Origin of the sequence: Sorangium sp. So ce185 (genome assembly GCF_051526825.1) — a bacterium.
GTDB lineage: Bacteria > Myxococcota_A > Polyangia > Polyangiales > Polyangiaceae > Sorangium > Sorangium cellulosum_D.
The window spans coordinates 9014860-9245545 of the sequence record NZ_CP150316.1 but is presented as its reverse complement, the minus strand read 5'-3'; the positions used below and the strand labels follow the sequence as shown (position 1 = coordinate 9245545).

163 protein-coding genes and 1 pseudogene (2 of these 164 running past the window's edge) are annotated in these 230686 nt (G+C 72.2%); 87 read left to right on the top strand and 77 right to left on the bottom strand.

What is annotated here, in order from left to right:
* Together urtB and urtA are read right to left on the bottom strand one after the other, a co-directional pair.
* On the bottom strand, nucleotides 1–30 hold the start of the coding sequence (gene urtB / locus WMF26_RS33765) for an urea ABC transporter permease subunit UrtB (protein ID WP_437996092.1). Its footprint begins 867 nt before the window's first position; only the first 30 of its 897 coding nucleotides appear in the window; its start codon is at nucleotides 28–30; its stop codon lies beyond the left edge, outside the window.
* Nucleotides 31–136: 106 nt separating this feature from the next.
* Nucleotides 137–1441: an urea ABC transporter substrate-binding protein gene (urtA, locus tag WMF26_RS33760; RefSeq protein ID WP_437996091.1), complete on the bottom strand. Its 1305-nt coding sequence runs from the start codon at nucleotides 1439–1441 to the stop codon at nucleotides 137–139.
* 664 nt (nucleotides 1442–2105) lie between these two features.
* On the opposite strand from urtA, the gene WMF26_RS33755 reads away from it, so the two are divergent.
* Nucleotides 2106–2864 (top strand): hypothetical protein, encoded by a 759-nt coding sequence (locus WMF26_RS33755; protein ID WP_437996090.1) that lies wholly within the window; start codon nucleotides 2106–2108, stop codon nucleotides 2862–2864.
* A gap of 620 nt (nucleotides 2865–3484) precedes the next feature.
* The gene (locus tag WMF26_RS33750; protein WP_437996089.1) at nucleotides 3485–4000 is read left to right on the top strand and encodes a hypothetical protein; all 516 of its coding nucleotides are present in this window, start codon (nucleotides 3485–3487) and stop codon (nucleotides 3998–4000) included.
* Nucleotides 4001–4202: 202 nt separating this feature from the next.
* Here WMF26_RS33750 and WMF26_RS33745 read toward each other — a convergent pair whose 3' ends face one another.
* From WMF26_RS33745 to WMF26_RS33735, 3 genes are read right to left on the bottom strand one after another with little or no spacing between them, the layout of a single operon-like run.
* A complete protein-coding gene (locus tag WMF26_RS33745; protein ID WP_437996088.1) occupies nucleotides 4203–6014 on the bottom strand; it encodes a hypothetical protein in 1812 nt (603 codons plus the stop codon).
* Between the two features lies 1 nt (nucleotide 6015).
* Nucleotides 6016–7305 carry a tetratricopeptide repeat protein gene (locus WMF26_RS33740; protein ID WP_437996087.1) on the bottom strand — a complete coding sequence of 430 codons (1290 nt, stop codon included), beginning with the start codon at nucleotides 7303–7305 and terminating at the stop codon, nucleotides 6016–6018.
* 38 nt (nucleotides 7306–7343) lie between these two features.
* Entirely contained in the window at nucleotides 7344–9050 is a 1707-nt protein-coding gene (locus tag WMF26_RS33735) for a protein kinase domain-containing protein (protein ID WP_437996086.1), read from the bottom strand.
* Nucleotides 9051–9406: 356 nt separating this feature from the next.
* On the opposite strand from WMF26_RS33735, the gene WMF26_RS33730 reads away from it, so the two are divergent.
* The 4 genes from WMF26_RS33730 (at nucleotide 9407) to WMF26_RS33715 (ending at nucleotide 15975) form a co-directional block, all read left to right on the top strand.
* Nucleotides 9407–10351: an ATP-binding cassette domain-containing protein gene (locus WMF26_RS33730; RefSeq protein ID WP_437996085.1), complete on the top strand. Its 945-nt coding sequence runs from the start codon at nucleotides 9407–9409 to the stop codon at nucleotides 10349–10351.
* A complete protein-coding gene (locus WMF26_RS33725) occupies nucleotides 10351–11403 on the top strand; it encodes an ABC transporter permease (protein WP_437332427.1) in 1053 nt (350 codons plus the stop codon). The genes WMF26_RS33730 and WMF26_RS33725 overlap by 1 nt, the downstream gene beginning before the upstream one ends.
* Nucleotides 11404–11597: 194 nt before the next feature.
* Nucleotides 11598–14312 (top strand): hypothetical protein, encoded by a 2715-nt coding sequence (locus tag WMF26_RS33720; protein ID WP_437996084.1) that lies wholly within the window; start codon nucleotides 11598–11600, stop codon nucleotides 14310–14312.
* A gap of 304 nt (nucleotides 14313–14616) precedes the next feature.
* Nucleotides 14617–15975, top strand: coding sequence for an LLM class flavin-dependent oxidoreductase (locus tag WMF26_RS33715; RefSeq protein ID WP_437996083.1), 1359 nt, complete (start codon nucleotides 14617–14619; stop codon nucleotides 15973–15975).
* A gap of 162 nt (nucleotides 15976–16137) precedes the next feature.
* Here the strand turns inward: WMF26_RS33715 and WMF26_RS33710 are convergent, their stop codons facing one another.
* Nucleotides 16138–16506 carry a VOC family protein gene (locus WMF26_RS33710; protein ID WP_437996082.1) on the bottom strand — a complete coding sequence of 123 codons (369 nt, stop codon included), beginning with the start codon at nucleotides 16504–16506 and terminating at the stop codon, nucleotides 16138–16140.
* A gap of 269 nt (nucleotides 16507–16775) precedes the next feature.
* Between WMF26_RS33710 and WMF26_RS33705 the strand changes: the two genes are divergently transcribed.
* Entirely contained in the window at nucleotides 16776–17366 is a 591-nt protein-coding gene (locus WMF26_RS33705) for a hypothetical protein (RefSeq protein ID WP_437996081.1), read from the top strand.
* Nucleotides 17367–17457: 91 nt separating this feature from the next.
* On the opposite strand, the gene lysA is transcribed toward WMF26_RS33705, so the two are convergent.
* The 3 genes from lysA to WMF26_RS33690 all read right to left on the bottom strand — a co-directional run bounded on the left by lysA (nucleotide 17458) and on the right by WMF26_RS33690 (nucleotide 21146).
* Entirely contained in the window at nucleotides 17458–18765 is a 1308-nt protein-coding gene (gene lysA / locus WMF26_RS33700; RefSeq protein ID WP_437996080.1) for a diaminopimelate decarboxylase, read from the bottom strand.
* 186 nt (nucleotides 18766–18951) lie between these two features.
* On the bottom strand, nucleotides 18952–20649 hold the full coding sequence (locus WMF26_RS33695) for a phospholipase D-like domain-containing protein (RefSeq protein WP_437996079.1): 1698 nt from the start codon (nucleotides 20647–20649) through the stop codon (nucleotides 18952–18954).
* A 239-nt stretch (nucleotides 20650–20888) separates the two neighbouring features.
* Nucleotides 20889–21146, bottom strand: coding sequence for a hypothetical protein (locus WMF26_RS33690; protein WP_061628685.1), 258 nt, complete (start codon nucleotides 21144–21146; stop codon nucleotides 20889–20891).
* 327 nt (nucleotides 21147–21473) lie between these two features.
* Between WMF26_RS33690 and WMF26_RS33685 the strand changes: the two genes are divergently transcribed.
* The 3 genes from WMF26_RS33685 to WMF26_RS33675 all read left to right on the top strand — a co-directional run bounded on the left by WMF26_RS33685 (nucleotide 21474) and on the right by WMF26_RS33675 (nucleotide 25640).
* Nucleotides 21474–22229, top strand: coding sequence for a hypothetical protein (locus tag WMF26_RS33685; RefSeq protein WP_437996078.1), 756 nt, complete (start codon nucleotides 21474–21476; stop codon nucleotides 22227–22229).
* Nucleotides 22230–22508: 279 nt separating this feature from the next.
* Nucleotides 22509–24626 (top strand): protein kinase domain-containing protein, encoded by a 2118-nt coding sequence (locus tag WMF26_RS33680; protein WP_437996077.1) that lies wholly within the window; start codon nucleotides 22509–22511, stop codon nucleotides 24624–24626.
* Between the two features lie 9 nt (nucleotides 24627–24635).
* Nucleotides 24636–25640, top strand: coding sequence for a tetratricopeptide repeat protein (locus tag WMF26_RS33675; RefSeq protein WP_437996076.1), 1005 nt, complete (start codon nucleotides 24636–24638; stop codon nucleotides 25638–25640).
* Nucleotides 25641–25735: 95 nt separating this feature from the next.
* On the opposite strand, the gene WMF26_RS33670 is transcribed toward WMF26_RS33675, so the two are convergent.
* A complete protein-coding gene (locus WMF26_RS33670; protein ID WP_437996075.1) occupies nucleotides 25736–26281 on the bottom strand; it encodes a hypothetical protein in 546 nt (181 codons plus the stop codon).
* Here WMF26_RS33670 and WMF26_RS33665 point away from each other — a divergent pair.
* Complete coding sequence (locus tag WMF26_RS33665) at nucleotides 26280–26747, top strand: hypothetical protein (protein WP_437996074.1); 468 nt, start codon at nucleotides 26280–26282, stop codon at nucleotides 26745–26747. The genes WMF26_RS33670 and WMF26_RS33665 overlap by 2 nt on opposite strands.
* Before the next feature lie 187 nt (nucleotides 26748–26934).
* Here the strand turns inward: WMF26_RS33665 and WMF26_RS33660 are convergent, their stop codons facing one another.
* Nucleotides 26935–28707 (bottom strand): alpha/beta fold hydrolase, encoded by a 1773-nt coding sequence (locus WMF26_RS33660; protein WP_437996073.1) that lies wholly within the window; start codon nucleotides 28705–28707, stop codon nucleotides 26935–26937.
* Between the two features lie 333 nt (nucleotides 28708–29040).
* Here WMF26_RS33660 and WMF26_RS33655 point away from each other — a divergent pair, with 333 nt between their 5' ends.
* Nucleotides 29041–29946, top strand: a complete 906-nt coding sequence (locus tag WMF26_RS33655) for a class I SAM-dependent methyltransferase (RefSeq protein ID WP_437996072.1) — start codon at nucleotides 29041–29043, stop codon at nucleotides 29944–29946.
* 173 nt (nucleotides 29947–30119) lie between these two features.
* Here WMF26_RS33655 and WMF26_RS33650 read toward each other — a convergent pair whose 3' ends face one another.
* The gene (locus WMF26_RS33650; RefSeq protein ID WP_437996071.1) at nucleotides 30120–31508 is read right to left on the bottom strand and encodes a sigma-54 interaction domain-containing protein; all 1389 of its coding nucleotides are present in this window, start codon (nucleotides 31506–31508) and stop codon (nucleotides 30120–30122) included.
* A 177-nt stretch (nucleotides 31509–31685) separates the two neighbouring features.
* On the opposite strand from WMF26_RS33650, the gene WMF26_RS33645 reads away from it, so the two are divergent.
* The 5 genes from WMF26_RS33645 to WMF26_RS33625 all read left to right on the top strand — a co-directional run bounded on the left by WMF26_RS33645 (nucleotide 31686) and on the right by WMF26_RS33625 (nucleotide 38258).
* Entirely contained in the window at nucleotides 31686–31994 is a 309-nt protein-coding gene (locus tag WMF26_RS33645; protein ID WP_437950251.1) for a 4Fe-4S dicluster domain-containing protein, read from the top strand.
* A 107-nt stretch (nucleotides 31995–32101) separates the two neighbouring features.
* The gene (locus WMF26_RS33640) at nucleotides 32102–34066 is read left to right on the top strand and encodes a S9 family peptidase (RefSeq protein WP_437996070.1); all 1965 of its coding nucleotides are present in this window, start codon (nucleotides 32102–32104) and stop codon (nucleotides 34064–34066) included.
* 106 nt (nucleotides 34067–34172) lie between these two features.
* Nucleotides 34173–34850, top strand: a complete 678-nt coding sequence (locus WMF26_RS33635) for a hypothetical protein (protein ID WP_437332411.1) — start codon at nucleotides 34173–34175, stop codon at nucleotides 34848–34850.
* Between the two features lie 142 nt (nucleotides 34851–34992).
* On the top strand, nucleotides 34993–35898 hold the full coding sequence (locus WMF26_RS33630; protein WP_437996069.1) for a polysaccharide deacetylase family protein: 906 nt from the start codon (nucleotides 34993–34995) through the stop codon (nucleotides 35896–35898).
* An 848-nt stretch (nucleotides 35899–36746) separates the two neighbouring features.
* Entirely contained in the window at nucleotides 36747–38258 is a 1512-nt protein-coding gene (locus WMF26_RS33625; protein WP_438002472.1) for a hypothetical protein, read from the top strand.
* On the opposite strand, the gene WMF26_RS33620 is transcribed toward WMF26_RS33625, so the two are convergent.
* Nucleotides 38255–39631 carry a restriction endonuclease subunit S gene (locus tag WMF26_RS33620; protein ID WP_437996068.1) on the bottom strand — a complete coding sequence of 459 codons (1377 nt, stop codon included), beginning with the start codon at nucleotides 39629–39631 and terminating at the stop codon, nucleotides 38255–38257. The two genes, WMF26_RS33625 and WMF26_RS33620, sit on opposite strands and share 4 nt — an antisense overlap.
* A complete protein-coding gene (locus WMF26_RS33615; protein WP_437950242.1) occupies nucleotides 39628–41091 on the bottom strand; it encodes an N-6 DNA methylase in 1464 nt (487 codons plus the stop codon). Before WMF26_RS33615 ends, WMF26_RS33620 begins: the two co-directional genes overlap by 4 nt.
* 197 nt (nucleotides 41092–41288) lie before the next feature.
* Here WMF26_RS33615 and WMF26_RS33610 point away from each other — a divergent pair, with 197 nt between their 5' ends.
* The 3 genes from WMF26_RS33610 to WMF26_RS33600 are packed head-to-tail and all read left to right on the top strand — an operon-like array spanning nucleotide 41289 to nucleotide 43234.
* Nucleotides 41289–41924 (top strand): hypothetical protein, encoded by a 636-nt coding sequence (locus WMF26_RS33610; protein ID WP_020738589.1) that lies wholly within the window; start codon nucleotides 41289–41291, stop codon nucleotides 41922–41924.
* Nucleotides 41921–42808 (top strand): DUF4159 domain-containing protein, encoded by an 888-nt coding sequence (locus tag WMF26_RS33605; protein WP_437996067.1) that lies wholly within the window; start codon nucleotides 41921–41923, stop codon nucleotides 42806–42808. Before WMF26_RS33610 ends, WMF26_RS33605 begins: the two co-directional genes overlap by 4 nt.
* Nucleotides 42809–42814: 6 nt before the next feature.
* The gene (locus tag WMF26_RS33600) at nucleotides 42815–43234 is read left to right on the top strand and encodes a hypothetical protein (protein ID WP_437950240.1); all 420 of its coding nucleotides are present in this window, start codon (nucleotides 42815–42817) and stop codon (nucleotides 43232–43234) included.
* Between the two features lie 392 nt (nucleotides 43235–43626).
* On the opposite strand, the gene WMF26_RS33595 is transcribed toward WMF26_RS33600, so the two are convergent.
* Nucleotides 43627–45213 carry a PAS domain-containing protein gene (locus WMF26_RS33595; protein ID WP_437996066.1) on the bottom strand — a complete coding sequence of 529 codons (1587 nt, stop codon included), beginning with the start codon at nucleotides 45211–45213 and terminating at the stop codon, nucleotides 43627–43629.
* A gap of 279 nt (nucleotides 45214–45492) precedes the next feature.
* On the opposite strand from WMF26_RS33595, the gene WMF26_RS33590 reads away from it, so the two are divergent.
* On the top strand, nucleotides 45493–47868 hold the full coding sequence (locus WMF26_RS33590; RefSeq protein ID WP_437996065.1) for a glutamine amidotransferase: 2376 nt from the start codon (nucleotides 45493–45495) through the stop codon (nucleotides 47866–47868).
* Between the two features lie 55 nt (nucleotides 47869–47923).
* Here the strand turns inward: WMF26_RS33590 and WMF26_RS33585 are convergent, their stop codons facing one another.
* The 7 genes from WMF26_RS33585 to WMF26_RS33555 form a co-directional block, all read right to left on the bottom strand.
* On the bottom strand, nucleotides 47924–49045 hold the full coding sequence (locus WMF26_RS33585) for an SMP-30/gluconolactonase/LRE family protein (protein WP_437996064.1): 1122 nt from the start codon (nucleotides 49043–49045) through the stop codon (nucleotides 47924–47926).
* Between the two features lie 509 nt (nucleotides 49046–49554).
* Nucleotides 49555–50526, bottom strand: a complete 972-nt coding sequence (gene sigJ / locus WMF26_RS33580; RefSeq protein ID WP_437332402.1) for an RNA polymerase sigma factor SigJ — start codon at nucleotides 50524–50526, stop codon at nucleotides 49555–49557.
* On the bottom strand, nucleotides 50523–51848 hold the full coding sequence (locus WMF26_RS33575) for an NAD(P)/FAD-dependent oxidoreductase (protein WP_437996063.1): 1326 nt from the start codon (nucleotides 51846–51848) through the stop codon (nucleotides 50523–50525). The genes sigJ and WMF26_RS33575 overlap by 4 nt, the downstream gene beginning before the upstream one ends.
* A 97-nt stretch (nucleotides 51849–51945) precedes the next feature.
* A complete protein-coding gene (locus WMF26_RS33570; protein ID WP_437996062.1) occupies nucleotides 51946–53505 on the bottom strand; it encodes a hypothetical protein in 1560 nt (519 codons plus the stop codon).
* 133 nt (nucleotides 53506–53638) lie between these two features.
* A complete protein-coding gene (locus tag WMF26_RS33565) occupies nucleotides 53639–54715 on the bottom strand; it encodes an ABC transporter substrate-binding protein (protein ID WP_437996061.1) in 1077 nt (358 codons plus the stop codon).
* On the bottom strand, nucleotides 54715–55497 hold the full coding sequence (locus WMF26_RS33560; RefSeq protein WP_437996060.1) for an ABC transporter permease: 783 nt from the start codon (nucleotides 55495–55497) through the stop codon (nucleotides 54715–54717). Before WMF26_RS33560 ends, WMF26_RS33565 begins: the two co-directional genes overlap by 1 nt.
* A 365-nt stretch (nucleotides 55498–55862) precedes the next feature.
* Nucleotides 55863–55994: a hypothetical protein gene (locus WMF26_RS33555; RefSeq protein ID WP_257792738.1), complete on the bottom strand. Its 132-nt coding sequence runs from the start codon at nucleotides 55992–55994 to the stop codon at nucleotides 55863–55865.
* Between the two features lie 613 nt (nucleotides 55995–56607).
* Here WMF26_RS33555 and WMF26_RS33550 point away from each other — a divergent pair.
* From WMF26_RS33550 to WMF26_RS33525, 6 genes are all read left to right on the top strand, one after another.
* The gene (locus WMF26_RS33550; RefSeq protein ID WP_437996059.1) at nucleotides 56608–57276 is read left to right on the top strand and encodes a hypothetical protein; all 669 of its coding nucleotides are present in this window, start codon (nucleotides 56608–56610) and stop codon (nucleotides 57274–57276) included.
* A gap of 60 nt (nucleotides 57277–57336) precedes the next feature.
* Complete coding sequence (locus WMF26_RS33545) at nucleotides 57337–57984, top strand: HAD family hydrolase (RefSeq protein ID WP_061624390.1); 648 nt, start codon at nucleotides 57337–57339, stop codon at nucleotides 57982–57984.
* 156 nt (nucleotides 57985–58140) lie between these two features.
* Entirely contained in the window at nucleotides 58141–59118 is a 978-nt protein-coding gene (locus WMF26_RS33540) for a hypothetical protein (RefSeq protein ID WP_437996058.1), read from the top strand.
* A gap of 190 nt (nucleotides 59119–59308) precedes the next feature.
* Nucleotides 59309–59911, top strand: a complete 603-nt coding sequence (locus WMF26_RS33535) for an RNA polymerase sigma factor (protein WP_061624392.1) — start codon at nucleotides 59309–59311, stop codon at nucleotides 59909–59911.
* Nucleotides 59908–60687 carry a hypothetical protein gene (locus WMF26_RS33530; protein WP_437996057.1) on the top strand — a complete coding sequence of 260 codons (780 nt, stop codon included), beginning with the start codon at nucleotides 59908–59910 and terminating at the stop codon, nucleotides 60685–60687. Before WMF26_RS33535 ends, WMF26_RS33530 begins: the two co-directional genes overlap by 4 nt.
* Before the next feature lie 10 nt (nucleotides 60688–60697).
* On the top strand, nucleotides 60698–61972 hold the full coding sequence (locus tag WMF26_RS33525; protein ID WP_437996056.1) for a glycosyl hydrolase family 8: 1275 nt from the start codon (nucleotides 60698–60700) through the stop codon (nucleotides 61970–61972).
* A 101-nt stretch (nucleotides 61973–62073) separates the two neighbouring features.
* Here the strand turns inward: WMF26_RS33525 and WMF26_RS33520 are convergent, their stop codons facing one another.
* On the bottom strand, nucleotides 62074–62847 hold the full coding sequence (locus tag WMF26_RS33520; protein ID WP_061624862.1) for a class I SAM-dependent methyltransferase: 774 nt from the start codon (nucleotides 62845–62847) through the stop codon (nucleotides 62074–62076).
* 64 nt (nucleotides 62848–62911) lie between these two features.
* Nucleotides 62912–63355: a hypothetical protein gene (locus tag WMF26_RS33515; RefSeq protein WP_437996055.1), complete on the bottom strand. Its 444-nt coding sequence runs from the start codon at nucleotides 63353–63355 to the stop codon at nucleotides 62912–62914.
* A 190-nt stretch (nucleotides 63356–63545) separates the two neighbouring features.
* On the opposite strand from WMF26_RS33515, the gene WMF26_RS33510 reads away from it, so the two are divergent.
* Nucleotides 63546–64664: a metallophosphoesterase gene (locus WMF26_RS33510; RefSeq protein WP_437996054.1), complete on the top strand. Its 1119-nt coding sequence runs from the start codon at nucleotides 63546–63548 to the stop codon at nucleotides 64662–64664.
* 36 nt (nucleotides 64665–64700) lie between these two features.
* Here the strand turns inward: WMF26_RS33510 and plsY are convergent, their stop codons facing one another.
* A complete protein-coding gene (plsY, locus tag WMF26_RS33505) occupies nucleotides 64701–65351 on the bottom strand; it encodes a glycerol-3-phosphate 1-O-acyltransferase PlsY (RefSeq protein ID WP_437996053.1) in 651 nt (216 codons plus the stop codon).
* Between the two features lie 123 nt (nucleotides 65352–65474).
* Here plsY and WMF26_RS33500 point away from each other — a divergent pair, with 123 nt between their 5' ends.
* From WMF26_RS33500 to WMF26_RS33470, 7 genes are all read left to right on the top strand, one after another.
* On the top strand, nucleotides 65475–66761 hold the full coding sequence (locus WMF26_RS33500; RefSeq protein ID WP_437996052.1) for a patatin-like phospholipase family protein: 1287 nt from the start codon (nucleotides 65475–65477) through the stop codon (nucleotides 66759–66761).
* Between the two features lie 189 nt (nucleotides 66762–66950).
* Nucleotides 66951–69080: an SUMF1/EgtB/PvdO family nonheme iron enzyme gene (locus WMF26_RS33495; RefSeq protein WP_437996051.1), complete on the top strand. Its 2130-nt coding sequence runs from the start codon at nucleotides 66951–66953 to the stop codon at nucleotides 69078–69080.
* A gap of 303 nt (nucleotides 69081–69383) precedes the next feature.
* Entirely contained in the window at nucleotides 69384–70070 is a 687-nt protein-coding gene (locus WMF26_RS33490) for an STAS domain-containing protein (protein ID WP_437996050.1), read from the top strand.
* A 163-nt stretch (nucleotides 70071–70233) separates the two neighbouring features.
* Entirely contained in the window at nucleotides 70234–70866 is a 633-nt protein-coding gene (locus WMF26_RS33485; RefSeq protein ID WP_437996049.1) for an RNA polymerase sigma factor, read from the top strand.
* The gene (locus WMF26_RS33480; RefSeq protein WP_437996048.1) at nucleotides 70857–72134 is read left to right on the top strand and encodes a FecR domain-containing protein; all 1278 of its coding nucleotides are present in this window, start codon (nucleotides 70857–70859) and stop codon (nucleotides 72132–72134) included. The genes WMF26_RS33485 and WMF26_RS33480 overlap by 10 nt, the downstream gene beginning before the upstream one ends.
* A 77-nt stretch (nucleotides 72135–72211) precedes the next feature.
* Nucleotides 72212–73240: a hypothetical protein gene (locus WMF26_RS33475; protein WP_437996047.1), complete on the top strand. Its 1029-nt coding sequence runs from the start codon at nucleotides 72212–72214 to the stop codon at nucleotides 73238–73240.
* Nucleotides 73241–73313: 73 nt separating this feature from the next.
* Complete coding sequence (locus tag WMF26_RS33470; RefSeq protein ID WP_437996046.1) at nucleotides 73314–74861, top strand: hypothetical protein; 1548 nt, start codon at nucleotides 73314–73316, stop codon at nucleotides 74859–74861.
* A 103-nt stretch (nucleotides 74862–74964) separates the two neighbouring features.
* Here WMF26_RS33470 and WMF26_RS33465 read toward each other — a convergent pair whose 3' ends face one another.
* Nucleotides 74965–76083 carry an amidohydrolase family protein gene (locus WMF26_RS33465; RefSeq protein ID WP_437996045.1) on the bottom strand — a complete coding sequence of 373 codons (1119 nt, stop codon included), beginning with the start codon at nucleotides 76081–76083 and terminating at the stop codon, nucleotides 74965–74967.
* A gap of 78 nt (nucleotides 76084–76161) precedes the next feature.
* Here WMF26_RS33465 and WMF26_RS33460 point away from each other — a divergent pair, with 78 nt between their 5' ends.
* The 3 genes from WMF26_RS33460 to WMF26_RS33450 all read left to right on the top strand — a co-directional run bounded on the left by WMF26_RS33460 (nucleotide 76162) and on the right by WMF26_RS33450 (nucleotide 79460).
* Nucleotides 76162–76947, top strand: a complete 786-nt coding sequence (locus WMF26_RS33460) for a hypothetical protein (RefSeq protein ID WP_437996044.1) — start codon at nucleotides 76162–76164, stop codon at nucleotides 76945–76947.
* 283 nt (nucleotides 76948–77230) lie between these two features.
* A complete protein-coding gene (locus WMF26_RS33455) occupies nucleotides 77231–78412 on the top strand; it encodes an oxygenase MpaB family protein (protein WP_437996043.1) in 1182 nt (393 codons plus the stop codon).
* 145 nt (nucleotides 78413–78557) lie between these two features.
* A complete protein-coding gene (locus tag WMF26_RS33450) occupies nucleotides 78558–79460 on the top strand; it encodes a hypothetical protein (protein WP_437996042.1) in 903 nt (300 codons plus the stop codon).
* Between the two features lie 36 nt (nucleotides 79461–79496).
* On the opposite strand, the gene WMF26_RS33445 is transcribed toward WMF26_RS33450, so the two are convergent.
* The gene (locus tag WMF26_RS33445; RefSeq protein WP_437996041.1) at nucleotides 79497–80570 is read right to left on the bottom strand and encodes an aldo/keto reductase; all 1074 of its coding nucleotides are present in this window, start codon (nucleotides 80568–80570) and stop codon (nucleotides 79497–79499) included.
* Between the two features lie 121 nt (nucleotides 80571–80691).
* Between WMF26_RS33445 and WMF26_RS33440 the strand changes: the two genes are divergently transcribed.
* On the top strand, nucleotides 80692–81642 hold the full coding sequence (locus WMF26_RS33440) for a LysR family transcriptional regulator (protein WP_437332377.1): 951 nt from the start codon (nucleotides 80692–80694) through the stop codon (nucleotides 81640–81642).
* Between the two features lie 195 nt (nucleotides 81643–81837).
* The gene (locus tag WMF26_RS33435; RefSeq protein WP_437996040.1) at nucleotides 81838–83148 is read left to right on the top strand and encodes an endo-1,4-beta-xylanase; all 1311 of its coding nucleotides are present in this window, start codon (nucleotides 81838–81840) and stop codon (nucleotides 83146–83148) included.
* A gap of 218 nt (nucleotides 83149–83366) precedes the next feature.
* Here WMF26_RS33435 and WMF26_RS33430 read toward each other — a convergent pair whose 3' ends face one another.
* The 3 genes from WMF26_RS33430 to WMF26_RS33420 form a co-directional block, all read right to left on the bottom strand.
* A complete protein-coding gene (locus tag WMF26_RS33430) occupies nucleotides 83367–83918 on the bottom strand; it encodes a nuclear transport factor 2 family protein (RefSeq protein ID WP_437996039.1) in 552 nt (183 codons plus the stop codon).
* A 547-nt stretch (nucleotides 83919–84465) separates the two neighbouring features.
* Complete coding sequence (locus WMF26_RS33425; protein WP_437996038.1) at nucleotides 84466–84960, bottom strand: hypothetical protein; 495 nt, start codon at nucleotides 84958–84960, stop codon at nucleotides 84466–84468.
* A 216-nt stretch (nucleotides 84961–85176) separates the two neighbouring features.
* Nucleotides 85177–86574: a glucose/sorbosone family PQQ-dependent dehydrogenase gene (locus WMF26_RS33420; protein WP_437996037.1), complete on the bottom strand. Its 1398-nt coding sequence runs from the start codon at nucleotides 86572–86574 to the stop codon at nucleotides 85177–85179.
* Nucleotides 86575–87301: 727 nt separating this feature from the next.
* Between WMF26_RS33420 and WMF26_RS33415 the strand changes: the two genes are divergently transcribed.
* The gene (locus tag WMF26_RS33415) at nucleotides 87302–87952 is read left to right on the top strand and encodes an SAM-dependent methyltransferase (protein WP_437996036.1); all 651 of its coding nucleotides are present in this window, start codon (nucleotides 87302–87304) and stop codon (nucleotides 87950–87952) included.
* 52 nt (nucleotides 87953–88004) lie between these two features.
* On the opposite strand, the gene WMF26_RS33410 is transcribed toward WMF26_RS33415, so the two are convergent.
* Nucleotides 88005–88769 (bottom strand): alpha/beta fold hydrolase, encoded by a 765-nt coding sequence (locus WMF26_RS33410; protein ID WP_437996035.1) that lies wholly within the window; start codon nucleotides 88767–88769, stop codon nucleotides 88005–88007.
* A 146-nt stretch (nucleotides 88770–88915) separates the two neighbouring features.
* Here WMF26_RS33410 and pgm point away from each other — a divergent pair, with 146 nt between their 5' ends.
* Nucleotides 88916–90562 carry a phosphoglucomutase (alpha-D-glucose-1,6-bisphosphate-dependent) gene (pgm, locus tag WMF26_RS33405; RefSeq protein ID WP_437996034.1) on the top strand — a complete coding sequence of 549 codons (1647 nt, stop codon included), beginning with the start codon at nucleotides 88916–88918 and terminating at the stop codon, nucleotides 90560–90562.
* A 30-nt stretch (nucleotides 90563–90592) separates the two neighbouring features.
* Here pgm and WMF26_RS33400 read toward each other — a convergent pair whose 3' ends face one another.
* The 5 genes from WMF26_RS33400 to WMF26_RS33380 all read right to left on the bottom strand — a co-directional run bounded on the left by WMF26_RS33400 (nucleotide 90593) and on the right by WMF26_RS33380 (nucleotide 96738).
* Entirely contained in the window at nucleotides 90593–92185 is a 1593-nt protein-coding gene (locus WMF26_RS33400) for a caspase family protein (RefSeq protein ID WP_437996033.1), read from the bottom strand.
* Nucleotides 92182–93030 carry a DUF4384 domain-containing protein gene (locus WMF26_RS33395; protein ID WP_437996032.1) on the bottom strand — a complete coding sequence of 283 codons (849 nt, stop codon included), beginning with the start codon at nucleotides 93028–93030 and terminating at the stop codon, nucleotides 92182–92184. Before WMF26_RS33395 ends, WMF26_RS33400 begins: the two co-directional genes overlap by 4 nt.
* On the bottom strand, nucleotides 93027–93527 hold the full coding sequence (locus WMF26_RS33390) for an RNA polymerase sigma factor (protein WP_437996031.1): 501 nt from the start codon (nucleotides 93525–93527) through the stop codon (nucleotides 93027–93029). Before WMF26_RS33390 ends, WMF26_RS33395 begins: the two co-directional genes overlap by 4 nt.
* 39 nt (nucleotides 93528–93566) lie before the next feature.
* Nucleotides 93567–94262, bottom strand: coding sequence for a hypothetical protein (locus WMF26_RS33385; protein WP_437996030.1), 696 nt, complete (start codon nucleotides 94260–94262; stop codon nucleotides 93567–93569).
* 139 nt (nucleotides 94263–94401) lie between these two features.
* Nucleotides 94402–96738: a DNA polymerase II gene (locus tag WMF26_RS33380; protein WP_437996029.1), complete on the bottom strand. Its 2337-nt coding sequence runs from the start codon at nucleotides 96736–96738 to the stop codon at nucleotides 94402–94404.
* A gap of 458 nt (nucleotides 96739–97196) precedes the next feature.
* Here WMF26_RS33380 and WMF26_RS33375 point away from each other — a divergent pair, with 458 nt between their 5' ends.
* The gene (locus WMF26_RS33375) at nucleotides 97197–97850 is read left to right on the top strand and encodes a DUF4142 domain-containing protein (protein WP_437996028.1); all 654 of its coding nucleotides are present in this window, start codon (nucleotides 97197–97199) and stop codon (nucleotides 97848–97850) included.
* 153 nt (nucleotides 97851–98003) lie between these two features.
* Here the strand turns inward: WMF26_RS33375 and WMF26_RS33370 are convergent, their stop codons facing one another.
* The gene (locus WMF26_RS33370) at nucleotides 98004–99173 is read right to left on the bottom strand and encodes a zinc-dependent alcohol dehydrogenase (RefSeq protein WP_061626229.1); all 1170 of its coding nucleotides are present in this window, start codon (nucleotides 99171–99173) and stop codon (nucleotides 98004–98006) included.
* A gap of 2 nt (nucleotides 99174–99175) precedes the next feature.
* Nucleotides 99176–99922: a hypothetical protein gene (locus WMF26_RS33365; protein WP_437996027.1), complete on the bottom strand. Its 747-nt coding sequence runs from the start codon at nucleotides 99920–99922 to the stop codon at nucleotides 99176–99178.
* A 338-nt stretch (nucleotides 99923–100260) separates the two neighbouring features.
* Here WMF26_RS33365 and WMF26_RS33360 point away from each other — a divergent pair, with 338 nt between their 5' ends.
* From WMF26_RS33360 to WMF26_RS33345, 4 genes are all read left to right on the top strand, one after another.
* On the top strand, nucleotides 100261–101127 hold the full coding sequence (locus tag WMF26_RS33360; protein WP_437996026.1) for a hypothetical protein: 867 nt from the start codon (nucleotides 100261–100263) through the stop codon (nucleotides 101125–101127).
* 183 nt (nucleotides 101128–101310) lie between these two features.
* Nucleotides 101311–102834: a sugar ABC transporter ATP-binding protein gene (locus tag WMF26_RS33355; protein WP_437950199.1), complete on the top strand. Its 1524-nt coding sequence runs from the start codon at nucleotides 101311–101313 to the stop codon at nucleotides 102832–102834.
* Nucleotides 102831–103931: a sugar ABC transporter permease gene (locus WMF26_RS33350; protein WP_437996025.1), complete on the top strand. Its 1101-nt coding sequence runs from the start codon at nucleotides 102831–102833 to the stop codon at nucleotides 103929–103931. Before WMF26_RS33355 ends, WMF26_RS33350 begins: the two co-directional genes overlap by 4 nt.
* Nucleotides 103932–104132: 201 nt before the next feature.
* On the top strand, nucleotides 104133–106307 hold the full coding sequence (locus WMF26_RS33345; protein ID WP_437996024.1) for a catalase: 2175 nt from the start codon (nucleotides 104133–104135) through the stop codon (nucleotides 106305–106307).
* Between the two features lie 193 nt (nucleotides 106308–106500).
* Here WMF26_RS33345 and WMF26_RS33340 read toward each other — a convergent pair whose 3' ends face one another.
* From WMF26_RS33340 to WMF26_RS33320, 5 genes are all read right to left on the bottom strand, one after another.
* Nucleotides 106501–108426 (bottom strand): ABC-F family ATP-binding cassette domain-containing protein, encoded by a 1926-nt coding sequence (locus WMF26_RS33340; protein ID WP_437996023.1) that lies wholly within the window; start codon nucleotides 108424–108426, stop codon nucleotides 106501–106503.
* Nucleotides 108427–108661: 235 nt separating this feature from the next.
* Nucleotides 108662–111850 (bottom strand): CARDB domain-containing protein, encoded by a 3189-nt coding sequence (locus tag WMF26_RS33335; protein ID WP_437996022.1) that lies wholly within the window; start codon nucleotides 111848–111850, stop codon nucleotides 108662–108664.
* A 420-nt stretch (nucleotides 111851–112270) separates the two neighbouring features.
* The gene (locus WMF26_RS33330) at nucleotides 112271–113134 is read right to left on the bottom strand and encodes a DUF5131 family protein (protein WP_437996021.1); all 864 of its coding nucleotides are present in this window, start codon (nucleotides 113132–113134) and stop codon (nucleotides 112271–112273) included.
* Nucleotides 113135–113297: 163 nt separating this feature from the next.
* Nucleotides 113298–114131 (bottom strand): ABC transporter ATP-binding protein, encoded by an 834-nt coding sequence (locus WMF26_RS33325; RefSeq protein WP_437996020.1) that lies wholly within the window; start codon nucleotides 114129–114131, stop codon nucleotides 113298–113300.
* A 98-nt stretch (nucleotides 114132–114229) separates the two neighbouring features.
* Nucleotides 114230–116014 carry an SUMF1/EgtB/PvdO family nonheme iron enzyme gene (locus WMF26_RS33320; protein ID WP_437996019.1) on the bottom strand — a complete coding sequence of 595 codons (1785 nt, stop codon included), beginning with the start codon at nucleotides 116012–116014 and terminating at the stop codon, nucleotides 114230–114232.
* A 254-nt stretch (nucleotides 116015–116268) separates the two neighbouring features.
* On the opposite strand from WMF26_RS33320, the gene WMF26_RS33315 reads away from it, so the two are divergent.
* From WMF26_RS33315 to WMF26_RS33305, 3 genes are read left to right on the top strand one after another with little or no spacing between them, the layout of a single operon-like run.
* Nucleotides 116269–117228: a GNAT family N-acetyltransferase gene (locus WMF26_RS33315; RefSeq protein ID WP_437996018.1), complete on the top strand. Its 960-nt coding sequence runs from the start codon at nucleotides 116269–116271 to the stop codon at nucleotides 117226–117228.
* Between the two features lie 21 nt (nucleotides 117229–117249).
* Nucleotides 117250–118035 (top strand): aldo/keto reductase, encoded by a 786-nt coding sequence (locus WMF26_RS33310; protein WP_437996017.1) that lies wholly within the window; start codon nucleotides 117250–117252, stop codon nucleotides 118033–118035.
* A gap of 11 nt (nucleotides 118036–118046) precedes the next feature.
* Complete coding sequence (locus tag WMF26_RS33305; RefSeq protein ID WP_437996016.1) at nucleotides 118047–119021, top strand: NAD(P)-dependent oxidoreductase; 975 nt, start codon at nucleotides 118047–118049, stop codon at nucleotides 119019–119021.
* Nucleotides 119022–119212: 191 nt separating this feature from the next.
* Here WMF26_RS33305 and WMF26_RS33300 read toward each other — a convergent pair whose 3' ends face one another.
* From WMF26_RS33300 to WMF26_RS33285, 4 genes and pseudogenes are all read right to left on the bottom strand, one after another.
* The gene (locus tag WMF26_RS33300; RefSeq protein WP_437996015.1) at nucleotides 119213–120100 is read right to left on the bottom strand and encodes a LamG-like jellyroll fold domain-containing protein; all 888 of its coding nucleotides are present in this window, start codon (nucleotides 120098–120100) and stop codon (nucleotides 119213–119215) included.
* 28 nt (nucleotides 120101–120128) lie between these two features.
* A pseudogene (locus tag WMF26_RS33295) lies at nucleotides 120129–120656 on the bottom strand (calcium-binding EGF-like domain-containing protein); the annotation flags it as partial.
* 615 nt (nucleotides 120657–121271) lie between these two features.
* The gene (locus tag WMF26_RS33290; RefSeq protein WP_437313828.1) at nucleotides 121272–121757 is read right to left on the bottom strand and encodes a hypothetical protein; all 486 of its coding nucleotides are present in this window, start codon (nucleotides 121755–121757) and stop codon (nucleotides 121272–121274) included.
* Nucleotides 121758–121910: 153 nt separating this feature from the next.
* Nucleotides 121911–122141, bottom strand: a complete 231-nt coding sequence (locus tag WMF26_RS33285) for a hypothetical protein (protein WP_437996014.1) — start codon at nucleotides 122139–122141, stop codon at nucleotides 121911–121913.
* Between the two features lie 529 nt (nucleotides 122142–122670).
* On the opposite strand from WMF26_RS33285, the gene WMF26_RS33280 reads away from it, so the two are divergent.
* From WMF26_RS33280 to WMF26_RS33250, 7 genes are all read left to right on the top strand, one after another.
* Complete coding sequence (locus tag WMF26_RS33280) at nucleotides 122671–124329, top strand: tetratricopeptide repeat protein (RefSeq protein ID WP_437996013.1); 1659 nt, start codon at nucleotides 122671–122673, stop codon at nucleotides 124327–124329.
* Nucleotides 124330–124667: 338 nt separating this feature from the next.
* Nucleotides 124668–125393: a hypothetical protein gene (locus WMF26_RS33275; RefSeq protein ID WP_437996012.1), complete on the top strand. Its 726-nt coding sequence runs from the start codon at nucleotides 124668–124670 to the stop codon at nucleotides 125391–125393.
* 89 nt (nucleotides 125394–125482) lie between these two features.
* Nucleotides 125483–127861, top strand: a complete 2379-nt coding sequence (locus WMF26_RS33270) for a sulfotransferase (RefSeq protein ID WP_437996011.1) — start codon at nucleotides 125483–125485, stop codon at nucleotides 127859–127861.
* Entirely contained in the window at nucleotides 127858–128877 is a 1020-nt protein-coding gene (locus WMF26_RS33265) for a Stealth CR1 domain-containing protein (protein WP_437996010.1), read from the top strand. Before WMF26_RS33270 ends, WMF26_RS33265 begins: the two co-directional genes overlap by 4 nt.
* 2 nt (nucleotides 128878–128879) lie before the next feature.
* On the top strand, nucleotides 128880–131882 hold the full coding sequence (locus WMF26_RS33260) for a sulfotransferase (protein ID WP_437996009.1): 3003 nt from the start codon (nucleotides 128880–128882) through the stop codon (nucleotides 131880–131882).
* Nucleotides 131883–132064: 182 nt separating this feature from the next.
* Nucleotides 132065–132745 carry a sulfotransferase family 2 domain-containing protein gene (locus WMF26_RS33255; RefSeq protein ID WP_437996008.1) on the top strand — a complete coding sequence of 227 codons (681 nt, stop codon included), beginning with the start codon at nucleotides 132065–132067 and terminating at the stop codon, nucleotides 132743–132745.
* Nucleotides 132746–133015: 270 nt separating this feature from the next.
* Nucleotides 133016–134161: a calcium-binding EGF-like domain-containing protein gene (locus WMF26_RS33250; RefSeq protein ID WP_437996007.1), complete on the top strand. Its 1146-nt coding sequence runs from the start codon at nucleotides 133016–133018 to the stop codon at nucleotides 134159–134161.
* Between the two features lie 28 nt (nucleotides 134162–134189).
* Here WMF26_RS33250 and WMF26_RS33245 read toward each other — a convergent pair whose 3' ends face one another.
* Complete coding sequence (locus WMF26_RS33245; protein WP_437996006.1) at nucleotides 134190–135494, bottom strand: MFS transporter; 1305 nt, start codon at nucleotides 135492–135494, stop codon at nucleotides 134190–134192.
* A gap of 587 nt (nucleotides 135495–136081) precedes the next feature.
* On the opposite strand from WMF26_RS33245, the gene WMF26_RS33240 reads away from it, so the two are divergent.
* Nucleotides 136082–138106, top strand: a complete 2025-nt coding sequence (locus WMF26_RS33240) for an FG-GAP-like repeat-containing protein (RefSeq protein ID WP_437996005.1) — start codon at nucleotides 136082–136084, stop codon at nucleotides 138104–138106.
* Nucleotides 138107–138175: 69 nt separating this feature from the next.
* A complete protein-coding gene (locus WMF26_RS33235) occupies nucleotides 138176–140152 on the top strand; it encodes an FG-GAP-like repeat-containing protein (RefSeq protein WP_437996004.1) in 1977 nt (658 codons plus the stop codon).
* 152 nt (nucleotides 140153–140304) lie between these two features.
* On the opposite strand, the gene WMF26_RS33230 is transcribed toward WMF26_RS33235, so the two are convergent.
* Genes WMF26_RS33230 through WMF26_RS33220 form a run of 3 tightly spaced genes read right to left on the bottom strand, consistent with a single transcriptional unit; the run spans nucleotide 140305 to nucleotide 146386 of the window.
* On the bottom strand, nucleotides 140305–140796 hold the full coding sequence (locus WMF26_RS33230) for a hypothetical protein (RefSeq protein ID WP_437996003.1): 492 nt from the start codon (nucleotides 140794–140796) through the stop codon (nucleotides 140305–140307).
* Nucleotides 140793–144410 carry an nSTAND1 domain-containing NTPase gene (locus tag WMF26_RS33225; protein WP_437996002.1) on the bottom strand — a complete coding sequence of 1206 codons (3618 nt, stop codon included), beginning with the start codon at nucleotides 144408–144410 and terminating at the stop codon, nucleotides 140793–140795. The genes WMF26_RS33230 and WMF26_RS33225 overlap by 4 nt, the downstream gene beginning before the upstream one ends.
* Nucleotides 144407–146386, bottom strand: coding sequence for a CHAT domain-containing protein (locus WMF26_RS33220; protein WP_437996001.1), 1980 nt, complete (start codon nucleotides 146384–146386; stop codon nucleotides 144407–144409). The genes WMF26_RS33225 and WMF26_RS33220 overlap by 4 nt, the downstream gene beginning before the upstream one ends.
* A gap of 538 nt (nucleotides 146387–146924) precedes the next feature.
* Here WMF26_RS33220 and WMF26_RS33215 point away from each other — a divergent pair.
* Genes WMF26_RS33215 through WMF26_RS33205 form a run of 3 tightly spaced genes read left to right on the top strand, consistent with a single transcriptional unit; the run spans nucleotide 146925 to nucleotide 150360 of the window.
* On the top strand, nucleotides 146925–148247 hold the full coding sequence (locus tag WMF26_RS33215; protein WP_437996000.1) for a PEGA domain-containing protein: 1323 nt from the start codon (nucleotides 146925–146927) through the stop codon (nucleotides 148245–148247).
* On the top strand, nucleotides 148247–149362 hold the full coding sequence (locus WMF26_RS33210; RefSeq protein WP_437995999.1) for a DUF1566 domain-containing protein: 1116 nt from the start codon (nucleotides 148247–148249) through the stop codon (nucleotides 149360–149362). The genes WMF26_RS33215 and WMF26_RS33210 overlap by 1 nt, the downstream gene beginning before the upstream one ends.
* Entirely contained in the window at nucleotides 149362–150360 is a 999-nt protein-coding gene (locus WMF26_RS33205) for an Lcl domain-containing protein (RefSeq protein WP_437995998.1), read from the top strand. The genes WMF26_RS33210 and WMF26_RS33205 overlap by 1 nt, the downstream gene beginning before the upstream one ends.
* Nucleotides 150361–150834: 474 nt before the next feature.
* Here the strand turns inward: WMF26_RS33205 and WMF26_RS33200 are convergent, their stop codons facing one another.
* Both WMF26_RS33200 and WMF26_RS33195 read right to left on the bottom strand, forming a co-directional pair.
* Nucleotides 150835–151587 carry a hypothetical protein gene (locus tag WMF26_RS33200; RefSeq protein ID WP_437995997.1) on the bottom strand — a complete coding sequence of 251 codons (753 nt, stop codon included), beginning with the start codon at nucleotides 151585–151587 and terminating at the stop codon, nucleotides 150835–150837.
* A gap of 192 nt (nucleotides 151588–151779) precedes the next feature.
* Complete coding sequence (locus WMF26_RS33195) at nucleotides 151780–153099, bottom strand: RNA polymerase sigma factor (RefSeq protein ID WP_437995996.1); 1320 nt, start codon at nucleotides 153097–153099, stop codon at nucleotides 151780–151782.
* 300 nt (nucleotides 153100–153399) lie between these two features.
* On the opposite strand from WMF26_RS33195, the gene WMF26_RS33190 reads away from it, so the two are divergent.
* The 4 genes from WMF26_RS33190 to WMF26_RS33175 all read left to right on the top strand — a co-directional run bounded on the left by WMF26_RS33190 (nucleotide 153400) and on the right by WMF26_RS33175 (nucleotide 158488).
* Nucleotides 153400–154386, top strand: a complete 987-nt coding sequence (locus WMF26_RS33190) for a hypothetical protein (protein ID WP_437995995.1) — start codon at nucleotides 153400–153402, stop codon at nucleotides 154384–154386.
* A gap of 32 nt (nucleotides 154387–154418) precedes the next feature.
* The gene (locus tag WMF26_RS33185; RefSeq protein ID WP_437995994.1) at nucleotides 154419–155534 is read left to right on the top strand and encodes a hypothetical protein; all 1116 of its coding nucleotides are present in this window, start codon (nucleotides 154419–154421) and stop codon (nucleotides 155532–155534) included.
* 311 nt (nucleotides 155535–155845) lie between these two features.
* Nucleotides 155846–156769, top strand: a complete 924-nt coding sequence (locus WMF26_RS33180) for a hypothetical protein (RefSeq protein WP_437995993.1) — start codon at nucleotides 155846–155848, stop codon at nucleotides 156767–156769.
* 1449 nt (nucleotides 156770–158218) lie between these two features.
* Nucleotides 158219–158488, top strand: a complete 270-nt coding sequence (locus tag WMF26_RS33175; RefSeq protein WP_437995992.1) for a hypothetical protein — start codon at nucleotides 158219–158221, stop codon at nucleotides 158486–158488.
* Between the two features lie 55 nt (nucleotides 158489–158543).
* Here the strand turns inward: WMF26_RS33175 and WMF26_RS33170 are convergent, their stop codons facing one another.
* The gene (locus tag WMF26_RS33170; RefSeq protein ID WP_437995991.1) at nucleotides 158544–158678 is read right to left on the bottom strand and encodes a hypothetical protein; all 135 of its coding nucleotides are present in this window, start codon (nucleotides 158676–158678) and stop codon (nucleotides 158544–158546) included.
* Here WMF26_RS33170 and WMF26_RS33165 point away from each other — a divergent pair.
* Both WMF26_RS33165 and WMF26_RS33160 read left to right on the top strand, forming a co-directional pair.
* Entirely contained in the window at nucleotides 158677–159444 is a 768-nt protein-coding gene (locus WMF26_RS33165; protein WP_437995990.1) for an RNA polymerase sigma factor, read from the top strand. The two genes, WMF26_RS33170 and WMF26_RS33165, sit on opposite strands and share 2 nt — an antisense overlap.
* 30 nt (nucleotides 159445–159474) lie before the next feature.
* Nucleotides 159475–161589 (top strand): serine/threonine protein kinase, encoded by a 2115-nt coding sequence (locus WMF26_RS33160; RefSeq protein WP_437995989.1) that lies wholly within the window; start codon nucleotides 159475–159477, stop codon nucleotides 161587–161589.
* Between the two features lie 19 nt (nucleotides 161590–161608).
* Here the strand turns inward: WMF26_RS33160 and WMF26_RS33155 are convergent, their stop codons facing one another.
* Nucleotides 161609–161881, bottom strand: a complete 273-nt coding sequence (locus WMF26_RS33155) for a hypothetical protein (protein WP_437332340.1) — start codon at nucleotides 161879–161881, stop codon at nucleotides 161609–161611.
* Nucleotides 161882–162310: 429 nt separating this feature from the next.
* Between WMF26_RS33155 and WMF26_RS33150 the strand changes: the two genes are divergently transcribed.
* On the top strand, nucleotides 162311–163636 hold the full coding sequence (locus tag WMF26_RS33150; RefSeq protein ID WP_437995988.1) for a PAS domain-containing protein: 1326 nt from the start codon (nucleotides 162311–162313) through the stop codon (nucleotides 163634–163636).
* A 135-nt stretch (nucleotides 163637–163771) separates the two neighbouring features.
* On the opposite strand, the gene WMF26_RS33145 is transcribed toward WMF26_RS33150, so the two are convergent.
* The 4 genes from WMF26_RS33145 to WMF26_RS33130 form a co-directional block, all read right to left on the bottom strand.
* Entirely contained in the window at nucleotides 163772–165736 is a 1965-nt protein-coding gene (locus WMF26_RS33145) for a hypothetical protein (protein ID WP_437995987.1), read from the bottom strand.
* 260 nt (nucleotides 165737–165996) lie between these two features.
* Nucleotides 165997–168816 (bottom strand): cation-translocating P-type ATPase, encoded by a 2820-nt coding sequence (locus tag WMF26_RS33140; protein WP_437995986.1) that lies wholly within the window; start codon nucleotides 168814–168816, stop codon nucleotides 165997–165999.
* A 13-nt stretch (nucleotides 168817–168829) separates the two neighbouring features.
* On the bottom strand, nucleotides 168830–169663 hold the full coding sequence (locus tag WMF26_RS33135) for a PspA/IM30 family protein (protein ID WP_061626274.1): 834 nt from the start codon (nucleotides 169661–169663) through the stop codon (nucleotides 168830–168832).
* A 48-nt stretch (nucleotides 169664–169711) separates the two neighbouring features.
* A complete protein-coding gene (locus WMF26_RS33130; protein WP_061626275.1) occupies nucleotides 169712–170101 on the bottom strand; it encodes a hypothetical protein in 390 nt (129 codons plus the stop codon).
* Between the two features lie 447 nt (nucleotides 170102–170548).
* On the opposite strand from WMF26_RS33130, the gene WMF26_RS33125 reads away from it, so the two are divergent.
* Complete coding sequence (locus tag WMF26_RS33125; protein WP_437995985.1) at nucleotides 170549–172078, top strand: protein kinase domain-containing protein; 1530 nt, start codon at nucleotides 170549–170551, stop codon at nucleotides 172076–172078.
* Between the two features lies 1 nt (nucleotide 172079).
* The gene (locus WMF26_RS33120; protein ID WP_437995984.1) at nucleotides 172080–173474 is read left to right on the top strand and encodes a sigma 54-interacting transcriptional regulator; all 1395 of its coding nucleotides are present in this window, start codon (nucleotides 172080–172082) and stop codon (nucleotides 173472–173474) included.
* Nucleotides 173475–173948: 474 nt separating this feature from the next.
* Here WMF26_RS33120 and WMF26_RS33115 read toward each other — a convergent pair whose 3' ends face one another.
* On the bottom strand, nucleotides 173949–175751 hold the full coding sequence (locus WMF26_RS33115; RefSeq protein WP_437995983.1) for a monovalent cation:proton antiporter-2 (CPA2) family protein: 1803 nt from the start codon (nucleotides 175749–175751) through the stop codon (nucleotides 173949–173951).
* A 146-nt stretch (nucleotides 175752–175897) separates the two neighbouring features.
* On the opposite strand from WMF26_RS33115, the gene WMF26_RS33110 reads away from it, so the two are divergent.
* The 4 genes from WMF26_RS33110 to WMF26_RS33095 all read left to right on the top strand — a co-directional run bounded on the left by WMF26_RS33110 (nucleotide 175898) and on the right by WMF26_RS33095 (nucleotide 181784).
* A complete protein-coding gene (locus WMF26_RS33110; protein ID WP_437995982.1) occupies nucleotides 175898–176299 on the top strand; it encodes a hypothetical protein in 402 nt (133 codons plus the stop codon).
* A 15-nt stretch (nucleotides 176300–176314) separates the two neighbouring features.
* Nucleotides 176315–177727, top strand: a complete 1413-nt coding sequence (locus tag WMF26_RS33105; RefSeq protein ID WP_437332333.1) for a B12-binding domain-containing radical SAM protein — start codon at nucleotides 176315–176317, stop codon at nucleotides 177725–177727.
* 430 nt (nucleotides 177728–178157) lie between these two features.
* The gene (locus WMF26_RS33100; RefSeq protein WP_437995981.1) at nucleotides 178158–179696 is read left to right on the top strand and encodes a hypothetical protein; all 1539 of its coding nucleotides are present in this window, start codon (nucleotides 178158–178160) and stop codon (nucleotides 179694–179696) included.
* A gap of 516 nt (nucleotides 179697–180212) precedes the next feature.
* A complete protein-coding gene (locus WMF26_RS33095) occupies nucleotides 180213–181784 on the top strand; it encodes a hypothetical protein (RefSeq protein WP_437995980.1) in 1572 nt (523 codons plus the stop codon).
* A gap of 30 nt (nucleotides 181785–181814) precedes the next feature.
* Here the strand turns inward: WMF26_RS33095 and WMF26_RS33090 are convergent, their stop codons facing one another.
* Complete coding sequence (locus WMF26_RS33090; protein ID WP_437995979.1) at nucleotides 181815–182336, bottom strand: hypothetical protein; 522 nt, start codon at nucleotides 182334–182336, stop codon at nucleotides 181815–181817.
* Between the two features lie 486 nt (nucleotides 182337–182822).
* Between WMF26_RS33090 and WMF26_RS33085 the strand changes: the two genes are divergently transcribed.
* Together WMF26_RS33085 and WMF26_RS33080 are read left to right on the top strand one after the other, a co-directional pair.
* Complete coding sequence (locus WMF26_RS33085) at nucleotides 182823–187676, top strand: hypothetical protein (protein ID WP_437995978.1); 4854 nt, start codon at nucleotides 182823–182825, stop codon at nucleotides 187674–187676.
* 538 nt (nucleotides 187677–188214) lie between these two features.
* The gene (locus WMF26_RS33080) at nucleotides 188215–189408 is read left to right on the top strand and encodes a serine/threonine-protein kinase (RefSeq protein WP_437995977.1); all 1194 of its coding nucleotides are present in this window, start codon (nucleotides 188215–188217) and stop codon (nucleotides 189406–189408) included.
* A 137-nt stretch (nucleotides 189409–189545) separates the two neighbouring features.
* Here WMF26_RS33080 and WMF26_RS33075 read toward each other — a convergent pair whose 3' ends face one another.
* The 3 genes from WMF26_RS33075 to WMF26_RS33065 all read right to left on the bottom strand — a co-directional run bounded on the left by WMF26_RS33075 (nucleotide 189546) and on the right by WMF26_RS33065 (nucleotide 196007).
* Nucleotides 189546–190760 (bottom strand): glycosyltransferase, encoded by a 1215-nt coding sequence (locus WMF26_RS33075; protein WP_437995976.1) that lies wholly within the window; start codon nucleotides 190758–190760, stop codon nucleotides 189546–189548.
* A gap of 798 nt (nucleotides 190761–191558) precedes the next feature.
* Nucleotides 191559–193829, bottom strand: a complete 2271-nt coding sequence (locus WMF26_RS33070) for a hypothetical protein (protein ID WP_437995975.1) — start codon at nucleotides 193827–193829, stop codon at nucleotides 191559–191561.
* Nucleotides 193830–194687: 858 nt separating this feature from the next.
* A complete protein-coding gene (locus tag WMF26_RS33065; RefSeq protein WP_437995974.1) occupies nucleotides 194688–196007 on the bottom strand; it encodes a ferritin-like domain-containing protein in 1320 nt (439 codons plus the stop codon).
* 280 nt (nucleotides 196008–196287) lie between these two features.
* On the opposite strand from WMF26_RS33065, the gene WMF26_RS33060 reads away from it, so the two are divergent.
* Complete coding sequence (locus WMF26_RS33060; RefSeq protein WP_437995973.1) at nucleotides 196288–196830, top strand: GNAT family N-acetyltransferase; 543 nt, start codon at nucleotides 196288–196290, stop codon at nucleotides 196828–196830.
* A gap of 39 nt (nucleotides 196831–196869) precedes the next feature.
* Here WMF26_RS33060 and WMF26_RS33055 read toward each other — a convergent pair whose 3' ends face one another.
* Nucleotides 196870–198612 (bottom strand): trypsin-like serine peptidase, encoded by a 1743-nt coding sequence (locus tag WMF26_RS33055; protein WP_437995972.1) that lies wholly within the window; start codon nucleotides 198610–198612, stop codon nucleotides 196870–196872.
* A gap of 175 nt (nucleotides 198613–198787) precedes the next feature.
* Between WMF26_RS33055 and WMF26_RS33050 the strand changes: the two genes are divergently transcribed.
* Together WMF26_RS33050 and WMF26_RS33045 are read left to right on the top strand one after the other, a co-directional pair.
* Nucleotides 198788–199420, top strand: a complete 633-nt coding sequence (locus WMF26_RS33050; RefSeq protein ID WP_437995971.1) for a TetR/AcrR family transcriptional regulator — start codon at nucleotides 198788–198790, stop codon at nucleotides 199418–199420.
* Nucleotides 199420–200724: an MFS transporter gene (locus WMF26_RS33045; protein ID WP_437995970.1), complete on the top strand. Its 1305-nt coding sequence runs from the start codon at nucleotides 199420–199422 to the stop codon at nucleotides 200722–200724. The genes WMF26_RS33050 and WMF26_RS33045 overlap by 1 nt, the downstream gene beginning before the upstream one ends.
* Here WMF26_RS33045 and WMF26_RS33040 read toward each other — a convergent pair.
* On the bottom strand, nucleotides 200693–202126 hold the full coding sequence (locus WMF26_RS33040) for a PQQ-dependent sugar dehydrogenase (RefSeq protein ID WP_437995969.1): 1434 nt from the start codon (nucleotides 202124–202126) through the stop codon (nucleotides 200693–200695). The two genes, WMF26_RS33045 and WMF26_RS33040, sit on opposite strands and share 32 nt — an antisense overlap.
* A 258-nt stretch (nucleotides 202127–202384) precedes the next feature.
* Between WMF26_RS33040 and WMF26_RS33035 the strand changes: the two genes are divergently transcribed.
* The gene (locus tag WMF26_RS33035; RefSeq protein ID WP_437995968.1) at nucleotides 202385–203044 is read left to right on the top strand and encodes a histidine phosphatase family protein; all 660 of its coding nucleotides are present in this window, start codon (nucleotides 202385–202387) and stop codon (nucleotides 203042–203044) included.
* Nucleotides 203045–203316: 272 nt separating this feature from the next.
* On the opposite strand, the gene WMF26_RS33030 is transcribed toward WMF26_RS33035, so the two are convergent.
* The 4 genes from WMF26_RS33030 to WMF26_RS33015 all read right to left on the bottom strand — a co-directional run bounded on the left by WMF26_RS33030 (nucleotide 203317) and on the right by WMF26_RS33015 (nucleotide 213198).
* Nucleotides 203317–209310, bottom strand: a complete 5994-nt coding sequence (locus WMF26_RS33030) for an AAA family ATPase (protein ID WP_437995967.1) — start codon at nucleotides 209308–209310, stop codon at nucleotides 203317–203319.
* 544 nt (nucleotides 209311–209854) lie between these two features.
* Entirely contained in the window at nucleotides 209855–210961 is a 1107-nt protein-coding gene (locus tag WMF26_RS33025) for a P1 family peptidase (RefSeq protein ID WP_437995966.1), read from the bottom strand.
* Between the two features lie 190 nt (nucleotides 210962–211151).
* The gene (locus tag WMF26_RS33020; RefSeq protein WP_437995965.1) at nucleotides 211152–211964 is read right to left on the bottom strand and encodes an acetolactate decarboxylase; all 813 of its coding nucleotides are present in this window, start codon (nucleotides 211962–211964) and stop codon (nucleotides 211152–211154) included.
* A 118-nt stretch (nucleotides 211965–212082) separates the two neighbouring features.
* Nucleotides 212083–213198: a GIY-YIG nuclease family protein gene (locus WMF26_RS33015; protein WP_437995964.1), complete on the bottom strand. Its 1116-nt coding sequence runs from the start codon at nucleotides 213196–213198 to the stop codon at nucleotides 212083–212085.
* Nucleotides 213199–213471: 273 nt separating this feature from the next.
* On the opposite strand from WMF26_RS33015, the gene WMF26_RS33010 reads away from it, so the two are divergent.
* Nucleotides 213472–214626, top strand: coding sequence for a glycoside hydrolase family 16 protein (locus WMF26_RS33010; RefSeq protein WP_437995963.1), 1155 nt, complete (start codon nucleotides 213472–213474; stop codon nucleotides 214624–214626).
* Between the two features lie 64 nt (nucleotides 214627–214690).
* On the opposite strand, the gene WMF26_RS33005 is transcribed toward WMF26_RS33010, so the two are convergent.
* Complete coding sequence (locus tag WMF26_RS33005) at nucleotides 214691–215107, bottom strand: DUF6174 domain-containing protein (RefSeq protein ID WP_061629786.1); 417 nt, start codon at nucleotides 215105–215107, stop codon at nucleotides 214691–214693.
* 62 nt (nucleotides 215108–215169) lie between these two features.
* Here WMF26_RS33005 and WMF26_RS33000 point away from each other — a divergent pair, with 62 nt between their 5' ends.
* Nucleotides 215170–215880: a hypothetical protein gene (locus WMF26_RS33000; RefSeq protein WP_437995962.1), complete on the top strand. Its 711-nt coding sequence runs from the start codon at nucleotides 215170–215172 to the stop codon at nucleotides 215878–215880.
* Nucleotides 215881–215922: 42 nt separating this feature from the next.
* On the opposite strand, the gene WMF26_RS32995 is transcribed toward WMF26_RS33000, so the two are convergent.
* Both WMF26_RS32995 and WMF26_RS32990 read right to left on the bottom strand, forming a co-directional pair.
* Nucleotides 215923–216420 (bottom strand): response regulator, encoded by a 498-nt coding sequence (locus WMF26_RS32995; protein ID WP_061629784.1) that lies wholly within the window; start codon nucleotides 216418–216420, stop codon nucleotides 215923–215925.
* A 14-nt stretch (nucleotides 216421–216434) separates the two neighbouring features.
* Nucleotides 216435–221843 (bottom strand): trifunctional serine/threonine-protein kinase/ATP-binding protein/sensor histidine kinase, encoded by a 5409-nt coding sequence (locus WMF26_RS32990; RefSeq protein WP_437995961.1) that lies wholly within the window; start codon nucleotides 221841–221843, stop codon nucleotides 216435–216437.
* A 334-nt stretch (nucleotides 221844–222177) separates the two neighbouring features.
* Between WMF26_RS32990 and WMF26_RS32985 the strand changes: the two genes are divergently transcribed.
* The gene (locus tag WMF26_RS32985) at nucleotides 222178–223812 is read left to right on the top strand and encodes a hypothetical protein (RefSeq protein WP_437995960.1); all 1635 of its coding nucleotides are present in this window, start codon (nucleotides 222178–222180) and stop codon (nucleotides 223810–223812) included.
* Nucleotides 223813–223884: 72 nt separating this feature from the next.
* Here WMF26_RS32985 and WMF26_RS32980 read toward each other — a convergent pair whose 3' ends face one another.
* Nucleotides 223885–224340 (bottom strand): DoxX family protein, encoded by a 456-nt coding sequence (locus tag WMF26_RS32980; RefSeq protein ID WP_061624759.1) that lies wholly within the window; start codon nucleotides 224338–224340, stop codon nucleotides 223885–223887.
* A 168-nt stretch (nucleotides 224341–224508) separates the two neighbouring features.
* On the opposite strand from WMF26_RS32980, the gene WMF26_RS32975 reads away from it, so the two are divergent.
* A complete protein-coding gene (locus WMF26_RS32975) occupies nucleotides 224509–225444 on the top strand; it encodes a LysR family transcriptional regulator (RefSeq protein WP_437332307.1) in 936 nt (311 codons plus the stop codon).
* Nucleotides 225445–225481: 37 nt separating this feature from the next.
* Here the strand turns inward: WMF26_RS32975 and WMF26_RS32970 are convergent, their stop codons facing one another.
* Both WMF26_RS32970 and WMF26_RS32965 read right to left on the bottom strand, forming a co-directional pair.
* Nucleotides 225482–226774: a Gfo/Idh/MocA family protein gene (locus WMF26_RS32970; RefSeq protein ID WP_437995959.1), complete on the bottom strand. Its 1293-nt coding sequence runs from the start codon at nucleotides 226772–226774 to the stop codon at nucleotides 225482–225484.
* Between the two features lie 118 nt (nucleotides 226775–226892).
* Complete coding sequence (locus WMF26_RS32965) at nucleotides 226893–227513, bottom strand: phosphatase PAP2 family protein (RefSeq protein WP_437995958.1); 621 nt, start codon at nucleotides 227511–227513, stop codon at nucleotides 226893–226895.
* A gap of 273 nt (nucleotides 227514–227786) precedes the next feature.
* Between WMF26_RS32965 and WMF26_RS32960 the strand changes: the two genes are divergently transcribed.
* Both WMF26_RS32960 and WMF26_RS32955 read left to right on the top strand, forming a co-directional pair.
* Nucleotides 227787–228794 (top strand): hypothetical protein, encoded by a 1008-nt coding sequence (locus WMF26_RS32960; protein WP_437950126.1) that lies wholly within the window; start codon nucleotides 227787–227789, stop codon nucleotides 228792–228794.
* Nucleotides 228795–229057: 263 nt separating this feature from the next.
* Nucleotides 229058–230473 (top strand): SIR2 family protein, encoded by a 1416-nt coding sequence (locus WMF26_RS32955; RefSeq protein ID WP_437995957.1) that lies wholly within the window; start codon nucleotides 229058–229060, stop codon nucleotides 230471–230473.
* A 106-nt stretch (nucleotides 230474–230579) separates the two neighbouring features.
* On the opposite strand, the gene WMF26_RS32950 is transcribed toward WMF26_RS32955, so the two are convergent.
* Nucleotides 230580–230686 carry the end of a hypothetical protein gene (locus tag WMF26_RS32950; RefSeq protein WP_061624440.1) on the bottom strand. The gene runs 268 nt beyond the window's last position, so only the last 107 of its 375 coding nucleotides appear in the window; its start codon lies beyond the right edge, outside the window — the gene reads right to left on this strand; its stop codon occupies nucleotides 230580–230582.

Here is a 230686-nt window from a genome sequence, read left to right as displayed (position 1 = left end):
GTTGAAGGCGTGGAGGAGAACTTCGTTCATGCTAGAGCACCGAAGCGGTTGAGACGCCGCGCAAGAGAGGTTCGAGCCGCAGAGGCACAGCGGGGACCACGGCGATCCCCCTGTGCGCTCCGCGCGGCCGGCCGCGCTACTTCGCGGCGAGCTCCTTCGCCCAGGGGTATGCGGTGAGGTACGGATCCGGCTGGATCGGCTTGCCCGTGCTCCACACCTCGTCGATGAGGCCGTCCTGCCGGACCTTGCCGATGCGCACCGTCTTCCACGTGTGCTGGTTCTTCCCGTCGAGCCGGACGAGCCCCTCGGGCGCGGCGTACTCGATGCCTCCGGCGTTCACCGCCTCCTTCACCTTGGCGACCTCGGTCGACTTCGCCTTCTCGACGGCCATCTTCCAGAGGTAGACCCCGAAGTAGCCCGCCTCGATGGGGTCGTCCGTGACGCGCGCGGCGCCGTACTTGGCCTTGTACGCCTCGACGAACTTCTTGTTCTCCGGGGTGTCCGTGGTCTGGTAATAGTTCCACGAGACGAGGTGTCCGGCGATGTTGTCGGCGCCGATGCCGCGCACCTCTTCCTCGGCGACGCTCACCGAGAGGACCGGCACCTTGTCGGCGGTGTAGCCGGCGTCCTTGAACTGCTTGAAGAACGCCACGTTGCTGTCGCCGTTCAGCGTGTTGAAGATCGCGTCCGGCTTGGCCGCGGCGATCTTGCTGATGATCGTGCTGACCTCGGTCCCGCCGAGCGGCAGGTACTCCTCGCCGGCGAGCTCGCCGCCCTTCGCCGCGAGCTGGGCCTTGATGATCTTGTTCGCCGTGCGCGGAAAGACGTAGTCCGAGCCGAGCAGGTAGATGCGCTTCTTGCCCTTCTCGAGCAGGTAGTCGACCGCGGGGACGATCTGCTGGCTCGGCTCGGCGCCGGTGTAGAAGATGTTGGGCGACTGCTCCAGGCCCTCGTACTGGACCGGGTAGAAGAGCAGGCCGTTCAGCTCCTCGAACGAGGGCAGCATCGCCTTGCGGCTGGCGCTGGTCCAGCCGCCGAACACGACCGCGACGCCGTCCTGCTGGACGAGCTTCCTCGCCTTCTCGTTGAACGTGGGCCAGTCGCTGGCGCCGTCCTCGATCACCGGCGTGAGCTGCTTGCCGAGCACGCCGCCCGCCTTGTTGATCTCCTCGATCGCGAGGATCGTCGCGTCCTTGACGGCCACCTCGCTGATCGACATGGTGCCGCTCAGCGAATGGAGCACGCCGACCTTGATGGTGGCGCTGTCCGAGGCGGGCGCCGCCCCGGGCGAAGCCCCCGGCGCCGGCGCCTCCTTGCCCTCGTTGCCGCAGGCGGAGAGCAAGGCCGCGCCGGCGAGGGCCGCCGCCGCGACGCAGAGCGACCGCCGCCGAAAGGAGCCCGCCGCCGGCCGCTCCTCGACGCTTAGCCCAGACGTGAACATATTCAACGCATCCTCCTTGGGTGCCGGTGCGCGTTCGATGCCCTGCATCGACGCGGCGCGGCGAAACCGACTGCACAAGAGCCGTTGGGAAGCTCGGGAGTCGGCAACTGGAGACTCCCGGCCGGACACCGAAGGACCGCCCCGCACAGCGAGGCTCGGCCCTCGGACAGGGGCCAGCGACACGACGTCGTGGTGAGATGTCTTATGCCGAGCGCCATGTTTCCTCGAGGTTTCGTCGAGATGAAATGTCGACCGGCCGGGGGACGAGGTGCGCTTTCCGCAGCGTCAATCGGGGTCCCCGATGACAAAGCGAGTCTCGACAGCGCCGCGGCGATGCGCGGGCGGAACACCGCGGGCGGCGGGGCGGCGCGCGCAGGCGGAGCCGCCCCAGGCGCCCGCGCGGCCGGGCAGACGGAGCGCCGGCCCGGCGTCCGACCCTCCGCGCCGGTGTCGCTGGCGCCGAACCGGTGTGGGGCGCTCTGTCCTCGGCGCGCACGAGCGCTGAGCGCTCCGGCGCTGTTGCGAGGAGGTGCGCTCTCCAGTGCAGCGAAAAACTTGTATCAAGAGCGGAGGAGTCCACGTAAATTGGTGGATGCTGTCTGCGCCCTGTGCTCGGACGACACGGAGGGCAGGCGGGGTGGAGCGTATGGGAAGCACGAAATCCATGTCCGGTGATGCGGATAAGCGATCCTCGAACGGCGATGCTGCGCCGGACGGCGCGGCGGCCGGGCCGCGGGACGAGAACTCGGTGGTGATCTCTTTGAGCGCGCTGCTCGCGGTGGAGGCCGCCGCCGCGAAGCCAGCGGGCGCGCGGGGCGATCAGGGGCCAAAGGGCTCCGGGATGGTGGATATCCAGGGGCTGGCCGCCGGCGATGATCAGCAGCGCAGCAGCTATCTGGATCTCTTCCCGTTCGGCGGGCCGGAGCAGCCGGCGTTCAGGCCACCCGATCTCACGCCCGTGCCCTCCGAGGTCCCCGTCGATCTGCGTCCGCCGCGCGCGCGGCGGGCGGCGGGCGCGCGGTATGGGGTCATGGCCGTCGCCGGCGCCGCGGTCGTGGCGAGCGCGGTGTGGCTCGGCGCCCCGCGCGAGGCGCTCCGCGCGGCCGCGCAGCCCGGGGTGCGCTCCGCGGCGAGCGCGGCGCTCTCGCGCCTGCCGAAGGTGGAGGCGAAGGCCCAGGCCGAGCGCGAGGCAGCGACCTCGCCGAAGCGCGGCGACAAGGCGAACGAGCGCACCGCGCGCGGCGCGAAGGCCCGGCCCGCTGCCCCGGGAGGCGCGGGCAAGGCGGCGGCGAGGCGCGCCGAGAGCAGCGGACCGACCGGCGGCGGCGCCGCCCCGCCGAGCCAGGGCGGCGCGCGCGCGGCGAGCGATCCCTGCAAGGGCGATCTCGACTGCGCCATGCGGCGCGCGACGGGCGGCTCGTAGCGCCGCGCGCCCCGCGAGGCGCCCGCGAACTCCCTGCTTCGTGGGAGCTCAAGCGCTTCGTCGGAGCGCAAAGCAAGCTGCCGAGGCGTCGCGCCGGCGCGCTGGGCCGCGCGGCTCAGCCCGGCTGCGCGGCGCGGTCGTCCGGACGACGCACCGCTACAAACAGGGCTGACTCGCTCGTCCGCTCGCCTGTAGGGCGATGTCGCACGGGCGAGCTCTGCCGGCTTCGTGTCTTCGCACGAGCCGCTGAGCACGCCTCCGCTCGTGGTGCATCTCGCCGTGGCCCCGGAGAGCAGGTTATCTACGCGGCGCGCTCGATCCCTCGCGTCGCGTCCGTGGTAGGGTCTGCTCCTGCTTCACAAATTCGCCGATGGCCGATCGCGCACACACCACGGCGGCCGCGTTTCGCGGAGGCGCATGCCCTCCGAACGACCGCCGGGAGGCGCCCCCTGGGCGCAGCTGTGAGCACGCAGCGGATACCATCGCGTAAATTTCTGGTGTAGGAACAGAACCCGGCGCCAACGGCGGCGCTGAAGTGCACAGGGAGGGCTGCCGGGCGGCGTCGCCCGACGCGTCCTTCCCCATGAGCAGCGCAACTCTTCTTGTCGGAGGATTCAGGGATGAAAGCTTTCAACTTTGCGGCGATCCTGGTCAGCGTGTGTGCGATGGCGGCCTGTACGGTCACCGACGGCAGCGGCGACGGCGGCGAGGGCGGCACGGGCGGCGAGGGCGGCGCGGGTACCACCACGACGACCACCACGTCGGGGACCGGCGGTGAAGGCGGCGAGGGCGGCGAGGGCGGGGGCGGTGTTTGCGCCGAGGAGAGCGCGGCCACCTGTCAGACGTGCTGCGATGAGGAGCTCCCGGATGAGAGCGCGCTCATCATGGGTTACATCTTCTCTCAGTGTGGCTGTGCGGCGGATTCGCCGTGCGCCGACGTGTGCGACACGACCGATGCCACGACCGACTCCTGCTCCGACGAAGGTGGCATGACGGACGTGACGAACCCCGACTGCGTGATGTGTCTGAACGAGCTCGAGGCGGACGCTCCCTGCTACGAGGCCGCCGCCACGGACTGCGAGGGGGATGAGGACTGCAGCCCGTATTTCGAGTGCCTGAGCTCCTGCAGCGAGTGAGATCTCGCGAACGCTGAGCGAGCGCCGCGCGCCAGAGATCCTGGGGCGACCGGCGCTGGCCGGGCAGGACAGGCGACCACCCGTGGGTCGCCTGTCCTGTTTTTGTCGGCGCGCGGTCGAGCCGGCTGGCTGGGCTGGTACTGTGTCGGCGCGCGGTCGCGCCTGAGCGGCCGCGCGCGGTCGAGCCAGCCGCCGGGGGACCTTACGGCGAGAGCCGGACCAGCAGGACGTCGGCCCCGCGCGCCTGCGCCGCGACGCCGTCGAGGTCCACGCTCCCCTCGACGGTCCCTGCGAGCAGGACGTGGCCGCGGTCCACGAGCGCCGCGACGCCCGCCGCGGACCGGCTCCCGCCGCGCTCCCCGGCGCCGGGGCCGAGCCGCTTGCTCCACACGTGGCGCCCCTCGGCGTCGAGCCGCGCCACGACGATGTCGCCGCCGCGGCCGGCGCCGTCGAGCGGCCCGCCGCCGAGATCGGTCGGCCCCTCGACGGTGCCGGCGAGGACGAGCCCGCCGTCCGCCTCGAGCGCGAGGTGCGGCGGCTGCTCCGCCGCGTAGGCCCGGCTGAAGCGGTGCTCCCGCGCGGCCCCGAGCTCGACAACGAACGCCGAGAAGCCGTCCGAGAACAGCGCGCTGCCGCCGCCGAGGCTGAGCAGCCCCTCGAACGTCCCGCTCAGCGCGATCTCGCCGCCCGGCCCGATCGCGATGTCGCCCCCGCGCTGGCGGCGGCCGTCGCCGAAGGACCGCGACGCGACGTGCTCGCCGCCCTCGTCGAGCTTGGCCAGGAAGAGGTCGCTCATCCCCGCGGACGAGAGGTGGGGCGCCCCCTCGCCGAAGTGGAGGTCGCCCTCGAAGGTCCCCGTCAGGAGCACGTCCCCGTACGCGTCCACGGCGACGCCCGTCGGCTCCTGCGTCCCCGGCCCGTCGAAGACCCGCTCCCAGAGCTGCTCACCCTCGGGGCTGTACCGGGTCACCTCGACGTCGCTCCCGCCGTGCCCGAGGAGCGCCGACGCGACCACGACGTCGCCCGCCGCCGACATCGCGACGTCCTGCGGCTTGCCTGAGAGCAACTCGCCCCAGCGCACCAGCCCGCCGTCGGCGTCCAGCTTGATCACGAACCCTTGCAGCGAGTCCGCGGTGAGCTCGGCGTCCATCATCCCCTCGAGCTCGCCCACGATCGCGACATTGCCCTCGGCGTCCACCGCGAGCGCCCGCAGCGCGCCTTTCCCCTCGCGGACGAGCCGCCGCACCCACGCGACCGCGCCGTCCGCCTCGATCCGCGCCACGAAGATGTCCCGATCGGCGCCGGTCGGCATCGGGCCGGCGCCGAGATCGAGGGAGCCCTCGAACTCGCCGCCCAGGATCGCGAAGTCCCGGCCCGCCGCGAGCGCGCGCGCCCACTGGTGACCGGAGCCGCCGAGGAGCGCGCCGAGGACCCCGCCGGGGATCACCGCGCCGCAGTCGCCTCCGCCGCTGCAGTCCTCGTCGGCCGGGGTGGCGCAGTCCTCGGCGCGCGGCGTGATCTCGCCGGTGCACGCGCCCCACCGGCCGTCGCTCCCGCACGTCCGCTGGCCGGCGCTGCACGCGCCGACGCCGAGGGTCCCCGGCGGGCCGCCGTACGGGCACGCCTCGACCGCGCCCGGGGCGCAGGCGCAGACGCCGCCGGCCGCGGGGTCGCCTGCGCCGCCGTCCGCCTCGTCGACCGCGCCGTCGCAGTCGTCGTCGGCCGCGTTGCCGCAGCGCTCCGGCGCGGGGGTCACCTCGCCCTCGCAGGGGCCGTAGCCGTCGCCGGCGGCGTTGCACCGCCGGAGGCCGGTCCGGCAGGCGCCGACCCCCTCGGTCGCCGGCGGCCCGGTGTAGCAGGCGACGGCCGAGAGCGGCTCGCAGCGCTCCTCCACGAGGATGCCGTCCTCGAGCTCGAGCAGCGCGTTGCAGCCGGCGCAGCCGTGCGCCACGAGCGCCGCGAGCGCCCCGCGCGAGAGCCGTCCGACGATCGGGATCGAGCCGCGCGCGCGCATGTCAGTAGCTCCCGCCCACGACGAGCGAGAACGCCCCGGGGCCGGCCGTGGCCGCCGCCGCGGCGCGGCGCGCGGGCGGGGCGGCGGCCTTCGGCGGGGCGGTCCAGAAGAGCAGGCCGGCCGCGAGCAGCGCGGCGGTGCCGGCCGAGAAGGCGATCGTCGAGGCGGTGCCGGCCGCCTGCGCGTCCTCGCGCAGCGCGACCCCGGCGGCGTCGCAGCGGCTCCGCGCGTCGCAGTGGCCCCGGTTCGAGGCGTCCCGGCGGGCGATGGCCTCGAGGCCGAACGCGGCGCCGAGGCCGAGCCCCACGAGGCCGGCGCCGCCGCTCGCGAGCGCGATCACCTGCTGCGCGCGCCCGCCGCCGTCGCCGTCGCTGCGGCCGGCGCTCGCCAGGAGGCGAGGCGCCTGCCCACCGGGGCCGGGCAGCGCCGCGGAGGGCGCGCGCGGGGGCGGATCGTGCTCCAGGGTGGGCACGTGGACGAGCTCGCGCGCGCCGTCGGGCGGGACGGCGCGCACGGTGGACCAGCGCCTCCTGCCGGGCGCGCGCGCCTCGACCGTGTGCGTTCCAGGATCGACCGGGAGCGCCCGTCCCCACTGCGCGGGCGGGATCAGCACGCCGTCGCGCCGGATCTCCAGGCCGGGCGCGGCGGTGGCCGCGGGCACGTCGATGGTGATGCGCGAGAGCCGCGGCTCGAGCGCCGCTGCGATCGCGGCCGCGCGCGCGGCGCGGGGGTCGCCCGCGCTCCTCGCGACGGCCGCGGCCTCGCTGAAGACGTTCCAGGCGCCCGCGGTCCTGCCCGCGCGGGCGAGGCACTCGCCGAGCCGCAGGAGGAGGTTGATCGCCGTCGGATCGAGGGTCCTGCCCTGCTCGAGCACGGCGCAGGCCTCCGCGACGCGCCCGGCGTCGAGCAGCTGCCTCGCTGCCTGATACAGCGCGAGCACCTGCTCCTTGTGCGCCCCGAGCTGACCCGGGTTGGGCTGACCCGGGTTGAGGTGCGCCGAGCCGGACGAACCCGGGTTGGGCTGACCCGGGTTGAGCTGACCCGGGTTGGGGGGGCTCAAGCCGGACGAACCCGGGTTGGGCTGACCCGGGTTGGGCTGACCCGGGTTGGGGTGGCTCAAGCCGGACGAACCCGGGTTGGACTGACCCGGGTTGAGGTGCGAGCCGGACGAACCCAGGTTGAGCTGACCCGGGTTGGGGTGCCCCATGCCGGGCGCGGCGGCCGTGCCGCTCGCCGGCGAGAGGAGCAACGACAGCGCCGCGAGGGCACAGGCGAGCTCGCGCGGACGCAAGCAGCTGAGCTTCGGGAGAGCTCCTCGGCACATGGCGATCACCAGGGGCTGTCCTGCGTGCCTGCCGACGGCGGGGCTTCCGCGCCGCGGCCGGGCGCCGCCACGGGGATCGGCGCGCCGGCCGCGGTGCCCGGACCGGATGCCGGCACCGGAGCCGCCAGCTCCGCGGCCGCCGGCGAGCGCGCCTCGGTCGGCCCAGTCCGCCGCGATGTCCCATCGCGCCCTGCCGAGGGCGCATCCCCGGAAGCCCCCGGCGGCTCCTGTCGCTCGGACCGCCCCTGCGGCGCCGGGTCCACCCACGCCCCGGCCACGAGCGCCGTGCGCGCGGCCGCCCGCGGCGGTCTCCCTGCGCCTGCCCGCGCGTGCGGCGCGCCTCTCGCCGGCGCGACGGCGCCGGCACCGCCGCACACGTCCGGGAGCATCGCTCCGACGTCGGTCTCGGGCGCGCCGCACGCCGCGCCGTCGCCGCCGTGCAGCGCGCCGTCGCCGGCGGTGCGGGGCGCGAGGTACGACCCGTCCGCCGCGGTGGTCCCCAGGGGCCCTGCGGCGAGCCCCTGCGGCACCCCGGCGAGCCCCTGCGGCACCCCGGCGAGGTGCTGCGTGCTGGCGCCGTCGGACCACGCGACCCCCGTCGAGCGCGGCCACCCGGGCGGCGCGACGGTCGCGGCCAGCGCGGCGCTCGCGGAGAAGGCGCCGGCCGCGAGCCAAGCCCGCCTCGGGCGGCGGACCCCGGATCCCGGCGCCTCCGACGGCCGGATGGCGGTCGTGGGCGGCCGGACGGCGGACGTGGGCGGCCCCTCGTCCAGCCACGTGTACGTCGGCTGGCTCCGGTGGACCGCCGTGGGCAGCGTCGCGTCGGGCGGCCCGCGCAGCGCGAACGGCGAGAGCGCGGCGGCGAGCTCGCGGGCCGAGGCTGGACGGCGGGCCCGGTTCTTCTCGAGGCAGCCCATCACGATCTCCTCGAACCCCTCGGGCAGCTCGGCGCACGCGCTCCGCAGCGGCCGGGGCGCCTGCTCCGACACGACGAGCACGAGCTGCTCCAGCGTCTCCGCGCCGAACGGCAGCGCGCCGCTCACGAGCTGGTAGAGCACCACCCCGAGCGCCCACAGGTCGGCGCGCAGGTCCACGTCCTTGGGCGTGAGCATCTGCTCGGGCGCCATGTAACGGCGCGAGCCCATGACCGACCGCGCCGTCGTCATCTCGAGCCCGTCCTCCTCGGGCCTCGCGCACGTGAACTTCGCGACCCCGAAGTCGAGCACCTTGACGAGCGGCGTGCCGTCGGTCCGGTACGTCAGGAACAGGTTCGCGGGCTTCAGGTCCCGGTGCACCATCCCGAGCGCGTGCGCCTCCATGAGCGCGACGCAGGCCTGACGGACGTACTCGGCCGCCTCGTCCACCGGCAGCCGCCCGCGGCGCTCCACGATCGAGCGGAGATCGTTGCCCGAGAGGTGCTCCATCACGATGTACGGCACCGGCAGCGCGACCCCCGCCCTCGGCGCGAGCGCGCCCAGGTCGTAGACCCGCGGCACGTGCTCGGTCTTCAGCCGGAACATCCCGCGCGCCTCGCGCTGGAACCGCCTCAGCAGCGCCGCGTTCCCGCAGTGCTCCGCCCGCATGAACTTGATGGCCACGAGCTCGCCCAACGACAGGTGCCGCGCCGCGACGACGGCCCCCATCCCACCGATCCCGAGCAGCCGCTCGACCCGGTAGCGGTCCGCGATGACCTCGCCGCAGTGCACGGGCACCACTCCCTCTTCATCGCTCACCACGCGCCCCCCACTCCGTCGCTCTGAGATTGCAGACCGGCCAGCCACGATCTCGGACCGGATGGTTCCTTGCAGGGCCACGCTCGTCGCGCTTGCCGCAGGCTCTGGTGAGATTCGATTCTCCGGAGAGGCAATGCGTCGCGTCGGCTGTCGAATTTTCCGGCGCTCCTGTGGGCGCGTGCGGGCGCGCTCCGTGCGCCGCGGGCGATCTGGAGCGCGCCTCCGCCCGGCACGCGCCGCCTGCGCGGTCCGCGTCGTCCGCGTCGTCCGCGCCGTCCGCGTCGTCTGCGGTTGATTGCAGCGCGGCGGTTCCTTTTCGGCGCTCGTCGCGATACATGCGTTCCGTGTCCGCTCTTCCCGCCCTGGTCTGCCGCGGTCTGGTCAAGCGTTACGGCGACGTCGTGGCCGTGAACGGGCTCGACCTCGAGGTGCGGCGCGGCGAGTGCTTCGGCCTGCTCGGCCCGAACGGCGCGGGCAAGACGACCACGGTGGAGATCCTCGAGGGGCTGACCCGGGCCGACGCCGGCGACGTCGAGGTGCTGGGCGAGCGCTGGACGGGCGACGGCATCGCGCTGCGCCAGCGCCTCGGCATCCAGCTCCAGGAGACGCGCTTCCCGGACAAGCTCCGGGTCCGCGAGGTGATCGCGCTGTTCCGCAGCTTCTACCCGCGCGGGCTCGACCCGGAGGAGGCGCTGCGCCGCGTGTCCTTGCAGGAGAAGGCGGGCGCGTTCGTCCGCGGGCTGTCGGGCGGGCAGAAGCAGCGGCTGTCGCTCGCCTGCGCGCTCGCGGGCGACCCGGAGGTGCTCTTCCTCGACGAGCCGAGCACCGGCCTCGATCCGGCGTCGCGCCGCGAGATCTGGGACATCGTCGAGGACCTGAAGGCGCGCGGCCGCACGATCCTCCTGACCACGCACTACATGGAGGAAGCCGCGCGCCTCTGCGATCGGGTCGCGATCGTCGACCGCGGGCGGCTGCTCTCGCTCGGCACGCCGGCGGCGCTCGTCGCCTCGCTGGGCGCCGAGCACGTCGTGGAGATCGAGGTGGACGGCGCGCTCGACGAGGAGGAGCTCCGGGGCCTGCCCGGCGTGGAGGCCGTGCGCTCGGCGCAGGGGGCGCTCCGGCTCACGGTGCGCGACGTGGCGCGCGTGCTCCCGCCGCTGCTCGCGCTCTGCGCCGCGCGCGGCGCCGCGCCGAGGCGGCTCGCGACGCACCACGCGAGCCTGGAGGACGTGTTCATGGCGCTCGCCGGGCGGAAGCTCGCGAGCGAGGAGGCGGCGTGATGGCAAGGGGACTCCGCTCCCTGCGCGGCTCGCCGCTCGCGCTCCTCATCCGGGCGCGGGTGGTGGAGTTCCTGCGCGAGCCCGAGGCGATCTTCTGGATGCTCGTGTTCCCGATCCTGCTCTCGTCGGCGCTGGCCGTCGCGTTCGGCGGCCGGGCCGAAGGGCCGCTGCCGGTGAGCGTCGAGGCGGGCGCCGGGGCCGAGGCGCGGCGCGCCGCGCTGGAGGCCTCGGGGCAGGTCGCCCCCCGGGTGGTCCCGCGGGAGCAGGCGCAGCGGGAGCTCCGGACCGGCAAGGTCGCGCTGGTCGTGCTGGACACCGATCCGCCCACGTACTGGTTCGATCCGACGCGGCCGGAGAGCCGCGCCGCCCGGCTCGAGGTCGACGAGGCGCTCCAGCGCGCGGCGGGGCGCGCGGACGCGTTCCGCCCGGCCGCGCTCGAGATGACCGAGCGGGGCTCGCGCTACATCGACTTCCTCGTGCCCGGCCTGCTCGGCATGAACGTGATGTCGACCGGGATGTGGGCGATCGGCTTTTCGATCGTGCAGCAGCGCATCGGCAAGCTCCTCAAGCTGTTCGTCGCGGCGCCGATGAAGCGCTGGCAGCTGCTGGTCGCGCACCTCGGGGCGCGGCTCGTGTTCCTGGCGATCGAGGTCGTCGCCCTGCTCCTGTTCGCGGTCCTCGCCCTCGGCGTGCCGATCGCCGGCTCGCTCGCCGCGCTCGCGCTGGTCATCGTGGTCGGCGCGCTGTCGTTCGTCGGGCTCGGCCTGCTCGTCGCGGCGCGCCCGCGGACGCTCGAGGGCGTCTCGGGCCTGACCAACCTGGCGATGTTCCCGATGTGGATCTTCTCCGGCGTCTTCTTCTCGACCGAGCGCTTCCCGGCGGCGATGCAGCCGTTCATCCAGGCGCTGCCCCTCACGGCGCTGAACGACGCGCTCCGCGGCGTGATGCTCGAGGCCGCGCCCCTCGCCGCGCTCGCGCCCGAGCTCGCCCTGCTGGCCGGCTGGGGCGTCGTCTGCTTCGCGCTCGCCCTCAAGCTCTTCCGCTGGCAGTAGCCCCCGCGCGGCGGCCAGCGGAGGAGCGGGGCGGTTCGCCGGCACCTCCGTCGCATCATGCTCCTCGGACCCGGCCAGCCCACCGGGCCACGGCGCGCGATGTTGTAAAATATCTTTAATTTATATAATTTGAGACAATGCTGCCATCACGCTCTTTGCGCCTCCTTCTGGCTGTGAGCTCCAGTGTTACAGCCATGCTCCTGGTTGCCCCTCTCCCCGCGGCGGCCACCACCTCGTTCACGACGTTCGAATCGGGCCAGGTCCGCCCCCTGGCTCTCTCTGCGAACGGCAAGCTGCTCTTCGCGGCGAACACCCCCGACAACCGGCTGGAGATCTTCCGCGTCCAGGCCGATCGTCTGCGGCTCGAGGCGTCCGTGCCCGTGGGCCTCGAGCCTGTCGCCGTGGCTGCCCGGGGCGACGACGAAGTCTGGGTCGTGAACCACCTGTCCGACAGCGTGAGCGTCGTCGATGTTCGAGACGCCAAAAGGGCGCGCGTCGTCCGCACGCTGCTCGTGGGTGACGAACCGCGCGACATCGTGTTCGCCGGACCGAAGCGCTCGCGGGCCTTCATCACCACGGCCCATCGCGGGCAGAACATCCCCTTCGATCCGCAGATCACGACGCCCGGCGTGGGGCGCGCGGACGTGTGGGTGTTCGACGCCAGACAGCTCGGGACCTCGCTCGGGGGCACGCCGCTCTCCATCGTGACGCTCTTCAGCGACACGCCGCGCGCGCTCGCGGTGACGCCGGACGGCAGCCGGGTCTACGCCGCCGCCTTCCACTCGGGGAACCGCACGACCTCCATCGACGAGAGCCTCGTGCCGAACGGCGGGGAGGCCGCGGGCGGATTGCCCTGGCCCAACACGAATTTCGAAGGCGTTCCGCAGCCCGAGGTCGGGCTGATCGTCAAGTTCGACGGGGCCCACTGGGTCGACGAGCTGGGTCGCCCCTGGGACGACATGGTGCGCTTCTCGTTGCCCGATAAGGACGTCTTCGTCATCGACGCGACCGCCAACCCGCCGCGTCAGGTGGACGGGCCAGGCGGCTTCTTCACGGGGGTGGGGACCGTCCTCTTCAACATGGTCGTGAACCCGGTGAGCGGGAAGGTCTATGTGTCCAACACCGACGCCCGAAACGAGCAGCGCTTCGAGGGGCCGGGCCTCTTCGCTGGCCACAGCGTGCGAGGCCACCTGCACGAGAGCCGGATCACCGTCCTCGGCCCAGACGGCGTCGTCCCGAGGCACCTCAACAAGCACATCGATTACAGCAGCTGCTGCGCGCCGGTACCGAACGAAGAGAGCGAGAAGAGCCTGGCGCAGCCGGCGGAGATGGCCGTGACGAGGGACGGCGCGACCCTGTATGTCGCGGCGCTCGGCTCGGACAAGATCGGCATCTTCGACACCGCGAGGCTCGAGGACGGCACGTTCGTGCCCAGCGCGGCGAACCAGATCCGCGTCCCTGGAGGCGGCCCGACCGGCCTCGTCCTCGACGAAGGCAGGCGGCGGCTCTATGTGCTCACGCGCTTCGACAACGCGATCTCGGTCATCGATACACGGACCCGCCGCGAGGTCGCGCACGTGCCGATGCACAACCCGGAGCCTCCGAGCGTCGTCCGGGGACGCCGCTTCCTCTATGACGCGTCGCTGAGCTCGAGCCACGGCGACTCGTCGTGCGCGAGCTGCCACATCTTCGGCGACTTCGACAGCCTCGCGTGGGACCTCGGAAACCCGGACGGCTCCGTGCTGGACAACCCGGGGCCGTTCTGTACCGAGCTCTTCGGCCTGGATCCGAGCCTCCATCCGATGAAGGGGCCGATGACGACCCAGAGCCTGCGCGGCATGGCGAACCACGGGCCGATGCACTGGCGCGGCGACCGCACGGGCGGCCATGATGAGCCCACCTCCCAGCCGGACAGCGGGGTGTTCGACGAGCGGGCGGCGTTCAAGAAATTCCGTGGAGCGTTCGTCGATCTGCTGGGGCGAGACCAGACGATCTCAGAAGAGGACATGGAGGACTTCACGGACTTCATCCTCCAGGTCACCTATCCGCCCAACCCCATCCGCGCGCTCGACGACGCGCTCACGCCCGATCAGCTCGCGGGGCGCGCCTTCTTCGGGGGGCCCGTCTCGAGCATCCTCGGCGCCTCGTGCATCGGGTGCCACGTCGTCGACCCCGACGCCAACCCGGACGACCCCGCGCCGGGCTTCTTCGGCAGCGACGGCGGCTCGGCCAACGCCAACGAGTCCCAGGTCTTCAAGGTCCCGCACCTGCGCAATCAGTACCAGAAGGTCGGGATGTTCGGCATGGCGGAGTCGTTCGTGTTCCCGTTCGGCGGCTCGAACGCGCATATGGGCGACCAGGTCCGCGGCTTCGGCTTCCTCCACGACGGCGCCGTGGATACGCTCTTCCGCTTCAATTCCTTCTCCGATTTCGTCCAGACCCCGGAGAACCCCGGCGGCTTCGCCGTCGGCCCCGAGGGGGACGTCCTGAAGCACCAAGTGGCGGCGTACATGCTGGCGCTGGAGTCGAACCTGAAGCCCATCGTGGGCCAGCAGATCACGCTCACGTCGTCGAACGCGGCGACGGCCGGCCCGCGCGTCGATCTGCTCGTGGCGCGCGCCGACGCCGGCGATTGCGATCTCGTCGTCAAGGGCCGGTCGCACGGCGCCGAGCTGGGCTTTCTTTACCTCGGGAATGGTTGGTTCGACCCCGACCGCGCGCGCGAGCCGTGGCGATCGGACGCCGAGCTCCGCCTGCTCCCCACGGGGCGCGGCGGCGAGCTGACGTATACCTGTGTGCCGCCCGGGTCGGGCGAGCGTATCGGCATCGATCGCGACGGCGATGGCTTCCGCGACGGCGACGAGCGGGACGCGGGCAGCGACCCGGCCGACCCGAATCGGGTCCCGTGATGGGGGTGGCCGCGGCGTGACAGGCCGCGCGGGGGCGTCTGCGAGCACGCCGCCGGGAGGACGACCGTCGAGCGCCGCGCTGGCCGCGGCCGGGTGTTGCCCTGACAGCAATGGTTCCGCAGCGTGGGCCGTCCAGTGCTGCTCTCGCAGCACAGCTTCGTTGCAGGGGAGGGGAAGTGCCTTGCTCCCAGCCGGTGTGCCCGTGGCTCCGCCTCCGGGCACGACGCTTGCGGTGCGCGGCGCGGCTGCGGCGCGGCCGCGCGGCGGTCCGCGCGCGCGCCCACGCGCGGACGCGAGGACATCCATGAGCGACCATCAACGAAAGATCCGTCTGGGCGCCTTCTTGCCCGGCGCAGGGCACCACGTGGCCGCCTGGCGGCACCCGGGCGCGCAGGCGGACGGGGGCATCAACTTCGCGCATTACAAGCGCATCACGCAGACCGCGGAGCGGGCCAAGCTCGACGCCGTGTTCCTCGCGGACGGGCTCGCGCTGCAGAACCGGCCGGGGGCGCAGGGCCGCACCGCCTACGGGGCCAGCTTCGAGCCGGTCACGCTGTTCTCCGCGCTCGCGGCGGTCACCGAGCGCATCGGCTTCATCGCCACGGCGTCCACCACGTACGAGGAGCCCTACCTCCTGGCCCGCAAGTTCGCCTCGCTGGACCACCTCAGCCAGGGGCGGGCCGGGTGGAACGTCGTCACCACCGGCGGGGGCGAGGCGGCCGGGAACTTCGGGCTCGACGCCCACCCCGACCACGCGCAGCGGTACGTCCGGGCGCGGGAGTTCGTCGACGTGGTCACCGGCCTCTGGGACAGCTGGGAAGACGACGCGTTCCTCCGCGACAAGGCGTCGGGGGTCTACTACGACCCGGAGAAGCTGCACACGCTCGATCACAAGGGGAAGTTCTTCTCCGTCCGCGGGCCGCTCAACATCCCGCGCCCGCCCCAGGGGCACCCGGTGATCGTGCAGGCGGGATCCTCGGAGGCGGGCAGGGAGCTCGCGGCGGAGACGGCCGAGGTGATCTTCACCGCGCAGCAGACGCTGGAGGACGCGCAGGCCTTCTACGCCGACGTGAAGGGGCGGATGGCCAAGTACGGGCGCCACCCCGACCAGCTGAAGATCATGCCGGGGGTGTTCCCCGTGGTCGCCCGGACCGAGTCGGAGGCCCGGGCGAAGTACCAGGAGCTGCAGGACCTCATCTTGCCGGAGGTCGGCCTGTCGCTGCTCTCGGGTCTGTCGGGCGGGATCGATCTGTCCGGGTATCCGGTGGACGGCCCGCTGCCCGACCTGCCGGAGACCAACAACAACAAGAGCCGGCAGGCGCTGATGTTCGACATCGCCCGCAAGCGCAACTTCACCATCCGGGAGCTTTACCTCTGGGTGGCTGGGGCGCGCGGGCACTGGACGATCGTGGGCTCGGTGGAGCAGATCGCCGACCAGCTGGAGGCGTGGTTCACGCAGGGCGGCGCCGACGGGTTCAACGTGATGCCGCCGTGGCTCCCGGGCGGGCTGGACGACTTCGTCGAGCTGGTGATCCCGGAGCTGCGGCGGCGGGGGTTGTTCCGCACGGAGTACGAGGGCCGCACGCTGCGCGAGAACCTCGGGCTGGCCCGGCCGGCGAACCGCCACGCGAGCAAGGCCGGGTCGCGGGCGTCGGCGGCCTGAAGGCGCGCCCTCGCGGAGCAGGGCGCCTGGGTCCGGCGGAGCTGCGGGCGGCGGGGGCGGCGCCGATTCACGCGCCGGCGGCCGCGTTCGACGGGAAGGCGGTGCGGGCGGCGCGCGTCCCCGGGGCGGTCGCGCCGTGAAGCTCGGTCTGCGCGGCGCGCCTCAGCCGCCGTCGATGATCTCGATGCGGTTCCCGAACGGATCGTCCGTGTGGAACCGCCTCACCTCGGGCAGCTCGTCGCTCCAGCGCACGGCGTGGCCTGCGGCCTCGAGCGCTGCTGCGACGTCGTCGATGCCCTTCACGACGAGGCCCGGGTGCGCCTTGCGCGCCGGCGTGAAGTCGTGCTCCACGCCGAGGTGGACCGCCACGGCGCCTGCGCGGAACCAGGCGCCGCCGCGCGACGCGAGGGGCTCGGGCTTGGGGACGTGCTCCATCCCGAGCACGTCCCGGTAGAACGCCACGGCGCGCGATTCCTGTCCGGGCGGCATCGCGAGCTGCACGTGATCGATGCAGACGAACGTGAACGGCATAGGCCAGGTATACAAGAAAGCAGGGCAGATCGCGAGCGGCGTCGGGCGCCACATGCGCTGATCGACGCGCCGTCCGGCGGACGGTTATCGCAGGATTCGCGCGAATCCATGCGTCGTTTGCCGCCTCTCTCGACCGCTCCGCCGCGATTGACGAGCTGACTGTGTCATCCAACGTAGTCGGGGCTGGTCAGCTGTGTCGCGGCGACTCTGTCGTCTTTCAACGCGGCGGTCGAGCGATCTTGTCTCGCCCTTCAATCAGGAGATTCCACATGGCTGAATCGAGGAAGATCGTCGTGCTGCTCGCAGCCTCGTTGTCGGCGGCGCTCGCCGGCTGTATGGCGGCGACGGACGAGGGGGATGGGCGGGAGGCCCCCTCTGCCGCCCTGGCGCCGGCGGACGTCGAGGAGAGCGTGGGTGAGGCGCCGGCCGCTGAGCATTGTCACGGCTGTCCGCCGGGGACCACGTACGTCGCCGTGGTGAACACCTGTGTCTCGGAGCCTGCCCGGTTCGATGCCACGCCGGGGGCCTACGGGTGCCGTTACGGCGCCATCCTGACGGGTCGCGGCAACGTCATCTGTTTGCCGGCCTCGGAGTGGGGGCCCGTGCCCCCTCCTGTCGTCGCGATAGGCGGCGGTCTCCCTAGCCCGCAGCCTGGCGACTGGCCCCCGCCCGGCGGCGGTCTCCCTGGCCTGCAACCTGGCGAGTGGCCCCCGCCCGGCGGCGGCCCCCCTGGCCTGCAACCTGGCGAGTGGCCCCCGCCCGGCGGCGGTCTCCCTGGCCCTCAGTTCGGTGACTGGCCCCCTCCGTCCGCCGGCCTCGGCGCGCCTGTCCCCCAGGATCCGCTCGCCCCGTTCCCGTGAGGCTCCACCCATCGCTCTCGTGAAGACGGTAGGCCCCCGGAGAACACCCTCTCCGGGGGCCGGGCAGCCGCGGCCTCCCGGGCTCCGCCGCTCAGCCGCGCCCCGCCGCGCCCGCCGGCTCCACCCCCATCGTGCGCAGCCGCTCCTTGATATCGTCGGACAGGCACATCCGCGACACCATGTCCTCGAACGTGTCCCTCCGCCGGATGAGCCGGCTCTTCCCGCCGTCGACGAGCACCTCCGCCGGCCGCAGCCGGCCGTTGTAGTCGTAGCTCATCACGTGCCCGTACGCGCCCGCATCCATCAACACGACCACGTCCCCCTCGGCCACGTCCGCGGGGAGCTCGCGCTCGCTGATCCACATGTCCGTGTTCTCGCAGACCTGCCCCGTCATCGCCATCGGGGCCGTCTTGCCGCGGCGGCCGTTGATCCGCACCTCGTGATACGCGCCGTACATCACCGGCCGCGCCATCGTGTTCATCGAGATGTCCGTGCCGATGATCGTCTTGTATCCCTGCTTGATCGAGATCACCCGCCCGAGCACGTAGCCCGCGTCCCCGACGAAGTAGCGCCCCGGCTCCATGACGAGGCGCGGCGTCTTCATGCCGTGCTCGGCGCACTTCTTCTGCACCACCGCGGCGATCTCGCGGGCGACGGCGTCCACGTCGAGCGCCGGCTGCTCCCTCCGGTAGGGGATGCCGAGCCCGCCGCCGATGTCCAGGAACGCCAGGTCGAAGCCGAGCTTCCGCGCGACCGGCCCGATCAGGTCGAGCAGCTTGGCGGTCACGTGCGCGAAGCTCTCCGGCTTGTTCGCCTGCGAGTGCGGCATCATGTGCACCCCGAGCCGCTCGACCCCGTTCTCCAGCGCCGTGCGGTAGGCGTCCTCCACGTAGCGCGGGTGGATCCCGAACTTCGCCGACGGCCCGGCGAACGGCTTCAGATCCGGCGTCGCGATGTCCTCGCCGCTCGGGTTGATCCGGAAGGACATGCAGCGCGGCCGCCCGAGCGCGAACAGGCGCCGCAGGATGCCGTGGTCGTCCACGTTGAAGATCACCCCGGCGCGCAGCCCCGCGGCGAGGTCCTCGTCCGAGAGGCTGTTGCCCGTGTAGATGATCTGCTCGCCCGAGAGCCCGAGCGCCTGCGCCAGGCGGATCTCGTTCGGGCTCGCCGCGTCCACGCCGGAGCCCTGCTCGACCAGGAGCTTCGCTATCTCCAGGTTATTGCACGCCTTGATGGCGTAGAAGACCGACACCTCCGGGTAACAGCTGCGCAGCGCGCGCGTGAGTCGACGGAAGTTCTCCCGGATGCGCTCGGCATCGTAGGCATAGAGCGGCGTGCCGTACTGCTCCGCGAGGTCGCGGACCGAAATGCCCCCGATCTTGATCTCTGCCTCTTGCATACTCCTCGTCGCGTCAACGCTTCAGAAACGCTTCAAATTCGAGAGAACACCCGAAGGAACCTTTTGCAGGTTACCAGTACACTAGCATACCATGTGCCACCGGCGGCCCGCAACGGCGCGCGCGGCGCGGGCCTTCCGTGCGGCCCGCCCGTCGGTCGTCGGTGCGCGCGGAGCGCCGCCTGCCGGCTACGTGGCGTCGGTGCGGCTGGCGTCGGTGAGGCTGGCTTCGGTGAGGCTGGCTTCGGTGAGGCTGGCTTCGGTGAGGCTCGTGCCGGCGCGGTTGGCGTCGGCGTGGTTCGCGTCGACGTGGTTCGTGTCGGCGTGGTTCGCGTCGGCGTGGTTCGCGTCGCTGCGGCTGCTGAAGAGGTGGCGCCAGAGCGCGCCGAGCCCGCCCACGAACAGCGAGCCGTTCCGCTTGTCGATGTCCTCGGTCGCGGCGGGGTCGAACGGCAGCTGATGCGGGTCGATCAGCTCGAGCAGGGCGCGCTCGTCCGCCGTCGGCGACGGGTGGAGCCTCAGCCGGCACGAGCTCCCGGGCGTGCGCGGCCCGGTCGGGGGGCTCGCCAGCCCGTCGAGGTACGTGACGAGGTCGTCCGCCCGGTCGAACTCGGTGTCGCCCAGGTGCTCGCCGATGAGCGACGCGCGCACCCTGCGGATCGAGCGGCCCAGCGCGTCGCCCGGGTCCTCGGTCTCGACCGAGGCGTTGATCTCCGTGTCGATCGACAGGCTGCGGTTCGTCAGGTTGGCGGAGCCCATCGTGAGGAACCGGTCGTCGACGATCATCAGCTTGGAATGGATGTACGTGGCGCGCTCGGCCGTCTCGTCCTCGCCGCACGCCGGCAGGGTGTAGTAGATGCCGAGGCGGTGGCCGGTCTCGGCCGCCGTCGCGCGCAGCGCGCCGAGCACCTTGGCCTGCGAGAGGCCGACGGCGATCTGCTCCTTCATCGTCTCGGCCTCCATGTTCAACATGAGCACCACGTCGAGCAGCGGCCGGCCCTCGGCGCGCATCCGCCGCGCGATCGCCTCGGCGATGACGTGAGAGCTGAAGTACTGCGTCTCGATGTAGATGAAGCGCTCGGCGGCGTCGATGGCGTCGAGGTAGAGGTCGCGTATCTCCGTGCAGTTCGGGGCGCCGGTCGGCGCGCCGTGCGGATCGGTGCGGCTCAGCGTCACGCGCCGCGCCGCGATCGGGATGCCGCCCTCGGGCCGGTAGTCGGGGAACGTCGGCTCTGCCCCCTCGAGGTCCGGCAGCGCGATGGGCACGCCGCCGGCGCGTCGCCAGCGATCCGTGAAGATCTCGGTCAGCGCCCGGGCGACCTCGCGGCCGCGCAGGTAGGCCTGCACGTCGTGAAACGGCTTGTGCGGCTCCCCGCGGCTGACGCGGAACGGGTTCTTGTTCGCGTGGCTGCGGTCGTCCCAGCGGTGGTCGCACAGGTCGAGGCCGCCGAGGAAGGAGAGCTCGCCGTCCACCACCACGAACTTCTGGTGGTGCGAGGCGCGCTCGACGTGGGTGGAGTCGAAGAGGAAGTGCAGCCGGTGGTTCGTCCACTCGAAGACGAGCTGCTGCAGCCACTCGCGCTCGAGCGCGAACACGAGGTGGAAATCCCAGGCGAGGATGAAGATCTGGAGATCGGGGTTGATCTCGCAGAGGTGGTTCAGGAACTTGAGCAGCGTGATCGGGCTCGACACCTCCGCCTCCCGCCCGCCGCGGAGCAGGGCGACGTCGCTGTCGAACTGCCAGCCGGCGAGGAGCAGGTAGCGCCGCGCCTTGGCGGCGACCCGGTAGAACTCGGGGTAATACTCGTCGGCATCGACCAGAAGGCCGAAGTCGTCCACCGGGGTGCTACACCACGTGTGACGTCGAGGGTCGATGATCGTCGCCATCGCCCCTTCCTTAGCGACGCGCGAGGCGCCCCGCCAGGGCGCCGCGCGCGCCGAGGGCCGGAGCCGCCGGCGCCGCGCGGAGGAAACGGCGCGGCCTCGCTGCCGAGACGAGCACGTCAGACGCATGACACCAAGTCATCACGTTCGCTCCGCGGCATCCTTCTCGGGTCTTTGCCTTCATCTGTCGTTCGCGTCGTTCGCGTCGTTCGCGTCGTTCACGTCGTCGCGCCGCCGCGCCTTCACGTCGTTGCGTCCGGGCGCTCCGCGCCGTGCGGCGCTGGCCTCGCGTGCGCCTCGATGAGCCGCTTCAGGCCCGCCATGTCCGGTCGGTCTCCGCTCGCCTCGCCGACGGCGGCGAGGCGCTCCGCTTCGTCGCGCGAGAGGTCGGGGCATATCCACTCCAGCAATGCCGCCCAGTCCGGCGAACCGTCGCAGCTATAGCAGTCATCGGGGATCGGCGTATCGTCGGGGAAATTCCGGAAAGCAAAGTACGGCATCGCATCTACCTTTGTGCCGAGATCACCGGCATGTCGTCATCCCGGCTCGCCGCGCCGGCGCGCCGGCGCGCCGGCCGGTCGGCTATGGAGCCGGCCGCGCGGGGGAGCAAGCGCATCCACGCACGCAGCCCCCCGTTCGCCTCCGTTCGCCGCCGTTCGCGCCCGGAGGACGGCGGCGAAGCGGGCCCGCCGCCCCGCTGAGGGCGGCCAGAGAAGAAAAATCCACCCTGTATGAATTTGTCTGCCTGAGCGCTCGGGCGCTGACGGTTGAGCTTGTCCGGAGCGCCCCGCTGGGCTGATCTCTCCGCCGGGATGTACGACCTTGACTTGAGGGCGCTCGCTGTCCGCGGCGCGCTGGCGCTGCTCGTGGGCCTTCCGGCGGCGGGATGCCAGCTCGTCTCGGGCATCGACGCGATGGACGTCGACGAGTCGGCGGGCGGCGTCGTCGGCGATTGCGGGCCGGTGGGCGAGAGGTGCGGCGGGACGTGCAAGGAAGGCATCGTCACGCCTCCGGGCACCTGCAGGGATGACGGGACGTGCTCCGCCGAGCCGACCAGCTGCGGGTCGTACCAGTGCGACCCGAGCGGGACCGCGTGCGCCACGAGCTGTTCGATCTACAACGGCTGCGTCGAACGCGCGGTCTGCGACACGATGAGCGCGACGTGCATGGCGTGCGGGGCGAGCCCGCCCGACCCGGCCCCGTGCGACGGCTGCGAGCGCTGCGAAGGCGGCAAGTGCATCACCCGGTGCGACACCGAAGGCGAGTGCGTCCGGGACCGGATGCTCGACGCCAAGGAGCGCCCGGCGCGGCTCGAGTGCAACGACCAGTGCAACAACATCCGCGTGGTCTGCATAGGACCGTACCCGTGCGAGGTCGTCTGCGGCGACGGCGGGTGTCAAGGCCTGCACATGAATTGCAGCCATGACGGTCCGTGTTACCTCGAGTGCAGCCGTTCGGGTTGCGCGAGCAACGTAAAATTGGACTGTGGGGCGAACACTTGCCTCGCTGCTTGCATCCTCGAGACCACCATCGTCGATCAAACGTGCGGGAGATCGTGCTCGTGCATGTCGATGTGCCAGTGATCCGCGCGGTCGCCGCGCCGCGCGGCGCGCATGCCGGGAACGCGCGGGAGAGCGAGGGAACGCGCGGGAGAGCGAGGGAACGCGCGGGAGAGCGAGGGAAAGCGAGGGAAAGCGAGGGAAAGCGCGGCGGCGACGCGACACCCGCGGGACGCCTGGGCGCGGCGCCGCCCGGGATGGGGGTAGCCAAGACCGCACGAGCCCGATATTCTAGGGCTTTGCAACGACTTGCCCCGCGTGGGGCAGCCAGGACCACGCGACCCCTCGCTTGCATGGCTTCGTATGGCGACGTGCCCCCAGTGCGGTGCGGTGTACGATGAAGACGTCGAGGCGTGTTCGGCCGACGGCAATCCGCTCCTGCCCGCGGGCCTGAGCCTCCCCGCCGAGCCGCTCCTCGCGCCGCACACCATGGTCGGCGAGTACCGCATCGAGCGGAAGCTCGGCGCGGGCACCTTTGGAGAGGTCTATGCCGGCGAGCACCCGCTCATCGGCAAGAAGGTCGCCATCAAGGTCCTGAACCGGCGGTTCGCCGCGCAGCCGCAGGCCGTCGCCCGGTTCGTCGCCGAGGCGCGCGCGGTGAACCGGATCCGCCAGCGCAACATCATCGATATCTTCTCGTTCGGCGTGCTCCCGGAGCAGCAGCGGCACTACTTCGTCATGGAGCTGCTCGACGGCCTCACGCTGGGCGAGCTGTGCCGGCGCCGGAGGCGGCTGCCGTTCCCGACGGTCGTCCCCATCCTGCGGGGCATCGCCGACGCGCTCGACGCCGCGCACGAGGCGGGGATCACGCACCGGGATCTCAAGCCGGACAACGTCTTCCTCGCGGCGGAGCGCGACGGGACCTGGTTCCCGAAGCTGCTCGACTTCGGGATCGCGAAGCTCGCCGACGGCTCGGAGGAGACGAGCACCGGGGTCGTGCTGGGCACGCCGCAGTACATGGCGCCCGAGCAAGCGCGCGGGGAGCGGATCGGGCCGGCCGCAGACATCTATGCGCTCGGCGTGATGATCCACAAGATGCTGACGGGAAAGTACCTGTTCGCCGGGGGGTCCGCCGTGGCGGTGATGTACAACCACGTCTTGCATCCTCCGCCGCGGATGTCGAGCGTGTGCCCCGATCTGCCGCGCGAGCTCGATCTGCCGGTGCTCGCGATGCTCGAGAAGCGCGCGGGCGACCGGCCCGAGACCGCGAGCAAGGCGGTCGCCGCGCTGGTGGACGCCGCGCGGCGGATCGGGCTCACGCGCGCCAGCGCGCCGGACGGGCCGGCCTCGGCGCCCCGGAGCGCGACGTCGGCGCCGGGAGCGGGGAGCTCGGCCACCGAGGACATCGCGCGGGAGAGCGCGACGTGGGCGCCGGGAGAGGGGAGCTCGACCGCGGCGGGCGTGGGGACGATGAGCGCGACGTGGACCCCGGAAGCGGAGCCCTCGGCCGCGGAGGGGATGGGGACGGTGAGCGCGACGTGGACCCCGGAAGCGGAGCCCTCGGCCGCGGAGGGGGTGGGGACGGTGAGCGCGACGTGGACCCCGGAAGCGGAGCCCTCGGCCGCGGAGGGGATGGGTACGGTGAGCGCGACGTGGACCCCGGGGCTTTCGCCCGCGGCGACCGAGGACACGGCCACCCTGGAGCTCGGCGCTTTCCTCGAGACGGAGCCCCCGTCGACCGACGGGAGCCGGGCGCCGGAGCCCTCGGTCGCGCTCGAGGGCTCGACCCTCGCGGTCACCGAGAGCGCGCCCGGGCGGATGGCCGGCCCTGGAGGCGCGAGCTCCCGCCCGGCCGGGGCGCGCCTCCGCGCCGCGGAGCCGGCGCGCGGCGCGGAGGCGGGCGGCCGGTCGTCGCTGCGCGCGCTGGCCGCCGTCGAGGCGCCGCCGAGCGCTCCGGCCGCGCGGGCGGCGCGGCGCTGGAAGCTCGTGGTCGCGAGCGCCGCGGGGCTCCTCGCCGCGACGTGGATGTGGACCGCAGGGCGTCCCTCCGGGCTCCCCCCGCTCGTCGATGGCCCGGGCGCCGTGGCGCTCGCCTCGGCGGCCGCGCCGCCGTCGAGCGCCGCGCCGGCGCCGGAGGGCGCGCCCGCGGAGGCCGGGACACCCGCGCCGCGGCCCGCCGCGCCGGCGGAGGCGCCCGCGGAGACGGTCGTCGTGCGGCTGTCGGCCCGGCCCGGGGACGCCGACGTCTGGCTCGGCGAGCGGCGGGTCGGGAGCGCCCGCGACCCCATCGCGCTGCCGCGCGGGAGCGAGCCCGTCGCGCTGGTCCTGAGGAAGCCCGGCTTCAAGGACAGGAGCATCGAGCTCCGCCCGGACCGAGATCACGACGTCGACGTGAGCCTGTCGCCGCTGCCGGCGCGGCCGCGGCGCGCCGCGGCGGCGAGCCAGGGCAACGTGGAGAGGCTCCTCGATCAGCGTGAGTGAGCCGGGAAGATGAAGCGAGGGCTCTCGTTCCTCGGCTCCGGCGTGCTGCTCGGGGCCGTCGCGCTGTCGGGCGCGGCCTCCGCGCAGCGCGCCGATCGCGCGGTCAAGCCCGTGGCCGAGGCGCTCTTTCGACAGGGGCGCGAGCTCTTCAAGCGGGGACAGTTCCCCGAGGCCTGCGACAAGTTCCAGGAGAGCCAGCGCCTCGAGCCGAAGCCCGGGACACTCCTCAACCTCGCCGTGTGCCACGAGAAGGTGGGGAAGCTCGCGACCGCCTGGGCCGAGCTCCGCTCGGTCGAGGAGATCGCGCGGCGCGAGGGCCGGAAGGACCGCGAGGGCTTCGCGCGCGCGCAGCGCGAGGCGCTGGAGGAGCGGCTCGCGCGGCTCGAGGTCAGGATGGCCGAGCCGCCCGCGGGCCTGCGCCTCACCCTCGACGGCGAGCCGCTGAACGGCGCCGCCCTGAACGCGCCGTTCCCCGTCGATCCGGGCCGGCATCGGGTCGCCGCCGCGGCGCCGGGCAAGAGGGCGTGGTCGACCGAGGTCGAGGTGCCGCCCGAGCGCGCCGCGATCGTGGTCGCGGTCCCGGCGCTGGAGGACGCGCCGCCGGCTGCGCCGGGGTCCGCGGGGGCGCCGTCGCCGCGCGCGGCCGGGCCGGCGTCCGGGCGGGAGCCGCGGGCGGGGAGCGCCGGGATGGTGCTGGCCGCCACGGGGTTCGGCGTCGGCGCGATCGGGCTGGGCGTCGGGGCCGTCGCGGGCGCGCTCACGCTCGCGAGGTCCGGGGCGCTCGCCGAGGCGTGCCCGAACGACCGCTGCCCTCCGAGCCGGCGCGGCGAGCTCGGCGCGGCCAACACGCTGGCCAACGTCTCCAACGCCGGCTTCGCGGTCCTCGCGATCGGCGCCGGCGTCGGCGTCGCCGGCCTGCTGATGATGCCGGCCCAGGGCTCGACCTCGGGCGCGCGCGCGGCGCTGACACCGGTGCTCGGGCCGGGCTTCATCGGTTTACGAGCGACGTTCTGAGAGGGGGAGCGGCCGCGTCAGCCCAGCGAGGGAGAGGCCAGGATCGACAGGAGAGCATCGCGCCGGCGCCACGTGCGCGCCGGCGCGCGGGCGCGTCAGGGGGAGGCGCAGCCGATCCGCTCGGGCGCGACCGCCACGTCGTCGTACCACATCGAGCGCGCGGGGCCGTGGAAGCCGAGGTAGCCGAAGCTGAACGTCTTGAAGTCGAGCTTCTTCCAGCCGGTCTTGTCGATGATCTTGGTGCCGTTGGCGTAGATCTGGACATCGCCCTTGGTGCCGTCGAAGTAGGCCTCCATGCAGTGCCACTGGTCCTTGGGCAGGCTCGCGCCGCCGCTCCCGCACCGGAAGTCGCCGCCCGTCGGCAGGACGACATCGTCGCGCATGTTCAGGACGATCTGGCAGTACTGCTCGGCGACCTCCACGTTGTCCCCCTCGTTCGGCTCGCCGGTGCCGGTCATGGCCTGGAAGTAGGCGTTGTGGTCGGACTGGCCGAGATCCACGCTGCTGCGCACGTAGAGCCGGACCCAGAACGTCGGGCCGGGCGCCGGGACGGAGAGCATCCTCCAGTCGTAGCCGCTCATTCCGGGCTTCACGTGCAGCGAGCGCGCGCCGGCGTGGACGATCGAGGAGTCGATCTCCATGTTCTTCAGGGCGTCGGCCGCCTGGTACGACGGGCGGTACGTCGCGCCCTCCGGGAGCCCGTCGCCCTCGAAGTCGGCGCAGAACGTCGCGTTCGCCGGGCACGCGCCGGTCGGCGTGCCGGTGCCGGTGCTCGACGTGGTGCTCGTCGCGCTCGGCGTCCCGGTGCTGCTGCTGGTCGTGGTGCTGCTGCTGGTCGTGGTGCTGCTGCTGGTCGTGGTGCTGCTGCTGGCGCCGCCGCCGGTGCTGCTGCTGGTGGCGATGGGGTTGCCCGTGCCCGAGCTCACGCTCGAGGCGCCGCCGGTCCCCGCGCCGGAGCCGCCGGCGCCCCCCGCGTCCGAGCCGCCGTTCCCGTCGTCCGAGCACCCCGCCGCCGCGGCGGACAGGGCCAGACAGGAGATCCCAACCCAAGTGAAGCGTGCGATGTCGCGATGCAAAGAAGAAGTCATGTCGATGCCCGAAAGGTGATAGGCCCGCTCGCCGGAGCTGCGCGCTGCCGCAGCGCGGCACGGTCGCCGTCGTCCTAAGAATCCGCCGCTCGCGTCGGGGCGCGATCCGCGCTCGACGCGGCTCACAGCTCTAGCAGAATTCGCCGTACCCCGGGAGACGTTCTTCCTGATCTAGTCTTGTTGTAACTCTATGCAGCCCGTCATCGTCACCGAGCCGCGATCGCCTCGCGCAGGCGCGCGAGCGCGCGCTCGTGCTCGGGCGGCGCGGTGGACGCGCGCTGCTCCGCGCCCGGCTCGCCGTCCCATGCGTCGTCCGTGCCGAGGTAGGTGGCGCTCAGGGTCGGATCGACGCTGAAATCCAGGGGCAGGATCCGCTCGGTGCACGACGTGTCGAGGGGCGCCTCGGGATCGGCGATGAACTGGAGCAGGATCTCCAGGTCGCACGAGGTGCCGCCGCTGGTCGGGCTCTCGAGGCCGTGGGGGGCCCGCGGAATCATCACGAAGGTCTGGTTCGGGCCGGTGAAGTGGCGCTCGACGGCCTCCGGTATCGCGCTCGGGATGAAGTCGAGCCCCCCGTGGAGGAGCAGCAGGGGCACGCTCGTCGTGGCCCACTGCCCTGCGTAGGCGTCGGGGGTGTACCGCGGCCAGCTCTCGTGGACCGCGGCGGCGTCGTCCGTCAGCCCGAGGGCCACGTTGGCCTCCGCGAGGTACTGCTGCATCTCGGACGCGGGCGGCGGCGGGTCGGCCCAGAGCTCCGACAGCATGATGTTGTTGCGGAGCACCGGGGAGTAGAACCGCAGGGAGGGCGAGAGCGGCTCGGGGAGGGGAGCGAGCACGATCCCCGCGAGGTGGGTGAACGCGGCGACGTCGGCAGGAGAGCACCGGCCGAGCCGGTAGATCAGCGCCGGGATGAGCGGCCGCGGCGCCCATTGGTAGAGGAACTGCGCGAACAGCGCCTGGAAGACCGGCCGGTCATAGCCGAGCGCGGCCACCTCCGGGCACGCGCCTTCCTCGAACGCATCCAGGGTCTCCGTCATCGTCGCCCACGGGTCCGCGCCGAGCTTCTCCGAGCAGGACGGGTCGGCGCCGCAGAGGCCCATGAACCGCTGGCCGAGGTCGTTGAGCCAGACATCGATGTCCGAGAGGCGCGAGTTGACGGCCAGCGCGGTGAGCGACACGGCCGTTGGCTGGTCGGGATAGAGCTGGAGGTAGCGGTGGCCCCAGATCGAGCCGTAGGAGCCGCCGAAGACGATGACGTCGCCGCCTGGGGCGCGCGTCCGGGCGATGGTCTCGCCGACGTCGCGCGCGGCGTTCGTCACGGTGTAGCCCTGGATGTCGTCGCCCAGCTCGGCCTTGATCGACGGCAGACAGGCGGCCAGCTCGGCGTCGGTGAGATAGCTGCCGGCCTCGCTCTCCGGCGTCTCCCCGTCCGCGCAGCCGAGGCGGCTCGAGCGGCCGGTGCCGCGGTGGTCCGGCATGTACATGTCGAGCGTCGGGTCGACGCCGGTGAGGAACTGCACGGTCGGCTCGAAATCGGCGCCCGAGTACCCCGGCCCGCCGTTCAGGAGCCAGAGCTGTCCGCGGCTCGGCTGGGTCGCGGCGAGCTTGCGCTTGACGAAGAAGGTGATGGTCTCGCCTTCCGGCTGGTCCCAGCGGAGCGGGACGGGGATCTCGGCGCACTCGGCGTCCTCGCCGGTGCCGTCGGTGAAGAGCGGGCAAGGGGTCCAGGCGATTGCGTCGCCTCCGCCGTTGCCGCCTTCTCCGCCGCTGCCGCCGTCGCCGTCCCCGCCATTGCCACCGTCGCCGCTGCCGCCGGTGCCACCGCCGCCGCTGCCGCCGGTGCCACCGCCGCTGCCGCCGCTACCGCTGGTCGAGGAGCTCGACGACCCGGTTCCACCGGGCTCCGTGTCGTCCCCGCATCCCAGCATGCCCTGGGCAAGCAAGATGACCATCGCGCCGCAAGCAAGGCTCGCTCTCATGCTCAACACTCCTGAAGAAGGGGTGCAGCCCCGCACCTCACGTGAAGGGCAACCGTTAATTTATCGACACGCCACGGCGGCTCTACCGGCCCGCGGCCGCGTGGCAAGCAAGAACCGGTGCATTCGGTGCGGCGCCGCGCCCGCGGCTCTCCGCGCCTTGGATCTCCGCAGCGACAGCGCGCTGACGCGAGGCGTGCGAGCCGCAGCCACCGCGACCTGGAGCTGAGCGGGAACCGAACGACGGGAGGCGGGCGCGCCGGCGACGTGGCATGTAGGCTGCCGGCGCGCCGCCGCGGACGATCCCGGGCGGCCCACCGCGAGCCCCGGCACCCCGTGCGATCTCAACGCCCAAGCCTCACCGCCTCTCTCGTCGCTGCCCTGCGGGCGCTCTACACCGAGATGCCCGAGCCCTACCGCGTGGCGCCCGACCCCCTCGCGGCCCGCCTCGTCCCGTGGCCGCTCGCGCTGCCGGCGCGCGCGCTCCCGCTGGCGGCGGGCTCTCCTGCCGCCGCCCGCGCCCTCCACCGCGCGATCGGCGTCGCCACGTTCGGCGTCGGCTACCACGTCGCGCTCCGCACCCGCGCGATCGACGACGCGCTCCGCGAGGCCGTCGCGCGCGGCGCATCCCAGCTCGTCGTGCTCGGCGCCGGCCTGGACAGCCGCGCGATGCGCCTGCCCGAGCTCGCGGGCGTCCAGGTCTTCGAGGTCGATCACCCGAGCACGCAGCGCGACAAGGTCGAGCGCCTCGCGTCGCTCGCGCGCGGGGACGGCAGCGCCGCGGGCGCGCCGGAGCTCGAGGCCCGCGGCCTCGCGCGCGTGCCGGTGGACTTCGAGCGAGACCGCCTCGACGAGGCGCTCCTCGCCGCCGGCTTCCGCCCGGCCGAGCGCACGTTCTGGATCTGGGAGGGCGTGGCCGTCTACCTGACGCGCGAGGCGATCGAGGCGACGTTGCGCCTCACGGCGGCGCTCTCCGCGCCCGGCAGCCGCATCGCGCTCACCTACGGGATGCTCCCCGACGCCGAGCTCCCCGCCTGGGCGGAGCGCGTGATCCGGGGCATGTTCCGCTCCCTGGGCGAGCCCGTCCGCACGCCGCTCGCCCGCGAGGAGATGCGCGAGCTCCTCGCGCGCGCCGGCCTCCGCGTGCTCTCCGACGAGTCGACCGTGGACTGGGCCGCGCGCTACTGGCCCCCGCATCGCGGCGTCCGCGCCATCGAGCGGCTCGCCGTCGCGGAGCGCTGACGCGGCCTCGTCGACGGCGGCCGAGCACCCGATGCCGGACAGTGCTCAAAATTGAACATGAAGGCGGGAAGGCGGGAAGAAAGGATCAAGGATCTTCCTGCCTTCCCGCCTTCATGTGAATTCTCTTCGGGCAAATTTGAGCACTACCGATGCCGGGCCGCGCTGGCCTCGAGTCATCGCTCTCCGCCGTTCCCGCCGTTCCCGCCATCCTCCCGCCGGATCCCGAGCTTCCGCATCTTGCTTTGCAGCGTCGTCGGCTTCAGCCCGAGCGCCGCGGCCGCCCCGTCCTCCCCGTAGATCTTCCCGCCCGACGCCCGCAGCGCGTCCTCGATGCAGCGCTGCGTCGCCTCCCGGTACGTCATCGCGCGCCCGGCCGCGCGCGGCGCCGCGGCGAGCGGCGCGGACAGGACGAGCTCGTCCCCGGTCGACATCACCATCGACCGCTCGATCACGTTCTCCAGCTCCCGCACGTTGCCCGGCCAGTCGTGCGCCCGCAGCCGCGCCATCGCCTCCGCGCTCACCCGCGGCGGCCGCCGGCCGAAGCTCGCCGCGACCTTCTCCACGATGACCCGCGTGAGCGGCTCCAGGTCCTCGGGCCGCTCCCGCAGCGGGGGGACGACGATCGGGAACACCTGCAGCCGATAGTACAGGTCCTCGCGGAACGCCCCGCTCGCCACCATCGCCTCGAGCGGCCGGTGCGTCGCGGCGATCACCCGCACCGACACGCGCACCGCGCCCTCGCCGCCGACGCGCTCGATCTCGCCCTCCTGGAGCACGCGCAGGAGCTTCGCCTGCGCCGCCCGCGGCAGCTCGCCGATCTCGTCGAGCAGCAGCGTCCCGCCGCTCGCGCGCTCGAACGTCCCGAGGTGCCGCGCCGCGGCGCCCGTGAACGCGCCGCGCTCGTGGCCGAAGAGCGCGCTCTCGACGAGCCCCTCGGGCAGCGCGCCGCAGTTCACCGCGAGGAACGGCCGCTCCGCGCGGCGCGAGAGCGCGTGGATGCGGCGCGCGATCACCTCCTTGCCCGTGCCCGTCTCGCCGCGCACCAGCACGGTCGTGTCCCGCCGCGCGACGAGCGGCACCATCTCCAGGAAGATCGCCCGCATCGCCGGGCCCCTCGCGACCACCTCCCGGGGCAGCGCGACGCGGTCGAGCTCCTCCTGGAGCGCCCGCTTCTCGCCCTGCGCGCGGCGCGCGATCGCCGCGACGCGCCCGAGGACCTGCACCTGCCGGAGCGCCACGGCGAGCAGGCGGCCCAGCGCCTCGAGCAGCGCGGGCGAGAGGTCGAGCGCCGCGCCCTCGCCGAGCTCCATCGCGGCGCAGCCGACGTCGCCCTCCGCGTCGCGGAGCGCGAAGACGGCGATCGCCTCGCCGCCCGCCCCGCGCCGGATCTCCGGCGCGCCCGGCGCGGCCGCGCCGCGGCGGAGATCGAGCCGCCGGAGCGGGAGGTGGCGCGCGAGCACGGCGCTCACCGCGGGGACGAGCGTCGCCTCCGTGTGCGCGCGCGCCGCGGCCTCGCCGAGGTCGGCGAGCAGGAGGAGGGCGCGATCGGCGGGGGCGGTCATCGGGCGGGGAGCGACGCCACCGAAATGGCGTTGCGCGGCACCGTACGGGCGTTGCCAGGGCCGCACAAGGCCGGCGCGAGCCCGGGAAAGGGCCGCTCGGGGCGCGGGTATGCGCCGTGCACATGCACAAGGGCGTGAGGAGAGCGCGGGCGATCGTTCCGCGGAAAGGACCCCTTCATGGCTTACGTCATCGCCGAGCCCTGCATCGCCACCTGCGACACCGCGTGCGTCTCCGTCTGCCCCGTGGAGTGCATCCACGGCCCGCTCCCGGCGGACGAGATCGCGCGCATCGCGGAGCTCCCCGAAGGAGAGCGGAAGACGCGCCTCGCGCGCCTCCAGCTCTACATCGATCCCGAGTCGTGCACCTCTTGCGGCGCCTGCGAGGGCGAGTGCCCGGTGGACGCCATCTTCGATGAAGACGAGCTGCCGGCCGAGTGGCAGCACTACCGGGAGATCAACGCCCGCTTCTTCGCCCAGCGCGCCTGACCCGCCGCCGGGCGGAGTCATCGGGGCAGCCCGGCGCGCGGTCTCGCGAGGTCATGGCCCCGCCGAGGAGGCTTGACGTCCGCCTCCCGGTCCACCTTGTTTTGCCCATGCGAAAGCCCGACGCTCGCCGCTTCGAGCCGGATGACCTCCTGTCCTTCAAGCTCGTCTCCGAGGTGGTCCTCTCGCCCGACGGCCGGTGGATCGTCTATGTCCTCGAGGAGGTCGACGCCGAGGCGGACACCTATGTCTCCAACCTGTGGCTGATCCCCGCGGCCGGCGGCGCCCCCCGGCAGATCACGTTCGGCTCGGACACGAACGAGAGCCCGCGCTTCTCGCCCGACGCGTCTCGGATCGCCTTCCTCTCGGATCGCGGCGGCGGCCCGGCGCAGCTCTACGTGATGCGGATCGACGGCGGCGAGGCGAGGCGGCTGACCGACCTCGCGTCGGGCGCCGGTCTCGCCGCCTGGTCGCCCGACGGAGCGGCCCTGGTCTTCTCGGCGAACGTCGCCTCCGGCGCGCCGCCGGGCGCACCGCGCGTGGTGACGAGGGCCCTGTACAAAAGCGACGGGGAGGGGTTCGTGCTGGACCGCCGGACGCACCTCTTCGTCGTCCCCGCCGCGGGGGGCGAGGCGCGGCAGATCACGCGCGGCGACGCGAACGAGAGCGACCCGGCGTGGTCGCCCGACGGGCGCCACATCGCGTTCAGCCGGACGCGGACGGGCCCCCGCGACGCCCACCGGAGCGACCTCTGGGTGATGACGCCGTCGGGCGAAGGGCTCCGGCAGGTGACGCGCGGCTGCCCGCTCGCCGCGATGCCCTCGTGGTCGCCGGACGGCGGCGCCCTCGCGTTTTACAGCCCGCGCGAGGAGGGCGGCTCGCGACAGCACGTCTGGGTCGTCGACGCGCGGGGCGAGGCGGAGCCGCGCATGGTCACCGCCGAGGACACGGAGGTCGCGAGCTTCCCGCTCGGCAAGGTGATGCCCCCGGCGTGGTCCGCGGACGGGCGCGAGCTCGCCGTGGTCCTCGCGACCGAGAGCACCTCGGAGGTGGCGCTGGTCTCGGTCGAGCAGCGCACGCTCCGCAAGGCCATCTCGGACGACCGGCAGATCACGCAGATCAGCGCGGCGCCCGGCGCGGGCAGGCTCGCGTTCCTGTGGAGCACCATGCGCCTCTGCGGCCTGCTCGGGAGCGCGCGCTGGGACGGCTCGGACGCGCGGCTCCTCGTGAACGTCAACGAGGCCTGGGGCGAGGGCCGCGCTTGGCCCGACGTCGCGCTGCGGGAGTTCCGCGGCGCGTCGGGTATGGAGAACGCCGGCCTCCTGATGTTGCCGCCGGATCGCGGCGGCGAGCCGGCGCCGCTGCTCGTCCACGTGCACGGGGGCCCGCACGCCTACGTCGAGTTCGGCTTCACGTACCGGCCGTACTGGTATGTCCTCGTGTCCCGCGGGTGGGCCGTCCTGTCGCTCAACCCGGTCGGCTCGGGCGGGTATGGAAAGGAGTTCGCCGACCGCCTGCGGGGGCGCTGGGGCGAGCGCGACCTGCCGGAGCACCTCGCCGCGATCGACGCGCTGGTCGCCGAGGGCACGGTCGACGGCGATCGCGTCGCCATCGCGGGCAAGTCGTACGGCGGCTTCATGGCGGCCTGGGCGATCGGCAAGACGAAGCGCTTCCGCGCCGCCGTCTCGAGCGCGCCGGTGGCGAACCTCGAGTCCCATTACGGGACGTCCGACACCGGCTACTACGTCGATCCGCACGACATGCGCGGCGAGCCGTTCGACCGGCGAGAGCTCTACCGCAAGCTCTCGCCGGTGTCCTGGGCCGGAGAGGCCGCGACGCCCACCCTGATCCTGTGCGGCGAGGAGGACCACCGCTGCCCCATCGGCCAGTCGGAAGAGCTCTTTGCGGCGCTCGTGCGATCGGGCAAGGCGCCCGTCGAGCTCATTCGCTTTCCCGGCGGCGACCACCACCTCGCCGAGCGCGGCAAGCCGAGCCACCGGGTCTTCTACAGCCGCCGCATCGCCGAGTGGGTCGAGCGCTACTGCGCGAAGGGGCGCGCTCCGGACGGGGCGTGACCGCGACCGGCGCTGCCGCCGTCATGGCCCGATCTCCGCGCGCACATCCGCGGGAACCCGGGGGCCGCGCGGTGGTAGGATGGGGCCCGAACGGAGGACGCCATCCATGAAGGCCGCGACCGCGCTGGTGAAGGACATCCGCGAAGAGCTCCGCAACATCGACGATCAGCTGAGGGACCACCCCTATCCGGGCGCGCTCTCGCGCGGCGAGATCACGCTCGACGGGCTGAAGGCGTTTCCGGGCCACCAGCACCATGTGGTGCTCAGCGACATGCGGTCGATGGCGATGATGCTCCAGCGCTTCGCGGACACGCCCTTTCGCGATTTCTGGAGCGGCGTCCTTCAAGGCGAGCTCGCGGCGCCCGCCGCGATCGCCGCCATGGGCGAGAAGCTCGGCATGACGAGGGGCGACCTGGATCGGTACGAGGTCACCGCGGAGGGGTTCGCCTACGCCACCCAGATGGCCTGGGCGGCGGCCAACGCCTCGGCGGCCGAGATCGCGTGTGCCCTGCTCATCAACTTCCCAGCGTGGGGGTTCAGCTGCGGCAGGATGGGGGAGGCGCTCCGCGACCGGTACGGCTTCGGCCCGGAGCACACCGCCTTCCTGGACGCGTTCGCGAACCTGCCGTCGTTCGAGGACACCGCGGTCGCGATCGTGCAGGACGGGCTCGACCGCGGCGTGGAGCCCCGGGCGATCCGCCGCACGACCCGGCTATTTCAGGCGTACGAGAAGATGTTCTGGGACGCGATGCTCGCTCTGGGAGCGCAGAGGGTGGGCAGATAGGCCTCTGACACGATCCTGTCGAATCCGTCGGTGCTCGTCGTTCCCGGTCTCGGGGGAGGCGCCAGACGTTCCGGGAAGGCGCATGACGCGCTGATCTCCGTGGGAGGGCGCCGGAGGCGCAGGCACGGCCGATGATACGGCGGTGTCTGCTGTGGAGAGCCTGCGCACAAACAAGGGCGGCGCGCGGCGCCTCGCGACGCGCCACGACCAGGCGGTGCTTCTGTGCATCGGAGCGTGCCTCGCCGCCGTCCTCCTCGCCTCGATCCTCCTGGCAGGGTGTCCCCCGGGCGTCGCCGTCGTGTCCCTCGAGTTCGACGATACGCTGGCGAATCAGCTCTCCGCGCGCTCCATCCTCGCCGAGCACCGGATGCATGCCACGTTCTTCGTGAACAGCGGTCGACTCGGCCGTCCCGGCTACCTGACGGTCGCAGAGCTCCGCGCGCTCGCGTCCGACGGCCACGAGATCGGCGGCCACACCGTCGACCACGCGCCGCTGCCCGGGCTCCCTGCCGGAGAGCTGCGCCGGCAGGTCTGCGACGATCGCCGCGCGCTCCTCGCGCTGGGCCTCGACGTGAGCGACTTCGCGTACCCCCGCGGCGACTACGACAGCGTCAGCGCCGAGCAGGTGCGCTCCTGCGGTTACGACAGCGCCAGGAGGGCGGGCGGGCTCGGCATACCCCCGTGCATCCTCTGCGCACGCGCGGAGACCATCCCGCCGCGCGACCCCATGGCCACCCGCACGCCCGGCTCCCTCCACCTCGTTCACCGCCTCTCAACGATTCAGGCGCTCGTCCGGCGCGGGCAGCAGGATGGCGGATGGATACAGCTCACCTTCCACCATATCTGTGACGCCTGCGACGACTACAGCATCTCCATCGAGGACCTCTCCGCGCTCCTGGGCTGGCTCGCGGAGGAGCGCGAGGCGGGCCGCGTGGTCGTCCTGACGGTGCGGCAGGTGATCCGCGGGGAGGCGCCTGCGCCCGCAGGCTGGCTGTGGCGTGAAGGCGGCCCGGTCGATGCGTCGACGGATGCGTCGACGCATCCTTGATGGAGCGTCGATACACCTCTCCACCGGCCCCGACGGCGAGGACGTCGCTCGACCGAACGGCAGAGCTCGCCGAACCCGGGCGAGGCGCCCGCGTCTGCGAGCGCGTCCACTGAGCTTCATCGGGCACAGTGGAACACGCACTCCGGCGCGCAAGCCCGCCGCGCCCGTGATCTCGTCTCGTGAAAATGTTCTGCTGAACGCGGTATTGATACGATCGGCGAGTCCGGGTGATCAAAGTTCGGAGCCGCGGGAATGTCAGGGGTGGGGTGGTCCACGGCGATGGCGCCGTGTGCTGCCTGCGTAGAGCTTAAGGAAAGCAGGTTTGATGTCCCTGAAGCGCGAGCGTTCTTGAATCCTCCGCGGATGAGCCTGTCGCGCAGAGGATCCCGGGCCGATCATCGGCATCGGGGCTGGCTCCACCTGAAGACGGCCGGGGAGGCAGAGCTCGCCACGCGCGCTCGACACCAAAGCTCCGTTCCTGATGGGCGTGACGCGCATCTTCGATGCATTGGTAAGTTTTTGATACGGCATCACTTTTCCAAGAGGGAGGCGGATCGCGTAAGGAACCTTCTGTCACCTGAGGCGAGCGTGGCGATTCGCCCTTGACATCCTCGGAGTCGCTTCGCTCTTCCTTTTCCCTCGGCTCATCCAACGACGGCGACGATCTTTTCAACAATCTTTTTACTCGCCTTTCTGCTTGGAGGCCTCGTGCCAGGCGATGCGACCAGCCGCTGCCCGACGCCCCGCCATCCGGCGTCTCGCCCAGCGTCTGCGCGGGAGCACGCACCCGGCATCCAGCGGTACCTAGGAGCACCATGCGAATCAACGATCAGGCAGGCTTGTCCACCGTGTTATTCGGCAAGATCTCGCAGCGCACGTTCTGTCTCGTCTCGTGCGTCACGGCCCTTCTGCTGGGAGCCTGCAGCAGCGGAGATCCCGACGCGGAGGGCACCGCTGGAGCAGGGGAGGGCGGGGGTGGAGCGGGCGGCGCGACCTCCGTCGCCAGCGGCAACGGCCCGTCCTCCTCCTCCTCCTCCGCGACCACGACCTCCTCGTCCGCCGGACCTGCCGTCGGCAGCGGCGGCGGCGGCTCCAGCGGGACCGGCGTCACGCACCCGAAGGATCATTGCGTGGACGGCTTCGATCCCCACCCCAGCGACGCGACGATCAAGGACGGCCCGGCGGAGTTCGCCAAGAACGGTCAGGTCGATCTCACGGTCCAGCCCGAAGTGATCGCCTGGATGCAGGAGAACGAATGGCAGGCCGCCCACTTCGAGTGGCACAGCATCCGGCGCTGCGGTCCCGGCGGGCTCGGCGGGATGAGCAGGGTCGATATCTGCAACTCGTCGGTCCCGGTCCCGTCGGACCAGGAGTGCAAGACCACGGGCGACGGCTTCCAGTTCCTCGCCATGCATCGGCACATGATCCAGTCGCTGAAGCAGCTCTGGCCGAACCACTCGGAGCAGTTCGAGGGCTTCGACAAGTTCCCCACGAGCGCGGAGGAGCTGCCCCAGCAGTGGAGAGCGGACTTCAGGCCCTGGAGCGCCACGACGATCGCCAACGCGAAGATCGCCGACGAGATCGACAAGCCGGAGAACCTGAGCCGCTTCCCGGACGAAGGCGCGTTCGGCATGTGGCTCCAGTGCTTCACCGGTCAAGCCATCCCGGGTGCGAGCGTGACGGCCAGCGGCCTGCACGGCGAGCTCCATTTCAAATGGGTGCGCAGCAACAACACCGACCACGGCCTCGGCAACCAGTTCACGAACATCGACAACTACATGTTCTGGAAGCTGCACGGCTGGATCGACAAGGTCTGGGAGAAGTACCGCGTCGCCAAGGGCCTGTCGCCCGACGACCAGAAGCTGAAGGACGCGGTCGCGGCCCAGTGCTACGAGATGGACGCGATCGCTCGGGTCATCAACCCTGAGTTGAACCCGGACCCGGTCGACCCCCTGCCCACGGAGTCGGGCGTGTTCCACACCAGCGTCCGTCCGATCTTCGAGAGCATGGTCAACAAGTGCAGCGGCTGCCACGCCGCGCCTTCGACCGGCCCGCAGGCCGGTCTGTCGCTCGGCGGCGAGATCAGCTCGGCGGACATCGTCGCCGGCCTCGTCAACAAGCCGGCCAGGGGCGGCGGGCAGTTCAAGCTCGTGGTGCCGGGAGATCCGGAGCAGAGCTGGCTCTACCGCAAGGTCGCGGGCACGGCGGCGAGCGCCGGATGCAGGCCCAGCGCCACCGCCAGCTGCAACACGGGCGTGATGCCGCAGAGCGCGGACAACAAGCCGACCCTGACGAGCGCCGAGCTCGCGACCCTCCGCCAGTGGATCCAGGACGGCGCGCCCGCGCCGACCAAGAACTAGGCCAGCCCCGGTCCGCCGCCCCCGCGGCCGCTCGCCCCGGATCCCGCCTGCTCGGCGTGGACGCGGCGCAGGAGCGCGTCCGCGGGCTCGTAGCCCCGGCCCTCTGCGCGGGCCAGCTCCGCCTCGGTGGGGACGAGCTCGCCCGAGAACGCCCGCGCGAGGATCGCCTGCGGGAGCCGGTCGGCCCGGGCCGCGGCGGCGGTCACGCGCTCCTCGATCGCGCCGGCGAGCGCGAACAGCGCCCGCGCGCGGCGGACGATCTCGGCCTGCTCCTCGGTCGGGGGGAGCGGGGCGGGGATGGCGTTGAGCGCCGCCTGCGTGAGCTTCGGCTGCGCGGAGCCGGTCACGTGGTGCTGGAGATCGAGCGAGTTCAGGAGCAGCTCGAGGTACCCGAGGACGACGCCGGGCTTCGGCTGGAGGACGTGCGCGTGGTTGTTCACCCAGAACCGCCCGCTCGCGGCGAAGGCCACCGCGGTGCTCCTGGACAGGAGGTTCGCGCCGTCCTCGGCGACGAGCAGGTAGTCTCCGTCGAACCGATAGCCATCGATCGAGTCGATGATCCCCGAGGCGCCGTAATAGGGGTACGGGCCCGGGCGCCGCTCTCGAACCGTGGAGCTCAGGGGGACGCGCTTGCCGTCGTGGTTGTCCACCAGGGCGCCGAACGGGCAGAGGGCCCACGACGCCGGCGGGGGCCGCGCGCCGCCGCCGTCGCTCGCCGCCAGCGGCCACGCGCGCGCGAGGGGCTCCGCGAGCTCGGCGGAAGGCGGCGCGGCGGCGGCGAGCGCCGGCGGCGGCGCGCGGAGATCCTCGGTGAGCCTGCCCGAGCACGCCGCCGAGAGCACGGCCTGCCGGAGCCGCCGGAGGACGAGCGACGCCCTGGCGAGCCGCGCCTTGGCGGCGTCCACCTCGGCGAGCAGCGCCTCGACCTTGGCGACGATGCGGCGCTGCTCGGGGAGGGGAGGCAGCGCGAAGGGGCGCTCGAAGGTCTCGCGCACCTTCACGAACGGCTGCGCGGAGCCGCCCTTCACCCAGAAGCCCTCGTCGTTGAGGTGGAGGAACAGGTAGTCGAGATCGATGACCCGCCCGTCCGGCCAGACCACGTGGGTGTTCGCGATCGCCGACCATCGCCCGCGCGCCTTGAACGCCTTCCCGCACCGCGTCCCCACGGCGGAGACGACGATCGCCTCGCCCTCGTGCTCCCAGCGGTCGCACCACACGTCGGGGCCGGAGGCGCTGAACGCCTGGTAGCGCCCGGGCCGCCGCTCGGCGTGGAGCTTGCCCTTGATGAGCTTCGAGCTCCCGGTCCGGTGCGCGCAGATCGACGCGAGCGTCGTCTCGGCCCACGCTTCGGGCAGGCGCGGGCGCCCGCTCACGCCTCGGCCGCCTTCGCCCCGCCCTCGAGCAGCGCGAGCACGCGGCCGAGCGCGGCGACCGCCTCTTCGAGCTCCAGGATCGCGTCGGTCGCCAGCTCCTCCGGCTCCGGCAGCTCGCCGGCGTCGTCGGGCGACTCCTCCCTGAGCCATTTGAACCCGTCGAGCTTGAACTCGCGCTCCTCGATCTCGCGGAGCTCGAAGCTGCGGAACCGGCCCTCGCGGGAGCTCGCCGCCTGGCGCCCCGCCCGCCCGTCGGGGTCGTCGCCGTAGCACCGCTCGAACTCGGCGAAATGCGCCGGCGAGAGCGGCCGATCCTTCTTGGTGATCGACGGGACGCCCGTCCGCGCGTCGTAGATCCAGACCTTCTCCGTCGCGCGGCCCTTCGTGAAGAAGACGACGTTGGCCTTCACGCCGGGGCTGTACGGCGTGAACGTCCCGCGCGGCAGGCGGAGCACCGTGTGCAGGTCGCAGCCCTCGGCGAGGATCTCGAACACGGCGCCTGCCTGGTCGGCGAACAGGCAGTTGTCGGGCAGGACCATCGCCGCCCGCCCGCCGGGCTTCAGGATCGTCAGCACGTGCTGGATGAAGTTGAGCTGCTTGTTCGCGGTCGCGATCGCGAAGTCCTCGCGGCCCGGCGTCTGGCGCGCCCCCTTCGTGCCGAAGGGCGGGTTCGTCAGGATCACGTCGAACCGCTCGGCGGGCGGCGGGGCGTCGATCGAGTCGCCGAGGGCGATCCTCGGCTCGATCCCGTGGAGGACCAGGTTCATGAGGGCGAGGCGGCGGGGGCGCGCGACGAGCTCGTGACCGAAGAACGCCGTGGACTTGATCCGGTCCGCCGTCTCCCGGTCGAGCGCCCCTCGCGCCTCGGCCTCGAGCCACTCCCAGGCGGCGACGAGGAACCCCCCGGTGCCGCACGCCGGGTCGCAGAGGGCGAAGCCCGGCTGTCCCCGCGGATCGGGCCGCATGCACCGCACGATCGACTGGATGAGGACGCGCGGCGTGAAGTACTGCCCGGCGCCCTTCTTGCCCTCGGCGGCGGCCTTCTCCAGCAGGCCCTCGTACGCCGCCGCCTGGATGTCCACGCCGAGGCCGGTCCACTCGATCTCGTCGATGAGATCGACGAGCCGCCCGAGGTTCGCGGGGCTCTTGAAGCGCGGCTGCGAGCCCGCGTAGATCTCCCCCAGCACGCCGGGGGCCTGCTCGAGGGACCGGAGCACCTCGGCGTAGCGGTCGAGCAGCGCCTGCCCGCTCGCGGCGCGCAGGGCGGGCCACGAGCAGTCCACCGGATCGAGCTCGCCGCGGGGCGCCCTCGGCGCGACGCGCGAGAGATCGAGGCCTCGCTCCGCGGCCATCTTCAGGAAGAGCAGGTACGTGATCTGCTCGATGTAGTCCCCGTGGTCGATGCCGTCGTGGCGGAGCGTGTGACAGAACCCCCAGAGCTTTCCAACAACATCGGTCATGCGGCGTTGGCTTCGTTCGGGTCGAGGAGGCGCGGGCCGAGCCGCCTTACCACGGCCGCGCCCCCACGGTGGCGGCGGCGCGCCCCGCGGGCGATGGCGGCGCGCCCCCACGGCGGCGGCGGCGCGCCTCGGCGGGCGTCCCGGCGCGCCTCCACGGCGCTGGGACGCGCCGCCGCCGATGTACTAGGCTCGCCCCCGTGCCGCGCGCCCTCCTCACGCTGCTCGCGCTCGTCGTGCCGCTCGCCGGCCTCGCCTGCGCGTCGCCCTCGCTCCCCGACCCGAACGAGGCGGTGCGGGCCTACGCGGACGCGGCCGCGCGGGGGGACGCCGACGCCATCTACGGCATGCTGAGCGAGCGGAGCCGCACCGCGATGTCGCGCGAGGAGGTGCGGCGGCGCGTGGCCGAGGCGCGCGCCGAGCTCGCCGAGCAGGCCAGGAGCGTCACGGCGCCCGGGGTGGTGATCAAGACCCGCGCCCGGGTCCGCTACCCGGACGGCGAGATCGCGACGCTGGAGCTCGACGACCGCGAGCGCGCCTTCCGGATCTCGGCCGCCGACGCGCTGCCCGCGGGCGGCCGCACGCCCGAGCAGGCGCTCGAGCAGCTGCGGCGCGTCCTCGCGCGCCGCAGCTACGCCGGCCTGCTGCGCGTCCTCACGCCGGCCACGCGCAGCGCCATCGAGAGCGACCTCCGCTCGCTGGTCGAGGGGCTCGCCCAGCCCGAGGGCCTCGAGGTCCGGATTGCGGGCGACTCCGCGACGGTTCAGATCCCTGGTGGGCACGAGGTGAAGCTCCGGCGCGAGGCGGGTGTATGGCGGGTGGAGGACTTCGATTGACACGGCAGCTCGGCGCCGCGGGCGGCTTCGCACGCCGCCGCCTGGCCGCGGCGGCGCCGCTCCGCCGCCTCGCCGCGGCGGCGCCGCCCCGCCGCCTGGCCGCGGCGGCGCTGGTGCTGGTCTCGGCGCTGCTCCTCGCGGCGGTGCCGCGCCCCGCGCGCGCCTTCGGCGAGGAGGGGGCGTGGAACCCGCGGCCGCTGCTCACGGGCAACGCGCGCTGGGAGGGCGTCCGCGCCACCGCGCCGGCGCGCTGGTCGTTCGAGCTGGAGCGCCGGACGAGCGCGCCGGCGCGCCGCAACCCGACCACGGTCCGCGCGGACGACCCGGCGCTCCTGGCCGAGCCGTTCGCGCTCTGGGGCGGCGAGGGCGACATCCCGCCGCTCACCGAGCGCGAGGTCTTCGGCCTGCGGCGCTTCCTCGCGCTCGGCGGCGTGCTCTTCGTCGACGATTTCGCCCCGGGGAGCGGCGCGTTCGGCCGCGCCGCGCGGCGCGAGCTCGCCCGCGTCCTGCCGGAGGGCTCGCCCATCCCGATCGGCACGGAGAACGTCGTCTTCCGTTCCTTCTATCTCCTCCCGCGCGCCGTCGGCCGCGTCGAGGGCCCGCAGAAGCTCTCGGCCATCGTGCGCGGCGGCATGCCGCAGGTGATCTTCTCCGACCACGACCTCGCCGGCGCGCTGGCGCGCTCGGACGGCGGCGGTCCGAGCGTCGAGGTCACGCCCGGGGGCGAGGCGCAGCGCGAGCGCGCGTTCCGGCTCGCCGTGAACATCGCGATGTACGTGCTCTGCTCGAACTACAAGGACGACCAGGTGCACGCGCCGTTCCTGATGCGCCGCCGCGCCGTCGATGACACGCGACCACGCGCCGCGCCCCGCGGGGCGCCCTGAGCCGGTATGTCGGACCGCCTCGTCCCCGCGCCGAAGCTGGTCTGGCAGAACGACTACTACGCGATCCTGGTCGACGCGCAGCTGGGCATCATCTGGAACGTGCGCAGCAGCAAGCCGTTCGCCTCGCTCGATGAGCTCGATACCAGGATGGGCGCGGTCGTCGATTACATGGATGGGCTGGACCGTCCGCGGTACTCCCTCCTCCTCGACATCCGCGCCGGTCCTGGCCGGAACGATCCCGAGTTCGAGGCCGCCATCACCCGCCTCCGGCCACGGTGGTTCCGGGGCTTCCGCAGGATCGGCGTGCTCGTGCAGACGGTCGTCGGCGCGATGCAGGCCCAGCGCTATGCGAGGCAGGACGGCGTCAGGCGGCTGGTCACGAGCGACGAGGCCGCGCTCCTGCGGTACCTCACGCAGCAGGGCTGAGCCTGGACGATGCGGTCGGGGTGATTCACGAGCGGAGTCCGTGAGAGGTTCGGACCGTCGCGCCCCGTCGCGCCGATGCCGCCCGCGAGGTCCCGACCGACCACGACGCCTCCAGGGGAGCCCACGGCGGGGTCGCGATCGGTCAAATTGTATAATAAAATACGGTTCTTTTGGTTGGGACCTGCTTCCAGGTATAATTTTATCCTCCGCGATAGGTCACGACCTCACCGGAGCCTCGCGGACGAGCGCCGGCGTTGGTCGCGACCTCCTCGGCTCCTCGTTTTCAACCGGTCGGGTTGATCCCGCCGGGTCGCGGACCGGCGCGCTGGCTGACGGGCGCGACCGCTCCACCGTCGCCCGGCTCACCGGCCTGTCGGTCGAGGCGGTCGCCGTCACCGCCGGGCGTGGCGCATGGCGTGCGCGATGCCGCTCTGCAAGGTGCTCAGCGTGGTGATCCCGGAGAGGTCCACGCCGAGGGTGACCAGCGTCTGCGCCACCTCGGGGCGGACGCCCGTGAGCACCACGCGGGTGCCGAGCAGCTGGGCCGCGCGCGCGGTCCGCGTCAGCGCGTCCGCGACGTGCGTGTCGACCGCGCGCACGCCGGTGATGTCGAGGATCGCGGTGTGGGCGCCCTGGCTGCTGATGCCGGAGAGCAACGTCTCCATGATCTGCTCCGCGCGCCCGGTGTCGATCGTCCCGACCAGCGGCATCGCCACCACCCCGTCGGCGAGCGGGATGAGCGGCGTCGACAGCTCCCGCAGGGTGGCCTGCTGCGCGGCGATGATCTCCTCCTGCAGCGCGGCCCGCTCGGCCTCCGCGCGGCGCAGGGACGTGATCTCGGTGACGATGCCGCCGAGGCCGATCGGCCGGCCGCGCTCGTCGTGGAGCGGGAATTTGACCGTGAAATAGTGGAGCAGACCGTTCACGGTCTGCAGCGCCTCTTCGAACTGCATGACCCGCCCGCCGGCCATCACCTCTTGCTCCTTCGCCTCGAGCACCTCCGCGATACCGGGGAACAGCGCCTCTCTGTCGTGCCTGCCGATGAGCTCGACGACGTGCTTCTCCACGGGCTGGGCCTGCGCATAGGCGCGGTTGGCGAAGACGTAGCGTCCCGCGATGTCCTTGACGAAGATGAAGCTGCGCGCGTTGTCCACGAGCTGGAGGAGCATCTGGTAGCGCCCGTGCACCGTCCGCTCCCTCCGTCGCTGGTCGCCCGTGTCGTCGACGATCGCGGCGATCTCGCGCGCGTCGCCCCGGTCGTCGCGCAGCACGGCGTAGGTCCACCGGCAGAAGAGCGCGTGCCCCTCTCTCGTCCTGGCCTCGCTCGATGCCGCGGCGAACCGGCTCTCCGCCCGCGGGGAATCGAACGCCCGCACCGCGGCGGGGGACACGGGATCCGCGGCGACGAGGTCGGCCAGCCTGCGGCCGAGGGCCTCGTGCGCGCTCCACCCGAAGAGGCGCTCGGCGCCGTCGTTCCAGTGCGTCACCGTGCCATCCGGGCGCCAGTAGATCACCGCCGGCACCGCCGTGGGCGAGCCGTCGAGCGCGGCGTCGTCGCCCGCGCTCGCCGCGCCGTTCGACGCCGCGCCGTTCGACGCCGCGCCGTCCAGCGCCGCGCCGTTCGACGCCGCGCCGTTCGACGCCGCGCCGTCCAGCGCCGCGCCGTTCGACGCCGCGCCGTTCGACGCCGCGCCGTTCGACGCCGCGCCGTTCGACGCCGCGCCGTCCAGCGCCGCGCCGTTCGACGCCGCGCCGTCCAGCGCCGCGCCGTTCGACGCCGCGCCGTCCAGCGCCGCGCCGTCCAGCGCCGCGCCGTTCGACGCCGCGCCGTTCGACGCCGCGCCGTCCAGCGCTGTTCCGTCCGACGCGCGCCCGTCGGATCGCTCTGCCAGCGCCTTCTCCAGCGCCGCGACGCGCGCGCGTAGCTCTGCGTTCTCTTCTCTAAGCCGCCCAGCCTCGCTCAGATCTTCGCGCATCATCGGCCAGCTTCGAGCCTACGCGGGGCATCTCCGGCGTTGCAAGGTTGCTTTGGGTCGTTTCAGGTTGCCTCTCAGGTCGCAGAGATGGCGCTGCGCTGGGGCGCCCGGCGTCGATGTGAGCGCCGGGCTGGGACGCCCCGGCCCGATGTACTAGGCTCCGCCCGTGTCGCGCGCCCTCGACTCGCTGCTCGCGCTGTCGCGCTCCCACGCCGCCGGCGCACCCAGCGGGCCTCCCTCCTCGCCCTCACCCGCTCTCGCTCCCTCGCTCCCGGAGCGGCCGTGACCCAGAGCCTCGCGCCCTCGGGCGATCTCTCCTCGTCGGTCGTCGCCGTCGCCTGCGTCGTCGCCGCGCTGAGCTTCGGGCTGCTCGTGCTCGAGCTCGTCCGCGCGCGGGGCCGGACCGCGGCGGGGTCGGGCGGCCTCCGCGGCGCGGCGCTCGCCACGGCGCTCACGGGCGCGATCGCCGTGCTCTGCCTGCTCGCCGCCATCCTCCGCCCGGTCGCGGTCACGTCGCGCGGGAGCCTCGTCGGCCCGAAGGTCGTGGTGCTGGTCGACGGCTCCCGGTCCATGGACCTGCCCGGCATCGCGGGGACCCGCCGCGACAGCGCCGAGCGAGCGCTCGCGGAGCTCGGGAAGCGCGCCGACGTCCGGCTCTCCCGCTACCTGTTCGGCGAGGGGGCGCCGCTGCCGGCCGACGGGCAGGCCGGCGATGGCGGCGGCCCCGCGCCGGCGCCGACGCCGCGCGGCAGCGCTGGCGCCGGGCCGGCGTCGACGCCGCGCGCGGACGCAGGCGCGGCGGCGCCCGCCGCTCCGGCCGCGCCGCCCGCGCGAGGCCGGCCGCAGCGCCGCTCGGACCTCAGCGCCGCGCTCGAGGCGCTCGCCCGCGCCGCCGACGAGCGGCCGTCGGCGTTCGTCGTCGTCTCGGATGGCCGCCTCGACCGCCCCGGCCCCGAGGACACCGCCGCGGCGACGCGCGCCGCGCTGGAGGGGCTCGGCGTCCCGGTGCACACGGTCGCGGCGGCGACCGAGTCCCCGCGCGACGCCAGCGTGCGCGCGGTCCGGACCTCCGGCGCCGCCGTCGCCCACCAGCCGCTCTCGCTCCGCATCGACATCGGCTGCAGCGGCGGCCTCGCGTGCGACGCGGTCCCCGTCGTCGCGCGCGAGCTCCGCGAGCAGGGCGCGCCCACGACGCTCGCGACGGGCACGGCGCACGTCGACGAGGGGGGCGTCGGCACGGTCGAGCTCGGCGTGACGCTCGATCGCGCCGGCACGCGCATCCTGGAGGTCGCGATCGACGCGCCGGACGGCGACGCGCTCCCCGAGAACGACGTCCGCTACGTCACGCTCGACGTCGCGCGCGATCGCATCCGGGTGCTCCACGTGGCGGGCCGGCCGACGTACGACGTGCGCGCGCTCCGGATGTGGCTCAAGGCCGACGCCTCGGTCGACGTCGTGGCGTTCTTCATCCTGCGCACCCCGGGCGACGAGGTGAACGCGTCCTCGGACGAGCTCGCGCTCATCCCTTTCCCGGTGGACGAGCTCTTCAGCGTGCACCTGTCGAGCTTCGACGCGGTCGTCCTGCAGGACTTCGACGCCAAGCCGTACGGCCTGACCAAGCACCTGCCGGCGCTGGCCCAGTACGTCGACAAGGGCGGGGGGCTCATCATGGTGGGCGGCCCGAACGCCTTCGTGCCGGGCAACTACGCGCGCACGCGGCTCGCCCGCGTGCTGCCGGTCGATCTCGACATCGGCAGCGCGCCCGGCGTGGATCTCGGCGCCTTCGTGCCGCGCATCACCGCCGCGGGCCGCGCGGCGCCGGTGCTCGCGCCGCTGCTCGCGCTGATCGGCGACGAGATGCCCGAGATGCCGGGGACCAACGTGGTCGGCGACCCGCTCCCCGGGGCGACGGTGCTGATGACGCACCCGACCCGCACGACGGCCTCGGGCGCGCCGATGCCGGTGCTCTCGCTGGGCGAGCACGAGAGCGGCCGGACGATCGCGCTGACGCTCGACGGCAGCCACCGCCTGCTCTTCAGCGCGTTCGCCTCGAGCTCCGCCGGCCGCGCGCACGGCGCGTTCTGGGACGCGTTGCTCGGCTGGCTCATGCGCGACCCTCGCTTCGAGCCCGCCGCGATCGAGCCGCGCGGCGGCTGCCTCGCGGGCGAGGAGACGACGCTCGTCCTGCGCCCGCTCGCCGGGCAGCGGGGCGAGGCCAAGGTGACGATCGCCCGCCTCGGCAGCGGCGCGGTCGTGCGGACGCTGAGCGCGCGGATCGGCGAGGGCGGCGAGCCGGTCGAGCTCGCGGCCGGCCGCCTCGATCCCGGCGGCTACGCGGCCACGGTGGAGATCGTCCCGGCGGAGGGCGCGGGCGACGCGAAGGGCGCGACCACGCGGCGCGACTTCGCGTGCGAGCGCGGCGGCGACGAGTGGGCGGATCCGCGCCCCGACGTCGCCCGCCTGGAGGAGATCGCGAAGGCCACGGGCGGCGCGTCGGTGCTCCCGCCGGACGCCGGCTCGCTGCCGCTGCCGGCCGCGACGCAGGTGGCGGCCGAGCGCCACGTCGCGCCGCTCCTGCCCCCGTGGGCCTGGACGCTCGCGGCGGCCGCGGCCCTCGGCGCGCACTGGATCGTGCGCCGGCGCGGGGGGCTCGCCTGAGGCGCGGCGAGCCCCGCTCCGCGGGGCGGCCCCCGCGCGGGCTACCCGCCTCGCCTCAGGGCAGCCACGGCTTCTCCAGCGGATCTCCCTTGTCGCCGACCCAGACCCTCAGCACCCCGAAGTTGTCGGGGTTCCCGGTGAGGAGCGCGTGGTTCACGATGAGCAGCGTCTTCGCCGGGTCGTTGAAGGCGACGTTGGCGGGCGCGTCGAGCGGCACCTCGTCCCAGGGCGAGCTCTCGATGCGCGACACCTCGTCCCCGTCCTCGTCGAGCACCGAGATCGCGTTGGCCGCGGCGAGCGTGACATAGAGCCTCCCCGACTTGCCGAACGCGATCCCGTCGGGCGCCTCTCCGGCGGCGTAGTCGTGGACCAGCTCCAGATCGGCCTCCTCGGGGGCGTCGACGAGGGGGAGCCGGTAGATGGACCCGAGGCTCGGATCCGAAAGGGAGAAGGTGACCGCGAAATAGACGTGCTCCCGCAGCGGATCGAGCCTGATCCCGTTGACGCCGAACGGCTGGGGGCCCCCTCCGACGAGCGCCGCGCTCTGGAACCAGATCTCCGGCGCACCGCCCCCGGGCGCGTAGCGGAAGATCGTCGCCTGGAGCGAGTCGGTCACATAGGCGTAGCCGTCCTCGTCGAAGACGATGTCGTTCGGGATCGGCGGCGTCTCGAAGGGCACCGGCGAGCACGCCTCTCCCGGCGCGGCCGTCGCGCACGACGGGAGGTCCGGCAGCGGATCGCCGTAGCTCTCCTGGACATATTGATGTCCAGTCTTCGTGAAGCGCAGCAGCCCGAGCTGCGTGCTGAGCGCGTAGACGCGGCCCGGGCCATCGACCGCGATGCAGCTGAGCGCATGCTCCGCGTCGAGCGCCTCGCCGGCCACCGTGATCGTGCTCTTCAGGACCCTGCTGTCCCTGTCGTAAACGACGATCTTCGACGGGCCCGATCCCGCGGTGCCGAACGTCGCCGGACCAGAGACGAAGACCCGATTGCCATCGACCGCGATCCCCTCAGGGAACCCGGGAGGCGTCGGGAACGTCGCGAACGGCTTGATCGGACCGTGCCATGGCGCCATCGCCCAGGCCGGATCCGAGACCAGCGCCGGTGCGACGGAGAGGAGCGACAGCGCGCCGCAAACAAGCCCCGTTTTGCTGGAGCGGGATAGTTTCGACTGCATAAAATGCGACATGATCCCTCCTGGGTCCGTGGCTCACGGACCGGGGTTGTCGAAGTGGACGCTCGAAAGAGACGCTGATGAACGCGATCGAGAAGCCAAGGTGCGATCGGCCCGGCCTCGTCAGGACGAAGACGCGTCCATGATGGCTGGAGTATATGCCGATAAGCCAATCGGCTGTCGAGATAATTTTCTTTGGTCTCTGAAGTCTCGGCACTCTCGGCACTCTCGGCGAGGCCGGCGGCGCGACGCGGTTAGGTTATAGTCTTTATTATGGATGCGTCTGCGCACTTCCGCATTCATGTTTTTTGCGCCCCCGCTGAACCACGTGTCCCCACGTGCTGACACGTGTGTGTAACAGGCGGATGTCGTCCTGTTACCGATGCCGCTGGATTGCCGTTGGATTGCCGTTGGTTGCCGTTAGTTGCCGTCGGATTGGCATTGAACCCGCGCCGAGCACTGTTTCGTCGGCGCGGGCTCGGCGCGAGGCGCCGGCGTCTGTCATGCGCGCGTCACGCGCGCGCGTCGGGCAGGCCGCGCGACGGGAGCAGCGGGAGCGCGGCCTCGAGCCGGGCCAGCTTGTCGGGATTGCGCATGAGCCAGATCGCGTCGATGCCGGCCGGCGAGGCGTCGAGGCCGACGGCGGTCGCGAGCCGCGCGCCCTCGTAAACGAGGAGGGCGGGCGCGCCGTTGACCGACGCGACGCGGGTGACGATCGCGCCGGCGCCCTTCCGCCACAGGCCGATGACGTAGCGCGTGATCCGATCGCGGCCGCTCAGCACCCGGCGCGCCGCGCTGGCCTTGCCGCCGGAGTCCGGGGTCACGCTCGCGCCCTCGGCGAGCATCGCGGCGAGGGCGCCCGCGTCGCCGCGCGCCGCCGCGTCCAGGAACGCCTCGAACAGGCGCCGCCGCTCCGCCTCCGTGGCGCGGAACCGCGGCTGGCGCGCGGCCACGTGCTCGCGCGCCCGGTGCACGAGCTGCCGGCACGCCGCAGGCGAGCGGCCGAGCGCCCCGGCGAGGGCGTCGAACTCCCAGTCGAACACGTCGCGCAGGATCAGCGCGGCGCGCTCGAGCGGCGACAGGCTCTCGAGGACCACGAGGAACGCCATCGAGATCGACTCGACCCGATCCATGCGCGCCGCCGGGCTCTCCGCGCCGGCGCCCTCGCCCGGGTAGCCCGCCGCGGCCCCGCCGACGTCGAGCAGATCGCCGGTCGGCACGGGCTCGGGCAGCCACGGCCCGACATACGCCTCGCGCCGCGCGCGCGCCGACTTCAGCACGTCCAGGCAGAGGCGCGTCACGATCGTGGCGAGGTACGGCCCCGGCGCCTCGGGCACCTCCCCGGCGGCCCGCGCGCGCAGGTACGCCTCCTGGACCACGTCCTCGGCCTCGGCCGCGCTGCCGAGCATCCGGTAGGCGAGGCCGAAGAGGGAGCGCCGGTGCGCCGTGAAGCACTCGGCGCTCACGCCCGCGGCGGCGCTCATGTCGCGGCGCCAGACGGGAGCCGCTCGCCGGACGCGGCGGCGTCGAGCGATCGCGCGACCCGCGGCCGTCGCGCCTGCCCGGGCCAGCCGTGACCGCCGGCGCGGAGCGCCTCGATGCGGATCGCCGCGACCGTGAAGCGGCAGACGAGCTCCTTCACCCACGCGCCCAGGCGGCCGGTGATCACCCGATCGAGCGGCCTGTCGCGGGGATCGACCCGCTGGATGAGCCCGCGCCGCCGGCCGAGGCTGATGCACTGGATGAAGAACGCGAAGCGGAACGGCGGCGGCGGCGCGTCGCCGGCGAGCGAGGCGACGACGCTGTCCGCCGCGTACGCCGCCTGCGGCATGGCGGTGGCGCAGCCCATGCGCAGCGGCGCGCCGTCGCCGTCGAGCACGGCCGCGGCGTCGCCCGCGCCCCAGATCTCCGGGTGCGCGGGCGCGCGGAGCCACCGGTCGACGGCGAGCCGCCCGCCGGCCACGGTGGCGAGCCCGGAGCTCTCGGCGAGCGCCGCCGGCCGGAAGCCCGCGGCGAGGACGACGACGTCGGCGGCCAGGTGCTCGGCCGCGCCGGCGCCCGGGGCGGCGCCGCCCGCCTCCGCGGCGACGGCGAGGCCGCTCGCGTCGACGGCGACCGCGCGCACGCCCTCGCGGAGCGCGACGCCGAGCTCGCGGAGCGCCCGGCCGACGTACGCGCGCCCGCCGACCGACAGGCCCTCGCCGACGCGCCCGCGCGTCGCGAGCGCGACGCGGAGCGCGGGGAACGCCTCGGCGATCTCCGCCGCGGTCTCGATCGCCGTGAGCCCGCCGCCCACCACGACCACCCTGCCGCCGGGCGGCGCCGCGCGCAGGCGCTCGTGGAGCGCGCGCGCGCTCGCGGCGTCCGCCACGGAGAGCGCGTGCTCGCCGCCGCCGGGCACGATCTCCTGCGCCGCCCCGCTGCCGGGCGCGTACACGAGCGCGTCGTAGCCGAGCCGCCGCGTCTCCGCCCCGGCGTCGCCGCCGCCTCCGAGCTCCACCTCGACCGCGCGCGCCGCCGCGTCGATCGTGCGGGCGCGGCCGAGCACGAGCTCGATCCCCCGCGCCCCGAGGAGCCGCGCGAGCTCGATCCGGCGCGGCGCCTTGCCGGCGGCGAGCTCGTGCAGCCGGATCCGCTCGACGAAGAGCGGCGACGGGTTCACCAGCGCGACCGAGACCGGCACGCGGCGGCGCGCCGCCTCGCCGACGATCCGCAGCGCCGCCGCCACGCCCGCGTACCCGCCCCCGATCACCACGACCCGGGCGCGGCCGGAGACCTTCGTCCCGCCTTGCTTCCTCTCGTCCATGAGTGCCTCCCGCCCCGATGCCCGGGGCTCGGCGGCAAGACGAGAGGGGGGGCCCGGTTGTGACATGGCGATCGCCGGATTCGTCCGGAGCCCGCCCCTACGGCCGCGACGGCCACTTGACGACCGTCGGCACGAGCCGCGGCTCGTTGGTCCCGTCGCCCAGCTCGCCGTTCCGGTTGTCTCCCCAGCAGCGCATCTCGCCCGTGCGCCTGAGCGCGCAGCTGTGGTCCGCCCCGAGGGCCAGCTCGATGACGTCGGTCAGCTCGAGCGGCTGCGGGGTGAAGGCCGGGTCCTGCGTCCCGTTGCCGAGCTGCCCCTTCGTGTTGTCGCCCCACAGCAGCACCTTCCCGTCGGCCAGCACCGCGCCGGAGTGCCTCGCGCCGAGCGAGAGCCGGATCACGCCCGCGAGGTCCGGGATCTCGCGCGGCGCCGCCTCGACGTTCACGGTGCCTGTCCCGAGGCGGAACTGCGCGCCCTCGCCCCAGCAGGAGGCCACGCCGGTCGCCGGCGCGGCGCACGTGTGCAAAGCGCCCGCGGCCGTGACCGCGACGCTGGTGAGGCCGGGGATGGTCACCGGGACGCTCGACGGCTGGAAGTTGCCGGAGCCGAGCTGACCGCTCTCGTTGTGGCCCCAGCAGCTCATCCGGCGCTCGCCCATCCGCTCGATCATGCCCGCGCAGGTGTGCGAGAGGCCGGCGCTCACCGAGGCCACGTCGTCGAGGACCACGGTGGGCTCGAACTGATCGGCCTCGTCCCCGTACCCGAGCTGACCGGAGCTGCCCTCGCCCCAGCACCAGAGAGCGTGCGACGTCGTGACCGCGCAGGTGTGGCTCCCGCCGACGGCGACCTGGGTCGCGCCCGCGAGCTCCTTCGCGCGCACGGGGGAGAGGGCGTTCATCGCCTCGCCGTCGCCGAGCTGCCCGCTGTTGCCTGCGCCCCAGCACGCCACGGCGCCGTCGGTCAGCACCGCGCAGGTGTGCGAGCGCGCCGACGAGATGCTCGTCGCGACCGTGGCGGCCTCGCCGCCGAGGCCGACGACCTGCCTCGGGATCGGCCGATCCTGCTGCTGCGTGCCGTCGCCGAGGTTGCCCCAGGTGTTCCTGCCCCAGCACCAGACCGAGCCGTCGCTGAGCGCCGCGCAGGTGTAATCGGTGCCGGCCGAGATGTGCTTCGGCACGACGCAGGCGCCCCGCACGCACTGGCCGCTGCACGGCTTGTCGCAGCTGCCGCAGTGCGCGAGGCTCGTGAGGAGGTCCTCCTCGCAGCCGTTCTCGGGGTCCTCGTCGCAGTCGCCGCGGTCCTCCTCGCACGCCGGCGACTGGCAGACGCCGTCGTTGCAGCTCGGCGAGCCGCCGAAGGGCGAGCACGCGACATCGCACGCGCCGCAGTGCTCCGCGTCCGTCCTCGTGTCGACGCACGTGTCGCCGCACACCTCGCCCCCGCCCGGGCACCCGCCGCCGCTGCCGCCGCTGCCGCCGCTCCCGCCGCCGGTGCTCGAGCTCGTCGACGCGTCGGGCGGGCGCGCCGTGAACTCCTTGCCGCACGCGCCGGAGGCGACGGCGGCGGCGACGGCGACAGCGGCGGGCACGTACGCCGCCGCGAGGGGCAGCGAGGCGAACGGGAGCCGGCTGGCCCGAGGTCGATGCGTGGAAGCCATGGAGGGCGGTGTTTCCCTTGCGTTGTGGCGCGGCGGCGCCGTGGGGGCGCGACGCGCGCGCGCCGCATTCTAGACGAAGTCGCGCGCCGAGATCTCGCCTCGCGCCGCGCGGGAGGCGCGCCTGCCGCGTCGATCAGAGCGCGGCGACGAGCAGGTCGTCGATCGGCGGCGCCTTCTCCAGCACGCCGAGGTCGGCGAGCTGCTTCGCGAGCGTCTCCCAGCGCTCGCGGGTCATCACGCCGAGGCCCTTCTCCTTGGTCTCGGGGGTCTCGATGAGCGGCCGCTGCGCCTCCGCGGCGGCGACGAAGGTCTCCGCGTCCATCGACGTGTTCAGCTTGGCCATGACCTCGTTGGCGCGCGTCGGATCGTGCAGGTAGCCGCGCCAACCCTCCCGCGTGGCGCGGATGAACGCGCGGACGCGCTCCGGGTTCTCCTTCCAGAGCGCCGCGCGCGTGATCACGACCACCACGTACGGGTTGAACCCCTCGCTGGCGACGAGGAACGCGGCGGGATCGCTCCCCTTGCGCTTGGCCGCGATCGGCTCGGCGGTGATGAAGCACTGCTGCGAGAAGTCCTTGTCGGCGACGAAGCGGGCGACGCCGCCGTCGTACGGCACGACCTTCACCTTGTTGAAGCCGTACTTCTTCTTGAGGTACGCGGCGTAAGGCAGCCCCGGCTCGATGGCGAGCGTGCCGCCCGACGAGAGGATGTCGGCGATGCCCTTCGCGCCGCGGCTCTCGTGGGTCATGATCGCCTGCGGCGAGGTCTGGAACACGGCGAAGAGGGGGAGCACGTCCGCCCCGCGGGCGCGGGCGGTGAGCACCTCGTCGGCGCCGGAGAGGCCGAAGTCCACCTGCCCGCCGGCCACCATCTGGACGACCGGCACGCCGGCGCCGCCGCCGAGGATCTCGACCTCGAGCCCCTCCTTCGCGAACGCGCCCGACTCGCGCGCCGCGTAGAAGCCGCCGAACTCGGGCTCCGGGACCCAGTTGAGCGCGAGCTTCACCTTCGCGGCCGGCGCGGCCTGAGCAGGCGCGGCCGACGCGCCCTGGGCGGGCGCGGCGGGCGCGCTCCCCTGAGCGGAGGGGGCCGACGAGCGGCCGTCGCCTTCGGGCGACGACGAGCGCGAGCAGGCGGGGGCGAAGAGGGGGACGGCGACGAGGGAGGCGAGGCGCTGGAGGGCCAGCCGGCGGCTGTCACGGGAGTGCATCAGCGATTGATCTCCGAAGGATGCCAGCGCCGCAAGAGCCGCTTGCCGGCGAGGTCGACGGCGCCGAAGAGCGCGAGGCCGAGCGCGGAGGCGAGCAGCACGGCGGCGAAGAGCAGATCCGTGCGCAGCTGGCGGTAGGCGGAGAGGACCAGGATGCCGAGGCCGGCGGCGTCCTCCGAGAAGCCGGCGACGAACTCCCCGACGATGGCGCCGATGACGGCGAGGCCCGCCGCGATCCGGAGCCCGGTCACGATGTGGGGCAGCGCCGAGGGGAGCTCGAGCTTGCGGAGCATGGCGAAGCGGCGGGCGCCGTAGAGCCGGAAGAGATCGCGCAGCGCGGGCTCGACGGAGCGCAGGCCGGTGAGCGTGTTCGCGATCACCGGGAACACGGAGACGATGAACGCCGAGACCGCGACCGCGCGCAGGCCGGGGCCGCACCAGAGCACGAGCAGCGGGGCGATGGCGACGATCGGGACGGTCTGCAGGAAGACGGTATAGGGATAGAGCGCCCTCTCGAGCGCGCGCGACGAGGCGAGCGCGATGGCGGAGAGCACGCCGACCGCGGCGCTGAGGCAGAAGCCGGCGAGCGCGGCCTTCGCGGTGGTGGCGGCGCCGGCGAGCAGGGTGGCGGCCTCCGCTGCGCCCGCGCGGGCCACGTCCGAGGGCGGCGGCAGGAGATAGGCGGGGATGCCGAGCGCGCGGGCGACCACCTCCCAGAGCGCGAGCAACAGCACGAGCGCGGCGAGCGGCGGCGCGACGGCCTGGAGCAGAGTGGGTCGCACGGCTCGAGCCTCATAGCGCGAGGTCGCCTCGCCAGGAAGAGGCCCGGCGGAGGAAATCCGGCCGGCGCGCGGGCGTGGCCCAGGCGCGACGGCCCGAGCGCGCAGCGGAGAGAGCGACTCGACGCGAAGGCGGAGAGGCCGAGAGCACAGGGCGGCTGGTCGCGCAGAGGAGCTGCGTCGAGGGCCCTCTGCGATCGAGGAGAGATGGGGTGGAGAGCGACATCGTAGGGCCGGTGCTTGCCCGCGATGGCGCGCTATGCGTCCGGAACACCCGCGGCCGCGGGAGGAAGGAGGGGCTCTGGTTGAGAGGGGGCTTTGTCGAGACGGGGCGTGAAGGGCGCTGAGCGCGGCGCCTCTCGGCCCGACTACTTGCTCTTCTTGGCAGGCGCGGCCGGAGCAGGCGACGCCTTGGCGGTCGCGGCTACCTTCTTCTGGTTCTTCTCCGCCGCGTCCTGCTTCTTCTGTCGCTCTTTGGCCTTCGGAGATTTGTCACCCATGGGAGCACCGCCTCGGTGGATGCGTTGTTAAAAGTCCACCTTGAGCGAGGCTAGCACCAACTCCGGTGGCGGAGTCACGAACTTTGTACTTCGCGATCGTTCACGTCTCGCCGTCTCGCCGCCTCGTCGTCTTGCCGCCTCGTCGTCTCGCCGGCTTGCCGCCTCGTCGCCTCCGCCGCCCGCGGATAGGCAGGACGGTCGGAATACGGCGATCCCTTCAGCATGGTCGCCTGCTTTCTCCGGACGAAGCGCCGCGGCGCCGGTGTCCACGCCGTGGACACCGGCCGCCTACCGGCTGGGCGACGGCGGGGCCTCCGGTCGTGAAAGTCGCCAAAAACCAGGGCTTTCAAACCGGCACCGGGCTTGCTGAACCGCCCGAGCGAAGGGCACCGGGAAACCGCCGTGGTCTGCCGGCGTTCACCGGGCCCGAGGGGAGCCTGTCATGAGAGCCACGTACCGAAACGATGAGGACGTCGCGCGGTTACATATCGAATCGCTCCTCGCGCGCCACCGCCATCAGGTCGACGCCATCCCGGAGCACCTCCGTCGCCTCTACGCCCGCCGCGCCGCCCGGTCGCTGGCCGGCCAGGTCGCCCTCGGCGGCGCGGTCCTCGTGGCCATGGCCGCGGGCGCGCCCCCCCTCCTCGGCGTCCTCGATGACGGCGCCGCCACGATCACGCTCCTCGCCGCGTGGGCGACGTCCGCGCTCGCCTACGTCGTGGGCCGGGAGCTCGCCGACGGGAGGCTCCGGCGGGCGCTCTCCCGCGAGATCCAGCAGAGCGGCGACGTGCACGCGGATCGCGCGAGGCTCGAGGCCGCGGCGCCCGAGGCGTGCGTGCGCGGCATGATCGACGCCGAGGAGCGCCGCAGCGTCGCGCTCCCCCTCGCCGGCGCCGTGGTGCTCGCGCCGCTCACGCTGCACTTCGCGATCTACTGCTGCCTCGGCGGCTGGTTCGCGACGTGGAGCGAGCTGATCGAGGACTTCGACGGATGGGTGCGCCTCTCCCTGGTCCTCGTGGGCCACGTGCACGCCGTCGTCGCGTACCTCGCGTTCCGTCACGCGCGGGAGATCCACGCGGCGTCGACGCCCGATCTCGCCGCCGGTGCGCCCCGGGGCGCGGTCCGCGCGCTCGGCTACGCGGCGCTCGCGAGCCTCTTGCCGGGCGGGATTCTCTACCTCATCCCGCCGCTCATCGTCCTCGCCACGGGCGCCGTGATCCTGCCCGCCTTCGCCCTCGCCCGCCGCCGCGCCCTCGCCGAGCGGCAGCTCATCGAGGGGTGACGCGCGCGCTCCGCGGCCCTCTCTTGCCGGCATGGACGGGCGGCGCTAGGAACGCCCCGCGTGTTCAAGGCGATCCTCTGGGACAACGACGGCGTCCTCGTCGACACGGAAGGGCTCTACTTCCAGGCGACGCGCGAGACGATCGCGTCGGTCGGCGTCGAGCTCACCGCCGAGGACTACCGTCAGCTGTTCCTCGTCGAGGCGCGCGGCGCCTGGCACCTCTGCAGCGCGCGCGGCGTCGACGAGGCGGGGGTGCGGCGGCTGGCCGACGAGCGGGATCGCCGGTACCTCGAGCTCATCGCGCGCGGAGATCCCCTGTTGCCGGGGGTGCGCGAGGTCGTCTCCGCGCTCGCCGCGCGCTTCCGCATGGCGATCGTCACGAGCAGCAAGCCCGAGCCGTTCCACCGCGCGCACGCGGCGACGGGGCTCCTCCGGTGGTTCGAGTTCGCGCTCACGCGGGAGCAGTACGCGCGCGCAAAGCCGGATCCCGAGCCGTACCGGGTCGCCTGCGAGCGGCTGGGGCTCGCCGCGCGCGACGTGCTCGTCATCGAGGACTCCGAGCGCGGGCTCCGGTCGGCCAAGGCGGCGGGCCTGACGTGCTGGGTCGTCCCGTCGCCGCTCACCGCGGCGTCGGATTTCACCGGCGCGGACGCGGAGCTCGGCTCGCTGCGCGAGGTGCTCGAGCGACTCGGGGGAGCGCGCGCGTGATCGCACGCTCGCACGATGAGGTAGCTCACAGCGCCAGCCCGGTCACCCCCACCGCCGCGCGGCGCGACGCGCGGACGAGTGGATTTTTGCACGACCCCGGCGAGGAGCGCATGAGCTTCTGGCGGTTCGTGAGCGGTTCGTGGCACCTTCGGGCCCGTGGCTTCCGGTGACGGCATCTCGTTCATCGAGCTCGTCGTCCTCGGCTGGTCCTCGGCCACCGCGGCGCCGACGCCGATCCCCATCCGCGTCGACTTCGACGCGCCGGCCGACTGCGCGACGGTCGACGATCTCTACGAAGCCATCCACGCCCGCTCGGATCGCGTGCGGAAGGCGGAGGACGGGGAGGGCGGCTGGGGCCTCCGCGTCCGGCTGACGCGCGGCGGGTCCGGGGTCCACGGCGAGCTCCGTGTGATCCACGAGCGCGGCGAGACGGACACGCGCACCGTCGACGCGACCTCGTGCGAGGTCGTGGTCCAGGCGCTCTCGCTCACCGCGGCGCTGGCGCTCGACGAGGCGGCCGAGGAGACCGCGCCCCTGCCGCCGCCCCCGCCGCCTGCGCCGCCCCCGCCGCGGCCGGTCCAGCCGCCGCCCGCGGCCCCGCGCCCGTGGCCGCCGATCACGTTCGGGGTCGGCGCGCAGCTCCTGGTGACGCAGGTCGTCTCTCCCTACGCGAGCCTGGGCGGCGCGCTCGTCGCCCGCGCGACCGCGCACACGGACGGCGCGCTGAGCCCTTCGCTCGGGCTCTCGCTGAACTACGCCCGAAACGATATCCTGCAGGGTACCGACAACGCGTTGATACACTGGGCGGCCGCTGCCCTCACCGCCTGCCCCCTCCGCTGGCAGATCGCCGATTTCCTCAGCGCAGAGCCGTGTGTCGTGGTCACCGGCGGCTGGTTCACGGCGACGGCGGAAGACGTGTCGCACCCGCGCTCCGCCGTGCGATCGTGGTGGAGCGCCGGGGCCCTCGCGCGCGCCGCCGTGCCGCTCGGCGGGGGCAGCGCCATCGAGATCGAAGTGGGGGCCGGCGTGCCGCTCGTTCGTCGGAGCTTCACCATTTCCCTGCCGGCGGAAACCGTGGGCGAAACTCCTGTGATTTCGCCGGTGGCGGGCGTCGGGATCGTGCACAGTTTCTGAGGCTGGACTTCCGTGATCACTTCGATGCAGCCTGGGAATTATGGGACATGGACGTCATCTGGAAGCAGCGCGTCGCGGAGGCTGCCCCTCGCAAGCCGGGGCACCTGGTCCGCGCTCGCTGCTGCCGGACGTCGCTCCTTCGGAAATCGAGTCCACGGGTCTCAGGCCTCGCCTCCCGCTGAGCGGAAACATGGTCGTCGAGGTCATGACATCGCCTGCTTTATCTGACCTGGAGCCGGCGAACGTGAAGCCTTCGGCAGAGAGCTTGAGACAGCGAGACGCGCGACTGCGCCGGATGGTGGACGCCCATCTCGACTTCATCGGGCGGGTGCTCCGCAACGCGGGGACCCCGGCCGCCGAGATCGACGATGCGGTGCAGCGCACCTTCATCGCCGCAGCCCAGCGGCTGGACGACGTCCGGCCGGGGGCGGAGAAGAGCTTCCTTCTCCAGACCGCGCTTCATGTGGCAGCCCACGCGCGACGCAGCGCTGCGCGTCGGCGGGAGTTCCCGGCGGCCGAGCCGCCGGAGGTCGTGGACGCTGCGACACCGGAGCAGCTTACCAGCCAGAAGCACGCGCGGCAGATGCTAGACCAGGTCCTCGACGAGATGGAGTCGGACCTGCGGACCGTGTTCGTGCTGTACGAATTCGAGGAGATGAGCATGGTGGAGATCGCCGGCGTGCTGGGGATCCCGCAGGGTACCGTGGCCTCTCGGCTACGAAGGGCCAGGGCCGATTTTCGAGAGCGCGTCCGAGCGCTCGAGCTCGTTTCGACGAGCGAGGTGAGACGATGAGCGAACCACGCCGCCTGCTGGAAGAGAGCGACAGCCCGCTCGAGCGCGCGCTGCTGAGCGCCGGCGCGTCGTACCAGACTTCACCGGAGACGCGCGCGAAGACGCTGGCCGCGCTGGGGATCGCCGGCGCCGCCGCGCTCTCGGCCAGCGTCGCAGCGCCCGCCGCGGTCTCCGCGGCGGGGACGGCCGTCGCGTCCTCGTCGGTCGCCGTGAAGCTCGGCTGGACGAAGATCCTCGTCGCGCTCTCGACGGTGGGCGTGCTGGCCGGCATCCCTGCCGGCTACCTCGCCTGGCGCGGGTATCAGGCGCCGGAGCTCGTCGCGGTCCACCGCTTCGGCGGCGCGCTCGCGGGTCCGGTCGAGCGGGCCGCGGCGCGCCCGGCGCCCGTGGCGGCGCCGGCGCCCGCGCCGCCGGCGGAGGCCGAGCCGGAGGAGATCCCCGCCCCGGCGCGCGCCGGCAGCAGCGGCGGCGCGGCCTCCAGGGTCGACCCGAAGCCCGCCTCCTCGAGCGCGGCCCTCAAGGCGGAGCTCAGCGCGCTGGACGCGGCGCGCTCGACGCTGGCGAGCGGGAACGCGCAGGGCGCGCTCACGCTCCTGGACGCCTACTCCAAGGAGCACCCGCGCGGCCGCCTCGGGCTCGAGGCCGAGGTCCTGCGGATCGACGCGCTCGCGAAGAGCGGCCGGCTCGACGCCGCGTCGCAGCGCGCGAAGGCGTTTCTACAACGACATCCGAACAGCGTGCTCGCTTCCAGGGTACGACGCTATGTGAACGATTAAACTCCGGGTCATGCGCTGTCCCGTCTTCCTCCGCTTGTTCCGCGCAGCATCGGGCATTGCCTGCGGCTCGTTGGCGCTCTGCGCGCTGCCCGCGTGCGGGAACACGGTGGACTGGCTCGGCCACGACCGGATGAGGAGCGACGAGCTCCGCCCGCTGACCGGCCCACAGGAGTACCCCAACGCGCTCAGCGACGTGCTGGGCAAGTCGGACGAAGAGATCGCGGCGAAGATCAACGCTACCTTCCAGCAGCTCTTCTACGGCGATAGGTACAACGAAGCCATCTTCTACCCGGACGCCTACGACGCCGATCGGGCTTACATCTTTGACACCCTGCACTTGCAGGTGCGCACCGAGGGCATGGGCTTCGGGATGATGATCACCGTCCAGCTCAACAAGCGGGACGAGTTCGATCGGCTCTGGAGATACGCCAAGGAATGGCACGAGCACACGTCCGGCCCCAAGCAGGGCTATTTCGTGTCGTTCTGCGACGTGCCGTGGAGCGAGAAGCCGGTGTTCTGCTCCGATCCCTTCGGTCTCCAGCAGCTCGCGATGGCGCTGCTGTTCGCCCACGGTCGCTGGGGGAGCGACACCGGGACCATCGACTACGGAGCGGAGGCGATCGCCTTGCTCGAGGTGATGCAGCACAAGGAGACGCTGAACGGGGGCGTCAATGACGGCGTGACGAACACCTTCGACCCGGAGACGAAGCTCGTCTTCGACGTCCCGAACGTCGAAGCCGCGGACACGACCCGCCCCTCCCTCGAGATGCCGGCCTACTACGAGCTCTGGGCGCAGGCCACGGGCGACCCGTTCTGGTTCGAGGCCGCGGAGAGCGCGCGCGAGCACTGGAGGCGGACCGCGCACCCGATCACCGGGCTCATCCCGGTGCGCGCCCACTTCGACGGCACGCCGGTGACCGGCTCGGCGAACTTCGATTCGGAGTCCTACCGCACGCTGCTGAACCTCGCGCTCGACCAGATCTGGTTCGGGGTCGACCCGTGGCAGGTGGAGGAGGCCAACCGGCTGCTGGCGTTCTTCTCGAGGCAGGGCATCGACTGGTACGGCGGGGCCTACACGCTCGACGGCGTGCTGGTCGAGGCCAGGGACCCGGCGCTCGTCGTCACGAACGGCGTCGTCGGCCTCGTCGCGACGACGAGGGATCGCGCCGATTACATCGAGGAGGCGTGGGCGGCCGAGCTGGCGACCGGATTGCCGCGCTACTACCCGGGGCTGCTCCACCTGCTCTCGCTGATCACGCTGAGCGGGCAGTTCCGCGTGTACTGATCGGAGGCGCGTCCTGCCCCGCGATCGCGCGGGATCGCTCGCGATCCAGGCCCCGGCGGGCACATCGCGGCTCGGGCGCAGCGCCGTCGCGCTCGGCGGGCTCACGCGAAGCGGAGGTGGAGGACGGGCGGCGCGCCTCCGTGCTGGTACAGGCGAGGCATCCGGCTCGCGTCGCGCAACGCTCGCCCGAGCGCGGTCGAGGCGTCGCCCTCGCAGAACGGGCGCAGCCGCGGATAGCGCGCCAAGGAGCCGTCCAGCGAGGGGAGCTCCAAGCAGGCGCGCGACCGCGGCGGGATCCGGAGCGGTGGCGACGCCTCGTGATCGAGGATGAGCTCCGTCCCCGGCGCGAGGCGCACGGAGGCCCGCGTGAGGAAGGCGTCGACGACCTCGGGCGGCTGGCGGGCCAGGGCGCCCTCGGCGATGAGGAGCGTCGGCACGTCGCCCGCGCCGCGGAGGCAGTCCATCCAGCCCGTGCACGCGATCGAGCAGCACCGCGCGACGGCGTGGCGGTCCGACGCGTGGCCGAGGCGATGCGCGCACTTGAACTCGGCGAGGTGGGGCGGATCGAGCTCCACCCAGCGGAGCGTCCCGTTGTCGACGCGCGAGAACCGCGTGCAGAGCCCGGCGTCGAGCGCGATGACGAGGCCGAGCGGGTTCCGCGCGACGTAGTCGCGGACGAGCCGATCGACGGCCATGGTGCGCACGGTCGAGGTGCGGAGCGCGCGGGCGTCGAAGCCCGCCGGGTCCACGTCGAGCGAGGCCAGCATCGCCTCGGCCCACGGGTCGGCGAAGCCGAGGTCCGGAAAGCGCACCCGCGCCTCGGCGCGCCCGACCAGCGAGAGCACCGCGTGCCTGGAGACCGCCGTGGAGATCATGCGCCCTCCGCGCGGCGCGGGGCGCGAGGCCGCGCGAGCGCGCGCGCCCCCGGGGGCCGGCGCGTCACGACGGCACCCCGCCGCCGCCGCGGACGACCTCGTCGACGAGCGCGCGCTCGAGGCGCAGCACCGCGGCCTTGTCCGGGAGCTTCGCCGCGAACAGGCCGCCGAGGAGCGTCACGAGCTTGTCGTAGTCGGGCGCCTGCGCCTTCCAGTTCGCGATCGGGTACGCCTCGTAGAGCCCGCGCGTGAGCCGCGAGGGCGTCAGCACCGAGACGCGCGCCTCCGGGTGCCAGAGCTGGAGGTGCCAGAAGCCGCGCGCGACGAAGTACTCGAACTTCCGCCCGACGAAGAGGCGCACCTCCCAGCCCGCGACGACCAGGGCGAGCTCGCGCTCGCGAGGATCGTGCGGCGGCGGCGGCCAGCCGTCATCACGCGCGCGCTCCGCGAGGCGCGCGGGATCGGTCCGGCGCGGGGGATCCACGGCGAGCGGCGTGCGCGCGCTCACGAGAGCCCCGCCTGGGGCGCGTCGGAACCGGGGAAAGCGGCGAGCGCTGCGCATGGGGACGGGCTCGGGGCAGGGGGCATCTCTCGGCTCACTGGGGCTCCGTTGTTGATATTGAAAATGATGTTCAACTTCGATAGATGGACGTCTTGCAGGTGTCAAGCGAAAACGGCGCCGGCTAGAATGCGCGCCGATGGCACACTTCTGTCGTTTCTCCGGCGCTTTCCGGTCCTTTGCGGTCCTCGCCCTCTGCGCGTTGCCGGCCGTCGCCTCGGGCGCAGGCTGCGGTGTCGCGGACAGCGTGACGCCCCCCGTCGGCGTCGCGCCGGAGGGAGCGGGTGGCCGCTCGAGCAGCGAGGGCACCGGTGGCGCGCCGAGCGGCGCCACGGACGAGGGGGGCTCCCAGGTCGACGGGGGCGCCGAGGTCGACGGCGCCGTGGGCGAGCCGTCCAGGGTCGTGAGGATCATCGCGATCGGCGACACCGGCGAGGGCAACCTCGCGCAGAACCAGGTCGCCGACCGCATGAGCGAGAAGTGCCTCGCGGTGGGGGGCTGTCACGCCGTGATGATGAACGGCGACAACTTCTACGATCACGGCGTGCTCGATACCGGCGACGCGCAATGGGGGCCGAAGTTCGAGCAGCCCTACGATCGACCGGGCCTGAACGGCCTCCCGTTCTACGCGGTCCTCGGCAACCACGATCACGGCCCCAGCAGCAGCGGCGTGCGGCAGGCGCAGATCGATTACTCGCTGCTGCCGGTGGGCGACGGGCCGGGAACGCGCATGACCGACAAATGGCGCATGCCCTCTGCGTATTACGATGTCCGCGTCGGGCACGTCCATCTCTTCGGCATCGATACCGTCGACTTCACCTCCGATGAACAAGCGGTCGACATGAGCGCGCGGGTCGCCGCCTCGGACGCCCGGTGGAAGATCGTCTTCGGCCATCACCCCCGCTACACGTCGGGCGCTCACGCCGCCGACAATCAGCAGCTCGGGCTGGACGGGATGTTCGCCATGCAGCGCGCGATCTACTGCGGGGCCGACATGTACATGTGCGGCCACGACCACAATCTCGAGCTCATCGACAAGGGGCGCGACGAGCTCTGCCCGGACACCTATTTCGCCGTCAGCGGCGCCGGCTCGAAGACCCGCCCGTGGCTGACCTCGGCCCCGAACGAGCCCGGGCAGCTCTTCTATAACGACGAGACCGAGGCCTTCGCTTACCTGGAGTTCGAGGAGAACGTGCTGCGCTTCGAGTTCATCGACAAGCAAGGCGCGGTGATCTACGCGAAGACGATCATCAAGTGAGCTGGCGAGGCGCGCGGCCGCGGCCGGCCGGCGGCGTCAGCGCCGCTCGCCCTCGGGGGGCGCGCCGGCGCTCGCGCCGCCGTCGGGCCGCTTCCCGAAGGAGAGGGTGCTCTCGGTGCCCGCGAGGATCCGCCGCAGGTTCGGGATGTGCTTCAGCCAGATGAAGGCGCAGAGGAGGAGCGAGAGGCACAGCACCGGGGCGCCGCGCTCGCCGAGGAGCCAGAGGAGCGCCGGCAAGGCGAGCGCGCCGGCCAGGGAGCCGGCCGAGACCATCCGGGTCGCCCGCACGACGATCGCGAAGACGGCGAGCGTGACGAGCGTGGCCCGCGGCGCCAGCACGAGCAGGACACCGCAGGACGTCGCGACGCCCTTGCCGCCCCGCATCCCGAGGAACACGGTGTAGTCGTGGCCCAGCACCGCGGCGAGGCCGCCGGCCGCCGCGACCCACCCGCCCGGCGCGGCGGAGAGCCATGACGCGATGGGACCGGCGACGAGCGCGCCCTTCGCCATGTCCGCGGCCAGGACGGCCAGCCCGGGCCTCCAGCCGAACGCGCGAAGGACGTTCGTGGCGCCGATGTTCCCCGAGCCCATGGCGCGGAGTTCGACGCCTTTGACGAACCGCGCAAAGAGGTAGCCTGTCGGGATCGCTCCGAGGAGGTAGGCAAGGACGAGGTAGATTGCCGTCATCGGGCGCCTCCGTGTCCGCGCGCGTGCGCGCCATGGCCACGGCCACGGGTGTGTAGCATGGCGCCGCGCGAGGCGCGCTTTTCAGGGTCGGTGTCGCGCGGGCGATCGTGGTACTCTGCGACCATGGCCAACGCCTCGCCCGTATCGACCCGGTATGGCCGCGCCCCCAAGATCGCGCTCGTCCTGGCCGGCGGCGCAGCTCGCGGCGCTTACGAGGTCGGCGTCGTGCAGCACATCCTCGAGGAGGTCTCGCGCGACCTCGGCCGCGAGGCGCCGCTCGACATCCTGTGCGGCACCTCGGTGGGCGCCATCAACGTGTGCGGGCTCGCCGCGTTCGCGGACGAGGCGCGGAGCCGAGCGCGGCGGCTCGCCGCGGTGTGGACGCGCCTGCGCATCGACGACCTCGTGCGCCTCGACGTGCGCGGCGTGCTCGCCGTCGGGCACGACCTGCTCCGCGGCGGCGCCGCGGGCGCGCCCGCGAGCGGCGGCCACGCCTCGCTCCTCGACACGTCGGGCCTCGAGCGGCAGATCGCGGAGGCCGTCCCCTTCGAGCGGATCGACGGCCACCTCGAGCGAGGGCTGCTGTCGGCCGTCACCGTGTCGACGACGCTGGTCAAGAGCGGCCGCACCGTCGTCTTCGTCCACCGCCGCGAGCCCGGCCTGCCGCCCTGGAGCCACGACCCGACGATCTCCCCGCGCGCCACCGCGATTCGCGCCGAGCACGCCCTCGCCTCGTCGGCGCTGCCCATCCTGTTCCGCCCGGTGAGCATCGACGGCGAGCTCTACTGCGACGGCGGGCTGCGCCAGAACGTCCCGCTCTCGCCGGCGCGGCGCCTCGGGGCCGACGGCGTGATCGTCGTGAATCCGCGGTACATCGAGCCCGCCTCGGCCGCGACCGAGCGCGACGCGCCGGGCTTCCCCGGGCCGCTCTTCCTGCTCGGGAAGACGCTGAACGCGCTGATGCTCGACCGGATCGACAACGACCTGGCGCGCCTGGAGAGCATCAACGGCATCCTGGAGGCGGGGCGGCGCCGCTACGGGGAGGGCTTCGTCGACGCGCTGAACGAGCAGCTCGGGCTCCCGCCGGGGCGCACGCTCCGGCCGCTGCGGTCGCTGCTGATCCGCGCCTCCAAGGACATCGGCAGCCTGGCGGCGGAGTTCGTGCGCTCGCCGGCGTTCCGCGCGCGGACCACGAGCGTGCTCGGCCGCGTGATGCGGCGCCTCGCCGAGGGGGACGAGCAGCGCGAGGCCGACTTCCTGTCGTATCTGCTGTTCGACGGGGAGTTCGCGGGGCGGCTCATCGAGATCGGCCGCGCGGACGCGCGGGCGCGGCACGAGGAGCTGTGCGCGTTCTTCGAGCGGGCGCTGAGCTGGGGCGGGGCGGAGGAGCGGGCGCGCGAAGGGGGCTGAGGGACACAGGCCTCCTCCGGAGCGTCCGCACCTCTCGGGCGCCGAAACGCGATGAGGGCGACTGAGGCCTCCGTGGGCGAACACCGCGCGAACACCGCGCGATTACCGCACGATTACCCCACGGTTCACGCGCGATGACGGCATGATCTCCGCGCGGCCGCAGCGCCCGGTGTAGACTCGCGCCGCGAGATGGCACCTTCGGATCCGTTCGGCTGGGTGGGCGCGACGATCGGCGGCAAATACCGGCTCGACGCCGTGGTCGGCGAGGGCGGGTTCGGGGTCGTCTACCGCGGCCATCACCTCGGGTTCGACGAGCCGGTCGCGGTCAAGTGCCTGAAGGCGCTCGGATCGCTGGCGCCGGCCGAGCGCGAGGCGTTCCAGCGGATGCTCCTCAACGAGGGCCGGCTCCTCCACCGCCTCTCCCGCGCGAGCGCCGGCATCGTGCAGGCCCTCGACACGGGCGCCGCGGTCTCGCCGTCGGGCGAGTGGACGCCCTACCTCGTGCTCGAGTGGCTCGAGGGCGCGCCGCTCGACCACGACATCGCCGCGCGGCGCGCCGGCGGCGGGGCGGCGCGCCCCCTCGCCGAGGCGATCGCCCTGCTCGCGCCCGCGGCGCACGCGCTCGAGGTCGCGCACGCGCAGGGCGTCGCCCACCGCGACATCAAGCCCGCGAACCTGTTCCTCACGGACATCGGCGGCCGGCGCACGCTGAAGGTCCTCGACTTCGGCATCGCCAAGGTGCTCGGCGAGCTCTCGAGCATGACGCAGGCGATGGCCGAGACGGGCGGCGCCCTCCGGGCCTTCACCGTCCACTACGGCGCGCCGGAGCAGTTTCACCAGCGCTTCGGCGCGACCGGGCCGTGGACCGATGTCTTCGCGCTCGCCCTGGTGCTCATCGAGGTGGCGTCGGGCGACCGCGCCCTCCTCGGGAGCGACGTCACGCAGCTCTACATCGCCGCGACCGATCCGGCGTTCCGCCCGAGCCTGCGCGGCGCGGGCGTGAGCGCGCCCGAGGCCGTCGAGGCGGTGGTGCGCCGCGCGCTCGCGGTCGAGCCGCGCGAGCGCTACCGCACGGCGGGCGAGCTCTGGGGAGCGCTCGAGGCCGCCATGGCCGGGGCGGTCGCGTCCGTCGGCGCGGTCGTGCCTGCGGCGGGCACGGCGCCGGGCCTGGCGGATACGGCGTACGCGAGCGCGGCCGTCGCCGCGCCGGGCCCGGCGGGCGCGGCATCCGCGCTGGAGGCGCCCCGCGGCCTTGCCGGCGCGCCGCCCGCTCTTGCCTCGACGCTCGCCCCCGGACCCGCGCCACCGCGCGCGCCCCTCACCACGATGCGCGGCATCACCGCGAGCGCGCCGCCGCCGGGGTCGCTGCCTCCGGGCTCGCCTCCGGCCGCGCCCGCGACCGCCGCGTCCGCGCGGCGGCGCCGTCTGCTGCCCGCGGTCGTCTCGGCGGTCGCGCTGGCCGCCGCCCTCGGCGCGGGCGCCGTCGCGTTCCTCCAGCACCGCGCCCCCGACGACGCGCTGCCGGCGCGCGCGCGCGGCGGCCTGGCCGCGCCGCCGGCCAAGGCGCCGCCCCCGCCGGACATGGTCCGGGTGCCCGCGGGCCGGTTCACGATGGGCAGCGCCAAGGGCGGCAAATCCGAGCGGCCGCCCCACGAGGTCACCCTGACCCGCGCGTTCGACCTCGATCGCACCGAGGTCACGGTCGCCGCCTACCAGCGCTGCGTCGACGCGGGCCGGTGCACGCCGAGCGGCCTGCACGGCCCCCGCGCCAGCGACGCGGACGTGGAGCAGCGCGGCGCGCTCTGCACCGCGGCGGATCCCGCGAAGGCGCAGCACCCGATCTCCTGCGTCGATCAGGCGCAGGCGGCCGCGTACTGCGCCTTCGTCGGCAAGCGGCTCCCGACCGAGGCCGAGTGGGAATACGCCGCGCGCGGCGCCGACGGCCGCGAGTACCCCTGGGGCAACGAGCCGCCGGGGTGCGCGCACGCCGTCGTGTCGCGGCCGGCCGGGCAGGGCTGCGGCGCGCTCGGCAAAGGCACCCAGGAGGTCGGCTCGGCCACGGCCGGGGCGAGCGCGTCGGGCGCGCTCGACATGGCGGGCAACGTCTGGGAATGGGTGGCCGACGGCTGGGACCCAGGCGCCTACGCGAAGGGCGCCCAGACGGATCCCCAGGTGCCGGCGACCGGCAGCAAGGGCGTGCTCCGCGGCGGATCGTGGGATTTCTCGGCGAGCACGGCGAAGTCGACCTTCCGCCTGGCGTTCGACCGCGAGGCGGGCGACGTCTCGACCGGGTTCCGCTGCGCCCGCTCGCTCGATTGATCGCGGGCTGCCGGGGATGCGCGAGCGGCCTCGACGCTGCCGGCCGGGCGAGCAGGTTCCTTCCAGCCGCGATGAAGATGGGCTATCTGTTTGACCTTGGTCGAAGGTAGATTCACACGTCGAGCGGCGAGATAGGATATCTGGACAGGTGTGGTCGTGTGGTCCAGCGCGCGGTGACGTCGTTGCGAGCGCGTCCGCGCGCAGGCCGCCGGCGACGCCGGCGATGCGCCGCAGCGACATCGCACCGAGGCCCCCGGTCAACCTTTGTCGAGCGCAGAGGAGCCCATGCAAGAATCCGAGAACATGATCTCTTTCGAGGAGCGCCGGATGCAGCGCGTCATCGATGCTGTCGCGCTCGCATCGACGGGAGAGGTCGAGCTCGCCCTGAAGCAGCTCGGGGCCGTCGAACAGGATGCCTTCGGGGTGGTCGAGGAGGCGCTGCGGGTCTTTCTCTCCGAGCTCTCCGCGACCGCGGAGCAGAACGCGCAGGCGCTCGCCGCGCTCGCTGCCTCCAAGCGCGAGCTCGAGAGCCAGCTGGAGACCATCCAGCGCCAGGAGTACGCCATCCGGGAGCTCTCGGTGCCGATCATCGATATCTGGCATGGCATCCTCACGCTCCCGCTCGTCGGGCTCATCGACTCGGTGCGGGCCGTCGAGGTGACCGATCGGCTGCTCGCCCGCGTGGCGGACGACAGCGACGTCGAGTGGGTGATCCTCGACCTCACCGGCGTCACGGTCATCGACTCGATGACCGCCCAGCACCTCGTCAAGCTCGCCCAGGCGGTGCAGCTCCTCGGCGCTCGCTGCGTCCTCACCGGGCTGGGCGGCCACGTCGCCGAGACGCTCGTGACGATCGGCGTCTCGTTCGACGAGCTGAACCCGATGCGCAGCCTGCGGGAGGGCCTCAGGTTCTGCCTGGCGCAGCGCAGGGCGGGCGGCGCCGCCCTGGCAGCGCGCGGGGAGCGCGCGACACCCCGCACGCAGACCTAGCGTCGGCGCGCGGTCGCCTCTCCAGCGGGCGCGCGCGGGCTGGCCTGCGCCACCTCGGCGCGCATGCCGGTGAGCACGGCCTCCGTGCCGAGCAGGCTCAGCGCGCTCCGACGCCGGCGCTGAGCCGTCGCGACGGGGACCGGCCATTGAAGAGGCTACCGCGATGTCCGCGCACCTCCGCGTCGTCCGAAAGCCCCGCTCGCCGGATCCCCCTGTCGACGCGCAGCCCACCTTGCCCGAGGTCCTGCGCGGCCTGCACGCCCGGAATCCCGCGGCGGAGCGCCGCCTGCTCGACGCTTACGCCGGCCTCGTCGAGCGGATGCTGTTTCGCATCCTGGGCGATCTCCGGACCCTGGAGGATCTCGTGCAGGACGTGTTCGCCCGGGTGTTCTCCCGCATCGACGACGTGCGCGAGCCCGAGGCGCTGAAGCCGTTCATCACCAGCGTCACCGTCTTCGTCGCGCGCGAGGCGATCCGCAAGAAGCGGCGGCACCGCTGGCTCGCGTTCTTCGCGAGCGACGAGCTGCCGGAGATCGCGGCCAGCGTCGATCCAGAGGCCCGGCAGGGGGTGCGCGCCTTCTATCGAGCCGTGGAGACGCTCGATCCCGACGAGCGGCTGGCCTTCACGCTGCGGATCGTCGAGGGCCAGGAGCTCGCCGACGTGGCCGCCGCTTGCAACGTGTCGGTGGCGACCGTCAAACGCCGGCTCCAGCGCGCGGAGGCCGCGTTCGTCGAGCGCTGCAAGAAGGATGAAGTGCTTGCCTCCTGGCTCGCGGAGGGCGACCGATGGACGTGAGGACCAAGGACATCGCGGCCCTGGGGCGCCGGGTCGCCGCGCACCAGGACGCCGCGCTCGAGCGGCTGGCGCGGCCCGGAGCGGCGGATCGGCTCCACGCGATCTACCGCAAAGAGGCCGCGCTCTCGCTGCGCGAAGGGGCGGCTCGCTCCCCGCGGCGGCGGCTCGGCTTCGCGCTCGCTGCGGCGTGCGTCGCCGCTTCCGCCCTCTTCTTCGCGCTGTCCCGGCCGCGCGACCCGTTGACCTACCGGGTCGACGGATCGCCCGGCGTCGTGGGCCGGTGGGTGGCCGCGGACGCGTCGCGCGTCGGGCTCGACTTCTCGGACGGCTCGCGCGTGGACCTCGCGCCGGGGACGCGCGCCCGTGTGACCGAGGTCGGCCCGCTCGGCGCCGGGGTCCTCCTGGAGCGCGGATCGCTGCACGTGCGCGTCGTGCATCGCGACGACACCCGGTGGGTGGTGGCGGGAGGGCCGTTCGAGGTGCACGTGATCGGCACCGAGTTCGACGTCACGTGGGACACCGAGGCCGAGGAGCTCGCGGTCTCGATGAGCGCCGGCCGCGTGCGCGTGCTGGGCTCGTGCGTCGAGCCGCCGGGGCGCGCCGTCGCCGCGCCCGAGTCGATCCGGCTGACGTGCGCCGCCCCCCGCGCCGCCGCGCCGCCTCCGGCGCCCGATCCCGAGGCGAGCCCGCCCGCTGACCCGCCGGCCCTCCCCCCGAGCGCGAGCGCCGCCGCGCCCGCGCCGGCGGCGCCTCCTGCGCCGCCGGCGCGGGCGGAGGCGCCGTCGGCCGCGGCCCCCGCCGGGGGCTGGCGCGCGCACCTCGCCGCGGGCAAGCTCGCCGAGGCGCTCGCGGACGTGGAGCTCCTCGGCATCGACGCGGTGCTCGAGCGCGCCGCCGGCGCGGAGCTCGTCGAGCTCGGGTCCGCGGCGCGGCTCGCGCGCAAGCCGGACGTCGCGGCCCGGTTCTACCAGACGGCGCGAGCGCGGTTCGCCGGGAGCGACGCCGCCGCCGTGGCGGCGTACCACCTCGGCCGCATGGCGTTCGACGGGCGCGGCGCCTGGGCGGAGGCCGAGCGCTGGTTCGCCGTGTACCTCGCGGAGAGGCCGCGCGGCGCGCTGGCGCCGGAGGCGCTCGGCCGCTCCATCGAGTGCGCGACGAACCTGAAGCTCCACGCGCGCGCCCGCGAGCTCGCCGCGCGCTACCTCGCGGCCTACCCGAACGGCGCCCACGCCGGGCTCGCGGCGACGCTCGCCGGTGGGGCCGATTGACGCTGCGCCCGCGCGCGTCACGGGCGTCGGGAGGGCGCCGGCGGAGCCTGTCCGGAGCGCGCGCCGCGGCGCGCCCGATGGGCGGCGCGCTCGTCGCGCTCTTGGCGTCCCTGGCGCTCGCGGCGCCGTGTTTCGCCGACGAGCGCTCGCCGATCACCGTCGTCGCCGGTGTGCGCGGCGCGCTGGCGCACCGGCTCTCGCAGGAGCTCGAAGCGGCGGGCTTGCCGGTGCAGGTCGAGGTGAGCCCGGTGGCGGTCGCGCCCGGCGGGCTGCTCATCGTCGTGCCCGAGGGGGACGAGGGGGCGATCGAGATCTGGTCGGCGTCGGGCGGCCGGGCGGATCTCGTCGCGAGCGTGGCGCCCGACGGCCCGCTCGACACCCGGGTGCTCCGCGCGGCGGAGCTGGTGCGGGCGCTGCGGTCGCCGGCCGGCGCCCCCACCGACGCCACGCCGGCGGCGGTCGCGCCGGCGCCGCTCCCGCCCGCGCCCGTCGCGCCTTCGGCCGTGGCCGTGGGGCCCGGCGACGCGTGGCGGAGCCCGCCGCTCGGCGCGTGGGGGCCTCCGGCGCCCGCGTTCCCGGTGCCCGCGGCGCCGCGGGCAGCGCTCGTCGATGTGGGCGTCGCGGTGGCCGTGGGGTGGCAGACGCCGGGCGTGTCGCTGGCGCTCGACGCCTCGCTCCGGATCTGGCCTTCGGCCCGGGTCGGCGTCGGGCTCCTCGCGGACCTGCCGCTCGCCGGCCCGACGATCGACGCGCCGGAAGGCGAGGTCCGCTTTCGCGCCACGCTCCTCGGCGCCGAGCTCGTCCTCGCGCCCGTCGCGAGGACGGGCCGTTTCGGTCTCGTCCTGTCCCCTGGCGTGGGCCTCGCCCACGTGAGCGCGTCGGGCGAGGCGAGGCCGCCCTACCTCGACAGCGACGAGTCCGCGATCACCGCCCTCGTCTACGGGCGAGGCGAGGCGCGCCTCCGGCTCATCGACTCCCTGGCTCTCACGGCGGGCGCGCTCGGCGGCGCGGCGATTCCCCCTGTCGATATCCGGTTCGCGGGACGGGTGACCTCGACCTTCAGCCCGCTCGCGTCGTTCTCGCTCGGCGTCGTCGTCGAGCGGTGAGCCGCCGGCGCGGCAGGCGGCCATTCCTAGGAGCAGGACACGCGCTTCCTCAACCGAGATCGGAGAGTGCTCCTTGAAGCAGCTCATCGTACCTGGAACCATCGCGCTCAGCGTGCTTACGGCGGCATGCGACAGGATTCCGCTCGATCCCATTCGCGGCGATGACGCCGGCGGCGATGCCGCGGGAGAAGGCGGAGCCGGCAGCGGCAGCGCCGGCAGCGCCGGCAGCGCCGGCAGCGGCAGCAGCGCCGGCAACGGCAGCAGCGCCGGCAGCGGCGGCGCGCCGGGCGCCGGCGATTCCCTCTGGAGCCTGCACTTCGGATCGACGGTGCGCCAGGCCAGCGTCCCCGGGGGCCGCATCGCCGTGGACGGGGCGGGCCACGTCATCCTCGCGATCGAGGTCGCCGAGGGCGTCGACCTCGGCGACGGCCCGCTCTCGACCGAGGGCCGCTCGGACGTCAGCCTCGCGAAATTCGACGGGGAAGGGCAGCTCATCTGGCACAAGAGGCTCTTCGACGCGGGCTACGTGCAGGATGTCGCCGTCAATCCGGCGGGGCTCATCGCCCTGGCGGGACGCGCTCGCCAGACCAGCATCGATCTCGGAGGCGGCCCGCTCGTGGGCGGATCGCTCGACGCCTTCGTGGCCGTCTTCACGGCAGACGGAGAACACGTCTGGTCGGCTCGGAGCGGCGCAGGATCCTATGTAGTGTGGGACAGCATCGACGTTGACGCAGCCGGGAACGTGGTCGTGGCCGTGAGCTTCACGGGCCAGATCAGCCTCTGCGGACGCTCGCTGACCAGCGCCGCCGTGGACGACTCGTACGTCGCGAAATTCGACCCCGCGGGGCATTGCCTCTGGGTCAAGCAGCTCGGCGCCACGGAGACGCACGACGTCGCGCTCGATGCGACGGGAAACGTCGCCCTCGCCGGGAGCTTCGGGTACGGCGACGTGAAGACGATCGACCTCGGCGGCGGGCCGCTGACCTCCGCTGGCCGCGAGGACGTCTTCGTGGCGAAGCTCGACGCCGCCGGAGCGCACCTCTGGAGCAAGCGGTTCGGTGACGAGGCGCTCCAGAGGGCGTACGGCGTCGCGGTCGACGGCTCCGGAGCCGTGGTGATCGGCGGGACGTTCCTCGGGAGCGTGGATTTCGGCGGAGGCGCTCTGGTGAGCGCGGGCGGGTTCGATTTTCTCGAGCCCGGCTCGGTCACGTGGGGCGGCAATATGTTCGTGACCAAATTCGGCCCCGCGGGCGAGCTCCTGTGGGCCAAGCGCTTCGGGGAGTATGGGCCCCAGACGGCGTTGGACGTCGCGGCGAACGTGGGAGGCGACATCGCCATCACGGGCCTGCTGTACGGCGACGTCGATCTGGGCACGGGCCTCATGGACTGCACCTACGGCGATGCCTTCGCCGCGAAGCTCGACGCGACGGGCACGGTGCGCTGGGCCAAGCACACCGGCGACAGGGGGCGCCAGTACGGCCAATCCACGGCCATCGACGCGACGGGCAGCGTGTTCGCCGCCGGGCCATTCCTGGGCACGATCGACTTTGGCACGGGGCCGCTCGTGAACGCGCCGTCGGAGCCGTCCTCGGACTCCTTCCTCGTGAAGTTCGGGCCCTGAGGTCGCGGGCGGTGATCCGAGGGTCGACGTTCGTCGCGGGCAGGCGCCGAGCCATCGGTCGCGCGAGCCGCGCCCCGCATGGACGGGGCCGGCAAAGTGGCCCTCACCGCGCGCAGGCGCCGAGCCATCGCGCGGCGTTCTGTCCGAGGGCGGGGCCGAGGAGCTCGGGGGGCAGGTGGAGGCCCTGATAGGTGCCGAGGGTGCGGGCCGGCTGGTCGGCGGTTTGACGAAAGAAACGGAAATTGTCCTCTTTCAAGAGACCCATGTTCGACTCCACCTGCAGATCCCACAGCTCCATGGACAGCGGGTCCAGCCCGCTGGTCACGAGGTCGGTCCCGAACAGGAAGCGCTCGGGCCATCGAGAGAACAGCTTGAGGAGCTGGGCGCGCTCCCGCTCGAGGTTCGCGAACCCCTCCGCCGCCGGGCCGGCGGAGCCATGGCTCGTATCGACGAGGAGGCGTGGAAACGCCTCCATCAGGGACTCCACGCGCGCGAGGTCGGTGCGGCTGCCGCAGAGATGTGCGCACACCAGCCGCAGGTCGGGGAAGGAGCGCAGGACCGCCTCGAGCTCGCCGCGGTATCGGACGGTGTTGGCGTGAAGGAGGACCGGGAGCGCCTGATCGGACAGCGCCTGCCACATCGCCTGGTGCGAGGGGTCGTCCAGCGGACGCTCGTGGAAGAGGTTGTGTCCCTGATAGAGCTTCACGCCGCAGGCGCCTCGGCGGCGGAGCTCGGCGAGGTACGCGAGATCGCCGTGACCCAGATCCACGGTGACGAACGGAATGAGCTTTCCGGGGTGAGCCGCCGCGGCGTCGAGGACGATATCGTTGCCCGTGCGGTAGCCGGCGAGCCCGGATCCGCCGCGGCCGCTGGTCAGGTCCGGGCTCGCGAGGATGACGGCGCGATCGATGCGGTGCTTGGCCATGTGGGCGAGCAATGGTGTCGCCGCGTCGGCGTGCGTCAGGTGCACATGGATGTCGATGACCTCCTGACGGGGCGGAGGCGGCGACGAGCGGCACCCCAGGACGGCGGCGAGCGCAGCTCCCAGCGAGATGCTGCGGAGTCGGGCCCCGCGAGCGGTGTGGGCGGCCTTCGGAGAGCGGATTGAACGACGCGGAGCCATCGCCGGCAAGGATACTCCGCGGCTTCGCTGGCGCCATGGAAAAGAATGGAGTCGTGGGAAATGATATGATCTGACATCGCGCTTCCAATCGTGGTTCATGCAATGCTCGATGCGCGTGCTTCAGGGGGCGACGCCTCGCCCTTGGGAGCATTATTATCTGTTCTCAGGAGGTCTTGTATGTCGCTCATCCGTAGCTCGATTCGATTCATGGGGTTCACGGCGCTCTGCGCCTCGTTGTTCGGAGCGACGTCTTGTTCGCCGTGGTCGGACAATGGCGCGGGCCCCGGCGCCGGGGGCAGCAGCAGCACCAACGCCACCGGCAGCGGCAGCAGCGGCGTCGGTGACAGCGGCAGCGGCAGCGGCGTCGGTGATGGCGGCGGCAGCAGCGGCGTCGGTGATGGCGGCGGCGGCAGCAGCGGCGGCGGCGGTGGCAGCGGTCCTGGCGGGGTCGGCGGAGGCGGCTCCGCGAGCGGGGGCGGCGGAGCGCCGGCTTGCGCGGACGACGCCCACGAGGAGAACGACGCGGCCGCCTCCGCGGCGCCGCTCGCCTACACGGCAGGCGGCAGCGGATCTCCCGACGCGTGGTTCTCGCACGTCGGCTTCGTCCTCTGTTCAGGCGATGAGGACTGGTACCTGATCGATACCTCTCTCGGATACGAAGAGCTCTATTGGAAGCTCCGCGTCCTGGCCGCCGGGGCAGAGCTGTGCGGCGCGGGGTGCGAGCAGTACACCCCGCCACCCGGCCCAGAGAACACGGTGATCGTGGAGGTCTACAGCGCGGCCACGATGGAGCTCATCGGATCTGAACAGAGCGAGCATGGACGGGTGTGGCTCGATGGCGAAGGGCTGGATTCGGCGAACGATCTGCTCCTGCGCATCTATGGGCCGCCGGAGGCGGCCTACCCGTACGACATCACGTTCATCGCCAAGTCCTATGAAGGGGAGGACGAGTGCGAGTGCTGAGCGTCGCCTCGACGAGAGCGCCGAGGCGGCCGCGCCGCTAGCGCCGGCGGCGCTCGCGCTCGTCGGCGTGGGCGCATGGAGCCTGCGACGCGATCGCGGAGGACGACGGCACAGGGGCGCGCGCAGCAAGCGCGCGGCGCGACGCGCGTCGGGCCGAAGGCAGCGCTCGTCGAGCTGGCCCACGGGCGTGGTGGCGCCTGCGCGCGGGACGCGAGCCCACCGGGCGGGCGGCCTCCGCGTTGCGCGATGTCGGCCATGTGCCAAGGAACCCGACTCCACCCTCATGAAGAACGCGACGATCCCTGCCCGGTTCCACGAAACCGCGGACGCCCGCCGTCGCTTCGGCGATCAGCTCGATCGGCTCGCCCCCTTCCTGCTCCGCGTCGATCCCGCGGCCGACGCCGTCGTGGAGGCGTTCGCGTCGATGCCCTCGGGCCAGGGCTTCCGCCTCCTCGAGGCCGCCCTCGCGCGCGGCATCGACCACGTCGCGAACGACGCACCGGCCGAGCTGCGGGCGCTCTTCGCGGCGGTCGATCACGTCCCCGTCTGGGTGGACTGGGACGCCCTGAACCGCGGCGGGGCCGCGTTCCTGCGCACGGGCGTGCTCGGCGCCGTCCTGCTCGCGATGCAGTCGCTCATCCGCGGCTACGCCTCGCCCGGCGGGAACAAGCCGCTCGTCTTCTCGGGGAGGCTCCGCGAGCAGGCCGGGCGCCGCCTCGGCGAGACGAGCCGCTTCGTCTACGCCGTCAGCCAGGCGAACGGCATGCGCCGTCACGGCGAGGGCTTCGCCATCACCGTGAAGGTGCGCATCATGCACGCCCAGGTGCGGCGCCTCATCCGCGCGAGCGGCCGGTGGCAGGCCTCGCTCTGGGGCGAGCCGATCAACCAGCACGACATGGCCGCGACGGCGCTGCTCTTCTCGGTCGAGGTGCTCGACGGCCTCGACAAGCTCGGCTACCACGTCCCGCCCGGCCAGCGGGAGGATCTCGTCCACCTCTGGCGCTACGCGGCCTACGTCAGCGGCGTCGAGCCGGAGCTCATCCCCGGGTCCTACGCCGAGGCGAGGCGCCTGATCGAGATGATCTTCGCCACGCAGGGCGCGCCGGACGACGACTCCCGCATGCTCGTCGACGCGCTGGTCACCCACGGCATCCGCAGCGCGCGGAGCGACGGCGAGCGCCGGCGCGCCGAGCAGGTCATGGCCGTCTTCTGCTGCGTCTCCCGCGCCGTCCTCGGCGAGGTGCTCGCCGAGCAGCTCGGCGTGCCCCGGCAGAGCTCGCTCCTCGCCGTGCCGCTGCTCCGCGCCGTCGCCGCCGCCTCGAGCCGCGCGCACGCGCTGCCGTCGCTGCAGGACCTCGCGCTCGACCTCGGCGGCCGCTACTGGCAGCGCGCCATCGCGGTCGGCCTCGGCGGCCGTCCGGCCGACTTCGCCCCTCCGGAGCGCTTCGCCGACGGCCAGACGTGAGCGCGTGAGAGCCCGTCGGGGCGAGGCCGCCCAGGGCCCCCGCCGCCCTGCGCGGCCGGCGCCGGCGTCCGGCGGGCCCCGCTCCGCGAGCGCGCCCGGCGGTCGGGGTTGAACCGCGCTCCCGTTCTGCGGTACGAGCGCGATCATGGAGATCATCCCCTACGGCGGCTGGAAGCGCGCCGCGCGCATCGTCTGCGGCGACACGGAGGTCGTCGTCACGCTCGACATCGGCCCGCGGATCATCCGCTATGGCGTCATCGGCGGCCCGAACGAGCTGTCCGAGATCCCCGAGGATCAGGGCGCGACCGGCGGGACGCAGTACAGGTTCTACGGCGGCCACCGGCTCTGGATCGGCCCGGAGGACGAGCAGCGGACGCTGCAGCCGGACAACGATCCGGTCGAGCACCGGGAGGAGAACGGCGCGCACGTGTTCCGGTCCGCTCCGGACAAGCACGGGATGCAGAAGGAGATCCGCATCACGGCGGACGCCGCGGCGGGCAGGTTCGTCCTCGAGCACGCGATCGAGAACCACGGCGCCTATGCGGTCGAGTTCACGCCCTGGGCGCTCACCGTGATGGCGGGCGGCGGTGAGTGCCTGTTCCCGCAGGCGCCGTTCTTCCCGCACCCCGAGCGCGTCTTGCCGGCGCGGCCGCTCGTGCTGTGGCCGTATAGCGACATGACCGATCCCCGGTGGACCTGGGGCAAGCGCGTGCTCCGCCTGCGCCAGGTCGCCGGCCAGGGCCCGCAGAAGGTGGGGATGCTCGTGAGCCAGGGCTACGCGGCGTACGCGAACCACGGGAACGTGTTCCTGAAGCGGTTCCCGTTCGTCGAGGGCGCCACGTACCCGGACATGGGGGTCAACTTCGAGACCTTCACGAACCAGGACATGCTCGAGGTGGAGTCGCTCGGCCCGCTCCAGCGCGTGGAGCCCGGCGCCCGCGCGCTGCACCGGGAGGCGTGGTACCTCCTGAAGGGCGCGCAGCCGCCCGCCGAGGACGGCGCGTGCGCGGACTGGCTCGAGGCGCTCGCGAAGGATCGGCCGCTGTAAGACCGCGCGCGCTGAGCCCGCGGCGGGCGCGCCCGGTCAGCGCCGCGCGGCGATCTTCACGTCGCCGGACACGACGCTCCGGGTCAGCGGCCGCGCCAGGAAATCGTGCGGGAAGCCGAGCTCGACCGCGCTGGCCCGGTCGAGCCGGGCGCGCTGGTCGTCCGTCAGCCGCACGTCGAGGGCGCCCAGGTTGTCCTCGAGCTGCTTCAGGGTCCGCGCGCCCAGGATCGGCGCGGTCACCGCCGGATTCAGCAGCGTCCAGGCGATCGCGATCTGCGACGGCGTCTTGCCGCTCTCGGCCGCGACCGATTTCACCACCTCGGCGATGGCGAGGCCCCGCTCGGTCAGCGCGCCGTTGGCGACAGCGACGTTCTTTCGCGTGCCGACCGGATCCGCGTTGGCCTCGCCCGCGGCCAGATCGGCCTTCGAGTACTTCCCGCTCAACACGCCGCTGCCCAGCGGCGCCCACGGGACGACCCCGAGGCCCATCTCCTGCGCCATCGGGATGAGCTCCCGCTCGACGGTGCGCTGGATCAGGCTGTACTCGATCTGGAGCGCGATGAGCGGCGCCCACCCGCGCAGATCCGCGATGGCCTGCATGCGGGAGACCTGCCAGGCCGGCGCGTCGGAGATGGCGACATAGACCACCTTCCCCGACCGGACGAGATCGTCCATCGCGCGCAGGACCTCGTCCACGGGCGTCGTCCCGTCCCACGCGTGCAGGTACAGGATGTCGATGTAGTCGGTCGCGAGCCGCCCCAGGCTCGCCTCGACCGAGCGCACCATGTTCTTGCGGTGATTGCCGCTCGAGTTGGGATCTCCCGGCCGCATGCTGAGCGTGTACTTGGTGGCCAGCACCAGCCGCTCTCGCCGGTCGCCGGCGAACTCGCCGACCAGCCGTTCGGACGTGCCGTTCGTGTACTTGTTGGCCGTGTCGATGAAATTCCCGCCGCGATCGACGTAGGCGTCGAAGATGCGCCGCGACTCGTCGCGGTCGCTGCCCCACCCCCAGTCGTCGCCGAACGTCATCGCGCCGAGCGCCAGCGGGGAGACCCGCAGGCCCGAGCGCCCAAGCAGCCGGTAGGTGTCGAGAGAGAGAGCGTTGGTCATGGTTGGCTCCACGGGTGCGGCGGGCGCGTCAGGCGCCCTGCCTGGATCCGGACCTTAAGGCCCTGGCGCCCCGCGAAGAATCCGACATGATCGAAGGAGCCTGTTTAGCCAGGGGTACATAATGCGCGGGAGAGAGTTCGCCGATCTGACAGCGTTCGCGGCCATCGTGGAGCACGGGAGCTTCGCCCGCGCGGCGGCGCACCTGCGGGTCTCGCCGTCGGCCCTGAGCCAGACCATCCGGGGGCTGGAGGAGCGGCTCGGGGTGCGCCTCCTGAACCGCACCACGCGCAGCGTCGCGCCGAGCGAGGCGGGGGCGCGGCTGCTCTCGCGGCTCTCCCCGGCGCTGACCGAGCTGGAGGCGGCGGTCGCCGACGTAAGGGCGCTCCGGGACAGGCCGTCGGGCGTGCTCCGGATCAACACGGCGCGGGTCGCCGCGGTCTGGTGCCTCGCCCCGCTGCTCGGCCCGTTCCACGAGGAGCACCCGGAGATCGTGCTCGACGTGGTGGTCGAGGACGCGATCGCCGACATCGTCGCGCGCCGCTTCGACGCCGGGGTCCGTCTGGGCGAGCGCCTCGAGCGCGACATGGTGGCCGTGAGGCTGAGCGGCGATTTCTCGATGATGGCGGTGGCGTCGCCGGCCTACCTGGCGCGCCACGGCGTCCCCGCGACCCCGCGCGATCTGCACCGGCACCGCTGCATCAACACGCGCTGGCCGACCGACGGCAGCCTGTACCGGTGGGAGTTCGAGAAGGGGAAGCAGGCCCTGGAGGTCGCCGTCGAGGGCCCGCTCATCGTCAACGACGTCGACCTCGCGCTGCGCGCCGCGGTGGACGGCGTCGGCATCGCGTACGTGTTCGACGAGCAAGCGAGGCCGCTGGTCGAGGCCGGGAGGCTGACGCGCGTCCTGGAGCCCTGGTCGCCGTCGTTCCCGGGCTTTTATCTCTACTACCCGAGCCGCCGGCAGACGCCCCCCGCGCTGCGGGCGTTCGTCGACTTCCTGCGCCGCGCGGTCCCGCCGGAGAAGAAGGCGCGACGCGCCCGCCCGGCCGTCGGCGCGAAGAACCGTGCATGAGCCCGGAATTTTCTTCCTGAGCCCGATGTCCCTCGTGCCTGCATCGTTGAGGCTGTGGACTTGGGGGGGAGCGTCCGCTCTACTGTCGCTTCGGCACCCCCATCGGGGGCCGCCCGTGCGCGGTGTGACCCGGCGATGATCACGGCGCCGCTTCGCGGGAATCAGGACGAGATTTTTCCTTCGGAGGATGCGAGCATGAGGTCAGCACCCCTTACTCTTCTACTCTCGGCGTTCCTTTGTGCTCTCGGCTGTTCGGACGGCGACGGGGGAGGGGAGGCCGGCGGCGCGGGCCCGACGAGCGGCCCCGGCGGCAGCACGACGAGCGGCTCCGGCGGCACGAGCGCCACGACCGGCGGCACGACGAGCGGCCCCGGCGGCACGACGTCCACGACTGCCGGCCCGACGAGCGGCTCCGGCGGCGCCGGCGGCGACATGGCCGGCTCGGGCGGCATGGGCGGCGGCGGCTCGGGCGGCAGCGGCGGCGCAGACGCCCGGATCCCCGCCGCGAGCGCCAGCTCGCTCAAGGAGGCCGGCTCGAAGGCGAACCCCCCCATCCTCATCGGCGCGGCCATCTCCGGCTCCGGCCTCAACGACGCGAACTACAAGCGCGTCGCCGCCGCCGAGCACGACTACGTGACGGCAGAGAACGAGATGAAGTGGGACGCGCTGGAGCCCCAGCCGGGGAGCTTCAACTACGGTGCCGCGGACAACATCGTCAACTGGGCGACGAGCAATGGAATGAAGGTCAAGGGCCACACCCTGGTGTGGCACAACCAGCTGCCGGGGTGGGCGAACTCCCTGTCTGGCTCGACCGCGGTGGAGCAAGCCATCCGCAGGCACATCGAGAACGTCATGGGGCACTTCAAGAGCAAGATCAAGCACTGGGACGTCGTCAACGAGGCGGTCATCACCGACAGCGACACGGGCGTCGGCAATCCCCGCATGAGGCCCTCGGTGTTCTTCAACGCGATGGGGGCGAACTTCATCGATTTCGCGTTCCAGACGGCGAGGGCGCAAGACCCGGAAGCCAAGCTCTATTACAACGACTACAGCATCGACGCGCTCAACGATAAGGCCGATTACGTCTACGAGATGATCAAGGGGATGGTCGATCGGGGCGTCCCGATCGACGGCGTCGGGTTCCAGATGCACATCGGGCCGCCGAACAACGAGGCCGGCGGCGCGGACGTGGCGGCGAACCTGAAGCGCTTCTCCGATCTGGGCCTGGAGGTGTTGATCTCCGAGATGGACATCAACCGTTGCGGCGGCGTGGTCACCGCCGAGGAGCAGCTCACTTACTACCACGACATCGTCGCGGCCTGCTTCTCGCTGCCCAAGTGCGTCGCCATCACGTTCTGGGGGATCAACGACGGCAGGTCGTGGCTCAACAGCTGGCAAGGGGCCCTGTGCAACAACGGGCAGAGCTCGCAGTCGCTGCTCTTCAATGACCAGTATCAGAAGAAGGAGACCTACAACAAGGTGCTGGACGCCCTGCTGGGCCGTTAGCGCCTCCCTCGCGCCGCGAGCGGCGGCGCGCTCGGCCTCGCGGCGCCTCGCCGGTACGCACGGCGGTGGTCGCGATGATGGGCGCCCCCACGCGCATGCGTGGGGGCGCGCGTTGCACGTGCGCTGAGCGTGTCGAGCGATGAGCGCGAGCGCGAAGCGCGCGCCTCGCCAGCGGGACAGGGGGCGACGTCAGCGACGCGCGAGCCGCCCCTCCAGGATCACGGCGCCTCCAGGGGGAGCTCCTCGTTGGGCAAGCCGACCGACCAGTGCCCCTGGATGATCTTCCACTGCCCGCCCTGCTTGTGGAAGACAAGGCTCAATCGGGTCGGGACGTCGCCGCCCAGGAAAGCGAACGTCGGGTCGTCCGCCACCCAGGCGACGGTGCCTTGCTGCTGCAGCTGGAGGAGCCCTCCGGTGGCCTCGATCGGGAGCCCCCCGTCGTTCGGGTATCCCAGGCCGTCGAGGAAGGTGAACATGTCCTGCCACCACTGAACGATGGCCGCGTGGCCGGCATACACCTCGCCGGGCGCCGTGCCGAGGAACACCGCGCCCGGGCTGTCCGAGATGATATCTTCGATGAAGTCGATATCACCGTTGGTGGACGCCTGGTAGAACTGATTGACCAGGCTGGCGATCTGGGTTTGCTCCGGGACGGTGAGGCAGATGGGCACGACCTCGGCCTCGGCGCTCTTCATCGTGCCTCCGAGCGCCAGCATGGCCGTCGACGCTGCGATCACATGAACGACCTTCCCCATCAAACCGTTCTTCATGTCCATTCTCCTTCGCTGGGATTCACCACGAGGGCGCGGCGTGTGTCATCGTTGCCGCCTTGATCGCGGCGAGCAGACGTTGCGTCCTCACGCAGCGCGAAGCTCGAGTCAGCGGCGATCGTCCTCTCCCCTCTGCCAGCGGCAGAAGGGCGCAACCAGGTGCGTTCCGGAAGCTCGACGCTGCTGCTCGGCCTCGCTCCGGGGCACAAAGCACCCGACGTGCCAAGCGCAAAAATGGCTCGATTTCTCAATCCGTCGCTTGCCATGCGCCGGACGGTGAGCCGCTCGCCGTGAAATGCGGCCCATTTCATCGTGACATGTCACGGGTTGCGCCGTGACATGTCACGGATCGCAGGATTGTGGCGTGACATTCGTCGGCCGGGCTTCGGGCGGGCGGAGGGGGCGCCCGGCTCGCGCCGCGCCAGGCCAGCCTTCTCCGGCGAGCACCTGGGCGGTCGCCGCCGAGGACGCGCCGGTGGGGGCGCCGAGGCAGTCCGGGTGTGTCGGCCAGCGTTTCGAGGAGGAAGGCGACCGCCGGGCGCGCCGTCTACGGCACGGGCTCGACGTCGAACGTCGCCGTCGAGACCCCTTGTCCGTCATACGAATCGCCGATGACGCGCAGGCGGTAGAGCGCCGTGTGGTCCGCGTTCCACACGAGCAGCCCGAGCCCGATGACGGACGACTCCTCGGTCGTGTGCGTCGTCGCTCCGCTCAGGTATGTCCTCTGCTCCCAGGTGCCCGAGAGCCCCGCCGGGCAGGTGTCGACGTCCGTCGGGACGTCGCCCAGCGCGCTGAAGGTCCCCTTCGCGCAGAGGGAGCCCGGCGTGGGCGAGGAGAGCGAGAGCACCATCGCCTGATAGAGGCTCAGGTCGCCGGCGCCCGCGACGATGGCGCCGTCGGCGAGCCGCACGCCGTCGCTCTCGGTCGCGACCGATGGCGTGACGAGCGTCACCCGCCTCGGTCCCATCGATTCCGGCGGGACGGCTTCCGTACCACCGCACCCGCCGACGAAGAGCAACGACAACGAGAGCCATGCGCGCATCGAACGCCTCTCCATGCGATGACCCGCCGAGGGAAGGGGACCCGGACAGCCAGGCTATCACGGCGCGCGGCGCGCATGGAGAGCCGCCGGCAGCGGGGCGCGGCAGCCTCGCCCCGGGCCGGCGGCGCCGGGGCGAGGCGCCGCTCGTCTCGGGGCACGGTCACGCGGTCGCGGAGCTGCGCTGGCGGGGCGCAGGCCTCGCCCTCCGGCGTCGGCTCAGTTGGTGCCCGTGTACTTGAACTCCAGGATCGCTCCCGGGTTGCTCAGCGCCGATGTGGCCCCGCCGGTCGGCCCGCTGGTGCTCCCCTGGCTGTCCGTGATCACGTAGACCGTCAGGCCATCCGGGCTCAGCGCGAGATCGCGGTAGCGGTTGGTGGTCTGGAAGTGGACGACCGCCTCGCCCTCGACGGAGTCTCCGGCGGAGCTCGGCTTCACCCGGTACACCGCGCCCTTCTTGAGGGTGGTCATCAGGAGCGAGCCCTCCCACCCGGGGATGCCGGGCTCAACGGCATAGGTGTGGAGCGAGGAGGGCGCGATCGTCGGCCAGCAGATGTAATCGTTGCCTCCGCACGCCGGATCCTTGAAGTTGTAGCCGTTCGGAACGGTGTAGAAGGTGGCGAGCGGCTCCGTGAAATCGGGGTGGCTCCAGGCGCTCTCCTGCTGCCGGGGGACCGAGGAAGGGGGCGTGTAGTCGTGCCACGCGAGCGACGAGCACGGCGTCGGGCTCGACGCGGACCAGTTGTCGTACGTATAGGCCTGGCTGTCCTGGTAGCCGGCGACGTGCGGCCAGCCGTAGTTCTTGCCGGGCTGGATGAGGTTGAGCTCGTCGTCGCTCTTGGGCCCATGCTCGGCCGCGTAGAGCTCGCCGTCGAGGAACGTGAGGCCCTGCGGGTTGCGGTGGCCGTACGAGTAGACGTGGCTGCGGACGCCGGCGATCTGCGGGTTGTCGCCCGGGATCGAGCCGTCGAGGTCGAGGCGCAGGATCTTGCCGGCGTATTTCGACCAGTTCTTCGCCGCGACCTCGGTCGTCGTGGGCAGATCCTGCGCGCCGACCGGGAGGCACTTCCTGTTGAACTGGTTGTTCCCCTGGTCCCCGACGGTGTAATAAAGCTTCTGATCAGGGCCGAACAGGAGCCGCGCCGAGTTGTGATCGTCGCTCCCGGGCAGGCCCGTGATGATGTCGACGGGGCTCCCCAGGGTCTTTGTCGCGGCGTTGTATGTGTAGCGACGGATCTTCGCCCTGCGGCTCACCGCTGAGCCTGGATCGACGTCATAGGTGTAGGAGACGTACACATAGTCGTTGCCCGTGCCCTTGAGCAGATCCGGGTGCAGGGCGAGGCCCAGCACCCCGTCCTGTCCTCCCGACTGGTACGCTTCGCTGATGGTGACCGCGGTCGTCTTCTGGCCGTCCGATGGCCTGACACGCACGACCCGCTTCCCCACGCGCTCGGTCAACCACAGATAGCCGTCCGGCCCCCAGACGATCCGCATCGGAAACGACAGCCCGCGCACGATCTCGCGCGACGTGAAGCCGGCGTCCAGGCCCGCGCGCCCCTCGGCGACGGGCTCGCTCTCGGCAGCCCCAGGGTCGTGCGCTCCGAACGGACCGTCCATGGGACCCTCGGAGCCACATCCGATGAAACTCCACGAAGCCGCGGAGAGCAAACCAACCTGAGCCAGGAAGACCGTTGAGCGACGTGAGAGGGATGCGGACATTGGATTACCTCGCTGTTTGTTTCGAAGGACGGCGCTGACCAAGTCCCGCCGTTCCAAGGCCCGGCGGACGTGGTGAGCGAGCTTCCGACGTGAAACCGCGGATCGCAGGGCGACCGTTGCGTCGTGCCCTGGCAGGCAGAGGTCTTTACTATGGGCAGCGATTGTCAAGTTGAATCTGCAATGCAACGTGAATGACCCGGCGCCGCGCGGCGTGGGGGATGCGACGCTCACGCAAGGACCGGTCAGGCGATTGTTCAATGGCAGGTCAGGTGAACCATGTAGCAATGGCAGGTCAGGTGAACATGCAATGGCAGGCTCAGGTGAGCCAGGTAGGCGCAGCGCTGCGCCTGTCCCACGATCCGAAGCTCCCGGCGGAGGCCGCCGCTTGCGGCTCTACCGGACTGGACAGGCGCCGGGTCCCCGCCCTCCGCGAGGCCCGCGACAGAAAGCCCCGACCATCGGATCGAAAACCCCGCCCTGCCGGTGCCGCGCGAAGAGCGGTACTCCTTCGCTGCAGGCGGTCCGAGCGACCGTCAGCCGAGGAGAAGGCGAGATGGGGACGGACGAACACGGAAAGCACGCGGCGGCTTTCGGGCGCGAGCGCGCATTGAGCTACGACGACCAAGTGAACCGCTTTTGGCCAGGTTACGGCGTCCTGCAGCAGGTCGCCGCCGAGGTGATGGCCGCGGCGCTCCCGGACAGCGAGGCCGCGTCGCTGCTGATGGTCGGCATCGGGACCGGGAGCGAGGTGAAGCCGTTCGCGCGCTACGTGGGGGCCGGCGTCCGTTTCACGGGCGTCGATCCCTCGCCGGAGATGCTCGCCGTCGCGAGAGAGAAGCTCGCGGCGGAAGGCCTCCTCGAGCGGACGAGCCTGCATGCCTGCGAGCTGCGCGATCTCGCGCGCGGGCCGTTGTTCGACGGCGCCCAGATGATCGGCGTCCTGCACCACCTCCCGGGGGATGAGGCTCGCTTGGAGCTGCTCCGGGAGATCGCCGGGCGGCTGAAGCCGGGGGCGCCCTTCGTGATCGGCTGCCGGACCGGGAACGATCCGCGGCTGATGGCCGTCGAGGAGCGGCGGGCCTCCGCGGGGGGGTGGCCGCCCGAGGCGGCGGAGCAACGGCGCAAGGCCATGGCGTCGCTGAGGGTCCCGGCCTCGGATGAGGAGGTCTTCGCGCTCCTTTCCCGGGCAGGCTTCGTGGCGCCTTGTTTGATCTTCGGCGAGCTGCACATCAAGGTCTGGGTGACGCGCTACGCGCCGTCCACGATCGGCGCGTGACGTGGCGGGACGCGGAGCCACGGCTCCGCCGGATGAGCTCGACGCCGCTCTCCTAGAGGGGGGGCGACGCGGTACCTGGGCCCTCCACCTTCGCGGCCGCGCGCCTCAGGAAGCCCGCGATCGCCCGCGCCGACGCCTCCGGCGCGAGCTGCAGCACGAGGTGCGGGGCGTCGACCGTGACGCACTCCAGGTCGGGCCGCAGCCGGCGGAGCTCGCGCAGCACGCGCGGCGGCACCAGCGCGTCGCCCGCGGCGCCCAGGTAGAGCAGCGGCGCGGCGCAGCGCTGGAGCGGCGCGCGCGCGTCGACCGAGAGCACCTCGCGCACGCGCGCCGCCATCACCGCGGGATCGACGGTCTCGACGTTCGCGGCCACGCGCTCGAGCCACGCGGCCTCGGCGCGCGCGCCGACGAGGTAGCGCCGCGCGACGAGCTCCGGGGCGCGGCGGCGGAAGAGCCACGGGCCGACGAGGTGCCGCGCGAGCGACGGGACGAGCCACACCGGGTTCGTGACGAAGGTGGCGACGAGCGCCACGCCGACGAGCTGGCCGGCGCGCCGGCAGGCCAGCCGGAGCGCGAGCGGCCCCGAGAACGACTCGCCGAGCAGCGCGTACGGCCCGTCCGCGGGCAGGCGCGCCGCGACGAGCGCCTCGAGCGCGTCGTAGTCGAGCGCCCGGTCCGCGGGGTACGAGACCACCTCCGGCGCGATGTCGGCGGACTCGGCGGACAGCGCCTCGACGAACGGCGCGAAGAGCGCGCCGGTGCCGTCGAGACCCGGGAGGAGCAAGAGGCGCAGCGGCGCGGTCACCGGCGCGAGCATCGCCGAGCGTCGCCCGGGCGGCAATCCAGCCGCGGCCGCGCGCGGCGCCGGCGGCGCCCCGTCGGCGCCCCCGCGCGCCCCGCGGCGTCCCCCGGCGCCTCGTGGAAGGGTTGGCTCGTCCCCCGCGCTCGGCTATGCGGAGGCCCATGGCGCTCCACCCCCTCGCGGGCCGCAAAGCCCCGCCCGATGTGCTGATCGATCCGGACAAGCTGCGCGCGCAGTACTACAGCGAGCGCCCCGACCCGAGCGATCCGCAGCAGCGCGTCGCCTTCGGCACCTCCGGCCACCGCGGCTCGGCCGCGCGGCGCAGCTTCAACGAGGCGCACGTCCTCGCGGTCGCGCAGGCCATCTGCGATTACCGCGCGAAGCAGGGCACCACGGGCTCGCTCTACCTCGGCATGGACACCCACGCGCTCTCCGAGCCGGCGCAGCGCTCCGTCATCGAGGTCCTCGCCGCCAACGGCGTCGACGTCCTCATCGCCGAGCGCAACGGCGTCACGCCGACGCCGGTCATCTCGCACGCGATCCTCACCCAGAACCGCGGGCGCACCTCGAAGCTCGCGGACGGCGTGGTGATCACGCCCTCGCACAACCCGCCGGACGACGGCGGCATCAAGTACAACCCGCCGAACGGCGGGCCCGCCGACACCGCCGTCACCGGCTGGATCGAGGACCGCGCCAACGAGCTGCTCCGCGCCGGCAACGCGGGCGTGAAGCGCATGCCCTACGAGGCCGCGCTGCACGCGCCGACGACGCACCCCTACGACTACATCGGCTCTTACGTCGCCGACCTCGGCAACGTCGTGGACCTCGAGGCCGTGCGCGGCGCGAAGCTGCGCCTCGGCGTCGATCCGCTCGGCGGCTCGAACATCGCGTACTGGGCGCCGATCGCCGAGAAATTCGGGCTGGACCTCACCGTGGTGAACCAGGCCGTCGACCCCACCTTCAGCTTCATGCCGCTCGATCACGACGGCAAGATCCGCATGGACTGCTCGTCGCCGTACGCGATGGCGAACCTCATCGCGCTCAAGGACGACTACGACCTCGCGTTCGGCAACGACGCCGACTCGGATCGCCACGGCATCGTCACGCGCAGCGCCGGGCTGATGAACCCGAACCACTACCTCGCCGTGGCGGTGTCCTACCTCTACCAGAACCGCCCCGCGTGGCGGGCCGACGCGGCCGTGGGCAAGACGCTCGTCTCGAGCAGCATGATCGACCGGGTGGCGAAGGACCTCGGCCGGCCGCTGCGCGAGGTGCCGGTCGGCTTCAAGTGGTTCGTCGACGGGCTGCTCGACGGCTCGCTCGGCTTCGGCGGCGAGGAGAGCGCGGGGGCCTCGTTCCTGCGGCGAAACGGGCAGGTGTGGTCGACGGACAAGGACGGCATCATCCTCGACCTGCTCGCCGCCGAGATCCTCGCGCGCACCGGCCGCGACCCGGCCGAGCACTACCGCGACCTGACGCAGCGCTTCGGCGCGCCGCTCTACACCCGCATCGACGCGCCGGCGACGCCCGCCGAGAAGAGCGTGCTGAAGAAGCTCTCCCCCGACGCGGTGCGCGCCCAGAGCCTCGCGGGCGAGCCGATCACGGCGAAGCTCACGCGCGTGCCGGGCAACGGCGGCGAGATCGGCGGGCTCAAGGTCGTCGCCGAGAACGGCTGGTTCGCCGCGCGGCCCTCGGGCACCGAGGACGTCTACAAGATCTACGCGGAGAGCTTCAAGGACCAGGCGCACCTCGATCGCATCCTCGACGAGGCGCGCGCGATGGTCGCCGACGCGCTGTCGGCGAAGTGAGGCTGGGCGCGCGGGCGGCGCTCGCCGCGCTCAGAAGCGCTTGCCGAGCCCGGCGAGCGGCCGCACCGCGAACTCGGCGCTGACGGGGCCGCTCTCGCCCGATCCGCGCCTCGCCCGCTGGAAGAAGTAGGTCTGGGCGTCGACCTGGCCGAGCAGGTAGAACCCCGACGGCAGGTCGACCGTCAGGCCGAGCCCGCTGCCGAGGAAGCCGACGAAGCTCGTCCGCGGCGCGGCCACGCCCCGCGTCTCGAACTCCTGGCGAAGGAGCCCCGCGCCCAGGCTCACGCCCACGTCGAGCGTCACCCAGGGAAAGTCCCACGCGTGGGCGACCCGGACCTCGAGGTCGAGCTGGTCGCGGCTCGCCCGCAGCGCGTCGTTCTCGAAGCCGCCGCGGCAGGCGCCCAGGCGCGGCATGACGCTGAGCTGGCGGAGCTCGAGCGTGTAGCCCGCGAAGACGCCGTGGCACGGCGACTCGCCCTCGTCGAACGCGGTGCGCAGCCGGTAGCCCGCCTGCACGCCGTGCGTGGCGTCCGCGCCCTCCTGGCCCTTGCGCACGAGGCGCGCGTACTCCGCCCTGGAGAGCATCGCGTCCTCCACGCGGATCGCCTTGCCCGCCTCCACCGCGATCTCGCCCTCGAGCAGGTGATCCTGGCCGCGCCCCCGCACGAAGTAGCGCCCCGGCTTCACGCTGATCCGGCGCGACACGTCCGTCGCCGCGACCTCGGCGACGACCGGGCCGTGGCTGCCGCCTTCCAGGAGCAGGTACGTCCTGCCCGCGGGCAGCTCGACGGTGCCCCGGTGCGCGGCGCTCGCGGGCAGCGCGGTGAGGGCGAGCTTGCCCTGGCCGCGCAGCTCGTACCGGAACGTCGGGTGCTGCGTCCCGGCCAGCGTCCGGCTCGTGGCGCGGATGGTGGCCTCGGAGACGTGCCGGTAGGCCTCGTCGAGCGTGACCACGCCGTTCCGGTCGTCGTCGGCCGCGCCGAGGAGCCCCGAGGCGAGGTAGTGCGTGAAGAACGAGCCCCCCAGCGCATCGGACTCCTGCGCGTCCTCGTTGGCAGAGCTCGCCGTCAAGAACACGACCCCCTCGCCCGCGAGGCGCGCGTCGGTCCTGATCGTCAGCGGCGGCGCGGCCGTCCCGCCCTTCACGCGCGTGAGGGCGCCGGAGCGGCAGGCGTCGACGATGACGAGCCGGAAATGCGCCGCAGAGCCGCGCGCGAGCTGCTCCAGCTCCGGGAGATCCATGAGCGTGTTGCCCAGGTGGAGCGCGCGGGCGTCGCCGTGGCCCGAGTAGTAGACGACCAGCACCGCCTCGACGCCCCCGCCCGTGATGTCCTGGCGGATGCGGCTGTTCATGGAGATCAGGGCGCGGCGCATCGCCTCGGCATTGCCGCCGCGCAGGAGCGTCACGTTGGCCGGCGAGAAGCCGCCGAGCCCCACCAGCACGTCGTGCATCTTGAGGGCGTCGGCCTCGGCATACCGCAGCTCGACCTCGCCCCGGAGGCCCGCGTTGTTGCCGGCGATGACCGCGTACCGCTCGACCCGCGCGAGCGCGGCCTGCGCCGCGAGCAGCGCCGCGCAGGCGAGGGCGAAGGCGACGAGCCTCGGCGCCGGGGCGCGGATCACCGGGCCGCCCGTTTGTCGAGCGAGACGCGATCGACGCGGCAGCCCTCGGGCGCGGGGGGGCGCTCCGGCGCGGCCTCGAGCGCGGCGCGGAGGGGCTCGAGGGCGACGGGGGACTCGCAGAACAGGCCGTAGACGGTCTCCGCGCCGAGCGTCGCGTCGAGCACGACGCTGCTCGGCAGCGGCACCTGCTCGCCGGGCTGGATCGGCGCCGCGACGTCCCCCGCCGGGAAGTAGACGCTCGCCTTGCGGGCGCCGTCGACGCTGAGCAGGGCGAAGAAGCCGGCGTCCACGGTGGAGTAGGTGAACTGGAGCCTGTCGTTCGGGTGGACCACCTCGCCCGGCCCGCCCGGCGAGAGGGCGTCTCCCCGCGCGACGTAGAACCCGATCCGGCCGCTGCCCCCCTTGATGCGCGCGCCCTGCGCCGCCGGCGGAGGCCGCGCGCCGCGGTCGTCGCCGCGCTGCTCCTCGCGCGGCTGGACGCCGACGTTCAGGGCCACCGCGAGGACGGCCGCGGCGCCGAGCGCCGCCGTGACGGCGGGGACGAGGGCCCGCGCGCGGAGCCCGGCGGGGACGAGGGCCCGCGCGCGGAGCCCGGCGGGGACGAGGGCCCGCGGCCGGAGCCGCCGGACCGCGGGCGTCCGAGGGGCGCGCAGCGGGGGAGGAGCGGCGAGGAACGCGGCGCGCCCCGCCTCGAGCTCGGCGAGGCGCCCCGCGCACCGCCCGCAGCCGTCGAGGTGCGCGCGGGTGGCCTGCTCCTCGGCCGCAGCGAGCTCGCCGGCGAGCAGGCGGTCGAAGCGCAGATCCGACGGACAGCCCTCGGGGCGAGATCTCTCGAACGGGATCATGCAGGCCTCCTCTCCAGGGCTTCCGCCCACTGCTTCACGCGGGCGATGAGGTCGCCCACGTGCCGCCGTGAACAGCCCATGATCGTCGCGATCTCCTCATGAGTGCTCTCGTCGATGTAGTAGTAGACGGCCGCCTGAGCCAGCTCGTCGGGGAGCTCGGCGAGGAGCTGCGCGGCCTGCACCGTCTGCTCCGCGCGCGGGGCGCCGACGTCGTTCGACGGCAGGCCCGACCCGAGCAGGCGCGCGCGGTTCTTGCGGTCGCGGATGCGGTTGAGGCAGCGGTGCGTCGTGGCGCTGTAAAGCCACGTCGCGGGCGAGCTCCGCTGCTCGAACTGCCCGGGGGACTGGACGAGCGACAGGAACACCTCCTGCAGCACGTCGCGCGACTCCTCCTCCGAGCCGAGCAGCGCGCGGGCCCGGCGGAGCACGTGGTGCCCGTGGGCCCGGTAAAGCCGCTCGACGTCCAGCTCGCCCTGCACCGGGCCCGACGCTACCATCGAAACCACATTCGCGACATGACCTGACCCGCTGGGCGCTCACCAGAGGTTCGCGGCGGCGAACTGTCGGGGTGGCGCGATCCTGATGGTCACCTCGGAATCGAACTCCTCCGGGTTGGGCACGAGGCGGTCGTCTGCGTCTCCGCCGTCTGCGACTCCGCAGCTCCTCGGGTCTGGCGTCGCCTTGCAGGCGTCGTAGGCCTGCAGCTCGGCCTCGGTCATGGGGGCCCACTTCATCAGGTGGTATCCGGCCGAGAGCGCGCCGCCCAGGAACCGCTCCGACTGGGTCCCCGGCTGGACGTCGGTCTCGACATAGACCAGCATGTACTCCTCGGCGAGGCCGGCAATGGAGGCGGGGTGGACGTTCGGGTCCAGGCCCTCCTTGAGGACGGCGATGTACCCGGTGCTGAACCGGCTCTCCGACGGCCGCGCGCCGCCCAGCGTGAAGTCGTTCAGAGTCTCGGCGGGGGGCGGTACGTTCAGATCGATCCTGAACTCGGCGGGAAAGCTCCCGACCACCGGTGCGAGGTCGATGTGCCCGAAGTCGTCGACCAGGAAGTTGTAATTGAGGATGGCCGTGCGCAGGCGACCCTCGGTCGAGCCGCCGTCGTCGACGATGGCGCCCTGGATCGTGGCGAGCGGCTCGCCGCGGTACTCGGGATCGACCTGCGCATCGCAGGCGAGGAGAAGGAAGGACGAGGCGGCGGCGGCGGAGACGAACGGCAACCTGTTCATGAAGGGACTCCCTTGTTGAAGGACCGCCGTTAGGAACGCGAGCCCCCGGTTTCGGGCACGCTGCGCGCGTCGAAATCCTGCTCCCCGCGCCGGTGAGGTGCCGTCGCCGCTCGGCTCGTCCGGAGGGCGCGGCGCCAGGTCAGAACAGCGACAGCTGCCGCTTCGCGCCGGTCATCGCGTCGAAGTCCGCGCCGCCCAGCCACCGCAGCACCGAGTCCGCGATCGGCTTGAGCTGCTGCGACACGTAGTGATCGTAGTCCGGCGGCGCCGTCGTCTGGCCGACCGGCTCGGGGCCGGCGCGCGTGATCACGTACGCCACGATCCGCCCCGCGTCCCCGACGAGCTTGCGGGCCGCCTTCACGTGCGGCGGCGTCGTCTTCGTGTACGCGCCGAGCGGCTTGCGCAGCGCCTTCTTGTAGACGAGCTCCGCGTCGAACCGCCCCGCGCGGAGCTCCGCGACGAACGTCCGCACGAAGCCCTCGACCGGGCGATCGTGGAAGACCAGGTCGAGCAGCTCCCGCTGGAAGCGCCGCGCGACCGCGCTCGCGTCGCGCCGGACCGCCTCGAGCCCGACGATCTCGAGCTTGCCGCCGCCCTCGCCGGCGACGAGGCCCGCGTAGCGCTTCTTGCTGCCCTGCGCCGCGCCGCGCAGCTCGGGCAGGAGGAAGCGCGCATAGACCTTCTCGAACTCGAGCTCCAGCCGGCTCTCGCACCCGAAGGTCCTCGCGATCTCGGCGGCGACCTCTGCCGAGACCGCGTCGCGGAGCTCCTCGGCGCGGGCGGCGGCGCGCGCGGCGTCCGGCTCGCCGATGTCGACGAAGAGCGAGTCGGTGTCGCCGTAGAGGACCCGGTGCCCGGCCCTCCGCACCGCCTCCGCCGTCAGCCGGATGACGTGCTGACCGGCGCTCGTGATCGCGTTCGCGACGGCCGGGGAGAACAGGCGCGACGCCGGCGAGCCGAGCACGCCGAACAGCGAGTTCATGAGGATCTTGATCGCCATGGCGCCGCGCTCGTCGCCCGCCCGCCGCGCCTCGGCCCGCTCGTCCCAGAGGCGCGCGACGAGCTCGGGGAGGATGCCCGGCTCCCCGCGCCGGAACGCCGCGCCGCCCGGCGTCACGATCAGCGCCTCCGGCGGTGCCCCGTCCCCCGCCACGAAGGTGAGCGGATCGATGTTGAACGTGCGGATGAGGCTCGGATAGAGGCTCTTGTAATCGTAGACGACGATATTGCGGTACAGCCCCGGGACCGACTCGAGCACGAGGCCGCCGGCGATCTCGACCTCGTCGTCCGGCGCCCCCTGCGACACCGACGGCGCGACCTTGCCGCGGGCGCGGAGCGCGGGCAGGTACAGCGAGTCGATCGCGGCGATCTGCGCGCCCACGCGGTCGAGCTGCATGCCCGTGAGCAGGCTCCGCCGGACCGAGAGCTCGATGAGGCCGGTCTTCTCCAGGAGGTCCCGGACGAGGCGGGCGTCCTCGAGGTTGTACGCCGCGAGCAGCGCCGGATCGTCGCGGTACGACGCCTCGATGTGCGCGCCCCGGTCGTCGGACGCGAACAGCTTGCCGCGCCCGAGGATCGCCTGCGCGGCGGTCTCGAGGCGGTAATCCTCGAGGCGCATGAAGGCGCTGCGGAGCAGCGCGAGGCCGTCGAGCACCACGCGCCCCGGGAGCACGGCGCGCGCCTCGCGCGAGAAGCCCGGGTCGCGCAGGATCGAGACCTCCTCGGGGCCCCGCCCGAGCGCGCACGAGAGCCCGGCGCGGCGGCAATAGCGCTGGAGCGCCGGCAGGTCGAAATCCGGGATGTTCCAGCCGGTGAGGACGTCGGGATCCGCGTCCGCGACGTGCGCGAGGAACCGCTCGAGCAGCGTCCGCTCGTCGGGGAAGCGCTCGACGTAGGCGGGCAGGCCGGACGGGACGGGCTCGTCCCGGACCAGCAGGCAGCGCTCGCCGCCCGCGCCGGCGACGGCGATCGCATAGAGATGCTCGCCGTCGAGGCTCGTCTCGATGTCGAGCGACAGCACGCGCAGCGCCGGGACGAAGCTCGCGGGGAAGAGCTCGGGGTTCTTGTACACGCGCCCGATGCCCGGGCGGAGCTCGAACGGGCCGGAGACCGCGAACGCCCCGCGGACGCCGCGATCGATGAGGAAGCGGTAGGCGAAGCGCACGTCGGCCTCGAGGGCGTCGGCGCCGGCCTCGGCGAGCTTGTCGCGCAGCGCCGCGACGTCCCGCGGGAGCGCGGCGAAGACGCGCAGCACCGGCTCGCCGTCGAGCGTCTCGAGCGCCTCCGGGGAGACGCGATTGCCCGCGAGCCGCCGCGCGATGTCCGCGTCGCGCTCGCGCACGAAGAAGTACGGCCTGAACCTGTCCTCGATGACGAGCGCCGGCGTGCCGTCCTCCATCACCGCGTACAGATGGATTTCCGGGCATCCGGCGACGACCCGGTACGTGGGCGTGAGGATGAAGCCGCGGTCGGGCATGGGCGCGTGCGCTGAGGCCTCCGGGCGAGCTCGTCGCCGGCGCGCGGGGCGGCCCGGGACCGCTCCGCGCCACGCCGCACTTGACCACCGGGACCGGCCCCCCGCAAGCCCCGTCTCACCCCCGGCGCCACGGATTTCCCGGAGGAGCGCGGCGGCCCCGGGAGCCAGGGCTCGCCGGAGAGGGCGCCTTTCGCGGAGGCGACGTCCCGTGGATGGATGACGGCAGCCTATCCATCGCTTCCCGCGAAGGCCTGAGACATGGCGCCGAGGGCCAGCCCGGGTGCGCGGCGCCTGCCCTCGCAGCGCGCCCACGCGCGCAGCGGTGAGCAGCGCCGTCCCGGCGATTCCGTCGCGAGCGGGTCCGCTGCTTGCTTGATGTTGGAGACGTAGTGACCCGCGGGTGTTCCATGGATCGGTCCGTGAGGCGCGCCGCGGAAAACAGGGAAGGGGAATTCACCATGATGCGCCATCATTTCAGGCATCGGGTCGCGGTGATCGCCGCGCTCGCCGCGAGCGTCGTCGGCAGCTCTGCGCACGCGACCGGGCGGGGAGGTTACGCTCAGCAGCAAGGCGCGCAGATCTCCCAGCAGCAGCGGCCGCAGCAGCAGCGGCCGCAGCAGGCGACCCCGAAGCGCGCGCAGATGCAGGTGTCGGACGGCGCCATCGCCGGGGTCGTCTCGGCGGCCAACCAGCTCGAGATCTCCCTGGCGACGGTCGCCCGCAAGCAGGCCCGGTCGCGCGAGGTCAAGGATTTCGCCTGTGAAATGATCGAATCCCACACCCAGGCGGAGCGTCATCTGAGCGCGCTCCTCCGGCGCCTCAGGATCCAGGTGCAGCCGACGCGGGTGAGCGCGATGCTCGTCGGGCACGCGCCGCTCTTCGCGGCCCACCTCCGCCGGCAGCCGGCCCAGAAATTCGACCAGGCGTTCATGAACGCCCAGGTGATGATGCACCGCTATCAGCTGCGCATGCTGGACGAGCAGCTCATCCCGAAGGTGAAGGAGCCGGCCCTGAGGCAGGAGCTCCAGAGCATCCGGGAGAAGGTGGTTCACCACCTGGAGCATGCGCAGGCGATCCAGGCGAATCTGGCGAAGCAACAACAGGGTCGCTAGAACGCCGATCGCGTCGAAATCCCGCGGAGGTCCGTTCATGGGGAGGTGACCGCAGGGGCAAGGCACGCAAGGGGAAGAGAGGAATATAATTCCAGCTCTGTCCCTCCGCGCCTCTTGCGCCCTTGCGGTCTCTCCTCTTGCCGCATGCGGGCGTCAGGGCGCGAACACCGCGCGCATGCACCCCTCGGCGCGCTCCTCGAACAGCCGGTATCCGCGCGGCCCGTCCTCCAGGCACATCCGGTGCGTCACGAGGTACGACGGATCGAGGTCTCCGCGCTGGATGAGATCCAGCATCCTCGGGATGTACCGCTGTCCGTGCTGCTGTCCCGTCCTGACGATCAGGGCCTTGTTCATGAGCGCCCCGAGCGGGATCTTGTCGGCGAACCCGGAATAGACGCCCATGATCGACACCGTACCGCCCTTGCGGCAGGCCAGCATCGCCTCGCGCAGCACGAGCGGGCGGTCGTTCTGCAGCCGGAACGTCTGCTTCACCCGGTCATACGCGTACTGCAGGCCCACGCCGTCGGCCTCCATGCCCACCGCGTCGATGCAGGCGTCGGGGCCGCGCCCGCCCGTCATCTCGCGGAGCGCCTCCTGCACGTCGACCTCGGCGTAGCTCAGCACCTCGGCGCCCCCGTGCGCCTTCGCCATCGCCAGGCGCTCCGGGACCCGGTCGATCGCGATGACGCGCTCGGCGCCGAGGAGATACGCGCTCTTGATCGCCATCTGACCGACCCCGCCGCACCCCCACACGGCCACGACGTGGCCCGGCCGGATGTCGCAGAGCTCGGCCCCCATGTAGCCGGTCGTGAGCGCGTCGGACGCGAACAGGGCGCTCTCGTCCCGCACCCCGTCGGGCACCTTGAACGCGCCGTGATCCGCGAACGGCACGCGCACGTACTCGGCGTGGCTCCCCGCGAACCCCCCGAAGGCGTGTGAGTAGCCGAAGATCGCCGCCGTCGTGTCCCCGAGGATCCTGTCCGCCACCACGTGGTGAGGGTTCGAGTTCTCGCAGAGCGACCACAGCTCGCTCTGGCAATACGCGCACTGCCCGCACCCGATGATGGACGACACAACGACCCGATCGCCCCGCCGCACCCGCTTCACCTCCGCGCCGGTCTCCACGACCTCGCCGAGGAACTCGTGCCCGAGGATGTCGCCCTCCTTCATCGTCGGGACGTACCCGTGGAGCAGGTGCAGGTCCGAGCCGCAGACCGACGACAGCGAGACGCGGACGATGGCGTCGTGCGGGCTCAGGATCCTCGGCTCCGGCACCGACGCGACCGCGACGTCATTCACCCCGTTCCAGCAGATCGCTCGCATGCTCACGTCCTTTCACGGCCCGTCCGGCCGGACGGCTGCCCCACCGTCGTCGGGATCTCGCCGACCTCGATCCACTGCCTCAGCCGCCGCAGATCGCCTCTCAGACGCCGCCTCGGCTCCTCCGCGAGCAGCCTGCCGGCCGCCCGCGCGAGCCACCCCCTCGGCCGCGCGCCGGGCAGGACCGCCCGGATCTCCGTGCCCCGCTCTCCCGGCGCGTCGGCGAGCGACACGATCCCCGTCTTCACGCGCTCCCGACCTCCCATGCCGGCCGCCCAGATCGTCGAGGTCGCCTCGGCCACGCCCATCTCCACGCGCGCGATCCGCTGCAGGTACCGCCGCACGCCCTCCGCGTCGCGCAGCGCGCCCAGCACCGCCGCGCGCGCCCTGCTCACCGTGACGCTGCTCGCGATCCGCGGCGCGGCGACCCCGAGCGCCCGCAGCACCGGCGCCGCCGCCATGACCCCGAGGGCCGGCCGATCCTCGGACAGGCCGGAGATCCGCTCGTAGGCGCGGTAGGCCGCCGTCTCCACGCGGCTCCAGAGCCGCCTCGCGATTCCGCTCCTCCCCGGCAGCGGCGCGCACGGCTCGCGCTGCCCTGCGGCGAACCCCTGCTCTCGGGGCGCGGGCCTCTCCTGCGCTTCCTGCGCTGCCGGCGGCGCGATCTCGCCCGCGCTCGGCTCCCGGCCCGCGCTCTGTTCCGCCCGCTGCGCGCTCTGTTCCGCCCGCTGCGCGGCGGCGCGCGCTCGCAAGACAGCCTTCTTTTTTGCCATCTTTCCCCCCTCGAGCCTCGTCCAGAGAGCCCGCGGAGGCGCGTTGCAAGCAGGCGGCCACTTGCGATGATCCAGCCGCTCACGTCTCAACGGTGCTCCGAACGCGCCACCGCCGTTGCGAGCGGCCCGAGTCGAGAGCTCCGGGCGAGCGGCCCCATCCCGGCGGGCGCGAGGAAGATGGATTGCAGCGTGGAAAGAAGAAGGTTGCGGAGCCTGAAATTCCGGGTGATACTCGGCGCGCCCGGACGGCGCTTATTCACATGTTGTCCGGACTTAAGGTACGTCCTGATTAGCCTAAGGTAGACTACGGAGACGCTATGAAGAATCGAATTTTCCTGCGTAGCTTGAACTTGGCGTTGTGTGGTCTTGCGGTCGCGGCGTTCGCGGCGTGCGGCGACGACGGGGATGGCTCGGGCGGCGCCGGCGGCGGCGGCACCAGCACCACCACCTCTTCGGGCAGCGGGAGCCCGTCGACCACGAGCACGGGGAGCACCGAGCCCTCCACCTCCTCGACCACCACGGCGGCCTCGACCACCGCCGCGACGACCGGCGCGGGCGGCGGTCCTCAGACCCTCGAGATGATCGATGACATGGAGGACGACGACAACGCCATCGAGGCCGCGGGGGGCCGGCTCGGTTACTGGTACACCTTCAATGACAAGACCGAGGGGGCCACGCAGAACCCTCCGCCCGATCCGACGGGGACCGGCGAGACGCCTTTCACGATGACGGCGCTCGAGCCGGCGCGCGGGCAGAGCAAGTACGCGGCGCGGTCGTGGGGCGAGGGCTTCACGGGCTGGGGCATCGGGTTTGGCTTCGATCTGAAGAGCGAGGACGGGGACAAGACGCCCTATGACGCCTCGGCGTACACCGGAATCACGTTCTGGGCCAAGGTCGGCCCGGGCGCCAGCACGACCGCGAGCGTCCTGATCACGGACCCGGGCACGGATACGGTCGGCGGCGTCTGCACGGACGAGTGCGACGCGTGGCAAAAGTCGCTCGCCGGCATCTCCGAGGAGTGGCAGCAGTTCACCATTCCCTTCGCGGACCTGAAGCAGGGCGGCTGGGGCACGCCGGCGGGCACCACCCAGATCGACGCGACGAAGCTCTACTCGATCCAGTTCCAGGTCGGCATGGCGGCGTCGTTCGACCTCTACATCGACGACCTCGCCTTCTATAACTGAGCGCCCTCGCGCCGGCCTCGCCCCGGGCGCCCTCGCGCCCGGGGTCCTTCATTCAGTCTGCGCCTTTCGCGTTTCCAGGCCGCCCGGGCGGCGCTGCTCCGGCGCGCGCTGGCAAAATAAGTGCTTGCATCGCCGGCGCGTCCCGGGCAAACGTGGCCGCGCTTCTGCACCTGCGCCAGGACAATGCCCCTCCTCGAGCTCGCATCGATAACGAAGCAGTTCCCCGGCGTGAAAGCCCTCGACGGCGTGTCGTTCGACCTCGAGGAAGGCGAGATTCACGCCCTCTGCGGCGAGAACGGCGCGGGCAAGAGCACCCTCATCAAGATCCTGTGCGGCTACTATCCGGCCGGCACCTACGGCGGAGAGATCCGCTTGAACGGCCGCGTCGTCGAGTTCAGCGGCATGCGCAGCGCCGAGGAGCACCGGATCGCGCTCATCGCGCAGGAGCTCGCGCTCGTCCCCGAGCTCACCGTGGCCGAGAACCTGGTGCTCGGGCGCGAGCCGGTCCGCGGGGGGCTCATCGACTGGGACGCGGTGCGGGCCGACGCGCGGCAGGCGCTCGCGCGCGTGGGGCTCGAGGTCGACCCCGAGCGCCCGATCAAGGACCTTGGCATCGGCCAGCAGCAGATGGTCGAGATCGCGAAGTCGCTGCTCAAGGACGCGAAGATCCTCGTCCTCGACGAGCCCACGGCGGCGCTCACCGACTCCGGCGTGAGGACGCTGCTCGGCCTGCTCCGCGACCTGCGCGCCCGCGGCGTCTCCTGCATCTACATCAGCCACCGTCTCGAGGAGGTCTTCGAGATCGCCGACCGCATCACCGTCCTCCGGGACGGCAAGTCGATCACGACGCAGCCGCGGGCCGCGCTCACGCCCGACAAGGTCATCTCGTACATGGTCGGGCGCGAGGTGACGAACCTCTACCCCTGCCCGCCGCCGCCGGAGGGCCCGGTCGCGCTCTCGGTCGATCGCTGGTCGGTCGAGGACGCGGGGCACCCCGGGCGGTTCGTGCTGCGCGACGTGAGCTTCGAGGTGCGCGCCGGCGAGGTGCTCGGCATCGGCGGCCTCATGGGCGCCGGGCGCACCGCGCTCGTCTCGACGATCTTCGGCGCGGCCCAGAGCCGCGTCACCGGCACGATCTCGGTCCGCGGGGGGCCCGTGTCGCCGCCGTTCAAGTCGCCCGCCGAGGCCATCGAGGCGGGCATCGCGCTCGTCAGCGAGGATCGCAAGCGCTACGGCCTCGTGCTCGAGTCGACCCTCCTCGACAACATCACGCTCGCGACCCTGCGGCGGTTCGTGAAGGGGCTCTTCCTCGATCACGCCGAGCGGGAGGCCACGGCGGTCGAGCAGATGAGGGCGCTCCGGACCAAGGCGCCGGGGCCGCTCGCGCTCGCGAACCAGCTCTCGGGCGGCAACCAGCAGAAGATCGTGATCGGCAAATGGCTCATGGCGGGGCCGCGCGTGCTCCTGCTCGACGAGCCGACCCGGGGCATCGACGTCGGGGCGAAGGCCGAGATCTATCAGCTCATCCACAAGCTCGCTTCGGACGGCCTCGCCGTGGTGCTCATCTCCTCCGATCTGCCGGAGCTGCTCGGCATGAGCCACCGCGTGCTGGTCCTCTCCCAGGGCAGGGCCACCGCCTGCCTCGACCGGAACGACGCCACCGCCGAGCGCGTGATGCTTGCAGCAACGAGGAAGGTGACGGAATGAGCGAGGCGAAGCTTCGCGTACGCATCCCCTGGCGTGCCCTCTCGATGGTGGGCTCGCTCATCGCGATCTGGATCGCCTTTTCGATCACCACCGACGGGACGTTCGTGACGCCCCGCAACCTGACGCTGCTCGCGCGGCAGATGTCGGTGACCTCGATCCTGGCCATCGGCATGGTGATGGTCATCGTCGCGGGGCAGATCGATCTCTCGGTGGGCGCGATGGCCGGCCTGCTCGGCGCGGCGTCGGCGATGATCTACGTGAACCTCGGCTGGCCCCTGCCGGCCGCCTTCTTCCTGCCGCTCGCCCTCGGGGCGCTGCTCGGCTTCGTGCAAGGCACGCTCGTGGCGCGGCTGCGCATTCCCCCCTTCATCGTCACGCTGGGCGGGATGCTCATCTTCCAGGGCTCGATCCTCGGCACCACCGGCGGCGTCTCGGTGTCGCCGGCGCGCCCCTACCTGTTCGTCGGCCAGGCGTACGTGCCGCACACGCTCGGCTGGGCGGGGGCGGGCCTCCTCTGCCTCGTGCTGCTGTACAAGGCCGTGCGCGCGACCGGCACGGCGCGCTTTCCGTGGATCGGGCTCGCCGCGTTCGCCATCGCGTTCACCGCGCTGATGAACTCCTACGAGGGCATCCCGTTCCCCGTGCTGCTCGTCCTCCTGCTCGCGACCGTGTTCACGGTGCTGGCGAAGCACACCACGTTCGGGCGGCACCTCTACGCGATCGGCGGCAACCGCGAGGCGGCCTTCTACTCCGGCATCAACATCGATCGTCACCTCATCGCCGTGTTCACGCTGATGGGCGTGATGTGCGGCATCGCGGGCATCGTGCTCACCGCCCGCGTCGGCTCGGCGACCTCGGACGCCGGCCGCATGATGGAGCTCGACGCCATCGCGGCCGCCGTCATCGGGGGCACGTCGCTCCTCGGCGGGCAGGGCACCATCTGGGGCGCGCTGCTCGGCGCGCTGGTCATGGCCTCGCTCGACAACGGCATGAGCCTGATGAACACCGAGAGCTTCTGGCAGCCGATCATCAAGGGCGTCATCCTCATCCTCGCCGTCGGCATCGACATGGCGAGCCGCAAGGGCCGCGGCCACTGAGCCGCGCCGCCCCTGCGGCGCGCAGGGGCGGAGCCCACCGACGCTTCCGCCGGCGTCACCCCCCTTCCGCCCGCGACTCCACCTCTCTGCCGCTCTCCGCGCCGGCCCGGGCGCGCTCCCCCCGGTGCGACGCGCGCCCGGCTCTCGCATCCAATCGCCACCTGCGCAGGCGGGAGCCGGCGCGGAGGATGGGGAGGACGCATGGCCGAGCAAGGCGAGAAGGGCGCGGGCCCGGAGAGCAGCGCGTACAGCAAGATCGATAGCCTGGAGCCTCACCGAGAGGACCTGACGGGCACGGTGCTCTCGACCGACCAGGGCATCCGGATCGACAGCACCGACGATTCGCTCAGGGCCGGGGCCAGGGGGCCGACGCTCCTTGAGGACTTCCATCTACGCGAGAAGATTACGCATTTCGATCACGAGCGCATCCCCGAGCGCGTCGTGCACGCGCGCGGCTCCGGGGCGCACGGGTACTTCCAGGTCTACGCGTCCATGGCCGAATACACGAGGGCGGCGTTCCTGCAGGACCCGAGCGTCAGGACGCCGGTCTTCGTGCGGTTCTCCACGGTGGTCGGCTCGCGCGGGTCGGCGGACACGGTCCGCGACGTGCGCGGCTTCGCGACGAAGTTTTATACCAGGGAGGGGAACTTCGACCTCGTCGGCAACAATATCCCGGTCTTCTTCATTCAGGACGGCATCAAGTTTCCGGATGTGATCCACGCGATCAAGCCGGAGCCGGACCGGGAGATCCCGCAGGCCTCGTCCGCGCACGACACGTTCTGGGACTTCATCTCGCTCATGCCGGAGTCGACCCACATGGCCATGTGGGTGCTCTCGGATCGCGCCATCCCGCGGAGCTTCCGCATGATGGAGGGCTTTGGCGTCCACACCTTCCGCCTCGTCAACGCGCAGGGCAAATCGCGCTTCGTCAAGTTCCACTGGAAGCCGCTCCTCGGCGTGCACGCCCATGTCTGGGACGAGGCGCAGGAGCTCGCCGGCAGGGATCCGGACTACCACCGCCGCGACCTCTGGGACGCCATCGAGCGAGGGGATTACCCCGAGTACGAGCTCGGCGTGCAGATCATCGAGGAAGAGGACGAGTTCGCCTTCGACTTCGATCTGCTCGACGCGACGAAGATCGTCCCCGAGGAGCTCGTGCCGGTGCGCCGCATCGGCAAGCTGACCTTGAACCGCAACCCGGACAACTTCTTCGCCGAGACCGAGCAGGTCGCGTTCCATACGGCCAACGTCGTGCCCGGGATCGACTTCACCGACGATCCTCTGCTCCACGTCCGGAACTTCTCGTACCTCGACACGCAGCTCCTGCGGCTCGGCGGCCCGAACTTCCCGCAGATCCCCATCAACCGTCCGCTGGCCCCGGTGCACAACCAGAACCGGGACGGCTTCATGCAGCAGCGGATCAAGCAGGGTCGGGCGCACTACGTCCCGAACTCGCTCGCCGGCGGCTGTCCGATGACGGCGTCGTGGGAGACGGGCGCCTTCGTGCATTACGCCGAGCGGGTGCTCGGGCTCAAGCAGCGCGTGCGGAGCGACAGCTTCAAGGATCACATCACCCAGGCGAGGCTCTTCTGGAACAGCCTCTCGGTGCCCGAGAAGAAGCACCTCGTCCGCGCGGCGCGCTTCGAGCTCGGCAACGTGGCGAGCCGGGACGTCCGCGAGCGCATGGTCGCGCGGCTCGGCGAGGTCGACACCGATCTGGGCCGGCTGGTGGCCGAGGGGGTCGGCGTCGCCCCGCCCGCGGGCCAGCCCCACGTGCCTTCGAAGGGCGGCAAGGCCGCGGGCAAGCGCTCGGTGGACGCCTCGCCGGCGCTCAGCATGGAGAACACGGTGAAGGACACGGTGAAGAGCCGGCTCGTCGCCTTGCTCGTGGCCGACGGGTTCGTCGTCGCCGAGCTCGCGGCGGTGAAGGCGGCGCTCGAGGCGGCCGGCGCGCACGCGCAGGTGGTGTCGACGCGGCTCGGGCCGATTGTCGGCGACGACGGCAGCGCCGTGGAGGCGGACAGGTCGCTGCTCACGGCGAAGTCCGTCATGTTCGATGCGCTCTATATCCCCGGCGGGCGCGCCAGCGTCGCGGCCCTCGCGGCCTCGGGGGAGGCGGTGCATTTCGTCAACGAGGCGTTCAAGCACTGCAAGGCGATCGGGGCGACGGGCGATGCGGTCGATCTCCTCGTGGCGACGGACATCCAGGGCGTCGCGCTGGCCGACGTGCAGGCCGGGGCGCCGCTCCTGTCCGACAAGGGCGTGGTCACCTTGCGCGACCCCGCGGGCCTGGCCCCGTTCGCCCACGAGCTCCTCCGCGCCATCGCGCAGCACCGCCATTGGGATCGCGAGGACATCGCGCAGATCCCCGCATGACGAGCGGCTAAACGAACATCGGTAGGCCCCGGTGGAGGGAGGGCGCGGCGCCGCGCGGCGTGGGGGATGGGCCGATGTCTGAGCCTGAGATGATGTTCCTCCGGCTCCGCCGGAGGGGCATCATCTCAGGCGAGTTCGGCGGGGCCCCCACGCCGCGCGGCGCCGCGCCCTCCCTCCACCGGGGCCGGGCACATCACTGGATGGCCCCCATCTCGGCGATCTCCTGCTCCAGCTGCTCCCATTCGGCCATGAGCGCGTCGATGCGCGGCCCGAGCGCCTCTTCCTCGGCCTGGAGCGCCGCGATCTCCGCCTTCCCCGTGCGCTCGAAGAACCCGTCGCTGCAATAGAGGTCGTGGATCGCCTTCTTCCGCGCCTCCGCCGCCTCGATGGCCGCGAGCACCTTGTCGCGCCGCGCGGGCAGCTCCTTCTGCCGGTTGCGCCGCCGCTTCTGCTCCTCCCACGAGCCGCCCGCCTCCGGCGCGGCGCCCGCCCTCTGCTGCTCGCGCTTCGCCTTGAGCACCACCGTGTCGGCGTCGAGGTGATCGTCGCCGCAGCCGGCCAGGTACTCCTCGTAGGTGCCGGGGAAATCGCGCGGCCCGTTCGGCGTGACCTCGAGGATGCGCGTCGCCAGCTCGGACACGAAGAACCGATCGTGCGACACGAAGAGCACCGTCCCCTCGAACGCCTTGAGCCCCTCGACGAGCCCCTGGATCGCCTCGAGATCGAGGTGGTTGGTCGGCTCGTCCAGGACGAGCACGTTCGGCCGCTCGACGATGATCCGGCAGAAGATGAGCCGCGCCGCCTCGCCGCCCGAGAGCGAGCCGACGCTCTTCTCCACCTCGTCGCCCGAGAACAGCGCCTTGCCGAGCTGGCCGCGGACGTAGCTCGGCGACTCGTCGGGGCACGCCGCCCACAGGAAGGAGAGGGGCGTCATCGACCCGTCGACGAGCAGCTCGCGGTGGTCCTGCGCGAAGTACCCGACGCGCGCCTCGTGCCCCCACGACGCGCCCCCGGCGTCGGCCGCGAGGCGCCCCACGAGGATCTTGAGCAGCGTCGACTTGCCGAGCCCGTTCGGCCCGATCACCGCGACCCGCTCGCCCCGCCGCACCGACAGCGACACGTCGCGCAGCACCTGCTTGTCGCCGTACGACTTCGAGATCCCGCGCGCCTCGAGCACGTCGCGCCCGCTCGGCCTCTGGATCGCGAACCGGAACACCGGCGTGCGCCGCGACGTGTCGGCGAGCTCCTCGACCTCGATCTTCTCGATCTGCTTGAGCCGGCTCTGCGCCTGGCGCGCCTTGGTCGCCTTGGCGCCGAACCGCTCCACGAACGCGCGCTTGTCGGCGATGATCTTCTCCGCGCGCGCGATCTCGGCCTGCTTGCGCTCGCGGATCGCCTGCTTCTCGACGACGAACGCGGCGTAGTTGCCCGTGTAGAGCGTGATGGTCTCGTAGTCGACGTCGAGGATGTGCGTCGCGACGTTGTCGAGGAAGCGCTGGTCGTGCGAGATGACGACGGCGCACCCCTTGTAGCCGGCGAGGAACTTCTCGAGCCACCGGATCGACAGGATGTCGAGGTGGTTCGTGGGCTCGTCGAGCAGGAGCACGTCCGAGCCGCCGAGGAGCACCTGCGCGAGCAGCACGCGCAGCTTGAAGCCGCCCGACAGCGTCGAGAGCGGCCTCCTGTGGGCCTCCACGGGGATGCCGAGCCCCTCGAGGACGGCGCTCGCGCGCGCCTCCAGCGTGTAGCCGTCGTGGGCGCGGATGCGGTCCTCGAGGTCGGCGACCCGGCCGGCGTCGCCGCCCTCCTCCGCGAGGCGGCGCGACTCGACGAGCGCGTCCCAGACGACGCGATCGCCCATCATCGCGAGATCCAGGATGATCTGGTCGTCGCTGAGGAACCGGTCCTGCCGGAGCACGCCCACGCGGGCGTCCTTCGGGAAGCTGACGCTCCCCTCGGTCGCGGGCTCGTCGCCGGCCACGATCTTGAGGAAGGTGGTCTTCCCCGAGCCGTTGGCGCCCACGAGGCCGTAGCGGGACCCCGCGTTGAGCTTGAGCGAGACGCCCTCGAAGAGGGTCCGATCACCGAAGGATTTCGCGAGGTTGGACGTTCCGAGCATGGCGGTTGGGGGCTTGGGTCGTTCGATCGGCGTGGCGCGTCGCGCGTGGCGCGCGGCGCCTGGCGCGCGGCGAAAGGAGCGGCGCGCCGCGCCGCGCGCGCGGCCGGGAGCGGCGCGGCGGGGGCCCCAGGCATAGCACCGCGCCCCGGGGGAGCGGGCGGTTCGTGCGCCGCCGCGGCGCCTCAGGGGCGCGGCGCGCGCCCGGCCGCCGCGGGGGCGGCAGGGCGCTGGCGGGTCAACGGATGCGCTCGCACACGACCTTGTCCGAGGCGGCGTCCTTGTTGTTCCCGTCGTTGCACTCGTCGATCGCGCCGTCCGGGTCGACGACGCCGTAGACCAGGATCGAGAGGTTCCACGGGAACTCGTCGATGGTGGCGACGAGGTTCACGCTTTGCCCCGGCGCGATCGGCCCCGGCACGACCTCCTCGTGGAGCGCCGTCCCGCCCTGACCGGGATCGCCGGCGTAGTACCGGACCCGCACGTCGCTGGCCGGCGCCGAGCCGGCGTTCCTGACGACCGTCGGGACGTCGACCTGCTGCAGCTCGCACTTCGCGTCGGTCACCCGCCCGATCTCGATCTGGAGGTCCGGCAGCGCGCCGCCCTCGTCCACGACCACGGTCTCCTCGTTGTTGTCCTCTTTGCACTCGCGCTCGGTGGCGCCCTCGTCGACGACCGCGCGCAGCCGGGTGGGCAGCGTCCCCTGCGGGTTGTTCGCGGCGCTGTAGCTCACCGTGAGGAGCAGCGAGCTGTGCGGCTCGATGCTGCTCTGGAGGACCGCCTGCAGCGGCGCGCCGGCCTCGTCGAGGAGCGCCTCGTCGACGGCCGGGGTGTCCCACTCGCCGTAGAAGTTGATGACGACGCCGGGGCCGACGCGCAGGTCGCCGAGGTTGTCGACGCGCACCGTGATCTCGACGTTGTCGGTGAGCTCGCCGCAGGCCGCGTCGGGGGACGAGATCTGGATCCCGCTGAGCGCCAGGTCCGGCGCGATCCCGTACGACCGCGGGTTCGAGCGGTAGGTGTTGTAGACGCGGCCGCTGTACGCCTTCCAGCTCTCGGGCTCCCGCGTGGGGATGCCGCCGCTCTCGAGCACGTTCGTCACGTGGTAGCTGTGCTGGTTCCAGATGCGGCGGGCCGAGACCCAGAGGTCGTTGGGATCGCCCCAGACCTCGAGGCCGTTGTTGGAATCGACGAACGCGTCGCAGGTGCCGGACTCGTTCGAGGTGGCGAACACGATCTCGGCGTTGCCGTCGTTGTCGACGTCGGCCACGACCGGGTACTCGGTCCGGGTGCGGCTCGGGGAGTGCTCCTTGAACAGGACGCTCGCGGTCACGCCGTCGTAGATGCGGAAGAAGCACTCGTCGTTGTAGATGACCTCGGCGGCGCCGTCGCCGTTGAAGTCGAACACGCTCGACCCGGTGGAGCGGCTGGAGTCGTCCTCGATGAAGCGCAGCCAGCTGTTGTGGTAGCAGACGCAGGTGCCCGCCTGCGTGTTGCAGGTCGCCGCGCCGGTGGCGCTGCAGTCCTCGTCGGTGGTGCACGCCTTCCCGTTCGGGGAGCGCGGGGGGTTGGCCGCGCCCGAGCCGTCGTCGTTGATCGGGTTGGGCCACGCCGGGCACTCCGCGGTCGGCTCCTGGAGGTCGATCATCACGTAGCGCCCGCCGAACGCCGTGCCGACCTCGGGGAAGCCGTCGCCGTCGAAGTCGTCCACGTTCGGCGCCCCGCCGTCGTACTGAGCGCCCTCGCCCATCACGGTCCGGCGCTTGATGGTGCCGTCCTGCCCGTTGAGCACGAAGAAGTACCCGTTGTTGAACAGGATCACCTCCGGCTTCTGGTCGAGCGGGTTGTTCGGTCCGGGGGCGGCGGTCTGGTCGGCCCCGAGGATGTCGGCCACGGCGCAGAACCCGTCGCGGCGGGTGTCCGGGATCTGCGTAGCGCCGTCGCCCCTGCCGTTGACGGTCTGCCCGTCCCAGACCACGAGGAGCTGCCCGTTGCAGAACGCCGTCGCCTCGGCGTCGGCATAGGGGGGCGCGCACTCCGCCCTGCTCGTCACGCCGTCGGGCGGGCGGGGCAGCGCGTAGGCGGTGCTGCCCGCGACGATCTCCAGCCGGTGGTCGTCGTTGAGGTTCGCGACGCACGTGATGGGGCCGAGCCGGTTGGGGTTGGTCAGCTTCGTCGCGTCCCCTTGAACCCCTTTCATCAGCTTATCGTCGCCCCTGAAGCGGTCGAGGATCGAGAGCTCGCGGGTCGTCGAGTCGTAGCGCAGCGTGAACACGTGCTGGCCGACCACGATCTCCGGGAGCCCCGCGCCGTCGATGTTGGCGATCGCCGGGGCCGGCTCGTTGTAAAGGTCCGCTTCGGCCCAGAGGTTGTTCGCGAGGACCCGGGTCTCGCCCGTGTTGCTGAAGATCTGGAGCCCGTACGACTCGGTGACCGCGACGATCTCCGGGACGCCGTCGGCGTCGAGATCGCCGACGGCGAGCTGGGCGGTCGGCAGCAGCGTCGCGTCGCCGCAGGTGTAGGGGGCGTTGATGGCGTCGCCCTCGTGCCACACCAGCGCGCCGAGCACCGCGAAGTAGTTGCGCCCCTTGTTGGGGCCGCCGCCGTGGATCGCGCGGAGGACCCCGCTATTCTGGAACACCGAATTGCAGAACGTGGTGAAGATGATCTCGGGGAAGTCGAGCTCGTTGATGAGCCCGTCGCCGTTGTCGTCGTCGAGGTTGGCGACGAGCGGCGTCATGACGTTCTGCGCCGAGGTCGGGAACGGGCTGTCGGCCGCGTTCGCGTTGGCGCGGTTCTGCCCTCCCCACTGGATCTCGATCTGCGGCAGGACGCGCTCGAACGGCACGGGGTCGAGGAGGCACGTGGGCGCGTCGCCGGTGCCGGTGCAGGAGCCGACCTCGCAGGCGGCGAAGGTGGGGCAGTCCCAGTCGTCCTCGCACGGGCAGCTCGCGCTCCCTGCGCCGCCGTCGGTGCACGTGCTCTCGAAGTAGGCCTCTCCGCCGCACGTGAAGAGCTCGCGCGTCGTGCTGCCGTTCGAGACGCAGACGAGGAGGCTCTCGCCGTCGCACGTCCGTTCGCCGGCGGTGCAGGTGTCGTCGACGCAGATCGTGCCGTTGCAGTACTGGTTGAAGGGGCACTCCAGGTCGCTCTCGCAGCCGATATCGACGCAGGTGGCGCCCCCTTCCGGGGTCATCTGGCATCGCTCGGTCGGGTCGCAGCTGAGGTCTTCGCAGGTGTTGTTGACGCAGGTGCCTTGTCCGTCCTCGACCTCGCAGTGCTGATCGGGCCGACAGCTCACGCCTTCACAGCCGCTCTCGACGCCGCCCGCGCCGCCGCTGCCGGTGGTGGTCCCGACGAACCCGGTGCCTTCGCTCGTGCTGCCGCCGCCGCCGTCGCCCCCGCCGCCCTGGCCGGGGTTGTTCACGATCTCGGGGTTGCTGCAGGCCGCTGCAGCGAACAGGAGCCAAGGAAGCGCGAGGGGAATTATCCGCCGGGGGCACGTGGGCATGAGGCGATTGTACGGGCGCGCTGTCGCCATGGAAGCGCGTTCGCGCGCGGCTTCGTGCGCCGAGTGGGAGCTCCGCCCACGGTGGGCGTGGCCCGCGGCGCGGTCCGCGGCGCAGGGGAGGGCGCCGCGCGGGCCGTGCGGGACGGGCGCGGCGGGGAGAGGACGGGCGCTGCCGGGAACGGTGCTGCCGGAGCCGCCCGCGCCGGTCGGGCGCCGCGGAATATGACCCGCGAGGGTCGCGCGCACCCGTGTTCCAGTGTGGGCGCTCGAACGACACCGCCGCCTCGGCTGGAGCGAGGCCCGGAAGGCTCCCTTCAAGGTGAATGGATAGTCCTGTCACTCCGCAGCGACATCGGGTGCGCGCGATGCGCGACGAGATAGCTTGACGAGAGGAGCATTCGACCATTTCTTTGCTTCGCGCTCCACGTCGTCGATGAGCGTCGAACGTGACGCTCGGTCGGGGATCGCCGCGACCTGGCGCGGGGGCAGCGCATCGTACGTCCGGTCGTTGAGCGTTCTTCCGTTCTTGCTCTTCTGGACGCCTCCCCATTGTTTGAAGAAGAACGGCACGCGAGCTTCGTCGCACTGTTGCCTGATCGACTCCACCCACGATCTCAGCAGCGGTCGTGCGCCAGGTCCGCTCTCTCCACCCACGATGACCCAGCTGATGCCGGAGAGGTCAATTTCTCCGATGTCCTCGAGCAAGGGCTCGATCGAGAGAAACCGGACAGCCCCCGGCGCCGCGCGAAGATGATCGACGCGCGGCAGGCCGTAGTGCTTGTCCTCGACGCTGACTCCCCACCATATGTGTGGTAGCTGGGAGGCGAATCGCAGGGGACCCAGGAGCAGGTCTCGCAGCCTCTCCGAGCGCTTCGTCAGTACTTGAAATACGTGCCAAGGGGCTCGCTGCATCACGCGAGCGACTTCGACAATGTATTCGGCTGGTATTCCATCTTGGAATAGATCGCTCATCGAATTGACGAAGACGCTCTTCGGCGCTGACCAACGAAGAGGCTCGGCGAGCTTGTCTGGGATCAGCCGCAAATCGAAGCCGTGCTCATAAGGATGCCCCGGTACGTTGCGGAATCGTTCGGCGAACGTCTCGGCATAGCAGTGCTTGCAGCCGGGGCTCACCTTGATGCAGCCGCGAACGGGGTTCCACGTGGCATCCGTCCACTCGATCTTCGAGTGCTCGCTCATGAGTCGGGTCGCTATGATGGTCGATGTTGGCGCATCAATGTACGCCATTTCAGGTATGGGGACCAGGCCCCAAGGCTATCCCTCGCCCATCTCGGCGCCACTGTAGGCGCCGGCGGCGTGGACCTGCGCGCGTCAGAACGGCCCTCTCGCCCCCCTCCGCCCCTCACGCCCCGCCGCTCTCGAGCGCCTCCTGCAGCGCGCGCACCTCGCGCGCGAACGCCGGCTCGGTGCGCAGCGCGGCGGTCCGCTCCGCCGGCAGCGCCAGCGTGCGGTCGGCGACGATGCGCGCCGGGCGCGGGGACAGCACGACCGCGCGCTCGGCGAGGTAAGCGGCCTCGGTGATCGAGTGGGTCACGAAGAGCACCGTCATGCCGAGCTCGGCCCACAGCGCGCGGAGCTGATCGTCGAGCCGGCTCCGGGTGAGCTCGTCGAGCGCGGCGAACGGCTCGTCGAGCAGCAGCAGCCGGGGCCGCGTGATCATCGCGCGGGCCAGCGACACGCGCATGCGCATGCCGCCGGAGAGCTCGGCCGGGTACCGCGCGCCCGCGTCGGCGAGGCCGACCTGGAGCAGCGCGGCCCGGGCGGCGGCGCGGCGCTCCTCGGGCGGCGCGCCGGCGAGCTCGAGCGGCAGGGCGGCGTTCTCGAGGACGCTCCGCCACGGCAAGAGGTGCGCGTCCTGAAACACGTACGCGATCGGCGCGCGCGCGCGCGCGCCGCCCCCGCCGGCCGGCCCCTCCTCGGCCTCCACGACGGCCGTGCCGGCGTCGGCGCGGTCCAGCCCGGCGACGAGGCGCAGCAAGGTGGATTTGCCGCACCCCGAGGGCCCGAGCAGCGCGACGAAGGCGCCCGGCGCGACGTCGAGGTCGAGGCCGTCGAGCGCGACGACGCCGGAGCCGCTGCCCCGGAGCGCGCGGCCGGCGTCGTCGAGCACCGGGAAGACGCGCCGGATGCCGGTCAGCCGCACGCGGACCCCGCCGCTCGCCATCGCGTTCTTCATCTGCGCCCGGCGTTCTATCCGCGCCGCCGCCGGTTGGCCAGGCGCTCGTGAGCCGCCGCGCCCGCCGCGCCGGCGCTCGTGAGCGCCGCGCCCGCCGGTCAGCTCGACGAGGCCGTGCGCACGCAGCGGAAGCCGCCGCCGGCGAAGCGGTAATGCGCCTCGAAGCTCGTGCGCGCCCAGGTGCGGAGCGACTGCGCGCCGTACATCCACGAGCCGCCGCGCATCACGAGCAGCGGCTTGTCCGGAGGCCGCGTGTTGCGCGGGTTGTGCGAGGGGCCGTCCGCGTAGAAGTGCGCATCGTCGTAGTCCTCGCACCACTCCCACACGTTGCCGGCGAGGTCGAGGATGCCGTAGGGCGAGGCGCCCGCCGGCAGCGAGCCGACGGGCACCGTCCCGCCCTCGCGGTTGTCGTAGTTCGCGCGCGACGGCCCCGGCTCGGCGCGCCCCCAGGGGTACTTGCGACCGTCGGTGCCGCGCGCGGCCTTCTCCCACTCCGCCTCGGTCGGCAGGCGCTTGCCGGCCCAGTTGGCGTAGGCCCGCGCGTCGTCCCACGACACGTACACCACGGGATGCTCCTCGAGCCCCGGCGGGATCTCGCCGCGCCGGAAATGGGAGAGGAACCGGCTCGCGTCGGCGTCCTCGGGGCGATACCCCGTCACGTCGACGAACGCCTTGAACTGCCGGTTCGTGACCGGCGTGCGATCCATGTAGAACGCGTCGACGTGGACCTTCCTGCGCTGCTGCCCGCTCAGGAACGGCCCGCCGGGGACGAGGATCATCTGCTCGCCGGTCTTCTCGCGGACCGTCGGCGCGAGCTCGCGCCCGTCGGACGAGGGCCGCGACGTGGCGGGCGCGAACTCCGAGAGCGCCTCGTCGAGCCGCGCCCGGAACTCCGCGCACGACGCCGGCCGCCCGGCCGGATCCTTCGCGAGCGCGTCGAGGATGAGCCGGTCGAGCGCCGGCGGGATGTCGGGCCGCAGCGACGACGGGGGCGCCGGCGGATCGGCGACGTGGGCCATCATCACGGCGAAGTGGTTGGGGCTGTCGAACGGCACCTGCCCGGTCGACAGCTTGTAGAGCGTCACCCCGAGAGAGTAGATGTCCGAGCGCGGGTCCGCGGCGTGGGGGCTCTTCACCTGCTCGGGCGACATGTAACAGCAGGTCCCGAGGAACGCGCCGCTCAGCGTGTAGGTCGTCCCCTCGAGGATCTTGGCGATGCCGAAGTCGACGATCTTGGGCATCAGGCCGTCTTTGCCGGCCGTGACAAGGATGTTGTCGGGCTTGAGGTCGCGGTGGATGATGCCCATCCGGTGCCCCTCGTCCATCGCGTCGAGGACCCCGCCGAACAGCCCGCGGATCTCCTGGAAGGGGATGCGCCCGCGCCACCGCTCGAGGTGCCGCACCAGGGTCGACCCCTCGACATACTCCATCACGATCGCGAGCAGGTGCTCGCGCTCCACGAAGTCGTAGACGGCCACGACGTTGTCGTGGTTCCAGGCGCGGAGCACCCGCGCTTCCCGGGCGAAGCGCCGCCGGATCTCGGGGTTGCCGGAGAGGTTCGAGTGCAGGCATTTGACCGCCACGACGCGCTCGCGCGCGCGGTCGTGCGCCCGGTAGACGACGCCCATGCCGCCCTCGCCGAGCGTCGCCTCGATGCGGTAGACGCTGATCTCCGTCCCGGGCAGGAGGCGCACCGGCGGCAGCGGCAGCGAGGGGGGCGGCGGCGACTGCCCTCCGGCGCCGAGCTGCGTGGCCGGGAACGCCGTCGCGGCGAAGCCGGGGTCGAGGGCGGCGACGGGGTGGCCGCACGAGGGGCAGAAGCGGGCGTTCTCCGGGAGCGGAGAGCCGCAGCCGGCGCACCGGAGAGAGGCGTCCTGGCCCATCGGTCGCGGGGAGTTTCGCACAGGTCGGGGCCGTCGTGGGCGGCGAATGTGTGGCGCGCCGGGCGCGCCAGCCGGCGTCGGCAACGGCTCAGTCCGCGCGGCGGCGCGGGATTCCTGCGCTTCGTCGGCGGCGCGGCGGCGCGGCGGCGCGGACGGCGCGGCGGCGCGGCGGGGCGCGCCGCGGCGGCGGTGTGCCGCGCTGTCGGCCTCGGAGCGCCGCTCGGGGGAGCTGCGGGGCGTGGTAGCGTCGCGCGGTGGGCGCTCCTGGGGACGACGCCGTCGACCGGCGCATGCGCGCGATCCACGCGGCGCTCGTCGCGGGCGGCGCGATCGCGCCGCTCGCCATGGACGACGCCGAGACGCGCGCGTGGATGGATTGCGAGCTCGCGTCGCTCGTCGAGCACCGCTTCTTCGAGCGCGTCGACCCGGCGGCGCGCGGCGCCGAGCTGCGCGCCGTGTGGGAGCCGCGGGCGGCGCGCGACGGCGCGCAGCTCGGCACGCCGCACGCGGGCGCGCGCTACGCCGTCCCGTACTGGCTCGCGCGGGGCGGCCGCCGGGTCGGCGCCGTCGCGCTGTCGACGGGCGCCCGCGGCGAGCCGCTGCTCGAGGTCTCGAGCCTCTACGTGCTGCCCGCCCACCGCGGGCGCGGCGTCGCGAGCGCCCTGCTGCGCCGCGCGGACGGCGTCGCGCGGGCCCACGGCGTGCCCGGCCTGCAGCTCAAGACCCCGTGGTCGTGGCAGCCCGCCGTGCGCTTCTATCTCGGCCTGCGCATGTGGGTCGCCGGCTGGTCGGACGCGCTCGCCTTCGTCGTTCGCGCCGGGCTGCCCGCGCACGACATCGCGATCGGCGCGCGGGAGGCCGCGTTCGGGGTCGTGGTCGACGGCCGGACGGAGCACCTCATCCGCGCCTCGCGCGAGGGCGATCGGCTCGGATGGGTGGAGTCGCCGCGGATGGAGGCCTATCGCGGCGACGGCTCCGACGTGGGGTGTCTCGCCCCGGGGACGTTCGCCGTCGCCCTGGCGACGCGCGGCTACCCGCTCGTCCGGTCCGAGGCCCGCTGGCGCGAGCGGCACCGCGCCTTCGCCGGCGGGGAGCCCGAGGGGCTCGCGCACAAGATCGAGCTCTTCGAGGCGGTCGATCGCAGCTTTGGCTTCGACGTCCGCACGCCGCGCATTCCGGGCCTCCGATACCGGGAGTACGACGACATCGACTGAGGTGGTGTAAGCTGCCGGCGCATGGATGACTGGCTCCACCGCGCCCCCACCGCGTTCCGCGGCAAGCGCCTCTTCCGGCTCGGCCTCGCGGCGAACTACGGCATCGACGAGGACGGCGTGCGCGCGGCGATGGATCGCGGCGTCAACCTCTTCCTCTGGACGATGCGCGCGCGCGGGCTCGGCAACCCGCTGCGCGAGGCGCTGAAGCGGCGGCGCGATCAGGTCGCGGTGGTCGGCTATGCGCAGATCGGCTGGTTCGGCTGGGGCGTGCGCCGCGGGGCCGAGAAGCTCCTGCGCGAGCTCGGGACCGATCACCTCGACGTCTACCTGCTCAGCTGGCTCGGCGTCGGCTCCGCGTTGACGGGCGCGACCGAGCGGGAGCTCGTGCACCTGCGCGAGAGCGGCAAGGTGGGCGCGCTCGGGGTGAGCATCCACGACCGCGCGCGGGCGGGCAGCCTGGCGGCGTCCTCTCCGCTCGATCTCCTGATGATCCGCTACAACGCCGCGCATCCGGGGGCGGAGCGGGACATCTTCCCGCACGTGCGCGACGCGCGGCCGAGCGTGCTCGCCTACACGGCGACGGCGTGGCGGCGCCTCTTGAAGAAGCCGAACGGCTGGTCGAGCCCGGCGATGACGGCGGGCGACTGCTATCGATTCCAGCTCTCCAGCCCGCACGTGGACGTCGCGCTGACCGGGCCGAGGAGCCGCGCCGAGGTGGAGGAGAACCTCGACGCGCTCGCGAAGGGCCCGCTCACCGCGGACGAGGACGCGTGGATGCGCGACTTCGGCCGGGCGGTGCACGGGTGAGCGGGGCGGCCATGGATCGGAGGGTCATCGCCTGCACCATGGTGTTCCCCGAGGAGGCGGCGCGGGTGCTCGCGGAGGGCGTCGCGCCGCACGAGCTCGTGCTGTCCGGCGCGCGCTCGGCGGAGAACCTCGCCGAGGTCGGGCGCGATCCGGCGGTGCAGGGCGCCGACGTGGTCTTCGGCCAGCCGCACCCGGAGGACGTGTGCGCGGCCCCGCGCCTCCGCTGGGTGCACCTCAGCACCGCCGGCTATGCCCGTTACGACGTGGCGGCGGTGCGCGCCGCGCTCGCGGCCCGCGGCGCGGTCCTCACGACGAGCAGCGGCGTCTACGCCGACCCGTGCGCGGAGCACGCGCTCGCCTTCCTGCTGGCCGCGTTGCGGCGGCTGCCCGAGTGCCTCGACAACCAGCGCGGCCCGCGCGGCTGGCCCGACGCGGCCGTGCGGTCGAGGAGCGCGCTGCTCCGGGGCCGGCGGGTGCTGCTCCTCGGCTTCGGCGCCATCGGCCGCCGCCTCGCCGCGCTGCTCGCCCCGTTCGAGGTGGAGCTCCGCGTCCTGCGCGCCCGTCCCCGCGGCGACGAGCCTGGCCGCGCCGTCGCGCGGGACGAGCTCGCCGAGGCCTTCGCGTGGGCGGACCACGTGGTCTCGAGCCTGCCGGAGGCCGAGGGCACGCGGCGGCTGGTCTCGGCCGCGCTGCTCGCGCGGATGCGGCCGGGCGCGTGGTTCTTCAACGTCGGCCGGGGCGCCACGGTCGACCAGGCGGCGCTGCTCGAGGCGCTCGAGGCGCGCCGCCTCGCGGGCGCGTACCTCGACGTGACGGATCCCGAGCCGCTGCCGCCGGATCACCCGCTCTGGCGCGCCCCGGGCTGCTTCATCACCCCGCACACCGCCGGCGGGCGGCGCGAGGAGCCGGTGGCGCAGGTCGAGCACTTCCTGGCGAATCTGCGGCGGTTCGAGCGGGGGGAGCCGCTCGTGGACCGGGTGATTTGAGGCGGGGTGCGGGCGCGCGCGGAGACACACGCCGAGCCGGGGCCATCCTCGTAGACGGGCTGGCGAGAGGATCTCGTCATGGGGCTCCGGCTGGCAGGGCTCGGTGGTCGAGGCGCCCGGCTCGCTCGCGGGAGGTGCGAAGCGAGCCGGGCGGCCTGCGCGCTCACGCGCCGGCGTGGACGAGGCTCAGCTCACGGAATGCAGACGCCGGCGGAGGCGGCGGCGCAGATCGAGGAGACCTCCGCGTCGCTGAGCTGCGCGGGGAAGAAGGCCACCTCGTCGATGAGGCCGCGGAAGCGGCGGTTCGCCACCGTGTCCTCGCTGCCGATGGTGACCGGAAGCGTCGAGGACAGGTTGATCGTGCCGGCGAAGAAGCTCGAGGTCTGCCCGACGAGCGCGCAGTCGACGTAGAGCTTCACCACGTTGGCCTTTCGCGAGACCGTGATGTGGTACCAGGTGTTGAGCGAGAGCGACACCGGAGCCGAGAAGGCCTGGTTCACGCTCACGCCGTCGTTGACCCCGAAGCCGAGCTGCCCGCCGCTGAGGCCCACGGCGTAGCCGGTGCCGCCGGGGCCCCGGTTCCTGGAGAAGAGGGTTTGGACGCCGGTGGCGTCGTTGATGTAGATCCACATGTCCACCGTCATGTCGTTGAGGCTCGCGAACGGCGCCGCCGTCGTCGCGACCGCCATGTCGCCGTTCTGGGTGCTGAACGCCTGCCCGACCTGGCCGGCGGCGAAGGCGACCCCGGTGCGCAGCGTCCCGTTGTAGCCGTTGCCCGAGCTGTCCGCGGCGTTGTTCTCGCCCTTCCAGAAGCCGGTCGGCGTCGGCAGCCCGCTCACGCAGCCCACCAGGTTCTGGCAGACGGAGCCCTGGTAGCCGGCGGCGCACGAGCAGGTGAAGCCGTTCACGCCGTCGGTGCAGGTGCCGCCGTTCAGGCAGGGGCTGCCGGCGCAGTCGTCGATGTTGGTGCAGGTCACGCCGTCGCCCTCGTACCCCGCGTTGCAAGCGCAGCTGAAGGAGCCCACCGTGTTGGTGCACGCCGCGTTCGCGTCGCAGTTGTCCGTGCCGGCGGTGCACATCGTCGATGTCCGTGCAGGTCACGCCGTCGCCCTCGTACCCTGCGTTGCAAGCGCAGGTGAAGGAGCCCGGCGTGTTGGTGCACGCCGCGTTCGCGTCGCAGTTGTCCGTGCCCAGGGCGCACTCGTTCACGTCGGTGCACGTGCCGCTCTGGCAGGTGAGGCCGTCGCAGCACGGCACCGTGGGGTCGCACGGCGCGTTCACAGCCAGACAGCCCTGGCCGCCGCAGGTCGGGTCGTAGCTCGGCGAGCTGGGGTCGAGGCTGGTTACGTAGTCGTCGGCGTGGGCGCTGTGCGCGTTGATGCACGCCTGCTCGCTGACGCGAACGATCGTGTACGGCTTCGTCGCGGAGCTGGTCTTGTGGCAGATCTGGACCGTACCGTTGATGTCGAAGTAGTTGCACTGCTCGGGGGTGAGCGCGTCATGGGCTTCGCCCACGGCCTCGTGGTCATCGCCGTCGGCCGTGGAGGGGTCGGCGCTGGTGCAGCTCGCGAACAGCAGGGTGGAGAAAGCCGGGATCGCCAGATAGCCGAGAAGAGAGTGCTTGCGATAGCTCATCGTTTGTCCTCTGTTTTTCTTTGTTGTTGAAGTGGGGGTGCCGCGCGACGGCGAGCCTGCGTTGGTTGGAAATCTCAGGTCGTCCAATCGCTCAAGCGCCCAATCGTCCAATTTAAGACCGATGCCAGCGTGAATGGTCCTTTGCGAAGGTGATGTTGATGCAGGCCCCTGCGCGTCTTCCGCGTTTCGCGCGCGCCGTCGCGCGAGCCACCGGCTCCCGTGCGGAATTCGCGCTGAAATCAGGGCACATCGCCTCATCGGGCCCGTTTGCCCGGTATCGCGCACATCACGTTACCGGGCACGAGCAGCCCCCCGGGTCCAGCCGCGCTCCGCCACTGCCGCTGCTGAATGCCTCAGCTGCGGAGCGCGCCCCTCACCGCCTTAAACGACCGCGGACACTCTGCCGGAATCGATGACGGAGTGTCGCCGCAGCATGATGCACCAGCCAGGCGAGCCGCGTAAATCGAAAAAAAATGGTCCTAGCACACATTCTTGTCGTTCGTGGACAGGCGCTATCGTGTGTACACAGTCACGCGGTGGCCCGCCGCGGCCCTGCCGCGATCACCGCGGCTGCGCGCTCCTCCGTCCTCGACACGCCCGCACGCGCAGAGGCCGTCACGGGCTCGCCGTCGCGCGCCGCCCGGTGAAGGTGTCGGAGGCGATGGGATCGCCGGTGTCGCTCGAAGGATCGAGCGGATCTTCCCCGTCCTCGAAGGTGCGCACGACGAGAGAGCCGGCGATCTCGTCGCAGCCCTGACCGACCGTGTCGAGGACGATATCGATCCGGGCCGTCGTCAGCAGGGTGTTGTCCTCGTCGTAGACGAACGCGAACAGGGCGCCTCGAGCGCCGTCGTCCCCCACCTTCTCCCAGCTCCCCTGCTGGTTGGAGAAATTGTAGAGGGGCTGCGTCGAGGTGGTCCCGAAGAAGGAGCCGTCGGCCGCGAACGTCCAGAAATCCCTCGCGCCGCCCGCCTCCGAGATCAGGTAGGTCCCGGCGCAGGCGGAGGGGAAGCCGCCGGCCAGGGTGGGCGCCGGCCGGAGCGCGAGCCCGAGGGCCGCGAGCGGGAGCAGCGAGAGAGCGAACAGAAGCCTTTTGCGCATATCGGTTTCGATCCTTCTCCATGGACCGGTGCCACGTGCTCTCGGCGCGTCATCGCGCCAGTACGCCGCGACAGGTCCGTTCAAACGAGCACGGAAAAACGATTTCTCATCCCACGGCGGTGACGCCACCGGAAGTCTTTTCGGTGCGGGGAGCTACGGCGCGGGCGACCGATGGTAGAGATACCCATTCAGGTACGCGCAATCGAACTGCGTGACCGGGGTGGCGCCGGGATCGAGCGGGTCGACGCCCGTGGCGAAGATCTTGCCCTGACAGCTCGCCGTGAACGTCTGCTTGTCCGGCGCGAACACCAGGACGTAGTCGACGACGGCGATCCCGGAGAACGCGGGCGCTGCGCCGGTCAGATCGAAGTTGAGGTTGAGCATGCGCACGGAGACCGTATGGCTCCCCGCGCGCCTCCAGGAGCCCAGGCTGTCGCTGAACGTGAGCCCGCCGGCGCGCGCCTCGCGCGGGAGCGCGCCTCCGGTCCGTCGACGCCGGAGCGGCCGGCTCGGTACATGCGGCGAGGCCCAGCGCGGCGAGGGCGAGCGCGGACGCGCCTCTGAGGAAGCTCAATGTGCTCATGAGGGAGAGGTCCTCCCTGGCGGCCCCCCGGCAGGGACGCCGCCCCCCGGTGCCATTCGTCGCAGGCCCCGCGTTGCCCCCCGACGGGGCCGAGGCGCGTGTGCCCTGACCGCGCACGGTAAACGTCAGCGCAGCGGCCCTTCACGCGTTTTTACCGTGAATTCGCTGTGAATCACATCGCCCGGTCCGCGGCTCGCGCCGATCCTCGCGCATTCCGCGGCGGAACGGCCGGGCGTTGGGCAAGGCCACACGCTCTCCTCCTGGAGGAGAGACCGGTGCGATTCACGCTGTTGCATCCGGCGGGGCACTTAGGTGAGCATGCTGACGTAAATGGAAAGTTCTCCGCAGAGCGCCCAGCGCGCCTCCATCGTGGCCGAGCTGGAGCGGGTGGTGACGAGCCCGGTGTTCGGCGGGTCTGCGCGGCAGATCCGGCTGCTCCGCTTCCTTGTCGACGAGGTGCTCGCGGGGCGCGGCGCCGAGCTGCGCGCGCCCCTCCTCGCCACGCGCATCTTCGATCGGCCCGAGGGCTTCGACTCCACCGAGGACTCGATCGTGCGCGTCGAGATGAGCAAGCTCCGGCGCGCCCTCGAGCGCTACTACGCCGCGAACCGCGCTACGGCGGTGCGCATCGAGCTGCCACGCGGCCGCTACGCCCCCGTCTTCGCCACGGGGGCGGCGGCGCCCGACGCCGCCCACCCCTCCGTCTCCCGGCGGCCCTCGATCGATTCGTCGCCCTCCGACCGGCCGGGCCCACCGTCCCCCCGAAGGCCGCGGTTCCCGGCCAGCGTCGACGGGCCCGTCATCGCGATCCTCCCGTTTACCTCGATCACCACCGTCTCCGCCTCCTTGAACGCGGACGGGTCGGAGAGCGACCCGCCGGTGCCGGGCTCGACGGGCACGCGGAGCCGCGCCGTCGCCCACGGCCTGACCGACCGGCTCGGCGACCTGTTCATTCGCGCCCCGCGCGTGCGCGTGCTCTCGCGCGCCGCCACCCTGGACGAGGCCGAGGCGCGGGGCGCGCGCTACGTGCTCGAGGGGAGCGTGCGCCTCATCCCCGGCGCGCTCCGCGTGGCGGTCAAGCTCCACGACACGACGCGCGGAATCCAGGTGTGGAGCAAGACGTTCGACCGCTCCGACGTCGACAACCGCCTGTTCGCGGTCGAGGACGAGATCGCCCGCGACATCACCACCTTGCTCGTCGCGCTTCCCCTCGGCGCGGTCCATGCCATCGAGGCCGAGGAGCGCTGCGTCCACCCTCCGCGCTCCGCATACGAGGTGCTCCTGCGCTTCCCCCGGTGGCTCGCCACCTTCGATCGCCGCCTGCAAGCCGAGCTCGCGGACCACTGCACGCGCTTCCTCGAGCGCGACCCCGATGACGGGGTGCTGCTGGCCTATTCCTCGTTTCTTCATGTGCTCTCGTCGTGGACGGCCGCCGGCAGGGATCACGACCGTTGCCGGTCCGCCGAGCATGCGCGCCGGGCCGTGGCGCTCGAGCCCAAGCTGGCCAACCCCCACCAGGTGCTCGCGTTCGTGCTGCTCGACGCCGGCGACGGCCCGGCGGCGCAGGCCGAGGCCAAGGTCGCCCTGAAGCTCGGCGGGCCGCTCATGTTCACGGGCTTCCTCCTCGCGCTCTCCGGCGACTGGGAGCGCGGCACTGCCATCCTCCGCAAGCATCGGAGCTTGACGAAGCGTTATCCCGGCACCGTCCACCACGCCCTCGCGCTCGAGGCCTGTCGCCGCGGCGACTACGCGGCTGCCCTCGTCGAGGCCGAGGCCATCACCCCCAACCTCGCCTGGAGCGCGCTCGACCGCGCCGTTGCCCTGGCCCGCCTCGGCCGCGTCGCCGACGCCCGCGCCGCCGGCCGCGAGCTCGCCGCCATCCTGCCCGAGGTCGCGCGGGATCCCCGGGCCGTCGTCTGCCGCATGACGGCGGACCAGGCCCTGGTGGGCGACCTCGTGGAGGCGCTCGCGCTCGCAGGGGTCGGCTGAAGCGGGGAGACGGTCGAGGTGGGCCGGCGGCGGCTCGTCCATGCCTCCTCACCCGTGGACCCTCCGGACGCCTCTGTGAATCGCACCGGGTCGAGGCCCCGGAGACAGCGCGCGGCGCCTCGCCCCATGCCCGGCCGTTCCGCCGCGGAGCGCGCGAGGAGCGGCGCGAAGCGCGGACCGAGCGGTGTGATTCACAGCGAATTCACAGCGAAACATGGCGACGGGCCATCGAGCCGACCTTTACGGTCCGCGATCGGCACACGACTCGATGATCTATTCCCGTTGCGCTCAGGGGGAGCGCCGGATGACCCACCTTCCGTCGTGGCCAAGGAGCTCGCATGACCAGAAAAGACTACCTCAAGCTCGCCTCCATGTTTCCCATGGTCTGCTCCGGCGTCCTCCACCTGGCCGCCGGGTGCACCGGCGCAAGCACCGACGAGCCGGTCGGCGCGGCCGAGTCGGCGCTCACCGCCGCCCAGTGCCAGTACTTCGACGTCGACGGCAAGGTCCAGGTCTGCCACAAGACCAACTCGATCAACCACCCCTACACCATCCTCAAGATCAGCGAGCAGGCGTGCATGGACGGGCACGCGAGTCACGCCGGTGACTACGTCGCGGTGGGCGACCCGACGTGCCAGGGCGACGGGTGTCTGCCGCAGGGCGCCCCCTGCGACGCCACGCTGCCCTGCTGTAGCGGCAGCGCGTGCGTGAGCGGCACCTGCGTCGCGAACTGCGTCCCGACCACCTGCGCGGACGAGGGCGCGGTCTGCGGCACCATCTCCGACGGGTGCGGCGACACCCTCGACTGCAGCGGCGCGTGCTCGGAGGGCGGCGGCACCTGCGCGCCCGACGACACCTGCGGGTGCCCGGCCCCCGACGGCTACGATCCGGGGTGCGCGACAAACGCGTGGGACGAAGCGGCGCAAGAGTGCGAGCTCAGCTTCGCCGCCTCCGGCACTGCGTGCGCGAGCGGGGACGAGTGTGATGGTGCCGGGCACTGCGTTGCCTTCACGACGGTTGACGTCGGCGGCGTCCCCACCGACGGCTGCTGGAACTGTTACTAGCGAGCGGCCTGCCGGCGGCTCGGCCCGGGGGCTCTCGGGACACCGAGAGGCCCCGGGCTGGCTCCGGAAGGGCGCCGGAGCGCTCGAGCATGTCGAACGGGACTCCCCCTCTCTTCATCGTAGGCGCGGGCCGGTGCGGCGCGACCGTGCTCTCCCGCCTCCTCGCCCAGCACCCCGACGTGGCGAGCCTTTCGGAGCTGTACAATTCCCTGGGCGCCGGCGCCTTCCCGCGGGACGCGGTGGACGGGCCCGCCCTGTGGGAGGCGCTCTCCGAGCCCCGGCCCCAGCACCAGCTCTGGCTCCGGCTCCTCTCGCACGGCGTCGCCATCGACGCGTTTCGCTACCCGCACACCGGCCTGGGCCGGTTCCGCGAGGGGGGCATCCCGCCGCTCCTCACCATGACGCTGCCCGAGCTGAGCGACGATCCCGACGGCCTCCACGAGGAGCTGCGCCTCTTCGTGGAGGTGCTGCCGACGGACCGCATCGGCGCCCAGTACCGCCGCGTCTTCCAGTGGCTGACCGAGCGGGTAGGCCGGCGACTCTGGGTGGAGAGCTCCAGCTCGTCGATCGCGAGCGTGCCAGCCTTGATCCGGCACTTCCCGGACGCCCGGTTCGTCCACGTCTACCGCGACGGGCGCGAGGCGGCCCTCTCCGCGAGCCGCTTCCCGCCGCTGCGCCTCACGGCGATCTCGCAGATGTTCGAGAGCCGCGTGGGCAGGACCTTGTTCGAGCCGGTCCCTCCCGCGGACGTGCCCCGGCTCCCGCCGGAGATGCGCCCGCTGGTGGCGCCGGGCTTCGACGTGGACGCCTTCCGGCGCGTCGAGATCCCGCTCAAGTACTTCGGCAGCGTATGGTCGACGCAGATGGTCCATGGCGCGGCCATGCTCGCCGGCCTGCGGCCCGAGCGGATCCTCCACCTGCGCTACGAGTCGATCCTGGCCGACCCCGAGCCCGCGCTGCGGCGCCTCCTCGCCTTCCTCGACCCGAGCCTCCCGCAGGAAGCGTGGCTCGAAAGAGCCCTGCCCCTCGCGCGAGCCAACCCGCCGAAGTGGCCCATCCTGCCGCCGGACGAGCACGCCGCCCTCGAGGCCTCGTGCGCGCGCGGGATGGCGGTGATCGAGACCCTGGAGCACCGGCCTCGGGCCGCCCCGCCCGGCCGGGAAGGCGAGAGCTACCAGGGCGGGCACGATCCGGAGAGCATCCGCGCCGAGCTCGCGCGCATCCTGGTGCGCGTCCTCGGGCTGAACATCGCCCCCGAGCAGATTCGCCCCACGGATGCCCTGTTCGCGCACGGCATGGGGCTCGACTCGGAGCAGGTGAGCGCGATCGTCCGCGAGGTGGAGAGGCGCTTCGGCGTGACGCTCTTCGAGGAGAGGATCAACATGAGCGCCTTCGCGGACGTGCTCTCGCTCGGCCAGCTGGTCGCGGTCGCGCTGGCGCGCGGGAGCCGAGCCGCGGGAGCCGGCGAAAGCCCCCAAGGCCGGGCCGAGGACCTGGATGCACGTCGCCAACCTCCTCCCCACCCGAGGGGCAGCACGAAAGACCTCTGGCTGACGATCGTCATCCCCGTCCGCAACGAGGCGTCGAACCTCTGGTTCACGCTCCAGGGCCTGGGGTTCCAGGACCTCGACGGCGTCGAGATCGTGGTCGCCAACAACGGCGGTGAGCAACTAGCCGACGTGGAGAAGGTCACCAAGCGGTTCGGGGCGCCGGCACGGCACATCCTCGCGGACGCCGTCGCCTCGGTGAACTTCCCGCGCAGCGCCGGGGCGGCGGCGGCGGAGGGCGAGTGGCTCCTCTTCCTCGACGCGCACGTGCTGCTCTCGCCGGGGGCGCTCACCTGCCTCCGGGATCGCGTGCGCGAGGGGCTCTATCCGCCGCTCTCGCTCGTCCACATCCCCCTGCTTCACGAGAGCCGGACCGGCGCGATGGGGCACTACCGGCTGACGCTGGAGGAGGACTTCTGGGGCAAGTGGGGCCCGCCGGTGCGAGAGACCGACTTCCCCTACCGGATCGCAGCGACCGGCAACTACGCCATGCTCACCCGGCGGCAGGACTTCGAGGCCGCCCGGGGGTTCAACCCCCGCTTTGCCGGCTACGGGGGGGACGAGATCTACATCCAGCTCAAGTACTGGCGCCTCGGCGGAGAGGTCTTGCTCGAGCCGCTCGTCCGCGGCGCGCACTACAGCGGGCCTCGCGGCTACCGGAACAACGGGGACGAGATCGTCCGCAACATCGGCCTCGCCGGCAGGGTGGTCGTGGGCCCCGACTTCCTCCAGCGCTTCGAGGCGAAGATCTCCCCCCACTGGGCCAGGTACACCGGCCCGAAGGGCTTCTCCGCGGCGCTCCGCGAGGGCGTCCGCGCGGCCGAGGAGAGCGGCGAGGCCGCCTGGCTCGAGGAGATGGCGAAGCTCTCGTTCGACGAGGTCCTGGACCTGTGGCGGCGGGAGGGGGTCCCGGTAGCATGATGCCGAGCTTTGCGATCGATGCCGTCTACCTCTGGGCGAACGCCTCCGATCCCGAATGGCTGGCCACGCGCCGCGCGTTCCGCGACGAGCACGCGGCAGAAGGCGGCAAGGGGTCCGACGAGGCTTGCCGCTTCCGCGACCACGGGGAGCTGCGCTACAGCCTGCGGAGCGTCGAGCGATATGCGCCCTTCCTGCGGCGGGTCCACGTCGTCCACGGCGGAGCTCCCCCCTCCTGGCTCCGCGCGGACGATCCCACCCTCCACCTCGTCCGGGACGACGATCTCTTCCCCGACCCCGCGCTCGCCCCCTCCTACAATTCGCAGGCGATCGAGGCATTCCTCCACCGCATCCCCGGGCTCGCCGAGCACTACGTCTACTTCAACGACGACAACTTCCTGTGCGCTCCCTTGTTCCCGGCCGACCTCTTCGACCCCGACGGGACCGCCGTAATCCAGATGAGCCCTTTCCCCATGCCCTCTTACCACGCCACGGAGGACGCCTGGCTCCGCAGCATGTGGCGGACCTTCGAGGCGCTGGGCCGGCACATGGGGGAGCGCTACCTCCCGACCTTCCGGACGCTGACGCCGCTCGCGCTGTGGGCCCGCGCGCCCCTCCCGCCCGAGTGCTTCTGGAACCTGCCGGCGCACGTGGCGCAGCCCTTCCGCAAGAGCATCTGGCCCCGCGTCCACGAGGTCTTCGCGGACGAGGTGCGCGCGCTGACGCGCCATCGCTTCCGTCACCCCGAGGTCATCGGCCCGAACATCGCCGCGACCTACCTCAGCCTCGAAGAGAAGCTCGCGCGGTTCGTCCGCGAGGCGCGGAGCCGCCACGTCTGGGCGGGGATGAAGCCCGAGGACCTCGACGCCGCACGTCGAGTCTTTCTGGACAGCGAGGAGCGGCGGCCGATCTTCGGCTGCCTCAACGACACCGCCAAGCCGAGCGTCGACTGGGGCGCCTACGTCGCCGATATCCTGGGGACGCTGTTCCCCACGCCGAGTCGCTGGGAGCGCGCCTGAGCATGTCGAACGGGACTCCCCCTCTCTTCATCGTGGGCACGGGCCGGTGCGGCTCGACCATGCTCTCCCGCCTCCTCGCCCAGCACCCCGACGTGGCGAGCCTCTCGGAGCTGTACAACTCCCTGGGCACCGGCGCCTTGCCGCGAGACGCGGACGCGGTGGACGGGCCCACCCTGTGGCAGGTGCTCGGAAGGCCCCGGCCTCACCACCAGCTCTGGCTGGAGCTCCTCTCGCACGGCATCGCCATCGACGAGTTTCGCTATCCGCACACCGGCCTGGGCCGGTTCCGCGAGGGGGGCATCCCACCGCTCCTCACCATGACGCTCCCCGAGCTGAGCGACGATCCCGACGGCCTCCACGAGGAGCTGCGCCTCTTCGTGGAGGCGCTGCCGGCGGACCGCATCGGCGCCCAGTACGCCCGTGTCTTCCAGTGGCTGACCGAGCGGGCGGGCCGCCGGCTCTGGGTGGAGCGCTCCGGCGCCTCGATCGCGATCGTGCCAGCCTTGATCCGGCACTTCCCGGACGCCCGGTTCGTCCACATTTACCGCGACGGGCGGGAGGCGGCCCTCTCCGCGAGCCGCTTCCCGCCCATGCGCCTCATGGCGATCTCGCACATGATCAAGACCCGGGTCGGCAAGACCCTGTTCGAGCCGATCCCTCCCGCGGACGTGCGCCGGCTCCCTCCGGACATACGCCCGCTGGTGGCGCCGGGCTTCGACGTGGACGCCTTCCTGCGCGTCGAGATCCCACTCAAGTACTTCGGCTCCGTGTGGTCGACCCAGATGGTCCATGGCGTCAAGATGCTCGCCGGCCTGCCAGAGGAAAGGGTCCTCCACCTGCGCTACGAGTCGCTCCTGGCCGACCCCGAGCCCGCGCTGCGGCGCTTCCTCTCCTTCCTCGACCCGAGCCTCCCGCAGGAAGCGTGGCTCGAAAGAGCCCTGCCCCTCGTGAGAGCCAACCCGCCGAAGTGGACCAGCCTGCCGCCGGACGAGCGCGCCGCCCTCGAAGACTCGTGCGCGCGCGGGATGACGGTGCTCGAGAACCTGGAGCCCAGGCCTCGGGCCGCCCCGCCTCTCGGGGAGGACGAGCTCTACCGGGGCGGGAACGATCCCGAGAGCATCCGCGCGGAGCTCACGCGCATCCTGGTGCGCGTCCTCGAGCTCGACATCCCCCCCGAGCAGATCCGCCCCACGGATCTCTTTTTCCTGCACGGCTTCGGGATCGACGAGGTGGAGGCGCTCGCGCTCGTCCGCGAGGTGGAGAGGCGCTTCGGCGTGGTGCTCTTCGAGGAGAAGATCGACGTCGGCGCCTTCGAGGACGTGCTCTCGCTGGGCAAGCTGGTCGAAGGCGCGATGGCGCGGGCGCCGGACCGCAGTACCCAGCGGGCGCCTGGCCAGACGAGGACGACGCAGCGATTCGACTTCACGTTCCCGCTCCCGAAAAACGAGCAGCAGATCGTCCAGCGCTGGCAGGCGGACGGATCGCTCGTGCCGAGCAAGCTCAGCTTGATCAACCGGCCCTACGATGAACAACAAGGCAAGAGCGATCCCGCTCTGGACGAGAGGCAGTACCTCGTCGGCATCTGCGCCTTCGAGAACTGGCCGGGCCGGATCCACAACCCGAACGACCGGCCGGGGTTGCGCGAGTTCGATCTCTTCATCGAGCCGAGTTACCACCGCTTCATCGGCTTCATGCACAACTTCCGCGATCCGCGCGACGTCTTCCCCGGCGACTTCCCGCTGCTCGACATGGACTTCTCGGATTACGTCCAGGTGCGCAAGCGAGGCAGGGTGAAGATGTTCGACATGGTCTACTACGCCGGTCACTCGGTCGCGGGCAGGCCGGAGACGACGAAGTGGAGCAGCTCGATCAAGGGGCACGATCTGGCGCTCACGGTCATCCGCGCGCTGCTCGAGGTCGATCCCAACTTCCGCGTCGCCATCGTGAACGACGTCTTTGGCATCGACGACCCGCGCGTCCGGAATCTCGGCATGCTGCCCTACCGGGCGTTCCTGGACCTGGTGGAGTCCGCGCACGTCCTCTTGGTGCCGAGCACGCTGGACGCCTCGCCCCGCGTCATCGCCGAGGCCCTGTGCCTGGACACCTACGTGATGGTGAACGCCGACATCTCCGGCGGCTGGAAGTACGTCAACGAAGAGACGGGTGCGTTCTTCGACCGGACGAACTTTCTCGACGTCTATGCTCGCCTCCGCGCGCGGGGGCCGGCGGCGACGCGCAGGTGGTTCTTGGCGAACTACGCAAACCACACGCTCGAGGCGCGCTTCAACGCCTGGATCAACGACTGTATCCTGCGCTACTCCGCGTTCAACCGCTTCGGCGGCGTCCTCTACGTGTGCCTCGAGGGCGATCGCCGGGAGGAGCGGGAGGAGATGATCCGGAACGAGCTGCTCCGCCACATGGGGATCTTCGGCGACTGCGTGGAGCAGGTCCCCGCGGCCCTTGTCCCCGGCAATGCGCACAAGGCGCGCGGACTCTCGCACCTCGCGGCGCTCCGGAGGGCCCGCGAGCGCGGGCTGCCCGACGTCGTGATCTTCGAGGACGACTTCCAGTTCATCGTGCCCCGGCAGGTGGCCAATCGAAAGATCGAAGAGATGCTCCGCGACTTCCCTGATCGCGACGCAATCCTCTTCGGCAACCACCAGATCACCCATCACGAGGTCACCCCTGGCGGCGCGGTGCTGCGCGTGCGCGCCGGCGCGTGGCCGCACGGCTACGCGGTGCGCGCCGAGCGCTACGACGAGCTGATCTCGGGGCTCGCCGAGGCGTGCGCCGCGATGCCCGATGACGACGCCGGCGACGCGCCGCCCATCGATGACGTGTGGACGCGCTTCGCCGGCGACGCGAACGTCCACGCGTTCCGGGTCCCGCTCGGCGAGGGGATGCAGCGGCTCGGCAGGCTCCGCGCCTTCGCCGTGAGCACGGGGGCGAGCTGTGTCGAGGGCGCGTGCCCCCAAAGCCCGGGCACGGTGATCGTGTCGTCATGAAGCTCGTCACCGGGGTGTTTACGTGGCGCGCATGGACGCCGACGACGTGAGCCTCCCCGAGCGCCTCGCCAGACAGGTGGCGTTCTCCCTGGCGCGGCGCGAGCATCGTTCGCCTCTTCAGCAAAGCCTGCACACGCAGTGAACGCGCACGACCCAGCAGGGCCATCGAACGTCGAGGGTTCATGATCTTCCCCGAGCACCGCACGATTTTCTTCCACGTCCCGCGCACGGGCGGGACTTCGGTCGAGCTGATGTTCATGAAGAGGCTGCTCGACCCGTCCGTCATGGACCGCGACCGCCTGTGGGGTCCGGATAGGAACGAGAGATTCTACCTCCAGCACGCCACCTGCGCGACGACCCTCCGGCTCATCGGGCGGGAGCGGTTCGACGCGTACTTCAAATTCGCGGTCGTGCGCAACCCGTTCTCCCGCATGGTGAGCACGTATTATTACCTCTTGCCCCGGCACGAGAAGATGTACGGGAGCTTCAAAGGGTACCTCCGGGCGCTGCCGGAGCTGATCGAGCTGCCGACGAACAAGGGCGGCGGCCACCAGACCCCGCAGCGCGAGTTCACGCACCTGGGCGGCGAGCAGGCCGTCAATGTGATCCTCAAGTTCGAGGATCTGCCAGGCTGCATGGACACTGTCCGGGCCCGGCTCGGCATCACGGATCCCCTGCCTCACGTGAACGAGACCAGGTTCCCGAGCGTGAAGCGGACGCCCACCGCGGCGCACTACGACGCCGAGTCGGTGGACATCGTCCTCCGCGTCTACGCCGACGATTTCCGGCTGTTCGGCTACAGCCCGGCGCCGCCGCAGAGCTCGAGCGGCGCGCCAGCGTCGTCGCCGGCGGCCCCGCCGTGACCAGGCGGTCCTCGTCGTCGGCGCCGCGGGCATCGGCGGTCGCGCCCGGCTCCGGGGACTCGGCATGCTTCGCGGTCTCGGGCATTGTCGAGACAGAACACGTCGTGTCCCCCTGGCCCCATTACCCTGTAACGGATCGGCCACAGTACCCTGCGACGTGGCAATGGATTGAAATCCAGATTGCAATCTTGGACGTGCTGGCGCAGGGTGCGTCCCCGGGGGGGCGCCACGCGGACCTCCACCGCGCGTCCCGCCAAAAGGAGAAGAGTCATGAAGCATTTCAATTCCCTTCGTGCATTCGGCGCAGTGGTCACGGTCCTCGGCCTGAGCAGCTTCGCGGTCCTCGGCGGCGCGTGCTCCAGCACGGACACGGACACGCCCGACGGGTCGGACGCCGAGGACCTCGGCGCGGCGGACCAGCCCCTCATCCTCGGCGTGCTGTGCCCGCTCTTCGCGGTCAACGGAAAGGTCCCGATCTGCCACCATACCGGCTCGGCGAGCTACCCCTACACCATCCTCAACGCCAGCGTGCACGCCTGCGTCCACGAACACTCCGGCCACGCCCACGACTACATCGCCGTGCTCGACCCGACCTGTCATGGCGACGGCTGTCTGCCGGTGGACGCGCCTTGCGACGCCGACGTGCCGTGCTGTGACGGGCTCACCTGCCATAACGGCACGTGCACGGACCTCTGCGCCGGCGTGACGTGCGCCGCCTCCGACGCGTGTCACGTCGCCGGCACCTGCGACCCGGCCACCGGGCTCTGCTCGAACCCCGCCGCCGCCGACGGCACGGCCTGCAGCGACGGCAGCGGCTGCACCCTCACGGACAGCTGCGTCGCCGGTACCTGCACCGGCAGCGGCAATCCGTGCCAGAACGGCGGCACCTGCACTCCTGCGGCGCCCTACACCTGCACCTGCCCCGCGGGCTGGACGGGGACGAACTGCGAGACGCCCGCGTGCGTCCCCACCACGTGCGCCGCTCAGGGAGCGACCTGCGGCACCATCCCCGACGGCTGCGGCGGCACGCTCACCTGCGGCGCGGCTTGCGGCCCCGCCTGCCCCTGCGCCGCGAACCCAGCCTGGCAGGCCGCGCTGGCCGGGACGATCGTGACGGATGGGCGGTGCACGAACTACTCCTTCCCCGCCCCCTGCCACACCTCGGGCAGCCGCTCCTGGGCAGTCTCCGATGAGGGGACGGGGGTCGTGGAGCTCATCGCCGGATCGGGGGTGACCGAGGACGGCCCCTACAACTTCTGCGGTGTGCAGGTGATGCAGGTGAGCAGCCAGTTCCCCGGCAATTGCAGCGGGGGTAGCTTCCCCGTCTCCAACTTCTCCATCACCCCGGCGGAGGTCCAGACGTGCAGGGCCGAGATCCTGGCCTTCGCGACGGCCCAGAACGTCACCTGCAACTGAGCCTCCATCGCCCACATTCCAGGCGCGCCTACCCGCCGCCTGCCGCCCCGGCGCCAGCATGCTGTCGGCCCAGAGCAAAGGCCAGCGCGGCCGCGAGCGCGGCCAGCGGCGCGACCTGCAGGGCGCCGAGGAGGCCGATCCGGTCGGCGAGGACGCCGGTCACGAGCGGCGCCGCGGCCATGCCGAGCAGGTTGTTGGCCACCGCCAGCGTCGCGAACGCGGTCGCGCGGATCGACGCCCGGGTCATGCCGGCGACCATGGCGCTGGCCGGGCCGGCCGTGCCCCCGGCGAACAGCGTCCCGGCCCCGATGAGCGCCAGCTGCATGGGGCCTGCTTCGAGCCGGAAAGCCACGCCGAGCAAGGTGCAGCAGGTCAGGCTGTAGGCGACCGCCATCCGCCACGGGCGAGCCGGCTGGCCGCGACTCAGGCGATCGGTCAACACACCGCAGGCGATCATGCCGGCGCCGCCGATCAGGACGAAGACGGCCGCGGCGGCGCCCGCCCGATCGACGGTCATGCCGTAGTAACGGTTCAGGTAGCTGGGCATCCAGGACAGCACGGCCCCCATGACGAACAGGTGCAGACCGCTGCCCACGTGGACACAGACGATCGAGGGCGTCGGAAACAGCGACTCCAACACGGAGCGGAACGTCATCGGCTGGCGCGCAGGGGGCCGTGCGACAGCGGCGCGCTGGCCCTCCTCCAGCGCTGGTCGCGACCGCTGTTCGGTGATGGCGAAGCGGTAGATCGCAGCGAGGACGAGGCCGAAGAGGGCCATGACGCCGAACGACCAGCGCCAGCCCAGCCTCGCCGCCACGTGGCCGCCGAGCGCCATGCCCAGCACGGCGCCGAAGGCGCCGCCGGCCGCGAAGGCGCCGCTCAGGCTGGCCCACTGGTGGCGCGGGAACACCGACAGCACCACGGCGATACCGACGCTGCCATACGCGGCCTCCCCGACGCCGACGACAAAACGAGCGACGAGCATCTGGCCGAAGTCGGCCGACAGCCCGCACCCCAGCGTCGCCACGCTCCACAGCGTCGCCATGAGGGTCAGGCTCCGGACGCGGCCCAGGCGATCGGCCAGCAACGACAGCGGAATGGCGAGCACACCGACCGTCAGCGCCACGACGCCGCTCAGGGCCCCCAGCTCGGTATCGGAAAGGCCCCACTCCAGCTTCAGCGACGGGAAGACCGCGTTGAGGACCTGGCGCGACATGTAGTCGGACAGCAGCAGGCCGAAGCTCAAGGCAAAGACCAGCCAGGCGTGAGCGCGCGGCACGGCGGGCGTCTCGGGGAGCGCGTCCACCTCGGACTCGCGGGAATGTGGTCCCAAGAAGGTCTCCTTTCGCGCCGAGGCGCAGCCCTCCCCCGGCGCGCGGAGCGTAACCGAGAGTGGTCCGTGCGGCGACGACCGCCAGAAGTGAGCGCGCTGGAGCGACGCCGCCAGCAGTCCGGACCCGGCGCCGACCCGGCGAGACGTGGCTCGCCTGATTGAAGCGCCCTGCGTGCGCTGAAAACCCACCATCGACGGCGGAGTGGGCGCGGCCGTTCCGCACGATGAGGCGCGTACTCCGCAGCTGAGGCGTTCAGGCAGCAGCAGCCGTGGCAGCGGAGCGCGACGGGCCCGCGGGCTGCTCGTGCTCGGTACCGTGATGTGCGCGGTGCTGAGCAAACGCGCCCGAAGAGGCGGTGTGCCCTGATTTCGGCGCGAGCTCAGCGCGGGAGCCGGCGGCTCGCGCGACGGCGCGCGCGAAACGCGGAAGACGCGCCGGGGCCTGCCTCGACATCACCTCGGCCAAGGACGTCTTCGCGCTGGCCTCGAACTTGAATTGGCAGATGTGGACGACCTGACATTTCTTCAGCCAGCGCAGGCCCGGCATCGCGCGGCACCCCCCGCTTCAAGAAAACAGAGGACAAGCGATGCGCTGTCGCAAGGGCTCTCTTCTCGGCTATCTGGCGATCCCGGCTTTCTCCACCCTGCTGGTCGCGAGCTGCACCGGCGCCGACCCCTCCGCGGCCGACGGCGACGACGACGAGGCCGTGGGCGAGGCCCATGGCGCGCTCACCCCCGAGCATTGCAACGACTTCGACGTCAACGGCACGATCCTGATGTGCCACAGGAACGGCTCCACGACGTACCCCTACACGATCCTCAAGATCAACCTGTTGTGCCTCCCCGCGCACTTGCTGCATCTCGGCGACTACATCGCCCTGGGCGACCCCACCTGCCACGGCGACGGCTGCCTCCCCGAGGGCGCGCCCTGCAACGCCACGGTGCCGTGCTGCGACGGCCTCACCTGTCATCACGGCACGTGCACCGAGAACAACGAGTGCGCCCTGGGCACCGACGACTGCGACGCGAACGCTACATGCACCGATACGCCGAGCTCCTTCACCTGCGCTTGCAACGCGGGGTACGAGGGCGACGGCGTGACCTGCACCGATATCGACGAGTGCGCCGCCAATCCGTGCCAGAACGGCGGGACCTGCACCGACGGCGTCAACGGCTATACCTGCGCGTGCCTGCCCGGCTTCACCGGCGCCGACTGCGAGACCGACATCGACGAGTGCGCCGAGAGCCCGTGCCAGAACGACGGGACCTGCGCCGACGGCATCGACAGCTACTCCTGCACGTGCTTGCCCACCTACGAGGGGACCCGCTGCGAGGCGTGCGAAGGCAGCCTCGCGGACTGCAACGGGCTCACGTCCGACGGCTGCGAGGTGAACCTCCAGAGCGACGCCTCCCACTGCAGCGCCTGCAACAGCGCGTGCGCGCCGGGTGAAATCTGCTCGAACGGCGGCTGCCAGGCCGCGCCCCCCGGCCAGGTCCCCGGCACGCCGATCAGCGTGCCCGAGACCCACAGCCCGCTGGCTCCGGCGGTCGCCGATGTGAATGGCGACGGCGAGCTCGACATCCTGGTGGCCAACGCCGAATCCGGATCGTCGCAGAGCCCCGCCGGGTCGCTCTCCGTGTTCCACGGCAATGGCGACACGACCCTCCAGCCGGAGCTCTACTACACGGGCGCCCCGCTCTCCAGCAACGCGGTCGTGGCGGTGGACGTGGACGGCGACGGGTGGCTCGATGCCGTCACCGTCGATGGCCAGATCAACCTGCCCACCAGCAACGGGAGCATCAGCGTTTACCGAAACCAGGGCCCGAGCGCGCCCGGGACCTTCGGCATGTCGACGACCTTCACCACCGGAACCCCGGGCTCCGTCCACCTCTGCGCCGGGGACTTCGACAACGACGGGGTGGCCGACATCGCCACAACCAGCGTGACCTTGAGTCAGGTGAGCGTGGTCATGGGCACCGGCGGGGGCAGCTTCGCCGCGCCCGCGCTCATCTCCATCTCGGGCACGGGCGGCGTGCAGTCGAGCATCGCCTGCCGCGATCTGAACGGCGACGGCTTCTCCGATCTCGTGGTGACGAGCCCCGGCACCGCGCGCCTGTCGATCCTCATCAGCCAGGGCAACGGCTCGTTCGCCGCGCCGGTCGCCTACACCAACTCCGCCAGCGGCCAGACGGCGGGCATCGCCTTCGGCGACGCCGACGGCGACGGCACGCTCGACATCCTCTCGAACGGCGCGGCCGGCCGGTTCCTCTTCTTCTTCAAGGGAAACGGCAACGGCACGTTCGCGAGCGGCGTTCAGTCCACCGCCTCGCCCACCGCGATCGCCAACTCGGCGCTGGGGGTCGCGGCCAGCGATTTCAACGGCGACGGCAAGCTCGACGCCTACATCCTGGTCACCACCTCCGCGGGCGGCGTCCGCCCGATGACCGGCAACGGCGGCGGAGGCTTCACCTCGGGCCCGGTCGTCCCGACCGGCGCCTCGCCCGGCCCCAACGCCATCGCCGCCGCGGACCTGGATGGCGATGGGTACGACGATCTCGTCCTGACCAACAGGGGATCCGGCACCCTCACCGTGATCCCCAACGGACTCTGATCCGCCAGCGCAGGCTAACATCGCGCGGCACCCCCCCGGCCGCTTCAACAAGAAAACAGAGGACAACCCATGAGCTATCGCAAGAGCTCTCTTTTTCGCTGTCTGGCGATCCCGGCATTCTCCACGCTGCTGTTCGCGAGCTGCACCAGCGCCGGCCCCTCAGTGCCCGGCGGTGATGACGACGAGCCGAGCTGCGAGCCGACCTGCGGCGGCCAGGGCTGTCAGGCTGTGAACGCGCCGTGCGACCCCACGGCGCCGTGCTGCGACGGCCTCACCTGCCAGAGCGGCACATGCACCGATGTGAACGAGTGCGCCCTGGGCACCGACAACTGCGACGCGAACGCTGCGTGTACCAACACGACGGGCGCCTTCACCTGCGCTTGCAACGCGGGGTACGAGGGCGACGGCGTGACGTGCGCCGACGTCGATGAGTGCGCCCTGGGCACCGACGACTGCGACGCGAACGCTACATGCAACAACACGACGGGCGCCTTCACCTGCGCTTGCAACGCGGGGTACGAGGGCGACGGCGTGACGTGCGCCGACATCGACGAGTGCGCCGAAAACCCGTGCCAGAACGGCGGGACCTGCACCGACGGCATCAACGGCACCACCTGCGCGTGCTTGCCCGGCTTCACCGGCGCCAATTGCGAGACCGACATCGACGAGTGCGCCGAAAGCCCGTGCCAGAACGACGGGACCTGCGTCAACGGCATCAACAGCTATACCTGCGCGTGCTTGCCCACCTACGAGGGGACCCGCTGCGAGGCGTGCGAAGGTAGCCTCGCGGACTGCAACGGGCTCACGTCCGACGGCTGCGAGGTGAACCTCCAGAGCGACGCCTCTCACTGCAATGCCTGCAACCTCGCGTGCGCGGCGGGTGAAATCTGCTCGAACGGGGGCTGCCAGACCCCGCCCTCCGGCCAGGTCCCCGACACGCCGATCAGCACCTCCGCGCTCCACAACCCGCTGGCTCCGGCGGTCGCCGATGTGAATGGCGACGGTGCGCTCGACGTCCTGGTGGCCAACGCCGAATCCGGATCGTCGATGACCCCCTCCGGGTCGCTCTCCGTGTTTCACGGCAACGGCGACGCGACCTTCCCGCCGGAGCTCTACACCACGGGCGCCCCGCTCTCCAGCAACGCGGTCGTGGCGGTGGACGTGGACGGCGACGGGTGGCTCGACGCCGTCACCGTCGACGGCCAGACCAACCTGTCCGCCGTCAACGGGAGCATCAGCGTCTACCGCAACCTGGGCCCGAGCGCGCCCGGAACCTTCGACACGCCGACGAGCTTCACCACCGGAACCCCGGGCTCCGTCCACCTCTGCGCCGGGGACTTCGATCATGACGGGGTGGCCGACATCGCCACGACCAGCGTGACGTTGAGTCAGGTGAGCGTGCTCCTGGGCACCGGCGGGGGCAGCTTCGGCGCGCCCACGCTCATCTCCATCGCGGGCACCGGGGGCGTGCAGTCGAGCATCGCCTGCCGCGACCTGAACGGCGACGGCTTCTCCGATCTCGTGGTGACGAGCCCCAGCGCCGCGCGTCTCTCGATCCTCATCAACGAGGGCAACGGCTCGTTCGCCGCGCCGGTCGCCTACACCAACTCCGCCAACGGCCAGACGGCGGGCATCGCCTTCGGCGACGCCGACGGCGACGGCAAGCTAGACATCCTCTCGAACGGCGCGGCCGGCGCGTACCTCTACTTCTTCAAAGGGAACGGCAACGGCACGTTCGCGAGCGGCGTTCAGTCCTCCACCGGGGCCAGCGCGATCGCCAACTCGGCGCTGGGGGTCGTGGCCAGCGATTTCAACGGCGACGGCAAGCTCGACGCCTACATCCTGGTCACCACCTCCTCGGGCGGCGTCCGCCCGATGACCGGCAACGGCGGCGGAGGCTTCACCTCGGGCCCCGTCGTCCCGACCGGCGCCTCGCCCGGCCCCAACGCCATCGCCGTCGCGGACCTGGATGGCGACGGATACGACGATCTCGTCCTGACCAACAGGGGATCCGGCACCCTCACCGTGATCCCCAACGGGCTCTGACCCGCCTTTTCGTCCGTATGCGGCGGATCGTCCGGGAAGTCGACGGACGAGACCGGCCGGACTGGCCGCGCAGCGCTCCCCGAAGCTCGACGGAGCGACGGAGGTTGCCTCGAGAGCGCCTTTCATGGCGCACGCTCGCGCGTTCCAGTCCGTCACTCATCGAAGTTGTCGAAGCGTATCGGCGTCCTCTTTGCGGCCACGGCCTTCGCCGCGCCCGGCGGAGGTGGCTCGTGGAGGTCCACGAGCGCCGGCGAGGCCCCCGACTCCTTGATGGTCACGGTCTTCTCCCCGGTGCTCTTCGTCCCCTTGAACGCGCGCACCCGGTGCTGCTCACCCACCTTGCCAACCAGCTCGATGAGGCCGTCTCTCCGCCGCGCCGGCTGACCGTCCACCTCGACCGACGCATCGCCCGGCAGCACGACGACCGTCACCCGGCGCTCATCAGGCCCGAGCGCCCTGGGCTGCGCCCGCCGTACCGTTTCGGCGTCCGACGCCGTCGGTGCTCCGCGTTCCGGGCTCGCTGCGCCGGAGGTGGTCCCGGAAGCCGCTTGCTCGCCCGCGCCCCCGCCGCTCGCGGGCTGGCCGCAGGCGACGAGGAGCACGGCCATCCATCCGGCCGACGCGAACACGCGATGGGTCTTCAAGGTTCCTCCCCCTCCAGGAGCACGGGCGCCCTCCGGTGCGCGCGCTCGCACGCCGCGTACCGCTCCCGCGCCTTCGCAGCGGGCTCGCCAAGATAGATGCCCCGCATCTCCGGAGGGAGGCAATCCGCATTGGCGCCCTCCAGACCTCGGTTCAGCGCGCCCACGTCGATCGTCCAGGCGCGCGTCGTGTTGTTTTCCGCGACGGCGAGGATCCGCTGCCCGCCGTCCACGAAGGCTATGGCCAGGAGGGGCACCGGGGCCTCGAGCGTGATCGGCTCTCCCGTGGCGTCGGCGCTCCACAGGCGCAGGCCCGCCCTCAGCGACGAGGTGGCGATCCGCGCGCCGTCGGGGCTCCAGATCACCCGCAACACCGGGCTCCCGTGCTCGAACCGCGCCGCGCGGGCGCCGCTCTCCGCGCGCCACACCTGCGCGGTACCGTCCTCCGAGGCGGTGACGATCCGCGCGCCGTCGGGGCTCCACGCTGCCGCGTAGATCGCGCCCCCGTGCCCCGTGAGCGCCACCGGCTCGCCCGAGCCGTCGGCGCTCCACACGCGCGCCGTGTGGTCCATGGAGGTGGTCACGAGCCGCTTGCCGTCAGGGCTCCACGCCGCCGAGGTGAGGCCGTCGGTGTGCCCTGACAGGAGCACGGGCTTGCCCGTTCCATCGGCGCTCCACACGCGCGCCGTCCTGTCGTCCGAGGCGGTGACCACGCGGCCCCCCTCCGGGCTGAACGCCGCCGCGCGCACCCCACCGGCGTGCCCCGCGAGCGCCACGGGCTCGCCCGTGCCGTCCCGGCGGAGGATGCGCGCCGTCCCATCGAGCAAGGCGATCGCGATCCGGCTGCCGTCGGGGCTCAGCGCCGCGCTCACTACCCAACCCTTGTCGCCACGGACGGGTACGGTGGAGGCCGAGCCACCGCCTGCGCCGACGACCACCGGATCGCCGCTCCCGTCCGCGCGAAACACCCGCGCCGTCCCGTCGTCGTACGCCGCGGCGACGGCGTCGCCCCCGGCGCCGATGAACGCCGAATGGTAAAACCCCTGCCGCTCGCGCGGCAGCGACGCGAGCCACCCGGGGCGCCAGATCCTGGCCGTCGCGTCGAGCGAGCCCCCGCCCTCCTGCGCCGCCGCCGCGCCGGTGAGCACCCGCGCTCCATCGGGGCTCCACGCCGCCGACAGCACCGGTCCCTCATGCCCGCTCAGCACCAGCGGCGTGCCCCCTTCCGCGGGCCAGATCCGCGCCGTCTGGTCGCGCGAGGCGGTGGCCACGTACCGCCCATCCGGCCGGAACCCCACGAACGTGACCGCCTGGCCGTGCCCGGACAGGACGACCGGCTCGCCCTTGCCATCGGCGCTCCACACGCGCGCCGTCCCATCCGCCGAGGCGGTGGCGACGCGCCTGCCGTCGGGGCTCCACGCGGCGTGGAGAACGTCGCGCGCGTGTCCCTCGAGCGTGACCGGCCTGGCCTTGCCCGACACTTCCCAGATGCGCGCGGTGCTGTCGCTCGAGGCCGTGACGAGGCGCGTCCCGTCGGGGCTCAGCGCGACGAAGCGCATGGCGCCCCTGTGCCCTCGGAAGACGACCGGCCGCCCCGCCCCTTCCGCGCTCCACAGGCGCGCCGTCCCGTCCTCCGAGCCGGTGAGCACGCGCACGCCGTCCGGATGGAACGACGCGACCGTCAGCGGCCCCGTATGGCCCCTGAGCTCGATCCCGCCGCTGCCATCGGCGCTCCAGACCCGCGCGGTCGCGTCATCGCGCGACGCCACGACCACCCGCGCGCCGTCGCCGCTCCAGGCCGCCGCCGTGACGGGCCCGGCGTGGTCGTCGAGCACGACGGGCTCGCCCGAGCCGTCCGCGCTCCACAGGCGCGTGGTCCCGTCCTCCGAGCCGGTGAGCACGCGCGCGCCGTCAGGGCTGAAGGAGGCGGCGGTGATCGGCCCGGCGTGGTCGTCGAGCACGACGGGCTCGCCCGAGCCGTCGGCGCTCCACACGCGCGCGGTCCCGTCGGCCGAGGCGGTCAGGACCCGCTTGCCGTCGCGGCTCCACGCGGCCGCCGCGAGCGCCTTCTCGTGGCCGCGGAGGGTCGCCTCGAGCGTGTTCGCGGCGAGGGCCTCGCTCGCCAGCGCGACCCAGCCGCGCGCCTGCGCGGGCCGCTGCACCTCGGCGAGCAGCTTCGTCGCCCAGGCGAGCTGGCCGCCGTTCTTGAGCTCGCGGAAGCCGGCGAGGAGCCGCGCGTCCGACGCCTCGATCGCCGTCTCCTCCGCGCGCTCGCGCTCCCGGTCCGCGGCGCTCCGGGCCGCCTGCGCCTTCCGCTGCTGCTCCAGCGCCCAGAGGCCCATCGCCGCCGTGCCCGCCGCCACCGCGAGCGCCGCGAGCGCGAGGATCGCCAGCGAGCGCCGCTGCGCCCGCGCCTTCGCGAGCCGCGCCTCGACCTCGGCGCGCTCGCGCCGGAACTCCGCCTCCTGCGCCTCCTCCCGCCGCCGCTGCTCCTCGTCCCGCTCGCGCTGCTGCCGCTGCTCGTAGACCCGCCTCGCCAGCCAGTCGTGGCCGATCTCGAAGTACCGGGTGCCCTGATGCGCCTCGGCGTGCAGGATCGCCGCGCCCTCGAGCGCGCCCAGGATCGGCCCGAGCTTCTCCGCGGGCACGATCCGCAGGAGCTCCTTCTCCGTGCGCAGCGTCCGGCTGCCGTCCCCCGTGACGAGGTGATCCTCGAGCAGCCGCCGCGCCGCCGGGGCCAGCGGCCCGAGGGCTTCCAGCGTCGCGTCGAAGTACCGGCGCAGGATGGGCTCGGCCTCGATCACCCCCTCGGCGCCGCCCTGGGCGCGCTCCTGGAACAGCGCGCGGCACACGATCTGCGCGTAGGCCGCCTGCACCTCCGCCGCGTCGGACGGGCTCTCGCCGGGCGTCCGCACCTCCCGCATCAGCCCGCGGAGCTGCTCCTCGTCCCAGCGCTGCGGCGGCTGCCCCTTGGCCGCCGTCCGGCACACCGCCTTGACCATCTCCCCCACCGTCATCGGCCCGAGCCGGAAGCCGTGCGCCAGGAGCTCCTTGCGGTCGCGCGCGCGGTCCCGGAACCGCCCCAGGTAGTCCTCCCGCAGCGACAGCACGATCTGCAGGCCCTGGATCGGCGCCCGCGCCAGCCGGTGCACCCCGTCGATCAGCGCCTCGGCCTCGGCCTCGGAGCGCTCCGGGAAGAGCAGCTGCTCGATCTGGTCCAGGTAGATCAGGATCGGCTGCTCGCTCCGCCGCTCGGCGAGGACTATCGCGTGGTCGAGCGCCTCGATCGGGGAGAGGTCCGGCGGCGGCGCGCCGAGCTCCAGGTCGTCGAAGAGCGCGCGCGCGAGCCACGGGAGCGGCGCCTCGCCCGGGGGCCAGCCGTCGACGCGCACCACCTGGAAGTCGTGCGTCTCCTCCAGCCGGGGGATCACCCCCGCCTGCATCAGCGAGGACTTGCCCGCCCCCGACGGCCCGAACAGCGTGGTCGACGGGTGGGCGAGCAGCTGGTGGGCGAGCTTGGCGACGAGCGCCTCGCGGCCGAAGAAGCGATGCCGGTCCGCGACGCGGTACGGCTGCGCGCCGGGGAAGGGATTCGCGCTCTCCTGGTGATCGCTCACGACGCGTCTTCCCCGCCGAGCCCCTCGGCGAGATCCTCCACCGGCGACTCGAGCACCTCGACGCCCTCGCCCTTGCCCGGCAGGCCCGAGCCCTTCTCCCAGAGCCCTCGCTCGGCGTCCTCGGGATCGAGCACCGCGAGGCTGCCGCGCGGAACGCCCCGCGGATAGAGCCGATGGATCAGGAGGCGGTGGTGCCCGGTGACCATCGACATGCCGAGGAGCAGCGCCGGCCGGTAGGACAGCGTGCTCAGGATCGCGTTCGCCAGATCGCGCGGGAGCGCGCCGTCGAGATCGCGGAGGCCGAGCTGGTAGTCGTCCTCCGTCAGGAGGGGTCGGGCGAAGACCTGTTCCGGCGTGTAGCCGCCGTAGGGCCGGAACAGCACGATCTCCCGCTCCGGATCGATCGCCGCGGGCGGTGAGGGGAGCTCCTCCCAGCCCTCGCCGCCCGCCTCGCGGCACAGGATCAAGAGGCCCTCGTCCCCGGGCTGGATCACGTAGATCGTGCGCCCCGGATGCTGCTCGGCGATGGCGCGCTCGAGCCACGGGTGGCGCAGCAGGGTGGTGTGCGCGCCGGGGCCGACGAGGCCCGCCAGCACCTGGATGAAGGGCGGGGGCGGCGCGCCGTCGCGGAACGCCTTCTGGAACTCGGCGCCCAGCCGGGTCACGCCGCGGTGGAGCGCGAAGCGCTGGGCGAGCGCGCTCATCGGCAGCGCGGGCGAGGTCGGGACGGACGTCTTGACGAGCTCCTTGTGGAGCTTGTCGCGGAACCCGGAGAGCACCGGGCGCTGTCCCCGGAAGCGGTCCCCGAGCAGCAGCGAGAACGGCTTGCCGAGCAGCCGCGCGAGGGCCGGATCGAGCCCGCGAGCGGCTGGCTTCGCCGCCGGGGGCGGGGCGGGCGCGGCGATCTTGCGCCCCTTGAAGTCGAAGAGCACGCCGTCGGGGCCGCGGAGGTAGACGACCGGCGAGAACGCCTCGGCGCTCCCCTCGAAGGCGCCGAGCACGGCGCGCCGGGCCTCGTTCATGGCGGCGGCGATATCGCCCTTGCTGCGGGACGCGCCGGCGAGCGCCCGGTAGAGCTCCGTCGAGCAGGTGCGGGCCACGTCGGCCTTGACCGGCCAGAGGTGGGCGACGACCGCGTCCGCGCCGGCGCGGGCGAGGACCTCGGCGGCGGAGGCGAACGCGGAGGGGCGAGCGCCCTCGCACGCCTCGAGGACGATGAGCCGGAGGAAGCCGCGGAGGCTCGCCTTGAGCTGCTGGGCGAGGAGCTCGACGGGCAGCCAGGTCTCGTCGCCCCCGTCGTCGTCGGCGAGCCGCAGGACGGGAGCGCCGCCCTGCTGGCCGCCGTGCCCGAGGACGTGGAGCACGTGCGGGATCGGCTCGCGGCGGAGCCGATCGAAGAGGCCGGAGACGCTCGCGGCCGGCCCCTCGATGGGGTCGAGCCACTCGACCTCGCCGGCGTCGATGCGCTCGGCGAGCGCGCCCCGGAGCACCGCGAGGCCCGCGCTGCCGGTGGGCGCGACGGCGAGGACGCGCAGCGCGCCGCGCACGGCGCGGGGTTGCCAGGGCTCGTCGGTGGCGACGCCGCGCACGGGCAGGAGGTCCGGAGAGCTGGCCCAGAAGCCCATCGCCTCGCCGGGCTTGCAGAGCGCCTCCCACGGGACGGCCTGGAGCTCCGGGTCGTGGAGCCCGAGGCGCACGAGCAGCGGCCCGCCTGCGGCCTCGGCGAGCCGGGCGCGGAGCGGGTCGATGCCGCCGTCGAGCACGGCGCGCTGGAGGGCCTGCGCCGTGTCGAGCAGGCCGGCCGCGAGCGGTCGGCCGCGCCCGGCGGCGGCGCGCACGGCGGCGGCGAAGCGGGAGAGGGCCTCGGCGTCGAGGTCGGGGCCGAGGGGATGGGGGGCGGTCTGCTCTCCGCGGCTGCCGCGCGCGCCGGCGCGCACCTCGGCGCCGGCGCGCGCGAGGTCAATCTCCATCCACATGCGTGGGTCCTCGCGGCATGGGGTTGGCGCCGGAGACTACGCCACCGGGCGCGCGTTCGCGCAGGAACCTGTGAGGAGCGCCAGATCTTCATGCTCTCGTACGGGCGCGGCGATCCAGGTGGGGAGTTGCCGGGTGGCCCCGGTCTTCGCGAACGGGGACGCATTCTTGACAGTCGCAGGGAAGTATCCTTGTATGGCCTGTGACGCTCGCTTCGCCGAGAGAATGGGGGAGAGCCCGAGCGCTGCTGGCGCGCCTCGACCCTGAGAACGCGCTGCCTCGGCTTCGCCGCTGGGTCCTGTGAGCTCGGCGCGAAGACCAGGCCGAGGGCTCGTCGCGTCGGTGGAATGGTCGTGGCGAGATGGAGAGGAGCCGGGCATGAGGAGGTCTGCGGCGGGTCGCGCGGTGGCTGGATCGGCGATGATCGCGGCGCTGCTGGTGGGGAGAGCGGCCGGAGCGCAGGCGCAGGCGTCCGGCGCAGCGCGGGCGGCGGCGGCGGACGATTCGCACGAGGGAGCGCGCGCGCACTTTGAGCAAGGGATGAAGCACTTCGACGCGGGGGACTACCAGGAGGCGTACGACGAGTTCCGCAGATCGCTGGCGCTGAAGAAGACGAAGGCGGCGATGGCGCAGGCGGCCTCCTGCCTGAGGCAGCTTGGGAGGTACGACGAGGCGCTGGATCAGTACGAGGAGGTGCTGCGGGAGTACCCGAACCTGCCGGCCAGGTTCGGGGCCGATGTGGCGACTGCCATGGCGGAGCTCTCGAGGCTCGTGGGGACGCTGGAGATGGCGGGCGACGCGCCGCCGGGAGGGTCGCTGTTCGTCGATGACCGACTGCGCGGGAAGCTGCCGCTCTCGGAGCCGCTGCGCGTGGCGGTGGGCACGCACAGGATCCGCGTGGACAAGGACGGATTCGAGCCGATCACCGCGGTCGTGGACGTCCTGGCCGGGCAGAAGAGCGTGGCGGAGCTGCGTGCGAGCGTGAGGAAGGGGCGCCTCTCGGTGAGCGAGCGGCACAACTGGGTGCTCACCGTCGAGCTCGACGGCAAGGAGGTCGGGGTGACGCCGTGGGAAGGGCTGGTGGAGCCGGGCGAGCACCAGGTGCGGCTGCGCGGCTTCGTGGGGCTCGACGCGCTGGCGGAGTGTTCGGCGCCGGAGGCGGGGGCGGCGGCGGCGCGGGACCGGGCGAGGATGGCGTCGCCGGCCCAGGCGGCGGTGGTGAGGCCGTTCGAGGTGACACGGGTGATGCTGGGCGCGGAGGAGCAGGATGCGTCGCTGCGGATCGAGTCGACGCCCAGCGGAGCGCGGTTGACGATCGACGGCAAGGCCGTGGGGCTGACGCCGTGGGAGGGGCGGCTGCCGCTGGGCGAGCATGCGCTCGAGGTGAGCGCGAGAGGATACGTGCGGTCGAGGCAGCCGGTGCAGCTCGTGCGGCGGAAGCAGCGGGAGCTGTCGGTGGTGCTGGAGCGGGAGCCGGATCTGGCCGAGATACGCCGATTGAGGAACGTCATGGTCGGGGTGAGCTACGGGGTGGGGGCGCTGGGGCTCGGGGTGTTCGCGGTGACCGGAAGCATGGCGCTCGCGAAGGTGCGCGATATCAAATCGCGGTGCGGGGGGACGTCGTGTCCCGAGAGCGAGCGGGCGAACGTGGACGCGGCAGCTGACCTCGGGACGCTGGCGACCGCGGGTCTGATGATGGGGGCAGCCGGGGTGGGGGGGGGCACCAGCTTGCTGTTCGGGCTGGATCTGCGGCGGATCGAGCGGCGGGGCGGTGCGGGGCCCGGCGGCTCGCAGGCCGCAGGTGAGGTGGCGTGGACGGTGGGCATCGGGCCGGGGGGATTCGCGATCGAGGGGAGGTTTTGATGCGCAAGCCCTCTGGACGCACCGCGAGGGGCATCCTCGCGGCGACCGTCGTGAGCGCCGGCGGCATGGTGAGCGTGGCGTGCAACATGGTGCTGGAGATCGACGATTTCAAGTTCGAAGAGTGTGAGCGTGGCGTCTTGTCATGCGCGAACGATACTACGCCGCAGATCTGCGATGAAGACGGGCAGTGGGCAAACAACGGGCCTCCGTGTTCCCACCAGAACAAGGTGTGCTTCGCCGGCGTGTGCACGGGCGAGTGTGCACCGGACCAGAAGCGGTGCGCTGGACCGACGCCGCAGACTTGCGATGCGAACGGCAAGTGGCAAAGCGAGCCGTCGTGCGGTGCGGGGCAGCAATGCCGGGGCGGCATATGCGGCGGGGAATGCACACCTGGGGACCTGCGGTGCTCGGACGATCTCCAGAAGGCGCAGATTTGCAACGAGGAGGGGCAGTGGATCGATGAAGGCAGCTGCGTCGACGCTGGGGTGTGCAGTCCCGGGCGCTGCGATCGAAGCACCGGGCGATGCGTCGCGGCGCCGGCGCCAGACGAGACGGCGTGGCCGGACGGGACGGAGTGCGACGACCGTGATGTCTGCACCGTGTCCAGCAGCTGCCGGGCGGGCGTCTGCACCAGCAGCGGCCCGAGCAGCGACCGCGCGTGGGCGCACTGGCAACCCGCATCTCTGCGGTCGACGCGATATATATATACTGATACCGATCACGTCGTATTCGACAGTGTGACCCACCTGACGTGGCAGCGTAAGGTGCCCGCCGGGGAGTATGCATGGGATGACGCAAAGAAATACTGTGATTGCCTCAACGGCGTCAGCTACCCCGGTATCATCTGCGATGCCGACAAGGTTCCAGGCTATCCTTCGGGCTGGAGGCTGCCCACGCGGATTGAGCTTGCATCGATCGTAGACTACGAGCGTATTGACCCTGCCATCGACGAGGCTGCGTTTCCCGGCACTCCAGGTGAGTCGTTCTGGTCGTCGCCGTATGTGGCGATCGATTCGGCCGTCGCATGGTTCGTCGACTTCTTCGACGGCAGCGTGGGCCTCGACTCCTTCGACGGCAAGGTGGGCGGCGCGTACCGCGTCCGTTGTGTTCGCTGATGACGGGGAATTTGATGTTTTTACGTCTTGAAGTTCCTCGATCCGGGGCCGATGTCCTGGCCAGGACGATCGTCTTCCCCGCCGCGGTGGCGAAGCGGCGTGGCCCCCTGTCGCTGTTTGCCCGCATCCCACCGCACGAGCGGCTCGGCGGTGTGGCCGCGGATCGCGGCCTTCCGATCGGCAACCTCACCAGCCAGTCCTTCGCGAACGTCTACCTCGATGCGCTCGATCAGTTCGTGAAACGGCGGCTTGGGGTGGAGCACGACGTGCGGTATGTGGACGACGTCGTCCTCCTGCACACGGAGGCCGCGGTGCTGCGCGCGTGGGAGGGGCGGATCCGCACGTTCCTCGGGCTGCGGCTCTCGCTGGAGGCACACCCTGTCCGGGAGGTACGCCCGGTCGCCGAGGGGGTGGACTTCGTGGGCTACATCGTCCGTCCGGGGGACGTTTCTCATCCGGAGTTGTCAAGGCGAGGCGGCTGGCCTACCTGTTCGAGCCGGCGCCGGGAAAGGAGGTGGACCATGAAGAGGCTTCGTTCGAAGGTTCCGGGGCACGGGTGGGTCGCTGCCGCGGGGCTCGCCACGGTCGTCTTTTCCCTCGTCCGGGTGCCCTCTGCAGAGGCAGATGCATCATGCGATGCGCGATACACCATCTCGGAGGACACCGTAAGGGACAATGATACAGGCCTCACCTGGCAACGACAGGTGGATGGCGGAGAATATGCGTGGTCTGATGCGTCCCTCTACTGCAAGGGCCTGCAGCTGTCGGGTGCCGGCTGGCGATTGCCGACTGTTTTTGAGCTGCAAACTCTTGTCGATGACAGCAGAGGCCATCCAGCTATCGACGAAAAGGCCTTTCCTGAAACGCCATATGAGTTTTTCTGGTCATCGTCGTCTCTCGCGAACGATCCGAACCGCGCGTGGTACGTCTCCTTCGACATCGGCGACGTGAACAGCGGCATCGCGGGCTCCATGTGCCGCGTCCGTTGTGTTCGCTGAGGACGGGTCGATTCGACATTGGGCACGATTGACATTTGTATGCTTTACGAGGGGAAAGAAGCCGGTTCCGGTCTCCGAGAAGACGTGAGTGAGCTCGCGCCCCGTGCTGCTCGTCGCCGGCACCGCGGCTGAGCTCGGCCAGCTGGATGAGGACGGCGGCAGCGGTGCCCGAGCGCCTCTGCCCCGGCGAACGCGGCGGCAGGCCAAAAGCGCGGCGGTGGGCCCTCCGCCGCCTTGAAATGGCGCTCTCTGGCACGCAGTCGCCCGCTTCAAGGCTTGAACGGCCGACTCGGCCGCCCAGCCGACGATTTCATGCCATGAAATGGCCCTCTGGGCCGCCCAGCAGCCCATCTCATGCCCTGATCCGCCCCGCTGGGTTCCCGAGTCGGCCATCTCACGCCTTAAAATGGCCGACTCGGTCCCCGAGTCGCCCGCTGCAACGCTTGCATCAAGCGTTGCAGCGGAACCGCCGGCTCACGCCTCCGGCGAGGCCTCCGGCTGGCCGGCCGGCGCGCCCGTCGGCGCCGTCGACGCCGCCGGCGCGGCCGGCTGGCCGGTCGGGAGCGCGTCGCTCACGCCGCTCGCGCGGTGGATCTCGGCGAGGTCGTCGAAGATGAGCGGCAGGAGCTCCGGCTTGCCGAGGTGGGCGAGCAGCCCGCGCACGAGGCTCTTGTTCGCGTTGTAGACACCCAGCCAGGCGTCGCGCGCGGTCGACACCTCGGGGCCGAGCTCGAGCCGCTCGACCCGCGAGGCGCGCTGCTGCCGCTCGATGATGCCGAGCTTCTCGTGCGCCTCCCGGAGCTCGGCCAGCCACATCTCCGCGCCTCGCACCTTGTCGCGGTGCTTCTCGAGCTCGTCGGCGATGTGCCCGACCGCGGCCGTGAGCTTCGTGAGCCGCCGGCGCGCAAGCACGCTCGGCGCCTCGCCGCGGAAGAACACCTTGGGATCGACCGGCCTCCCCTTGAGCGAGTCGAGGTACGCGGAGAACCGCACCACGACGTCCCGCGCCTCGTCGAGCACCGCGCCGCTGTCGAGCTGCGGCGCCGGCCTGGGCTGGCGATCGAGGACGTCGGACATCGCCTGATCGGCGACGAGCTGCTTGCCGATCGCGAACTCCACCATGTCGTCGAGCGGCGGGACCTTGCCCATCAGGACCGCGGCCATCTGCTCGCGCGCGAACTTCCCGTAAATCTTCGTCTCGAAAGGATCGATGTAGGGGTCTGCCACAGGCGCCTCCTTGGGTTGAGCAAAACGGGGCCATGTTGGCGGGCCTGGGCGGATATGGCAATGCCTGGAGGACTCGCCAGGACGGGATGGCAAGAATCGGGCGCCCTGCGGCCGAGCAGGCCATTGGCTTCTCCATCGCTGCTGATCTCTTTCACCCTCCTTGTTGCGGCATCGCGACCCATGCGGCGTCGCTCACCGCGATCGCGGCGGAATGCTGCTCACCGGCGCGTGGCCGTGTCCATGGCGGTCGACGTCCGCGCGCAGCCGTCGCAGGATCTCCTCGCGGTCGCCTGCGTAGGCACCTCGCGGGAAGTCGCGCCGGTGCCGCTCGAGCAGGCGTCTCGCATCGACGGTTCGACCGGTGGCGAGCGTCGCGATGGCCAGCCGGATCAGCCGCTGTTCGGGCGTCGATCGGGCGCCCTCGCCCCGAGCACGCGCGGACGAAGGCCGCGCGGTCGCCCGGTGGTGGCTCGCGGTCTGGAGGGCGCGAGTCACGGCGTCGGCGCTCAGCGGCTTCGAGGGCTCCTCCGGGCTCGGCGGGACGGCGCTGCCGTGCTGGGCTGGCCCGGCGGGAGCTGGCCTCGCGGCGCGCGGAGAGCGCAACGCGACCGCGTGGGCGTTCGGCAACGGGAACTCGCCGCCCCCGGCAGGGGCGAGCAGGACGAGCGCGCCAGCCACCGCGCCGGCCGCGGCGCGGGCCGCCCATCGTCCGACGGCCGGCGTCGCCAGCGGCGCCACCGGCGACGTGCGCCGCGACCTCGCTGCTCGGCGGGCCTCTCCGTGAGACGGCGCGCGCCGGACGGCGCGGCGAGCCCGGTCGAGCAGCCGCCGCAGCGGACCTCGCCGCAGCGCGCGTCCACGCAGCAGCGGGCTCTCCCGCAGCGACCCCGAGGCAGCGCGCGCCTCGCCCAGGCCGAACGCGACGGCGAGCGGCGCGAGCAGCGCCCCGCGGCCGCGGTTCCGCGCCAGCCAGCGCCGCGCGGCGGCGCCGAGGCTCAGCCGCGCGAGCCGGAGGTGGTTCCACACGGTGCTGCGCGGGAGGGCGTGCTCGTCGGCGATGTCCTGGACCGCCGCCTCCTCCAGATCGTGCGCGACAAGGATCTCGCGGCGCGCCGGCGGGACCGAGAGGAGCAGCTCCGCGAGGATCTCGCTCCGCTGCGCCTCGATGAGCCGTGTCTCGGAGTCCGGCGCATCGCTGGAGAGCTCGTCGAGCGCTTCCTCGGGCCACAGCGCCTCGTGCCGGCGATGGGCGCGCTTGCGCTCGTGAGAGACGAGGTTGAACGCGATCCGCAGGAGCCACGCGCGCACGGTGCCGAGGCGGGGATCGAACCGGGACAGCGACCGCGCGGCGCCGTGGAAGATCTCCTGGACCAGGTCGTCCCGATCCGCGCCATGGAAACCTTGCCGCTCCACGTAGCGGCGAATGGCCTCCTGGTGCTCGGCCATGATCACCTCCAGCGTGAGCGGTGATCCCTCGGCAGCGTCGTCGGTCTCGCGAGATGGTTTCCCCATACCAACCCAGTTACGTGGCGCGCGTGTTCGACATTTGAAAAACGCCATGCCGGACCGAGCCGAACCAGGCCCGTCGTGCTCGCGTACGCGCGCTCACTGCATCTGGCCGTGGACGAGGTGGCGGAGCATTCCGGAAGGTCACCAAAATTGCCTGACGATTGCGGCCATTTCGTCGCTCGCTCGGGGCCAACGCGGCTTGACCGCATGGATCCTGCCACGTAGGGTGCCGGGGAAATGGGCTTTACGGGCAGGTTGCTCCTCGCGGTGGCCGCCGCATCTGCCGTGTGGAGTTTCGCGGCGGTGTCCGTCGGCGAAGATCGCCATGATGAACCGTCCGGAGCGGCCGCGGCGCGCTCCACCGACGCGGACGAGGCCTTCGCGCGGGGCGAGAGGGCGCGGCGCGCCGGGCGGTGGGGGGAAGCGGAGGCGGCGTATCGCGCGGCGTGGCAGGCGGATCCGCGGCCGGAGCTCGCGGGGGAGCTGGGCCTCGTCGAGCTCGCGCTCGGGCGATTCCGGGACGCGGCGGAGCACCTCGGGGCGTCGCTGCTGTATCCGGAGACGCTCGCGCCGGCGGCGCGACGGCGCTTCTCCGAGGGGCTACAGCGGGCGGAGCGCGAGGTCTCGTCCGCGACCGTCGCGGTGAGCCGGCCCGAGGCCGAGGTGTTCATCGACGGCCGCCGGATCGGCCGCGGACAGGCGACGTACTTCGTTTACCTGGATCCGGGGCGGCACGAGGCGCGCGGCAGGCTCGAAGGGTATATCGACGAGGTCTATCCGTTCGAGGCGCAGCGGGGCCGGGAGTCGATGATCGGCCTTCACCTGGAGCGCAAGCCCGCGCCGCCGGCTGCGGTGCCGGTGGCGCCGGTGCGGGCCGCTGCCGCTGCTGCGCCCGCACCGGCGAGCGGGCCGGCGGCGGGCACGGTGTTCCGCATCGGCGGGGTCGCGCTGGCGGCGGCCGGGGTCGCGCTGGGCGTAGGCCTCTCGGTCGAGGCGTCGGCGCGCGGCGACGAGGCGGCGGCGCTGGAGGAGGCGATCCGGCGGCGGGGCGGGCCGTCGGCGTGCCTGTACGACGAGCACAAGGCGGCGTGCGGGGAGCTGGGCGACAGGCGCCGCGCGCGCGACACGCTCGAGGCCGCGGCCTGGGCGAGCTTCGTGGGCGCCGGCATCGTCGGCGCGGTCGCGCTCTCGTCGTTGTGGTGGGCCCCGGCGCCGGGCACGAGCGCCGTGCGCGCCGTGCCGCTCGCGACCGCACAGGGCGGGGGCGTCCTCGTCGTCGGCGCCTGGTAGGCTGCGAGGGGACCCGTGAGGAGGCGAGGATCATGAGAGGCATGCAGGGCTTGCTGTCGGGGCTCTTGTTCCTCGGCGCGGGCGGCCTGGCGGCGGCGGGCGGGTGCGGCGGCGGCGGGGAGTACGGCTGCGCGGAGGAGGTCGCCTGCGAGATCGTCAACGACGACGGCACGAGCAACGGGCACTGCTGGGGCCGGTGCGTGCCCGAGGCGCCCGAAGACATGCCCGCGCCGGAGCTCGTCTGGACGGGGGCCGAGCCGCTGGCGCCGTCCTGCGACGATCTCGTCTGGGTCATCCCCGGGACGGCGGGCGAGGTGGTGCAGCTCGCCTTCGAGCCCGCGAAGTTCAGGGGGCGGACGCTGCCCAGCGAGAGCCACGAATGCCCCACGTGCGCGTGCTCCTCGCCGTCCTGCGCGCTGCCGTCCGACGTGAGCGCGAGCTCGCAGTTCATGTGCGGGGAGGGGCCGGAGGAGACATGGACGCCGTTCGCGCCCCCGGCAGGCTGGGACGGCGCGTGCGTGTCGCCGGGCTGGGTGGGGCCGGATCAGCTCGGCTCGCTCGCGATCGGTCCGACCCGCGAGGTGCCGTGCGCGCCGGTGGTCGAGGAGGCGCCGGTGCCCCGCGATGCGCCTGCGGTCGAGGTCGCGGTCGCATGCCGAAGCCGGCTGGTCCATGACCTGTGCGCGCTGCCTGGCCAGCTGTGCATGATCTACCAGCAGCAGGACCACCTGCCCGAGGGCTGGCGGCACTGCCGCCGCTTGCCCGGGAAAGATGTCTCGTGCGAGGCGCCTGCGGAGCCGGGGAATCCCTGGCCGACGTACTCGGAGAAGCTGGGGGTGTTCTATACCGAGGTGAACGACACGCGCGACTGCACGCCGTGCACCTGCAAGGCGGTCGAGGAGGGCCGGTGTGAGGCAACGGTGTCCGCGTACCAGGACCGCGCGTGCGGCGCTCCGCTCGTCAGCGCCATCCTCATGACGGAGGCAGGGATCTGCCACGACCCTGTGCCGGATTCCACGCTCGGGAGCCTGAGCGCGGCGTGGCTCGTCAATGAGCCCGGGCGCTGCATCCCGGAGGGCGGCGTGGGTGTGGGCGAGCTGAAGGGCGAGGGGGCGCAGACGATCTGCTGCCTGCCCAGGGAACGGTGATGCTGCCGGCGGATCGCGGGCGCCGGGGCGACGGGTGCGTCGCGCCGGGCGCGCCGCCTGGAGGCGAAGGACGTGCGCGGGCTCGTCGCGGGCGGGCCGAGGGAGGCGGTGAGGTCGAGATGAGATCGCGAAGAACGCGGTGGCGCTGCGCTCGCTGAGCGCTCGCGCTGGCCGGTCTGGCCGGCACCCTCGGCGCGGGAGGCTGCGGCGACGACGACCGGCCGTCCTGCGGCCAGCTGTGGAACCCCTGCCCGGTCGTCAATCCCGACGGCACGAGCAACGGCGTCTGCTGGGGCAAATGCGTGCCCCGCGTGGGACTAGCCAGCTTCTCTGATCCGCTGCTCTTCTGGATCGGGCCCGAGGAGTCCGAGCCGTCGTGCGAGGACCTCGTGGCCGACGACCAGTATACGGGCGAGCCTGAACCCATCGCCCGGACCACATTCACGACACTCCGCTCGATCCAGCCCGGCGAGACGGTCTGCGGCGAGTGCAGCTGCGGCGAGGGCGCTTGCTCGTTGCCGCGGATGGTCGCGGCGAACTCCCTCTCGTCCTGCGAGCAGATCCCGGAGGCGACGAACACGCCATTCAATCCGCCTCCCAGCTGGGGTGGGGACTGCATCTCGCCAGGCACCGTGCCGTCATCGCAGGTCGGATCGATCTGGATCGGGCCGGTGGTCGAGTCGTACTGCAAGCCCAGGGTCCGCGAGGTGCCCCCGATCCCGGAGGGGCCTTCCCAGGTCGCGGTCGTGTGTGTCGGCGGCGTGGCCCCTGTCTTCTGCCCGGGGCCCACGGAGCTGTGCATGCTGAGCCAGCAAGAGGCCCATGTGCCCCCGGGGTGGCGCTACTGCGCCGTCGCGCAAGTCCGAGGTGTCCTGGACTGCCACCCGCCTGCCCCACCGGGCGAGCCACCGCTGTTCTCGGAGAGGTTCCTCTTCTATCAACGCGATCTGTCCGATCCTCGAAACTGCGATCCGTGCGGCTGCGCGTCCGATGGCCTGAATCGGTGCGAAGCGCGGGTGAGCGCCTATGCGGACCGCGCGCGCAGCGACAGCGCGCTCATCGGGACCGCGGACCTGGCCCGCGGCGAGGAGGATGCCTGCCTGCACTTCGAGTCCGGGCCGGCGCTCGGCAGCCTGAGCGCGGAGTGGGTAGCAAGGGAGGACCCGCATTGCACGCCGTTCGGCGGGGAACCGCGTCCGCGCACCGTCTGCTGCCTGCCGGAGCCCGAAGAATGACGATGCGGCGTGTGTCCAGATCGAGGGAGCGGCACGCCCCCGGAGCGGGTGTTCGTGGGGCGGCGTGGGGGACGGACCGTGTTTGAGCCCGACAGGAGCAGCGGCTCGACGCCGCCGGCCGGGCGCCGCGGATGCGCTACCCCGTGCCAGGTTCCACGCTGGGAAGCCTGAGCGCGACGTGGATCGCCGACGCGCCCGGGCGCTGCGCGCCGGAGGGCGGCGCACGCTTCGACCCACCGGCGCGGCCGATCGCGCTCCGGCTTGCAGGTGCAAGGACGGCACGGACCTGGCGTGTGTGAGATCGCCGTTGACGCCAATCCCCGGTGGGAGGACCATCCGGAATCAGGGGAAGGCATGGGGCACGGGCTCAGGGGGAGGGCGAGCGCGCTCGTGCTATGCGGCTGTGCCTGTGCGCTCGTCAGTGTTCCGGCGCCGGCACATGCACTCGAGTTCAGCGGCGGTGTGAGCGTGGGCGGGATCCAGGTCGGGATCGAGCCCAGGCTTGCCGTGAGCCCTTTCGCCGGGTGGCTCTGGCGCAGCGAGGGGGACTTCCGGCTCGAAGTCCACAACATGCTCAGCATCGTGCCAGGGCAGGCGTAGGGGTCTACGATCGAACGGCCGTCACTCTCGGGTACGCCACGAAGACAACCACGGTCAGCCTCGGGCCGTCCCTGGCGATCTACTCGATGCCGGTGTGCGGTGCCGTGATCTGTGACCGCGTGGTGGGGGTTGCTCCAGGCGGCCGTGCCCAGTCCGATTGGTACTTCGCGGGGCCCTTGGGCTTGTCCACCAGCGTCCATGCGGACTGGGCCGGCGGCAGCAGTCGTGTTCTTCCGGGAAGTCTGGTCGTGATGGTGACCACTGGACCCATTTGGAGATTCGAGGTAACGTCGAGATGAACAAGCTGGCGGTTGTTCTGTGCGTCGGTCTAGCTGCGTGCAATTACGATGTGGGGGAGTGCTACGTACGGGGGCAGGGAAACGAAGGTGCTGGCGGCAGCATCATCACCCCGACTGGAGGGGTTGGAGGTTTCGGGTGGCATGTGCCGCTGGAGCCGCAAGATCACACAGGCTTCGATGCGGATCCGTGCTCGCAAACCGTGGAATGCACGGTCACGTGGAAGGCGGGATCGGCTGTTTGCACTAACCAGGGCGCGGCCGGGAGCTGCACAACGCGGTACCAGGGCGAGCACGCGAGCTTGGACGAAGCCAAGGATCGGTGTGAGGAAGCCTATGGGGTTCGCAACGGATCCGGCGCGCAGTCGTGCAACTCGTGTCGGTGGGCGACAGGCTCAAGCTCGTCCGACTGCAAAGAGGCGTGCAAGGAAAAGTGTGATCGGGTATTGGATCTCTGCCACAAAAACTGCCCAAAGGGGGACAGGAACTGCAAGAACGAGTGTATGCAAGAATACGGGCGATGCCTGAGAGACTGCGACAGGAGGTGCAAGTGATGATCGAGCTGACGTTCAAGGTGACGCCAGACGGCGACGAACCGCGCGACATCGTCGTTCGGATCCACGAGCCGACACGAAGCCCTCCGGAAGAAGAGTGGCCTTGGTCCGTCACTGTAGATCTCGATGGGCGCCCATTTACTACGCACGGAATGGATCCTCTCGATGCGGTCGAGACGGGAGCCCGGCACGCCGCGATCGTGTTGCGCGAGATCCATGGCGATGCGCTCGACCCGCCCCTCGAACCGCGAATGAAGGAGGGCGAATGAGCGACCCACGAATACGCCAAGCCTGCCCGTCGCCGGGACCGAGGCGTACTCGGCTTCAGCCCCCTGGGTGCGGCTCGACGACGGACGCCTCGCTCGGCGCGCAGCTCGGAATGACCTCCTCGAGGCCCAGCCCCGCCCCGTGAAAGTAAATTCCCTCGCTCGGACCAGGCCGGTTATTCTGTGCTCCCATGCCCTCGTCCTCCGACCCGCCGCGCCGCTTCCCCGAGACCTCCTGGGGTCTGGTCGGAAAGGCCGGCGAGCCGCTCACCCCCGAGGGGCGGCAGGCGCTGGCCACGCTCTGCGAGCTGTACTGGTACCCCGTCTATGCCTTCGTGCGCCGCCGCGGCGCGCCGGCCGAGGAGGCGCAGGACCTCACCCAGGGCTTCTTCGCGCGCCTCCTCGAGCGGAACGACCTCGCCATGGCCGACCAGAACCGCGGCCGGTTCCGGTCGTGGCTCATCGCCTGCGTCAAGCACTACGTCGCCAACGAGCGCGAGCGCGCCCGCGCCCAGAAGCGCGGCGGCGACGGCGCGCTCCGCGGCTTCGACGCCGAGCGCGCCGAACGGCGCTATCAGGCAGAGCCGGTGCACGCCCACGCGGCGGGCCACCTGCTCACGCCAGAGGCGCTCTACCAGCGGCGCTTCGCCATGGACCTGATCGAGCGCACGCTCACAGTGCTGCAAGATCATTACGCGCAGACCGGACAGGCGCGGGTCTTCGAGGCGCTCAAAGGACGGCTCACCGGCGAAGAGGAGGAGCGGCCGCACAAGGAGGTCGCGGCGGCGCTCGGCATGAGCGTGGAGGCGGTGAAGACCGCGACCTCCCGCCTGTACGACCGTTACCAGCGAACCTTCCGCGAGGAGGTCGCGCGCACGGTCGCGCGCGTCGAGGACGTGGAAGACGAGCTGCGCTCGCTGCGCCTCGCGCTGAGGGGTGACCCATCGAATGACGGGTAACCTTCTCGAACGGATCCGGAAGGACGGGTGATGGATCGTGGCGCCCACACCGCTGCCGCTCAGGCCCTGACGGTCCGCGTCTGCCCGACATGCCGGGAGGCCATCGAGCCCGACGCGCCGCTCGGCCTCTGCCCCTCCTGCCTGATCGCCCGCGTGGTCGACCGCCACGCGTCGCCGGTCGAGCCCGACCCGCCGGGCAAGGACGACTGCCCCCTTCTGTCATTGCGCCTCGGCGCGTACGAGGTCCTCGACCGGCTCGGCGCCGGCGGGATGGGCGTGGTCTACCGGGCGCGGCAGATCCGCGCCGACCGGATCGTCGCCCTCAAGATGCTGCCGGGCGGCCCGTTCGCGAGCGCCACCGCGGCGCGGCTGTTCCAGCGCGAGATCGAGGTCGTCGCCCGCCTGGATCACCCGAACATCGTGCCGATCTACGACGTCGGCGAGCACGAGGGCCGCGCCTACTTCACGATGAAGCTCATGGCCGGCGGCGCCCTCTCCGCCCGCCTCGAGCGCTACCGCGACCCGCGCCGCGCCGCCGCGCTGGTCGCGAAGCTCGCCCGCGCCGTCCACGAGGGGCACCGCCAGCACATCCTGCACCGCGACCTGAAGCCCGCGAACATCCTCTTCGACGAGGCCGAGGAGCCGTACGTGGCGGACTTCGGGGTCGCCAAGCAGCTCGGCCACGAGGGCGGCACCGTGACGGGCGACCGCGTGGGGACGGCCGGCTACATGGCGCCGGAGCAGGCGATGGGCCACGCGAAGCGGGTCACGCCGGCGGCCGACATCTTCAGCCTCGGCGTGATCCTCTACGAGCTGCTCACCGGCCGCCGCCCCTTCGACGGCCCGACGCCGCACGAGACGCTGCAGCGCACAGCCGAGGAGGAGCCGACGCCGCCGCGCTCGGTGCGGCGCGACCTGCCGCGCGACCTCGAGACGATCTGCCTGACGTGCCTGCGCAAGGAGCCCGAGCGGCGGTACGGCTCGGCCGAGGCGCTCGCCGAGGATCTGGAGCGCTGGCTGCGCGGCGAGCCCGTCGCGGCGCGCACGCCGGGGCGGGGCGAGCGCGCGCTGCGCTGGTGCGCCCGGCACCCGGCCGCGGTGGCGCTGATGCTCGCGGCGACGCTGGCGTTCGGGGGCGCGGTGGCGACGGCGCGCGCCCAGGAGGAGGCGCGGCGGCAGGAGGTGCTCGAGGGCAACGTGTACGCGGCGCGGGCGGTGGCCGGCGCGGTGCTCGCGCAGCTCTGGCACTACGGCGTGCTCGTCGCCCGCGCGGCCGCCGATCCGCGCGCCGCGGCGCTCGTCGAGCGGCCGCACCTGCCGGCGCTCGAGGCGCTCCGCGAGGCGTACGTCGGCCAGCACGGAGGCCCCTCGCTGGTCACCTGGTTCGTCGTCGACCGGAACGGCGTGCTGCTCCTGCACTGGCCGCGGGCGTCGGCGCCCCGGGGGACGTACGAGTTCCGCAACTACTTCCAGGGCGCCCGGCGCCTCGCCGAGGGGCCGGATCCCGGCGTGGCGTACGTCTCCCGCGCCTTCCAGTCGGAGACCGACCACAACCACAAGTTCGCCCTCGCGTCCCCCATCCGCAGCGCCTCCGGGGAGTTCGCCGGGGCGCTCATCGCCACGATCGCGACGGACTCCCGGCTCGGCGCGCTCCAGCTCAGCGATGGCCGCCGCTTCGCCGCGCTCGCGGCCCGCCGCGATCAGGAGCGCGGCGAGCCGGCGCCGGCGAGCGATGAGTTCACGGTGCTGGTCCACGACGGCCTCGAGCACGGCGAGGGCGCCGCGCTCCGCAGCGCGACGCTGAGCGGGCTCCTGCCGGCGCCGGTCACCGGCGCGCCCGCGCTGGGGCAGCTCCGGCTGCCGCCGCCCGAGCTGGTGGCCTCGGTGGACGACTTTCGCGATCCGCTCGCCGAGCGCGATCCCGTGAAGTACGGCGGCGCGTTTCTCGCCGGGATCGCGCCGGTCGGCCACACCGATCTCGTGGTCATCGTCCAGAGCCGCGCCGACGAGGCCGTCGCGCTCGACGCCGACCCGCGCCTGCGGCTCGTGTCGTGGAGCGGCGTCGCCCTGGCCCTGCTCGGCCTCTCCTTCGCGGCCGCGTCGGCGGCGCGGCGCCGCCGACGGCGCATGGCGGACGAGCGGTAGGCGCCGGGCGCGGCCGCCGTCACGACTCGGAGAACTCGCCCTCGACCCACCTGCCCGGGAGCACCGAGCACGTATCGAGCTTGTACCAGACTCCATATCGAGCCGCGCTCCAGGAGTCCTTGAATCCGCTCCCGACGCCGGGGTGGGCGACGCCGAACCAGCATTCAGGCGTGGAACGGTCAGGCGCCTCGTCGGCCGGCGCATGGGCGGCGATCCAGACGAACGCGACGTTCAGCTCGCCTTCGTACGAGCACGAGCGCCGCGCGGCCCTCGAGCACCACGTCCGGCTCACAGCCGACGTCCCAGAGCTCACAATCTCCGAGCGCCACGATCGACGCGACGTTCGACGGCCAGGCGGTCAACCGGGGCGAGTGCGCGGGATCGAGCCTCAAATCGAGGTGATGAACCGGGCGAGGCGGACCGTCGGTGATGCGCGGGGAGGCGAGAGGCCCCGCCCGCCAGGCGCGGGCGAGGCTCCGCCGTGCCTACATTGGCTGAACGCGGATTACCTCGCGGGCGTCAGAGCACAGGTCCACGCAGGCGTGAGCGCCGCCACACACCAGCCGCGACAGCCGAGCTCGGATCGAATGGGCTTGGCAATGCTGGGCAGACCATGTAAGGGTCCGGCATAGCACCAAATATACTTGTCATGAGCGCGACGGCCATTCGCGAGCTGACGGTGCAGGCACGATGACCCAGGGGGCGCGTGGATATCGACGGAATGCAGGCTGAGCTGGAGCGGCTCCGCCGTGAGATCAAGGCGCTGGAGCAGCGCGCCCAGGCCGCGGAGGCGCAGGCGGCCCTGTACCAGGGCGTCTTCGAGCATCTGCCCGTCCCGTCGGCTCTCTACCGCGCCGACGGCGTCCTGGCGGACATCAACCTCCGGAACCGCGAGATGCTGGCCGTGCCGTCGAAGGAAGCGATGGTCGGCAAGCACAATATGTACGAGGATCCGGTGGCCTTGGCGGGCGGATACACCGCCCATTTCGATCGGGTGATCCGGAGCGGCGAATGCGCGATCATGGCGCCGACCCCGTACGACACGGCCGACGCCGGCCTGGAGCGCGCCGAGGACCGCACCGTGTGGACCGAGACCAGGATGTCACGGGCCGACGTGGGCGACGCGCGCTACGTGATCGGGATCAACCTCGACGTGACGGACAGGATGCGCGCCGAGAAGGCGTACCAGGACGGCGCGGCATTTGTCACCGCAATCGTCGAGCACGCGCCCAGCGCCGTCTACGTCAAGGATCTGGACGGCCGCTACGCGCTCGTCAACAGGCACTTCGAGCGGCTCATGGGCCTCTCCCGCGAGGCGGTGCTCGGGCGCGCCGCTCGCGACGTCGTGCCCTCGGAGCTCGCCGAGCGTCTCGAGCAGTCGGAGCGGCAGGTCATCGCGACGGAGGCGCCGCTCGTCATGGAGGAGCAGCTCCTGCTCGAGGGCCGCACCCATTACTTCGTGACCACGAGGTTCCCGCTGCTCGATTCACGAGGGAGGCTGTATGCGGTGTGCGGCATCTCCGTGGAGGTCACCGAGAGCCGAGCGGCCGAGGCCGAGGCTCAGCGGCTCCAGGACGAGATCATCCGCCTGCAGGAGGCCAGGCTGCGCGCCCTCTCCACGCCGCTGCTGCCGATCGCGCGCGGCGTGGTGGTGATGCCGCTCGTCGGCAACATCGACGCGCCCCGGGCGCAGCAGGTGCTCGAGACCCTGCTGGAAGGCATCGTCGCCCACCAGGCCTCCATGGTGATCCTCGACGTTACAGGCGTGCCGACCATCGACACCCAGGTCGCCAGCGCGCTGGTGCGGACGGCGCGGGCGGTGAATCTGCTCGGCGCGCAGGTGCTCGTGACGGGGATCCAGCCCGCGATCTCGCGGGCGCTCGTGGAGCTCGGGGCGGATCTGGGCGGGATCCTGGTGCGGTCCACGCTCGATTCGGGCATCGCGTACGCCCTCGCGCGCGGCTCCGGGCGCGTGAGCGGGCAAGCCCGCGAGCCGTCGAGCGGAGGCGACCCCTTCGATCGGCGACTCGAGCGCCGATCCCGCTGATCGATCGAGAGATGAACCGCCGAGGCGGATGCGCACGTCGCATCCACCGCGGCAGTTCCCCTCCGCAGCCGGTGCGGCGCGCGCACACCCCGAAAGGCGATGGGGGCATGCGACCCCGCGAGGCCCTCTGCCCGCCTACTTGGCGAAGGTCGACCCATTCCAGACGTACCGCGCCGGCTGCGCTCCCCCCCACGGCAGGAGCAGCGGCTCGAAGCCGCCGACGGGGCCCTTGTCCTGGTTGAACGGATACGTCTGCTCCGTCCACTCGACGGCCCGCCCGGGGGCGAGCTCGATCCCCACCTTGTCGTCCGCGCGCACGAACTTGAGCTCGCCGACGATCTTCTTGTCGCCGATGCTGCGCCCGACCTCGGCCGCGAAGACCCGCTGGATGCCCTCGCCCTCCAGCCGGAAGATGAGCACCACGTCGCGGTCCACGGTCGCGGCGCCCGCCTCCTTGGGCGCCGCCGCGCGGACGGTGCCGTGGACGATGATCTCCGCCTTGCCGTCGCCGGTGAGATCGAGCGCGCGCACCGAGCGGATGTCGCCCGGCGCGGCGAACTGCGCCAGCGTCATGAACGCGTACCCCGCGCCGCCCCGGAAGCCCTTGCCGAACACAACGAGGTCGCGGTCGTGCAGGAGCACCCGCTCGGGCTCGCGACCCCCGGCCACGTCGGCGCCGAGGTCGAACCGCGGCTTGCTCGACGACGCCGCGCGGTCGCGCCGGTAGAGCGCGTACACCTTGTCGAGCATCTCGGCCGGCGACAGCCCGGCCGGCTTCGCCGCGACCCGCGGCTCCTCGGCCCGCGCCGCCGCAGGGCGCGCGGCCGCGGCCGGCGCCTGCCGCTGCTCGCTCGCCTTCGTGAACACCCCGCCGTTCAGCTTGTAGAGCTGCGACTTGATCGGCCCCCACGGCAAGAGCAGCGGGTCGTACGTCTGCTCCACCCCCTCCGCGTAGTTGCTCGCGTCGTAGCGGGTCGCCTTGCCCGGCTCGATGCGGATCGCCATCTTCGCGCCGTCGGGCACGAGCTCGACGTCGTTGACGACCGAGCCCTTGTCCGTCGAGATCGCGATCTCGTGCTGGAAGATCGGCTTCGGCGTGTCGCCGGCGCCGAACTGCAGCACGTGCATCACCTCGCGGTACTTGGCGCCGGTGCCCGTGCGCTTCCTCAGGATGAGCTCGGCCTGGCCGTCGCCCGTCAGGTCGCGCGCCGTGAGCGACGGGACCATCCCCTCGCTGGCGTCGACCCCGAGGTCCTCGAAGTAGTACTGCGCGCCCTTCCGGAACCCGGGGCCGAGGACGACCAGGTACCGCTCGTAAACGGTCACCCGCTCCCGCATCGCGTCGCCGGCGACGTCGGCGACGAGGTCGTACTTCGGGGCGCTGCGGATGCCCTTGCTCCTCAGCAGGCCGTCGATGACCGCGAGCTCGGGCTCGGTCGCGAGCGGCGACAGCGACGCGTACGCCTCCGAGGCGGCGCTGCCGACGATCGCGTCGACCCCGCCGGCGCCGTCGGCGTCGTGGACGAAGAGCCCCGCCCGCAGCCCGACCCGGGTCGTCGCCGCCTCGGGGAACGCCGACCAGGGGACGCTCGCCTCGAGCGTGTACCCGCCGGCCCGCGGCGCCTCGATCACCTTCGCCCCCGCCGCCTCCTTGCCGCCCGGCAGCTTCACGATGCCCCGGCTCTTGCCCGGCTGTCCCGGGTAGAGCGCGACCTCCTGGACCTTCCCGCCCGGGAAGCCGAGGACGAGCTTCACGTGATCCGCGCCGCCGCGCAGCGCGTCATCGGTCACGTCGGCCGCCACGTAGACCCGCGCGTCGTCGTAGGCGATGGCCACCTGCGCGGCGAGGTCCGCCTTGCTCGGCTTGCCCTTCACCTTGACGCCGAGGGAGGTGAGCGCCACCGGCCACTCCTTCGGGACTCCATCGAGCTTGAGCCACTTCGACTCGACGAGCGGCGCCGCGATCGGCGTGCCGGCGGCGAGGGCGGGGGAGGGCGCCGCGGCTGCCAGGGCGACCAGCGCGGCCGGCGCGAGCGCGGCGAGGCGGGAACCGAGGGCAGGCGCCCCCGGCGCACGGAGGGAAGGTGTTCTACGTCTCATAAGCTCGGGTTTGGACGCCTCTCCGCGCCCGCTTGTTCTTACCACGAGCACTTTGTTTCCGGATCGCTCAGCGCGCGGGGGGCCCGCGGCCGCCGCGGCGCCCGAGGCCGCTCCGCCGTCGCGCGAAAACAGCGCCCAGGCGGCGACCTCGGCGCGGCGGGGTGGCGCCTCGGCGCGGCGGCGTGGCGACCTCGGCGCGGCGGCGTGGCGACTTCGCCGCGGCGGGGGAGGGGCCGGCGGCGCCGGCCCATGTCGGGGGATCAGCGGGGGCCGGCGGAGGCGGGGAGGCGGGCGGGGCCGGCGTCGACCGGCCGGATCCGGCGATACACGAGCTTCGCGATCTCGACGGCCGGCACGATGAGCGCCGAGAGGACGAGCAGGACCATCCACTCGTGCGACGACATCGCGTACGTGCGGAAGACCGGGCGCAGCGCGGGCACGAGCAGCGCGATCAGGTGGATCGCCGCGCTGGCCGCCACCGCCACGAGGAGCGGGAGGCTGACGAGCGGCTTCGACGCGAAGATCGAGATCACCGGGCTGCGGCAGCTCCAGGCGTGGAAGAGCGGCGACAGCGCGAGCAGCGAGAAGGCGACGGCGCGCGTGCGGAGCAGCGCGTCCTCGGTCTGCTCCGACGTGGCGTAGAGCGCCACGGCCGCGAGCCCCATGAACGCGCCGACGTAGAGGATCCCGAGGTAGTCGCGCTTGACGAGCAGGCCCTCGTCGCGCGGCCGCGGCGCCTCGGACATGAGCTGCGGATCCGGCGGATCGATGCCGAGCGCGAGCGCCGGCAGGCCGTTCGTCACGAGGTTGATCCAGAGGATCATCAGCGGCGTCAGCGGCGGCCACTTGCCGAAGAACGAGACCACGAACACGGCCACGAGCAGGCCCATGTTCGACGAGAGGAGGAAGAAGATGAACTTCTGGATGTTGCGGTAGATGGCGCGCCCCTCGCGCACCGCCTCGACGATGGTCGCGAAGTTGTCGTCCGCGAGCACGAGGTCCGCCGCCTGCCGCGCCACGTCCGTGCCGCCGCGCCCCATCGCCACGCCGATGTGCGCCTCGCGGAGCGCGGGCGCGTCGTTCACGCCGTCGCCCGTCATCGCCACGATGTGGCCGTGCGCCTTGAACGCCCGCACGAGCCGGAGCTTCTGCTCCGCCGTCGTCCGGGCGAAGACGCGCAGGTGCATGATCCGCCGCGCGAGCTCCTCGTCGCTCATCGCCGCGAGCTCCGCGCCGCTGAGCGCCTCGTCGCCCTCGTCCCAGAGCCCGATCTCCTTGGCGATCGCCGTCGCGGTGAGCCGGTGGTCGCCCGTGATCATGACGGCGCGGATGCCGGCGCGGCGGCACTCGGCCACCGCCTCCTTCACCCCCTGCCGCGGCGGGTCCATCATCCCGACCAGGCCGAGGAACGTGAGCTCGCGCTCGATGTCGTCTGCGTCGTGGCTGACCCGCACGCGGCGGCAGATCGCGAGCACGCGCAGCGCGGCCTCGCTCATGCGATCGGCCTCGGCGGTGATCGCGCGCCGGTCGTCCTCGGTCAGCGCCCGCACCCCCTTGTCGTCCGCGAACTTCACGCAGAGCGGCAGGAGCACGTCGACGCTCCCCTTCACGTGCGCGATCTCGCGGCCGCGCTCGTCCCGCGTGATCACCGTCATCCGCTTGCGATCGCTGTCGAAGGGCAGCTCGTGCACGAACGCGTGCGACGGCGCCACCGACTCGCGCGACTGGCCGCCCTTCGCGGCCAGCGTGAGCAGCGCCCCCTCGGTCGGGTCGCCGACGATGTTCCAGCGGCCCGTCGCCTGGTCCTCGTTCAGCGACGCGTTGTTGCAGAGCGCGACGGTCGCGAGCAGGTAGCTGAGGGGCGCCGACAGGTCGGCGACCTCCGCGCCGGCCTCGTCGCGCACCGCGCCGACCGGGTTGTACCCCTCGCCGGACACGGTGTAGCGGTGGCCGCCCGCGTACACGTTGCGCACGGTCATCTCGTTCTGGGTGAGCGTGCCCGTCTTGTCCGACGCGATGATCGTCGCGGCGCCGAGCGTCTCGACCGCGGGCAGCTTGCGGACGATCGCCCCGCGCTTCGCCATGCGCTGCATCCCGAGCGCGAGCGTGATCGTCGTGATCGCGGGAAGCCCCTCGGGGATGGCGGCCACGGCGAGGCTCACGCCCTCGAGCAGGAGCTCGTGCCACGGCCGCCCGCCCCGGATGAACCCCCAGCCGAGCAGCACCGCGGAGAGCGCCAGGCACACCCGCAGGATGATCGCGCCGAAGCGATCGAGGCGCTCCTCGAGGGGCGTCTTCTGCTCGCCGACCGAGCGGATCATCTCGCCGATGCGGCCGAGCTCGGTGTGCACGCCGGTCGCGGTCACGACCGCGCGCCCCTTGCCGCGCACGACGCTCGTGCCGGTGAAGATCATCGTCACGCGGTCGCCGAGCGGCGCGTCGCGCGCGACCGGGGCGAGGGCGTCCTTGACCGCGGCCGCGCTCTCGCCCGTCAGCGCCGCCTCCTCGGTCGCGAAGCTGATCGTCTGCACGAGCCGCGCGTCGGCCGGGACCGCGTCGCCCGCCTCGAGCTCGAGGATGTCGCCGGGCGCGACGTCCTCGGCCGCGATGACCACGGTCTTGCCGCCGCGGCGCACGCGCGCACTCGGCGCGCTGAGCTTCTGGAGCGCCTCGAGGGCCGCCTCCGCGCGCCGCTCCTGGTAGTAGCCGAGGAACGCGTTCAGGATGACGATGAGCAGGATGGCGATCGCGTCGCCGAACCTGTGGAGGAAGCTCTCGTGCTTCTCGGCCGTGAAGCCGACGACCACGGCGATCGTCGCCGCGGCGAGCAGCGTGAGGACGAGCGGGTTCGCGAACTGCTCGAGGATGCGGACGAGCGCGCTCTTCTTCTTCGTCTCGGGCAGGAGGTTCTTCCCGTGCTCCGCGAGGCGCTTCTGCGCTTCGGCCTCGGAGAGGCCGCCGGACGAGCTGACGCCGACGCGCTCGAGAAAGGCGCCGACCTCTTCGGCGTGTACGGGGACGGGAGCGGCGGGGGCGGCGTTCGATTCGGGACGGCGGAGCGCCGTAGCGGCTTGGCTCATGGGCGGGCGTGCTCTAGCGCTTCATCCTGGCTTGTTCACGTTGTTCTTCGGCCTCGAGCTCCGCGATGGCCGCCGCGAGCTCGTCCTGCTCGGCCTGGGGCATGCCGGTCGGCGCGCCGCCCGCGCCGGCCACGCGCACCTGCGGCGGCGTGGCCGCGGGCGGCGGCTCGGGCGGGAGCACGCCCATCTTCCGCTTGAGCGCGAGCAGCTCCTCGTCCGCGCCCGCCGTCGCCTCGAGCTGCCCGAACCGGTGCGCCAGCGTGTCGCCCGTGTACTGCTCGGCGATCTCCCCGGCGGCCTCGGCCTCGGCCTCGATCTGGTCGATCTTGTTCGACATGCGGTCGAACGTCTCGAAGGCGGAGGCGTTGTTGAGACCGCTCATGGTCTCCTGGATCGCCTTCTGCGCCTCGGCCCGCTTCTTCCGGGCGATGAGCACGTTCTTCTTGCGCTTCGCCTCCTCGATCTTGTTGTTGAGGAGGCGCAGGGCCGTCTTCAGCTGGTCGACCGCCTGCTTCTGCTTCTGCCACTGGTCCTTGTAGGTCGCGGCGAGCTGGTCGTGCTCCTTCTTGCGGTTCAGCGCCTCCTTGGCCAGCGCGTCGTCGCCCGCCTTGATGGCGAGCATCGCCCGGCGCTCCCACTCCGCGGCGTTGGCCGCCTCTTGCTCGGCCTGCTTCGCCAGCCGCTTCTCGTCGGCGATCGAGACGGCGACCTGCTTCTTCGCCTCGATCAGCTGGTTTGCCATGTCGATGACGACCTGGTTCAGCATCTTCTCGGGGTCCTCCGAGCGGCTGATGAGGTCGTTCAGGTTCGACTTGATGAGGGTCGCAAGGCGCGCGAAAATTCCCATAGATCAGCTCCAACTCTCGGGTAGCGCAGGGTCGAAAGGCGCGGCAGGTCAGCTCAGCGCGAGATCGTGCAGCACGGGGACGTGGCGGGCGAGCGCGAGATCGATGTCGCTCAGGATCGCCTCGAGCTCGTTCATGTCGAGGTTCTCGAGCTCCAGCGCCGCCGACAGGACGATGGTGCCGGCCTCGATCCCGTACGAAGCATGCATCAGGTCGGTCGCGTTGTACTCGAGCAGGCGGCGGAAGAGCTTGGTCTGGTGCGCGTCGTCGGCGGGCACGGGGCCGATCGAGACGCGCACCGCCACGATGGGTGGATCGATGCGGATCGCGATCGGCGGCGCGCCAGCGCCCCCCGAGACGAGGTAGGTACCGGCGTCGTTCTCGAACCGGCGATCGAGCTGCAGGAGGTAGGTTTCGACGTCCTCGGCTGTGCGCGGCATGGCGCGGCGAGCCTACAGAATCATGGCGCATCGGGCTAGTGCCGCCGCCCCTCGGGTTCTCCCGGGATTCCGCGCTGCGGCGCGGGCTCGGGCCGCGCCCGCCGCGCGGCCGTGGTCCTCCGAACCGACGTGCGCCCGGCGCCGGCTCCCCTGGGCGCGCCCGCCGGCGCGGCGCCTCGTCCGTTTCGTGCTCGCTCCGCGCGGAGCCGTGCCGTGCCGCGCGCGGGCACCTGCGCCGGCGCGGTCGCCGCTGCAGCTTCGCGCCGCGAGCCGCCGCGAGCCGCCGCGAGCCGCCGCGAGCCGCTGCGCCGCCGCGATCCGCGCCGCCGCTTCGCGCGCCTGACGTGATCGGTTCCGCTCGCTCCGGGAATCACGGGGTTTACCTGGACGCTCGCTTTTTTCTCACCTGTTTCGGGTTCGCGGTGGTACGGTCCCGATCCAGGTTACGTGGCGATCCACCCGGGCGACGTTGTTGCTGGCTACCGAGTCACCCGCTTGCTCGGGCGGGGGGGCATGGGCGAAGTCTGGGCGGCGACACGGGAATCGGACATGCAGCAGGTCGCCATCAAGGTCCTGCTCGCGCGCGCCGCGATGAAGCCCGACCTCGTGCGGCGCTTCGACCGCGAGGCCAAGATCGCCTCGGCGATCAAGAGCCCGTACGTCTGCCAGCTGCTCGAGGTCGGCGAGACCGAGGACGGCGCGCACCTGCTCGTGTTCGAGCAGCTCGACGGCGAGTCGCTCGCGGACCGGCTGAAGCGCGAGCAGTACCTGCCCTTCAGCGAGGTCGGCCCGATCATCGACGACGTCCTCCAGGGGCTCGTGGCGGCGCACGCCGCCGGCGTCATCCACCGCGACCTCAAGCCCGGCAACATCTACCTCGAGCACCTCGGCCTGCCCGATCGGCGCGAGCGCGCGAAGATCCTCGACTTCGGCATCTCCAAGCTCACCCGGCGCGAGAAGGAGGAGCCGACGCTCACCGCCTTCGACGCGACGCTGGGCTCGTTCGCGTACATGGCGCCGGAGCAGGTGCGCGGCGCGGCGCGGGCCGACGAGCGGGCGGACATCTACGCGGTCGGCGCGGTGGCCTTCCGCGCCCTGTCCGGGCGGCTGCCCTTCGAGGGCGCGACGGCCGCGGTGCTCGTCGCGATGAAGCTCGACCGCCCGGCGCCGTCGCTCGCCGAGGCGACCGGCGAGAAGTGGCCGGTGGGCATCGAGCGCTTCCTCGAGCGGGCGCTCGATCGCCGGCGCGAGGGTCGCTTCAGCACCGCGGCCGAGGCGCTCGCGAGCTGGCGCGCCATCCAGCCCGCGAACATCACGCGCGCGGTGCGCCGCTCGCAGCGGAGCCGGTACCCCTCGGAGCTGCCCGAGGCGTTCCTGGAGGACAACCCCACGGTCGTCGACGGCCCCCCGACGATGACGGAGAACGGCGGCTTCGCCGATGTCGGCCCGAGCTCGATGCCGCCGCCGCCGCCGAGCAGGACCGGTGGCTCGATGCCGCCGCCGCCGAGCAGGACCGGGGGCTCGCTGCCGCCGCCGCCGAGCAGGACCGGGGGCTCGGTGCCCCCGCCGCCGCCGAGCAGGTCTGGCGCGGTGCCGCCGGCGCCGCCGAGCAGGTCCGGCGCGGTGCCGCCGGCGCCGCCGAGCAGGTCCGGCGCGGTGCCGCCGGCGCCGCCGAGCAGGTCCGGCGCGGTGCCGCCGGCGCCGCCGAGCAGGTCTGGCGCGGTGCCGCCGGCGCCGCCGAGCCGGTCCGGCGCGGTGCCGCCGGCGCCGCCGAGCCGGTCCGGCGTGGTGCCGCCGGCGCCGCCGAGCCGGTCCGGCGTGGTGCCGCCGGCGCCGCCGAGCAGGTCTGGCGCGGTGCCGCCGGCGCCGCCGAGCAGGTCCGGCGCGGTGCCGCCGGCGCCGCCGAGCAGGACGGGGGCCGCAGAGATTCCCCGGCCGGAGGGCCCTCCTTCGCGCCGCAAGACAGAGAGGCATTGAGTTGCTCGACGCCACGGTAGGCACGAAGAACAGGGTCGAGGTGCGCGGCGGGCGCATCCGCCCGACGAAGTCGTCGGCCGCTCGCGGCGGCGGATGGCTGGAGATCGGCACCGATCCCGTCATCGTGGGCCGCAACGCGGCCTGCCAGCTGGTCCTCGACGACGCCAAGGTGAGCGCGGTGCACGCCGAGTTCGTCGCCACCGAGCAGGGCGTCCGCGTGCGCGACCTCGACAGCAGGAACGGGACGTTCGTCGGCGGCGTGCGGGTCGGCGACATCTACCTCCTCACGAGCACGAAGCTCCGGCTCGGCGAGACCGAGATCCAGTTCGAGCCGCTGCGCCCCGAGCGCATCACGGTGTCGGCCATCCCGCAGTTCGGCCCGCTCGTGGCGAGCAGCCCCGGGATGCGCGCCATCTTCGAGCGCCTCTCCAAGATGGCGCCGACCGATCTCACGGTGCTCATCACGGGCGAGACCGGGACGGGCAAGGAGCTCGTCGCCCAGGCGCTGCACCAGGCGAGCGCCCGCTCGAAGAAGCCGTTCGTGGTCGTCGACTGCGGCTCGATCCCGCCGACGCTCGCCGAGGCGACGCTCTTCGGCCACGAGCGCGGCGCGTTCACCGGGGCGGTCGACAAGCGCCTCTCGCCGTTCATCGAGGCGGACGGCGGCACGATCTTCCTCGACGAGCTCGGCGAGCTGCCGCTCGAGGTGCAGCCGAAGCTCCTCCGCGCGCTCGCCGAGCGCCGCATCAAGAGCGTCGGCGGGTCGAGCTACCGCGAGGTCGACGTGCGGGTGCTCGCGGCGACGCGCCGCGACCTCGTGCGCGCGGTCAACGGCGGCAACTTCCGGAGCGACCTCTACTTCCGCGTCGCGCAGATCAAGATCGAGCTGCCGGCGCTCCGGCAGCGCGTGGAGGACATCCCGGTGCTCGTCCGCCGGATGCTGAAGGATCTCGGCGACGAGACCGCCTACGAGCGCGTCTCGAACAGCACGCTCGAGCGGCTGATGCGGCACGACTGGCCGGGCAACGTCCGCGAGCTCAGGAACGCGGTCGCCGTCGCGTTCGCGCTCGCGGGCGAGGGCGAGGAGATCGACATCGCGGCGCACCTCGGCGCGCTCACCGAGACGCCGGTGCACGGCAACTCGTCGCCCTCGATCCACCCGGCCGCCGGCGGCGGCGGCGCGTTCAACGGCTCGTTCGCCTCGCTGAAGGGCCGCCAGTTCCAGGAGGCGAAGCGCGACGTGCTCGCGCGGTTCGAGCGCGACTATTTCGCCGCCCTGTCCGAGGAGGCGAAGGGCAACGTCAGCGAGATGGCGCGGCGCGCGGGCATGGAGCGGGCGCACGTGCGGGCTTACCTTCGCCGCCACGGCATCGGCGCGAAGCAGGAACAGGAGTGAGCGACGCGGCGCGGCGCGCGGTCGGCCGGCGCTCGGGGTGAGCCGGCGCAGCGGGAAGGCGCGTTGCGCGGCGCGCTACGAGGATCGCTGTGTGCGTCGCACGAAGCGCAGGGACCTACTTAGTTAGGCTGACGAACTTGTTCGCGACCATGAGGCTCAGGCCGCGGGGAGGCCCTCCCGACTGCTGCGTGCGTCGTACGAGGCGCAGGATCCTACTTAGTTAGGCTGACGAACTTGTTCGTGGCCATGAAGCTCAGGCCGCGGAGGGGCCCTGCCGACTGCTGCGTACGCCGCACGAGGCGCAGGGGCCTACTTAGTTAGGCTGACGAACTTGTTCGTGGCCATGAAGCTCAGGCCGCGGGGAGGCCCTGCCGGTCGCTGCGTGCGTCGCACGGAGCGCGGCGGGCAACTTAGTTAGACTGACGAACTTGTTCTGGCCATGTGGCGCAGGCCGCGGCTGCGCGGCGGCCTGCGTCACACGGCAGCGGCTTTTTCGTCCCTGCCGGACGGCGCGCTCTCGTCGGTCTCGAACAGCCCCTCCAGCTCCTGCGCGGCCTGCCTCGCGGCCTCGATGAGCTTGGCCTCGTCGTTGTGGACCGCGTGCCCGCGGAGGAGCACCCGCTCGTCGTGGGCCCTGAACCGCTCGACGATCGCCTGGGCGTCCGGCGCGCGCATCCCGAGGCCCTCCAGCACGCGCGCCGCCACCTCGAGCGACGACCGGAACGTCTCCCGCTCGAGCAGCTCCACCCCGATATCCATGAGCTGGTACGCGTGCTGGCGGTTGCGGGCGCGCGCGTAGATCTTGAGCTCCGGGAAGTGCCGCTTCACGATCTCTGCCGTCTTCACCGAGGACGCGACGTCGTCGATCGCCAGCACGAAGATCTTCGCCTTGTCGGCGCGCGCCGCGCGGAGCAGGTCGAGCCGGGAGGCGTCGCCGTAATAGATCTTGTTGCCGTACTTGCGGACGAAGTCGACCTGCGTGGCGCTCGCGTCGAGCGCGGTGAAGGGGATCTTCCTCGTGCGGAGGACGCGGGAGACGATCTGGCCGAAGCGGCCGTATCCGGCGATGATGACCTGGGGGTCGCCGTCCTCGATCGCGTCGAACTCCCGCGCTGGGCCGGCCCGCCGCCATCGCTGGAGGAGCAGGTCGCCGAGCGCGATGACGAGCGGCGTGAGCGCCATGGACAGGGTGACCACGACGACGAGGAGGTCGGCGAGGAGCCTGTCCATGATGCCCTGCCCCGCGGCCAGCCCGAAGAGGACGAAGGCGAACTCGCCCCCCTGCGGGAGCGCGAGCGCGAGGTCGCGCGCGGAGCCCACGGCGTGCCCGCTCGCCCTGCCGAGGACGAACAGGACGGCGGCCTTGAGCGCCATCATGCCGAGGACGAGCCCGAGGACGAGCAGCGGCCGCTCGATGAGCAGGCCGATGTTCGCCGACATGCCGACGGCGATGAAGAACAGCCCCATCAGCAGCCCCTTGAACGGCTCGATGTCGGCCTCGAGCTCGTGGCGGTACTCCGAGTCGGCGAGCAGCACGCCCGCCATGAAGGCGCCGAGCGACATCGACAGGCCCACCTGCACCATGAGGAGCGCCGTGCCGAGCACGACGAGCAGGGCCGCGGCGGTGAAGATCTCGTGGGCGTGGGCGGCGGCGATCGCCCGGAAGACGGGGCGCACGAGGTAGCGGCCGCCGGCGACCACGGCGAGCAGCACGGCCACCGCCTTGAACGACGAGGCGAGGGCGCTCCCCTCGGCCGAGGACCCGCCCCCCGGGCCGAGCAGGGGGAGCAGCGCGAGCAGCGGGATGACGGCGAGGTCCTGGAACAGCAGGATCGCGAACGCGGAGCGGCCGTGCTGCGCCTGCATCTGGCCCTTCTCGGCGAGGATCTGCAGCACGAACGCCGTGGACGAGAGCGAGAGCCCGAGGCCGGCGATGGCCGCCGTGTCGGCGCGGTGGCCGAGCGCGACGCCGATGAGCGCGATGAGCGCGCCCGTGACGGCGACCTGCGCGCCGCCGAGCCCGAACACCGCGCGCCGCAGCACCCAGAGCCGCGACGGCTGGAGCTCGAGGCCGATGAGGAAGAGGAGCAGCACCACGCCGAGCTCCGAGAAGTGGAGGATGTTCTCGACGTCGGTGACGATCCGCAGGCCCCAGGGGCCGATGAGCGCGCCTGCGACGAGGTAGCCGAGCACGGCGCCGAGGCCGAGCCGCTTGAACAGCGGCACGGCGACCACGGCGGCGCCGAGAAAGACGGCGGCGTGAGAGAGCAGGCTCATGCGTAGTTGGGTCTCCTTGGGCTCCGCGTCCGGAGCGCGGCTCCGCGTCCGGAGCGCGCGGAGGTTGCGCCGGACGAGGCGGCGCGCCTAGCGCAAAGCAGGGAGCCCCCGATGCGGGCGGGGCGCCGCGGCCCTACCCTCCGTGGATGACGACGCGCGACGAGATCCGCAGCGCCGGCGGGCCCGGCGGTGCGGCCGCGACGACCGCGATCACCCCCGAGGTCCCGTTCCAGCCGGTGCCCGGGCCGCCTGCGGAGCCAGGGCAGCCCGGGCCGGGGGTCCCCGGCAGGCCGGCGCCGGAGGTGCCGACTCCGCCAGGGAGACCCGGGCCGGAGATCCTCCCCCCGACCGAGCCGGGGCGAGAGGTGCCGCATCACCCCGAGCCGCCGCGGCCGGAGCGTGAGGTGCCGCACGAGGTCCCGCCCGCCCCGCACGCCCCCGACAAGGGACCGCCGGCGAGCCCCGAGGTGCCGACGCCGCCGGGCCAGCCGCGGCCGGAGATCCTCGTGCGGCGCGCCTCGGCGGTACGGGCCGGCGCGGCCCCGTGATAAGCACGATCCGCCATGCAGATCGAGCTCATCGCCACGGCAAGCGAAGATTCCGCGTACCTGCCCCGGGTGGGGCTCGGCACCCTCGCGGCGCTCACGCCCCCCGAGGACGAGGTCATCTACACCGACGACGTCGTGCAGCCCTTCGATCTCCAGCGCGACGTCAAGGACGTCGATCTCGTCGGCATCAGCGTCGACAGCAAGACCGCGCGCCGGAGCTACGATATCGCCGCCGCTTACCGCAGGCGCGGCGTCAAGGTGGTGCTCGGGGGCATCCACCCCACGGCCTGCCCCGACGAGGCGATGCAGCACGCGGACGCCGTCGTGGTCGGCGAGGCGGAGGACGCGTGGCCCGTCCTGCTCGCGGACGCGAAGCGCGGTGAGCTCAAGCCGATCTACCGTCCGGAGCTGCCGAACCTGGCCGGCAGGCCCCCGCCGCGGCGCGATCTGTTCACCTCCAAGAAGTACATCCCGTTCCAGGTCGTGCAGACGATGCGCGGCTGCCCTTACCCGTGCGAGTTCTGCAGCGTGTCGACGGCGAACGGCACCACGATGCGGTTCCGCCCGACCGACGAGGTGCTGAGCGAGCTCAGGTCGCTCGGCAAGCTCATCATGTTTGCGGACGACAACGTGATGATCCACCGGGCCTACTCGAAGGAGCTGTTCACCCGGATGGTGCCGCTGAAGAAGCACTGGATCGGCCAGTGCTCGCTCGCCGCGGTCAAGCGCCTCGAGAACGTGAAGCTCATGGCCGAGAGCGGGTGCAAGGCGCTCTTCATCGGCTTCGAGAGCATCGACGAGGAGACGGTCAAGTTCACCGGCAAGCGGCAGAACCGGCCCTCGCAGTACAAGGAGACGATGGCGATGCTCCACGATCACGGCATCTCGGTCTGGGGGAGCTTCGTCTTCGGTTTCGACACGGACGATCCCGAGGTGTTCGATCGCACCGTGGAGTTCGGCATCGACATGAAGCTGACGATGGCGCTGTATGCCATCCTCACCCCGTACCCGGCGACGCAGCTGTACCGCCGCCTGAAGGCGGAGGGGCGCCTCACGGACGAGCGCTGGTGGCTGCGCCGCGACCACGACGCCGGCTCACCGTATTTCGTGCCCAAGCAGATGTCCCGGGAGCGGCTCCGGGAGGGCTGGGTGTCGGCGTGGACGAAATTCTACGCGCCTTCCTCGATATGGCGCAGGTTTACCCTGACGCGACAGTCGAGCTGGATTCAGCTGGCCGGCTTCTTTCCGCTGAATTTCATGCAGCACACGCTGGCGCACCGGAAGATCGCGGGCGGCGAGCAGCGCTTCCGGTCCGGCGTGCACATCGAGGAGACGGCCGCTCCGCCCGCGGCGCAGCCGCAGCAGGGGCCGCAGCCGCCGCAGCCGGCGAGGGCCAAGGGCGGCCGGCAGCTGCCGATCGTCGGATAGCGTCCTCCGGCGGCCGGGGCGCGTCCGTCCCGCATTGGCCGCCTGCAAGCGGCACTGCAACGCCACAGCGCTCTCCAGGGTCGCGGTGACGCGGTGTTCCGGCGCGGCGCTCCTCGGCCCGACAGGACGCCGCGCGTCGGCGGCGGGAGCGCCCGCGGCCTTCGTCGAGCGCCGCGGCCTTCGTCGAGCGCCCGCGGCCTTCGTCGAGCGCCCGCGGCCTTCGTCGAGCGCCGCAGCTCGCCTGACATGTGAGCCTGTCGACGGCGTCTGGATCAGCGGCGGCGCACCATTCGCGGGCCGCATTTCCCTGCTGCGCTACAGTGCAGTTGTCGGTTGCTGATTTTGCTACACTCGCGTGAGCTCTGAATGCCGGGGTGGCGGGCGGGGGTGGATCCGCTTGATCACCGCATTGCCCTCGAATGGAGGTCTCATGGGTCGACTTCGTTTCTCGTCCTCGCTCCTCATCCTCGTGGGCGCTGCGGTGTCGAGCGCCGGCATCGCGGCTGGCTGCAGCGCGACCGGCAAGCCCGGCGCGTTCAACCCGAGCGGAGGTGGCGACACCGGCGTAGGGGCGGCGGGCGGCCTGGGCGGGGCCGGCGGCGAGGCGGGAGAGGGCAGCGGGGTCGGCGGCCTCGACGGGCTGGGCGGGCTGCTCAACACCGATGGAGGGCAGGAGAACACCCCCGACGTGACGGTGAACCCGTGCGGGAGCGCGTGCGGCGACAAGGAGCTGTGCGCCGGCGCCAACCTCGGCCTGGACGACGATTGCGACGGCGAGATCGACGAGGAGTGCCCCTGCGTCCCCGGCCAGGCGCACTCCTGCTTCCGCGGGGATCCGTCGTTCCGGGACGCCGAGGGCTGCTACCCCGGCTCCCAGCTCTGCGACGAGACCGGCACGTGGGGCCCGTGCGTCGGCGGCGTGCACGCCGACGAGGGCTGCTATTCGAACAGCTCCATCGCGTGCCACCCGATCCAGGCGCCGCCGTTCGCCGACGTCGATCTCAAGCCGGGCACGGGCATCTTCAGCGCGGATGCGGTCGCGGGCTCCGAGGTGTGGACGGTGGAGTGCCCCGAGGGCGTCGACCCGTGCCCCGGCGTGGGCGGATCGGACCCGGCGGACGATTTCAAGCCGCTGCAATCGGGCGAGTATACGGTCACGTACACGAAGCGCGTCGCGAGCGGCGAGACCCAGAGCTGCCACTACCCGCTCTTCGTCGGCGCGGGCGGCCTGCGCGTCGAGCTCCAGTGGGAGCACGAGTTCGGCAACGTCGATCTCGACCTGCACCTGCACAAGCCGAACAACACGCAGCCCTGGTCGACGTCGGGCTCGCCCGCGGACTGCGGCTGGAACAACTGCACCATCGAGCAATTCGTGGAATCCACGGAGATCCGCTGGTTCAGCAACACCGCGACGCCGCCGGATCCGGTGAACTGGTACCTCGACCCGGTGGAGAGCAACAACACCTGCTTCTTCGCGCCTCGGGGCGTCGGGGAGGAGTGGCGCGACTACGAGCGCGGCTGCCACAACCCGCGGCTCGACCTCGACAACCGGGAGTGCGATCCCACGGTGAGCGACCCCGACGACCCGGATTTCTGCGCGCCCGAGAACATCAACATCGACTACCCGCCGAAGGGCCAGTGGATGCGGATCGGCGTGCATTACTACGGTGGCCGGGTGACCAAGGACATCCACCCGCGGATCAAGATCTTCTGCAACAGCACCCTCGGCGCCGACCTCGGGCCCACGGGGTTCTTCAGCCCGGAGCGGCCCGTCACCTTCACGCCCGACGACTCGGGCAGCAGGTTCTGGCTCGTGGCCGACGTGCTCTTCCCCGAGCCCGACGAGTGCGGTCAGGCGAACTGCATCGTCCAGCCGATCTACCGCAATGAGGACACGAAGACGCCGCTCCTCACCACCGAGGCGTACGTCGAGTCGAGCTTCGGTCCCGCCTACCCGTCGCTCCCGTGACCGGCGGGCGCGCCGCGCGCCCCACGGATGGCCCGAGCGGCCTGATCCCAGAGGGCGAGGAGCCCTGTGCACACCTCCGAGCGAGCTCGACCGGTCGACCGGGGCGCACCGCGGCTCGTCGAACGAGCCTGCCCCCCGTGCCCCGCACGCCGGCGCCCGAGGCGCACTGCCGCGCTCGCCGGGCCGGTGAATCTGTAGTGGTTCGCCTGATAGTGATTCGCCTGACTCGAAGGCTCCGGAAAACGCTCCTCGCTGGCTCTCGTCGGTTCGTTGTCGCCGACGCCGGACGGAGGCCGTGCTAGGGAGCGCTGCGCGTCGCCTGTTGAGCCCGCAAGCTGTGTTTATCTCTCACCGATGAAGGCCGAGGCATCGTGGGCTGCCATCCCTGCGCGCGCAATCGCGCGCGCCCTCGGGCTGCAGCGTCTCGGCTTTGCTAAGGTACGGTGCTCTTCGCTGTGGCGCTGAGCGGCCGCAGTCTCCCTGCGGCCGCGTGTCGAGGTCCCGAGTGGAGGTCTCATGTTTCGTCATCGTGTCCTGACCGTGTTCCCGGTCGTCATCGCAGCCGCGGCGTCGGGCGTCGGCGTCGCGGCGGGCTGCAGCGCCGAAGGCATACGGTTCGATTTCGACGGGACGCCGGGGAGCAGCGCGAGCGCCGGCGGGGCGGGCGGCGCCGGCGAGGCGGGCGGCTCCGCCGGCGAGCCGGGCGCCCAGACGGGCGAATCCGACGGCTTCGGCGGCATGCTCAACATCGATGGAGGGGCGACCGAGGAGGCGCCCGACGTGGCGGTCAACCCGTGCGGCAGCGCCTGCGGTCCCGTGGAGCTGTGCGGCGTGGATGAGCTCGGCGTGGACCACGACGGGCTCGACGACGACTGCAACGGGATGATCGACGAGACGTGCGCGTGCATCGCGGGCCAGGCGCACTCTTGCTTTCGCGGCGACCCGTCCTTCCGGCACAGCCCGGGGTGCTACCCCGGCACCCAGCTCTGCGACGAGACGGGCACGTGGGGCCCGTGCGTCGGCGGGGTGCACGCGGACGAGGATTGCCACATGAGGGACGCGACGGGGTGCCACCCGATCCAGGCGGCCCCGTTCGCGAACGTCGACCTGAAGGAGGGCACCGGCTCGTTCAGCGGGGATGCGCTCCCGGGCTCCGAGGTCTGGACCGTGGCCTGCCCGCCGGGCGTGGACCCGTGCCCCTCGGTCGGCGGCTCGGACCCGGCGGACGATTTCAAGCCCCTGCAGTCGGGCGAGTACACGGTCACGTACACGAAGCGCGCGGCGGGCGGCGAGACCGCGACCTGCGCCTACCCGCTGTTCGTCGGCGCCCGCGGCCTGCGCGTCGAGCTCGAGTGGGAGCACGATCCGTACAGCGTCGATCTGGACCTCTACCTCCACAAGCCGAACAACACGCAGCCCTGGACGATCGGCGGCTCGAGCGTCGCGTGCGGCTACGGGAACTGCACGCTCGAGGGCCTCGTGGAGGGCTCGTCCATCCGCTGGTTCGGCGACGACGCGGCGCCGCCCGAGCCGGTGAACTGGTATCTCGATCCGGAGGAGACCAACAACACGTGCTTCTACGCGCCCCGCGGCGTGGGGGACGCGTGGCGCTCCTACGGCCAGGGGTGCCACAACCCGCGGCTCGACCTCGACAACATCGCCTGCCTGCACCGCATCACCGACCCTGACAACCCGAACTTCTGCGCGCCGGAGAACATCAACGTCGACTTCCCGCCGAAGGACGGCTGGATGCGGGTCGCCGTGCACTACTTCGGCGGCACGGCGTCGTTCGACGTGCACCCGCGGATCAAGATCTTCTGCAACGGCGAGCTCGGGGCCGATCTCGGGCCCACCGGCTTCTACGATCCCGAGGGGCCCGTGGCGTTCACCCCGGAGGACTCGGGCGACAGGTTCTGGCTCGTGGCCGACGTCATGTTCCCCGAGCCCGATCCGGGGCAATGCAGCAACCCCACCTGCGTCGTCCGGCCGATCTACCAGGACGAGACGATGAAGACGCCGTTCCTCTCGGAGGCGCGGACGGTGGTCAGGCAGTTCGGCCCGCCTTACCCCAGCCTGCCCAGGCCCTGACGTCGCGGCCGGGGCCGGCGGCGGGCGCGCTCACGCCTCGACGCCGGCCCGCTTGAGGAACGCGAGCGCGGGGCCGAGCGCGTACGCGGGCGCCCTGCCCAGGCGCAGCTGCTCCCCGGTCGACAGGTGGAGGAGCAGCCAGCGCGGCGCGAGGCCCGGCTCGTCGACGTCGGCGTCCGAGGCCGGCGGGGTCGACACGCGGGCGATCGCCTGGATGGGAAAGGTCCGCCGGAAGCCGCGGCCTTCCTGGACGATCTCGGCCCGCTCGAAGTCGAGGAGGAACAGGCCGTGGAGCCGGCGGCGCCGGCGGACGATGAGCAGCGCCGCGGTGGCGCCCGCGGTCCATGTCCCCGCGATGAAGAGGATGGGAAAGGGCGCCGCGCGCGCGGCCACGATGCCCACGATGATCAGCGAGGCGGTCAGCGCGAACGCGGCGATGCGGCGCACGGCGAGGTCGAGGTCGTCGCCCGGGCACTCGCAGACGAGCACGGTGGGGCCGAGCGCCCGGATGGCGCCGTCGGCGTTCGAGAGCAGGACGTCTCCCTCAGGCACTGCGTTCCTCCCGATCGGGTGAGGTCGTCAATACCGCAGCCGGGCGGGGGAGGCCATCCCCCGCGCCGCGCCGCGCGACGAGCGCCCTCGCGGGGGGCCTGCGGTGAACGCCCGGAACAACCGGGCTTCGAGGATCGATTCGTGTGCTGAGCGCCGTTTCCGCCCGAAGCAGCCCGAGCGAGCCGGGGATTCGCGCGCGGGCGGGCGGAGGCGTCAGTCCACTAACGCTGGCGGCGCCGCACGGTCGCGGCGGAGGTCGACAGGACACCGCCGCACGACCGGAGATTCGCCGCCAAGAAGGGCGATTGGAGGCGTGTGGCACGCGATGTGCCGCTGGCCCGATGGGGCGACTCGATGGGGGAGCAGAGACGCCGATCGCGCAATCAGGGCGGCCGTCACGCAGATCGCGTGGGGACGCCGGGTCTCTCATGGGGGCAGGCGCGCTCGGGCCGAGCTGCAGAGGAGGACGCTGCGATGAGTTGGATCGTGAGACTGGCACTGCTCGCGGCGGCCGCGGGCTCGATCGCGGGCTGCGCCGAGGAGCGGAGGCCGCTCAGCCAGGTGCAGGCGAACGCGCTGGCGAAATCGTTCTTCGTGGGCGCCGATCTGCAGAGCAAGGAGGACGATCCGGAGTTCTGGACGCGCACCACGGTGGTCGACGTGGGCTACGGCGCCTCGCAGGACGGGCTCTTCTCGTCCTCGTACGCGCAGGCGGAGGTCGCGCGCATCAAGTGGGTCATCCAGGAAGACCTCCTGATCGGGCGCCTCACCTACGAGCGCGTGAACGACACCGACGGCAAGGGCGCCGGCGCCGCCACGGACGACGGCGTCGTGGCCGTCGCGTACAAGATCCTCTCGCATTTCGACGTCCAGCGCGATTACAACCGGTCGACGGGGGAGGAGACCAACGTCGTCGTCGAAAACACGACCGACCGCCCCTGGTACGCGCGGGAGTACATGCGCGTCGACTGGTCGAAGAACCTGAACGTCGACTCCTACGACTTCGACACGCTGTCGCTCATCGGCGTCTACGGCGGCGTGCAGTACGAGCCGCTCTCCTATTACGTGAGCGACCCGAGCCACCCCGACGCGCCCCACTTCGACCCCGAGGAGGGATATTTCGACGTCACCAACAAGGCCTTCGCGATGCCCCAGCTCATCGATCTGAGCCACCTCGGGTGGGGCGTCGGCAGCTTCCCGGCCTGCATGCTCGACGCCGACTTCCCCGGCGGCACCGCGCCGGTCGGCTCGTGCAACCCGGTCGAGGTCACGCTGCGGCAGTCGTTCCGCCGCGTCGTCGATCGGGACTACGAGCCCGCGGAGTGGGACGGATACCGGTTCCAGGCGTTCGGCCCCTTCGTGCGAGAGCGCTTCGGGTACGCGCGCAACTACGGCATGAGCGACGCCAAATGGCACCGGATGATCACCCGGTACAACCTCTGGGAGCGCAGCCACTACTACGCCGATCCGGAGGGCATGACGGGCGAGATCCGGTGCTTCACGCCCGAGACGACGCCGGTGGGCTCGGACCCGCACCGCGACGACGACGACAACGGGACCGAGGACGAGTGCGAGGCCGTCACCGGGGCGACGATGGACGTCGATGGAGCGCGGGTGACGGTGGGCCCCGGCTCGCGGTGCGACACGTTCAAGCAGCGATGCACCCTGCCGTACCAGCGTCGAGAGGCCGTGCCGCAAGCCTGGTACGTGACGTCGAACAGCAACCCCGACTACTTCGACGCCACGGCCTCGGCGGCGCACGAGTGGGACGTCGCCCTGCGCAGCGCCGTCGTCACCGCCAAGCACGTCGAGTGCGTCCGGACGACGGGCGACGCGGCGCGCTGCAGCGCGGCGTTCCCGGTCTACGACGGCCAGATGGACGACAGCGCCGACGCCGTCGCGCTCGCGCGCGAGGTCGACGCGTGCCGGCGCGACGCGGCGCGCGCGGGGCAGGGGTGCGACGCGCTCGCCGACGAGCTCGGCGAGCGGCGCGGCTACGCGCCGGGCGTCGTCGCGCTCGCCAAGATGCCCGAGATGATCGTGCTCTGCCACAGCCCGGTCGAGGCCACCGACCCGGAGGCGTGCGGCGGCCCCCGGCTGCCGGAGGGGGTGACGGCGAGGATGTGCAGCGACGAGCGCCGGAAGGAGGCGGGGCGCGATCCCGCGCTGATGAAGGCGTGCGGGGCGGCGCTGAGCGCGCGGATCGGCGACCTGCGCTATCACCAGATCAACAACTTCGAGGCGCCGCAGTCGCCCTCGGCCTGGGGCATCTACAGCGACTCGGAGGACCCGCTCACCGGCGAGAAGATCGCGTCGAGCATCAACGTCTGGACGCACGTCAACGACATCTGGAGCCAGGGCATCGTCGACGCGGCCCGTTACATCCAGGGAGAGCTGAAGACCGAGGAGGTCACCGACGGCGACTACGTCCGGGACTGGGCGCAGGCGAGCGACGGCGCGTCGAGGGGCGGCGCGCTGCCGCGGCTCACGCGGGAGGAGATCGCCCGGCGGGTCGCCGGGGCCGCCGGGGTTGCCGCGGAGGACGCCGCCGGGATCTCCGGCCAGCTGGCGCGCGATCCAGCGCTGCGCGAGGACCTCCGGCGGCTCTCGAAGGAGGTGCGCGCCATCGCGGCCGACGCGACGGCGCCGGACAGCATGCGCGCCGTGTACGAGGCGCGCCGCAAGTCCGCGGTGGGCACCGAGCTCGAGGCGGAGCTCACGACGAAGACGATCCAGCAGCTCACCGGCGTGGAGGCGCTGCCGCTCACGGACGAGGTGATGCGCTTCGCCTCGCCGCTCCGCGGGGCGAACCCGAGCGTGCAGCGCGAGCTCAGGAACCTGAAGGAGGTGGCGCTGGCCGAGCGCGGCGCGTGCGTGATGCACGAGGCGCCGGCGCCGCTCGCCACCGCCGACCTGGCGGACATCCTGGAGGAGAAATTCGCGAGCAAGCACGGCCGCTTCGGCGAGGGGGACGCCGCGCAGAAGCTGCGGCGCGCCGAGGCCATGCGGCGCTACCTCGCGCAGCGGGCGCACTACGCGGTGATCCTCCACGAGATGGGCCACTCCGTCGGCCTGCGCCACAACTTCGTGAGCTCGTCCGACGCCTGGGGCTACCGGCCGCAATACTGGCAGCTGCGCACGAACAACGGGCGCGTGAAGACGCCGTGCGAGACGCTCTCGGAGGACGGCGAGGCGTGCGTCGGGCCGCGCTACTACGACCCCGTCACCGAGGACGAGCGCAAGAACCTGATCTGGATGTTCATGCACTCGTCGACCATGGATTACGCCGGCGAGCCCACGCAGGACCTCATCGGGCTCGGCGCCTACGACTTCGCCGCGGCCCGCATGTTCTACGGCGACGTCGTCTCGGTGCACGCCGACCCGAGCTACAGGGCGGGCACCCCGCGCGGCAAGGGCATGCTCGCCAAGATCGACGACTTCGGCGGCATCCTCGGCATCCAGCCCGAGTACGACGACGAGGACATCCACTACTCCGACCTGCAGAACAAATACGACCTGATCCGGCCGGGCAGCTGCGTCGAGGTCGACCCGAGCGCCTTCAGGCCCTCGGACTGGGACGAGGAGCAGGGCGGCGCCTGGCACCCCGTGCTCGACGGGCACATCGTGCCGGTCGACGGCAAGTACACGCGGTGCCGGCAGCAGCAGGTCGACTACGTGCCGTGGCGCGCGCTGGAGACGCCGAAGGGCGTGAAGGGGCCCTCGGTGGACCCCGCGGGGCGCACCCGCGTCCCCTACGGCTTCGCGAGCGACCGGTGGGCCGATCTCGGCAACCTGAGCGTGTACCGGCACGACAGCGGCGCGGACGCCTATGAGCTCTTCAACTTCTTCATCACGCAGCAGGAGGTGAATCACATCTTCGACAACTACCGCCGCGACCGGCAGGCCTTCAGCGTGCGCGCGGCGTCGGAGCGGACCTTGAACCGCTACAACGCCAAGATGCGCGACGGCGCGAAGGGCCTCGGGCTGGTCGCGAACATCTACCGCGAGTTCGCGCTGGACCGCGGCTACGACTTCGACACGTTCTGGGTGCACGTCGCGGGCAGCCTCTTCCAGCAGAACATCCTCGCGGCCGGGATCGCGTTCGATCACTTCGCGCTCCAGATGGCGCGCCCGCAGCCGGGCGAGCACTTCCTGCCCGAGGGCGATACCGTCCTCCGGTCGTCGAGCGACGTCTTCGGCGACCCCGGGGATACGGTGGTGGTCGTCCCGAACGGCGCCACGGGCTATTTCGGCGACGTGGCCTTCGGCGGCAAGCCGCTCGAGAACGCGCTCGCGGAGGACAAGGGCGAGTACGACTCGTCGTACACGATGAACGCCGGCTCTTATTACGACAAGGCGTGGGTGGCGATGCTGATGACCGAGTCGGTCGACAACTTCGTCAGCGACTCGCGGCACGACTTCCTCGACGCGCGCTACCGCGCGGTCTCGCTCGCCGACGTGTTCCCGGAAGGGTACCGCCGCTGGCTGGCCAACAACCTCACGGGCGACGACGCCATCAAGGGGGTGCGCGTCGAGGCCGACGATCGCGGCCGTCCCGTGAGGGACGCGAGCGGGTATCCGGCCAGCGCGCTCGGCTGGACGTCGTGGTGGGGCGAGGCCGGGCCGGAGAGCTGCTTCCCCGGCGCCGGGAGCATCGTCTGCAGCGCGTACGGCGCGGTCGACAGCGCGCCGTGGAACCCGCGGGCCCCGGCCAAGGTCGCGATCCTCGACCCCCAGATCGGCTGGGAGCAGCAGAAGTTCCTGATCGCCTGGACGCTCCTCTACCTGCCCGAGAACCAGAAGCAGAGATGGCTGGACATGATGCACATCTGGGAGACCGGCGCGGACACCGATCCTGGCTTCCCGAACCGGATCGAGCTCCACCATCCGTCGGGGAAGGTGTTCGTGGCGAAGGCGTACGGGACCGAGACCATCTTCGGCAAGGTCGTGCAGAAGGGCATCGGCGCTCGCGTGCTGGAGTATGCCAACGAGCTCCTGGCCAGGGCGTATGTCACGGAGCCCGGCCCCGACCTCGACGGCGACGGCAAGGCGGACTGGCACAAGGTGAAGCTGAGCCCGGAGAGCGGGCAGCCGATCGTGCGGTGGGATCCGACGGTCGCCGCCATCGCGCCTGACGGCGAGGTCTTGCGGGACGGCGTGCCCGGATGCCAGGAGGACGCCGACGCAGACGACGACGACTTCAGCGATTTCTATCGCTGCACGTGCTCCTCGAACCGCGCCTGCGTCGCGCTCGAGGGCTACGTCTCCGTGCCGGTCTTCATCCGCCAGGCGCTGTCGGCGTTCAAGCTGGGCGACCCGACGATGAGGGGCCTCCACTGACCTCGCGCGCGAGCGGGCCCTCCGCGGACGACGCGCGCCGCGCGAGGACACGCGCGGCGCGCTCCTCCCCACACCCTGCGATGCCGAGCGCCGCTCGGCCCGGAGATCACGATTGCAGCGGGCTCATCGAAGGAGGCGTCGACACCGTGTCGGCGCCCGCTCCCACGAGGACCCGAGCGACCCGTGGCGGCGCAATGGTCGTGGCATCTTGCCGCAGGGAGGCGATTCGCCCCATGCGCGCTGCCCGTTCGCCGCGGTCCTCGACGCGGGTCTCCGTGGCGCAGCTCTTGCTGAACTTTTCCATGAAATGACGTGCTGTTGGACACCGCCCACCCCAGGCGTCTCCTGGTTCGGTGACGCAGGACGGCCGGACCGGTCGCGGTTCCGACGAGTTGCACCCCTAGCCCGCCATCGTGGAGCTCCGATTCCGCCGTAGCGCCGGTGCATGACACCGGGAACGTAAAGAAGACAGCCGTTCTTGCGTCGCGAGCGTTGAAGCGTCGGTTGCCCGAGGGCACGCACACAGAGAGAAGCAGCCATGGACTCCGAGAATGTCACGCACGTCCAGATGGCGCAGGCACGCGTAGGGGCGGTGCTCAACGGCGCGTGGCGGCTGGATGCGCTGATCGGCCTCGGGGGGATGGCGGCTGTCTATGCCGCGACGCATCGGGGCGGCCAGCGGGTCGCGATCAAGCTGCTGCACCCCGCGCGGGCGCGGGACAAGGTGGATCGGGCCCGGTTCCTCCGCGAGAAGGCCATCGTGAACACCGTGAATCACCCCGGGGTCGCGGCGGTGCTCGCGGACGACGTGACCGAGGACGGGTCGCCCTTCCTGGTGATCGAGCTCCTGGAGGGCGAGACGCTCCTCCAGCGCTGGAAGGCGCAGAAGGGCCCGCTCCCTCCGGCCGAGGTCCTCGCCCTGAGCGAGCAGATCCTCGAGGTGCTCGCGGCCGCGCACGAGAACGGTGTCGTTCACCGGGATCTGAAGCCCGACAACATCTTCCTCACCCGCGAGCACGGGGTGAAGATCCTCGACTTCGGCATCGCGCGCCTGCGGGTCCCCTCGTCGCAGACGTCGCTCGCGGGGCTGCGGGCGATGGGGACGCCGGCGTACATGCCGCCCGAGCAGGCGCGCGCGCGCTGGGATCTCGTCGATGCGCGGACGGACATCTGGGCGCTCGGGGCGACGATGTTCTCGCTGCTCACGAACCGGTACGTGCAGGACGCGCCGACCGTCAACGAGCTCTTCTTCCTGCGGATGACGTGTCCGATCCCGTCGCTCGCGCGGATCCAGCCGTCGATGCACCCCGCCGTGGTGCGGGTGGTGGACCGCGCGCTCGAGTTCTCGCAGGCGGACCGCTGGCCGGACGCGCGGTCGATGCTGGCAGCGGTGCGCGAGGCGCAGGCTGCGGTCGGGGTCGCGCCGCCGTCGCGGGCCACCATCGCGCCGCCGTCGCGGGCCACCATCGTGCCGCCGTCGCGGGCCACGATCGCGCCGCCGTCGCGGAGCGCGATCGCGCCGCTGCCCCGGAGCACGGTCGCGCCGCCGCCGCCGCGGGCACCGCTCGCGCCTTCGTCGATGGACGTGCGCGACGTCGGCGCGCTGGAGGCGCGGCCGCCGTCCGGTCGCGCTCAGACGCAGACGCGGTCCTCCCGGACGTCGGGGATCTCGTCGCCTGCGTCGCTCGCCACGGTCCCCCGCGCGATCTCGACGATTCCCCGCGCGCCTTGACGCGAGCACTGACCGAAAAGGCACGGAGGGCGCAGAGAATGGGTCCACTCTCTGCGTCTCCCGTGCCTTTTCGGTCGCTCTCGGCGCGGCCTCGACGCCCCGCGAAGGGGTGGCCGCGCCTCTAGCGGGGCGTGCGGCTACGCGTTCAAGCCGGCGAGCAGCTCGCTCGGCCGCAGCACGGCGCGGCGCTCCGACTCCCGCCGGGCCAGGAGCGTCTCGTAGATATCCATGTAGCTCGCCATCATGCGCTCGGCCGAGTAGCGCCCCAGCGCGAGCTTCCGCCCCCGCTTGCCCATCGCCGCGGACCGCGCGGGATCTGCCTTGAGCTCGGCGAGCTTCGCGGCGAGCGCGCCGACGTCGTCCGAGGGCACGAGGAAGCCCGTGTCGCCGTCGGTGATCAGGGCAGGGATGCCGCCCACGGCGGTCGAGACCACGGGCAGGCCGGTGGCCATGGCCTCGACCATGGAGAGCGGCAGCCCCTCCGACGTCGACGAGAGGACGAAGACGTCGCTCGCGGAGAGGAGCTCCGGGACGTCGTGCCGCTCGCCGGCGAACACGACGCGGTCGGTGATGCCGAGCTCCTCGGCGAGGGCGCGCAGCGAGGCGGCCTCCGGCCCGTCCCCGACGAGGAGCAGGCGCCCGTTGTCCGACAGGACACCCGCGTTCGCGGCCGCGCGGAGCAGGAGGGCGTGGTTCTTGACCTGGGACAGGCGCCCGACGGCCCCGGCGACCCACGCGTCCTGGGGGATGCCGAGCTCGGTCCGGATGCGGCGCCGGGCCGCGGAGTCCGGCCTGAACCGGGAGAGATCGATGCCGTTGAGGACGACGTGCAGCTTCGAGCTCGGGACCTCGTTGTGCTTCAGCATGAAGTCGGCCGTCGGCTGCGACACGGCCACGTGCGCGTCGGCGAGCTTGGCCGCCATGTGCCGCAGCCACGCCCGGCGGCCCTGATCGAACATGGCGCCGTGCAGCGTGTGGCACACGGGCACGCGGTGGAGCCGGCCCGCGGCCGTCGCGTAGATGAGCGGCAGCTGGTTGTGCGAGTGCACGATGGAGACACCGTGCTTGGCGAAGAACGCCGCGAGCTTCCCGGGCAGCTTGAGGTCGAAGCCGGGGCGCTTCGGGAGCATGTGGACCGCGACGCCGCGCTCCCGGAGCTGCGCGGCGCGCGGCCCGTCGGGGTTCGTCTCGATGCCCACGACCATCACCTCATGCCCCGCCTCGCGCTGCAGCCCGGCCAGATCCACCACGACCTGCTCCGCGCCTCCCACCTGGAAGGAGTTCAGCACGTGCGCGATCACAAGATGGTTGTGGCGCGCGCGGGTCATCGGTGCATGCTGGGTCGTCTTCATAGGGTAATCTACGCTCATGGTTCCCCTCTGGGATGCGCTCGGAGGCATGTGGTCTGACCTGAGAGAAACCCCTCCTTCGTGTCCTCGTTCACTGGGGGAAGTTACCACAGAGTCTATGAGGCTCGGAGGATTCTCTGTGAATCTCCTCAGCATGCCTCGTACCTCTGGGTTGAAGTGAGGGGATGCCTTCACCAGCCGGTGAGTTGACTACGTGAAAGCACTGCTGTGGCACATGACGACAGCTGTGACAAAGGGCACCACCGCGGCGTCGCGCGCCGCGGCCTCTCCCCCGAGCACAGCAGCCATGGCGCGCCGGAATTCCGGCACAAATCGCCGCGGCCGCGCATTTTTTTCGGTGCCGAGGAAGAGCCCAGTGTTCACGTTGTCACCGCCCGGGCTCCTTGCGAAAAGCGTGCAAGCTGCGCCACGGTCCGGCCCGGCACCTGGACCGTGGTGGGTCGATGGCGGGGATTGTCCTACATTGTGGACTCTGGGCGGCGTGCGGGGGCACCTCGCCGTCGTGGCGCGTCGCAGCGCGTCGGTGTCCGCGCCGGGGGGGAGGCTGGAGCTCGCGACCGGTGACCGGTGGGCTCGCGACGGTGGGGGCTCGCGGGTCCCGCCATGCTGGGCGGCGGGACGGGGCGCGGCCTCTCGCCGTGCGTGCGGTGCGCGAGGAGCAAGCTGAGGGGGTGAGCCAGCTGTCCCCTGTCCTCAGGGCCGTTGTGAAGGGGACAGGGGGCAGCTGGTCGAGAGGTGGGGCTCACGAGCCCGTGAGCATGGCCCTGCGGTCGATCGCCTTCAGCGCTCGGGCACCTCGGCGCAGACCGCGAACGTGGTCAGCGCCACCGTCTGCCCCTTCTTGCCGTAGCCGCCCTCGAACACGGCGGTCGAGGTCCAGCCCGCGCGGCCCTCGTCGGCGGCTTCGAGCGGCGAGTTCTCCACCACCCTGCTGGTCGCCTGGGCTCCGCCGGAGATCGAGAATCCGCCGCTGAGCACGACCTCACCCGCGTTGCAGAGCGCCTTGACGTTGACGAACGCGCTCGTCGGCCCTGCCTCGCGCGTCACCGAGACCACGCGGATCTTGGCGATGCCGGGCGACCCCATGGGCCCTTGCGGGCCGCGCTCGCCCCTCGGACCCTGCGGACCCTGCAGACCCTGGGTGCCCTTGACGCCGTCGGCGCCCTTGAGGCCCTGGGGACCGATGGAGCCCGCGGGACCCGCGGGGCCCTGGGGACCGCGCTCGCCGCGCTCGCCCTTGGGCCCTTGCGGACCCTGGGGACCCTGGGGACCGCGCTCGCCCTTGGTGCCTTGCGGACCCTGGAGGCCCTTGGTGCCGTCGACGCCCTTGAGGCCCTGGGGACCGATGGCACCCGGAACGCCCGCGGGGCCCTGGGGACCGCGCTCGCCGCGCTCGCCCTTGGGCCCTTGCGGACCCTGGGGACCCTGGGGACCGCGCTCGCCCTTGGTGCCTTGCGGACCCTGGAGGCCCTTGGCGCCGTCGACGCCCTTGTGGCCCTGGGGACCGATGGCGCCCGGAACGCCCGCGGGGCCCTGGGGACCGCGCTCGCCCTTCGGGCCTTGCGGACCCTGGGGACCGACCTCGCCCTTGGGGCCCTGGGGACCCTGAGGACCGCGCGCGCCGTCAGCGCCCTTGAGGCCCTGGGGACCGATCTCGCCCCTGAGCCCCTGGGGACCCTGGAGGCCCTTGGCGCCGTCGACGCCCTTGTGGCCCTGGGGACCGATGGCGCCCGGAGCGCCCGCGGGGCCCTGGGGACCGCGCTCGCCGCGCTCGCCCTTGGGGCCTTGCGGACCCTGAAGACCCATCTCGCCCTTGGGGCCCTGGGGACCCTGCGGACCGCGCGCGCCGTCGGCGCCCTTGAGGCCCTGGGGACCGATCTCGCCCCTGAGCCCCTGGGGACCCTGGAGGCCCTTGGCGCCGTCGATGCCCTTGTGGCCCTGGGGACCGATGGCGCCCGGAGCGCCCGCCGGGCCCTGAGGACCGACCTCGCCCTTGGGGCCCTGCGGACCCTGGAGCCCTTGCGGACCGCGCTCGCCCTTGGGGCCCTGAGGACCCATCTCGCCCTTGGGGCCCTGGGGACCCTGGGGACCCATCTCGCCCTTGGGGCCCTGGGGACCCTGAGGACCGCGCGCGCCGTCGGCGCCCTTGAGGCCCTGAGGACCGATCTCGCCCCTGAGACCCTGGGCACCCTGGAGGCCCTTGGCGCCGTCCGTGCCCTTGAGGCCCTGGGGACCGATGGCGCCCGGAGCACCCGCGGGCCCTTGGGGACCGCGCTCGCCGCGCTCGCCCTTGGGACCCTGAGGACCCATCTCGCCCTTGGGGCCCTGGGGCCCCTGAGGCCCACGCGCGCCGTCAGCGCCCTTGAAGCCCTGAGGACCCATCTCGCCCTTGGGCCCTTGAGGGCCGCGCACGCCGTCGATGCCCTTGATGCCCTGCGGGCCGACGAGCCCCTGCGGGCCGACGAGCCCCGCCTGCCCCGGCGCGCCCGGCTCGCCGCGCTCGCCCTTGGGCCCCTGCGGCCCCTGGGGCCCCTGCGGACCGCGCTCGCCCTTGGGGCCCATGGGCCCCTGAGGCCCACGCGCGCCGTCAGCGCCCTTGAAGCCCTGAGGACCCATCTCGCCCTTGGGCCCCTGAGGGCCGCGCACGCCGTCGATGCCCTTGATGCCCTGCGGGCCGACGAGCCCCTGCGGGCCGACGAGCCCCGCCTGCCCCGGCGCGCCCGGCTCGCCGCGCTCGCCCTTGGGCCCCTGCGGCCCCTGGGGCCCTTGAGGACCCCGCTCGCCCTTGGGCCCCTGCAGCCCCTGCGGGCCTGGCTCGCCCTTGGGCCCCTGGGGCCCCTGGGGACCACGCTCGCCCTTGAAGACCTGCTGACCCACGAAGCCCTTGCTCGTGCGGGGCTGGGACACCAGCTCCTCCGAGGCCTGGCACTGGTCCGGGCTGTCCACGCTGCGGAGCTGTCCAGTGTGCTGGTGCTTGCACGCGTAGCTCAGATGGGCGTCAGCCGTGCCCTGATCCGAATCGGCGGCCCAGACCACGCCTGCGCTGGCCATCACGCCCGCAAACCCGGCGACGATTCCAGCAGAAACCGCACTCGCTCGATACTTTCGCATGTGAGTCCGCCTTTCCATCGATTTCGAGCTTTGATGCGCTCGATTCCCGCAGTCAGTCGTGTTCAGATCAGGTGGAGCCCACAGGCGAGCGAATCGGGCGAAGGGCGACTCCAGGGCGGATCTCCGCCCTGGCCCTGCCCCGACCTCTCGATGAAAGTCCCACCAATTGCCGGCACGAAAAGCCAGGGCGATGCGTCGATACGACACCCTGCGGGCCACGCCACGACGCGTGGCGCAATCAGGTGCCGCCAGCGCTCGAAGGCTCCAGTCGCCAACCCGCTGTGTCTGGAGCGATCCTAAGTTGATGGGGGCGGCTCACCAAGCCCCCTGCCGAGGGCTTGACGATCAGGGCTCCTGTCGATCCGCGGCCGCGTATGCGTGGAGCGCTGGGCGGCGGCCGCGCCCGCGAAGCCCGGGCGCGTCGCGGAATCAGAACGAGGCCAGCGCGCGGCGAATGCCTGGAGAAGCAGCGGCCCGCGCGTCGCGGTGCTCAGACGAGAGGAGCTTGGACCCGCGGGCGCCAAGACGAGAGGACGTCGACCCCCTCGGCGTCCTTGGCGTCTATCTTGTCTGGATACACCTTCGGCGTGCGGGCCAGGTGTTCGAAGAGAAAAAATGAACCACAGAGGCGCAGAGGGCACAGAGGAGAGAGCGAGAAAGAGCTCCTTCTCCTCTTCTTCTCTGTGCCCTCTGTGCCTCTGTGATTCGTCTTCTCTTGTTCTCTGGATTTCTAGGTTGGCGACGGAGGCCTCTGGCGAACGCGAGAGGCACCGCGGATTCGCTCGGCGCTAGCCCCCGCTAGGCGCCCACGCCCGCGGCGATCGCCTCCGCGAAATTCCGCGAGAGCCTCCTCGCCGCCTCCCGGCCCGGCATCCCGGCGTGGGCCACGAGCGCCGGATCCACCTCGCGCCGCGCCTCCTCCTCGAGCGCCGAGAGCGCCTCGCGCCGCGCCTCGTCGACGCGCCGCAGCTCGGCGGCCGAGAGCCGCGGCCGCACCCAGACGTCGATCGCCCACGAGAGCTTCGCGTGCCGCGCCTCGTCGCGCGCGACGCGCGTCATCACGCGCCGGACCAGCGGATCGCGCGCGAAGCGCCCCTGCCACATGCCGACCAGCGCCCCGTACGTCTCCCGCACGCACCCCTCGGTCGCGTTGTCGATCGCGAGCTCCTCCAGCGATCGGACCGGCCTCGGCTCCACCCGCGGCGGCTGCCAGCGGCCGCCGTAACGCGCCGAGAGGCGCCGCATCACGCGCGCGTGCCGCACCTCGTCGCGCCCGGCGGCGCGCGCCCGCTCCACGAGCGGCCGCGGCGCCCCGTGGTGGGCGAGCTCGCGCCCGAGCACATCGAAGGCCCAGACGCTCGCCGCCTCGAGCCGCGCCACGTTCGCGAAGTACGCCCCCACCGGCGTCGCGCCCCGGCCCGCGGCCCGCAGCAGCCCCGCCGGCCTCCGGCCGACGCAGGCGCCGGACTCGGACTCGATCACCTCGGTCTCCAGCTCATGCACGCCGCCGCCCGCGTCGACCCCGAGCACATAGAGCGTGCGCTCGATCGGAGCGCAGGTCGCCGTGTACCGCGTCGCGAGGACCTCGTACGCGTCGCCGTCAGGCCGGACGCCGCCCTCGTCGGGCTTGCCGCAGCGGACGGTGTAGCCTGCCAGCGACGCGGCGAGCACCGCGTCCGCGGGCGCGTCCACGGGGCCGAGCCACGCCCTCACCGCGTCCCGCGTATCGAGGACCGTCACCTCGTCGCCCGCGTTGACGATCAGGATGTGCTCCGGGCAAAAATCCACGCAGTCCCCGAGGCGGAACCCCTTCGTCGACGTGGCCGCCGCGATCTCCTCCTCGCATGCGGGCCTGTCCGCCGCCCCGGAGCACTTCTCGCCCACCGACTCGAGCGCGTTCGGCGTCGCCGCGCCCGACGGGCTCGCTGTCACTCTCAGCTCTACGTAATCGGCAGGAGCCCCGGGCTCGGCGCCCGTCAGGTACGGGGTGCGCCCCTCGCTCGCGCAAGGGATGGGCTCGAAGACGCTGGTGTCGATCCCGCATCCGCCGACGAGGGGCGCGAGCGAGAGCGACAGGACACGAAGCAGGATCTTGTCGATGGGGTTCGAAGAGGCCATATGCGTCCTCACCCAACAAGTTCTGTGCCGGCGAGGACGGCGCGGAGGGCTCGCAGGCTCGCGGACGGCGAGCGCTCGCTGGCCTGACATCGTCGTCGCACCGGACGCCCGCGGCACAGCCCGACGAGGGCGGCCGCCGTCGAGCGCGCCACGCGCCGGCCGCGTAGGCTCGAGGCGCGACCGCGGCCGCGCTGTGCCACGCGCGGGCCGGGGCCGACGCGATGCTGCGCCTGGCCGACCCCGCGGTGCATCGCCGTGGCGGACCCGGTAAGATGGCGGGATGGTCGCCCTCGACAGGAACGAGCCTGACGAAACCCCCGCTGTCCTCACGACGCAACGCCTGAGCCTCCGCCCCCACCGGCCTTCCGACGTCCCCTTCATGATGCAGCTGAACGCCGATCCCGAGGTGATCCGCTACACGGGCGACCCTGCGTTCGCTAGCGAGGACGAGGCGCGCGCGGTGATCGCGCGGCTCGCGCACCAGTTCGAGGCCTTCCGCATGGGCCGGTTCGTCGCCTCGGACCGGGAGACGGGGGAGAAGCTCGGCTGGTGCGGGCTGAGGTGGCACGAGGAGCTTGGACTCGCGGATCTCGGATATCGTTTCTTCCGGAAGCACTGGGGCAAAGGCTACGCGACCGAGGCGGGCGCGGCGTGCATCCGGTATGCGTTCGAGGAGCTCGGGCTCCCGAGCCTCGTCGCCCACGCGATGCTCGAGAACACCGCGTCGGTCAGGGTGCTGGAGAAGCTGGGGTTCCGCCGGACGGGGCCGACCGTGTTCAAGGGGCTCGCGGCGGAAGAGTTCGTGCTGCCGAGACCGGCGTGACGTCGGGGATGTCCGGCCTCTGACGGCGGGCGACGCGGCTCACTCGGGCAGCAGGTAATCGAACGGCTCGCCCACGTTGCCCACCCAGTCCGTCGGGCGCACGCAGAACCGGGCCGGCAGGTCGCGGGGGTCGAGGAAGATGGGGATCCGCCGGTACCTGCGCCACTCGGCCGCCGGATCGTCGCAATCGGTCGTGTCCGGGGGGCCGAAGAGGTACTCGAAATCCGCGTGCTCCGGCAGGGAGAAGATCGGCTCGACGCGCATGCCCTCGGCGGCGTCGCCCCCGCGCGAGAGCGCGGGCCGGCGCGACGGCGGGGTCGTGTCGATCGTGGTGAGGACGATCGTGGGGAACGAGAGCGGCTGCCACGCGGCGTCGGGCGTCGCGGTCGGGCCGGCGATCGCGCAGAGCAGGTGGACCCCCTCGGCCTCGGGCAGCGCGATGGCCGACAGGTCCTGGGAATCGAGCTTGATCGGCGCCGAGTAGCCCTCTTGACGGCGGCAGTCGACCTCGCCGGCGCGCCCCAGCTTGTAGCGGAAGAACCCGAGCGCGTCCCGCGCGCCCAGCGTCACCTCCCAGGTGTTCGTCGCGCCCGTCGCCGGATCGCTCGGCCGCTCGCGGGGAGCGGGGTAGGTCAGCACGTCGAGCGCCCGGCCGGCGTCGAGGGCGCAGCCCTCGCGATCCAGCGCGAAGCGGCCGTCGTCCCCGAAGCAGGCGCTCACGCCGGTGACGTCGACGGCGTAGCTCGCGCCCTCGACCGACACGCCGGGGGGCGCGCCGACCTCGCAAGGCCTGCCGAGGAAGCAGTCGCCGTCGGGCGGGCTCCCCAGGGTCGTGGTGTTGACGACCGCATAGACCCGCTGCGCGTCGTCCAGCAAAGGCGAGCCCGAGCTGCCGTTGGCGATGTCGGCGCAGCGGTTCCGGTGCGCGCCGAACCAGTGCCAGCGATACTCGACGATATCGAAGGTGCCCTCCTCGCTGCAGCGGGCGCGCCGCAGGAACTCCACGTCGAGCTGCGGCGCGCCCACCACCGACACGCGCCCCCCCGGCGGCGGCGCCGAGGGCGCGAGCCCGAGCGCGACGACGCCGCGCTCCGCGAGGGCGCCGATCGTGGTGTCGAGCTCGACCACCGCGAGGTCGGTGCCCTTCATCGTCGCATAGCGGATCGCCTTCGCCGGCACCTCCACCTGAGCGCCCTCGGTGTCGCGGAAATAATTGAAGATCATCCGCAGCTCCGGGGTCGCCTCGGTGTCCACGAACACCGCGTTTGCCGCGGTCTCCGCGGCCCACTCGTGGGTGCAGTGAGCATTCGTGAGCACGTGGGCCGGCGCCTCGGGGCGCCCCGCGGGGTCGACGAGGAACGCCGTGCAGGCCCCGGAGCCGAGCCCGCCGCTCAGCCGGCCCACCGCCCTGAAAGGCGCGCTGGCCTCGTCCCGCCCCGAGAGGAGCTCGGACTCGCCGTCCCCCGGCCCGCTCCCGCCGGCGCCGCCTGCGCCGGCCTCGCCACCTGCGCCGGCCTCGCCACCTGCGCCGGCCTCGCCACCTGCGCCGGCCTCGCCACCTGCGCCGGCCTCGCCGCCTGCGCCGGCCTCGCCGCCAGCGCCGGCCTCGCCGCCAGCGCCGGCCTGGCCCCCGGCGCCGGCCTCACCGCCAGCGCCGCCCGCCCCGCCGCCGCCCTGGCCGCCCGCGTCGCCGGGGGGCGACGACGGCGCGCAGGACGCGGACACGAGGCCGGCGCAGGAGAGCAGCCCTGCGATCATCAGCGAGAGAGGACGCGACGTCATCGATCGAGCTCCTTGATGGCGAGACGCCGTAGCTTACCCGCCGCCCATGCAGCTCGCCCGGCGCGATCCTGCTCGAGCGGCCCGCGCCCCTCCTTGACGGGCGGCTGAGGCCGCTTCATAAGTTGGTTGTACGACCAACCAACAAACCGGCGCCAGCGAGCGCAGGAGCGGCAGGATGCCTCGCCCCTCGAACACCGCGGAACGTCGAGCCCAGATCGCGCGCGCTCTCCTGGAGGTCATGGCGGAGCGCGGCTACGAGGGGGCGTCCATCGGGGCCGTCGCCGCGGCGGCCCACATCGCGCCGGGGCTGGTCCACTACCACTTCGAGAGCAAGCGAGAGATCCTGCTCGCCGCCGTCGAGCTGCTCGCGCGGGACCATGAGGGTCGGATCGAGCGGCGGCTCGCCGCCGCGGCGGGCGATCCGGAGGCCGAGCTCCGCGCGTTCATCGACGCGCACCTGCGGGTGGGCGAGGGGGCCGACCCGCGGGCGCTCGCCTGCTGGATCTGCGTGAGCGGCGAGGCGCTCCGGGACGCCGATGTCCGGAAGGCGTTCGCGGGCGCGCTCGAGGGCGCGGTGAAGAAGCTCGCCGCGATCGTGCGGCGCGGCGCGCGGGCGCGGGTGTTCTCCTGCGCGCGGGGCGACGTGGACGCCGCGGCTGCGGCGATCGTGGCCGCCATTCAGGGGTACTTCGTGCTCGCCGCCACGGCGCGCGATCTCATCCCCCCGGGCTCGGCCGCCGGCGCGACGTGGGCGATGGCGTCGGGGCTCCTCGGCCTCTCCTCCGCCGCCAGGAAGGCGACCCGCTGATGCGCTCTCCCCACCTGTCCTGGCGACGTCTCGGGCTCTTGGCGTCGCTGTATATGTGCCAGGGGCTCCCGTTCGGCTTCTTCACCCAGGCGCTCCCGGTCCTCCTGCGCAAGCAGGGGATCTCGCTCGAGGGCATCGGGCTCGCCTCCCTGCTCGCGCTCCCGTGGGCGCTCAAGTTCCTCTGGGCGCCGCTCGTCGATCGCTTCTTCTTCCCCCGGCTCGGGCGCCGCCGCTCGTGGATCCTGCCCCTGCAAGGGCTCACGATCGCGGCGCTCGGGCTGCTCGCGCTGCGGGACCCGGGGGAGGGGCTCTCCTCGGTGCTCGCGGCGGTGCTGATCGTCAACCTGCTCTCCGCGACCCAGGACATCGCCACGGACGGCCTGGCGGTGGATCTCCTGGCGCCGGGCGAGCGGGGCCTGGCCAACGGCATCCAGGTGGCCGGGTATCGGGCCGGGATGATCGTGGGCGGCGGGGCGCTGCTCGTCCTCTTCGACCGGCTGGGCTGGGGGCTCACCTTCGCGCTCATGGCGCTGTCCATTGCCCTGCTGAGCATTCCCACGCTGCTCGCCCGCGAGGCGGCGAGTGGGCGCGAGGGCGCTCGCTCCTCCTCGGTCGTCGCCATCGCCACCTCGTTCTGGAAGCGCCCCCATGCCCGGCAGGTGCTCGCGCTCATCGTCGTGTACAAGCTCGGCGACGCCTTCGCGGTGGGCATGCTGCGGCCGTTCCTCACCGATCTCGGCCTCTCCCTCGCGGACATCGGGTGGCTCCTTGGGGCGGTGGGGTTCGTCGCGGGGCTGCTCGGCGCGCTCGCCGGCGGGGCGCTGGTGCTGCGGCTCGGGCGGCGCTCGTCGCTGGTCGGCTTCGCCGTCCTCCAGGCGGCGAGCGTGCTCGGGTACGCGTACGCCGCCCGGGCCGAGGCAGGGGTGCCGCTGCTGGCGGCGCTCTGCGCGTTCGAGCACTTCGCCGGCGGGATGGCGACGGCGGCGCTCTTCACGTGCATGATGGACTGGACCGATCGGGAGAGCGCCGCCACGGATTACACCCTCCAGGCGAGCGCGATGGTGATCGCCACGGGGGTCGCCTCGGCGGCGAGCGGGTTCTCCGCGGGGCGCCTCGGCTATCCGCTGCACTTCAGCCTGGCGGCCGTCCTGGCGGCGCTCTCGCCGGTCCTCGCATTCCTGCTGTTTCCGAGCGCGCGCTTCACGTCGAAGCTCGCGCTCGAGGAGGCATCCCAGGGCCAGAGCGACAGGCTCCCTGCTCGGGCGCCCTACCTCACTGACCGGTGTACGAGACGCGGTAGATGATGCCGCTCGTGTCGTCGCTCACGAGGAGAGACCCGTCCGGCATCTGGAGGAGCCCGGCGGGGCGGCCGAAGGTGGCGCGGCCGTCCTCGATCAGCCATCCGGTGATGAAATCCTCGAAGCCCGTCGGCGTGTGGGTCGCGTCGTCGAAGAGGACGCGCACCACCTTGTAGCCCACCGGCGGGTAACGGTTCCACGAGCCGCGCATCGCGACGAACGCGTCGTTCTTGTACTCGGCCGGGAACTGGTCGCCCGTGTAGAAGCGGAAATCGATGGGCGCGCTGTGCGCGTCGTAGATGAGCACCGCGGGCTCGGTGGCGGCGGCGTATTCCTGTTTCGTCGTGTCGGGCGGGTCGTCCATGATCGGATCGAGCCCCCGCTCGCCGGGGCCGCTCGAGTACACATAAGGCCAGCCGTAGTTGTTGCCCTCGACGAGCCGGTTGAGCTCCTCGGGAGGCACGACGTTGCCGCGCTGGTCGCTGCCGTGATCCATGCCCCAGAGCTCGTCGGTGCCCGGGTACCAGTCGAAGCCGATGGTGTTGCGCAGGCCCTTGGCGAAGACGGTGCGGTCCTGCTGCGTCTGGGGGCCGAGCGATGGGTCGATGAGCAGCAGGGCGGCGTGCTCGGGGTTCGTCTCGGCGCACGCGTTGCAGCTGCTGCCCACCGAGAACAGGAGGGATGTCCCGTCGGGGGTGAAGCGCATCGTGCGCTTGCCGTGCTGGCCGCCGTCGGGCAGATCGGTGATCAAGGTCGACGCGTCGCCGAGGCGGCCGTCGTCGTCGATGGGGGCGGCGTAAAGGCTCGTCGCCGTCGCCAGGTACATGGTGTCGCGTTCGGCGTCGAGCGCGATGCCGTGCAGGGTCTCGAAGCCCGGACCCCCCGTGAACACCTTCGTCGACTCGTCCGCCGCCCCGTTGCCGTCGGTGTCGCGCAGGAGCAGCACGTCCCCGGTCGTCGGCCGCGTAACGTACACCCCGCCGCCGGGGGCGAGCTCCATCATGCGCGCATTGTCGGCCCCTCTCGCGAACACGCTGATCGTGAACCCCGGCTTCGTCTTGAGCTTTTCGAGCAGCTCGTCGGAGAACGGCCGCTCCTCGGGCCGGAAGGTGTTGTCGTTCTCCGGGCTGTACCCCCCGGCGCCGCCGCTGCCGCCCTCGCCGCCGCTGCCGCCTTCGCCGCCGCCGCCGCCCTCGCCGCCGCTGCCGCCCTCGCCGCCGCTGCCGCCTTCGCCGCTGCTGCCGCCGCCTGCGCCCTGGCCGCCCCCTCCTGCCTGCGCGCCCTGATCCGATGGCGCGCCGCCGCTCCCTCCGGAGCCGGCCTGGACGTCGGCGGGCTGAACGCCGCCTTCCTCGCCGCACGCCGCGACGAGGAACAGGATGAGCAAAGGCGCAAATTGCCGTTTCATGCGAGCGACCCTTTCCGCAAGAGAGGCCCCGGGTGCGTCGGGGAGCGCCCTCCGCCCGGAACCCTCGCTGGATGACCTTGTTCGGACGAGGACCGAAGCACGCCGCGTACCTGTTGGGCGGCCAGCGGGTAAGCGAGGACCTCTTACAAACTGGCTACCCGCGCGCTGTGGCACGATGGCTCGGCGCCGGCCGGCGCGTGGCAGAAAGGCACGGCGACGCGCCGCGCCGCCGCGCGCCCTGCTACAGTGCGGCCCATCGTGCACGCCACAACGAAGCTGATGCTCATCCGGCACGGGGAGACCGACGACAACCGCGCGCAGGTGTTCCAGGGACAGGCGGGGCGCGGGCTCAACGCGCGGGGGCGCGAGCAGGCCGCGCGGCTCGCGGCGCGGTTCGCCGGCGCGCGGCTCCGGCTCGCGGCCGTCTACTGCTCCGACCTCGAGCGCGCCGAGGAGACGGCGGCGCGCCTCGCCTCGGCGCTGGGCCTCCGGGCGGCCGCGGACCCTGCGCTGCGGGAGGTGAGCCTCGGCGCCTGGCAGGGGCTCAGCCGCGGCGAGGTGCAGGCGCGCTTCCCGGAGGAGTGGGCCGCATGGCGGAGCGGCGTCGATGTCCGGCGCGGGGGCGGCGAGACATACGCGGAGCTCGGCGATCGGATGATGCGCGCGCTCGATCGGATCGCGGCCCGGCACGCCGGCGAGGCGGTCGGGGTCGTCTCCCACGGCGCGGCCATCAAGACCGCGGTCGGGCGGATGCTCCAGATGGACGGGAGCGGGCTGAAGGCGCTCCAGGTGCCGGCGAACACGGGCGTCTCCCTGATCGAGCACGACCCGAAGAGCGGCTATCGCGTCGTCGTCTGGAACGACGCCGCTCACCTCGGCGACGCGCTGGTCGAGGCGCTCTCCGCGCCTCCGGCGTGAGGCGCGGCGGCGGCGCCGGAGCGCCGGACGACGGGCTCGGGCGGTCAGACGTCGGACCACGGAGAGCCGGCGAGAGCTCAGGGCGTGCGCCGCCGGGCAGTGCTCAAAATTGAACATGAAGGCGGGAAGGCGGGAAGGCGGGAAGAAAAGATCAGTGCTCTTCCTGTCTTCCCGCCTTCATGTGAGCTCTCTCCGGGCAGATTTGTGCACCACCCGCCGCCGCGACGGCCGCGAAGCTGGCCTGTCGGCGCGAGCGATCCCTATCGAACGCATCACGCCGGCGGGCGCGCGGCGCCCAGGCCGTCCGTGTCGGTCTCCGCCTCGGCCGCGTGCAAGGGGAGCTCCACGATGAACGTGGCGCCGGCGCCCGGCGCGCTCTCCACGCGGATGGTGCCGCCATGCGCGGTCACGATCCATCGGACGATGTAGAGCCCGAGGCCGAGGCCGCCGAAGTTCCGGACCGACACCGCGCGCTCGAAGCGCTCGAAGATCCTCGCCTGATCCGCCTCCGCGATGCCCATACCGTGATCGCGGACCACGAGCAGGGCCCGATCGGCCTGGCCGCGCACCATGACGTGAATCGGGCCGCCGGCGCCATATTTCATCGCGTTCGACAGGAGGTTGATGAGGACCTGCTCCATGCGCGACGGATCCCAGCGCCCGACCACGGCCTCGTCCAGATCGAGCTGGACGCCGCAGCGGGCGTCGGCGAGCTGCTGGCTCATCCGCTCGACGATCTCGCGCACCAGGGCCGCCAGATCGACCGGCGCGCGCGCGAGCGTCAGCTGCCCGGCGCTCAGCCGCGTGACGTCGAGCAGCTCGTTGACGAGGTGCGCGAGCCGCGCGATCTGCCGATTCAAGACCTGCAGCGCCGCGTCGAGGCGCTCGGGGGCGAGCTCGGAGCGCTGGTAGCGCCGCAGCAGCCGCTCGATGAGGTGCGCCTGCATCTTGAGCGAGGTCAGCGGGGTCTTGAGCTCGTGCGAAGCGACGAGGAGGAACTCGTCCCGCCGCTCGATCGCCTGCTGGGCCTCGGCGAACAGACGGGCGTTGTCGAGCGCCAGCGCCGCGCGGGCGCCCAGCTCCTCGGCCAGCCACAGGTCGGCTGGGCCGTAACGGCGCTGAGGCCCCATCAGCAGCAGGAGCATGACCCCGAAGCAGCGGTCGCGCGCGAGGAGCGGAACCCGGATGAAGGCGTGAACGCCGAGCTGCCCGAGGAGCGGCGCGGCGCCGAGGTCGCCGACCTCGGGCGGCGCCGGCGCCGCCGTCGTTAGGGGCCGCACCGCGTCCCTCACGGCATCGACGAGCTCCGCGGGCACGCCTGCGATGGCCGTGTGCCCCGGGGCGTCGGGATCGAGGCGCATGTCGACGACGCACCGGTCGGCCAGCTCGGGGACCGCGAGCTGGGCCACGCTCTCGAGGGTCGCGCTGTAGCCGAGGGCCATCAGCCTGCGGCTCGCCTCGGCCAGGAAGCGCTCGGCCCGCTCGGCCCGCTTGCGCTCGGTGATGTCGGTGGAGATGCCGCACAGCACGCCCGACATGACCCCCTCGCCGAGCGGGAACTTGACCGACAGGAAGGTGCGCGGTCCGTCCGCCAGCTGCACCTCCTCCTCGCACTCCAGCGGCTCGCCCGCGTCGAACACACGCCGGTCGTTGTCCTGGAGGGTCCCGACGGTCGGCCCAGGAAAGAGCTCGGCGTCGGTCTTTCCGAGGACCTCTTGGCGCGGCAGGCGCACGAGGTGGCCCGCCTGACGGTTGACGAGCACATACCGGCCCTCGCGGTCCTTCAGGTAGATGGCCGCGGCCGAGTTGTCGACGATCGCCTGGAGGGTGGCCTGGTTCGCCTGGAGCGCCTGCTCCGCCCGCCGGCGCTCGGCGTTCTCCTGCTCGACCTGGGAATAGAGCATGGCGTTCTCCAGCGAGATGGCCGACTGCGAGGCGAGCAGCTCGAGCACGCTGAGCCGCGCCGGGGTGAACGCGCCAGCGACGAGCTTGTTCTCCAGGTACAGCAGGCCGAGCAAGCGGGCCTGCCGCACGATGGGGAGGCACAGCACCGACCTCGGCTGCTTCCGGGCGAAGTACGCGTCCTCCGAGAACGGGTGCCGGGCGGCGGCGTCGTCGAGGAGCACGCGCTCATGGCTGCGACGAACGTAGTTGAGGATGGACCGCGGCAGCGCCGCCGCCTCCGCCTCGCCCGCGTCGAGCAGCCGCGCCGCGCCGCCGGACGCCGCGATCGCCGCCGCGGTCGACAGGCGATCTTCCCGGGCCAGGAGCACATAGCCCTCCTCGGCGCCCGCGTGCTCGACCACGATGCGCAGCAGCATCTCGAGCAGGCGCGGGAGCTTGAGCTCGCCGGAGATGCTCTGCGCGGCCTTGACCACCGAGAGGACGTCGAACTGCTCGGCCCGCACGGCGAAGGTGACCGTGGGCGCGATCGGCTTGCGCTCGACGAGGAAGGGATAACGCTGGTCGAGCTGCTCCACCTTGGCGTGGGCGCCCCAGCGGAAGTAGGCGGCGCGGGCCTTTTGCAGGTAAGCGTCGGCGGGCGTGGACAGGCCGCGCGCGCGGTAGAACCCCGCGGCGAGCTCGCAGGCGATCGCCTCGTGCTGGACGAAGCCGTGCTCGCGCGCCGACGCGATGGCCTGCTCGTAGCGCCGGGCGGCCTCCCCCTCCCGCCCGAGGAGCCGGGCGATCTCGGCGCAGACGAGGGCGTGCTTGTGGAGGAAGTTCGGGGGACAGCTCTCCGCCCACTCGCCGAGCTGCCGCTCGCAGTCGAGCAGCGCTCGGGGGAGCTCCTCGGGCGGCGACGCCTCGTCCGAGACCGCGGCGAGCGCGAGCGCGTGGACATAGAAGCTCTCGACGACGAGCGCGTGGGCGTCGTTCCTCCAGTCGTAATCGACGACCAGGCGGGACGAGGCCGCGAGCGCCTCGGCCGGAGCGCCGAGGACGAACCGCGCCTGCGCCTTCAGGCTGAAGTAGATGCTGTGCGCGCTGCCCGCGGCCCCTGAGAGGAGCCAGCCCTCGAAGGCCTCCTGGTCGAGCTTGGACCCGTCCAGCATCGGAAAATCGACCGGCCGCCCGCGCAGCGCCTGGATGAGGTACCGGACGCCGAGCAGGGCGCCATGAACGAACGTGTAGCCGGCCCTGCGCACGAACCCCATCCGGTCCTCGGTCTGGTGGAGGACGTCCTCCAGCGGCTCGCCGCAGAGCAGCGGGAACGCCGCTGCCCAGATGCAGTTGTAACAGGCGTTGTTCCAGTCGCCGCACTCGACCGCGGCGTTGAAGCCGAGGCGGGCATAGGAGAAGGTCTCCCGGTAGTGGCGCGTCCAGAAGATCACCTGCTGCGCGAGCAGCGTGAACACCGAGGCCTTCGTGGCGAGGACGGGGCTCCTGTCCGCCAGGTCGTAGGCGAGCTTGCCGAACAGATACGCCTCTTCGTATCTCCCGAACTTCGGGGCGAGCACCCTCGCGAAGGCGGCATACGCTTGGGCGGAGGTCTCCGCGTTGCCGTGGCGCAGGCTGAGCTTGACCATGCGCACGACGAGCAGATAGTGCAGGTTCTGGTCGACGAAGAAGGCAGGGATGATGACGCCCCGGAGGACGCCCATCGCGACCTTGATCTCCGGGTGTGTCATGGAGGGCAGATCGAGCAGGCCCTCGATGCGCCTGTCGCCCAGGAGCTGCCAGACGGCCTCGGTCTCCTCTTCGACCAGCGCGTCGGTGACGGGGAGCGACACCTCGATGTCCCAGGCGCGGAGGCACGAGAGCCCGATCTCCACGGCGCGCGCGGGTCGCCCGCGGGTGGCGTTCAGCGCGACGGCGAGCTCGACGACCGCGGCCCGTTCGGCCCTGTTCCTCGCGCGCTCGGTGAGCTCTGCGAGCAGCCGCTCGGCCTCGTCGAAGCTGCCGGTGACGTACGCGGCGCGCGCGCGCTCCAGGCCGAGGTCGTAGGCGAGCTCGTAATGCGTCTCCCAGCGCTCCTCGGGGAGGAGCGCCGTGCCCGCGGCGAAGAGGGACGCGGCGGTCTCGTGGGCCGCCGCCGCCTCGGCCCTCCTGCCGGCGCGCAGGTTCAGCGCGGCGAGCTCGGCCCGCTCTGCCGGAGAGCGGATGAGCGCGGCGCCGCGGTTGAGGTGGCCCACGATGTCGAAGAGCGTCTCCTCGCGCTCCGCCGCGCTCCGCCCCTCCAGCAGCAGCCGGCCGATACAGAGGTGCACCTCGGCGAGCTGCGCCGCCGGGATGAGCGCCCGGGCGGCCTGCTGCACCCGGTCGTGGACGAACCGGTACGCGCCGTTCCGGCGGAGCAGCAGCCCTTCTCGCGCGGCCTCCGAGAGCGCCTCGGAGAGCTCCGCCGCGGGGCGCTTCGCGACCACCGCGAGCGTGTCGAGCGTCAGGCTGCTGCCGAGGCACGCGGCGAGCTTGAGCGCGTCCTGCGCCGGGGCCGAGAGCCGCTTCAGCTTGCCCACCATCAGATCGACGACGTTGTCGCTGAAGCCCTTGTCGCGGATCGCGGCGATGTCCCAGCGAAAGGCGCCCGCCTCGGCGTCGAAGGCGATGAGCCTCCCCTGGTGCAGCTCGATCAGGAACTGGATCGCGAAGAAGGGGTTGCCGCCGGTCTTCTCGTGGACGAGCTGGGCGAGCGGCTCGACCTGCTCGGCCGGGGCGTGGAGCGCGCCGGCGACGAGCGCTCCGACGTCGGACGCGGAGAGCGGCGCGAGGACGATGTCGCTGACCAGGGCGCCGCGCCGCCGCGCGTCGGCCACCATGAGCGCGAGCGGGTGCGCCGGGCCGACCTCGCTGTCCCGGAAGGCGCCGATCAGCAAGAGGTGCTCGGCCTCGGCGTAGGTGACGAGCTGCTCGAGCAGCTGGAGGCTCCCGGCGTCGGCCCACTGGAGATCGTCGAGGAAGAGCACCATCGGGTGCTCCTCGTGGACGCACGCCGCGACGAAGCGCTGGAGCGTCGCGTGGACCCGGTGCCGGGCCTCGACCGCGGGGAGCTCCGGCGCGGGCGGCTGCGGGCCGAGGAGCAGCTCGAGCTCGGGGAGCACGCCGGCGAGCAGCCCGCCGCTCGCGCCGAGCGCCTCCCGCAGGCGCTGCCTCCAGCGCTCGAGCTCCTCCTCGCTCACGCACAGGATCTCCTGCACGAGGCCGCGGAACGCCTGGAGGAAGGCGTGGTACGGGACGTCCCGCTTGAGCTGCTCGAACTTGCCCGAGAGGAAGAAGCCCCGCTCGCGCACGACGGGCCGGTGCAGCTCGGCCACGAGCGACGACTTGCCGACGCCCGAGTACCCCGACACGAGCACGAGCTCCGGCCGGCCGTGGGCCACCACGCGCTCGAAGACGGCGAGCAGCGCCTCGACCTCGCGCTCGCGGCCGTAGAGCCGCTCCGGGATCTGGAACCGAGCCGAGGCGTCGCGCTGCCCGAGCGGGAAGGCCTCGACGGCGCCGCGCGACCGGAGGTCGGCGAAGCACCGGTCGAGGTCGTGCTGCAGGCCGAGCGCGCTCTGGTAACGCTCCTCCGCGGCCTTGGCCAGGAGCTTGAGCACGATCGCCGACAGCTGCGGGGGGATCGAGGGGACGAGCGCGTGCGGCGGGGGCGGCGTCAGGGCGATGTGGCAATGCACCCACTCCACGGGATCGCTCGCCTGGAAGGGCAGGGCGCCGGTCAGCAGCTCGTAGAAGGTGACGCCGAGGGAGTAGAGGTCGGACCGCTCGTCGATGGAGCGGTTCATCCGGCCGGTCTGCTCCGGCGCCATGTACGCGAGCGTCCCCGCGATCAGCGCGTCGTGGGCGAGGTCCTCCGGCCCGCGGGGCGAGGTGCAGGCGATCCCGAGATCGGTGATCTTCACCTCCCCGGTGTCGGGGTTGTAAAGCAGGTTCTGGGGCTTGATGTCCCTGTGGACGATGTGGTGCCGGTGCAGCTCGGCGAGCGCGGCGGAGAGGCGCAGGGCGAGGGGGAAGAAGCGCTCGAGCGGCATCGGCCCGCGCTGGAGCAGGTCGAGCGAGCGGCCGCCGAAGTCCTCCAGGACCAGCGCCACCTGGTCGCCGAACGCCTCGATCGCGTGCGCCTTGACGATGACGGGCGCGGCGAGCCCGCTCGCCACCTCGTGCTCGTGGTGGAGCCGCCCGAGGGCGTGGGGGCTCGCGTGGTCGCGCCGCAGGACCTTGAGCACGACCGGCCGGCCATCCTCCGCGCGCCTGGCTCGGTAGAGGATCGTATCTGCCCCGGTGTGCAGGACCTCCAGCACGAGGTAGCGTGAGCTCTGGGGCATAGGGAGATCTTCGAAAGCCGGGCGGCTCCCGAGGCGCCGACGTGGGGCCTGATGTTGCCAAAAGTGCAGCGCTTCGCCACGGACAAATGGCGGTGCGGCGCCGCGTCGGCTCGCTTGCTGCGCGCTCCCATCAGCCCCCGACGTCCGTCCCGTTCGTAACGATACTGCGGGGGCGGACCCGTTTGTGGTCGAACGCGGTCGCGAGGACATGGCCGGAATCGGCCCCGCGGCGCCGTGCGCCCTGGGAAGCCAACACGAGGTGCACCACGGACATCCACGCTTGGACCGACCGCTGCATTCTTGGGCTCAGACCACTCGCCATCGTGAGATGTGGTATCTGGGCCGCCTGCGCCAGGTCATGTGATCTCTCAGGCATACGGACAAATGGGGCCGAGCCGGCTCGCGGTGGCGCTCAGATTCGTCCGGAGAGAGTTCACATGAAGGCGGGAAGGCAGGAAGACGATTGATTTTCTTTTTCTTCCCGTCTTCCCGCCTTCATGTTCAATTTCGAGCACTGCCCGGCTCGCCTGCGGCGCCCTCCCGATCAGGCCCGCGGAGCGCGGCCGTCGCGCCGCGGGACGCCGTACCTGGACAGCACCTCACGGACGCGATCCAGCGGAATGGCCTCCACCGTACGGCCGTTTCCCGAGGTGGTCTCGGCCGTGAAGAGCGAGTTGTAGATGGCCTCTTCGGTCGCCTCGATCACGGCCTGGAACAGCGCCGAGGTCTCCTCGTTGGCGAGCTCCGTCGTCACGAGCCGTCTCGCGCCGGAGGGGCGCCGGACCGAGGCGCTCGTCGAGAAGGCCACCGCGTAGTCCCCGGAGCCGCTGGCGGCGGAGGAGCCCGTGCGCGCCAGGCCGAAGAGCGCGCGCGCCGCGAGGCGACCGAGGTTGCGATCCGACAGCGGCGCGTCGGTCGCGACCACGATGAGGATGGACCCGCCGCCCGGGTCCGGATCGAGCTCCGCGCGGAAGGCGTGCTGGCCGAGCTCCTCGCCGACGGGCGCTCCCATCACCTGCAGCACGCCGCCGAAGTTCGACTGGACGAGCACGCCGACGGACGCGCCGCCGAGCGGCGGCGGCAGCGCCCGCGAGGCGGTGCCGATCCCGCCCTTCCATCCGAACGCGACCGTCCCCGTGCCCGCGCCCACGCACCCCTCCGGCACGGGCCCCTCGCGCGCCGAGGCGAGCGCCGCGCGCACGTGCGCGGCGGTGATCGGCCGGCGCCGGATCGCGTTGAGCACGCCGTCGTTGGTCTCGCCGACGACCGGGTTGAGCGAGCGCACCTCCTCCATGCCCGGCTGCTCCAGCATCCACTCGACGAGGGCGTCTGCCGCCCGGAACACGGAGAGCGTGCTCGTGAGGAGGAGGGGAGTCTCGAGCTCGCCCAGCTCGCGGACCTGCGTCGCGCCGACGAGCTTGCCGAACCCGTTGCCCACGTGGATCGCCGCGGGGACGCGATCGAGATAGAGATTCTCCCCGTGCGGGAGGACGGCGGTGACGCCGGTGCGGATCGCGTCGCCTTCGACGACGGTAGCGTGGCCGACGCGCACGCCGCGCACGTCGGTGATCGCGTTCAGCGGGCCCGGGTCGAAGATCCCGGGCGCGACGCCGAGGTCACGGGCGCGCACGGCGCCCCCTGCAGGAGCCATGGAGCGGGGCGCGACGGGCGCGCGGACTGCCTCGTCCGGACAGCAGGCGTCCGCGCCCTGGCGGCGAGGTGCGGTCGGCCGCGACGTGCGCCCGGGTGACGGGAGGCGGCGAGCAGCGGTGTCTGGCGCTCATGGGGAGAGGTGGTTCAACCGCCGTGCCAGACAGCGCAGCGGCGCGGGAGGTCGAGCGTCAAGGCGCCGGCAGGAGGACGCGCGCGCCGCGGGCGAGCGTCACGCCGTCCACGTGGCCCATCAGCGATCGCTCCGGCAGCACGACATGGAAGTGCGTGTTCGACCCCATGTGCGTGAAGACGCCGTGGTGGCGCTTCGAGAAGAAGCCGACCAGCGTCCCCTCGGCGGCGGGGAGCGTTCCGCGCGCCGACGCCCGGATGTGGTCCGCGTGGCCGCCGCCGGGCGCGAGCTTTCTCCCGTCGATGACATGCCAGCTGAGATCGCGGAGAACCCCGCGCACCTGGACCGGGACGGCGACGTCCGTGTCGAGGCCGCGCTCCCGCAGCAGGGCCTCGATGCGCGCGTCGATCTGCCCGTCCGGCACGTCGGCGTCGAGCGTCGCCTCCTGCCACCGCGCGACGTTCGCCACCACGAAGAGCGTCGCCTGCTCCTCCGCCCCGGTGGCGCGCACGTCGAGCGCCCCGTCATCGCGCGCGTACGACGTCCAGATCGCGTCGTCGACCACCGTCACCTCCCCGCGCAGCTCGCTGAGCGCCCCGATGCCGAACGCGTGCGGGCCCGGCACGACATCGCCGATGCGCACGGCAGGCCCCGTCTGCCCCTCGTGCATGATCGCGCGGAGCGCGCCGAACGAGCGGACCTGCACCGACGCGGACGCGCCCGACGCGGGCACCGCCGCCGGCGCGCCCGGCGCGGGCTCGGCCGCGGGCGCGCCCGGCGCGGGCTCGCTCGAGCGCGTGCAGGCGGCGGCCACGGACGCCAGGAGGGCGCCGAGGAGAACGCTAGAGACCTTCGCTCGCATCGCTCGCATGGGGCTGCTCCTCGGTCACGCGCAAGAGCGCGCAGTTCAGGACACATCGTTGCGTGTCGCAACCCTCTCCGGCGCCGAAAGGTTGCTCCGCGCAACCACCGCCGGCGCGCGGCCGAGGCTACCCCGTGAGCCCCGGGACCGGCTGCGTCCGCGCGAGCTCGTCCGGGTAGCGCTGGAACCACGACGACAGCAGCAGCACCTCGTCGATCTCGCTGAGCGGCACCGGCGCGGCGGCGGGCTCCGGGGGGCCGTAGACGTCGGCCGTGAGCCGCGCGAGCGCGCGGCGGTCGTCGTCCGAGCGCGGCGCCGCGGCCTCGGCGCGCACGCTGCCGCGCCGGACGAGGTAGACCCGATCGTCGCCCTCGTGGCCGGGGACGGTGTAGAGGAACGAGAGCGACTCGATGGCGAAGCGGAGCCGCCCCAGCTCGCCGCGCAGGGCCGTGAGGCGCTGGATCCGGTCGCGCAGCGCCGCGGCGCGCTCGAACTCGGCGCGCTCGCGGCAGGCCTCCATCTCGTCGCGGAAGCGGCCGATCGGGCCGTCGCTCCGGCCCTCGAGGAAGGCGCGGGCGAGCGCCACGCGATCGCCGTACTCCCGCGACGAGCAGCCCGCGACGCAGGGGCCGAGGCAGCGCTTGATCTCGTAGCGGATGCAGCCCGGCGTGCGGCGCTCGAGGGAGAAGAGCGTCTGCTGGTCGTTGAAGAGCACCGGCACGTCCTCGGCGCAGTCGCGCAGCCCGAGCGCGTTGGAGAGCGCGCGCACGGCCTCGCGGACGCGGCCCGCGCCCGTGAACGGCCCGTAGTAGAGCGCGCCCGGATCGCGCGCCGGGCCGCGCACGACGTGGAGCTTCGGCGCCGGCCCGCGCGTGACCTTGATGAAGGCGTAGCGCTTGAGGTCGCGCTTCATGGCCACGTTGAAGCGCGGCCACAGCCGCCGGATGAGCCGGAGCTCGGCGAGGAGCGCGGCGAACTCGCTCGGGCAGTACTCCCACGCGACGTGGCTCGTCTCGCGGAGGATGCGCGCGCCCTTCTCCTCGGGCTCGCAGCGGAAATGACCGAGCAGCCTCGTGCGCACCCGCTTCGATTTGCCGACGTAGAGGACGGTGCCGTCCTCGGCGGCCATCTGGTAGACGCCGGGCCGGTTCTCGGCGCCCGCCCGCACGAGGCCGCGGAGCCGCGCGAGCCGCTCTTCATCGCCGGAGCCCTTCCGGGCGGGGAGCAGCGCCGCGCGCGACATCGTCCGATGTTCTTGCGAACCCGCGGCGGCCGCGCAAGCCGCGCCGCGCGGAGCCCGCGCGGCCGTAGAGCCCGCCGGTCCGCGTGGGCTCGACCAGCGGTCGGCATGGCGCTCGGCGCCAGCGCGTCGCTCGAGGCCGAGCGCTTCGTCACCGGCGAAGGGTATCCTCCTCGTGGCGGCCGCCGCGGTCCACTCCGCAAGCACCTGCGGAAGCGCTGAGGCGCGGCGCTCGGTCCCGGCGATGGGACGCTCGACACGAAAGGAACAGCCTCGATGCAAATGGATCGCGAAGGCCAGAGGATCGCTGCTTCGAAGGAGCGGGCGCCCCGCGGCGCGCGCTTCGTCCCCGCCGCGGGGGCGGCGCTCCTTGCGGTGCACGCGCTGCTCGGTTGCTCGAGCGAGACCGCCGCCCCTGGTGGGGCGAGCGGCAGCGGCGCCGGCGGCGAGGGCGGCAGCGGCGCCTTCGGGGGGAGCGGCGGCGAGGGCGGCAGCGGCGCTTTCGGGGGGAGCGGCGGCGAGGGCGGCAGCGGCGCAGGCGGCGAGGGCGGCAGCGGCGCTGGCAGTGAGGGCGGCAGCGGCGGCGGCGGCGAGGGCGGCAGCGGCGGCGGCGGCGTCACGGTATCGGCCGAGCTCTTCGATGACTTCAGCTACACCGGCATCGCCGACGACAACCTCACGAGCCGGTGGTGGGTACGGACGACCGACGGCGCCCCCGGGGTCGACGGCGCACAATGGCTCTCGTCCAACGTGTCGTTCATCGAGGATCCCGATCTCGCCTCGAACCGGCTGCTGCGGCTCAAGGCGACCACGAGCGGCTCCGGCGCGAGCACCTCGCACGCGGAGATCCAGTCCAACGACGACAAGTTCCGCCTCGGGACGTACTCCGCCAGGGCGAAATTCAGCAACACGCCGCTGACCGGGACCCGGCACCTCGCCGACAAGCTGGTCGAGACGTTCTTCACGATCAGCCCGTGGATCAACGACCCCGAGACCGATCCCAACTACTCGGAGCAGGATTTCGAGTACATGCCCAACGGCGGGTGGGGTCAGGGCGACACCAGCACGTTGTGGTTGACCTCGTGGGAGACGGCCACGCTCGAGGATACGCAGTCGAACCAGGTCGCGGGGGACCAGTCGGGCTGGAAGCGGCTCCTCCTCCAGATCGACGAGTCCGGCATCGACTACTACATCGACGGCGCGCTGCTCTGCACGCACGACGCCAGCTACGTCCCCGAGACGAACCAGCACCTCGACTTCAACCTGTGGTTCGACGAGCTCGCCGCCGGAGAGACCGGCCCGCGGACGTACGCCGAGGACGTCGACTGGGTTTACTTCGCGAAGGACGTCCTCCTGTCGCAGGCCGAGGTGGACGCGCGGGTGGCCGGCTTCCGGGCGTCCTCGGCTGCCCTCGTGGACACCCTTCCTTAGCCCCACCCGGACGCCGCGGCGCGAGGCCGCGGCCATACCGGGGCGAGCTCAGGGCGATCGACGCCTACTCGCACGCGGCGAGGTCGACGGTGTCGGGAGCGAAGCACGTCACGCGCTCGCCGGATCCTTCTTCGCCGCAGGACACGAAATATTCACGGATGAACCCGAATTGCGGATCGAACGAGAGCTGCGAGAGCTCGCAATCCTCTGGGCTGTCCTCGGCCGCATCGAACATCCACGCGATGGGCTCGTTCACGCTCGTCAGATCGTCGACATCGGTCCAAGGCGAGTCGTCGTTGGGGAATTTCTCGCGCGCGGCGACGACCTGGCCATCCTCGACGGCCACGCGCCGGCAACCGGCGGAGAAGCCCGTCTCGCACGTCTCGACGACGTAGCTCGCGACGTGCTTGTCGTTCCACGTCTCACGTTGCTGTTCGATGCGCTCCGCGTCGCTGTCACCACACCCCGAGAGAAGGGCCATGAGAGAAACGGGAATCATGATTTTGTAGATTGCCATCATGCCGAGCCGTGAGTGCAACGCTCGTGCCTGAGCGACTGTGCCACCGGCGCCCCGAGGATCCCCGCGGAAACCCGCGCGATGGCACACCCGCCAGCTCCTCCGCGACGGTCCTGTCGCCCTCACGGCGCGGCGCGCTCGTCGGCGTCGAGATCGTGCGCGCCGAGCAGGGAGACGGCGCCTTCTCCAGGTTGCAAGCGAGCGCCGGGCGGCCGATCCTGCGGGAGGCGGGTATGACCTTCAAGGCGTGTGTCCAGCATCTGGAGCTCGGCTCTCTCCTTCCACCGAGGCCCGCCTGGGAGGTGGAGGCCGACGCGAACGGTCAGCCGCTGCATCAGCGCGCTCGGCCCTCCATCGAGGTGCCCGGCCTCCAGCGCGCGATGCAGTTCTTTCGTACGCTCGTCTGCTCCACGCCGGACGGGAGGGCCGCCGAGCACCTCATCCTCGAGGCGACCGATCCACATTTCAGCGAGCGGCGCCTCGTCTCCTTGACTCCCTTGCTGGCTGACTTCGCCGGGAGCGCGTCGCTGTCTTTGCTCGTGATCAGCCGGACCGGATGGGCCAAGGTGTTCCCTGGGCCAGCCGCGCCATCGATCGCGATCGCGGTCGCGGCGGTGAAGAGCTGCTACGGGTGGGACGAGAGCGAGCCGATCGTCGTGAAGGCCGGCCGCCTGAGCTACGCCGTGAGCGGGCCGTCGGACGGCTGTGCATGGAGCGCCGAGCTCTCGGCGGTGTGACCTGCCGTCGGCCCGAGCGGCCGCCGGGAGGCGTCGCCCCGGTCAGTGGTCGTCCGGGGGCATGATCCCGCGCACCAGCCTCTGCGCGCTCGCCATGCTGGAGACCACGCTGTGGTGCTGCACGGCCTTTTCGACCGCCGCCTTGAGCCCCGACACGTCGCCGTTCTTGTCGAAATAGCCGAACGCCTTGTGGGTCGAGAGCAGGTCTTGCTTCTCGAGGATGTCCTGGAACGCGGTGTAGAAGATGATGGGCACCTTCGGGTACAGCGCCTTGATCTTCAGGTAGGCGGTGAGCCCGTCGATCCCCGGCATGCGGATGTCCAGGATGACCAGGCTGGTCATCTCCGTCACGCCGGCGATGCCCTCCTGAGCGTTCGCGTACAGGCGCACGTCGTAGTCGTGCCGCAGCGTGAACGCGAGCGCGGACCGCATCCTCGGGTCGTCGTCGATCACGACCACGATCGGCCGCTCCTTCTGCGGCTCCTCCGGCGTGACGTCCGAGGCTCCGCGAAAGCGCCTGGTGAATTTCGCCGTTGTCATCTTGGCGCCCCCTTTCAGTTCCCGGCGAGGTTGAGCTCGATCCGGCCAGCGGCGGCGCTGGCCGGCTGCGGCTGTCCGCGCGGCACCGCGCGCGGGAGCCGGACGACGAACGTCGTGCCGCGCCCCGCGTCGCTGTCGACGTCGATGGTCCCGCCATACATCGCGACGATGCGAGAGACGAAGCTGAGCCCCAGGCCCACGCCGGTCGTCGGCTTCGTCGAGAAGAACGGCTGGAAGATCTTCGCGAGGTTGTCGGGGGAGATGCCGTCCGCGTTGTCGCTGACGGTGAGGACCTGGAAATCCCCCTCCTCGGCCGTCTCGATCCGCACCCGCCGCCCGCGGCCGTCGTCGACAAGGAGCAGCGCGTCGCGCGCATTCAAGACGATGTTGTTCACGATGGAGTCGAAGTGCGACTCGTGCCCCACGACCGCCGAGCCGCCCCGCAGCTCGAGCTCGACCGACACGCCCTGGCGCGCGAACTCGTCGCGGTGCCGCGCCGCGACCGACTCGACGATGCGGCGGAGGCTCACGACCTCGTTGCCGGCGAGCGCGACGCCGAGCTTCGAGTACTCCAGGATGCTGTTCGTGACGCTCAGCGCGCGCGCCGTGCAGTCGCCCACCATGCAGAGCACGCTGTCCAGCGTCTCCTCGGCCTCCTCGATGTCGCCCAGCCGGGCCAGGACCGAGCCGAGCTTCCCGTCGGGGATGTCGTCCTTGAGCAGGTCGAAGAGCTCGCCGAGCCGGGCCGCGTTCTTCGCGCACACCGTCTCGCCGCCCTGGGTCACGGTCCCGAGCACCATCGCGGCCCCCGAGAGGGCGTTGCGCATCTCGTGCGCGAAGCCGCCCGCCATCTGGTTCTCGACCGCCTCCCGCTCCAGCCGGACGATGGTCTCGTGGGCCTCCTCGAGCTCCGCCGTGCGCTCGCGGACCTTCTGCTCCACGCCCGTGTAGAGCTTCGCGTTCTCGATGGATATCGCCATCTGCGAGGACAGCATCGTGAGGAGCTCCAGCCTGTCCTGGGTGAACGTGCCGGTCGCCGTATTGTTCTCCAGGTAGATCGCCCCGTACAGGTCGTTATGGTGGATGATCGGCGTGCAGAGCACCGATCTCGGGCGGCGCTGCGCGACGTAATCGTCGCGCTGGAACTGCCGGTCCGCGGAGGCGTCGGCGAGGACGACGCTCTGGCCGGTCCGCGCGACGTACTGCACGATCCCGGCCGAGACGAGCGGGCAATCGTCGGACACGGTCTGGGTGAGGGGCAGCCCCGGGAAGCGCGCGTCCTCACGGCCGTCGGTCCAGTCGACCTCGGCCTCGACCCGCAGGCCGTCGCTCTCCCGGAGCACGAGGCAGCCGCGCTGGGCGCCGGCGTTCTCCATGGCGACCGCCATGAGCTTGATGAGGAGCCGGTCGAGCACGATCTCCCCGGAGATCGCCTGCGCGGCCTTCAGCACCGTCCGCAGATCGAGGCGGGAGGCGCCGAGCGAGGTCGTCGTGACGAACGTCCGCGAGGGCGCGACCTCCGTCGACCGCTGCGAGAGCGGCTCGCGCGGGGCGAGCTGCGGATACCGCTCCTGGAGATCCTGCGTCTTGCGGACGGCGCCCCAGAGGTTGTAGTGATAACAAGCGTCCGCGAGATACACGCGCGCGAGCTTCTCCTTGCCCTGCGCGAGCCAGAACCGGCCCGCGAGCTCGCAGGCCACCGCGGCCTCGTTCACGTAATCGTGCTCCGACGCCGACGCGATGGCGCGGTCGTACAGGTCGAGCGCCTCGGCCACGCGGCCGTCGATCCGCGCGAGCTCGGCCTCCACGAGCAGGACCCTGTGCAGGAAGTTGCTGGCGCACGTCTCGGACAGGGCCTTGAGCTTCGCCTGGTTCTCCGACACCTTGGCGCGGTAGCGCTCCTTGTCCTCCGGCGAGGCCGCCGGATAGAGCGCGATCATGGCGAGGGAGTAATAGAAGTTGTGCAGCGGCGTGAACACCTTGCCCGTGCTCGCGCCGAGGGTCGGCTCGGTCTCGGCGGCGTGCTTGTACGCGAGCTCGTAGTCGCCGAAGACGAAATAGAGCATCGCCTGCGCCGTGTGGATGTAATTGACGGTGTTGAAGTTCTTCGTCGCGTACAGGCCGGGGAGCACCTGCTCGGCGTCGAAGAACTCCCCCTTGATCTTGGCCGCGTGCTCGGACCTGCCGGTGAGATTCCGGATCGCCTGGCGCCACACGCTGAGCTGGTTGATGACCTGCTCTTGCTTGAACTTGAAGACCTCCTCGATGTACCGCTCGAACGTCGACTCGAGCTCGAGGAGGTTCTGCCCGGAGACGGCGCCGCAGACGAAGGCGTTGATGAGGCAGTACGCGGCGCTCTCCGCGTCGCCGTTCTCGGCGTAGCTCAGGTATCCCTCGATGAGCGGCGCCTGGCTCTCGCGCGCGGGACGGTAGAAGTGCCGCGAGAGCCCGTAATAGAAGTTGTAGACGCTCGCCTTGTAGAGCGGCTCGTCCCGGCGCCGGTGCGCCTCGATCGCCAGCTCGCCGAACCGGGAGCCCGTCGCGATGTCGCCCACGCCGGCGTTGACGAGGACGCTGAACGCCGCGAACGCATAGGGCGCGAGCGGCGACTCGCCGTGATCCATCGTCAGGTCGAGCGCGCGGCAGATGAAGAGCCCGAGCATCTCCGGCGCGGCGAAGTACGACGCGTGGATCGCGCGCCGGAGGATCACGAGCGCCGCCTGCTTCGGGGCCGCCGTCATCGGCGGGAGCCGGCCGAGGCGCTCGAAGCCGAGCTCGGCGACCTGCTTCGTCGTCTTCGTGTAGGCGTCGAGGAAGTCCTGCATGCCGGGGCTCGCGGGGAACGTCTCGCCGAGCTGCGCGAGCGCCTCCACGGCGGTGTCCACGGCCTTCCGGAACTCGGCCTGGGTGTGGTGATAGAGGATGAGGAGCTGGTAGAGCTTGCTCCTGTCGATGACGTCGCGGATCTCGCTGAGCGCCGCGTCCACGAGCCCCTTCATGGCGCCGAAGTCGGCGTTCATGCACGCGGCCTCGGCGGCGCCGACGTGGAGCGCGCTCGTCAGCGCGTGGTCGCTCCGCCAGGCGCCCGCGGGCAGCAGCGCGAGGCCCTCGGCGAAGTACCCGCGCGCGGCGTCGAAGGCGGCGGACAGCAGCGCGCGCCGGCCCGCGAGGAGGTTCAGCTCCGCGAGGCGCCGGCGCTCGGCGGCGTCGCTCAGGCGGTCGGCGCCGCGGTTCAGGTGGTGGACGATGTCGAAGACCTCCTCCTCCGGGGCGCGCCCGCCGAGGCTCCGCAGGAGGAGCCGGCCGATGTCGGCGTGCAGGCCGCCGCGCTCGCCCTCGTCGACCATGGCGTAGGCCGCCTGCTGGACGCGATCGTGGAGGAACCTGTAGTCCGGGAAGACGAGCGGCGCGGCGAGGTCGTCGGGGATCGCGGGCTCCATCGGGGACAGCGGGACGATGAGGCCCTCGTGCAGCGCGGGCAGGAGGCGCTGGTGGGCGTCGCCGCGCGTCGCCTCGAGGATGACGGCGAGCCTGCCCAGGTCGAAGCGGTTGCCGAGGCACGACGCGGACATGAGCGCGCGCTGCGTGTCCGCGGGGAGCCCGCGGAGCTTGTCGATCATCAGCTCGACGACGTTGTCGGTGATGTTCCTCGACTCGATGTGCTCGACGTCCCACGTCCACGCCGCGCCGCCGGCGTCGTACCGCAGGCACCCGGTCTGGTGCAGCGTGCGGAGGAACTCGTTGACGAAGAACGGGTTGCCGCCCGTCTTCCGGGCGACCAGCGCGGCGAGCGGCATGACCGCCGCGGCGTCGGCGCGCAGCGCGTCCGCGAGCATCCGGCAGACCATCTCGGTGCTGAGCGGCCCCGGGGCGATCTCGTTCACGATCGCCCCTTCGCGCCGCAGGGACGCGAGCGCGGTCGAGAGCGGGTGAGCGGCGCCGACCTCGTTGTCCCGGTAGGCGCCGATCACGAGCAGTCCGCGCAGCCCGGCGTCCGTCAACAGGAGCTCGATGACCCGGAGCGACGCCGCGTCGGCCCACTGGAGGTCGTCGAGGAAGACGGCGAGCGGGCGCTCGGCGTCGCAGAACACGCGGACGAAGTTCTGGAGGACGCGGACGAAGCGGTTCTGGGACTCGGCGGGCCCGAGCGCCTGGACGGGCGGCTGCTCGCCCACGACGAGCTCGATCTCCGGGATCACGTCGACGAGGACCTGCCCGTTCACCCCGAGCGCCGCCTTGATCTTCGAGCGCCACTCCGCGAACTGCGCCTCGGGCTCGGCGACGATCTGCCGCACGAGGTCCCGGAACGCGCTGGTGATCGCGGTGTACGGGGTGCTCCGCTTGAGCTGGTCGTACTTGCCGGCGACGAAGTACCCGCGCACCTCGGTGATCGGCTTGTACAGCTCGTGCGCCAGCGCGGACTTGCCGACCCCCGAGTACCCGGCGATGAGCATCAGCTCGGTGCCGCCCCGCGCGACGCGGCCGAACGCCTCGAGCAGCGCCTTCACCTCGCTGGTCCGCCCGTAGAGCTGCTGCGGGATGCGGAGGTCGCCGGAGGCGTCGGCGCGGCCCAGCGGGAACGGGGCGATCTCGCCCGCGGTGTCGAGGCGGCTCTGGCACGCTTCCAGGTCGTGGAGGAGGCCCGCGGTGCTCTGGTAACGGTCCTCGGCCGTCTTGGCCATGAGCTTCATCACGATGTCCGACAGGGCCTCTGGCACGCTCGGGCACCGCGCGCGCGGCGGGGCGGGGTCGCGCGCGATGTGGCAGTGCACGAGCTCCATGGCGTCCTTCGCGTCGAAGGGCGGCGCGCCCGTGAGGAGCTCGTAGAAGGTGGCGCCGAGCGCGTAGAGATCGGTGCGATGGTCGAGCGACCGGTTCATGCGACCGGTCTGCTCTGGGGAGATGTAGGCGAGCGTCCCTTCGATCACCGCGGGGCTCGTGATCGACAGCTCTTCCCGCGAGAGCCGCGTCGAGATGCCGAAGTCGATGATCTTGACGGTTCCGGTCTCGCGGTTGAAAACGATATTGGACGGATTGATATCCTTGTGTATAATTCTGCTCCCGTGGACATCGCGGAGGGCGCGCGTGATCGCGATGGCGAGCAGGAGGAATGCCGCGGTGTCGAACCTGCCTCTTTGCAGGTGGTGCGCCAGCGCGTGGCCGCCGAAATCCTCGAGGACGAGGAGGAGCCCCTTCTCGTGCCGGCAGAGGTCGAGCGCCCGGACGACGCCCGGCGCTTCCAGGTTGCGGAGCACGGCGTATTCATGCTTGTAGCGCGTGAGCTCCGTCGGGCTGGGATAGTCTGAGCGCAGCAGCTTGAGGACGACCGGGCGCCCGTCGCCGGCGCGCCGGCCCCGGTAAACGACCGAGTTTTCGCTCTCGTAGATCTTGGCGATCGCCTGATAACCCGAGATCGTCAGCATCGCTCCCCTCGACGGACGTGGACGTATTCTGGCGCCGTTCGAAGCACGGACGGCCCACGGCGCGGCGTGACCGGCAGTGGTTGTGTCCGGGATGATACCACGACGACACTTTGTGGCGGACGAATCTCGCTGTGGGGTGTGCGTGGATGTCTGTCGTGGATGCCTGTTCTGGTCCCAGGTGTTGCGGCGGTATCCAGGTCGGCGACGTCTCCGGACAGGCGCCCGGAGGCCCGAGGGCGATGCGCCGAGCGCAGCGGAGGGCCCGCCCACATCGGCCGACATGCTCCCTATGGAATGCTTGCGGCGCAAAGCATCCGAGAAGTAGCTTGATGCCATGTCGACGAGATGCGTGGGAGTCGCCTGGTCGCTGATGTTCGCCACCTTGACCGCGGGCTGCACGGGAGAGTCGGGATCGGCGGCGAGCGGCGGGACCGGAGCGTCGAGCGCGAGCGGCGGAGGCGCCGGAGCGTCGAGCGCGAGCGGCGGTGGAGCGTCGAGCGCTAGCGGCGGTGGGGCCGGAGCGTCGAGCGCGAGCGGCGGTGGAGCCGGAGCGTCGAGCGCGAGCGGCGGCGGGGCCGGAGCGTCGAGCGCGAGCGGCGGCGGCGGCGGAGCGTCGAGCGCGAGCGGCGGCGGCGGTGGAGCGTCGAGCGCGAGCGGCGGCGGCGGAGCGTCGAGCGCGAGCGGCGGCGGCGCGGGCGGCGATCCGGGCCCGGGCGCGTGCGCCGTCACGCGGGACCGAATCCGCATCACCGAGGTCGACGTCGGAGTCCGCGTGATCAACAACGAGGACGAGGCCGCGCTGAAGCCGCTCGTCATCTCGCCGATACCGTCCGAATCGGGCGGCTCGCGCCTCGCGTGGATGAGCGACGACGATCGGGTCCACGTCGTGGAGCTCGACGCGGACGACCAGGCCGTGGGCCCCTCGTTCGGCTTGCCGGCGAACGATTTCTCCGACCTGTACGCCGACGCCGAGGGCGGCGTGCTGCTGCTCACCCGCGACGCCGAGGGCGGTGGGACGTTGAACTGCGGCGCGCCGGAGAACCTGTGCGGCACGCCGCCGTCCCCGCCGATCCCCTGTCACGACATGTACATGGTCCGCTTCGACGGCGCGCTCGAGACCTGGGCGACCAAGCTCACCAGCTCGAGCGCCGCCCTGCCGCCGTACTCGACCGGCCCCACCGGCCCGAACGTGTACATGATCTGGTGGTACGCGCACCACGGCCGCATCGCCTTCGACGGCTCGCACTACGCCGGCTACTTCGGCGCCGCGATCAGCGTCTCGCAAGGGGGGTGCATCAACATCCATCAGGGCGATCGCATGCAGGTGGTCGACGCGCGCGGGGCGCTCCAGAGAGGCGGCTTCGACTGGGGCTGCAGCCACAGCGGCTACGAGCGCATCCTCTGGGACGAGAGCGCCCGGAAGTTCGTGACGGTGTGCAAGACCGACAACGGCAACCGCATCGCGTTCGCGCCCGATTACAAGACCATCTATCCGGTCGATCTCGCCTACTCGAACCTGGGGAACCTCGTCGCGGCGTCCGGCGGCGGCTACTGGCTCACGGCGAGCAACATCCGCCCGGGCCAGCCGGCGGGCTCGAACGGGCTCGCGGACGTGCGGCTGCTCCACTTCACGGGCGGCGCCGCGGACAAGGACCTCGTCATCGCCAGCGAGCCGGGCCTGAACCACCGGGCGCCGCACCTGGCCGCCTACGGCGGCTCCCGCATGCTCGCGGCCTGGGAGACCACCTCGCGCGCCGGCGACATCGCGCGCAACGACCCGGAGCGCACGCTGTACGTGCAGACGCGCGATCGCGCCACCGGCGAGGCCGAAGGCGAGCCGATCGAGGTCGACCTGCTCGGCAATCGATACCAGGATTTCGTCGCCTTTCCCGACGGGAGCGTGGCTGTCGCGGCGCCCGGCAGCGCGAGCACCAGGATCCGGGTGCTGCGCATCTTGCCCTGCGAGTAGCGCGCCCGCGCGACGCGCGCCCTCGTCGGACGTCGCCGCGCAGGCGTCGGACGCGCCGCGCAGGCCTGCGGCTCAGGCGGCGCTCTCGACGGGCCGGAGCTTGCCGCGCTCGACGCCGGCGCTCGCCGGGGCGCCGGCGTCGACGCGCGCGGCGAGCATCGGGCGGAACGCCGCGCGGTACGCGAAGGCGAGGTAGACCTCGAGGGCGAGGACGAGCCAGGCGACGGGGTTCGGCGGCGTCAGGAAGGTGTGGAAGGCGACGATGTTCACCACGATGGGCGCGAGCAGCGCCAGCGCCAGCGGGACGTAACGGTTCGAGAGCAAGAGGGCGCCCGCGACGACCTCGGTCCCCTTGATCAACGGGAACATGTAGCCGGTCGCGGCCAGCGCGGCCGCGAAGCGGCCGGCGGCCTCCGGCGCCGGCGGTTGCGGCAAGAACTGCAAGAAGCCGTTGAGCCCGAAGACGAAGAACACGAGCCCAAGGAGGATGCGGGCGGCGGAGGGGGCGAAACGCTTGACGGTGTTCATGACAGAGCCTCGCTGAGGTGAGGCGGGCCCTCCCGCTCGGAGCGCCCGCCCCCTTTCTATGGGCGCTCGCCGAGACCGGTGCTATCGTGCAACGGCTCAACGCAGCGTTGCGCCTGCGCAACCTGGCGCGAGCGAGCGACGACGCCGAAACCCCCGTGAGGTCCCTCGATGTCCAGCCCCCGCGCGGCCGCCCGCGCGCAATCGCACAGGGCGCCCCAGCTCGACGAGATCGCCGCGTTCGCCAAGGTGGCGGAGCTCGGCTCGTTCACGGCCGCCGCCGCGCAGCTCGGGGTCCCGAAGTCGACGGTGAGCCGCGCGGTGACGCGGCTGGAGGAGGGCCTCAAGGTGCGGCTCCTCCACAGGTCGCCGCGCGCGGTCGCGCTGACCGACGCGGGCCGCCGCTTCTTCGGCGACGTGGCGCCGCACATCGCCGGCCTCCGCGACGCGGCGCTGGCGCTCGACGCCTACCAGGGCCAGCCGCAGGGGCTGATCCGGCTCAGCGCGCCTCCCGACGGCGGCGAGTCCTTCGTGGGCGACCTGCTCGTCGATTTCTGCGCGCGCTATCCGCTGCTCTCCGTGGAGGTCGACCTCTCCTCTCGCCAGGTCGACCTGCTCCGCGAGGGCTTCGATCTCGCGATCCGCGCGACGCGCGAGCTCCCGGACTCCTCGCTGGTCGCGCGCAAGCTGTTCGACTCCGACGTGCAGCTCTTCGCGGCGCCCTCGTACCTCGCGCGCCGCGGCCTGCCGCGCGCGATCGACGACCTGGTGGACCACGAGCGGGTGGTGTTCCTCCCGAGCTCCCGGCGCGGCCAGTGGCCGGTCGGCGACGCGCGCTCGGTGCGCGACGCGCTGTCGACCGGGCGCATCGCCACCGACAACTTCCAGCTCATCCGCTCGGTGCTCCGCGCGGGCGGCGGCATCGGGCCGCTCCCGCGCGTCCTCGCCGCGCCCGACCTGGCGAGCGGGCGCCTCGTCCACGTGCTGCCCGAGTGGTCGCAGCGCGCGGGGACCGCGTACCTCGTCTATCCGAGCGCGCGGCACGTGGCGCGGAACGTGGCCGTGTTCCGCGACTTCGCCCTCGCCTGGGTAAAGCGGCTCGCGTGAGCGGGGCGGCCGCGCGGCGGCTCGCGGCCAACGTGCCTTATCCCTCTTCCGGAGGCGGCCCACGGAAGGCGTCGAGCCCGGCGACCGGCTCGAGCTTCACCGGGCGCCCCTCGCGCGCCGAGGCGTAGATGGCCTCGATGAGGCGCATGTCCTGCAGCCCCTCTTCGCCCGGCGTGTGCGGCTGCTTGTCGTCGAGCACGCACCGGGAGAAGTGGTCCATCTCCAGGGCGAAATGGTTCTTCTCGGGGAGCTTCCACTCGCTCGCGTCCTCGATCGGGCTGTCGGGCATCTTGCGCGACACGCGGATGCGGAGGCCCTGATACGGGAACGCCGGGTCCATCTCCGCCCAGCCCTCGGGCCCCATGACGCGGAAGCGCTTCGACTGGTGGCAGCTGTAGCTCGTCGAGCAGACCGCGCGCGCCCCGCTCGGGAACCGCAGGAGGAAGTCGACGGTCTCGTCGACCTCGCGGAAGCGCGGATCGTCGGGCGTGCTGTAGGCGGACCCGATCACCTCGATCGGCTCCTCTCCCGTGAGGTAGCGCGTCGCGTTCAGGCAGTAGATCCCGATATCCGGGAGCGCACCGCCCCCGGCCAGGGCCCGCTTCAGGCGCCACTGGTTGGGATCGCCCTGGTGCTGGGCGTTCACCGCCGTGATCGTCTTGATCGGGCCGAGCGCCTTCGACCGGCAGAGGCGGATCACCTCGCGGTGATGGGGCTCGTACTGGAGGCGATAGGCGACCATCAGCTTGCGGTTCGCCTTCTTGCACGCGTCGATCATCTCCACGCACTCGGCCGAGGTGTTGGCCATCGGCTTCTCGCAGAGCACGTGTTTGCCCGCCTGCGCCGCGCGTATCGTGTACTCGCGGTGCATGCTGTTGGGCAGCACGATGTAGACGACATCGACGGCCTTGTCGTCCTTGATGCGGTCGAACGTCTCGTAGCTGTAAACGCTCTTCGGGTCGATCCCGTACTGCCCGGCCACCTGCGCGGCCTTCTGCGCGTCTCCGCTGACGAGCGCCGTGGGCCGGGAATATTTGCACTCGCCGAACGCCGGGAGGAGCTCCTCCAGCGAGAGCCGCCCGAGACCCACGATGGCGTACCCGACGCGCTTGTCCGGGGCCAGCGGGGCCGGCATCTGCTCGGATTCGCGCTCGGTGGGCGCCATGAGGCGAGGCAGCTTGACGGCCGCGGGCCGGTCCGGAGACGCGCCCACGCCGCTCTCGGCCCTGGCGCACGCGGCGCCCAGCTTGGCCACGACGCCCGCGACCGCGACGCCGCCGGCGGTGCGCAGGAGGCCGCGGCGGGAAACCCTGTCTCGAGAACCACCCATCGAATCGCTCCTTGCCGAAGTGCCACGGGCATTCCGCCCCATGGCGTGACACGCTGACCACACGCCGCGCGGCGGCCGTCCTGGTCGCCTCACCCGCGGCGGGGCCGCCCTGGCCGCCTCACCCGCGGCGCGTGGCCTCGTAGACGCCCGCGCACGCCGTGCCGAGGGCGACGCCGGCGAGGTACCCGCCGAGCGAGTCGGTCGACCAGTGCCGGTCGAGCACCAGCCGGCCGAGGCCCGACGCCGCCGAGGCGAGCGCGAGCGGCGCCGCGATCCACGGGCCGGCGACGTCCTCGCGCACGAGCACGTAGCCGCCCGCGATCGCCACGGCGGTCGTCTCGAGCGCATGGCCGCTCGGGAAGCTCTGCTCCCAGGGCTCCTGTCGCCCCGGGGGAGGGGCGCGGTGCTTCACCGCGCGGTCGAGGAGGCGGCTCAGCGCCGCGGCCCCGAGCGAGGCGCCCGCGATCGTCAGGGCGCCGCCCGTCTTGCCCTGCCGCTGCAGCGCGCCGGCGGCGAACAGCGAGAGCGGGACGTGGACGTACCACTTGCCGAGCGGGCCCGAGAGCTCCGCCGCCCTCTTGCGCGCGCGCTTGGCGCGCCTCTTCGCCTTCTTGCGCGCGCGCTCGTCGAGATCCCACGTCTTGCGATCGGCCACGCGGTCGGCGAGCACGCCGAAGCCCAGGGCGGCGGCGGCGGCCGTACCGAGCAGGGTCGCCGCGGCGACGTCTTTCTTCCGCATCTTTGCCCTCACGCGAGCCGCTCGCCCGCCGGGGCGGCGGGCCGGCTCGATGTCCGTGCCGGGCCGCGATGCAGCGGCGATGCCACGCGGCGGCCGGGCACGCCGGAGATGGATAATGACGATACCTCTGGCGGAGCGCGCGCCGATCGGCCGCGCCGGCGCACGGCCGTGTTTCGCGGACGTCCCGGCTTGGATACGCTGTCTCGCGCGCTCGCCCGTCTCGCGCGTGGATCCGGTGCCGAGCACGCCGCTCTTCGAGGCCCCGCACCCGCCATGTACCGAACCGCTGCCACCCTGCCGCCCGAGCCGCCTCGCGAGTGGCAGCTCATCGTCGAGGCTCACCTGTACGAGCACCTCTCGGTGCCGGAGGCCTGGCTCGCCCGCGCGGGGGGCACGGTCGCGCTGCTCGTGGGCGCGCGGATGCTCGCGCCCGAGCACCACGGCGAGAACCGCGCCTGGCTGTTCGGCGATCTGCGCCGGGTGGAGGGCCAGCGGCCGCCGCTCGTCGCGCCCACCTCGTTCGGCCTGGAGCGCGTGTGCGCGCCGGGCGAGGCGGAGGCCGCGCCGCGGCACGTCGCGGTCTGCCCCTGGCCCGACGCGGCGGGCATGACGCTGGCGGGCATCGCGCGCTACCTCCCGGGGGCGCGCTTCGAGATCGGCGCGGCGGCCGAGGTCGCCGCGCAGCTCGCGCGCGTGCGGCTCGCGGTGCCGCACGCCGGCTTCACGTACGCCCGCGTCGTCGTGTTCGAGAGCGGCGAGGTGCGCGTCGCGCCGCCCCTGCCGGACACGGAGCGCTCGGCGATGCCGAGCTACACGGGGCTCGAGTACCTCGACGACCTGGGGATCGGGGGCTTCCTGCTCCAGGGCCGCGAGGGCCTCGAGCCCGGCTTCGGCGTCGCGTCGGCGCTCTTCGAGCTCGCCGTGGGCTTCGGCGAGGCGGGCGCCGTGGCGAAGCGCCAGTTCCTCGCCGCCGCGCTCACGGCGCACCCCGCGCACCCGCTGCCGTCGGACTTCGGGGTGCGGAGCCGCGAGCTCGACGCGCTCGTCGCGCGGGGCACGTCGGGCGAGGCGTCGCTCCCCGAGCTCGCGCAGGCGCTGGCCGCGCTCAGCCAGGCGCTCGACGGCGCGGCCGCGCTCGGCCGCGCCGTGCGCGCGAGCGCCACCGCGGCCGCGCCGTCGCCGCCGCACGGGCAGACGAGGGACGGGAAGCGCGTGTACATGCTGTTCCCCGACGTGCAGGCGCTGCCCGTCGGCGCCGGCTGGCCGGCGGTGGCGCCATGAAGCGGCCGCGCCGGCGCGGGGAGGGGCGCAGTCCCGCCCCGCGCACGCGGCGTGAGGGCCCCTATCGGCGGGCAGCCCACGGAAGAAGCCCACCCGAGAGGAGCCCTTCCTCGACGAGCGGCGATCGCGCATAAGGCCCCTTGCCGCAGGATGCAGAGAGGACTCTTCACGATGGGTCTCGGACCTGCCCGCCCCCCTGTCCAACCCGACGGGCGACGCTTGACCGCTCCTGTCCCAGCGTGCTGCGATGGCGGTCGACGGGCATGAGCGCAGAAGCCGATTTCCTCAAGACCTACGTGGAAGCGCTGGAGCAGGGGACGGCTGCGGCCTTCATCGGCGCGGGCCTGTCCATTGCCGCCGATTTTCCCGACTGGCGGAAGCTCCTCCGCGGGCTCGCCGGCGAGCTCGGCCTCGATGTCGACCGGGAGCACGATTTGCCAGCGGTCGCGCAGTTCTACTTGAACCGCTTTGCCAACAACCGGGGCCGGCTGGCGCAGCTCGTGCGCAGCACGTTCCGGCGGCCCGCGACGCCCACCGAGAACCACCGGCTGCTGGCGCGCCTCCCGCTCGAGCACCTCTGGACCACGAACTACGACGATCTGCTCGAGCGCGCATGGGAGCTCCAGGGCAGGCGCCTCGACGTGAAGTCGCGCAACGCCGACCTCACGACGAGCGACCCGGAGGCCCACGCGGTGCTCTACAAGATGCACGGGACGGCGTCGCAGCCGGACGAGATCGTCTTGACCACGGACGATTATGAGCGCTACCGCATGAATCGTCCCGGGTTCCTGCAGGTCCTGGGGAGCGACCTGATCACCCGCACGTTCCTCTTCCTCGGATTGAGCTTCACGGATCCCAACCTCGCGTACCTCATGGGCACCTTGCGCGCCTCGTTCGAGAGCGTGCAGCGACAGCATTTCACCATCCTGAAGCGCCCGGCCGACGACTACGACGCCAGGCGCTTCGACCATTTCACCACCGACCTCGAGCGGTATGGCGTCCGCACGGTGGTCGTCCACGACTACACCGACATCACCAGGCTCCTCGAGCGGATCGGCCGCGCGTCCGCGCAGCGCAACGTGCTCGTGTCCGGCACCTATCCGGACGACGGCGACGCGGCGGAGCGTGGCTTCATCGAGGCCGTGGCCCGCGGCGTCGGGAGGGTGATCGCTCGCCGCGGCATGAACCTCGTCTCGGGCTTCGGCAGGAGCGTCGGGAGCGGTGCGATCGTGGGTATGCTGGACGAGATCAAGGGCCGGAGCGACGTCCCCATGTCCACGCTGGGCCGTCGTCTGCTCCTGCGGCCGGTGCCGAAGGCGGCCCCGGACGGCGTCGAGCTCGGGGAGTTCAGGCGACGTTATCGGGAGGAGCTGATCGCGCAGTCGGGCGTGGTCGTCGTGATTGGCGGCCTGAAGGATGGCGCCATGTCATCGGGGGTGCTCCAGGAGTTCGAGATGGCGGTAGCCCAGCGGAAGCTCGTGCTCCCGATCGCGGCCACGGGCCACGCCGCGCGGCAGATCTACGAACGAATCCTCGCGCGGCCCAAGGATTATCTCGCGGCGGAGATGGATCTGGGGCTGTTCCGGCGCCTCGGACCAGAGGCGGATACGCTGGACGGGATCGTCGCCGCGGTCGACGCTTGCCTGGCCCCGATCGTCAACGCCGCCCCCGTGTGGTAACTGCCAGGGCGACGAGGTCTGATGCTTCGGGCATCGCCTGGGCGCAGGGCGAGGACACGCTCTACGACAGGCAGCTCATGCTCGACCAGATCTCTGGCGGTCGGAGCTAGCCGCAGCTCGGCACCTCGTCGAGGCTGAAGAAGACCTGCTTGCCCATGGATCGGGACAGCTCGACCATCTCGTCGGCGCCCTTCGAGGGGCCGCCGATCCGCA

Coding starts and splice junctions, on each gene's coding strand:
- WMF26_RS33015 (WP_437995964.1), bottom strand. CDS start 213,198: ATGTCGCGCGCGGCGCTGCTCCCCGCCCGGAAGGGCTCCGGCGATGAA.
- WMF26_RS33160 (WP_437995989.1), top strand. CDS start 159,475: ATGGATCGTGGCGCCCACACCGCTGCCGCTCAGGCCCTGACGGTCCGC.
- WMF26_RS33150 (WP_437995988.1), top strand. CDS start 162,311: ATGCAGGCTGAGCTGGAGCGGCTCCGCCGTGAGATCAAGGCGCTGGAG.
- WMF26_RS33390 (WP_437996031.1), bottom strand. CDS start 93,527: ATGGTAGCGTCGGGCCCGGTGCAGGGCGAGCTGGACGTCGAGCGGCTT.
- WMF26_RS33370 (WP_061626229.1), bottom strand. CDS start 99,173: ATGCGAGCGATCTGCTGGAACGGGGTGAATGACGTCGCGGTCGCGTCG.
- WMF26_RS33080 (WP_437995977.1), top strand. CDS start 188,215: ATGGACTCCGAGAATGTCACGCACGTCCAGATGGCGCAGGCACGCGTA.
- WMF26_RS33185 (WP_437995994.1), top strand. CDS start 154,419: ATGAGAGGCATGCAGGGCTTGCTGTCGGGGCTCTTGTTCCTCGGCGCG.
- WMF26_RS32955 (WP_437995957.1), top strand. CDS start 229,058: ATGAGCGCAGAAGCCGATTTCCTCAAGACCTACGTGGAAGCGCTGGAG.
- WMF26_RS33705 (WP_437996081.1), top strand. CDS start 16,776: ATGGCTGAATCGAGGAAGATCGTCGTGCTGCTCGCAGCCTCGTTGTCG.
- WMF26_RS33250 (WP_437996007.1), top strand. CDS start 133,016: ATGAAGCATTTCAATTCCCTTCGTGCATTCGGCGCAGTGGTCACGGTC.
- WMF26_RS32970 (WP_437995959.1), bottom strand. CDS start 226,774: ATGGGTGGTTCTCGAGACAGGGTTTCCCGCCGCGGCCTCCTGCGCACC.
- WMF26_RS33270 (WP_437996011.1), top strand. CDS start 125,483: ATGTCGAACGGGACTCCCCCTCTCTTCATCGTAGGCGCGGGCCGGTGC.
- WMF26_RS33210 (WP_437995999.1), top strand. CDS start 148,247: ATGCGCAAGCCCTCTGGACGCACCGCGAGGGGCATCCTCGCGGCGACC.
- WMF26_RS33055 (WP_437995972.1), bottom strand. CDS start 198,612: ATGACGTCGCGTCCTCTCTCGCTGATGATCGCAGGGCTGCTCTCCTGC.
- WMF26_RS33310 (WP_437996017.1), top strand. CDS start 117,250: ATGGATGACTGGCTCCACCGCGCCCCCACCGCGTTCCGCGGCAAGCGC.
- WMF26_RS33040 (WP_437995969.1), bottom strand. CDS start 202,126: ATGAAACGGCAATTTGCGCCTTTGCTCATCCTGTTCCTCGTCGCGGCG.
- WMF26_RS33215 (WP_437996000.1), top strand. CDS start 146,925: ATGAAGCACTTCGACGCGGGGGACTACCAGGAGGCGTACGACGAGTTC.
- WMF26_RS33435 (WP_437996040.1), top strand. CDS start 81,838: ATGAGGTCAGCACCCCTTACTCTTCTACTCTCGGCGTTCCTTTGTGCT.
- WMF26_RS33535 (WP_061624392.1), top strand. CDS start 59,309: ATGGTCGTCGAGGTCATGACATCGCCTGCTTTATCTGACCTGGAGCCG.
- WMF26_RS33480 (WP_437996048.1), top strand. CDS start 70,857: ATGGACGTGAGGACCAAGGACATCGCGGCCCTGGGGCGCCGGGTCGCC.
- WMF26_RS33030 (WP_437995967.1), bottom strand. CDS start 209,310: ATGCCCCAGAGCTCACGCTACCTCGTGCTGGAGGTCCTGCACACCGGG.
- WMF26_RS33715 (WP_437996083.1), top strand. CDS start 14,617: ATGAGCGACCATCAACGAAAGATCCGTCTGGGCGCCTTCTTGCCCGGC.
- WMF26_RS33755 (WP_437996090.1), top strand. CDS start 2,106: ATGTCCGGTGATGCGGATAAGCGATCCTCGAACGGCGATGCTGCGCCG.
- WMF26_RS33680 (WP_437996077.1), top strand. CDS start 22,509: ATGGCGACGTGCCCCCAGTGCGGTGCGGTGTACGATGAAGACGTCGAG.
- WMF26_RS33340 (WP_437996023.1), bottom strand. CDS start 108,426: ATGCTCGGAACGTCCAACCTCGCGAAATCCTTCGGTGATCGGACCCTC.
- WMF26_RS33070 (WP_437995975.1), bottom strand. CDS start 193,829: ATGGCCAGCGCAGGCGTGGTCTGGGCCGCCGATTCGGATCAGGGCACG.
- WMF26_RS33100 (WP_437995981.1), top strand. CDS start 178,158: ATGGGTCGACTTCGTTTCTCGTCCTCGCTCCTCATCCTCGTGGGCGCT.
- WMF26_RS33650 (WP_437996071.1), bottom strand. CDS start 31,508: ATGACCGCCCCCGCCGATCGCGCCCTCCTCCTGCTCGCCGACCTCGGC.
- WMF26_RS33105 (WP_437332333.1), top strand. CDS start 176,315: ATGCAGATCGAGCTCATCGCCACGGCAAGCGAAGATTCCGCGTACCTG.
- WMF26_RS32990 (WP_437995961.1), bottom strand. CDS start 221,843: ATGCTGACGATCTCGGGTTATCAGGCGATCGCCAAGATCTACGAGAGC.
- WMF26_RS33695 (WP_437996079.1), bottom strand. CDS start 20,649: ATGGCGACGATCATCGACCCTCGACGTCACACGTGGTGTAGCACCCCG.
- WMF26_RS33005 (WP_061629786.1), bottom strand. CDS start 215,107: ATGGCCCTTCTCTCGGGGTGTGGTGACAGCGACGCGGAGCGCATCGAA.
- WMF26_RS33440 (WP_437332377.1), top strand. CDS start 80,692: ATGCGCGGGAGAGAGTTCGCCGATCTGACAGCGTTCGCGGCCATCGTG.
- WMF26_RS33450 (WP_437996042.1), top strand. CDS start 78,558: ATGGAGATCATCCCCTACGGCGGCTGGAAGCGCGCCGCGCGCATCGTC.
- WMF26_RS33265 (WP_437996010.1), top strand. CDS start 127,858: ATGATGCCGAGCTTTGCGATCGATGCCGTCTACCTCTGGGCGAACGCC.
- WMF26_RS33725 (WP_437332427.1), top strand. CDS start 10,351: ATGGCAAGGGGACTCCGCTCCCTGCGCGGCTCGCCGCTCGCGCTCCTC.
- WMF26_RS33750 (WP_437996089.1), top strand. CDS start 3,485: ATGAAAGCTTTCAACTTTGCGGCGATCCTGGTCAGCGTGTGTGCGATG.
- WMF26_RS32980 (WP_061624759.1), bottom strand. CDS start 224,340: ATGAACACCGTCAAGCGTTTCGCCCCCTCCGCCGCCCGCATCCTCCTT.
- WMF26_RS33555 (WP_257792738.1), bottom strand. CDS start 55,994: ATGGGTGACAAATCTCCGAAGGCCAAAGAGCGACAGAAGAAGCAGGAC.
- WMF26_RS33050 (WP_437995971.1), top strand. CDS start 198,788: ATGCCTCGCCCCTCGAACACCGCGGAACGTCGAGCCCAGATCGCGCGC.
- WMF26_RS33425 (WP_437996038.1), bottom strand. CDS start 84,960: ATGCGCGCATGGCTCTCGTTGTCGTTGCTCTTCGTCGGCGGGTGCGGT.
- WMF26_RS33025 (WP_437995966.1), bottom strand. CDS start 210,961: ATGGCTCCTGCAGGGGGCGCCGTGCGCGCCCGTGACCTCGGCGTCGCG.
- WMF26_RS33075 (WP_437995976.1), bottom strand. CDS start 190,760: ATGAAGACGACCCAGCATGCACCGATGACCCGCGCGCGCCACAACCAT.
- WMF26_RS33220 (WP_437996001.1), bottom strand. CDS start 146,386: ATGTGGATGGAGATTGACCTCGCGCGCGCCGGCGCCGAGGTGCGCGCC.
- WMF26_RS33165 (WP_437995990.1), top strand. CDS start 158,677: ATGCCCTCGTCCTCCGACCCGCCGCGCCGCTTCCCCGAGACCTCCTGG.
- WMF26_RS33330 (WP_437996021.1), bottom strand. CDS start 113,134: ATGAGCGAGCACTCGAAGATCGAGTGGACGGATGCCACGTGGAACCCC.
- WMF26_RS33380 (WP_437996029.1), bottom strand. CDS start 96,738: ATGCCCGACCGCGGCTTCATCCTCACGCCCACGTACCGGGTCGTCGCC.
- WMF26_RS32960 (WP_437950126.1), top strand. CDS start 227,787: ATGTACCGAACCGCTGCCACCCTGCCGCCCGAGCCGCCTCGCGAGTGG.
- WMF26_RS33290 (WP_437313828.1), bottom strand. CDS start 121,757: ATGCGCAAAAGGCTTCTGTTCGCTCTCTCGCTGCTCCCGCTCGCGGCC.
- WMF26_RS33600 (WP_437950240.1), top strand. CDS start 42,815: ATGTCGGACCGCCTCGTCCCCGCGCCGAAGCTGGTCTGGCAGAACGAC.
- WMF26_RS33135 (WP_061626274.1), bottom strand. CDS start 169,663: ATGGGAATTTTCGCGCGCCTTGCGACCCTCATCAAGTCGAACCTGAAC.
- WMF26_RS33495 (WP_437996051.1), top strand. CDS start 66,951: ATGGCACCTTCGGATCCGTTCGGCTGGGTGGGCGCGACGATCGGCGGC.
- WMF26_RS33730 (WP_437996085.1), top strand. CDS start 9,407: ATGCGTTCCGTGTCCGCTCTTCCCGCCCTGGTCTGCCGCGGTCTGGTC.
- WMF26_RS33710 (WP_437996082.1), bottom strand. CDS start 16,506: ATGCCGTTCACGTTCGTCTGCATCGATCACGTGCAGCTCGCGATGCCG.
- WMF26_RS33065 (WP_437995974.1), bottom strand. CDS start 196,007: ATGGCCTCTTCGAACCCCATCGACAAGATCCTGCTTCGTGTCCTGTCG.
- WMF26_RS33635 (WP_437332411.1), top strand. CDS start 34,173: ATGAAGGCCGCGACCGCGCTGGTGAAGGACATCCGCGAAGAGCTCCGC.
- WMF26_RS33455 (WP_437996043.1), top strand. CDS start 77,231: ATGAAGAACGCGACGATCCCTGCCCGGTTCCACGAAACCGCGGACGCC.
- WMF26_RS33585 (WP_437996064.1), bottom strand. CDS start 49,045: ATGCAGTCGAAACTATCCCGCTCCAGCAAAACGGGGCTTGTTTGCGGC.
- WMF26_RS33350 (WP_437996025.1), top strand. CDS start 102,831: ATGAGCGAGGCGAAGCTTCGCGTACGCATCCCCTGGCGTGCCCTCTCG.
- WMF26_RS33615 (WP_437950242.1), bottom strand. CDS start 41,091: ATGACCGATGTTGTTGGAAAGCTCTGGGGGTTCTGTCACACGCTCCGC.
- WMF26_RS33410 (WP_437996035.1), bottom strand. CDS start 88,769: ATGCTCGCGCCGGTGACCGCGCCGCTGCGCCTCTTGCTCCTCCCGGGT.
- WMF26_RS33385 (WP_437996030.1), bottom strand. CDS start 94,262: ATGAACAGGTTGCCGTTCGTCTCCGCCGCCGCCGCCTCGTCCTTCCTT.
- WMF26_RS33500 (WP_437996052.1), top strand. CDS start 65,475: ATGGCCAACGCCTCGCCCGTATCGACCCGGTATGGCCGCGCCCCCAAG.
- WMF26_RS33280 (WP_437996013.1), top strand. CDS start 122,671: ATGGAAAGTTCTCCGCAGAGCGCCCAGCGCGCCTCCATCGTGGCCGAG.
- WMF26_RS33045 (WP_437995970.1), top strand. CDS start 199,420: ATGCGCTCTCCCCACCTGTCCTGGCGACGTCTCGGGCTCTTGGCGTCG.
- WMF26_RS33420 (WP_437996037.1), bottom strand. CDS start 86,574: ATGGACGGTCCGTTCGGAGCGCACGACCCTGGGGCTGCCGAGAGCGAG.
- urtA (WP_437996091.1), bottom strand. CDS start 1,441: ATGTTCACGTCTGGGCTAAGCGTCGAGGAGCGGCCGGCGGCGGGCTCC.
- WMF26_RS33170 (WP_437995991.1), bottom strand. CDS start 158,678: ATGGGAGCACAGAATAACCGGCCTGGTCCGAGCGAGGGAATTTACTTT.
- WMF26_RS33095 (WP_437995980.1), top strand. CDS start 180,213: ATGTTTCGTCATCGTGTCCTGACCGTGTTCCCGGTCGTCATCGCAGCC.
- WMF26_RS33670 (WP_437996075.1), bottom strand. CDS start 26,281: ATGGAGATCGACTCCTCGATCGTCCACGCCGGCGCGCGCTCGCTGCAC.
- WMF26_RS33510 (WP_437996054.1), top strand. CDS start 63,546: ATGGCACACTTCTGTCGTTTCTCCGGCGCTTTCCGGTCCTTTGCGGTC.
- WMF26_RS32995 (WP_061629784.1), bottom strand. CDS start 216,420: ATGACAACGGCGAAATTCACCAGGCGCTTTCGCGGAGCCTCGGACGTC.
- WMF26_RS33300 (WP_437996015.1), bottom strand. CDS start 120,100: ATGTGCACCGCCGGCACGGACAACTGCGACGCGAACGCGGCGTGCACC.
- WMF26_RS33175 (WP_437995992.1), top strand. CDS start 158,219: ATGATCGAGCTGACGTTCAAGGTGACGCCAGACGGCGACGAACCGCGC.
- WMF26_RS33275 (WP_437996012.1), top strand. CDS start 124,668: ATGACCAGAAAAGACTACCTCAAGCTCGCCTCCATGTTTCCCATGGTC.
- WMF26_RS32975 (WP_437332307.1), top strand. CDS start 224,509: ATGTCCAGCCCCCGCGCGGCCGCCCGCGCGCAATCGCACAGGGCGCCC.
- WMF26_RS33060 (WP_437995973.1), top strand. CDS start 196,288: ATGGTCGCCCTCGACAGGAACGAGCCTGACGAAACCCCCGCTGTCCTC.
- WMF26_RS33430 (WP_437996039.1), bottom strand. CDS start 83,918: ATGAAGAACGGTTTGATGGGGAAGGTCGTTCATGTGATCGCAGCGTCG.
- WMF26_RS33530 (WP_437996057.1), top strand. CDS start 59,908: ATGAGCGAACCACGCCGCCTGCTGGAAGAGAGCGACAGCCCGCTCGAG.
- WMF26_RS33020 (WP_437995965.1), bottom strand. CDS start 211,964: ATGCGAGCGATGCGAGCGAAGGTCTCTAGCGTTCTCCTCGGCGCCCTC.
- WMF26_RS33395 (WP_437996032.1), bottom strand. CDS start 93,030: ATGATCCCGTTCGAGAGATCTCGCCCCGAGGGCTGTCCGTCGGATCTG.
- WMF26_RS33235 (WP_437996004.1), top strand. CDS start 138,176: ATGAGCTATCGCAAGAGCTCTCTTTTTCGCTGTCTGGCGATCCCGGCA.
- WMF26_RS33690 (WP_061628685.1), bottom strand. CDS start 21,146: ATGCCGTACTTTGCTTTCCGGAATTTCCCCGACGATACGCCGATCCCC.
- WMF26_RS33520 (WP_061624862.1), bottom strand. CDS start 62,847: ATGATCTCCACGGCGGTCTCCAGGCACGCGGTGCTCTCGCTGGTCGGG.
- plsY (WP_437996053.1), bottom strand. CDS start 65,351: ATGACGGCAATCTACCTCGTCCTTGCCTACCTCCTCGGAGCGATCCCG.
- WMF26_RS33445 (WP_437996041.1), bottom strand. CDS start 80,570: ATGACCAACGCTCTCTCTCTCGACACCTACCGGCTGCTTGGGCGCTCG.
- WMF26_RS33355 (WP_437950199.1), top strand. CDS start 101,311: ATGCCCCTCCTCGAGCTCGCATCGATAACGAAGCAGTTCCCCGGCGTG.
- WMF26_RS33255 (WP_437996008.1), top strand. CDS start 132,065: ATGATCTTCCCCGAGCACCGCACGATTTTCTTCCACGTCCCGCGCACG.
- WMF26_RS33145 (WP_437995987.1), bottom strand. CDS start 165,736: ATGAGACGTAGAACACCTTCCCTCCGTGCGCCGGGGGCGCCTGCCCTC.
- WMF26_RS33525 (WP_437996056.1), top strand. CDS start 60,698: ATGCGCTGTCCCGTCTTCCTCCGCTTGTTCCGCGCAGCATCGGGCATT.
- WMF26_RS33010 (WP_437995963.1), top strand. CDS start 213,472: ATGCAAATGGATCGCGAAGGCCAGAGGATCGCTGCTTCGAAGGAGCGG.
- WMF26_RS33260 (WP_437996009.1), top strand. CDS start 128,880: ATGTCGAACGGGACTCCCCCTCTCTTCATCGTGGGCACGGGCCGGTGC.
- WMF26_RS33130 (WP_061626275.1), bottom strand. CDS start 170,101: ATGCCGCGCACAGCCGAGGACGTCGAAACCTACCTCCTGCAGCTCGAT.
- WMF26_RS33485 (WP_437996049.1), top strand. CDS start 70,234: ATGTCCGCGCACCTCCGCGTCGTCCGAAAGCCCCGCTCGCCGGATCCC.
- WMF26_RS33575 (WP_437996063.1), bottom strand. CDS start 51,848: ATGGACGAGAGGAAGCAAGGCGGGACGAAGGTCTCCGGCCGCGCCCGG.
- WMF26_RS33490 (WP_437996050.1), top strand. CDS start 69,384: ATGATCTCTTTCGAGGAGCGCCGGATGCAGCGCGTCATCGATGCTGTC.
- WMF26_RS32965 (WP_437995958.1), bottom strand. CDS start 227,513: ATGCGGAAGAAAGACGTCGCCGCGGCGACCCTGCTCGGTACGGCCGCC.
- WMF26_RS33595 (WP_437996066.1), bottom strand. CDS start 45,213: ATGATGCGCGAAGATCTGAGCGAGGCTGGGCGGCTTAGAGAAGAGAAC.
- WMF26_RS33305 (WP_437996016.1), top strand. CDS start 118,047: ATGGATCGGAGGGTCATCGCCTGCACCATGGTGTTCCCCGAGGAGGCG.
- WMF26_RS33460 (WP_437996044.1), top strand. CDS start 76,162: ATGTCGCTCATCCGTAGCTCGATTCGATTCATGGGGTTCACGGCGCTC.
- lysA (WP_437996080.1), bottom strand. CDS start 18,765: ATGCAAGAGGCAGAGATCAAGATCGGGGGCATTTCGGTCCGCGACCTC.
- WMF26_RS33720 (WP_437996084.1), top strand. CDS start 11,598: ATGCTCCTGGTTGCCCCTCTCCCCGCGGCGGCCACCACCTCGTTCACG.
- WMF26_RS33645 (WP_437950251.1), top strand. CDS start 31,686: ATGGCTTACGTCATCGCCGAGCCCTGCATCGCCACCTGCGACACCGCG.
- WMF26_RS33325 (WP_437996020.1), bottom strand. CDS start 114,131: ATGAAGAACGCGATGGCGAGCGGCGGGGTCCGCGTGCGGCTGACCGGC.
- WMF26_RS33285 (WP_437996014.1), bottom strand. CDS start 122,141: ATGCTCAACCTCAACTTCGATCTGACCGGCGCAGCGCCCGCGTTCTCC.
- WMF26_RS33640 (WP_437996070.1), top strand. CDS start 32,102: ATGCGAAAGCCCGACGCTCGCCGCTTCGAGCCGGATGACCTCCTGTCC.
- WMF26_RS33375 (WP_437996028.1), top strand. CDS start 97,197: ATGATGCGCCATCATTTCAGGCATCGGGTCGCGGTGATCGCCGCGCTC.
- WMF26_RS33475 (WP_437996047.1), top strand. CDS start 72,212: ATGGGCGGCGCGCTCGTCGCGCTCTTGGCGTCCCTGGCGCTCGCGGCG.
- WMF26_RS33240 (WP_437996005.1), top strand. CDS start 136,082: ATGCGCTGTCGCAAGGGCTCTCTTCTCGGCTATCTGGCGATCCCGGCT.
- sigJ (WP_437332402.1), bottom strand. CDS start 50,526: ATGAGCGCCGCCGCGGGCGTGAGCGCCGAGTGCTTCACGGCGCACCGG.
- WMF26_RS33115 (WP_437995983.1), bottom strand. CDS start 175,751: ATGAGCCTGCTCTCTCACGCCGCCGTCTTTCTCGGCGCCGCCGTGGTC.
- WMF26_RS33320 (WP_437996019.1), bottom strand. CDS start 116,014: ATGGGCCAGGACGCCTCTCTCCGGTGCGCCGGCTGCGGCTCTCCGCTC.
- WMF26_RS33110 (WP_437995982.1), top strand. CDS start 175,898: ATGACGACGCGCGACGAGATCCGCAGCGCCGGCGGGCCCGGCGGTGCG.
- WMF26_RS32985 (WP_437995960.1), top strand. CDS start 222,178: ATGTCGACGAGATGCGTGGGAGTCGCCTGGTCGCTGATGTTCGCCACC.
- WMF26_RS33360 (WP_437996026.1), top strand. CDS start 100,261: ATGAAGAATCGAATTTTCCTGCGTAGCTTGAACTTGGCGTTGTGTGGT.
- WMF26_RS33745 (WP_437996088.1), bottom strand. CDS start 6,014: ATGCGCGCGCGCGGCTCGATCCCGATCGTCGGACGGCTCTCGCGCGGG.
- WMF26_RS33565 (WP_437996061.1), bottom strand. CDS start 54,715: ATGCACTCCCGTGACAGCCGCCGGCTGGCCCTCCAGCGCCTCGCCTCC.
- pgm (WP_437996034.1), top strand. CDS start 88,916: ATGGCGCTCCACCCCCTCGCGGGCCGCAAAGCCCCGCCCGATGTGCTG.
- WMF26_RS33465 (WP_437996045.1), bottom strand. CDS start 76,083: ATGAACCACGATTGGAAGCGCGATGTCAGATCATATCATTTCCCACGA.
- WMF26_RS33205 (WP_437995998.1), top strand. CDS start 149,362: ATGACGGGGAATTTGATGTTTTTACGTCTTGAAGTTCCTCGATCCGGG.
- WMF26_RS33675 (WP_437996076.1), top strand. CDS start 24,636: ATGAAGCGAGGGCTCTCGTTCCTCGGCTCCGGCGTGCTGCTCGGGGCC.
- WMF26_RS33140 (WP_437995986.1), bottom strand. CDS start 168,816: ATGAGCCAAGCCGCTACGGCGCTCCGCCGTCCCGAATCGAACGCCGCC.
- WMF26_RS33665 (WP_437996074.1), top strand. CDS start 26,280: ATGTTCTTCAGGGCGTCGGCCGCCTGGTACGACGGGCGGTACGTCGCG.
- WMF26_RS33195 (WP_437995996.1), bottom strand. CDS start 153,099: ATGGGGAAACCATCTCGCGAGACCGACGACGCTGCCGAGGGATCACCG.
- WMF26_RS33660 (WP_437996073.1), bottom strand. CDS start 28,707: ATGAGAGCGAGCCTTGCTTGCGGCGCGATGGTCATCTTGCTTGCCCAG.
- WMF26_RS33345 (WP_437996024.1), top strand. CDS start 104,133: ATGGCCGAGCAAGGCGAGAAGGGCGCGGGCCCGGAGAGCAGCGCGTAC.
- WMF26_RS33570 (WP_437996062.1), bottom strand. CDS start 53,505: ATGGCTTCCACGCATCGACCTCGGGCCAGCCGGCTCCCGTTCGCCTCG.